Origin of the sequence: Paracholeplasma brassicae, from assembly GCF_000967915.1 — a bacterium.
GTDB lineage: Bacteria > Bacillota_I > Bacilli_A > Acholeplasmatales > UBA5453 > Paracholeplasma > Paracholeplasma brassicae.
In genome coordinates this window covers 1441783-1672468 of record NC_022549.1, presented here as the reverse complement: position 1 = coordinate 1672468, position 230686 = coordinate 1441783, and the positions used below count along the sequence as shown (strand labels likewise).

188 protein-coding genes, 4 tRNA genes, 2 rRNA genes, 1 pseudogene and 2 riboswitches (2 of these 197 running past the window's edge) are annotated in these 230686 nt (G+C 35.9%); of the genes and pseudogenes, 164 read left to right on the top strand and 31 right to left on the bottom strand.

The features are described 5' to 3' along the window. The 7 genes from BN853_RS07725 to BN853_RS07695 all read left to right on the top strand — a co-directional run. Window positions 1-652, top strand: the 3' portion of a protein-coding gene (locus BN853_RS07725) for a sensor domain-containing diguanylate cyclase (protein WP_030005386.1). It extends 974 nt beyond the left edge of the window; 652 of the gene's 1626 nt are visible here — the last part of the coding sequence; its start codon lies beyond the left edge, outside the window; it ends in the stop codon at window positions 650-652. After that, the gene (locus BN853_RS07720; protein WP_030005385.1) at window positions 645-2990 is read left to right on the top strand and encodes an EAL domain-containing protein; all 2346 of its coding nucleotides are present in this window, start codon (window positions 645-647) and stop codon (window positions 2988-2990) included. Before BN853_RS07725 ends, BN853_RS07720 begins: the two co-directional genes overlap by 8 nt. A gap of 184 nt (window positions 2991-3174) precedes the next feature. Further along, window positions 3175-3762 carry a DUF2188 domain-containing protein gene (locus BN853_RS09055; protein ID WP_030005384.1) on the top strand — a complete coding sequence of 196 codons (588 nt, stop codon included), beginning with the start codon at window positions 3175-3177 and terminating at the stop codon, window positions 3760-3762. Next, a complete protein-coding gene (locus tag BN853_RS07710; RefSeq protein ID WP_030005383.1) occupies window positions 3762-3983 on the top strand; it encodes a hypothetical protein in 222 nt (73 codons plus the stop codon). Before BN853_RS09055 ends, BN853_RS07710 begins: the two co-directional genes overlap by 1 nt. After that, the gene (locus BN853_RS07705) at window positions 3935-4297 is read left to right on the top strand and encodes an NUDIX hydrolase (RefSeq protein WP_084232972.1); all 363 of its coding nucleotides are present in this window, start codon (window positions 3935-3937) and stop codon (window positions 4295-4297) included. The genes BN853_RS07710 and BN853_RS07705 overlap by 49 nt, the downstream gene beginning before the upstream one ends. A 49-nt stretch (window positions 4298-4346) precedes the next feature. Beyond that, entirely contained in the window at window positions 4347-5105 is a 759-nt protein-coding gene (locus tag BN853_RS07700; RefSeq protein ID WP_030005381.1) for a nuclease-related domain-containing protein, read from the top strand. Window positions 5106-5201: 96 nt separating this feature from the next. Continuing rightward, a complete protein-coding gene (locus tag BN853_RS07695; RefSeq protein WP_282430950.1) occupies window positions 5202-6212 on the top strand; it encodes an Atu2307/SP_0267 family LLM class monooxygenase in 1011 nt (336 codons plus the stop codon). A gap of 109 nt (window positions 6213-6321) precedes the next feature. Here BN853_RS07695 and BN853_RS07690 read toward each other — a convergent pair whose 3' ends face one another. Further along, entirely contained in the window at window positions 6322-7815 is a 1494-nt protein-coding gene (locus BN853_RS07690; RefSeq protein WP_030005379.1) for a sensor domain-containing diguanylate cyclase, read from the bottom strand. A 262-nt stretch (window positions 7816-8077) separates the two neighbouring features. On the opposite strand from BN853_RS07690, the gene BN853_RS07685 reads away from it, so the two are divergent. The 4 genes from BN853_RS07685 to BN853_RS07670 all read left to right on the top strand — a co-directional run bounded on the left by BN853_RS07685 (window position 8078) and on the right by BN853_RS07670 (window position 12318). Then, on the top strand, window positions 8078-8848 hold the full coding sequence (locus BN853_RS07685) for a hypothetical protein (protein ID WP_030005378.1): 771 nt from the start codon (window positions 8078-8080) through the stop codon (window positions 8846-8848). 215 nt (window positions 8849-9063) lie between these two features. After that, the gene (locus tag BN853_RS07680) at window positions 9064-9978 is read left to right on the top strand and encodes an ABC transporter ATP-binding protein (RefSeq protein ID WP_030005377.1); all 915 of its coding nucleotides are present in this window, start codon (window positions 9064-9066) and stop codon (window positions 9976-9978) included. Then, on the top strand, window positions 9971-10771 hold the full coding sequence (locus tag BN853_RS07675; protein ID WP_030005376.1) for an ABC transporter permease subunit: 801 nt from the start codon (window positions 9971-9973) through the stop codon (window positions 10769-10771). Before BN853_RS07680 ends, BN853_RS07675 begins: the two co-directional genes overlap by 8 nt. A 119-nt stretch (window positions 10772-10890) precedes the next feature. Continuing rightward, window positions 10891-12318 carry a DEAD/DEAH box helicase gene (locus tag BN853_RS07670; RefSeq protein ID WP_084232995.1) on the top strand — a complete coding sequence of 476 codons (1428 nt, stop codon included), beginning with the start codon at window positions 10891-10893 and terminating at the stop codon, window positions 12316-12318. A gap of 65 nt (window positions 12319-12383) precedes the next feature. On the opposite strand, the gene BN853_RS07665 is transcribed toward BN853_RS07670, so the two are convergent. Continuing rightward, the gene (locus BN853_RS07665; RefSeq protein ID WP_030005374.1) at window positions 12384-13991 is read right to left on the bottom strand and encodes an ATP-binding cassette domain-containing protein; all 1608 of its coding nucleotides are present in this window, start codon (window positions 13989-13991) and stop codon (window positions 12384-12386) included. A gap of 97 nt (window positions 13992-14088) precedes the next feature. Here BN853_RS07665 and BN853_RS07660 point away from each other — a divergent pair, with 97 nt between their 5' ends. The 13 genes from BN853_RS07660 (at window position 14089) to BN853_RS07605 (ending at window position 28946) form a co-directional block, all read left to right on the top strand. Next, complete coding sequence (locus tag BN853_RS07660; protein WP_030005373.1) at window positions 14089-15177, top strand: PqqD family peptide modification chaperone; 1089 nt, start codon at window positions 14089-14091, stop codon at window positions 15175-15177. After that, window positions 15174-15584, top strand: coding sequence for a S24/S26 family peptidase (locus tag BN853_RS07655; RefSeq protein ID WP_030005372.1), 411 nt, complete (start codon window positions 15174-15176; stop codon window positions 15582-15584). The genes BN853_RS07660 and BN853_RS07655 overlap by 4 nt, the downstream gene beginning before the upstream one ends. Further along, entirely contained in the window at window positions 15581-16744 is a 1164-nt protein-coding gene (locus tag BN853_RS07650) for a nucleotidyltransferase family protein (protein ID WP_030005371.1), read from the top strand. The genes BN853_RS07655 and BN853_RS07650 overlap by 4 nt, the downstream gene beginning before the upstream one ends. A gap of 120 nt (window positions 16745-16864) precedes the next feature. Then, window positions 16865-16999, top strand: coding sequence for a hypothetical protein (locus BN853_RS09140; RefSeq protein ID WP_030005370.1), 135 nt, complete (start codon window positions 16865-16867; stop codon window positions 16997-16999). Continuing rightward, window positions 16996-19680: an InlB B-repeat-containing protein gene (locus tag BN853_RS07645; RefSeq protein WP_030005369.1), complete on the top strand. Its 2685-nt coding sequence runs from the start codon at window positions 16996-16998 to the stop codon at window positions 19678-19680. Before BN853_RS09140 ends, BN853_RS07645 begins: the two co-directional genes overlap by 4 nt. Before the next feature lie 38 nt (window positions 19681-19718). Beyond that, complete coding sequence (locus BN853_RS07640) at window positions 19719-20672, top strand: endonuclease (RefSeq protein WP_030005368.1); 954 nt, start codon at window positions 19719-19721, stop codon at window positions 20670-20672. A 78-nt stretch (window positions 20673-20750) separates the two neighbouring features. After that, the gene (locus BN853_RS07635; protein ID WP_157869953.1) at window positions 20751-21743 is read left to right on the top strand and encodes a hypothetical protein; all 993 of its coding nucleotides are present in this window, start codon (window positions 20751-20753) and stop codon (window positions 21741-21743) included. A gap of 89 nt (window positions 21744-21832) precedes the next feature. Next, window positions 21833-22285, top strand: a complete 453-nt coding sequence (locus tag BN853_RS07630) for a GNAT family N-acetyltransferase (protein ID WP_030005366.1) — start codon at window positions 21833-21835, stop codon at window positions 22283-22285. 55 nt (window positions 22286-22340) lie between these two features. Then, window positions 22341-23933 carry a sensor domain-containing diguanylate cyclase gene (locus BN853_RS07625; protein WP_052591363.1) on the top strand — a complete coding sequence of 531 codons (1593 nt, stop codon included), beginning with the start codon at window positions 22341-22343 and terminating at the stop codon, window positions 23931-23933. A 99-nt stretch (window positions 23934-24032) separates the two neighbouring features. Next, complete coding sequence (locus BN853_RS07620; RefSeq protein WP_030004029.1) at window positions 24033-24752, top strand: helix-turn-helix domain-containing protein; 720 nt, start codon at window positions 24033-24035, stop codon at window positions 24750-24752. A 35-nt stretch (window positions 24753-24787) separates the two neighbouring features. Next, entirely contained in the window at window positions 24788-25615 is an 828-nt protein-coding gene (locus tag BN853_RS07615) for an IS3 family transposase (RefSeq protein WP_030004561.1), read from the top strand. Between the two features lie 145 nt (window positions 25616-25760). After that, on the top strand, window positions 25761-27611 hold the full coding sequence (gene htpG / locus BN853_RS07610) for a molecular chaperone HtpG (RefSeq protein WP_030005364.1): 1851 nt from the start codon (window positions 25761-25763) through the stop codon (window positions 27609-27611). A 213-nt stretch (window positions 27612-27824) separates the two neighbouring features. Continuing rightward, window positions 27825-28946 (top strand): GGDEF domain-containing protein, encoded by a 1122-nt coding sequence (locus BN853_RS07605; protein ID WP_030005363.1) that lies wholly within the window; start codon window positions 27825-27827, stop codon window positions 28944-28946. Window positions 28947-29043: 97 nt separating this feature from the next. Here BN853_RS07605 and BN853_RS07600 read toward each other — a convergent pair whose 3' ends face one another. Continuing rightward, window positions 29044-30426 (bottom strand): ROK family protein, encoded by a 1383-nt coding sequence (locus tag BN853_RS07600; RefSeq protein WP_030005362.1) that lies wholly within the window; start codon window positions 30424-30426, stop codon window positions 29044-29046. A 293-nt stretch (window positions 30427-30719) separates the two neighbouring features. Here BN853_RS07600 and BN853_RS07595 point away from each other — a divergent pair, with 293 nt between their 5' ends. Then, window positions 30720-31637 carry an aldose epimerase family protein gene (locus BN853_RS07595; RefSeq protein WP_052591361.1) on the top strand — a complete coding sequence of 306 codons (918 nt, stop codon included), beginning with the start codon at window positions 30720-30722 and terminating at the stop codon, window positions 31635-31637. A 397-nt stretch (window positions 31638-32034) separates the two neighbouring features. On the opposite strand, the gene BN853_RS07590 is transcribed toward BN853_RS07595, so the two are convergent. Next, on the bottom strand, window positions 32035-33261 hold the full coding sequence (locus BN853_RS07590; RefSeq protein WP_030005360.1) for an endonuclease: 1227 nt from the start codon (window positions 33259-33261) through the stop codon (window positions 32035-32037). Window positions 33262-33404: 143 nt separating this feature from the next. Between BN853_RS07590 and BN853_RS07585 the strand changes: the two genes are divergently transcribed. From BN853_RS07585 to BN853_RS07530, 13 genes are all read left to right on the top strand, one after another. Next, complete coding sequence (locus BN853_RS07585; protein ID WP_030005359.1) at window positions 33405-34448, top strand: mechanosensitive ion channel family protein; 1044 nt, start codon at window positions 33405-33407, stop codon at window positions 34446-34448. Between the two features lie 377 nt (window positions 34449-34825). After that, window positions 34826-35794, top strand: a complete 969-nt coding sequence (locus tag BN853_RS07580) for an ABC transporter substrate-binding protein (RefSeq protein WP_030005358.1) — start codon at window positions 34826-34828, stop codon at window positions 35792-35794. A 63-nt stretch (window positions 35795-35857) separates the two neighbouring features. Then, on the top strand, window positions 35858-36712 hold the full coding sequence (locus BN853_RS07575) for an ABC transporter permease (RefSeq protein WP_030005357.1): 855 nt from the start codon (window positions 35858-35860) through the stop codon (window positions 36710-36712). Next, a complete protein-coding gene (locus BN853_RS07570) occupies window positions 36712-37878 on the top strand; it encodes a quaternary amine ABC transporter ATP-binding protein (RefSeq protein WP_030005356.1) in 1167 nt (388 codons plus the stop codon). The genes BN853_RS07575 and BN853_RS07570 overlap by 1 nt, the downstream gene beginning before the upstream one ends. 92 nt (window positions 37879-37970) lie before the next feature. Continuing rightward, window positions 37971-38882, top strand: a complete 912-nt coding sequence (locus BN853_RS07565) for a diacylglycerol/lipid kinase family protein (protein WP_030005355.1) — start codon at window positions 37971-37973, stop codon at window positions 38880-38882. 123 nt (window positions 38883-39005) lie between these two features. Next, on the top strand, window positions 39006-40229 hold the full coding sequence (locus tag BN853_RS07560) for an AarF/UbiB family protein (RefSeq protein WP_030005354.1): 1224 nt from the start codon (window positions 39006-39008) through the stop codon (window positions 40227-40229). Then, a complete protein-coding gene (locus BN853_RS07555; RefSeq protein ID WP_030005353.1) occupies window positions 40226-41677 on the top strand; it encodes a phytoene desaturase family protein in 1452 nt (483 codons plus the stop codon). The genes BN853_RS07560 and BN853_RS07555 overlap by 4 nt, the downstream gene beginning before the upstream one ends. 52 nt (window positions 41678-41729) lie before the next feature. Continuing rightward, window positions 41730-42005: a hypothetical protein gene (locus tag BN853_RS07550; RefSeq protein WP_030005352.1), complete on the top strand. Its 276-nt coding sequence runs from the start codon at window positions 41730-41732 to the stop codon at window positions 42003-42005. After that, complete coding sequence (locus BN853_RS09240; protein ID WP_084232994.1) at window positions 42001-42132, top strand: EAL domain-containing protein; 132 nt, start codon at window positions 42001-42003, stop codon at window positions 42130-42132. The genes BN853_RS07550 and BN853_RS09240 overlap by 5 nt, the downstream gene beginning before the upstream one ends. Before the next feature lie 203 nt (window positions 42133-42335). Beyond that, complete coding sequence (tnpA, locus tag BN853_RS07545; RefSeq protein ID WP_030004549.1) at window positions 42336-42743, top strand: IS200/IS605 family transposase; 408 nt, start codon at window positions 42336-42338, stop codon at window positions 42741-42743. Then, complete coding sequence (locus BN853_RS07540; protein ID WP_030005351.1) at window positions 42736-43836, top strand: RNA-guided endonuclease InsQ/TnpB family protein; 1101 nt, start codon at window positions 42736-42738, stop codon at window positions 43834-43836. Before tnpA (BN853_RS07545) ends, BN853_RS07540 begins: the two co-directional genes overlap by 8 nt. A 297-nt stretch (window positions 43837-44133) precedes the next feature. Next, complete coding sequence (locus BN853_RS07535; protein WP_030005350.1) at window positions 44134-47517, top strand: efflux RND transporter permease subunit; 3384 nt, start codon at window positions 44134-44136, stop codon at window positions 47515-47517. Next, window positions 47498-48073: a TetR/AcrR family transcriptional regulator gene (locus BN853_RS07530; protein ID WP_030005349.1), complete on the top strand. Its 576-nt coding sequence runs from the start codon at window positions 47498-47500 to the stop codon at window positions 48071-48073. The genes BN853_RS07535 and BN853_RS07530 overlap by 20 nt, the downstream gene beginning before the upstream one ends. Window positions 48074-48149: 76 nt before the next feature. Here BN853_RS07530 and BN853_RS07525 read toward each other — a convergent pair whose 3' ends face one another. Both BN853_RS07525 and BN853_RS07520 read right to left on the bottom strand, forming a co-directional pair. Next, window positions 48150-49103: a tocopherol cyclase family protein gene (locus BN853_RS07525; protein WP_030005348.1), complete on the bottom strand. Its 954-nt coding sequence runs from the start codon at window positions 49101-49103 to the stop codon at window positions 48150-48152. A gap of 106 nt (window positions 49104-49209) precedes the next feature. Next, window positions 49210-50610: a sodium/glutamate symporter gene (locus BN853_RS07520; RefSeq protein ID WP_030005347.1), complete on the bottom strand. Its 1401-nt coding sequence runs from the start codon at window positions 50608-50610 to the stop codon at window positions 49210-49212. Window positions 50611-50844: 234 nt separating this feature from the next. On the opposite strand from BN853_RS07520, the gene BN853_RS07515 reads away from it, so the two are divergent. From BN853_RS07515 to BN853_RS07500, 4 genes are all read left to right on the top strand, one after another. Beyond that, window positions 50845-52158 carry an MFS transporter gene (locus BN853_RS07515; protein WP_030005346.1) on the top strand — a complete coding sequence of 438 codons (1314 nt, stop codon included), beginning with the start codon at window positions 50845-50847 and terminating at the stop codon, window positions 52156-52158. Between the two features lie 156 nt (window positions 52159-52314). Further along, entirely contained in the window at window positions 52315-54075 is a 1761-nt protein-coding gene (locus tag BN853_RS07510; protein ID WP_030005345.1) for a beta-propeller domain-containing protein, read from the top strand. A gap of 226 nt (window positions 54076-54301) precedes the next feature. Further along, on the top strand, window positions 54302-54793 hold the full coding sequence (locus tag BN853_RS07505) for an RNA polymerase sigma factor (RefSeq protein ID WP_030005344.1): 492 nt from the start codon (window positions 54302-54304) through the stop codon (window positions 54791-54793). Then, window positions 54783-56816, top strand: a complete 2034-nt coding sequence (locus tag BN853_RS07500; protein ID WP_030005343.1) for a leucine-rich repeat protein — start codon at window positions 54783-54785, stop codon at window positions 56814-56816. Before BN853_RS07505 ends, BN853_RS07500 begins: the two co-directional genes overlap by 11 nt. Before the next feature lie 58 nt (window positions 56817-56874). On the opposite strand, the gene BN853_RS07495 is transcribed toward BN853_RS07500, so the two are convergent. From BN853_RS07495 to BN853_RS07485, 3 genes are read right to left on the bottom strand one after another with little or no spacing between them, the layout of a single operon-like run. Next, window positions 56875-57462 (bottom strand): alpha/beta hydrolase, encoded by a 588-nt coding sequence (locus BN853_RS07495; RefSeq protein WP_030005342.1) that lies wholly within the window; start codon window positions 57460-57462, stop codon window positions 56875-56877. Between the two features lie 4 nt (window positions 57463-57466). After that, window positions 57467-58075 (bottom strand): flavin reductase family protein, encoded by a 609-nt coding sequence (locus BN853_RS07490; protein ID WP_030005341.1) that lies wholly within the window; start codon window positions 58073-58075, stop codon window positions 57467-57469. After that, window positions 58072-59016 (bottom strand): VOC family protein, encoded by a 945-nt coding sequence (locus BN853_RS07485; protein ID WP_030005340.1) that lies wholly within the window; start codon window positions 59014-59016, stop codon window positions 58072-58074. Before BN853_RS07485 ends, BN853_RS07490 begins: the two co-directional genes overlap by 4 nt. Before the next feature lie 173 nt (window positions 59017-59189). Here BN853_RS07485 and BN853_RS07480 point away from each other — a divergent pair, with 173 nt between their 5' ends. From BN853_RS07480 to BN853_RS07450, 7 genes are all read left to right on the top strand, one after another. Then, a complete protein-coding gene (locus BN853_RS07480; RefSeq protein ID WP_030005339.1) occupies window positions 59190-60197 on the top strand; it encodes a DUF2804 domain-containing protein in 1008 nt (335 codons plus the stop codon). Continuing rightward, on the top strand, window positions 60191-61951 hold the full coding sequence (locus BN853_RS07475) for a glycoside hydrolase family 2 protein (RefSeq protein ID WP_030005338.1): 1761 nt from the start codon (window positions 60191-60193) through the stop codon (window positions 61949-61951). The genes BN853_RS07480 and BN853_RS07475 overlap by 7 nt, the downstream gene beginning before the upstream one ends. A gap of 85 nt (window positions 61952-62036) precedes the next feature. Continuing rightward, a complete protein-coding gene (locus tag BN853_RS07470) occupies window positions 62037-63128 on the top strand; it encodes a hypothetical protein (protein ID WP_052591358.1) in 1092 nt (363 codons plus the stop codon). A gap of 315 nt (window positions 63129-63443) precedes the next feature. Beyond that, entirely contained in the window at window positions 63444-63857 is a 414-nt protein-coding gene (locus tag BN853_RS07465) for a ribonuclease H family protein (RefSeq protein ID WP_030005336.1), read from the top strand. Between the two features lies 1 nt (window position 63858). Next, complete coding sequence (locus BN853_RS07460; RefSeq protein WP_030005335.1) at window positions 63859-64050, top strand: hypothetical protein; 192 nt, start codon at window positions 63859-63861, stop codon at window positions 64048-64050. A gap of 272 nt (window positions 64051-64322) precedes the next feature. Continuing rightward, window positions 64323-65546 carry an HRDC domain-containing protein gene (locus BN853_RS07455; RefSeq protein WP_030005334.1) on the top strand — a complete coding sequence of 408 codons (1224 nt, stop codon included), beginning with the start codon at window positions 64323-64325 and terminating at the stop codon, window positions 65544-65546. A gap of 192 nt (window positions 65547-65738) precedes the next feature. Beyond that, entirely contained in the window at window positions 65739-66743 is a 1005-nt protein-coding gene (locus BN853_RS07450) for a CorA family divalent cation transporter (RefSeq protein ID WP_030005333.1), read from the top strand. Window positions 66744-66932: 189 nt separating this feature from the next. On the opposite strand, the gene BN853_RS07445 is transcribed toward BN853_RS07450, so the two are convergent. Beyond that, on the bottom strand, window positions 66933-67238 hold the full coding sequence (locus BN853_RS07445; protein WP_030005332.1) for a winged helix-turn-helix transcriptional regulator: 306 nt from the start codon (window positions 67236-67238) through the stop codon (window positions 66933-66935). Between the two features lie 118 nt (window positions 67239-67356). On the opposite strand from BN853_RS07445, the gene BN853_RS07440 reads away from it, so the two are divergent. The 23 genes from BN853_RS07440 to BN853_RS07330 all read left to right on the top strand — a co-directional run bounded on the left by BN853_RS07440 (window position 67357) and on the right by BN853_RS07330 (window position 124288). After that, the gene (locus tag BN853_RS07440; RefSeq protein WP_030005331.1) at window positions 67357-67896 is read left to right on the top strand and encodes an NADPH-dependent FMN reductase; all 540 of its coding nucleotides are present in this window, start codon (window positions 67357-67359) and stop codon (window positions 67894-67896) included. Between the two features lie 195 nt (window positions 67897-68091). Next, window positions 68092-69363 carry an ABC transporter substrate-binding protein gene (locus BN853_RS07435; RefSeq protein ID WP_030005330.1) on the top strand — a complete coding sequence of 424 codons (1272 nt, stop codon included), beginning with the start codon at window positions 68092-68094 and terminating at the stop codon, window positions 69361-69363. 66 nt (window positions 69364-69429) lie between these two features. After that, the gene (locus BN853_RS07430; RefSeq protein WP_030005329.1) at window positions 69430-70305 is read left to right on the top strand and encodes a carbohydrate ABC transporter permease; all 876 of its coding nucleotides are present in this window, start codon (window positions 69430-69432) and stop codon (window positions 70303-70305) included. Between the two features lie 8 nt (window positions 70306-70313). Continuing rightward, the gene (locus BN853_RS07425) at window positions 70314-71147 is read left to right on the top strand and encodes a carbohydrate ABC transporter permease (protein WP_030005328.1); all 834 of its coding nucleotides are present in this window, start codon (window positions 70314-70316) and stop codon (window positions 71145-71147) included. A 5-nt stretch (window positions 71148-71152) separates the two neighbouring features. Then, on the top strand, window positions 71153-73036 hold the full coding sequence (nagZ, locus tag BN853_RS07420) for a beta-N-acetylhexosaminidase (protein ID WP_030005327.1): 1884 nt from the start codon (window positions 71153-71155) through the stop codon (window positions 73034-73036). A gap of 103 nt (window positions 73037-73139) precedes the next feature. Beyond that, a complete protein-coding gene (gene trhO / locus BN853_RS07415) occupies window positions 73140-74081 on the top strand; it encodes an oxygen-dependent tRNA uridine(34) hydroxylase TrhO (RefSeq protein ID WP_030005326.1) in 942 nt (313 codons plus the stop codon). A gap of 1176 nt (window positions 74082-75257) precedes the next feature. After that, window positions 75258-93968 carry an InlB B-repeat-containing protein gene (locus tag BN853_RS07410; protein WP_030005325.1) on the top strand — a complete coding sequence of 6237 codons (18711 nt, stop codon included), beginning with the start codon at window positions 75258-75260 and terminating at the stop codon, window positions 93966-93968. A 13-nt stretch (window positions 93969-93981) separates the two neighbouring features. After that, the gene (locus BN853_RS07405; protein WP_030005324.1) at window positions 93982-106485 is read left to right on the top strand and encodes a cadherin-like beta sandwich domain-containing protein; all 12504 of its coding nucleotides are present in this window, start codon (window positions 93982-93984) and stop codon (window positions 106483-106485) included. Window positions 106486-106551: 66 nt separating this feature from the next. Then, window positions 106552-107919 (top strand): EAL domain-containing protein, encoded by a 1368-nt coding sequence (locus BN853_RS07400; RefSeq protein WP_030005323.1) that lies wholly within the window; start codon window positions 106552-106554, stop codon window positions 107917-107919. Between the two features lie 18 nt (window positions 107920-107937). Then, window positions 107938-109470, top strand: a complete 1533-nt coding sequence (locus tag BN853_RS07395) for a hypothetical protein (protein ID WP_030005322.1) — start codon at window positions 107938-107940, stop codon at window positions 109468-109470. Between the two features lies 1 nt (window position 109471). Next, entirely contained in the window at window positions 109472-111235 is a 1764-nt protein-coding gene (locus tag BN853_RS07390; RefSeq protein WP_030005321.1) for a DUF2357 domain-containing protein, read from the top strand. Window positions 111236-111499: 264 nt separating this feature from the next. Then, the gene (locus tag BN853_RS07385) at window positions 111500-113473 is read left to right on the top strand and encodes an alpha/beta hydrolase family protein (protein ID WP_030005320.1); all 1974 of its coding nucleotides are present in this window, start codon (window positions 111500-111502) and stop codon (window positions 113471-113473) included. Window positions 113474-113586: 113 nt separating this feature from the next. Continuing rightward, the gene (locus tag BN853_RS07380; RefSeq protein WP_030005319.1) at window positions 113587-113820 is read left to right on the top strand and encodes a DUF1858 domain-containing protein; all 234 of its coding nucleotides are present in this window, start codon (window positions 113587-113589) and stop codon (window positions 113818-113820) included. Beyond that, on the top strand, window positions 113813-115030 hold the full coding sequence (locus BN853_RS07375; protein WP_030005318.1) for a DUF438 domain-containing protein: 1218 nt from the start codon (window positions 113813-113815) through the stop codon (window positions 115028-115030). Before BN853_RS07380 ends, BN853_RS07375 begins: the two co-directional genes overlap by 8 nt. Further along, entirely contained in the window at window positions 115030-115386 is a 357-nt protein-coding gene (locus BN853_RS07370; protein ID WP_030005317.1) for a YbaN family protein, read from the top strand. The genes BN853_RS07375 and BN853_RS07370 overlap by 1 nt, the downstream gene beginning before the upstream one ends. A 226-nt stretch (window positions 115387-115612) precedes the next feature. Next, window positions 115613-115804 carry a hypothetical protein gene (locus BN853_RS07365; RefSeq protein WP_157869952.1) on the top strand — a complete coding sequence of 64 codons (192 nt, stop codon included), beginning with the start codon at window positions 115613-115615 and terminating at the stop codon, window positions 115802-115804. A gap of 135 nt (window positions 115805-115939) precedes the next feature. Then, window positions 115940-117268: an APC family permease gene (locus tag BN853_RS07360; RefSeq protein WP_030005315.1), complete on the top strand. Its 1329-nt coding sequence runs from the start codon at window positions 115940-115942 to the stop codon at window positions 117266-117268. Window positions 117269-117414: 146 nt separating this feature from the next. Further along, window positions 117415-118257, top strand: a complete 843-nt coding sequence (locus BN853_RS07355) for a DegV family protein (protein WP_030005314.1) — start codon at window positions 117415-117417, stop codon at window positions 118255-118257. 219 nt (window positions 118258-118476) lie between these two features. Next, complete coding sequence (locus tag BN853_RS07350; protein ID WP_030005313.1) at window positions 118477-118911, top strand: Dps family protein; 435 nt, start codon at window positions 118477-118479, stop codon at window positions 118909-118911. 107 nt (window positions 118912-119018) lie between these two features. After that, complete coding sequence (locus BN853_RS07345; RefSeq protein ID WP_030005312.1) at window positions 119019-120368, top strand: hypothetical protein; 1350 nt, start codon at window positions 119019-119021, stop codon at window positions 120366-120368. Next, entirely contained in the window at window positions 120365-121561 is a 1197-nt protein-coding gene (locus BN853_RS07340) for an AI-2E family transporter (RefSeq protein ID WP_030005311.1), read from the top strand. Before BN853_RS07345 ends, BN853_RS07340 begins: the two co-directional genes overlap by 4 nt. Window positions 121562-121712: 151 nt before the next feature. Further along, window positions 121713-123056, top strand: a complete 1344-nt coding sequence (locus BN853_RS07335) for a dicarboxylate/amino acid:cation symporter (RefSeq protein WP_030005310.1) — start codon at window positions 121713-121715, stop codon at window positions 123054-123056. 62 nt (window positions 123057-123118) lie between these two features. Continuing rightward, window positions 123119-124288 carry an MFS transporter gene (locus tag BN853_RS07330; RefSeq protein ID WP_030005309.1) on the top strand — a complete coding sequence of 390 codons (1170 nt, stop codon included), beginning with the start codon at window positions 123119-123121 and terminating at the stop codon, window positions 124286-124288. On the opposite strand, the gene BN853_RS09235 is transcribed toward BN853_RS07330, so the two are convergent. Beyond that, entirely contained in the window at window positions 124277-124669 is a 393-nt protein-coding gene (locus tag BN853_RS09235; protein WP_427909983.1) for a DUF2085 domain-containing protein, read from the bottom strand. The two genes, BN853_RS07330 and BN853_RS09235, sit on opposite strands and share 12 nt — an antisense overlap. 185 nt (window positions 124670-124854) lie before the next feature. Between BN853_RS09235 and BN853_RS07320 the strand changes: the two are divergent. Both BN853_RS07320 and BN853_RS07315 read left to right on the top strand, forming a co-directional pair. Next, window positions 124855-126072: pseudogene (locus BN853_RS07320) on the top strand (BaiN/RdsA family NAD(P)/FAD-dependent oxidoreductase); the annotation flags it as partial. A gap of 90 nt (window positions 126073-126162) precedes the next feature. Beyond that, window positions 126163-126372 carry a hypothetical protein gene (locus tag BN853_RS07315; protein ID WP_030005306.1) on the top strand — a complete coding sequence of 70 codons (210 nt, stop codon included), beginning with the start codon at window positions 126163-126165 and terminating at the stop codon, window positions 126370-126372. Window positions 126373-126395: 23 nt separating this feature from the next. Here the strand turns inward: BN853_RS07315 and BN853_RS07310 are convergent, their stop codons facing one another. After that, complete coding sequence (locus BN853_RS07310; protein WP_030005305.1) at window positions 126396-127097, bottom strand: SOS response-associated peptidase; 702 nt, start codon at window positions 127095-127097, stop codon at window positions 126396-126398. 14 nt (window positions 127098-127111) lie between these two features. Then, complete coding sequence (locus BN853_RS07305; RefSeq protein ID WP_030005304.1) at window positions 127112-128215, bottom strand: phospholipase D-like domain-containing protein; 1104 nt, start codon at window positions 128213-128215, stop codon at window positions 127112-127114. Window positions 128216-128348: 133 nt separating this feature from the next. Between BN853_RS07305 and BN853_RS07300 the strand changes: the two genes are divergently transcribed. Further along, complete coding sequence (locus BN853_RS07300) at window positions 128349-129650, top strand: alpha-amylase family glycosyl hydrolase (RefSeq protein ID WP_030005303.1); 1302 nt, start codon at window positions 128349-128351, stop codon at window positions 129648-129650. A gap of 714 nt (window positions 129651-130364) precedes the next feature. On the opposite strand, the gene BN853_RS07290 is transcribed toward BN853_RS07300, so the two are convergent. Beyond that, window positions 130365-130438: transfer RNA gene (locus BN853_RS07290), tRNA-Gln, on the bottom strand. A 63-nt stretch (window positions 130439-130501) separates the two neighbouring features. Then, window positions 130502-130577 (bottom strand) — tRNA-His (locus tag BN853_RS07285). Window positions 130578-130714: 137 nt separating this feature from the next. Here BN853_RS07285 and BN853_RS07280 point away from each other — a divergent pair. The 3 genes from BN853_RS07280 (at window position 130715) to BN853_RS07270 (ending at window position 132174) form a co-directional block, all read left to right on the top strand. Next, complete coding sequence (locus tag BN853_RS07280; RefSeq protein ID WP_030005302.1) at window positions 130715-131641, top strand: hypothetical protein; 927 nt, start codon at window positions 130715-130717, stop codon at window positions 131639-131641. A gap of 47 nt (window positions 131642-131688) precedes the next feature. After that, a tRNA-Trp gene (locus tag BN853_RS07275) sits at window positions 131689-131763 on the top strand. Between the two features lie 171 nt (window positions 131764-131934). After that, window positions 131935-132174: a helix-turn-helix domain-containing protein gene (locus tag BN853_RS07270; RefSeq protein WP_030005301.1), complete on the top strand. Its 240-nt coding sequence runs from the start codon at window positions 131935-131937 to the stop codon at window positions 132172-132174. A gap of 14 nt (window positions 132175-132188) precedes the next feature. On the opposite strand, the gene BN853_RS07265 is transcribed toward BN853_RS07270, so the two are convergent. Continuing rightward, window positions 132189-133052 (bottom strand): tyrosine-type recombinase/integrase, encoded by an 864-nt coding sequence (locus BN853_RS07265; protein ID WP_030005300.1) that lies wholly within the window; start codon window positions 133050-133052, stop codon window positions 132189-132191. 1230 nt (window positions 133053-134282) lie between these two features. Between BN853_RS07265 and mgsA the strand changes: the two genes are divergently transcribed. The 7 genes from mgsA to BN853_RS07230 all read left to right on the top strand — a co-directional run bounded on the left by mgsA (window position 134283) and on the right by BN853_RS07230 (window position 142933). Continuing rightward, complete coding sequence (mgsA, locus tag BN853_RS07260) at window positions 134283-134687, top strand: methylglyoxal synthase (protein ID WP_030005299.1); 405 nt, start codon at window positions 134283-134285, stop codon at window positions 134685-134687. A 23-nt stretch (window positions 134688-134710) separates the two neighbouring features. After that, on the top strand, window positions 134711-135253 hold the full coding sequence (locus BN853_RS07255) for a cyclase family protein (RefSeq protein ID WP_030005298.1): 543 nt from the start codon (window positions 134711-134713) through the stop codon (window positions 135251-135253). A 48-nt stretch (window positions 135254-135301) separates the two neighbouring features. After that, the gene (locus tag BN853_RS07250; protein ID WP_030005297.1) at window positions 135302-136834 is read left to right on the top strand and encodes a hypothetical protein; all 1533 of its coding nucleotides are present in this window, start codon (window positions 135302-135304) and stop codon (window positions 136832-136834) included. 74 nt (window positions 136835-136908) lie between these two features. Continuing rightward, entirely contained in the window at window positions 136909-139023 is a 2115-nt protein-coding gene (locus BN853_RS07245; RefSeq protein ID WP_030005296.1) for an LTA synthase family protein, read from the top strand. Between the two features lie 46 nt (window positions 139024-139069). Further along, window positions 139070-139154, top strand: a tRNA-Leu gene (locus BN853_RS07240). 262 nt (window positions 139155-139416) lie between these two features. Continuing rightward, a complete protein-coding gene (locus tag BN853_RS07235) occupies window positions 139417-140088 on the top strand; it encodes a recombinase zinc beta ribbon domain-containing protein (protein WP_084232969.1) in 672 nt (223 codons plus the stop codon). 628 nt (window positions 140089-140716) lie between these two features. Beyond that, entirely contained in the window at window positions 140717-142933 is a 2217-nt protein-coding gene (locus BN853_RS07230; protein WP_030005294.1) for a DUF4116 domain-containing protein, read from the top strand. Window positions 142934-143091: 158 nt separating this feature from the next. On the opposite strand, the gene BN853_RS07225 is transcribed toward BN853_RS07230, so the two are convergent. After that, window positions 143092-144291 carry an IS110 family RNA-guided transposase gene (locus BN853_RS07225; RefSeq protein ID WP_052591349.1) on the bottom strand — a complete coding sequence of 400 codons (1200 nt, stop codon included), beginning with the start codon at window positions 144289-144291 and terminating at the stop codon, window positions 143092-143094. 1027 nt (window positions 144292-145318) lie between these two features. Here BN853_RS07225 and BN853_RS07220 point away from each other — a divergent pair. The 3 genes from BN853_RS07220 (at window position 145319) to BN853_RS08860 (ending at window position 147158) form a co-directional block, all read left to right on the top strand. Then, window positions 145319-145519: a hypothetical protein gene (locus tag BN853_RS07220; RefSeq protein ID WP_030005292.1), complete on the top strand. Its 201-nt coding sequence runs from the start codon at window positions 145319-145321 to the stop codon at window positions 145517-145519. Window positions 145520-146074: 555 nt separating this feature from the next. Next, the gene (locus BN853_RS07210; RefSeq protein WP_052591347.1) at window positions 146075-146632 is read left to right on the top strand and encodes a hypothetical protein; all 558 of its coding nucleotides are present in this window, start codon (window positions 146075-146077) and stop codon (window positions 146630-146632) included. A 340-nt stretch (window positions 146633-146972) separates the two neighbouring features. Then, complete coding sequence (locus BN853_RS08860) at window positions 146973-147158, top strand: TipAS antibiotic-recognition domain-containing protein (RefSeq protein ID WP_197539975.1); 186 nt, start codon at window positions 146973-146975, stop codon at window positions 147156-147158. Between the two features lie 125 nt (window positions 147159-147283). Here the strand turns inward: BN853_RS08860 and BN853_RS07200 are convergent, their stop codons facing one another. Next, a complete protein-coding gene (locus BN853_RS07200) occupies window positions 147284-147589 on the bottom strand; it encodes a putative quinol monooxygenase (protein ID WP_030005287.1) in 306 nt (101 codons plus the stop codon). Between the two features lie 321 nt (window positions 147590-147910). Between BN853_RS07200 and BN853_RS07195 the strand changes: the two genes are divergently transcribed. From BN853_RS07195 to BN853_RS07165, 7 genes are all read left to right on the top strand, one after another. Beyond that, window positions 147911-149743: a heavy metal translocating P-type ATPase gene (locus BN853_RS07195; RefSeq protein ID WP_052591345.1), complete on the top strand. Its 1833-nt coding sequence runs from the start codon at window positions 147911-147913 to the stop codon at window positions 149741-149743. A gap of 129 nt (window positions 149744-149872) precedes the next feature. Next, on the top strand, window positions 149873-150436 hold the full coding sequence (locus BN853_RS07190; protein WP_052591342.1) for a hypothetical protein: 564 nt from the start codon (window positions 149873-149875) through the stop codon (window positions 150434-150436). 5 nt (window positions 150437-150441) lie between these two features. Next, window positions 150442-150906, top strand: coding sequence for a thioredoxin-dependent thiol peroxidase (bcp, locus tag BN853_RS07185; RefSeq protein ID WP_030005284.1), 465 nt, complete (start codon window positions 150442-150444; stop codon window positions 150904-150906). 124 nt (window positions 150907-151030) lie between these two features. Next, entirely contained in the window at window positions 151031-154567 is a 3537-nt protein-coding gene (nifJ, locus tag BN853_RS07180; protein ID WP_030005283.1) for a pyruvate:ferredoxin (flavodoxin) oxidoreductase, read from the top strand. 188 nt (window positions 154568-154755) lie between these two features. Further along, window positions 154756-155172 (top strand): IS200/IS605 family transposase, encoded by a 417-nt coding sequence (gene tnpA / locus BN853_RS07175; RefSeq protein WP_030005282.1) that lies wholly within the window; start codon window positions 154756-154758, stop codon window positions 155170-155172. After that, a complete protein-coding gene (locus tag BN853_RS07170) occupies window positions 155156-156256 on the top strand; it encodes an RNA-guided endonuclease InsQ/TnpB family protein (protein WP_030005281.1) in 1101 nt (366 codons plus the stop codon). Before tnpA (BN853_RS07175) ends, BN853_RS07170 begins: the two co-directional genes overlap by 17 nt. Before the next feature lie 183 nt (window positions 156257-156439). Continuing rightward, a complete protein-coding gene (locus tag BN853_RS07165; protein WP_030005280.1) occupies window positions 156440-158845 on the top strand; it encodes an InlB B-repeat-containing protein in 2406 nt (801 codons plus the stop codon). Between the two features lie 92 nt (window positions 158846-158937). Here the strand turns inward: BN853_RS07165 and BN853_RS07160 are convergent, their stop codons facing one another. After that, entirely contained in the window at window positions 158938-159315 is a 378-nt protein-coding gene (locus BN853_RS07160) for a DUF3899 domain-containing protein (RefSeq protein WP_030005279.1), read from the bottom strand. A gap of 202 nt (window positions 159316-159517) precedes the next feature. Between BN853_RS07160 and BN853_RS07155 the strand changes: the two genes are divergently transcribed. From BN853_RS07155 to BN853_RS08770, 5 genes are all read left to right on the top strand, one after another. Next, complete coding sequence (locus BN853_RS07155; RefSeq protein WP_030005278.1) at window positions 159518-162004, top strand: ABC transporter substrate-binding protein; 2487 nt, start codon at window positions 159518-159520, stop codon at window positions 162002-162004. A gap of 93 nt (window positions 162005-162097) precedes the next feature. Continuing rightward, window positions 162098-163057, top strand: a complete 960-nt coding sequence (locus BN853_RS07150; RefSeq protein ID WP_030005277.1) for an ABC transporter permease — start codon at window positions 162098-162100, stop codon at window positions 163055-163057. Further along, entirely contained in the window at window positions 163054-164337 is a 1284-nt protein-coding gene (locus tag BN853_RS07145; protein ID WP_030005276.1) for an ABC transporter permease, read from the top strand. Before BN853_RS07150 ends, BN853_RS07145 begins: the two co-directional genes overlap by 4 nt. Continuing rightward, window positions 164337-165449, top strand: a complete 1113-nt coding sequence (locus tag BN853_RS07140; RefSeq protein WP_030005275.1) for an ABC transporter ATP-binding protein — start codon at window positions 164337-164339, stop codon at window positions 165447-165449. Before BN853_RS07145 ends, BN853_RS07140 begins: the two co-directional genes overlap by 1 nt. Window positions 165450-165452: 3 nt before the next feature. After that, window positions 165453-166694: an ABC transporter ATP-binding protein gene (locus BN853_RS08770; RefSeq protein ID WP_030005274.1), complete on the top strand. Its 1242-nt coding sequence runs from the start codon at window positions 165453-165455 to the stop codon at window positions 166692-166694. A 50-nt stretch (window positions 166695-166744) separates the two neighbouring features. Here the strand turns inward: BN853_RS08770 and BN853_RS07130 are convergent, their stop codons facing one another. Next, entirely contained in the window at window positions 166745-167470 is a 726-nt protein-coding gene (locus tag BN853_RS07130; RefSeq protein ID WP_030005273.1) for a hypothetical protein, read from the bottom strand. 443 nt (window positions 167471-167913) lie between these two features. Here BN853_RS07130 and sufC point away from each other — a divergent pair, with 443 nt between their 5' ends. From sufC to sufB, 5 genes are read left to right on the top strand one after another with little or no spacing between them, the layout of a single operon-like run. After that, complete coding sequence (gene sufC / locus BN853_RS07125) at window positions 167914-168687, top strand: Fe-S cluster assembly ATPase SufC (RefSeq protein WP_030005272.1); 774 nt, start codon at window positions 167914-167916, stop codon at window positions 168685-168687. 1 nt (window position 168688) lies between these two features. Continuing rightward, window positions 168689-169564 (top strand): SufD family Fe-S cluster assembly protein, encoded by an 876-nt coding sequence (locus BN853_RS07120; RefSeq protein WP_030005271.1) that lies wholly within the window; start codon window positions 168689-168691, stop codon window positions 169562-169564. A gap of 1 nt (window position 169565) precedes the next feature. After that, window positions 169566-170771 (top strand): aminotransferase class V-fold PLP-dependent enzyme, encoded by a 1206-nt coding sequence (locus BN853_RS07115; RefSeq protein WP_030005270.1) that lies wholly within the window; start codon window positions 169566-169568, stop codon window positions 170769-170771. Window positions 170772-170781: 10 nt separating this feature from the next. Then, window positions 170782-171222, top strand: a complete 441-nt coding sequence (sufU, locus tag BN853_RS07110; RefSeq protein ID WP_030005269.1) for a Fe-S cluster assembly sulfur transfer protein SufU — start codon at window positions 170782-170784, stop codon at window positions 171220-171222. A 2-nt stretch (window positions 171223-171224) separates the two neighbouring features. Then, window positions 171225-172634 carry a Fe-S cluster assembly protein SufB gene (sufB, locus tag BN853_RS07105; protein ID WP_030005268.1) on the top strand — a complete coding sequence of 470 codons (1410 nt, stop codon included), beginning with the start codon at window positions 171225-171227 and terminating at the stop codon, window positions 172632-172634. A gap of 35 nt (window positions 172635-172669) precedes the next feature. On the opposite strand, the gene BN853_RS07100 is transcribed toward sufB, so the two are convergent. Beyond that, the gene (locus tag BN853_RS07100; RefSeq protein WP_030005267.1) at window positions 172670-173686 is read right to left on the bottom strand and encodes a S66 family peptidase; all 1017 of its coding nucleotides are present in this window, start codon (window positions 173684-173686) and stop codon (window positions 172670-172672) included. Window positions 173687-173876: 190 nt separating this feature from the next. Here BN853_RS07100 and BN853_RS07095 point away from each other — a divergent pair, with 190 nt between their 5' ends. The 8 genes from BN853_RS07095 (at window position 173877) to tpiA (ending at window position 179485) form a co-directional block, all read left to right on the top strand. Beyond that, a complete protein-coding gene (locus tag BN853_RS07095; protein WP_030005266.1) occupies window positions 173877-174455 on the top strand; it encodes a PucR family transcriptional regulator in 579 nt (192 codons plus the stop codon). 2 nt (window positions 174456-174457) lie between these two features. Then, window positions 174458-174952 (top strand): YcxB family protein, encoded by a 495-nt coding sequence (locus BN853_RS07090; RefSeq protein ID WP_052591340.1) that lies wholly within the window; start codon window positions 174458-174460, stop codon window positions 174950-174952. An 85-nt stretch (window positions 174953-175037) separates the two neighbouring features. Further along, window positions 175038-176156, top strand: a complete 1119-nt coding sequence (locus BN853_RS07085) for an ABC transporter ATP-binding protein (protein WP_030005264.1) — start codon at window positions 175038-175040, stop codon at window positions 176154-176156. Between the two features lie 39 nt (window positions 176157-176195). Next, window positions 176196-176618, top strand: coding sequence for a competence protein ComK (locus BN853_RS07080; RefSeq protein ID WP_030005263.1), 423 nt, complete (start codon window positions 176196-176198; stop codon window positions 176616-176618). A 97-nt stretch (window positions 176619-176715) separates the two neighbouring features. Beyond that, on the top strand, window positions 176716-177909 hold the full coding sequence (locus BN853_RS07075) for a phosphoglycerate kinase (protein WP_030005262.1): 1194 nt from the start codon (window positions 176716-176718) through the stop codon (window positions 177907-177909). Beyond that, entirely contained in the window at window positions 177909-178448 is a 540-nt protein-coding gene (locus BN853_RS07070; RefSeq protein WP_030005261.1) for a helix-turn-helix domain-containing protein, read from the top strand. The genes BN853_RS07075 and BN853_RS07070 overlap by 1 nt, the downstream gene beginning before the upstream one ends. Before the next feature lie 16 nt (window positions 178449-178464). Next, window positions 178465-178710, top strand: coding sequence for an HPr family phosphocarrier protein (locus tag BN853_RS07065; RefSeq protein ID WP_030005260.1), 246 nt, complete (start codon window positions 178465-178467; stop codon window positions 178708-178710). Window positions 178711-178720: 10 nt separating this feature from the next. Continuing rightward, window positions 178721-179485 (top strand): triose-phosphate isomerase, encoded by a 765-nt coding sequence (gene tpiA / locus BN853_RS07060; protein ID WP_030005259.1) that lies wholly within the window; start codon window positions 178721-178723, stop codon window positions 179483-179485. Between the two features lie 44 nt (window positions 179486-179529). On the opposite strand, the gene BN853_RS07055 is transcribed toward tpiA, so the two are convergent. Next, window positions 179530-179943: an Hsp20/alpha crystallin family protein gene (locus BN853_RS07055; protein ID WP_030005258.1), complete on the bottom strand. Its 414-nt coding sequence runs from the start codon at window positions 179941-179943 to the stop codon at window positions 179530-179532. A gap of 189 nt (window positions 179944-180132) precedes the next feature. On the opposite strand from BN853_RS07055, the gene BN853_RS07050 reads away from it, so the two are divergent. Genes BN853_RS07050 through BN853_RS07035 form a run of 4 tightly spaced genes read left to right on the top strand, consistent with a single transcriptional unit; the run spans window position 180133 to window position 184017 of the window. Beyond that, window positions 180133-181620: a phytoene desaturase family protein gene (locus BN853_RS07050; RefSeq protein ID WP_030005257.1), complete on the top strand. Its 1488-nt coding sequence runs from the start codon at window positions 180133-180135 to the stop codon at window positions 181618-181620. Continuing rightward, window positions 181620-182567 (top strand): phytoene/squalene synthase family protein, encoded by a 948-nt coding sequence (locus tag BN853_RS07045; protein WP_030005256.1) that lies wholly within the window; start codon window positions 181620-181622, stop codon window positions 182565-182567. The genes BN853_RS07050 and BN853_RS07045 overlap by 1 nt, the downstream gene beginning before the upstream one ends. Then, window positions 182554-183213, top strand: a complete 660-nt coding sequence (locus BN853_RS07040; protein ID WP_030005255.1) for a diacylglycerol/polyprenol kinase family protein — start codon at window positions 182554-182556, stop codon at window positions 183211-183213. Before BN853_RS07045 ends, BN853_RS07040 begins: the two co-directional genes overlap by 14 nt. A gap of 9 nt (window positions 183214-183222) precedes the next feature. Beyond that, window positions 183223-184017 carry a DUF92 domain-containing protein gene (locus BN853_RS07035; protein WP_030005254.1) on the top strand — a complete coding sequence of 265 codons (795 nt, stop codon included), beginning with the start codon at window positions 183223-183225 and terminating at the stop codon, window positions 184015-184017. Window positions 184018-184132: 115 nt separating this feature from the next. On the opposite strand, the gene BN853_RS07030 is transcribed toward BN853_RS07035, so the two are convergent. Together BN853_RS07030 and tnpA (BN853_RS07025) are read right to left on the bottom strand one after the other, a co-directional pair. Then, window positions 184133-185233, bottom strand: a complete 1101-nt coding sequence (locus BN853_RS07030) for an RNA-guided endonuclease InsQ/TnpB family protein (protein WP_030005253.1) — start codon at window positions 185231-185233, stop codon at window positions 184133-184135. Further along, window positions 185217-185630: an IS200/IS605 family transposase gene (gene tnpA / locus BN853_RS07025; RefSeq protein WP_052591491.1), complete on the bottom strand. Its 414-nt coding sequence runs from the start codon at window positions 185628-185630 to the stop codon at window positions 185217-185219. Before tnpA (BN853_RS07025) ends, BN853_RS07030 begins: the two co-directional genes overlap by 17 nt. 294 nt (window positions 185631-185924) lie before the next feature. On the opposite strand from tnpA (BN853_RS07025), the gene BN853_RS07020 reads away from it, so the two are divergent. Continuing rightward, a complete protein-coding gene (locus BN853_RS07020; RefSeq protein WP_030005251.1) occupies window positions 185925-186206 on the top strand; it encodes a hypothetical protein in 282 nt (93 codons plus the stop codon). After that, a complete protein-coding gene (locus BN853_RS07015) occupies window positions 186148-186834 on the top strand; it encodes a GGDEF domain-containing protein (protein WP_084232962.1) in 687 nt (228 codons plus the stop codon). Before BN853_RS07020 ends, BN853_RS07015 begins: the two co-directional genes overlap by 59 nt. A gap of 37 nt (window positions 186835-186871) precedes the next feature. Here BN853_RS07015 and rpsD read toward each other — a convergent pair whose 3' ends face one another. Both rpsD and BN853_RS07005 read right to left on the bottom strand, forming a co-directional pair. Then, window positions 186872-187471 carry a 30S ribosomal protein S4 gene (gene rpsD / locus BN853_RS07010; protein WP_030005249.1) on the bottom strand — a complete coding sequence of 200 codons (600 nt, stop codon included), beginning with the start codon at window positions 187469-187471 and terminating at the stop codon, window positions 186872-186874. A gap of 194 nt (window positions 187472-187665) precedes the next feature. After that, window positions 187666-188112 carry a GAF domain-containing protein gene (locus BN853_RS07005; protein ID WP_030005248.1) on the bottom strand — a complete coding sequence of 149 codons (447 nt, stop codon included), beginning with the start codon at window positions 188110-188112 and terminating at the stop codon, window positions 187666-187668. Window positions 188113-188200: 88 nt separating this feature from the next. Here BN853_RS07005 and thiI point away from each other — a divergent pair, with 88 nt between their 5' ends. Genes thiI through BN853_RS06985 form a run of 4 tightly spaced genes read left to right on the top strand, consistent with a single transcriptional unit; the run spans window position 188201 to window position 191348 of the window. Continuing rightward, window positions 188201-189448 (top strand): tRNA uracil 4-sulfurtransferase ThiI, encoded by a 1248-nt coding sequence (gene thiI / locus BN853_RS07000; RefSeq protein ID WP_030005247.1) that lies wholly within the window; start codon window positions 188201-188203, stop codon window positions 189446-189448. Then, window positions 189441-190145: a TrmH family RNA methyltransferase gene (locus tag BN853_RS06995; RefSeq protein WP_030005246.1), complete on the top strand. Its 705-nt coding sequence runs from the start codon at window positions 189441-189443 to the stop codon at window positions 190143-190145. Before thiI ends, BN853_RS06995 begins: the two co-directional genes overlap by 8 nt. Before the next feature lie 4 nt (window positions 190146-190149). After that, the gene (locus tag BN853_RS06990; RefSeq protein ID WP_030005245.1) at window positions 190150-191028 is read left to right on the top strand and encodes a hypothetical protein; all 879 of its coding nucleotides are present in this window, start codon (window positions 190150-190152) and stop codon (window positions 191026-191028) included. 23 nt (window positions 191029-191051) lie between these two features. Continuing rightward, complete coding sequence (locus BN853_RS06985) at window positions 191052-191348, top strand: hypothetical protein (protein ID WP_030005244.1); 297 nt, start codon at window positions 191052-191054, stop codon at window positions 191346-191348. A gap of 50 nt (window positions 191349-191398) precedes the next feature. Here BN853_RS06985 and BN853_RS06980 read toward each other — a convergent pair whose 3' ends face one another. Beyond that, entirely contained in the window at window positions 191399-191980 is a 582-nt protein-coding gene (locus BN853_RS06980; protein ID WP_030005243.1) for a peptide deformylase, read from the bottom strand. A gap of 167 nt (window positions 191981-192147) precedes the next feature. Between BN853_RS06980 and BN853_RS06975 the strand changes: the two genes are divergently transcribed. The 11 genes from BN853_RS06975 to BN853_RS06925 all read left to right on the top strand — a co-directional run bounded on the left by BN853_RS06975 (window position 192148) and on the right by BN853_RS06925 (window position 199028). Beyond that, on the top strand, window positions 192148-192543 hold the full coding sequence (locus tag BN853_RS06975; RefSeq protein ID WP_030005242.1) for a YlbF family regulator: 396 nt from the start codon (window positions 192148-192150) through the stop codon (window positions 192541-192543). After that, window positions 192533-192766, top strand: a complete 234-nt coding sequence (locus BN853_RS06970) for a DUF2129 domain-containing protein (RefSeq protein WP_030005241.1) — start codon at window positions 192533-192535, stop codon at window positions 192764-192766. Before BN853_RS06975 ends, BN853_RS06970 begins: the two co-directional genes overlap by 11 nt. Before the next feature lie 68 nt (window positions 192767-192834). Further along, complete coding sequence (gene rpsP, locus BN853_RS06965) at window positions 192835-193080, top strand: 30S ribosomal protein S16 (RefSeq protein WP_030005240.1); 246 nt, start codon at window positions 192835-192837, stop codon at window positions 193078-193080. A gap of 21 nt (window positions 193081-193101) precedes the next feature. After that, on the top strand, window positions 193102-193350 hold the full coding sequence (locus BN853_RS06960; RefSeq protein ID WP_030005239.1) for a KH domain-containing protein: 249 nt from the start codon (window positions 193102-193104) through the stop codon (window positions 193348-193350). 60 nt (window positions 193351-193410) lie between these two features. Beyond that, window positions 193411-193893 carry a ribosome maturation factor RimM gene (gene rimM / locus BN853_RS06955; protein ID WP_030005238.1) on the top strand — a complete coding sequence of 161 codons (483 nt, stop codon included), beginning with the start codon at window positions 193411-193413 and terminating at the stop codon, window positions 193891-193893. Next, the gene (gene trmD, locus BN853_RS06950) at window positions 193890-194621 is read left to right on the top strand and encodes a tRNA (guanosine(37)-N1)-methyltransferase TrmD (protein WP_030005237.1); all 732 of its coding nucleotides are present in this window, start codon (window positions 193890-193892) and stop codon (window positions 194619-194621) included. The genes rimM and trmD overlap by 4 nt, the downstream gene beginning before the upstream one ends. Before the next feature lie 141 nt (window positions 194622-194762). Further along, a complete protein-coding gene (gene rplS / locus BN853_RS06945; RefSeq protein ID WP_030005236.1) occupies window positions 194763-195125 on the top strand; it encodes a 50S ribosomal protein L19 in 363 nt (120 codons plus the stop codon). A 152-nt stretch (window positions 195126-195277) separates the two neighbouring features. Then, window positions 195278-196273 carry a LacI family DNA-binding transcriptional regulator gene (locus tag BN853_RS06940; RefSeq protein WP_030005235.1) on the top strand — a complete coding sequence of 332 codons (996 nt, stop codon included), beginning with the start codon at window positions 195278-195280 and terminating at the stop codon, window positions 196271-196273. Between the two features lie 227 nt (window positions 196274-196500). Then, window positions 196501-197736 (top strand): tyrosine--tRNA ligase, encoded by a 1236-nt coding sequence (tyrS, locus tag BN853_RS06935; RefSeq protein ID WP_030005234.1) that lies wholly within the window; start codon window positions 196501-196503, stop codon window positions 197734-197736. A 13-nt stretch (window positions 197737-197749) separates the two neighbouring features. Then, window positions 197750-198592, top strand: coding sequence for a diacylglycerol/lipid kinase family protein (locus BN853_RS06930; RefSeq protein ID WP_030005233.1), 843 nt, complete (start codon window positions 197750-197752; stop codon window positions 198590-198592). 13 nt (window positions 198593-198605) lie between these two features. Beyond that, window positions 198606-199028 (top strand): SRPBCC family protein, encoded by a 423-nt coding sequence (locus BN853_RS06925; RefSeq protein ID WP_030005232.1) that lies wholly within the window; start codon window positions 198606-198608, stop codon window positions 199026-199028. Between the two features lie 47 nt (window positions 199029-199075). Here BN853_RS06925 and trpS read toward each other — a convergent pair whose 3' ends face one another. Together trpS and pepF are read right to left on the bottom strand one after the other, a co-directional pair. After that, window positions 199076-200071, bottom strand: coding sequence for a tryptophan--tRNA ligase (trpS, locus tag BN853_RS06920; RefSeq protein ID WP_030005231.1), 996 nt, complete (start codon window positions 200069-200071; stop codon window positions 199076-199078). Window positions 200072-200324: 253 nt separating this feature from the next. Continuing rightward, window positions 200325-202088 (bottom strand): oligoendopeptidase F, encoded by a 1764-nt coding sequence (gene pepF / locus BN853_RS06915; protein ID WP_030005230.1) that lies wholly within the window; start codon window positions 202086-202088, stop codon window positions 200325-200327. A 226-nt stretch (window positions 202089-202314) separates the two neighbouring features. Here pepF and spx point away from each other — a divergent pair, with 226 nt between their 5' ends. Further along, window positions 202315-202776, top strand: coding sequence for a transcriptional regulator Spx (gene spx, locus BN853_RS06910; protein WP_030005229.1), 462 nt, complete (start codon window positions 202315-202317; stop codon window positions 202774-202776). 66 nt (window positions 202777-202842) lie between these two features. Here the strand turns inward: spx and BN853_RS06905 are convergent, their stop codons facing one another. Next, on the bottom strand, window positions 202843-203391 hold the full coding sequence (locus tag BN853_RS06905; RefSeq protein WP_030005228.1) for a CYTH domain-containing protein: 549 nt from the start codon (window positions 203389-203391) through the stop codon (window positions 202843-202845). Window positions 203392-203474: 83 nt separating this feature from the next. Between BN853_RS06905 and BN853_RS06900 the strand changes: the two genes are divergently transcribed. The 10 genes from BN853_RS06900 to BN853_RS06855 all read left to right on the top strand — a co-directional run bounded on the left by BN853_RS06900 (window position 203475) and on the right by BN853_RS06855 (window position 213004). Further along, window positions 203475-204236 (top strand): NAD(+)/NADH kinase, encoded by a 762-nt coding sequence (locus BN853_RS06900; protein WP_030005227.1) that lies wholly within the window; start codon window positions 203475-203477, stop codon window positions 204234-204236. Between the two features lie 113 nt (window positions 204237-204349). Then, the gene (gene gap / locus BN853_RS06895) at window positions 204350-205360 is read left to right on the top strand and encodes a type I glyceraldehyde-3-phosphate dehydrogenase (RefSeq protein WP_030005226.1); all 1011 of its coding nucleotides are present in this window, start codon (window positions 204350-204352) and stop codon (window positions 205358-205360) included. A gap of 168 nt (window positions 205361-205528) precedes the next feature. Further along, on the top strand, window positions 205529-205999 hold the full coding sequence (locus tag BN853_RS06890) for a GNAT family N-acetyltransferase (RefSeq protein WP_030005225.1): 471 nt from the start codon (window positions 205529-205531) through the stop codon (window positions 205997-205999). Beyond that, the gene (gene ung / locus BN853_RS06885) at window positions 205992-206648 is read left to right on the top strand and encodes a uracil-DNA glycosylase (protein WP_030005224.1); all 657 of its coding nucleotides are present in this window, start codon (window positions 205992-205994) and stop codon (window positions 206646-206648) included. Before BN853_RS06890 ends, ung begins: the two co-directional genes overlap by 8 nt. A gap of 18 nt (window positions 206649-206666) precedes the next feature. Then, a riboswitch (THF riboswitch) is annotated at window positions 206667-206758 on the top strand. Window positions 206759-206805: 47 nt separating this feature from the next. Continuing rightward, on the top strand, window positions 206806-207327 hold the full coding sequence (locus tag BN853_RS06880; protein WP_030005223.1) for an ECF transporter S component: 522 nt from the start codon (window positions 206806-206808) through the stop codon (window positions 207325-207327). 273 nt (window positions 207328-207600) lie between these two features. Further along, window positions 207601-208749, top strand: a complete 1149-nt coding sequence (locus tag BN853_RS06875) for an ABC transporter ATP-binding protein (protein ID WP_030005222.1) — start codon at window positions 207601-207603, stop codon at window positions 208747-208749. Further along, on the top strand, window positions 208742-209578 hold the full coding sequence (locus BN853_RS06870; RefSeq protein ID WP_030005221.1) for an ABC transporter permease: 837 nt from the start codon (window positions 208742-208744) through the stop codon (window positions 209576-209578). Before BN853_RS06875 ends, BN853_RS06870 begins: the two co-directional genes overlap by 8 nt. Further along, a complete protein-coding gene (locus BN853_RS06865) occupies window positions 209575-210450 on the top strand; it encodes an ABC transporter permease (RefSeq protein ID WP_030005220.1) in 876 nt (291 codons plus the stop codon). Before BN853_RS06870 ends, BN853_RS06865 begins: the two co-directional genes overlap by 4 nt. Further along, window positions 210437-211582: an ABC transporter substrate-binding protein gene (locus BN853_RS06860; protein ID WP_052591338.1), complete on the top strand. Its 1146-nt coding sequence runs from the start codon at window positions 210437-210439 to the stop codon at window positions 211580-211582. The genes BN853_RS06865 and BN853_RS06860 overlap by 14 nt, the downstream gene beginning before the upstream one ends. A gap of 75 nt (window positions 211583-211657) precedes the next feature. Next, window positions 211658-213004, top strand: a complete 1347-nt coding sequence (locus BN853_RS06855; RefSeq protein WP_030005218.1) for a glycoside hydrolase family 30 protein — start codon at window positions 211658-211660, stop codon at window positions 213002-213004. A 40-nt stretch (window positions 213005-213044) separates the two neighbouring features. Here the strand turns inward: BN853_RS06855 and BN853_RS06850 are convergent, their stop codons facing one another. Beyond that, entirely contained in the window at window positions 213045-214013 is a 969-nt protein-coding gene (locus tag BN853_RS06850) for a LacI family DNA-binding transcriptional regulator (RefSeq protein ID WP_030005217.1), read from the bottom strand. Between the two features lie 71 nt (window positions 214014-214084). Between BN853_RS06850 and trmFO the strand changes: the two genes are divergently transcribed. The 19 genes from trmFO to BN853_RS06755 form a co-directional block, all read left to right on the top strand. After that, window positions 214085-215371 (top strand): methylenetetrahydrofolate--tRNA-(uracil(54)-C(5))-methyltransferase (FADH(2)-oxidizing) TrmFO, encoded by a 1287-nt coding sequence (gene trmFO / locus BN853_RS06845; protein ID WP_030005216.1) that lies wholly within the window; start codon window positions 214085-214087, stop codon window positions 215369-215371. After that, on the top strand, window positions 215371-216288 hold the full coding sequence (xerA, locus tag BN853_RS06840; protein ID WP_030005215.1) for a site-specific tyrosine recombinase/integron integrase: 918 nt from the start codon (window positions 215371-215373) through the stop codon (window positions 216286-216288). Before trmFO ends, xerA begins: the two co-directional genes overlap by 1 nt. Further along, window positions 216285-216842, top strand: coding sequence for an NUDIX domain-containing protein (locus BN853_RS06835; protein ID WP_030005214.1), 558 nt, complete (start codon window positions 216285-216287; stop codon window positions 216840-216842). Before xerA ends, BN853_RS06835 begins: the two co-directional genes overlap by 4 nt. Then, window positions 216839-217288 carry a dUTP diphosphatase gene (gene dut / locus BN853_RS06830; protein ID WP_030005213.1) on the top strand — a complete coding sequence of 150 codons (450 nt, stop codon included), beginning with the start codon at window positions 216839-216841 and terminating at the stop codon, window positions 217286-217288. Before BN853_RS06835 ends, dut begins: the two co-directional genes overlap by 4 nt. A 38-nt stretch (window positions 217289-217326) precedes the next feature. Further along, window positions 217327-217497: riboswitch (cobalamin riboswitch) on the top strand. 97 nt (window positions 217498-217594) lie between these two features. Next, a complete protein-coding gene (locus tag BN853_RS06825) occupies window positions 217595-218752 on the top strand; it encodes a hypothetical protein (protein ID WP_030005212.1) in 1158 nt (385 codons plus the stop codon). Window positions 218753-218755: 3 nt separating this feature from the next. Next, complete coding sequence (locus BN853_RS06820; RefSeq protein ID WP_030005211.1) at window positions 218756-219157, top strand: DUF4430 domain-containing protein; 402 nt, start codon at window positions 218756-218758, stop codon at window positions 219155-219157. Window positions 219158-219169: 12 nt separating this feature from the next. Then, entirely contained in the window at window positions 219170-219694 is a 525-nt protein-coding gene (locus BN853_RS06815) for a hypothetical protein (RefSeq protein WP_030005210.1), read from the top strand. 214 nt (window positions 219695-219908) lie between these two features. Further along, window positions 219909-220772 (top strand): 30S ribosomal protein S2, encoded by an 864-nt coding sequence (gene rpsB / locus BN853_RS06810; RefSeq protein ID WP_030005209.1) that lies wholly within the window; start codon window positions 219909-219911, stop codon window positions 220770-220772. Between the two features lie 102 nt (window positions 220773-220874). Beyond that, the gene (tsf, locus tag BN853_RS06805) at window positions 220875-221768 is read left to right on the top strand and encodes a translation elongation factor Ts (RefSeq protein ID WP_030005208.1); all 894 of its coding nucleotides are present in this window, start codon (window positions 220875-220877) and stop codon (window positions 221766-221768) included. A gap of 36 nt (window positions 221769-221804) precedes the next feature. Next, the gene (pyrH, locus tag BN853_RS06800; protein ID WP_030005207.1) at window positions 221805-222512 is read left to right on the top strand and encodes a UMP kinase; all 708 of its coding nucleotides are present in this window, start codon (window positions 221805-221807) and stop codon (window positions 222510-222512) included. Between the two features lie 11 nt (window positions 222513-222523). Continuing rightward, complete coding sequence (frr, locus tag BN853_RS06795) at window positions 222524-223078, top strand: ribosome recycling factor (protein WP_030005206.1); 555 nt, start codon at window positions 222524-222526, stop codon at window positions 223076-223078. Window positions 223079-223122: 44 nt separating this feature from the next. Beyond that, window positions 223123-223353 (top strand): TM2 domain-containing protein, encoded by a 231-nt coding sequence (locus BN853_RS06790; RefSeq protein WP_030005205.1) that lies wholly within the window; start codon window positions 223123-223125, stop codon window positions 223351-223353. A 143-nt stretch (window positions 223354-223496) separates the two neighbouring features. Continuing rightward, window positions 223497-224201 (top strand): polyprenyl diphosphate synthase, encoded by a 705-nt coding sequence (gene uppS / locus BN853_RS06785; protein WP_052591336.1) that lies wholly within the window; start codon window positions 223497-223499, stop codon window positions 224199-224201. Further along, window positions 224198-225133: a CTP--phosphatidate cytidylyltransferase gene (locus BN853_RS06780; protein ID WP_030005203.1), complete on the top strand. Its 936-nt coding sequence runs from the start codon at window positions 224198-224200 to the stop codon at window positions 225131-225133. Before uppS ends, BN853_RS06780 begins: the two co-directional genes overlap by 4 nt. Next, window positions 225130-226269, top strand: coding sequence for a 1-deoxy-D-xylulose-5-phosphate reductoisomerase (gene dxr, locus BN853_RS06775; RefSeq protein ID WP_030005202.1), 1140 nt, complete (start codon window positions 225130-225132; stop codon window positions 226267-226269). Before BN853_RS06780 ends, dxr begins: the two co-directional genes overlap by 4 nt. A gap of 1 nt (window position 226270) precedes the next feature. Continuing rightward, window positions 226271-227854 carry an RIP metalloprotease RseP gene (gene rseP / locus BN853_RS06770; protein ID WP_030005201.1) on the top strand — a complete coding sequence of 528 codons (1584 nt, stop codon included), beginning with the start codon at window positions 226271-226273 and terminating at the stop codon, window positions 227852-227854. Further along, on the top strand, window positions 227851-228375 hold the full coding sequence (locus BN853_RS06765) for a cob(I)yrinic acid a,c-diamide adenosyltransferase (protein WP_030005200.1): 525 nt from the start codon (window positions 227851-227853) through the stop codon (window positions 228373-228375). The genes rseP and BN853_RS06765 overlap by 4 nt, the downstream gene beginning before the upstream one ends. A gap of 432 nt (window positions 228376-228807) precedes the next feature. Beyond that, window positions 228808-230334 (top strand): 16S ribosomal RNA (locus BN853_RS06760). A gap of 168 nt (window positions 230335-230502) precedes the next feature. Further along, window positions 230503-230686, top strand: a 23S ribosomal RNA gene (locus BN853_RS06755) (it continues 2668 nt past the right edge of the window). The 16S and 23S rRNA genes sit together here, the layout of an rRNA operon.

The following is a 230686-nucleotide window of genomic DNA, read 5'->3' as shown; positions in this document are numbered from 1 at the left end:
GAACCGTGAAGTCATATTTGATAACGAACGCATTTCAAATTTCATTAATCGCTACGTTTGTAAGAATGGGTCCTATAAGTATTTAGAGTGGCGTACGTACGCCTATGATGGAAAGATATATGCCTCAGCAAGAGACGTAACCCATCATTATAACCACTTAAAACAGGTGGAGTACTTGAGTTATCACGACCAGCTCACCGGTTTTTATAATCGTCATTATTTTGAAAAAATCACACCGGAGTTAGTCATCGATTCAAGTTACCCACTAGGGGTGCTATCTTGTGATCTAAACTACCTAAAAGAAGTCAATGACGTCTTTGGTCATGTAAGGGGTGACCTTTTGATTAAGGAAGCTTCGAGTCTCATTCGCGAGTTCTTTAGTGATGGTATTTGTTTTAGAACCGGTGGCGATGAGTTTGTGATCATCATGAAAAATACGAGCAAAGACATCATCGAATCAAAGGTTAATCAATTTAAAACCAAACAAATCACCAATCGAAAACAGGGCTCATTATTGGCGCTTGCCATCGGGTATTACATTGAAGAAAAACCAACAACGGATATTTACACAGTAATTAAAGAAAGTGATTTAAGAATGTATGAAGATAAAAAGCGAGTTTATCTAGAAGTCGGAGGGTTTAAACATGAGTAAACTAACGAACCGTCGTTTAATCTTTCTTGGCATTTCGCTTCTTTATTCAAGTAGCTATCTACTGATGTATTTTAATCCTTTTATTCACGACAACACCCCAGCATTTTTACTCACTGGTGTTTTATTGTTGATGATATTTCTATTGTTTAGAGATTTCTTAGATAAAGGGCTAAGGGTTAAAGTAATCACAGGGTTAGTTTCACTAATTGTTTTATTTCAATTAATAAGTGAATTAACCACGCTTCATGAATGGTTTAAATCAAATGATATAATGCACCTCATCATTCATTTTATTTTTGGGGTCAATTACGTTTTATTGGGCTACTTAGTCTACTTTGAGAATGAAAACTATCAGAAAAATCAAAGTCTTAGAAAAGCGGCATTTGACTATAATCAGTCGATTTTAATACGGATTGACTATAAAAAGCGTCTGGTAGAAATGGAATTTTCTGAGTTCTTGAAAGAGGCTTATTGTTTGTTAAAACAAACGATTTCGATTGATTTAGATGAGTTTAGAAATTGGGTAGTTGAAGAAGAGCACTTGAGATTTGATGAAGCAATCAAACAAAAGGCTTTTTTAAATAATGACGTGTTTCATATAAGACTATTTGAGCAAAAAATCGAATTGACGATGCAAATCAAGGGCTCTTATTTGGTTGATTTCACACACGTCATTTTGGCCTTTGATTATACCGATTTTGAAAGTTTAGAAAAAACGATGTACGAAGAAAATCACCTACGGATGGAATTGTTAAAAAACCTTAAAGTTGGTGTGATTGAGATTGAATTCATCTATGAAGGCGACAAAATCGTCGATTATAAGCACATCTATATTAATGAGTATTTTGTTGATGTCGTCTCGGTTTCGAAAAAGGAGTTACTTGAAAAAACGGCAAAGGACTTAATTCCTAATGACTACCTAGACCGCATTGAAATCTATTTAGACGCAAGAAAAACCAATAAACCCGTATCGTTTGAAAGACGAATTACAAGAAACGGTCGTTATTGCATGATTACGGCCTATCCCTCATTTAATGATCACATGGTGGTGATCTATCAAGACGTCACAGAGCTTAAAGCCTTAAACGATCGTTTAGCGTATTTAGCGACACACAATACACTGAATGCGTTTTACAATCAACAAGGACTTGAAGAACACATCTCGAAACTAAAACCAGTGAAAGACGCGGTTTGTTTTTACGCAAGCATTTCAAAAATCAATTCAATTAAAGCCTTTTATGGCATCCAGTTTATTGATAAACTCATTCAAGAAATTGGAAAAGAATTTTTAATCTACAAAAAAGAAGGGTTTATCGTAGCAAACATCAGCTATCATCACTTCATCTTAGTTTTACTCGAACCAAAAGAAGAACTCATTTTTGATGTGATTGATCACGCGAATCGTTCGGTCTACAAAAAATATCACATCATCGACACAGAGATAAACGTCAAACAAAACATTGGTTTTTCTAGAATCAGCCAAGAACCAGTCAATTTGTTTGAACTAATCACACAAGCAGCGGTCGCCAATAATGAGGCATCTCAAAGTGAACATAACGTGATTGTGAAATACGAAGAATCCCACGGGTTTGCGTTAAAGAAAAACATCAACATGGCAAGTAAGCTATATCAAGCAATCGAGAACAAACAAATTGATGTGTATTATCAGAAAATCGTTGATACTAGAACAAATGAGGTGAGATACATTGAAGCGCTCGCAAGATGGATTGATCCAGAGCTTGGGTTTGTCTCACCTGACGAGTTTTTTGAGTTGGCATCCAAATCCAATTTGATTGATTATCTTGAAGACTACTTAGTACAACTTGCCATCAAGAAATTTAGTCGGTATCTAAAAAAAGACTACCCAAAGGCGATTTTAAATTTAAACTTATCACCTGCGGCACTCTTTAAAACCAATTTTGAATTACTGGTCCTTGAAAAAACCATTTCAAGTGGGCTTAAAACCGATGACGTTTGTATCGAAATATCCGAAAATACGTTTATCCGAAATACCGATTTATGCATTGAAACAATCAATAAGTTCAAACGCTATGGCTTTCGTATCGCAATCGATGATTTTGGGTCTAAGTATTCGTCTTTAGGGATCCTAGATCAAGTCCCTTTTGACATCCTTAAACTGGATGGCGTATTTGCTACAAACATACAGTCACCAACGATTCTTGACATTGTTAGAACATTAAAAGACATCGCACACAAAGGACAAAAAGACATTGTGATTGAAAAAGTAGAGACGATTGAAATCTCAGATAAGTTCAAAGCCTTAGGTATTTACATTCAGCAAGGCTATTTTTATCACAAACCTGAAAAGGTAGGGTAATTTCCTTAAATCAATTGGGAAGTGTATTTGCACTTCCTTTTTTATATATAACCGACACTGTTGATAAAAAAAACAGGTGGAGAACATAATCATAATAATCGATACAATGATTAAAAAAAGTTAAAATATTGACTTTTGAGGTCAATGTGTGGGAAAATAAGGGTATTCAAGGAGGTATTGAAAAATGAGAGATTTCATGAACGATTACACCATTTTTATCGCACTTGGTATTTTATTTGTATTACTAGCGGTTTATCTATTGTTTAGAAGAAAGAAACGATTGGATATTGAAACAAAAAATGATTTCAAAGAAGAAAAACCAACCAAGATTGAGTCAGATGATGCCGTTAAGGTTGCTTCAGAAAACGTCGATAATCAGATAATTGAAGATAAACCACTGACGACATCAAAGAATCTTACGAGTAAAAAAGAAACGATTAAGAAGGCAGAAGAAAGCCCAAAAATAACAGTTGTAGAAACAAAGAAAGTGATGAATGAGGATTCGTCTGAAGAAGATGATCCTAAAAAAGATAAAATCGAGAAGGGGCGTCCTTTAAAATACCACATCTCACAAAACAAAGACGAGACAAGCCCACATTACAAAAAGTGGCGCGTAAGAAAAGAAGGTTCTGATAAAACCATCAAGTACTATAATACTCAAAAAAAAGCGATTGAAGTCGCTGAAGACTTAGCTGAAAAAGCAGGCAGTTCAATCGTGATTCACAAGGTCGATGGAAAGATTAGAAAACAAGACTATTGGAAGAAAAAATAATGGAAGATCAATTAATCGCGATTCTAAAAGATAGTGACTTTGGACTTAAAGATGAACCGTTCTTCAATGAAGAAACAAGACGTTCTGCTAGAGGTCTTGTTTTTCTTCCCAATAACCAAGTTGCACTATTTCATAAAAAAAGAAGAACGAATATAAATTACCTGGTGGTGGAATTGAAAATAACGAGTCACCAGAGGCGTGTTTTAGAAGAGAGGTATTAGAGGAAACAGGCGTTGTTATTGACTCTTTGGAATACCTTGGGCACTTTATTGAAGAAAAATCTCAAAGTAATTTTAGGCAAATTAGCTATGTATATAAAGGCTACGGATCAATTCAACTCAACCATCTTGATTTGACGAAAAAAGAGAATGACGAAGGTGGTGAGGTGGTTTTTGTCAGTTTAAAAGATGCGTATCGTTTAATCAGTCAATCAAGCAAAAATTCGGTAGCTAGTATCCATGAAAACGCCTATGTGACAAGGTTTATCAATAAGAGAGATGCACTTATTGTTGAATTTGTTATAAAGAGTATGTAATAGAAAAATAGATTAACGAGACATTAATCGTTTAAGAAAGAGGTAACTAGTGGCAAAACGGAAAAAACAATCGGATATGGAAGCATTGATTATGCTTGTTGCAACACTAATAGCAGCAAGTATTGCTTTAATCATCCGCTTGATCATTTTTATCTATGATGTGGTGTCTTTTAAAAAGACGAAATATAAAGAAAAATCAGGTCAAGCGTTTTTTAAAATGTACTTAAATAAAGGGTATTATGGGGAATTCATTCTTTATCGTAAGTTATGTAAACTATTTGAAAACAAGCAGGTAATGACTAATCTCTATTTGGATGGAAAAAATACGACTGTAACAGAAATTGACGTACTTGTGGTTTCAACGAAAGGGGTTTACGTATTTGAAATGAAGAACTATGGTGGTTATATTTTCGGTTCTGAACAAGACAAACATTGGAAACAAGTCATGAACCGATTTTCTAAGCACGATTTCTATAACCCTCTTAGACAAAACTACGCTCACACGAAGGCGGTTGAAAGCTTTCTGCAAATTGATATAGAACACATCACTCCGATGGTTGTCTTTAGTAATCGTAGTAAACTATCAAAGATTAATGTTAGTAAGAAGCATTTCGTCGCGCACTTAAATCAAGCAATCAAAGCGGTAAAGGAAAAAGAGAAGTATGGTAAAAGCATTTTTACTAAGGAAGACCTAACTCAGATGATTGATAAGCTCACTTTAAGACAAAAGCAATCCGATGAGGTAAAAAGCCTACACGTACTTGAAGTGGAAAACTTAATCAAAGAAGAGATCAAAGTGACCGAGTAATCGGCACTTTTTTTTGATTGAGCATTTCAATTAACATTTCGAATTCGAAATGATAAACTGAATGTGGTGATAAGATGAAAAAATTAAGAATTAGGGATAACCACTTTCTTAGAAGTGATGCAGGATCCAAAAACATTACAAACCATGACCTACGATGAGCGCATTAGAAATGCCATTGAGGAAATTAAACTGGCTGATGAAGTTGGCCTAGATTTTTATGGTATCGGTGAACACCACCGAAAAGATTATGCGGCAAGTGCGCCTCACGTGATTTTGGCGGCTGCCTCAAGTGTTACTAAACGAATTACCTTAGGTAGTGCGGTAACCGTTTTATCAAGTGAGGACCCGGTAAGGGTTTACCAGAACTTTGCCACACTCAATGCCTTATCTAAAGGTAGAGCGGAAGTGATGGTTGGACGGGGGTCTTTTATTGAATCCTTTCCTTTGTTTGGTTATGACTTAAATGATTATGATGAACTGTTTGATGAAAAGTTAAATTTACTGGTTCAAATCAGAGATCATGAAATCTCAAGTTACGATGGAAACTACCGAAGCACTTATCGAAATCTTGGGGTTTATCCAAGAACAAAGGACTTAAGGATCAGTGTTGCGGTTGGTGGAACAATGCAGTCAGCAATTCGTGCAGGTAAACTAGGATTACCGCTTTTTGTGGCGATTATAGGTGGAGCACCACGAATGTTTAAGCCGCTCATTGATCTTTACAAAAAAACGTATCTTGAAGCTGGGCATGACGAAAGTAAAATGCACGTGTCTGTTCATTCGCATGGTTATGTTGCCGATACTTATGAAGAAGCGTTTGAGACGTATTACCCTTCCATGGAACAAGCGATGAATCAAATCGGAAGTGAACGCGGTTGGGGAAAATACAACAAGCGCAGTTATGAGTTTGCTAATGGATTTGATGGCGCACTCTACGTTGGAGATCCCGTTTATGTGGCAAAAAAAATACGTCATTTAAAAGAGACGCTTGGAATTGACCGGTTTACACTACACGTACCAGTTGGTTTCTTAGAACATGAAAAAGTATTAAAATCCATTGAGCTCTTTGGAACGAAAGTAAGAACATTACTTGAAGAGAACGTATAAATAGAAAAAACATTGGGTATATGTCATCCAATGTTTTTTTCTTAGTTCAGATTGATTTTTGGTTTGCCACGGTCTATTTTGCAAGATAAATCTCTGAAATGTTAATTGATTACTCTATGATTGTGTAACGATTTCTTCCTTTATTTTTTGATTCGTATAACGCTTTATCCGAACGAACAATTAACTCATCAATGGATTGGTCGGTTTCTTTAAATAAAGTAATACCAATCGAAATTGTGATTTTTGTTTGTTTACCTTCGGATTTAAAGACGTATTTGTTAATTGTTTTGATGAGTGCTTCAACGTCTGTTTGAAGTGCTTGTTTGGACTCTCTTCTTAACAAGAAGACAAATTCATCTCCACCCCAACGGTAAATGCGGTTATCTAAGGACTTAACTTCTTTAATAATTTTTGTGACGTCTTGTAAGATGACGTCGCCCATTTTATGGCCAAAACGGTCATTGATTTGTTTGAAGTGATCAATATCGAACAAAATAAACGCACAGACGCCATCTTTTTTGGCGTTGTTTTTCAAGTAGAGATCGAAATGACTAATGGCAACCCTTCTTAAATACGCACCAGTCAGCTGGTCGGTATTTGAGATTTTGATGATCGTCTCTTTTTCTTCTTGATTCCTCTTTTGATTGGCTTTTGAAATGTAGATGTAGTTCGTTATGGTAGCAAGGACAAAGATAATGACAAATCCAATAGAGACTTCGAACGAATAGTTAAGCATTGCTTGACGATTCTTGTTGCTGTATTCGGTAATGTCTTCGATGTATATACCCATCGCAACCACGAAGTCGTATGGTTCATAGAGTTTGGCGTATGTGATTTTTTCTGCTAAAACCTCACTGTTTGGCAGTTTGAAATGGTAAGTAAAATAGACGTCGCCGTCTTCTTTTATACCGTCTAGTTCGATTTGATAGGGTTTTTTACCATAGACCTCAGTATTGGTGGATAGAAGTGTGCCTGTGGGTGGGTTTGAATTTGGATGGATGAAGCGAATCGCGTAGTCATCGCCACCGTCGTAATCTAGGATTTGATTGATCCACATGTACGTGTCTTTATCATAAGACTGGCTTAAAATATCTTCTTTAATACGGACAAATACACGTTCATCGACGTAGTCTTTATTGACGCCTAAAAATAATAGATAGTCTTGATGAGTATATATGTTCGTTTGATAAAACCTTGGGTCTGCTTCAATCGCATCAAGGGATGTGATTGGAATGCCGAGTTCGTATTTCGTGATCCCATTTTCGACCAAATGAAGGCTAAATGCGTTTGGGATGATCGATTCTAATTGAGAAAGCTGATAAATCAGGTCATCACCTACGATTGCGCTATCTATTTGACGGTTAATAAAGCGATCCGCAACACTAAAAAAATAAGTCGTAAATGAATTTTTGTATTTCTCAATACGAATGATTTGGTTATCGACGCCTTCTTTGATTAAAACCTTTTTTTGTTCAAGCATAGCCTCATAGGTTTGTTTCGTATGAAATTGATTGATTCGGTTGATTGAAAACGAATAGAGTCCCACAATCAAGACCATCGTAATAAAAATGGTCAAAAGATTAATTTTATTGATGTGTTTCAAAGGGATCACCGACCTTATGCCTAATAGCCTAATTATAGCGTATTGTTGATGATTTGTCATTACGTGAAGCAAGTAAACACCTGGATTGTTTCCAAGTATGAAGTCATTCTAGAAGTTTTGATTCTATTTTGAATGGGTTTAGAAGTATTATCAATCGGTATTGTTAGTTATAAAAGATAAACAAAGGTCATTTCCATTTATAGTTCGAATCAATTTGACAACCATTTTATTGTTTGATAAATTAAACTTGGGTGGTGAGGTCATGAAAAAATTAGTCATGGGTTTATTGATCGTCTTTTTTAGTACACTTTTTTTCGGGTGTAAAAAAGAAGTCGTGTTAAAAGACGTTGATATGAAATTAGTAGTTGAAGAAAAATATAAGCTAGCGATCAAAGACGTGTATTTTACGATACCCATCGACTACGATAACTACGATTTAAGTGACCTGCCTGAACATTCGCTTGATGCCTTTAAGCTAATTCGAAAACACATGATTAGACAACGCTGTGAGGTTCGTCTTTATTTATCGTATGTTTTGACCACCATCGGGGATAAAATCGTTTATCATCTACCTAGGATTGATGATAAAGCCGATCTATTTGATGGTGTCGTTATGATAAATTATCCATACGCATACAAACAAGAAACGATAGTAGAGATTCTTAAGAGTCTAATCGAAAAGGATCACATGATGGATTCTGATTCACTTCGATTGGTTCACGCTTACTCCTATTATGGCGATACGAGTGAACGAACAAACCAAGACGGTTGTTTTCTGGTGAATACAAACCCTTATGGGCATTTAAATAAGACGTTTAAACCAGAGATGTTCTCAAAAGAACAACTGGTGTTTCATTTTAAAGCCAATCTTTATTTGGAAAACGAACAACCGAAGCTTTGGGTTGATGTGGCTTCCTATAAAGACTATCGTGCGTTTATTAAACATGGGCAACTCTACATTACAGAGGCGGCTGGCGGTTTCGATGAAAGATATATTTATCCAAACGTTCAAACCCTAACCGAATCATTCTAAGTTTTCTAACTTCTATCGATTAAGCCAGACTTTATTGAATTAGAAACGCTTAGTTTTTACTACAAAAGATGGCACTTTGATAGAATCGATTGACGTATTAAATAAAAAAAAATTTACATAGATTATTAACAGCTTAACCAAAATCAGAATAAAAGGCAAAAGAATTGACGCTTTGTCTTTTTTTCGTTGTATAATAAAACCAGTGAGGTGATGAGATGACCAAAATCATTGAAGTAGCAAATCTAACGAAATCTTACGGGCAAAATAAAGGTGTTTTCAACTTGTCGTTTGAGATTTTTGAGGGTGAGGTTTATGGTTTTTTAGGCCCGAACGGGGCAGGAAAAACCACAACCATTAGACAATTACTCGGGTTCATATTTCCCCAACAAGGTGAGTTTAAGTTGTTTGGTAAATGCTTGAATGAGGCCGAATTAGAGATTAAAAGAGACCTGGGGTATCTACCTGGTGAAATTGTGTTTTTTGAACACATGAGAGGCATTGATTTTTTAAATTATATACTAGAGCTTCGCGGTTTAACGGATCGAACCTATATGATGGAATTGATTACTTATTTTGAACTTGATGCGTCCGGTTATATCAAAAAAATGTCTAAAGGCATGAAACAAAAACTTGGGCTTGTTTGTTGCTTTATGCATCAACCAAAGCTGTTGATTCTAGATGAACCAACCTCAGGGTTAGACCCACTCATGCAAAAAAAGTTCATTGATTTAATTAAACAAAAGAAAAGAGAAGGGGCTACCATCTTTATGAGTAGTCACAGCTTTGAAGAAATAGAAAAGACGTGTGATCGGGTTTTAATCATCAAAGAAGGCAGAAAGCTTTCAATTGAGTCGATTGACGAATTAAAGAATAAAGTGAGTAAAACGTATTTGGTATCCTTTAAGGATCTAGAAGAGAAAAGGCGTTTTCTTCTGAATGACAAAGACGCCATTACTGCGGATAATCTAGATGTGATGATTAGAATCACAACGGAGTTAAATAAAGTCTTATTAAAACTATCCACCTACGATGTGACAAAAATTGAACTGCAAAAAGAATCACTTGAGCGATTGTTTATTGAACTTTATGAAACGAATGCGTTAGAAAGCGAGGCGGTGACTCATGAATAATGCGTTATTTAAACAAACCATTAAAGACAATTATAAGTTATTTTTAATCGTCTTTGGTGTAATGAGTCTTTATGCCGTAATCATCGTTTCAATGTATGATGCACAAGACATGGCAAGTTGGGACGAGTTATTAAAGATGTTTCCAGAATCATTGATTAACGCGATGGGATTTCGAGTGCTTGATCAAAGTTTTGTAGGCTACATCGCGGGCTATTACTATGGGTTTTTGATGTTGTTGTTTCCAATGATTTATTTGGGGTCTGCCTCAATGAGAATTCTATCGAAATACGTCGATAACACCTCGATGGCTTTATTGCTTGCCACACCAAATAAAAGAAATAAGATTAGTTTTACGAGTGCTATATTCTTATTAAGTTCCATTAGCTTACTCATAATGATGGTTGCGTTTGTTATCTATCTATGTGCGGTCTTAATGGTTGGCGAGGTAGCAAATCTTTCAAGATTTATCCTGCTTAATCTGAACGTCGTTGCTTTATTTTACTTGCTTTCTGGGATTGGCTTTTTCTTTAGTGCAATCTGTAATGAAACCAAAGACGCACTTATGTATGGCACAGGTATCCCTATCTTGTTTTTTGTCATTGATATGCTAAGAAATACGAACGATAAACTCGATTTCTTGAAGTATTTTTCTGTTTATAGTTTATTTGACACAAACTTGATTTTTAGTGAATCAAACCAGGTATATTTGAACATGCTTGTTTTAAATTTACTGGCCATAGGTTGTTATTACTTTGGGATTAGGTTATTTGAAAAACGTGATTTACCAATATAAATAAAATAATTAGGAAATTGAATTGTCTTGTGGTATACTTACAAAGGCATACTTGAAAATGAAGTGTTTGATGGATGACACTTCATTTTTTAATGCAAAAAACGAAGAAAAGAGAACTTATGAACGAATTTAAAAAATTAGGTATTATCGATGAAATATCAAAAGCAGTAACGAAATTTGGTTATTTAACACCAACACCGATCCAACTAGAAGCCATTCCAGTGCTTTTAGATGGTAAAGATATGTTAGCAAGTGCGCAAACCGGTACAGGAAAGACCGCTGCGTTTGCCATTCCAATCTTACAAAGACTCTATGAAGATAAGACAGACAAGCGCTTGATCAAAGCACTTGTGTTATCGCCAACCAGAGAGCTCGCGAATCAAATTTTTGAAAACTTCAACGCTTATAGCATTTACTTAGGTATTCGAAGTGTGGTTATTTATGGTGGTGTCAAACAAAGAGAACAAGAACACCAATTAAGAGGTGGCGCTGATGTGCTTGTGGCAACACCAGGCCGATTATTAGACTTAGTCAATCAAAAAATTGTGGACTTAAAAGACGTATCTTACTTTGTCTTAGATGAAGCCGATCAAATGTTAGACATGGGCTTTATAAACGACGTAAAGAAGATTGTAAAAATGATTAAAACCGAAAGACAAACCATGCTCTTTAGTGCAACAATGCCTAAGACCATTGAAAAATTGGCGGCTGAGGTATTAAAAGACCCAGTTAGAGTGATGGTGACACCGGTGACAAAAACACTAGATCAAATTACCCAATCGGTTTATCACGTCGCAAAGAAAAAGAAAACATCATTGTTAGTCGAACTGATTAAAAGTGAAAAAATGGCATCTGTACTCGTTTTTACAAGAACCAAACAAGGGGCAAACAGAGTCACTAAAGAGTTACTTGAAAAAGGCATCAGGACCGAAGCCATTCATGGCAATAAATCACAAAATGCCAGAGAAAGAGCGTTAGAGAATTTCAAAAAAGGTAAAACAAACGTGTTAGTAGCAACCGATATAGCAGCAAGAGGGATTGACATAGAAGCCCTTTCTTACGTCTTTAACTATGATTTACCAGAAGTACCAGAAACCTACATCCATCGTATCGGTAGAACCGGTCGCGCAGGTCTAGATGGTATTTCGATTTCATTTTGTGATGTGTTAGAAAGAGACCTATTAAAGGCAATTGAAAAACACATTAAAAACCCAATTGATGTCAAAACCTTAGAAGGCTTTGTCTTAACAGAGCCAACGAATGTATTAGACACAAGACCAAAACTAGAACCTTCAAAAACAGGAAAACCAAAACGTGGTCAAACAAACAAACGATTTACAGACAAAAAAAAGTCAGAACCATTTAAAAGAGACGAACGTCAACAAGTTGGTAAAACCTTTGAGTCAAAAAGTGATTCTTCGGTCGGTGGTTTTAAGAAAACTTTTGGGAAAACTGAAGGCGGAAAATCAGACTTTAGACAAGGCCGTACGTCTGCAAGAAAATCATCATCAAGTCAAACGACGTATCATAAAAAGAGTGGTCGTTAGTAACCTAAATAAAAAAGAGATGAAATCCCCTAGATAACTTGGGACTTCATCTCTTTTTTTAATGATTAGTGTTTTAATAAATCAATTTCATTAAACCCATACGCACTTAAATCATGGTGAGACACAATGACAATTGTTTTGTCACTTAATTTAGATAGGTTTGTAAGGAGTATAGTTTCTGTTTCTCTATCAAGAGCAGAAGTTGCTTCATCAAGTAGGACGATTGGGCAGTTTTTAATGAGTGCTCTTGCAATCGACAGTCGTTGGCGTTGACCATTGGATAACCCATAGCCACCTTCACCTAGTAGGGTATTATAGCCCAAAGGTAGGTCATTGATGACTTCTAGCACACAGGCTATTTGACAAGCTTTATTGAGTGTTTCTAGTTGGACGTCCTTACCCAAAGTAAGGTTGTCTTTGATGGTTTGTTGAAGTAAGAATGAATCTTGAGGGACGTAAGCGAAATAGTCTCTGGTGTGTTTTCCTATAATAATGTTGGATTCAGATTCAAGTAGTATTTGTCCTTCAGTGGGTTCTAACAAACTCAGTAATAGTTTTAATAGGGTCGTTTTCCCTAAACCTGAAGGGCCTTTTAACCAGTAAATTTTGTTCTTATCTAACGTCAGACTCAAATCTTTTAGAACTGGTTTATCAGTGTAAGAAAATGACACCTTATCGAATATGATTTTATCAAATTTAGTAGGTGTCTGTTTGATAATCACTTCTTTTTCAATTTGATTTAGCACCTCTAGACGTTCAATCGAGGCATTCATTTGAAAGTACTTAGGAATTAATTGAGATAACCCTGAAAACGGGTTTTGGATATTGGAAACTAATTGAATAATGGCGGTTAAAGAACCGATTGATAGAAGACCTAAACTGATTTGATAAGCACCAAAGACGATAGAGAATGCATAACCAAAACCGAAGAATACATTCATACCTAGAGATGAAAAAACGCTAATTTTTTGTTTTTTCATTCGTCTAATAAACAAATCATCAGAAGTTTTTTTGATTGTATCAGACATTTGTGATTCGATTTGGAAACTCTTAATCACTTCTAAGTGTGTTAAAGACTCACTCATCTCTTGGAATAATAATGATTCTTGTTCAAGGGCCTGTTGATGTGACTGTCTAATTGGTTTTTTGATGAGTAAGGCCGAGGCTAGTAAAAGTAGGCCAAGACCCAAAAATAGTAACGCAAATACATCAGAGACAAGATATAAAACGACAAAGGCAAACAGAAACCTTAATATGAAGAATAGAAACTTTGGATAAACATCAATGATCGCTTCACTTGTAAACATTAAGTCTTGTTTAAATAGATGAAGGTAGGTTTCTTTATGTGTTTTCTTTAGTGTTTGATAGTCACCACGAATAAGAACTTGATAGTAATCCCTAAATAGCATTGAATAGAGTTTATTATAAGCGTATGACTTGTAGTAATATGAAAACGTTTGGAATAAGAGCTGTGTCACAAGAATAAAAATGAGTAGGACACCATATTTATAAAATTGATCATTTTTATCGACGGCATAGTCGATGGTTGTTTTTGAATAGTAAGCAAAAGAAACGGCAGTAATCGACATTACAATCGATGATAACGATAATAATATCACGGGTTTCTTAATGAATGCTGAGTAGGGTTTAAAAAATGTTGGAATAATTCGCACTGACCTCACCTCTTAATAATAGTGTAACACAACTTTATAATGGGAAGACAATATAGTTTTATCTATGCTATAATTAAATTGAAATGGACGTGAAGCAATGAGTAACTATCAAATTGCAGGCATCAATCTTAGGATTAATCAAATTGAACAATCGTTTCTTACAAACAGTTTAAAGCCGTATGAATCGACACATCAACCTGCCTATGTCATTGACGTCAGGCAAGCAGATGAGATATTACCTTTATCAGAGGGGTTAGTTAAGGAAAGCACTTACCGACGTATTTTCCAAAATGATGGCAATACAACGGTCCAGGTCTATCATAAAGAAGGCCATATTCGTTATCAAATCAGTTATGATAAAGACTGTATCAATCAATCTATCTTAATATCTTCGAAAGAAACGAAGATTGACGAAGCAGAATACATTTTGGTTTCGATGAGCTTTCTTGAACTATCTTTACGTCTAGGTTACATTAACCTTCATGCCTCTGTGGTTGTTAAGAATAACGAAGCGTATTTATTTTGTGCGCCATCGGGCACAGGGAAAAGTACGCATTCGAATTATTACTTAGAAGCATTTAGAGACGCATTTATTTTAAATGATGATAAGCCACTGATCAAAGATGGTATGGTCTATGGCACACCTTTCTCAGGTAAAAATCGATACAATAAAAATGAAGTATATCATATAAGAAGTATCTATTTCATTAAACAAGGACCTTTAGAAGTTAGAACTTTAACCATTGATGAGAAACTAAAGCAGTTGATCATGAACAGTTTTAGACCAGACAAAAAAGAACTTCTAGATGCATACTTTAAAAACATTGAGTATTTATTGACGTTACCAATCCATGAAGCAATACTAACAAATTCGATTGAATCCGTCTATCTGACGTATTATCACATCATAAAGGAGAAACTTATGCAACTAAAACCAGGGTATGTTCTAAGAGAAGTAGGTAGCAAATATATCGTGATTCCAGTAGAAGAAGCGTCGCTGGATTTTAATGGTATCATGACATTAAACAAAACGGGTAAGTTATTATTTGAATGTTTAAAAGACGAACAAACCGTTGAAGATTTAGTAAACGCGTTGACTGCCAGTTATGAGGTAACAGAAGAACTTGCGAGAAAAGACGTCATTGGTTTTATTGAGCATTTAAAGAAACACCAACTACTCAAATGATAATTAATAATGAAACCTTAATGCCACTGATCATTGAATCTCTAAATGAAGGTAAACTGACCTCATTCAAAGTTAAAGGGCAGTCTATGTGGCCATTTTATAAGGATGGTAAAACAAGTGTGTACTTAAAAAAATCGACCTATAAGAAGAATGACGTCGTATTATTTAAGTATAAGGGCAGTTATTACTTGCATCGTATAAAAAAGATCAATCAACATTTGGTGGTTTGTCGTGGTGATGGCAGTCTTTATAAAGAATTCCCAAACAAAAGTGATATTTATGGCAAAGTAGTCTTTTACGAACACAACAATAAAAAGAAAGAAGAAGCGAGTATAACACATCAATTCATTGTGTGTTTTTATGGACTAATTCCATTTAAGAAGCTTCTGTTTAGGGTGTTTAAATGAAAACTTTAATTACTGAGTTAGTCGTTAAGGCGTTATCAAAAGAAACGTTTGAAGGCAAAATCACAGACGAAAGACAGATATTTGTTCGTCTAATGGAAAATGGGTTATCTGGTCTTGTGTTACCATACATCAGTGATACCAACAGAAGCCAATCCTTTGTTACTTACAAAACACAGGTACTTTATGATTATGTGACAACCGATCTGAAACAACAAAAAGTCATTGAGTTGCTGAGAAAGACATTTCAAGAGCATCAAATTCGATTTGTCTTTTTAAAAGGGACAAGAGTTAAAGAACTCTATGAGCATACTTATATGAGAGGTATGGGAGATATTGATGTCTTACTTCTAGATCAAGAACTACAAAAGGCGGAAAAATGTCTTAAAGAATTAAACATTAATTTGGTATCTAGAAGTCTTGCGCACGACTTGTATGAAACAAATGAGGGTGTATTAATTGAACTTCATCCAAGACTTGATCATGAGTTTAATGACAAGTACGTACTTTTTAGAAACACACTCGACTACCTTAAACCATTAAAAGGGTATGAATATACATTTGATGAAACCTTTGAACTGCTTTATTTGATGTATCATTTGGCAAAACACTTCGAGAGTAGTGGTGTAGGTTTAAGAAGTATACTGGATATTGGTTTATATGCAAAAAGATACGAAGACAACATAGACAATAATAGAATTGAAACCTATCTTATTGAAATGAAAATGAAACGGTTTTATCAAGTTTTACTCTTTTTAAACAAAAAACTCTTTCAAATTGAAACCGATTTATTGGACGCTGGTTTTATGATTGAAAACGATAAAATAGAAGCGCTAGTAGATTATATTTTTGTCTCCGGTATCCACGGAAAAGGCAGTCAATTCAATCCGATGGCACCTAGATTATCCAATTCAAAGAACAGTAAAAAAAGGCCATTTAGAGTGCTTTTACAAACCGTGTTTCCAAGTCTTAAGCACATGAAAGAAATGTATCCCATTTTGAAGAAAAATGTTTGGTTAATTCCATTGTTTTATTTGGTGCGTTTATTTGATTTAGCTGTGTTTAGGCATAAAGAAAGCGCAAAAAAAGTTAAATTACTCAATCAAGGCGAAAAAGAACGAAAGAAAATAGAAGATATTTTTGACACCTTAGGGCTTTACTAAGCCCTTTTCTTTTTATTTACAATATCTTTACTATAATCTATTTACTTTGCATTGCAAAACGTTGTTTGCTGTGCTATTCTATATATATAGAATTAAATAGACTCTAGGAGGAAAGAAAGTATGCAAGAAAAACAGAAGTACGAAACACCTACCCTAGAAGTAGTAGAGTTTGAATTAAAAGACTCGATTGCTTTAAGTGGGCAAGGCACCTCTGGTACCAGTGGTAATGAAGAGTTTTGGGGTAGTGACTGGTGAGAAAGACAGTTATTACACTATTACTCGGTTTATTTTTATTCGTTGCAAGTATGCCAATCTTGGCAAGCAACAATTTCACAGTGGAGATTGAAACGTATTTAGACAACACGCAAAAAGGCAATCCCTCCCCAGGGATACCAAACAAACGACGTGGTGAAAAAATTACATTTTCGAAATCTGGTCCTAGTGACTATGATTTCGCATTTTACGCTGTCAATGGTGTCATCCGAGATGATTTACCAGAAGACTATCAGTTCACAGTTCGCTCGAATCTAAAGATTACCGCAATCTTTCATAAAGCCAATCGTGGCGGTAGTTCGCTTGAACATGTGGTTGTGTTTGCAGATTCCAATGGCCATATACTTGATGTGACTTATGTCATACCAGGTGCAAGTGTAACAGAACCTGCAAATCTTCCAAGTAAACCAAACATGGTTCACTCAAACCCTAAGTGGAAAACAACCAGTGGGATTACTTCACTTGATGATATTAGCTCAAGCCGTGTTTACTTCTTACAGTATTCAGTTAGCGAAGTTTCTACCTTTACAGTTACAACTAACGCAGAGACTAATAAAACAAACTATGAATATAACGAAGTAGCAACCCTAACTGCGAACCTAGAAAACGAAGGCGTACCTTTTAGTCATTATGAAGATGCTAAAGGGCATGTCTTATCGACTAACCGTATTTACAAGTTCACAGTGTTTAAAGACATTACTGTTAATGCGGTTTATGGTAATGAAAAACCATCAACACCATTAGTCAATATGTCTGATACGTTATCACTAAGAGGTGATAACACAACCTCATACGTTGGTCAATTTGAACTGTCAAGTGGCTATGAACTTATTGAATATGGGTTCGTTATCTCAAGAAGTAGTGATGTCTTAACGCTAGAATCATTAGGCGCTAAGGTCATTGCTTCAAACGTTCACAATGGTGAAACAAGAGAGTTCCTTAGAACCTTTGAAAATGACGCTTACAACAGTATTAGAGCTTACTTGATTGTCTTAAACACTAATGGCGAAGAGGCAGTTGAAGAAGTTATTTATAGTGAGAATTATAAGAGAACACCTGAGTCAATTGGAGAAGCAGGGACTTATTCAGCAGGTTTTGATGGAATCAGTAAGGCAAGTTATGCAAAAGCTGATGTCATAGTGAATGATATTTCTTGGACTTTAGATGAGGCATTAGTTGCTGCGGATGATCCATTAAAAATAGGAACACACTCTGTTCGTTCTAAAGGACAAATTTACACGAACAGCGGTTTTTCAGGAATAACTAACATAACGTTTAAAGCAGCAATTTATGGTAGTGATGATCCAAATAGTGTCTTAGTAAGTGTTTCAAACGACGGGATTAATTGGGTAGATGTAACCGATGCTTTGGTAGGAAACACTCTTTCCTCGGAACTACAAGACTATTCTTTAAACTTAACTAATTCAAGTTTATTTAATGAGTCAACATTGTCCACATCAGAATTACTTAGGGTCAAACTTGAAGTTGCTGTATTAGGTGAAAGAATTAACATCGATGAGATTAATATAATGTTTGATGCTTTCAACGGACCAATCCACGAAATCAAGTACAATGTCGATGGTGTTGTTACAGAAGAAATGATTGCAAATAACGGTAGCATCACATATGAACCTACCAAGGAAGATCATGATTTTGTTGGTTGGTACTATTTGGATGCTGAAAATAACCAAGTAGATTTTAGTGGTCCTATTATTCAGTCAAGAACGTTGTATGCAAAATTTGAAATACAATCAAGGACCATTACATTCCATTATAATGGTGCTGATGGTGGACAAATGCCTGCAACACAGGTCGTTCAAATCGGATCACAGGCCGTTCTGCCAATACCAACAAGAACAGGTTATGTTTTCTTAGGGTGGTTTAATGAAAGTTTAACAACTGAGTACGATGATCCATATAAGATGCCTACAATCAACAGAAATATGTATGCAAAATGGGAACAAACAGATGAAGGAAAAGTTTTAGATGACCTAAACTCAATCAGTCTGCCAAGTGTTATTACTGAAGCCACGACATTAGATTTGATAGATATAGGTACTAATGGATCAACAATTACATGGAGCTCTTCAAATGAAACTCTAATTAACCCAATAAGTGGTGTAGTTACACTTCCTACTGATGAAAATACAGAAGTAATTTTAACTGCTACTGGAGTGTTCAATGGTGTTGAAAGAAGTAAAACATTTGTGATAACGGTAAACAAACAAGGTTCTTCAGCAGTTCAAAAAGAAATAACATATAAATTTAAATCAAAATCATGGGAAGCAACTTCATCGATTGATGGCGGAGATGAGACTGCAGAAAATTGGACTTTGGTTAAGGCTGGTAATGGATTTGCTACTCAAGGAATTCAGGTTTCAACTGGCGCTTCTGGTGCAAAAGGGACTTCTAAGTCAATCGATAACATAGTCGCAATTGAAGTTATATATGCCACAAACGCATCTAAAGGTAAGGGAACAATAGAAGTGTCAATTGGCTCATCCATTGTTCAAACTTATATGGTAACGACAGTTGGCGGAGTAACACCAAGATCTGCGGGAATTGTTTCGATTGATAATCTTTCTGGTGCTGTTAGCATTGAAGTTACAACAACTACAAATTCAATATATATCAATAGTATAATTATTACCTACTTGGACTAGTCACACCTATAGTTGATAACGTAGCACCTACGTTAAGTATGAATGAAGAAGCGATACTAACGTACACTGTAGGGGACCCTTTTAGCGATATTATTGCTTCTACATGGTGTGAGGGTATAGATAATGTTGATGAAACCGTTGATTGCGAATTTTTAAGTCACGGGATTGTTAATACATCCATAGCTGGCACCTATATATTAATTTATCAGGCAACAGATAATGCAGGAAACACCGCAGAATTAAGGCTTACCGTTACTGTGTCTGATGTTGTTGAATCAAACCCTGATGTGCTTGCTTATTATAGTAGTGCTGAGGGATTATCAGGAAACACACTATTTTTAGAATTGAGATCGATCATTCAAGCCGACATGATTAAGGTATCTTATAGTGATGCTCGTTATATTTTAGATGAAGCTGATCAAGACCCAAATAACTCGAACAATGTATTGACAATTTATGATCGTCAATCAGTTTTAGGTGCATGGGACGGAACCACTTATACAAGAGAACATGTATGGCCAAATTCTAGACTTGGAGTATCAAGAGTAAGTAATTCAACAAAGAATATCGGAACCGATTTACATAATTTAAGAGCTACCATTCAATCAACAAACAGCTCACGAAGCAACAAATATTTTGATTTTACAACAACAAATGACGCTTATTACCCTGGCGAGGATGATAAGGGTGACGTGGCTAGAATACTATTTTATATGGTAGTCATGTACCCGAATCTCGATATTGTCAATGTAATTACAAGCGCGATGGATGAAGCGACTTACAAAGAAGACGGCACTTACATGGCTAAGATGTCTGTACTTCTACAATGGCACATCGAAGACCCAGTGGATGATTTCGAACGAAATAGAAATGAAGTAATTTATAACTATCAAAACAATCGAAATCCATTCATTGATAATCCGGATTATGTTGCTTTACTGTGGGGAAATAATCCTTCTACAGTATCAAATTCAAGTCAGTTCATTAATTAAATAATTGGCACAAACTCTAAACTGAGTTTGTGCCAATTTTTATAAATTATGATATGATAAAATACAGAGGTGATTTACTTGAAACGAATGTTGTTATTGATGTTATTGATGTGCTCGCTAACGAGCTGTTCAAAAGAAAAAACGGAATTAATATTAACCCCTCCAAAAGAGGTTGTTTTTAGTGAATCAACGTCTTTACTTTCATGGGGTGAGGTAAGTGGTGCTGATGCTTATGTCGTAAGCATCAACAACAAACTGATTGAAACGAAAGATACGTTCGTGGATTTAAGTGATTATCTAACAGGCAATTATGTTGTGATGGTAAAAACTGTTAAAGGTGATGCGTCGTCTTATTTTTCTGAGTATTATAAGTTTAGCATTATCAAAGACATTGAATTAGAACTGATCTATGATGAATCATTTATTCGTCTTCAAACAGAAGTGACGGATTTAACATTTCATGTGTCAGTTAAACATAAGAACATTGAAGTTAAATCCTATGAGCTTGAAGAACGACAATTGACTTATGAGCCCTTAGATGGTCTTGTTTTATATCATATAAAAGCGACTTTTAATGGTGTTGTTGTCTATGATCATGAGTTTTATATTAACGTGGATGGTTACACAAAACCAAAAGATGAAACGTCATTAAGTCTTCAAACCTCTTTTTTTGGCGTTCTCTATTTTAACGGTAATGAAGTAGATGAAGCTTCTTATGAAATAATTGACAACCGACTCAGTGTCTTTAGTGACTATTTAAATCAGTTTAATGATGGTATCTATCCGCTTGAAATTAGAGGCGAAACGAATTACGTGACATTTATTTATTTGACGGTTGACCCTAATCCAAGAATCACCTCAAGTAGTGATGTCATGTATACCGGTTCAGATCTAATTTTTACCTTTGATTTGTATGGGGGCTCATTTGTTGGGTTATCAAGTAACCCCAACATTAAAAAAGAAGAGTATGTGATTAGTGAGGATCAGGTGTTAATCAAAAAAGAATACATCGAGCGATTGATATATCTTGATCCAAACCAAAAAGAGCGTTATACTAACCTATGTTTTTGATCATAAAAACGGCACTCAAATTGGATTTATCACTATCCGCTTAACCTAGGTTAGGCGGTTTTTATCTAAGTTAGAAAAAGGAGTACCAAATGAAATTAGTTTTATATGAAACAAAGTACGAAGCGGACTTTTTGTCATTAAAGGTTCAAAAGGAATCAGAAAAATTCATTGAGAGTCAGAAAGACACATTAAAGGCGTACCATGAAATGGCCTATGATATCGCATGGAAAATCTATCTGTTTCAATTAGAAGACGAATTTGTTGGCTATTTAATGGTAGGGTTGAATTCAATGGGGGATTTATTTTTAGATCGCTTTTTAATGGATTATCGATATGAGAAAAAAGGCTATGGACGCTTATTTTTTAAATTGTTTAAAGATACAATTAGTAGCGATTATCCAGGTGTGGCAGATTTGTTTTTAAGTGTCAATGTGAAAAACGAAAGAGCCATTCGTTTTTATGAACAACAAGGTTTTGTAAAAACAAACTACCTAGATGGCAATGATCCAATCTATCAACTTAAGATAAAAAAATGTGTATAAATTATAATATTAGTTATTGTGGTATATAATGAAAATAGAAACGAGGAAAATGCGTATGAAAAGACATATAAGATTGATGCCTATTTTAATCATGTTAAGCTATGTATTGTTTTTTTCATTGCTGATTGTTTTCGATCGTTCTTCTAATGAAAAACTCACCATCGAAACGGTGAATCGTTACGATGATACCTTAATCATTAATGGCACACCTTATGAGAAATACCCAGAAAAAATTGAGTCAAAACTTCCAATTGAGATCGACTTAGATATGACGACGTTTAAAGACGAGGATTTTCTTCTACTGAGAACTTCCCTACAAGATTTGTTTGTCTATATTGATGGTGTGTTGGTGTATAGTAAATCGTTTAATAACGAAAATCACCCGTACGCTTCTTTATGGCACGTCATAGAGATTAGTGAAGGAGAAACGCTAACGCTTGTTGTTTATAGCCCTTATGAAAGTATGAACGGACTCATCAACGACATACACTATGGCACCTTATCGGAAATATACGCCTATATCTTTCAAAGTCATGGGCTACAATTCTTAATGGGGATTTTGTTAAACATCATTGGGCTATTTATCATTGTGATTAGCTTTATGTATTACAAAAACGAGCGATCTAACTACGTCTATTTCGGGATTACACTCTTACTGATTTCTTATTGGATTGTTAGTGAATCTAGACTGCTACAATTTATCATAGGTAGTCCTGATGTGCTTGGAAGCTTGTCTTACATCACACTAGGTATCATATCAATACCAATGCTTTATTTCTTTAAACTTTCCTCGTTAAAAAAATATGATCTTGTGCTTAATGTGATGATTAGTGTGAGTTTGTTTGTCACTGTGATGATGCTTGTGTTACAGTTTAGTGGCCTTGCTGGTTATTTTGAATCGGTCATTTTCGCTCATATCACGATGATATTAGAATTTATTGTGGTGGTTGGCTTACTCTTGTATGAGTGGTTAAAAAAACAAAGTAACGAAGCGAAGAAATCGGTTCGTGTGCTTGGGGTGTTTTTAATTTTTGTGTTAGCAGAATTTATTTACTTTTTAATAGGTAGATTCAATTACACCTCGTGGTTTGTTATTGTGGGTTTTTTATTTGTCTCTGTGTTCATGCTTTATGATTATTTGAAGTATATTAATGTGTATACTAAAAAAGTCTATGAAGCCAGTGCGCTTGAAAAACTAGCCTATACCGATTACTTAACGGGTGCGAATAATCGTTTGTCGTTTGAAAAAAGGTTAGAAGAGAACCTTCAGTCGATTGAAAAAAACCTATATTTGTTTTATTTTGATTTAGATCACTTAAAAGAGATTAATGATACCTACGGGCATAACGTCGGTGATGAGGCGATCATCCAGGCGTATGGGGTAATTACACAGGTCTTTCAAAAAAATAACTGCTTTCGGATTGGTGGGGATGAGTTTAGCTGTGTTTTGATGAACTTAGATGAGGCCTCATTAAATGACAAAATCGTGAGTTTAAAAGAAGGCGTCACCGAGTTGAATCTAAAAAGTCATTACCAAATTGACGTTAGCATTGGTTATGCGATGACAACAAATGAAATGAAGAGTCAAGCGCTCATGAAACTCGCAGACGATCAAATGTATGAAAATAAACGAAATAAACGACGATAATGATAAAAAACCGCTTGTTGAGGTCTGATATGATCCCCTTAAAGTAGACACTACAAATAATTAAAGTTTGTAGAAGTGTACAGAGAGGGGATTTTTCTTATGTCAAGAACACCAAGATTCAGTAAAGAAACAAAAATCAAAGCAATCAAAGCATATCAAACAGGAATCAAGTCAATGTTAGAAATCGCATGTGAATTAGGATGTGACGTATCCAGTGTTAAACAATGGGTCAGGAACTATGAATCGATGGGAAGTATGGCATTTGAGGATAAACCAAGAAACCAAAGTTATATGAAATCATTCAAATTAGAGGTGATTAAAGCTTACCACGATGGCAAAGGATCATACGCAGAACTGGCCAAACAATATCAAATAACATCAGACTCAATGATTAAGAGTTGGGTTTCCAAGTATAATAGACATAACGAGATCAAAGCGTATGATCCAAAGGGGTATGTTTATATGGCGAAATCAAGAAAAGTGAGTTATGAAGAAAAGTTAGATATAGTGAAATGGACGATTGAACATAACTTTGAATATAAACTCGCAGCGGAGAAGTTTGAGACAGCCTACTCACAAGTGTATAACTGGGTCAGAAAATACAACGTAGAAGGTGAAGCTGGTTTAAAGGACGAACGAGGCAAGAGAAAGCCTGTAGAGAATCTAAGTGAAATTGAGAAACTAAAACGTGAAGTTGAGCTTCTAAGACGGAAGAATGAACGTCTGGAGATGGAGGCTGAAGTCATAAAAAAATTCCAGGAGATCGAAAGGAGGGATATTTTAGCAAGATCCGCCAAGAAGCCAAATACAAAACGATAAAAGGGCTTCATGAGGCAAAAAACTATCCTATTTTGGTGTTATGTGAAATCCTTTTGATTGTTCGTAGCAGCTATTATAAGTGGTTAAAACATGAAGAAACAAATGAAGAAAAGATTAATCATGAGTTATCTCAATTGATTCTTGAATATCATGATGAGTTTAAAGGTATCTTAGGCTATAGACGGATGACTTTATGGATTAATAAGCGGAATCAAACGAACTATAATGTAAAACGCATCAGACGATTGATGAAGAAATTAGGTGTATCGTCGGTTATCCGTAGAGTGCGTAAGGGGTATATTAAAGTAAGACCAGAGATCACAGCAGAGAATGTCTTAAACAGACAATTTGAGGCTAATAATCCCAATGAGAAATGGTTAACAGACGTTACCGAGTTCAAGGTGATTGGATCGAATACTAAGTTATACTTAAGTGCCATCATCGATCTGTGTGATACCAGTATTATCAGTTACAAAATGGGTATATCGAATAATAACCAACTGGTAAATGAAACCTTCGAGAAAGCATTCCAACTTAATCCGGAAGCCAAACCGATGGTACACAGTGACCGCGGGTATCAATATACGAATAAAGTGTTTCAAAAGAAGCTCACTTCTAGAAGCATGACAGTCAGTATGTCTAGAGTTGGTAGGTGTATTGATAATGGACCGATGGAGAGTTTTTGGGGTACACTTAAATCAGAAATGTACTATTTAACCCAGTTTCACGACATCAATCAACTCAAAGTAGCGATTGATCAATACATCCAGTTTTATAATAAACAAAGGTACCAAGAAAAACTAAAAGGCTTAACTCCGATGGAATTTCGGAATCAAGCCTTAAAAATTGAATCAGTTATTTAATTATTTCCACTGTCTACTTGACAGGGGGCGGTTCAGTCTAGCGACTAGATGCGAGCGGTTTTTTTTATCTTCTTTTTCACACATTAGATTCAACCTCTTGACAAATTGGCACTCTTGGTATAATATTGCTAATGGAGGCGAACATATGAAAAAAACAAATCAATTCAAAACCGAGTCAAAGAAGCTACTTCATTTAATGACTCATTCGATTTACACACAAAAAGAAATCTTTTTAAGGGAACTTATTTCCAATAGTAGTGACGCAATTGACAAAAGACACTATTTGTCTTTAACCGATGAACAAGTAGGCTCTGCGGACTATAAAATCATCATCACGTTAAACAAAGACGAACACACCATATCGATTAAGGATAATGGGATTGGGTTTACCGAAGAAGAGTTAATTGAAAACCTAGGAACCATTGCCCAAAGTGGATCAAAATCATTTATGGAAAAACTAGACAGTAAAGACGTCGATATCATTGGTCAATTTGGGGTTGGGTTTTATTCTTCCTTCATCGTATCCGATGAGGTTGTTGTAAAAACAAAGAGCCCTTATTCAGATATGGGGTACTTATGGCGTTCTAATGGCGTTGACACCTATACGATTGAAGCGATAGATAAAGAAGAAGTAGGTACTGAAATCATCTTATACCTCAGAAAAGATGAAGAAGAAAACGAAGAGAATGAAGAGAAGTTTAGCCAGTTCTTAGAAGACTATGAGATTAAGAGTTTGGTTAAAAAATATTCTGACTACGTTAGATACCCAATCTATTTAGCATCGGACTTAGAAAACACACTCAACCAAATGACACCAATTTGGAAAAAAGATAAGAATGAAATTACCGATGAGGCTTTAAATGCGTTTTATAAACATCAGTTTAATGATTACGAAGAACCGTTAAAGACGATACACACAAAAGTCGAAGGGTTGTTAGAGTATCAAGCATTACTATTTATTCCAAAACGCCCACCGTATGATTTTTACAGTGAATCCTATGAAAAAGGCTTGCAACTTTACTCTAAGGGTGTTTTTATCCAAGACAAGAATAAGGATCTCATCAGCGATCACTTTAAGTTTGTTAAAGGCTTAGTTGATTCGAGTGATTTATCATTAAACATCTCAAGAGAGTTGTTACAACACGACAAGCAATTAAAGAAAATCCAACAAAACTTAGATAAAAAAATCAAGAGTGAATTAGAACGTATGCTTGAAAGCGAAAGAGAATTATACGTGAGTTTTTATGAAGCTTATAAAAACACACTCAAGTATGGGATTTACAACCAGTTTGGTTTAAATAAAGACTTACTTCAAGACTTACTCTTATTTAAGACGAGTCAAAGTGATGACTACATTACCTTAAAAGAATACGTCAGTCGTAAGAAAGAAAATCAAAAAGACATTTATTACGCAACCGGTAAAACCAAACAAGCCATCATGAATCTACCACAAATGGATGTGATGAAAGAAGAAGGGTTTGAAGTGTTATTCTTCACCGATGAAATCGATGAATTCATGATTCAAGTCATGATGAAATACGAAGACATGAACTTTAAGTCGATCCAAACCGCTGATTTGGATGTGGCGAGCGACAAAAAGAAAAAAGAAATCGATAAGAAAGAAAAAGAAGCCAAAGACATCTTAGGTGCCATTAAAGGCGCACTTAATGACAAAGTCAGTGACGTGAAGTTATCAAGACGTCTAAAAGACGCACCGGTGTGCTTAGTCTCTGGTGAAGGCATCTCACTTGAAATGGAAAAAGTACTAAAACAAATGCCAAATCAAAGTGACGTTAAGGCATCGAAAATCTTAGAGATTAATCCAGATCACCCAATTTTTGTTCAGTTAAAACAAGTCTTTGAGAATGACGCAACCAAACTTGATAAATACGCAAGTATCTTATACCATCAAGCACTATTGATTGAAGGTTATCCAATTGAAGATCCTAGCGAGTTTGCTAAAAACTTAACGGATTTAATGTTAGAAAAGATGTAACATATAAAAAGACTTAACTTCGGTTGAGTCTTTTTTGTTCGTAAACTTGAATGAATATTGAAACGCAATCGAAGCGAAAAAGACATAAATAAACATAAAATCATCGTTATATTTCACCCAACGTGGTATTCGTTAATTTTGACCTATACAAATTAAGCACTTTAAAGTATGATATTATAAATAATTATCGATTAACTAAAAAGAGGTGATGGCATGCAACAACTTCTAAATGAAAGTATTGGGTTGTTTTCAATTATATTCTTACTGATTCTTTTAATTTTGATCAATATACGTAAAGAGATTCACAAGTTTTCTTCAAGACTACTTGTTTTTGTTGTGGCGTATTTGACGATACTGATTTCTTTGGATGTTTTTCTTGATTTAGTTAGAGCGGGTTCAATAATATTAGATATAAACGTGTCTTATTTGTTTTTCACATTAGAACTATTTTTACCACCAATCATCGCAGGCATGATTGTTAGTTATTTTGACTACAAACTCTTAGGGAATTTATCACGAATCATTAAAAGGCATTACTACATGCACTTTTTATACGTCATCATTGGGTTGTCATTTCTTAATTATTTTTACCCGCTGTTTTTCATCATCAATAACGAGACCGGCTTATATGAACGCGCACCTTATTATTATCTGATGTTCCTTGGTAATTATTTGATGTACGGTTATATTTTTTTGATTTTAATTAAAAGTCGCAGGTTCATTGAATTTAAACCCATTTTAATGGCGGTCTTGTTTTTTATTCTACCGATTATGGGGTCTATCTTAGAGATGTTAGAGGTCACTGACAGTTTTACTTGGCCACTAATGGGTCTTGCGTGTTTGTTTATCTACGTTTATCTAGAAACAACCACAGGGACCAAAGACTTTCTAACGAATTTGTACACAAGGCAAACCTTAGACGACTACTTGAAGTTCATGATTGAAAAGAAAAAAGATTTCACATTATTGATGATTGATTTGGATAAGTTTAAAAATCTAAACGACGAACAAGGCCATCACATGGGTGACTTGGTGTTAAAAGAGTTTTCAAAAATGCTACAAGAAACCTATGACGAAAAAATGATTGCAAGACTTGGTGGGGATGAGTTCATCGTGATTATTGAAAAAGAAAAAGACATTGTCAAACTCTCAAATGATCTACAACAAAAGCTAAAAGCGCATCCACGTAAATTCATGAAACAAATTCGTTTTTCTTATGGGTATGAGCGCTACATTGAAGCTTTAACGATGGATAAGTTATTCATGAAGGTCGACCAACGTCTCTACCAACAAAAAGAAGAAAAGAAATCCAGATATTATCATCAACGCTATTAGAATAATAGCAAAGAAACGCTATTAGAAAAATTGCAAAAGAACACTATTTGAATAGAAAAAAAGGCATTGTTCAAAGAATGAACAGTGCCTTTTTGTATTATTTGATTTTTGGTAGACTTGCTGCAGCGATGGACTGACCAACGCGTCTGCTCTTTTCATCTGGTAAGTTAATGGATAATGCATCAAATAAAGCTTTGTTTTCTTTTTTAACCACATCAAGTGCGTTTTGTAAGAGGATGTGTCCGCCAATACCTGAGGTCACACGGCCTAAGATTAACACGTGCTTGATGTCATAGAATAAGCTGTAGTATAAGATTGCATAACCTAGATAAGAACCAACCGTTTCAAAGATGTTTTCAGCAACTTCGTTTCCTTTTTGGTGCATGTTTTGGATATGTTTTAGTTTTTCAGCTGGTGCGTTATACATTGATAAGTCGATACCTGCGGATTCAGCTAGTTTGATGACACCGTCTTGAGATAAGTATTTTACCCCACAACCAATGTCATTACTCCACTCGTCAATCATCGCTTTTGGGTTAATATCCATAGGGACAAATGCAAGTTCATTTAACCATCCTGTGATCTTACCTGAGTGATCGATGTAGCCAGCAGCTTCGCTTGTGCCCATCGCAATACCTAGTAGTGAATTAACACCTAAACTCATTGAACCAGCCAGTGCAGTGACGTCGCCATCATTAGCAACCACCATTGGTACATCAGCAAGTTCTTTGGTTAAAATCTTATAGATTGGTGTGATTTTTTCTTGATAAACTGCCTCAGGCACTTTTAAGAATAGGGAAGCCACACGGACTTCGTTATCAACGAAAATACCAGCAGAACTAATCCCGATTGCATCAATTTGTGGCATTTTTTCTTTTGCCATGTTTAAGGCTTTGCGGATCATCTCATAGTGATAATCTGGGTTTTCATTTGTTTTAGGATGCCATACGATTTCTTCTGAGAAAATGGAAGTCCCGTTTTGTACACATGAAATCTTCATGTCTGATCCACCTAGGTCAAAACCGATGCGGTTGCCATCTAAGTTTTTCGATAATTCAACACGGTGTTCAATTTCACTAAATCCCTTATCTGATGTGACATAAGTTAGGCTAAATGGTTTTTGATATACCTTACTCATAAAGTCATAGTCGAATCGACGGTCTTTATTTAAGTAATCATCTTCGAGTTGGTTAAATAAGTATTTTGGTCCGAAATAAGTGATTTTATAACCACCTTTTAGCCATAAAATGGTTTTGATTTGTCTTTCAACGTACAAGTAGTTGTAGGACGCATCTTCGTGATCTTGGCTAAAGATTTCAAGATTTAATAAAGCGGTTTGAGCGTTGTCTCTTTCAATGAGTACTTTGACGATTTCTCTATTTTCATCGGTCGCTACTTTCTTTTGATAAGCGAGTACGAACAAATACATTGGCTGAAATTCACAGTCGTACTTCAGTGGTCGTTTGATATTGTCTAACATAGTTATACACCCTTCATGCATACACATGAGCCTTTCTTTTAAATTATCTATTGTTAAAGTTGTAATCCTTATTGATTGTATCAAATTTGACTAGACAATGCAATCTTATGAAAATGTAATGTTGAAAGATTTAAGTGATATAAATGGCTTTAATAAGGGGTTTATCAAGTTTATCGGTTAAAATATGACGGTAAATGATGAATCCTTTTTTCATCTTTTGGTCATTATTTGATATGGTTTTTCTTATCATTGGGTGCTATGATAGAGTTAATGAGTCTAAAGGAGGTCAAATTATGAATAGAAATCAAACCAATGTGTTAAAAAATAAGGATTTAGAAGTAACCATTTTGACTTATGGGGCATCCATTTTTGATATTAGGTACAACCATGAAGGTAACATGAGACAAGTGTTATCGACGTCAAAAGACATAGAGACATTTTTAATAGACGACCTTAATAAAGGTCGATTGATTGGTAGAACCGCAGGTAAGACGTTTCATGAAGTAGTAAAAGAAGATGCTTGTTATCACGGGGTGACCACAGATTTTTCACATGGTGGGAAAAGCGGGTTTAACAAACAATTCTTTGATGTCTTATCAGTCAAAGAAGATGAGGTTACCTTGGGGTTTTTAGAACTTGAGAAAGATGGGTTTTATCAAGGGGATTTTGAGGTAAAGGTAACTTACAAGCTTGATGGCAGTCGCCTAATCATTATCGTTGAAGGACATTCAACTAAAGATACCTACGCCAACATCACCACACATCCTTATTTTAACCTCTCGGGGGAAAAAGACATTATGAATCACTATTTGATGGTCCCTTCTAAGGCGCACGTGAGACGTTCGAATGATTATAAAACAGGCAAACGATTTGAAGTCAAACGAGGGTTTGATGACTTTAGAGAAGAAACGTGTTTAAAAGACACGTTAAAAAATGAGGTATTAGATCACGTTTATGAAGTCAAAGAAAATTCCATTCAAGCGACTCTACGTGCAGGAGGCATCAAACTTTCAGTAAGTTCAAGCTATCCTGCAATTGTGATATTCTCTCAAAATAGAGATTCAATTTACCCATTATCGAATAACCACACACTAAATAATCTTCATGGTGGGCTTGCGATTGAACCACAGTACGTTCAAGCAGACGTACCGCTACTTAAAAAAGGCGATAAGTATCATCATGAAATGACGTTTCATTTTGAAAGTATCTAACAGACAAACGACCCGATTTTCGGGTCTTTTTGATTATTTGATTAAGAGTATGGGTTTATTAGAAACAAACGCCCTGTTGATACACCGATTAGCGACATAATCGCTCATACGATAGTCATTTGGGGTATTCTATATGGCAAGAGTAACTATTTTAACATGGATTCTTGATGATCGTGATTGATTATATTTCGTGTTAACGAGTTAATCAGTTAATCGCATACCCACAGGCAATCTGACGAGTCATTTGTCATATACGTCTATAAAATAGAGGACACGTGCATTCACGTGTCCTCTATTTAAAAAACTATATTGTAAGATAGAATGAACCGCCGTAGCTCTAAACCGTCTGGTGGGATAAGAGAGGCGAAACATAATAATGATTAACGACTACTCAACTTTATTGTACTCGATAATCAACCGAAGGTAAGATAAAACTTAACGTCGTTGGCAGTTCAAGTGTTGTTTTTTCTTCAATCACTTGATTAGAAACGCTTTGGTTTCCAAAGACCATGCTAACCAGTTCTGGGTGATCAATAAACGGGTTTCTATTTTTTTGGTTTTGATAGATGACTTCGTTGCGATTACGTTCGAAGTCTGAGACTGGATCTTCTAAGTGCCATGCTAAGAACATCGATAAATCACCAATCGATGATGAGGTGATGGCGATGTTCCATCTTAGATGCATGTATAAAACAATACGTGCAACGTCACCGATATGTTCATCCCCAGGGTACCAGCCACCGCTAATGGATTTGTAAGAACCGCTTGAATCTCTAAAAGGCATATTACCTCTTGAGCTATTGACTTGTACATTTGAAGCTCTTAGGTTATGGATATCGGATTCTGCGGTTGAATTTGGTAATTTCGAACGTGGCCAGACGTGTTCTTTATTCCACGTTTCTGCACTATCCCATTTAGCATTAGCACTACCACTGTTATAGATTAACCATAACGTGTTTGCTTGTGGGGTAGTTTTATCAGAATCCTCAATGATGTAGGAAGTAGAAGAATACCCAATCGATTTATAACCTGTTTTGATGATCTCTGCAAGCTTATTTTTGAGTGTCGACCCACTAAGGTCTTCAATGCCACTATAATAAGCTAAGTACTCGTCTGATTGTTCATGCCATTTGCCGTATAAGGTAAGTTCACTTACCACTGGTGTTTGACTGCCATAAGGCGTTGTTAGTGCTTGATCGGTAAACCAACCAGCAAAGTAATAACCTTCTTTTGAAGTGTCAACTGTGTTTGGGATGGTGGTGTTCTCTTCAACAAGTAATGACGCTAATTCTGTTTGATCATCATAAAAAGTGACTAGAAAATACACAGCTTCTGGGTCAAGCTCACGCATTTTTGCGTATAAGGTGAAGCTGTAAGTGACTTCATAAGATTCGTTTGAGAAAGGATCTGTGAATAAAGGGTCAAAAAACCAACCTTTAAACTCGTAGTTTTCAACACTTGGATCATTTGGTAAGGTAAGGACCTCACCTGAGTTGACTTCAAGGGTTTCATAGACCTCGTTGTTTACTTCAAACGTGACCGTTAACGGATCTGTTGTCGTTAAACAAGAGGCTAAACTGAGGCTTGAAAATAAGAGCGTCAGTAGTAATACAATTCGTTTCATAACTATTTCCTCCGATGCACGTTCTATTATACCCCTTTATATGCATTGGTTCAAGATAGAGATGTTTCTTGTGGTTTATGGGCTAACGACTAAAATTATAAATAATCTTATGATATAATGGAAAAAGATAAAGGAGTGAGGTTATGTTTACATTATTAACGTCATCAACAGGGCTTAATGCTTTATACACAGGTTTAGTTGTGTTAGGGGTTATTGTCTTTTGGTTGATTGAAAAACAATTGATGAAGAAGCACGAAGAAAAAATGAGCAAACTACTATTACTGATTGTTTATCTCGTTTTATTTGGTGTGCTTATAGTAGCGTTTGGTGTGATTCTATATATATGGAATTACGATCTAAATGCGTATTTTAATAATATATCAGGTGGGTTTATCGAGTTTATTGAACAATCCATTGGCAGGGTAGTTTCAAGTTTAATTGTTATTTTTATTTTGATGTTTGTCTTAAAAGTAGCGAAAACCTCTTTAAACCGTGTTGGTGTTAAAGAAAGCCAAAACCAACGTCGTAAGCGTACGATTGCTAAATTGACATTAAGCTTATTTAGATATGTGTTAGGGATTATTGCGATATTAATCGTCTTAGCAATTTGGGGCGTGAATGTGGCACCTGCCTTAGCTGGTCTTGGGATTGCAGGGCTAGTGATTGGTTTAGGGGCCCAAAAATTCATTAACGATTTAATTAGTGGATTCTTTATCGTATTTGAGCATCATTATGATGTGGGTGATACGATTGAAGCTGGTGGGTTTAGAGGTGAAGTTACCGAAATTGGGTTAAAGACAACCAAACTGAAAAATTTTAAGGGTGAGGTTAAGATTATCGCCAATGGTGACGTAACAACGCTCATCAACCATTCGAAATTACCATCACTTGCGATTGTTGAATTTGGTATTTCATATGATGCGAATATGCAACAAACCATTGATATCTTAAATCAAGAGTTGCCAAAACTTGCAAATGAATTACCTGTAATTATTGAAGGTCCAACCGTGTTAGGTGTGATTGATCTTGCAAATTCAAGTGTGAACATGCGTGTGACTGCTAAGACATTAAATCTTCAACATTTTGGCGTCGAACGTAAAATAAGACAACGAATCAAAGAAATACTTGATGAAAACAACATTGAAATTCCATTTCCTCAAGTGGTTGTTCATCAAAAAAACGATTAAAGAAAAAAATGACGTTAAAAATGCCTGTGGTAGATCAAATACCATCAGGCATTTTTTTTGATTATCGGTATTAAAATTTCGCTTAAATCACTTTTAAATATCAATCGTTTTAGATGAAATCAAGACATTTTTTAAAACTTTTTTAATTTTGTTTAGTTATTTCATAGAAAAAATACAGGAATTAAGCTAGGTCTAAACAAGACTATTTACCTTTGTAAAGGCGTGTAACAAGGTCAAGTGAAGTGACTTAAAGTTCAATTGAAATGAGCTGATGTAACTGTTTTCAAAAACCCCAAAATGGCTTAGAATATAGGTTATGAGTTTGAAACAATGAATTTTTTATGATAGACTTTTAGGTAGAGAAAAGGAGTGATTAAATGTTTAAACAAACAAACATGAAGAAAATTTTAGGCGTATTTATCGCCTTAGTCGCAGTGGTAATGCTTGCCTCATGCGGTACAAAACAAAAAGAACTGACGATTGGGGAAGGTGACTGGGATTCCAACCAAGTCCATGACCAAATTGCTAAATATATCATAGAAAACGGGTATGACGTGAAAGTTAATATTGTTTTAGCTGATACAGCACTACTCTTATCGGCATTAAAATCGAACAACGTTGATGTGTCGCTTGAACTTTGGACCGATAACATCCCTTCTTATGACAGTGACTTAGAAGCGGGTCATTATGAAGAGGTTTCAACGAATTTCGCAGATAATAAACAAGGGTTATATATTCCTAAATACCTACAAGAACAATACCCAGACTTAGTGAGTGTTGAGGATTTAAAAAGATATAGTCATTTATTTGATGATCCAAATGGGTCTGGTGATCAAGTGATTTATGGTGGGCCTGAAGGCTGGGCTGCTACAGAGTTTATGTATAAAAAAGTTGAATTATACGGATTAGATGAGTTCTACAATTTTAAAACAATCGATTCAAACGCTATTTTATCGGCTACCTTAAAGGCAGCTTATGATAATGAGTTACCTTGGGTTGGCTATAACTGGGAACCTACTTGGATTATGGGGATTTATGACATGGTTTTATTAGAAGATAGCGCATATAGCGAAGAAGACTATGCCGTCGGTAGAGGCGCGTTTCCAAGCGTTGACGTGACGGTGGTCGTAAGAGATGGGTTTAAGAAAGAATTCCCAGAGCTCTATGATTTCTTTAGTAACTACCAAACTTCAACCGAAATAACCAACAAAGCACTTGCCTATATGCAAGAAAACGACGTTGAAGCATACGATGCGGCGATTTGGTTTTTAGAAACGTATGAAGACCTATGGGGTACTTGGGTACCTGAGGATGTCAAAACAAACGTATTAGATAGTCTTAAATAACAAGATAAAATAGTCAAAATGGATGCCTACGGGCGTCCATTTTAAAAAGAAGGAGGACAACTTATGATACATTTTCCAGAACAACTGGTCTATCAAATTTCAAAATACATTGATCAAGGCGTCGAATTCATCCTAGAAAAGTTTAAATTTCTATTTGATTTCATTAACCTGATTATTTCAGAAACATTCGACACAACCATTTTATTACTTAGGTACGTACCGTGGTGGGTTTACCTACTTATCGTTATTGTACTAGCCATAAAACTTTATTCGATTAAAACAGGGATCACTTTAGGCTTAATGCTGTTTGCGATTGGGATGTTTGGTTTGTGGGACATGATGCTCTACACCTTAGCCATTGTCTTAATGAGTGTGTTTGTTTCATTAATTATCGGTATTCCTGCGGGGATACTGATGGCAAAATCAAACCGAACAGAAAAAATACTAAAACCCATATTAGATGGGATGCAAACCATGCCATCGTTTGTCTATTTGATTCCTGCGGTGATGCTCTTTGGGCTAGGACGTGTGCCTGCGGTTTTCGCAACCACCATCTACGCACTACCACCGCTCATTAGACTGACCTATTTAGGGATTACGAACGTGGATGAAGAAGTCGTTGAAGCAGGGAAGTCTTTTGGGTCTACCCCACTTCAAATGTTATTAAAAATCGAATTTCCACAAGCCTTATCGACCATCATGACGGGTGTGAATCAAACCACAATGATGGCCGTAGCGATGGTCGTTATTTCATCGATGATTGGGGCAGAAGGCATTGGACATGAAGTCTTAATCGCCATTCGTCGTGTCGAGGTCGGAAGAGGGATCCAAGCGGGTCTTGCGATTGTATTTTTAGCAATCATCCTAGATAGACTTCTACAAGGGTTTGTTATGAAGTTAAAAAGAGGTGAAGCGTAATGAGTCATATTAAAATTGAAAATTTATCGATGATTTTTGGTAAAAAGAAAAATCAAGTTGAAGCACTAAGATTAATTGATGAAGGCATCGATATTGCAGAAGTAATGAAACAAACAGACACGACAGTAGCTTTAAAAAACGTTAGTTTTGAAATTAAAGACACTGAATTATTCGTTATTGTTGGACTATCAGGTAGTGGTAAATCCACACTAATTCGCTGTCTAAACCGTTTAAATGAGCCAACAAGAGGTGAAATTTATGTTGGCGATGAAAATATTCTCGCCTACGATAAAGAAAAACTATTAAATTTTAGACGTAATCGTATTTCAATGGTATTCCAGCACTTTGGATTATTAAGCCATCGTTCGATTTTAAGAAACGTTGAATATGGTCTTGAGGTTCAAGGTGTTGATAAAGACACCAGAAAAGACAAAGCGATGACTGCGATTAAAGTCGTTGGACTTGAAGGCAATGAAACCAAATTTCCACACGAATTATCGGGTGGGATGAAACAAAGAGTAGGGATCGCAAGAGCGCTGATAACCGAACCAGACATCTTATTAATGGATGAACCCTATAGCGCACTTGATCCACTCATTAGAAGAGAAATGCAAAACGAATTACTAAACTTAGAGGACTACATTAACCGAACCATCGTCTTTATTACACACGACATGAACGAAGCCTTTAAGATGGGTGATCGAATCGCCTTAATGAAAGATGGTGAAGTCGTTCAAATTGGGACACCACAAGAATTTTTCTCAAACCCTAAAAACGACTACGTGAGAGACTTCATTTCCGATGTGGATAAGACGCAAATCATTAAAGTGCGTTCGGTGATGAACAAAACAACGGTGGTTGCTAAAGACACATCACTTAGAAGTGACGTCTTAGAAACCATGGATCTTTACAAGAAGAACCATTTATTCATCGTTGATGAGAATAATTTATATCAAGGCATTGTGCATCGAAACGACGTTGCACGTTCAAGAAGTACCGAGATTAAAGATTTGATCCAGCCACTTGAGGCTGTTTATCGCAATACCTACATTAAGTCGTTATGGGAACGATTTGATGTGGTTGAAACGGATTTGCCAGTCATCAATAAAGATGGCTATTATAAAGGCTCGATTTCAAAGAATGACATGATCAAAGCCTTAGCTTAACATAAAAGAAACACACAATTTTCCATTTGTGTGTTTCTTTTACTTTATATTATTATCTAAATAGGTTATAATACGTAAAAGGAGTGTTTAATATGAACGTTCTATTTATCTATAACCCGGAATCCGGTAAAGGTAGAATCAATAAAAACATCGAGTTGATCAAAAAAGAATTTATTGATCATGGGTATTTACCAACCATCATTAAAACAAACAAACCAGGGGATGCGAAAGACCTCTCGATCGAATACGGCAAAGGGTACGATTTGCTTATTTGTGCGGGCGGCGATGGGACGTTGAGTGAGGTTGTTAATGGATTGATGACCTTAGAAAAACGGCCAACCGTTGGCTATATCCCAACAGGAACAACCAACGATTTAGCCCACATGCTTGGCTTACCTAGAAAAATCAAAAAAGCCTTAAGAATTATACTAAAAGACGGCGTTAAAGAGAAGATGGATATTTCTGAAATCAACAACACCTATTTCACTTACGCGGCTGCCACAGGTAAGTTTGCCAAAGCGTCCTACGATGTTAAGAAAATCGATAAAGTTCGATTTGGCCATTTAGCCTACGTCGCAAGAGGTATCAAAGACGCGTTTGTTGACTATAAAATGCCAATGAAAATCACTTATGACGGTGGCGTTTTAGAAGACACTTTCGGTTTAATTTTAGTCTTAAATGGGCCAAGAGTCGGTGGGGTTAATCTATTTTTAATTAAAAAGTCAAAACTGAATGATGGCGTAATTGAAGCTAAAGTATTTAGAAGAAGAAAAGGTAGAACGTTATTTACGATACTGTCATTCTTTGGGTTTGGCGGATTTTCAAACAAATACGTCAAAACATTGAAATCGCCATATTATGAAATTCAAGCACCAGCATCGGTTGAATGGAATACCGATGGTGAGAAAACACATCAAGGAACAATCAAGGTTAAGGTGCATCAAGAAGCCTTAGAAATGATTGTCTCAAAACGAGCAAGTAAGCAATTATTCATCAAAAAATAAGAGAGGGACATTGACCTTCTTTTTTTTCAAATAGAATTTAACAGAATTTCATATGAGAATTGTCAAGATTTTTACGTTTTTATGAAGTGATTCTTGATATAATAAGGAAAAGGACGTGAACAAATGAGATGGCTAAGGTTTATCAGACTATTTAGAGAGATATTTAATAAAAAACGATTGCCTGATTTGGATTTCATTCAAAATGAAGGGTTATTAGCGGTTAAAATCGCGCAAACCTTCGCCTTAAGAATTGATTTTTTAAGTGAGGCAACGTGCGTTCATTTATCAAAGTTATACACCAAGACAACCCCCATTTTAAAAGAAGATACGAAAGCACTGATTCAAAGTTACACAAACAAAGACTTCCTAGATCAGTTTGAGTACTTTGATGAAGAGCCGATCGGCAGTGCTTCGGTGGGACAAGTCCACCGAGCACGACTAAAAAATGGAGAGGAAGTCGTGATTAAGTTCATCAAAAAAGACTTCAAGAAGAAATTCGAAAAAGACGTCAGGTCTTTAAGACGTTTTATTTCTTTTATTATTTTCTTCTATCCCAAATTAAAAAAAGTGGCTGACCCACAAGGCATTATTGAACACATTGAAGAATATACCCTTGCTGAGCTTGATTTAAGAAATGAAATCAAACACGCCAAGGTACTAAAAGAGATTTATTTAAAGAATAAGGACGATTTTAGTTTAGACCGTTTAAAGTTTCCAACGCTCTATGAAGCGTTGTCAAATGAACATGTGCTGGTATCAGAGTTCATTGAAGGACCGACCGTTGATTTATTACTTGAGGAAAAGAAGTTGCCGTTTAATGATATTTTAGAGATCTTCCATATCCACGGGTTCTATATCTTTTTAGTAGGGACATTTCATGGAGATCTTCACCCAGGTAATTTAATCATTAAAGATCAAAACTACTACTTTATCGATACGGGTGCGATTTCTAAAGTAGGCACTAAAATTCAAACCGGACTATTTAATTTCATGGCACATTTGGCTTATTACGACTTTGAGGGTTGTGCAAAAAGCTTAAATGAGATGGCAGAAGTCGAAATCCACGGCAAACAATATGAGGCATTTAAAGAAAAACTATTAAAACTCTACGTCGGTTTTGAAGGTACTACCGTCAGCGAAGAATCGTTAACCAAAAAAATGATGGAAACCATCAAGCTTGGGGTTAATTCCGGTATGGAGTTTGAAAAAGGAATGTTTCCAATCATTAAGAGTATGATGTATTTGGATGGGATGGTCTTAAAAGGCGCACCAGATACGGTTTTAATGGTTGAGATGAGACGGTTTATTGAAGAATTCAATGAAGCTAGAAAGAAGGTAAGAAAGTGAAAAAAATTGCGATTATCGGGGCAGGCCCTGGTGGGCTATCCGCTGGGATGGTGTTAGTGACTAAAGGCTATGAAGTGCATGTGTTTGAAAAAGACGATCGAGTCGGTGGTAGAAATCAACGAATGGATGTGTCAGGGTATCAATTTGATTTAGGCCCAACCTTCTTAATGTATTTAGAAATTCTAGAAGATGTTTTTAAGGAAGCCGGTGAGAATTTAAGGGATCACTTAGAACTAATTCAATTAGACGAACTTTATAAACTGCGTTTTAATGACGTCACATTTAATATGAATAAAAACAAAGAAAAAAACTATTTAATGTATGAGGAGTACCAAAAAGGCTTAGGCGATGCTTACGTTAAATGGTATCAAGCACAAGAAAAGAAATTAAAACTAGCGGCACCGATACTTAAAAAACCATTTCCGAATTACACCCACTTTTTTAGAAAAGACGTTTTAAGGATGGCACCATACGTGCACCCGCTTCAATCGGTTTATAAAAACTTGTCTAAGTTTTCAAAGAACGAAGCGTTCATTCATTCATTATCCTTTCAAGCGAAGTATTTGGGGATGGCGTCTTACAAGGCACCATCGTTATTTACAATTCTACCCTTTTTAGAACACGATCTTGGTCTATACCACGTTAAAGGTGGGTTAAACCAAATCAGCGAACAAATGGCTAAAATCATTCAAGCCAAAGGTGGGCATTTGCATCTAAACACACCAGTAGAAGAAATATTAGTCAAAGATCAAAAAGCGTATGGGTTAAGAATCAGTAATGAGACGCATTTATTTGATGAAGTGATCATTAATGCGGATTTTGCTTACGCGATGGATAACTTAGTGAGCCAAGACAATTTAAAGAAATACAAGAAAGAAAAACTTGCAAAGAAAAAATACAGCGTTTCAACGTTCATGCTTTATTTAGGACTAGATACGATATTAGACATTAATCATCATGAGATTATTTTTTCTAAGGATTACGAAAGCTATTTAAAAGGGCTGATGAATGATGAGTTAATTGATGACTTTAGTTTGTATGTGCATAATCCTTCGAAAACAGACCCATCCTATGCTAAGGATGGACACTCAAGTCTTTATGTGTTGATGCCTGTACCAAACGTAGCATCTACAATTGATTTTGAAAACCGAAAAGACGAACTCACACAAAAGGCTATTAAGCTATTAAATCAAACCTATGGCATCAAAATTGAAGATCACATCGTGGCTAAAAAAGTCATTACGCCAAACGATTGGCAAAAAAATCACAACGTTTACCTAGGGGCGGTCTTTAATTTAGCGCATAACTTAGGTCAGATGTTAAACAGAAGACCACAAAACAAATTTGAAGAGATTGATCACGTGTATTTGGTTGGTGGTGGCACACACCCAGGCTCTGGGTTGCCAACGATCTATCAGTCGGCATTAATATTAAAAAACTATCTATAAAGCAAAAGATAGCAACTTGGTTTTGTTTAGGGAGATATGGGGGACATAACGTTTGAGTAAGCACAAGCACTTAAAATTTTATATTTACTTTTTTATTGGCTTGTCAGTGATCATTACGCTATTTTTTACAGGGGTTGCGATTAACTCAGTCCAAAATGAAAAGGTAAAACAACCAGAAATTTATCAGGAAAAGGTCTCTGGATTGGTCGAAAGCTCTCAAACTTCGATCGAAAACTCAATGATGGCATTTGAGATCATCTCAGGATTGATTGAAGAAAAACTCTTGATTTCAAGTCACATTCTAACAGAAATACCATTACCCTATTGATTACGTAAAGATTGATAAGTATTTTATCGACCGTATTCTTTCAACAAAAACCGATCGCTTACTTACAACCGACATTGTATCTATTATTCATAAAATGGGGTACAAAGCAGTGGCAGAAGGTGTTTAAACATTAGAACAAAAGTCATACTTGGATTCTGTTGGTTGTGATCTGATTCAAGGCTATTTAACAATCTAATCAAGAAGTCCCCTTCCTCTATAGGTAGCGGGATGAATTGATTTTTTTGTTTTTTTTTGGAATATTATATATAAAACATGGTATAATATAAATATAATGAACATTCGGTATAATTACGGAAAGAAGGCTATATAATGTTAAAATTAGACACGAATTCACATTCAGTCTTTATGTTGTGGTATCACTTGATTTTAGTCACTAAATATAGACGTGAAGTCTTTACAGATGACATCTCTAATCGTGCTAAAGAGATTTTTGAAAATATAGCTACTAATTATCATATTACCTTAATTGAGTGGAACCACGATTCAGATCATGTTCACGTTTTATTTAGGAGTCACCCAAAAACCGAACTATCCAAATTCATTAATGCCTATAAATCAGCTTCATCTCGATTAATCAAACAAGAGTTTGAATCTGTACGTAACAAGTTATGGCAGTCTTACTTTTGGAGTCAAAGTTTTTGTTTGTTAACTTCGGGTGGTGCACCGATCGATGTGATTAAACAGTATATCGAAAGTCAGGGTGAAAAAGATGAATAAAGCCTTTAAGTTTAGAATCTATCCAACGGACACTCAAAAGACTTTGATTCATATGACCTTAGGCCATAATCGCTTTCTATGGAATAAGATGTTAGAAGACAAACAAAAACATTATGAGTTAACTAAGGGCATGTTATATAACCGTCCTGCTCAGTATAAAGATACGTATCCCTTCTTAAAGGATATTGACTCGTTATCCTTAGCCAATACCCAACTCAATTTAGAAAAAGCCTTTAGAATGTTCTTTAGACGAAAACAAGACCTGCCTAAGTTTCACTCTAAGAAACAAGACTATGGTTATACGACTAATTTCGTTAATAACAATATCGTACTAAAGAAGGGTTATATCAAACTACCTAAACTAGGTGATGTTAAAATCAAACAACACAGAACCATACCTAGTGATATGTCTATAAAGAACGTTACGGTATCTAAAACAAGTACAGGTAAGTATTATGTTTCTATTCTATATGAATACCAAATAGAGATTAAGAAACAAGCAGTCAATCATTCAATAGGTCTAGATTTCTCAATGAATCATTTCTATATAGATGACCAAGGATTCAAGATGGATTATCCTAAAGCCATTCAAACAGACTTTACGACATTAAGAATCCTACAAAGAAGTTTATCTAGAAGAGTCAAAGGGTCTAGTAACTATGATAAGAAGGCATTAGAAATCGCCTTGTTATATGAAAGAATCAAACATAAAAGAGATGACTTCCTACATAAACTATCTAACGCGATAGCCAAGCGTTATGATTTGGTGAGTGTAGAAGGTTTGAATCTGATAGATATGTCTCAAACAAGTCCATATTACGCCAAACAGATATCTAGATTTGGTTGGACTAGATTTGTATCCTTCTTAAAGTACAAGTTAGAAACACAGGGTAAAAGCCTGATGATGATGGATCAGTGGTATCCATCATCTAAGAGATGTAGTTGTTGTGGGGACATCAAAACAGATTTGAAGTTATCTGAGAGAGTCTATTATTGTCCAAATTGTGAGTTACATCTTGATAGAGATCATAACGCAGCGATCAATATCAACAGAGAAGGATTAAGACAATATAAGTTAGCATTTCAGTTATAAAAGGATTCAGAACCGTAGGGACTACGGGGATAGCCTATTGAGTCACTGGTGGGTACATCGGTTTGGATAGGAAGCCCCCACTTCGATTAAGTGGTGGGTAGTTCACTCAGTAAGCCACTGATTTAAGGTGAGGCAATCAACCGAGTAAAACCCTAAGTAGGCAAAGAAAAACAATCAGAGGTTCTTTTTATAGAATCTCTTTTTTGTTATTTTTATGGTATATTTGTTGCTTGTTAAATAATTAATTGATATAATACAAACTAGCAGTCCGACCGGTCGGTCGGTATAGGAGGGTTTATGAGTAAATACAGTGTAAAAAAACCAATCACCGTTTTAATGGGTGTTTTAATTCTAGTGGTGTTAGGGGCGTTTTCTTTAACGAGATTGCCTTTGACACTATTTCCTGATTTAGAACTACCATATGTGGTGACAATTACAGATTATCAAGGGGCAAGTCCTGAGGTCGTTGAAAAAGAAGTCGCCAAAAAAATAGAGGCAAGTGTTGCCACAATTGGTAATTTTAGTGAGATTTCTTCGATGTCAAACGAACATTTTGGGATTTCTATGATTACCTTTAGTGAAGGATCAAACATGGATTCAATTGTGGTTGAAATGAGGGAACTCTTAAACAACATTTCGTTTCCAAGTGGCGTGGGTAGTACGAGAATTCTACGCATCAGTCCAGATATGTTACCGGTTGTTACGTTAACCTTATTTAAAGACTACGAGGCGGATTTAACAGATGATGAGATTTTGATTCTAAACACACAGTGGTTAAATGAAACGGTTCTACAAGAACTACAAAGTATTCCTGGGGTTGCTGATGTCAGTATTACTGGTAATGCCGATGTGGTCTTAGAGATTAACTTAGATCAAACTAAGCTTGCAGCGGTGTCGTTAACACACGATCAGGTCTTACAAACCATTGAAAACCAAAACATTTCTGGTTTGGTTGGGGTTGCGCTTGACAATGGGCAACTTCGCATGCTTTATTTGGGTAATGAAATTGCATCTCTTGATGAGATTAAAGCTTTACCGATTACATTCATCAATAATGAAGTTATCTACTTAGAAGACTTGAGCATTGAGGGTGGGATTAAGTATGTAAATGCGAATACTGATACGTATTCAAAGATTAACTTACAACAAGGCATTCAAGTCTCATTTACCAAACAATCGAATGTGGCAATTACCGATGTGTCAAAAGCCATCTTAGCTAGAATGGATGAGTTAGTAAAAGAAGATTCGAGTGCGCATTATGAAGTGATATTAGACCAAGGTGAGTACATTAACTTATCGATTGGATCTGTTTTACAAAATCTAATCATTGGTGGCTTACTAGCCATTGTGATACTATTTATGTTCTTAAAAGATATTAAACCAACCTTGATTGTTGGTCTAGCGATACCGATTTCTGTAATCACCTCATTTATGTTGATGTATTTTGCTGGGGTGAGTTTGAACTTAATTTCAATGGGTGGTCTTGCACTTGCTATCGGCATGCTTGTGGATAATGCGGTCGTTGTGATTGAAAATATTTACCGTATGATTTCCATTGGTAAGTCAAAAACAGAAGCTGCAATTGAAGGTGCTAAACAAGTAGCAGGTGCGATTACAGCATCAACAATCACGACGGTCGCTGTTTTCTTACCGATTGTCTTTATTGAAGGGATGATTGCAGATATCTTTATGTCGATGGCACTAACCATTGCGTTTAGCTTGGGTGCTTCCTTATTTATTGCGTTAACCGTGGTGCCTTCAATGGCTTCACGCTTATTAAATGATCAAAAACCTCAAAAAGAAGGTAAATGGATCAAAGGGTTAAAACTGGCGTATGAAAAAGCGGTTAGTTTTACCTTAAAAAGAAAAGTACTAACGCTTGTTTCGGTGGTGGTATTACTCGTGTTATCGACCTTCTTAGTTGCAAGAAAAGGATTGATCTTAATTCCTGAGTCTGATGAAGGCGTGGTTTCAATTAGTGTGGTTACCTCCTCAAGCACAAGTTTTAGTGATAAAGCGACTTATACCGATGAATTAACAGAATTACTACTTTCAACGTTTGGAAAAGACATTGAATCTGTGAGTGCATCGATTGGGGCTTCTGGTGGTATGAATCTAATGGCGATGGGCTCAAGTTCGGATATTTCTATTAGTGTGTCCTTAGATGAAAACAGAAGTAAGAATACGAAGACATTAGAAAAAGAAATACGAGCGTTAGTCAGTGAGTTTAAATACGATCACTTAAGTTCATTTAATTTAATTGAATCAACCGTGAGTTCACAAAATAGCACAGGGGCTCTCTTAGGCTCTAGTGGGATTAATATTAAGGTTTCTGGTTATGATTTATATACGCTAGAACAAATCACCAATGATTTAGTTTCTATTTTAAATGATTCAGAAGGCATAACAAAAGCCGATAACGGTATTAGTGTGGGTGAGAATAATGTCAAAGTGACGGTAATCAAAGAAGAAGCAATCAAACACAATTTGACAGTTAAAGATTTTAACCAGAGCATTTCTAATCTGTTTGTTGGTCTTGATGCCCTAGGGGCAAGTAATGAAGCCACTGTGACATTAGATGGCATTATATATGATATCAATCTACCAAACGAGTCACTTCAAGCAGGGATATCTTTAGAAGCGTTTGGCAGTTATCAAGATTTCTTATCAGGTGTTTATGTGTTTGATTCAAGCACACAAGCTTTGATTGATCAATATGTAGCTAATAATGGCAGTATTTATACAATTATGCCTAGTGGTTTTGAAGTAATTGAAGGTCAAGTTGTTCCAATACTACCACTGCGTTTGGTTGTTGATTCAAGTTTAAAAGTTGATGGTGGTATGATTGTAAAAGATACAGATCCGCTAAGTACGCTTGTTTCATTAAGTAGTTTAGGTGTTTCTTTATTTGAGACAACTAATCCAATTGCAGATGTATCATACGTTACAGGATTTAGTGTGATCAATACCGACGGTAGTCAACGATATTTTAATGTGACAGCTCAAATCGAAGAAGGTTATAATGTAACACTTGTTTCTAGCGAGGTAAATCAAAAGATTAATTCGTATTTGAACTCTAATGAGTTTAAGGCTTATGGTATGGGTTATCGTGTAGAAATTGCGGGTGAATCAGAAGAAATTGTGTCTGCAATTAGTGATTTAGGTCTAGCGTTAGTCGTAGCGATATTGCTTGTCTACATGGTGATGGCCATTCAGTTCCAATCCCTAGTTTATCCATTCATCATTCTAATGACGATTCCACTTGCGTTTACCGGTGGGATGATTGGGTTATTTGTCACTGGCGGCTATTTAAGTCTTGTTTCTATGATGGGCTTGATTATCTTAGTTGGTGTGGTAGTCAATAATGGGATTGTTCTTATTGACTATATCAATAAATTAAGAGAAGATGGTATGGGGGTAACTGATGCAATTATTGAAGCCGGGAAAACCAGACTGCGTCCAATTTTCATGACCTCACTTACGACCATTCTTGGTCTTGGTGCGATGGCAATAGGTATTGGTGAAGGCTCAGAGTTACTCCAACCGATGGCAATTACTGCGATTGGTGGCTTACTATACTCAACCATTTTAACCCTACTAGTCATTCCAGTGGTTTACGCGTTATTTAATAGGAAGAATATTAAGAAAGAAGCGATTCAAGATGATTCAAACCAAAGATAAAATCATTGAAGTGGTTGTTAATCACATCAAAGATGGTAGTAATTTATCGGAGCTCTCTTTAAATCAAATTGCAAAAGAAGCAAACATCGGTAAAAGCACGGTATATGAGTATTTTAAAAGTAAAGATGAGATGATATCAAATACCTATCTATATTTATTACAGACGTATGAAGGCATCTTGTTAACCGATTTGATTGAAGGCGATTTTAATGAGCAAATGCGGTTTCAACTGTCTTTAATTCTAAAGGTCATGAGAGATGCCAAACAATTGATGGATGCGATTATGAATCAAAGCATCAAAGAAGTGCCTTTTTTATCAAGAGTGCATGAAGAACGCATTAAAGTCATTCAATCAAACATGACGGATAGGTTTAACCGAATTTTTGAAAAGGGTATTTTGGATAATCAAATCTTAGTACCAAGAAAAGAACATAAGTACGTTGTTCAAGCATTGATTTCAGGGCTTATACTTCAACAAGCAAATAATGACATGAAGATGAATGATGAAGAAGCACTCGAGTTTACGCTAGAACAACTGAAGAAGATATTAAATTAGTAACTTCTAAAATCAACAACTTATAGAGAAAAAAAGATACGAATTGACTAAAAAGTCGGTTCGTATCTTTTTATGATTAATCCCACATTAATTCAATCCCAGCGTGTATACCTGTGTCTTCATAAAGAAGTGTTTTTTTATGATATAGCTTTAAAGTGATGGTCCCAGATAGACCTTCTTTTATGGTGTTGATCATTTGTCCATTTGTTGGGGATATCAACACGGCATCTTTCTCTTTTTTGGCTGTCACCACTAAGGTGTAGCTACCTTTTTTAAGTTTGAATGAAGACGTCATCGAATCTAAGGATTCTATCGTGATTTTTGATCGGTTATAGGTTGAGAATCTGTATTCTTTGTTGTCATAGATGAGGTTAACAATCAATCCCTTGAAGAAGAAAAGTTTGAATGGGATCACTGCGTAAGAAAACATGAAAGACGTTTTCTCGTTTTTAAAATGATTTGACTGAAGCCAGATGTACTTACTAGGAAAGGATTTACCCCAATCTTTTTCAATGTAGGAAACCTCGTCTTTGTAAGTGGTGGTCTCTTGATTGATTGTTAAATGTCCACTAAAAACTGAACGCATAGAGACAATCCCATGATAACATTCCATAAAATTCAAATACGCGAATGGCCCCATGATGTTTGGTTGATAGAAGTTTGTCTTAATCGGGGTGTGTGAGTTTAAATCAAAGGTTGCAGAGATAGTGGTTTGTTCGTCTGTTAAGTGAATTCGAACATAATCTTTTTCGAAATGATTGTGATTAATATCGATTTTAAATTCATCTTTGTTGTAGGTGAAATCACTTAAAGGAAACTTAAAGTAATGTGTTTTTAAAGAGTCTTTTGTGCTGATGAATACTTGAATAAAACAGTGTGGGTCTTTTTTGTTGATTGAAACCCCAGGGATAAATGCAATTGAGCTTTCTTCTTTTTTACTAACAAACTTGAAGTACCAACCTTCAAAGTAATTGTTTTTCTTTTTAGACCCTTGAAAGAGCTCGGGGTGTTTGATGTGCTTTAGTGCCATTAATGATTCTCCTTTTTAGAGCGTATGCGTTATTTTATCAAGGATTAGGAATATGTGCAAGAATGAAACAAACGTGTGCACGACAAAAAGTGCACACGTTTTTCGATTATTTGGTTGTTTGTTTTTTCTTACCAAAGTGAAATAAACCAAGTAGTAAGAAAAATAGTGTAATCAGAAGTGTAATGATAAACACAGGGATTAAACCAAATTGATAGATTAGAGGTACTGAAATTGCAGTCATAATCCCCCCACCTACAAATGGCTCAAACAAGAGTTGTTTATAGCCAAAGGCTTCGAGGGCTTTGGATTTATTTTTGGTATCGACGATTCTAATCAGCATTAAACCAATCGCGGTCATTCCCATGGATTGGCCATAATCCCCAATGCCTCTTTCAAACCAGTATTCAGGTAACATACGTTTAGCTAAAAACATAAAGACCAGTGTGTTCCATAAAATACCTGTGATGCTTAGAATTAAAAATACCTCGATGTTTGATCCAATTACCGTTAATGAAAGCGCAGCGATTGCAGCAACCAACAAGAAATCGAGTGCAAGGCCTTGTAGTCTGACAATCATTTGACGGTTAATGATTTCGGGTTTATCAAATTTGTTAATAAAAAACTGCACGATAACTCCGCCAAGCATAGCAAGTGGAAACAGTGGAATGTATTTAAACATGTAAAAACCTGTTTTTCCCCAAGTGATGTCTTCAATCCAAATGAGGCCTTTTTGCATTAATACACCAAAAACAACGGCCATTGCAATCACACCTAAGTGAAGGGCTAAAGGTTCAATGGATTCAGGCGATACAGTCATAAATGACGTCGGCACACGTTCTTCTTTTGGAATGATGCCGGTGACCTCCGTTACGTCCATATCTTTTTTCTCTTTCAAAAAGGCGGTTTTTTCTTTTCTTACGGCCCAGTTGATCATAAAGACGCCAATCAATACGCCAAAGACGATTCCAACCGTCGCAAGCCCCATGGCGAGTTCAGCACCATCCGGATAGCCAAGTTCAATAAACGTGTCTTTTAAACCAGCGGCTGTACCATGTCCACCTTCAAAGGCGATTTCAATTAACGCACCAGCCATTGGGCTTGCGTTAAAGAAGGGCACAAGTATGAGTAAGGTAACAAGCGTACCAACAACGTATTGACCCCAAGCAAGTGTTTGACCAAAGGCGACTTGAGGACCTGCGGTCTTCCAAATATCTTTAACTTTTGGTAGTTTTTTACCGATGAATAGACTTGCAAAAATGATCGTAATTAATAAACCCGGTAAGGATTTAAATACGGTGAGCATTTCGACCGTTAATAACCCATAAGGGCTTTTATCTAAGAACTTGCCTAAAACCTCTGGTCCAATCATCAGTAGTAAAAAACCAGCGATTACAGAAGAGGGTAGAAAGAACTTAGAAAATATCTTAAAATTGATCCGAATGATTTTAGCAATTAATAAAGCAATCGCTAGTACCAAGATACTTAATCCGATTTGATTTGGTGTCATATTAAAACTCCTTTAAATTTGATATTTACTTTTTACATAATGTAATCTAGCAGGCTTATTTTACCACAAATTGCTAGAAACTGGACACTTTTTATCCCGTTGTTGGCGATAATCTATCCCAAGTTTATGTGTTTTGGATCAATAATCAATGAACAATCAGTCGTTTTAATTTCACTGATTGGTTCTGATTATGTGCTATAATAGAGCTAAAAATAAGCTTATGGGAGAAATAAAATGAATGAGTCAAGATTAACGAGTAAGAAGTGGTTAATTATAGTTTTGTTTGGTTTAATCGGACAGGTGGCATGGACGATTGAAAACATGTATTTGAATGTCTATATTTATAAGACAGTCACCTATGACCCAAAAGCGATTGCCTATATGGTTTCCATTTCAGGTGTTATCGCTACTTTTTCAACCTTAACGATGGGGGCGTTATCCGATAAAATCGGAAAACGCAAAGTCTTTATGAGTTATGGGTATTTGTTTTGGGGCTTATCGATTGTTTTGTTCGCCTTGATAACAAAAGATAACGTCAGCCGTTTGTTTCCGAATGTTGATGTGGTCTTTTTAACCGTATTTTTGATTATTGTGTTAGATTGTCTCATGACTTTCATCGGATCAAGTGCAAACGATGCGGCGTTTAATGCGTGGGTGACGGATAATACAACGTCATCAAACCGGGCAAAAGTCGAAGGGGTATTATCGAGTATGCCTCTGTTTGGTATGCTTTTGGTATTTGGGGGTTTTGATGGATTTACTAAAAATGGCCAGTGGTTTTTGTTTTTCTTAAGCGTTGGCGTGCTCGTCTTTCTTGTGGGTTTTATTGGTCTTTTTATGATTAAGGATGCCCCACTTGAAAAAAAAGAGTCGTCATATCTTAAGGATTTGTTTCATGGGTTTAGAATAACTACGATCAAAGAAAACAAACCAATGTATTTGATTTTTGTTGTGGTCTCTATTTTAGGGATTGCGCAACAAATCTTTTTGCCGTATTTCATCATATATTTTGAGTTTTACATGGGCTTTGGAAATTACGTCATATTACTAGGTGCTGTGCTCATTTTAGCATCGATTCTTAGCATATCTTTTGGAAGAAAGGTCGATAAAAGCGGTAAAAAAGGCTATTTGACATTAAGTGTGGCGATCTATGTTCTTTCGATGTTTGCCTTAGGGTTTTTAGGATTTTACTATCAAAAGAACGACGGCATTAGTTTTCTTTTGACATTGATTTTTGGTGTGTTGATGATGGGCTTTTACTTAGGGGCGATGGTGGTATTAAATAGCCTTTATCGTGATTTAGTTCCTAAGGCCTACGTGGGTGTCTTTAGCGGGATTCGAATGATTTTCTTTATTCTAATCCCCATGGTGATTGGACCATTCATTGGGGCATTTGTGATAAGCCAAGGTAAAGGCACGTTTATCGATGAGTTTGGCGTATTACAATCGATTCCTAACCCTGGTATCTTTATTGCTGGGGCGATTGTAGGGCTTCTTAGTTTTTATCCGATCCATTATGTGAATCAAGCGATTAAAAATCATCAATAGAGATAAAATACAATCATATGTGAGGTTTTTTCATCATAAATGATTGTTTTTTATATGATTTCGTCTTTTTTTCAAAAAAAGAGATATTTTGATTGTTCTAAAGGTATTGTTTTTTCTTTGTTGTGATATAGTGAACTTAGAAAGGGTGTGTGGCAAATGAAACGAAGTTTATTAGCACTGATGGTCCTTTTGATTGGCTTTGGCTTAGCCGCATGCCAACAAACGACCAGTGAAATTGGATTACAAAGCGTTGGGTCAAAAGAAACATTAAAAACACTAGTGACATCTTCAAGAGACGTGTTTAATTATGGGCCTGAGGAAACAACGGATGCCGTTGGTGATCAAAAGGTAGAAGATAGAACCTCAGAAACTAACAGTCAAGTAGAAGGCGTTATTGAGGGTGATGTGGTTAAAGTGGATGAAAACTACATTTATCAAATTGATCAAGATAAGTTGAAAATCACTTCAATTAAAGGATCATTAGAGGTAGTATATAACCAAACATTATCAAGTGATAACACATACACGTATTTAAGTGATCTTTATTTAACCCCTGATTATTTGGTGGTGATAGGTTACACTTACACTTATTTTTACGAAGATAATAAAGAAGATTTTTACTACGTTAGAGGTTCTAATCAAACGACCATTTATGTGTTTGAGTTAGAAACGTTTTCACTCGTAAAAACCTATGAACTCTCAGGGTATTTGAATTTATCTAGACAAATCGATCAAACGCTTGTGGTGATGACTTCTACCTACATTGACCTAGAGCTTGAAGACCCAAGACCGGTGGATGTGATTGATGGTGTGATAAATAGACCTAGTTATGAGGAAATCTACTATCATGAGTCATTAGAAAAACAAGTATTTAATACGATTTACCTCATCGAGTTGGATGAGGTAATCAAAGAAGAACGCTTTGTGTTTTTAGGCAGTTACTATTATGGGGTTAGTTATGTATCGAAAAACGGTATCTATCTAACAAGCTATCGTTATGAGTTTATTGATAGTAGTTATTTAGAAGACCACCGTGTGTTTGCGTTTTTGTTTGAGAATAGTGCGATTGTTTTTGGTGGTTATCAAAGCTTTAAAGGCTATGTGCTCAACCAGTTTTCAATCGATGAGTACGATGGGCACTTAAGGTTACTCTCAACCGAGGGTTTTGGTGATTCAATTGTTAACCATCTTTATATTTATAAGAAGATTTTAGTTGATGGCATAAATCAGCTTGAATTGGTTTCGCACTTAGATGAGGGCATTGGTAAACCAAGAGAACGAATATTTTCGGCACGGTTTAATCAAGACGAACTGACGGTCGTCACCTTTGAACAAACAGATCCATTCTACGTCATTGATTTAAGTGATCAAACAAACCCTGTGGTCGTTGGGCAACTTGAAATACCAGGTTTTTCAACTTATCAACACGTCTATCAAGAAAACGTCGTTTTAGGTATAGGTGTAGAAACCGAAGGGCAAATCCAAGTCGGTTTGAAGCTCTCGATGTATGATGTCTCTAATCAAGATAAGCCAGTTGAAATTGGGTTACCATTGGTACTTAGAAACGATGAATTTGGGTATACCTATGGTGAGGCACTCTACAATCATAAAGCGATTTTATTTGATATTGAAAACGATTATTTTGGTTTTAGTGTTGAGCGATACACTTACGATGATTATCGCTACAACTACATCAATGAATATGTCCTTTTCGGGGTGGATTTAGAAAAAGAAACCCCAATTGAGATTATTAAAACCATAAGTCATCAATCAAATGAATCTAATTCGAATTATCATGTGTCTATCAAACGGGCAGTCTATGTGGGCAATTATTTGTACGTGATTAGTCCTAGTTTCATTACAAAACACGACATTGGCAATCAGTTTAACGAAACGGCTAGCGTTGTTTTTGATTAAACGCTAAGTACTTAAAAAGCATGTCTTTGACTAGACGTGCTTTTTTTCTTGCAGGTATTAGGCTTAAGGCAAAAAGAAGTCAAAAAACAAGCTGATTATTTTGAAATAACTAAGAGATTTCGTGTTACTATAAAATAAGATACCACGAGAAAAAAAGAGTCAAAAGAGAATCAATGTCACCAAATGGTTACTTCAATCGTTTTAATAGTGAAAGGATGGCTTCTTTATGAATGAGACAACAGACTTTAATTTGTTTTATCACAGACACAAACAGACAGTGACTCAAATATGCTATAGCTATACAAAAAATATCTTCGACACGGAGGATTTGGTTCAAGACGTCTTTATTAAGTATTTGGAAAAAAGACCAGTCTTTAAAGACCAGGCACATGAGAAGTACTGGTTGATTCGTGTGGCAATCAACCGCTGTCATGATTTCTACAAAAAGAATCGACCTCAAATTCATGTTGATCAAATTAAAATCAGTGAGGCTATCGCAGATGAGCATGAGGATGAAAATAGCAAACACATGTTTGAACTGATTTGTTTGTTAGAACCGATGTACAAATCGTGTATCATCCTCTATTATTACGAAGATTTATCCGTCAAAGAGATTTCTAAGGTGTTAAAAACAAGTGAATCAACGATTAAAAAAAGACTTGAACGAGCAAGGAGTCAATTAAAAAAGACGTGGGAGGCTAAAACCAATGGACGATAAGATTAGACAATCTAGGAATCAAATTCCAACGCTAGATCATTTGTTTGACAAGCGAATTGAAGCACTTGAACTACAGTATCAGATTAAACCACAACAAAGCCTTTTTAATTATAAAAAAGGACTGATTTTAGTACTGTCTATTTCGGTTATATTACTTGTGATTATACTAAACATCAAACCAAGCATACCTTATCAAACCATCATTAAAGATAACAAACGTTTAATGAATTATGTCTATAACGAATCCATTAAAGATAAAGCGTTTAAACCGGTTGAGATTGATCAAATCTCAGATTTTTCAAAGTACTTCTTATACGATGAAGTCGTTTTAGAAGACAGCTATTATTTCATCGCTTTGGTTGACTTAGGAAGGTTTAGTGAACGCTACAGCTTAAATCAAACCGAAGACGCAGTCGAATTCATTGTTTCTAAGATACGTTTGAAAGAAAAAAATAGCACGAATTGGGTTAAAACGAGCGTACTATTTGTAAAAGTAGGTGATCAAGCGATTGGTCTATTGAGCACGAATGAAAAGGATGAAAACAACCTTTATTTTAGTGACCATCATTATTTATATCAAGAAAAGGTGATCAGTTACATTAAAACAGAGGAACAAACAGTAACCAAACTATCAAATGATTTTACACATTTATATGTGACTAATCTTGTAAACGGTGTAGGTAGTGGAAGTTACAGTCCAATCATTGAAGATTCTTATAGTCTCATTCGAAGTGAGGCAACCATTGACTTTAGTGCACCTGGAAAAAAGATTAAAACGAGCATGGCTTTTTCTGTTGTTGATGTGGTTGAGGCAGTAGGTCATCAAAAACTATATCTTCTTCAAGAAACGTTTGAAAAAGAGGTTGTAGTCTATTTAAACTACAATCAAAAAACGATCATATCTGATTTGATAGATAACATAATCACATATGATCAACTTCAAAAAGGCGATGAAGTGATTGTTTCCTTTGAGACTTTTTATAGTGATTATTTACCACTAAACATTTACCCTGATGAAATAAAGCTTAAAAGAACCATACCAAATGAAGCCTTTATCGTGTTTGAGATAAATGAATTTGACGCCTATGACGTCGTTGGGCTAAAAGAAGGAATGATACCTAAGACGTTAGTCATACCATCAAGTTATTTAGGAAAGCCAGTCACAAGCATTAAGAAAGAGGCGTTTAGTTCTAGTAGATTAATAGATGACATAACATTTGATGCATTAATCATAGAAGAAGGGATTAAAGAGATTAAAGAAAGCGCGTTTGCGGGTATTAATTTAACTAACGATTTGGTGATACCCGTTAGTTTGACACTCATTGAAAAACAAGCGTTCTATTCGATTGATGTGAATGTCAGCTTTCATAAAGCACATAGTAATCTTGTCCTAGAAGAGCATGCATTTAGCCTAAGGAAATTAAGTAAAGACGAGGTAAGGACAATAAGTCTACCAAGTAATTATTTAAGCACGTATCAGACACTATACCGACCAATTGCTGGGTTTGAACTATTAGTCGATCAAAGTGAATATGAAGCGTATCGTGGTTTACTTGATTTAAATCACTATTACCCTTATGAAACTGAATTTTTAACGAGTGAGGGTTATGTGTATGTTTTACTTAATGATGGGCTTGAGTTGGTTTATTACACTGGTGATGAGACAAACCTTAGCATAAAAGAACAAATCAACGGTATCAATGTGACTAGCCTATCATCGAATTTATTTTCAAGAGTGGATGATATGCATCAGTTTACAAAGATTGTGATCCCAAAGACCGTGAGTCAAATGACGCATTTGACCTTAGAACTCAATCAAACACAATTACCAACGTTTGTTTTCTTAAGCCTAACCCCACCTAGAAACCACCAGGCATTAATGACGATTTTACCAATCAATTTGAATGCGTATTTCGTCGTGCCTTTAGACTCGAAAGAAGCATACGATGAGACCTATGGGCTTCTTCAAATCCAAGAAAGAGTCTCCTATTTAACAAAAGAAGCATTAAGCCGTTACGAATAATGAAAAAAAAACACGTCTGTGGCTAGCATACATCAGGGCCTTAGGCGTGTTTTTATTTTTATGATTGATAAAAGCGACTCATTTCTCTAACTTCCTCGTTTGTTAGCTGATGGCCGTTTTGATGAGAAAAGGTCGTTAAGACAAGCGCCTCATCCATCAGTTTGATGAGGTATTGTGTCTCAACTAAGGAAGTCATCGGGTCGTTATTCCCGTAGGTAATTAGGGTTTTAGTTTGCTGTTTGAGTGGTTTTTTATCTTTATAGGTGAGCATTGGGTGTGATAAAATCAGTTGTTCGAATGGTACTTCTTTAAGAAATAGCATAGATAAAAGAAGATTAGCACCATTTGAATACCCAATGGCGGTTGTCTGTTTGATATCAAAACCATAGCGGGTACTCGCTTCTATGATAAAGTCAAGGGCTTCATTTGAACGGTAAGTGACGTCTTCTAAATCAAAGACACCAAAGGCCAACCGGCGAAAGAAGCGGTTCATATGACCTTCTTTGACATTGCCTCTAAGGCTTAGTATGTTGGCGTTTTTATCAATTGTTTTGGCTAGGGGAATTAAATCTTGTTCACTACCGCCTGTGCCGTGAAGCAAAATAAGTGTTTTTTGATTGTTTCCTTTTAGATAGATATGGTTCATTGGTTTAGTTCTCTCTTTCTATGGTTATGGTCGTGCCTAAGGTCGTGTAGTCGTTGCCTGCAAGTCTGCCGATGGGCTTTAATAGGTCTTTATTGATTTTGCCGTCTTTTAGGAGGCCTTCTTCGATATGAAACATGACGACTTCACCTAAGAAGAAATCTGTTTCTATTTGGTTGTCTTTTTCGATCGGTAGGTAGGCATAAAGTTTGATTTCCATGCGTATTTTAGCTTCTTTGATACTTTTGGTTGAAATAAGGCTGGAGTCAATCAAGGTGAGTTTACTGTTTGTTATTTCTGATTTACCATAAGGTAGTGGTTTAGAGGTTTTATTTGCATCTTCAAGGTAGGATTCATCCACAACATGTAAGACAAAACTCTTTTCTCTTAAGATGTTTCTTGCGGTGTCTTTTGGTTCATGGTTTTTTCGTTTGACACTTAAACTGATGATCGCTGGGCTTGATGAGACAATGTTGACATAAGAAAATGGCGCAGCGTTTGTCGTCTTATTCTCATTAAGTGTTGTGATTAATGCCACGGGTCTTGGTAGAATACTACCAATTAATAACTTGTAGATTTCCCTATCCGTTAGGCTTTTTGTGTGCAACTGGGTCATTTAGATTTCCTTAAGACGCGTTTATTAAATGGCAGTAAGACCGCTTCAATTTGATGTCTGTAAGGCTCATACTGTTTGGGTAGTTTTAAGGTCTCACCTAAAGTTTCTAAGGGTTCGTCTATCGTAAAACCAGGGTTTTTGGTTGCGAGTTCAAATAATATTTGGTTGTGATCTCTAAAATAAATGGATTTGAAATAGTTTCTGTCTTTGACTTCGGTTGGAGTATAACCAAGACGCTTTAACTGTGATTGAAACACTTTTTCTTCTTCTAATGAGTCTACACTTAAGGCGATGTGGTGGACAATACCAACCCCCATGGTTGCCTTAAGAGAAGGTTTCTTTCTTAAATCAATCGTGTGATGATGATCGGTTGAACTAAGCCTTACAAAGATATCATCTTCGTTTGTTTGATGATAGAAGAAGGTGTTTACTAACAAATCTTTGGTTTTAGTATAATCTTCTAAACTTAAAACCACACCGCCTACACCAATGATTGAGGATGATTCGTTGATGTCATCAAAGACATAGGATTTAGTGATCTCTTTGTCGCTTTCTTTTAAGTAAAGCGGTAGACCAAAGGGGTCTTTAAACTTGATTAGTTTTTCATTAAACCGAATTTCTTCGGTCACTGTGGTATTAAATGAGGTTAATCTATGTTTCCAAAAATCATAAGCGCCTTTAGGAATTAATAGCCCAATTTCTGAGACTTGAGAATCACCAATGACGCCTGGTTTTGAAAATGCCCAAGGAAAAAACGTCAGCACAGAGCCAGGTGAAGCATTATAGTCACCAAAATAGAAGTGGTAGGTGTTTGGGTCATCAAAATTAACGGTTTGTTTGATAAGTCTTAGCCCTAAAATACCATGATAAAAATCCATGGTGATTTGAGGGTGACCTGAGATGGCTGTGATGTGGTGAAATCCGTAAGTTTGACTATTCATATGTATACTCCAATCCAAAAGTAGTTTGTTACCTTTTGTAAGTTTATTCTACCGAACCTTTCTTTTGGATACAAGTAAAATGCTTCGAATTCGAAATAATAAAGAATTAGAAAGGACATTGATTTGAATTTGTGATAAAATAACGTTAACGATTCAATTATTTAGGAGGGCATATGAAACAACACGAAATCAAAAGCCTACATAACGTGCTTGATGATAAGGGGAGAGTCATCGAAGCGGGGTTTAGTAGGAAAGAAGTGCTACATTACGATAAAAAACAAGTTAAGGCATCAAGGTTTCGCTTAAAGGAATGGGATTATTATTTTGTTGGAAACGAGGCATACGGGCTTGCTATAACGATAGCTGACAACAACTACATGGGCTTGGTAGGCTTTGTCTTTCTTGATTTTAAAAATAAAAAAAAATACGATTATACAAAGATGTTAGTTACTTCAAGAAGGCACTTAAATATGCCAAATGAGGTATTTAAAGGATTAATTAAATACGAAAGTAAAAACTTAAGTCTTTCTTATGAGTATCAGGACCAATTGGTCTTGATTAAAGGACAAACCAAAGGATTTAAAAACCAAGAAGACTGTGTGATCGATTTGGTATTAGAAAGACAAAACCAAGACCACTTAGGCATCGTGATTCCTTTTAAGAAGAAAAAGGCGTTTTATTATAACCACAAGATTAATCATCTCAAGTCAAAAGGTAGGTTCATCAAAGGTAATCAAACTTATGCTTTTGATGACTTTTACGGCGTCTTGGATTTTGGTCGTGGGGTTTGGACATATGATAACACCTGGTACTGGGCAAGTGCTTCAGGCTTAGAGGATGACAAACGCATAGGGTTTAATTTAGGCTACGGGTTTGGAATTACAAAGTCCGCTACCGAAAACATGATTTTTTATGATGGACTAGGCTATAAAATAAATGACGTTACTTTTAAAATAAGTGATGACTATATTAGCCCATGGCAGGTAGTTTCAAGTGATGATTCGCTTTATTTTGATTTTTATCCGATTTACGATAACCACACAAAAACAGATTTTGTTATTTTAGGACAACACGCGCACCAAGTCTTTGGTATATTTAAAGGCTACGTCAGAATTGAAGGTAAGATTGTTCGCGTAAACCATCTCTTCGGGTTTGCGGAAAAGGTAAGAAACAAATGGTAAGAACGGATTTGTATACCCCTTATGATGTGAATGATTTTCCACTAAATGAGTATCCAAGACCGCAACTTAGAAGAGATAGTTATCGCTCACTAAATGGCCTTTGGCATTTTGAGATTAGAAAAGAGAAGTTCATACCAAGTGAGAAAAGAGAAATTCTTGTCCCATTTTCACCAGAGACGAACCGGTCATTAATTCATGAAGAGATACCACAGGGCTACTATCTTTATTATAAAAAAGAAGTGAGTCTTGAAGAATTTGCGAATAAAGAGCACATTTTACTGCACTTTTTAGCGGTTGATCAAGTGTGTGACGTCTACATCAATCAAAAACATGCCTACACACACGAAGGCGGCTTTTTTGCCTTTGAGATTGATATTGCCCCTTATATTAAAGACAATGTTGCCCTAATCGAGGTCTATGTTCTTGATTTAACGGATGACTCGTTTGAGTTAACTGGAAAACAGCGCATTAAGCATGGTGGTATTTGGTATAAAGGGCAATCAGGAATTTATCAACCAGTCTTTTTAGAAGCGGTCCATAAAGATTACATTAAAAATTTAACGATTACACCATCAAGTAGGTTAGATGGTTATCATTTAAAACTAGAGACAGACACCAAAGATAGAATCACAATAGAAACGTATTTTAATGGCAAGTGTGTGCATAGGATAGAAACCCTCAATCACGAGGTGTTTATTCCGCTTGAGGCGCCTAAGTTGTGGTCTCCATCAGAGCCTAACTTATACGAGGTTGTGATCAAAACCACGACCGATGAGGTAAAAACCTACGTCGGAATTCGGTTGTTTGAACGAAAAAAAGACGATCAAGGTTTGATGCGGTTTTATTTGAATCATGAACCTTATTTTTTGAATGGGTTACTCGATCAAGGGTACTATAGCGACACCTATTTAACCAACCCAAGCGATCAAGCACTGATTGATGATATTTTACTTGCCAAGCGCATGGGCTTTAATTTTTTAAGAAAACACATAAAGATTGAGGCTTATCGGTGGTATTATCACTGCGATCGTTTAGGCATGCTTGTGATGCAAGACATGCCAAATTCAACCGAGCGACAAGACATTATCTTCTTTGGCATCTTAGCCATTCTTGGGATTCACCCAAAAGACAGCAGATACAAGCTATTTGGTAGAAAACACCTAGAGGGCAGAAAAAATTACTTAAGAGATTTGAACAGAACCCTAAACCAGCTAAAAAACGTCACCTCAATCTTTACTTGGGTTCCTTTTAATGAGGCATGGGGGCAGTTTGATTCAAAAAAGGCCGTTGAAATCATAAAAAGGGTCGATCAAACAAGGTTGATTGATCACGCCTCAGGCTGGAGTGATCAAGGCATTAGTGATTATTATTCAAGACACATCTATTTCACGCCAATTTGGTTTAGAAAATCTAAGGCAAAAAAACGCATCGCTTCGTTAAGTGAGTTTGGTGGGTATAGTTTGAAAATCAACAATCACATCTACCAAGAAGACGTCGTCTTTGGCTATAAAGTATTTAAAGACAAAGACGCCTTAATGAAGGCGCTTGAGAAACTCTATTTAAAGAAAGTCGCAAGCAAGATTAAAAAAGGTCTCTCAGTTCTTGTCTATACGCAGTTATCGGATGTGTTTGATGAAGTCAATGGGTTAATTACATTTGACCGCCGTGTCATTAAGGTCGATGAAGAAAAAATCAACGAAATCAACGCGCATCTTTATGACGTATTTATGGAGGCGACAAGAAAAAAAACATAAAAAACATCTTTTTTCACTTTTTACTGTCAAAAGGGCTTCGCTTGATTGTTATATAAGCGAGCAGAAAGAAGAGGGGGGAATTATTATGTTTAAAAAATTATTGGTTGGGGTTTTAAGTGTGATGTCAATGGTGACACTTGCTTCATGTGCACAAGAAGAAGCCAGTGTCGTTCAAAGTGTTTCCTTATCAAGTAAGGAATCGATGTCATTTTCAACCTACCTAGGGACAAGCTTTCTAGCAGCAGGTACAAATCAAACGGTTTCGACCAAAGAAGTAAGACTAAGAAGTTTCACACAAAGTGACACACTAACCTTAGAAAGTGAACTAGACGAAGTTAACGAGTACTTTGATAAGCTTAAAGTGTTTATGGATCAAGGCGTCGATAACGTGCTTAACGTCAGTGAAGTACCATCAACTAGAGAAGGTTATGATTTTGAAGTGACTTACAACATCGATGGTTTAACTTACACGATCTATTATTCAATGGTGACTGAAGAAGTCTTACCAGAAGAAGCAGTCACAACCGACGAAACGGATCCTGTTGTTGAAGAAAACGATGATGACGCTCTTGTTGAAGAAGACGATGACGATGACATTGATGAAATCGATGACGACGCAGTTGTCGAAGAAGACGATGACGATGACATTGATGAAATCGATGACGAACAATTTTTTGAAATCAATGGATTAATTGTGATTGATGGCGTCGAATTTATTCTTGAAGGCGCAAGAGAAATCGAAGATGACGAAGTTAAAACTTGGTTTAAGACACAAGACTTTAACCGTAGTGGCGATTACGTTCATGTGATTTCAAAGGTCGAAGACGATGAACAAAAATTTGATATTCGCACAAGCGTCAATGGCGTTGAAACCAGAACAAGAATTAAATTTGAACAAGATGACGAAGAAACCGAAGTCGATTTAAGAGTCGAAAATGGTGAAACAGAATCTCGTTACAAATTCAAAAAAGAGACTGAAGACGGTGTGACTTTCTACAAATTCCAATACGAAATTGGTAACGTCAAAGGTCAAGTTAAAGTATTTGAAACAACCGATGAACTCGGTAACGTCACTTATACTTACAAAGTCCAAGAAAACGGCAAACAAAAGGACATCGAACGTGGTGGCAGACATCATGAACACGACGATCATGAAGACAAAGGCAATCGTCCTTAATGATCAATAACACCCTTTTGAGATAATTAAATCATAGAAAACACCAAAGCAACCCGCCGCTTTGGTGTTTTTTCTACGGTACTTTATGATTTTAAGGATTTTGTCACAAGGTCTAATTACGGTTGTATATAGAACGTGTAATAATGAGTATTTCTTATAATCGAAAAAGTTGAATAAACAAAGGAGTAAATTTGAAATCAATAACCTTAAATAGCGAAAATCCAATAACAAGGCTTAAAAATCGTTCTTTATCGTGTTATAATATTAAAGTAAATAAAAACGTTTTACAAAAATCAATTAGAAATTAGGAATTATATGACAAATAAGATTGAAATTTACACCGATGGTGCTTGTAGTAACAACCAAGAGGTTGAAAAATCCATTGGGGGATGGGCGTATTACCTATCCTACAAAGGCCATGTAAAAAAAGGGTCTGGCAGAGTCGTTAAAACAACGAACAATCGAATGGAGATACTAGCGATTATTAACGCCTTAAAACAAATGAAACGATATGACATTAAGACACTTGTTTATACCGATAGTCAGTATGTTATTGGGACCGTAACGCTTGGGTGGAAGAAAAATAAAAACGAGGATTTATGGGAAGAGCTATTTAATGAAATCTCAAAATTCAAAGACATCGAATTTATGAAAGTCAAAGGACACGCAAATGACAAACTAAATAACTTAGTTGATGAAATGGCGGTTAAAGAAACCAAGGAGGTATAACATGAACGATTTAAATCAGTTTTCTGAGATTGGCCTGGATGTTTTAGGCATCACCTTAGTAGTAACAATTCTTGTTTTTCTAATCATTAGAGAACTTGTTATGTGGTACTGGAAAATCAATAAACGAATCAAAAAACAAGAAAGACAAATTGAACTACTTGAAGAAATTCTAAGAGAAATTAAGAAGAAGTAATAGTGCAAGAATAGGTATTCAGAGGAACTATAAATCGCGTATAATACTTTTTTTAAAAATAATTATGATTATGGAAGTATATTAAATATAAAAGATAAGACAAGGAGTAATGTTATGGGGTTGTTTGAAAAGATTTTCGGCTATGATGATATAAAAAAGGTCCTACATTTTTAAAGGAGTTTAATAAAGAGGACAATAACTATTTAAAAGCACTATTGGAGTTGAAGGGTGTTGCTGCATCCGAGGATACAGAAAAAATTGATAAAGAAATTATGTTTATTAAAGCGGGACTACATGGTGAGAGTAACGTCTATTATGAATTAAAAAATGCAAGACTTCCATTTATATGTTTGCATGATATTCGATTAAATTATAATGACTTAGTTGCTCAGTTTGATTTTATAATTATCGCATCTAACTTTATTTTAGTAATTGAAACAAAAAATTTGTATGGAGAAATAGTGATCGACAACGAAGGGAATTTTAGTCGAAAAAGTAACTATGGACAATCCAAATATACTGAGGGTATCTATAGTCCAATCGTTCAAAATCGTAAACACTTGGAGCTTTTAAATGAATTTCTTAGGAATAATAAGCTCATTAGGAGATGTCCGTTGTATTCACTTGTTGTAGTTGCTAATGAAAAAACACTTGTTGATAAAGATAAAGCACCAAAAGATATAAAGGACAATATTATTAAACACGATAGACTTATTGAATATTTGAATAAATTAGATAAGAACAATACAACTATACGAATGAAACATTCATATATGAAAGAGATTGCAGATGTGATAGTAGAAAATCACGAACCACTTAATTGTGATTTTGTTGCTAAGAAGTTCGGTATCGAGATGACTAAAAAAACGAATTTAGTTGAGGAGGAAGAACAAAAGTATAGCATAGAATCTAACATTTTTAACCCTCCGATTACCGAATCAAATGATAATCTAAAAGATACAGATAAAACTTTACATAATGAAGTAAAATTAATTTCTGAAACGATTGCTGATGATTCTGCTGATGTTGATATGGCTGAAGCTAGTAGCGAGTCTGGCAGCAAAATAGAAAGGACACTAAAGTATTACAGATTTAACAAGGCAAGAAGTTTGAAGATTAAACCGTATTTCATATTCAATAATAATGAACTTTTAGATTTAATTAACAAACTTCCAAGAACCAAAGAAGAATTCTTATCTATTTCTGGATTTGGTGAAAAAAAGTATGAACTATATGGTGTAGAAATTATTGAAATTATAAATGGTAAGTTAGTAGAACTTGAAGAAAAGTTAAATAAATATCGATTGGATAAATCTCGAGAATTGAATGTCAAAGCATATGTAATTTTTAATAATCAGCAAAGGACATCGATAATGAAATCATTGTGTAAAAACAAAGAAGAATTAAAAAAGACTGATATTTTGTCAGTATATCAGTTTGATAAATACGGGAATGATATTGCAAATGTAATAATTGATGTAATGTATTCAAGGTAAGGAGACAAATTAATGAAAGGTTTTGTATATGTATTAACAAACCACTCGCTTTCTTGTTAGTTTGATTTTAACATGTCTATTCTAATTCTGTCTAACTTATTGTAGCCTATCCAAGCTGGAAAAGTAATAGGATGCAGATTATGTCCAAAAATTGTATAATGAATATATAAATAATAAGAAATAGGTGATCCAATGAGAATAAAAGACTACTTTACACCAAAGTCGTTAGTTTATACTGGCGCACATGACAACGTAAAAACAACCATCAAACACTATTTTTATGACAACGAGTTGAGGGTAACCGATACATTTAAGAAGAACGGTGAAAAGTCATACATCCAAGTGATTGGGTTGAGTGATGTCAACGTGATTGAAGGTTTAAGAGAAATATATCCGATCGATAGTTTGACATTAGAAGACGTATTTAATGTGCATCAACGTGTCAAAATTGAAGATAAAGGCGATTATATCTTTTCGGTCTTTCACATTGTTTATATTAAGGATAATGAAGCATTTGAAGACTATTTGAGTCTTTTAATGTTCGAAAACACCTTGATCAGCTTTCATGAAAAAGAACCACTTTATTTAGATGCGCTCTACCCGTTATTAGAAAACTATAAAGAAATCAAAGAAAAAGGTGTTGATTATTTATACTACCATATCTTAGATATCATTACAGACCATCACTTAGACGTTGCTGATGAATCAATGCGATTTCTAGATGAGTTTGAGGCGGATATTTTGGACTCTAAGCGTGTGAATCAAGAAGATTTCTATCAAATTAGAAAGTCTTTATTAAGAATTAAAGGTATTACTAGTCCAGTGCATCCACAACTTGAAAAAGCGTTAATGAATCAAAAGTTGTTCAAGAAAGATTCAGAAGCGTACTTTGAGGACCTAAAAGACCACTTTAAACGTTTAGATGATAACATTCAAGAACAAAGAGAGTTAACTAGACATCTACTCGATTTACACATGAATAATCAGTCAAATCAGATGAATCAGATCATGAAAACACTCACATTGTTTTCTGCGATCTTCATTCCATTATCGTTTTTAACCGGATTCTTTGGTATGAATTTTAGGTATTTTGATGTGTTGGAATACAAGCACTCGTTGATGATTTTCATCTTACTCTGTGTGTTATTGACACTTGGTATGCTATACTTCTTTAAAAGATTGAAATATTTTAAATGACAACACAAGAAAAAAAAGACATCTCAATTAACTTGAAATGTCTTTTTCTTTTATTTAAGCGATAAAATCGATACGAGACTATACTGGTTTCATATTTAGAAAGTATAATTTAAGTCATGAATACATTTTATTCAAAGGATGTTAGAGGGATTTTATTATAAAAAAACACACCGGTTGAATTTGGTGTGTTTAGTCAATCCAATGAACGGACCAGTTAGCTACTTCGTCCATGATTGGTTTTAAGGCGTATCCTTTTTTTGTCAGTGCGTATTCAATACGCACAGGCGTTTCAGGATAGACAAAACGAGAGACTATTCCTAAGGATTCTAATTCTTTCAATCGTTCAGATAAAACCTTACCGCTAATCTTTACTTCAGATTCAAGGACGTTGAATCTTTTAGCACCATCGAGTAATTGATTAATAATTAGTCCGGTCCATCTTTTTCCAAGTAATTTAAATGCTTCTTCAAATCGACTGCATATTTCTGTTGCCATAATATCACCATCATTATTATATACGAAAACATTTCAAAAGCAAATCACTTTACTTCATTAGGTTACTAGAATATAATAGGTTACAGAAAGTAAGTTACATATAAAGGAGAACAATGATATGAGTAAAGATTTAAAAATTGGTATTATTTTAGGTAGCACAAGAGAAGGTAGAGTCAGTCCTTTTGTCGGAGAATGGGTAAAAGGATTAACTGAATCGTTTGGACAAGCATCATATGAGGTTGTGGATGTTAAATCATTTAATTTACCACTTCTTGGTGAATCGGCTGACATGAGTGGCATTATGGCTTGGAATGAAAAGTTAGCTTCACTTGATGGGTTTATCTTTGTTGTGAGCGAATATAATCACTCAATTGCGGCGTCTTTAAAGAATGCCTTAGATTTAGCTAGGGACCCTTGGGCAAACAAGGCAGCAGGTATTGTATCGTATGGATCTGTTGGGGGGGCACGCGCGGCTGAACACTTAAGAGGTATCTTAGGTGAATTACAAGTGGCTGACGTGCGTTCACACGTGACGTTGTCATTATTTGATGATTTCACACCAGAAGGTTTCAAACCAAGAGCGGTTCATGAAGCGGCGGTTAAGGACCAAGTGACTCAACTTGAAAACTGGGCAAAAGCGTTAAAAACAATTCGATAAGTAGATAAAGGACGTTTATTCTTTGAATAATTTAGAAACATTCAAGGATTTAACGTCCTTTTTCTTTTTTTTGTATTTCAAATTAAAGATATCGATGTTAATATATTACTATAAATGATAAATAATAACGTTGTTAGAGGGGTTTTTCGTTGATATACTGTAAGTGTAAAACGCTTTCAGGAGGAGGAATTAAAAATGAAGCGAATCTTTGTTTTAATGTTAGTTTTAGTCAGTGGTCTATTGATGGTTGGCTGTGAAGAGTCAAATGGTACCACATTACGCACAGTTAGTATGTTTGGGGGAACCGATCCAAATACGGATGCCTACCAAGCGTTAATTAAAGAGTTTGAGAATGAATCTGGTTGGACGGTCGATGATAGTTCAAATTCATCGAACGAAGACTGGAAAGCATCGGTCATTGCAGACTTTAAGAGTGGCAATGAACCAGACGTACTTCAATTCTTTACAGGCGCAACTGCAGATCCGATTGTTTCAACAGGTAAGGTTGTTAGTATTGCAGACATCAGAAAAGAATACCCTGATTACGCTAAGAACATTTCACCAGCAACGATGGGCACACACAGTGTTCCTACGACTGGGTTTGTTGAAGGCTTATACGTTAACACAACGTTCTTTACAACAACCGAACTACAAGCTTATTTAGCTAAGGATAACTGGACTTGGGATGAGTTCTTAGATATCAATCAAAAATTAATTGCTGCTAACGCTGAGGTGGATGGCTTTAACCCAATTGCGTTTAGTGCAACTGAACCACACTACTGGATTGAACATATCCTACTTGGTTCACTAGGAATTGATTTTGCGAAAAACATGCCTAAAGCTGCTGATATTACAGCAAATCATGCATGGACTAAAGCGTTGTTATTATTAAATCAACTTGACCCATACATGTCTCAAGAAGAAACGGCTGATGCGATGAAATCAAATTTCCACGCAACAGGTAAATCAGCAATGTACTTGGATGGCTCTTGGTATGCTGGTAATATCGCTAAGGAAGATCAAGCTGGTCATTTAGCTGACGTTGATAATGTTAAGGTTTTCCCATTCCCATCCATTCCTGAATCACTTGGTGGTACTGGAGAACACTATTTACAAGCTGGATTTACAACTGGTTTCTATATTAGTAAAAAAGCATGGGATAATGAAGAAAAACGTGAGATGGCAATTAAGTTCATTGAAACGATGACCTCAACTGCAGCGTTAACTGAGTTTGCTAAAGTCGGTGGTGTGCCTGCAGATAACAACGTTGTTATCGCCACTCAAACGAACTTACAAAAACAATTAAATGCACTACCTGCGAAGGTCGATGGAACTGTAATGCCTTTATCAGATTTAAGTAAGGCTGGGACATTTGCTAAGTTAGTTGAATACGCAGATAGCTTTGTTAAAGGTAATAGCGAAGCGGCTGTTACAGGAATTAAAGCTTATTTAAACGAACAAGTTTAAGAATTCTAAAAAGGTTAGGTGCCAATGAACTTGGCACCTAATTTTAAATAAAAGGAGTGGGTATTGATGTATAAGAGTAAGGTGATTCCCTATTTGTTTATCTTACCGATGTTATTGTTTCTAGGATTGTTTCTAATCTATCCTTTTACCGTAAACATCTATAATAGTTTATTTAAGTTTCAGCACAGTCTAGATCCAAATCCAGTGTTTTATGGGTTAAAGAACTACGTGGAATTGTTTAAAGATCCAACGTTTAAAGCGTCGTTTGTTAATACCATTTCACTTGTGTTGTTGGTTATTGTGTTTCAAACAGGGATTGCATTGATACTTAGTCTTTTGGTTCATCGTATCAAGGTATTTCAAACGTTTTATAAAGTGTCGTTTTTTATGCCAATCATCATTTCGGCAACGGCACTTGGTTTGATGTTTAATATGTTTTATCGTAAAGATGGTGGGATGTTTGTTCAACTCTTAGAGTTAGTTAATATTGAGGGGTTTGTGTTTCTTGATTATGAGAAGACCTCTAAGGCATTTATATTCTTGTCTCTACCAGTCATTTGGCAATACATTGGTTTTTATTTTGTGATCTTTTTAACTGGACTTTCGACGATTTCAGATGAGTTATTAGAAGCGGCTGATATTGATGGCGCAAGTTCATTAACGAAGGTCTTTCGTATTCAAATACCACTACTTAGAAATATCACAAGAATTGTCTTAGTGCTTGCGATTACGGGGTCATTAAAAGTGTTTGATTTGCCCTACATTATGAATCCAACCGGAAGACCAAATGGGACACTTCATTTTCTTGGTACCTACATGTATCAAAAGAGCAATGCGGCAAACATTGGTTCAGCTGCGGCGTTTGCGGTAATGCTCGTTGTTATTGGGTTTTTGATGTCTTCAATTAGCAATTTGGTGTTTCGACCAAATCAGGACTTGTAGGTGGGTATATGAAAAAGAATAAGATAAGTACAATTTTGATTTATGTGGTCTTAAGCCTATGGGCACTATCGACGATCTATCCGTTTGTGTGGGTCGTTGTTAATGCGTTTAAACCGTCAAATGCGATTATTTCAGACGCGTTTAGTTTGCCAATCAGTAATTTTACATTTGATAACTTTAAAAATGCAATTTATGGGGAATACAACATCCTAAGGGCGTATGTAAACTCATTGATTATATCGAGTTCTGTGGTGATCTTAGTATCGCTATTTGCAGGGCTTGCGTCGTTTGCACTTGCGAGATACGACTTTAGGTTTAAGAATATGGTTTATGGGTTAGTTATCATCTGCATGATGTTTCCAATCTTTTCAATCATTTTTCCTCTTTATGATTTATTAATTAAGTTTAATTTAGGTGGGAAGCATCTTGGGGTGATTTTACCTCAAACTGCTGGTAACGTTGGGTTTGCTGTCATTATCTTGACGGGCTTTATCAAACAGTTACCACTAGAAGTCGAAGAAAGTGCGTACATCGATGGGGCTAATTTGCCTCAAGTATTGATTTATTTGATACTACCGATGGCAAAAAGCGCATTTGCGACAACGGCAATCTTTGTCTTTTTATGGAGCTATAATGATTTGTTTTTACAAATGTTGGTGCTTAAACGTAAATCGGTTATGCCGATTAGTGCTATTCTAAGAGAAATCAGTTCGAAGTATGGGACGGATTTTGGTTTGATGGCTGCTTCGGTTGCCTTAATCAGTGTGCCAATATTAATCGTCTATTTCATACTTCAAAAGCACATCATTAAAGGCTTAACGGCCGGTGCAATTAAGGGGTGAGTTTGATGAAAGAGTTAACGATAGAACAAAAAGTTGGCCAGTTGATGTTAATTGGCTGGCAAAGTAAAGACGTCGATGAAATGGTGGAACTCATCAGAAAGTACCACTTTGGTAATGTGATCCTTTTTACAAGAAATATCGGAACGAAAGAAGAATTAAAACAAATGTGTGATAAGATTCAAGAAGCATCGCTTTTATATAATGGCGTAAAAGCGTTTATCGCAATTGACCAAGAGGGTGGGTCAATTAGACGAATCTATGATGAATCTTTCACCGATGTGCCTGGACACATGGCGATTGGTGCTGCAAGCTTTCATAATAAAGAGGCAGCTTATGAAATTGGCTCAATCTTAGGTCAAGAATTAAAATCTTGTGGGGTTAATTTTGATTTAGCGCCTGTCGTAGATATAAACACAAATCCGTATAATCCAGTCATCGCAAACCGTGCGTTTTCAGATGACCCGGAAACGGTCAAAGGCTTAGCAAAAGATTTTTCAAGAGGTTTGCAAAAAAGCGGGGTATTGTCTTGTTATAAACATTTTATTGGTCATGGGAACGTGGAGGTCGATTCGCATCTGGACTTACCACACTTAAACACATCCTTAGAGGATTTAAGAAAAACAGAGTTGGTACCTTACATGGATTCATTCATATCAGATTCAATCATGACGGCACATATTTTATATAAACAAATCGATGACCGTTTTCCGGCATCCATTTCTTCTAAAATCATTAAAGGGTTATTAAGAGACGAACTGAACTACAACGGTTTAGTCTTAACAGACTGTTTTGAGATGGACGCGATTTCTAGAGCATTTTCTCTGTCAGAGGCCTCAGTGTTTGCGATAAACGCGGGTGCGGACATGGTAATGATGAGTCATTCATTTGGTAAACAATTGACTGCGAGAAATGGTATACTGAATGCGGTAAAAACAAAAGAAATCAAAATGGAGACGATTGATAAGGCGGTCAATCGTATCTTGAGCTTAAAAGAAAAATATACCAAGGAATCACAAGTAGTTGTCGATCTAGTAAAAAATCAGGAAACGGCTAAAAAAGTGAGTTTAGAAAGTGTGACAATCACACACGGTAAACCGTTTCAAATCAACGATCAATGCGTATGTATTGGCGTGACTAATTACTTACATAGCGTTGCTGAGGATGCGAATGTTGAAAAGCTCGATATTGCAAAATTAATCGGTAATCATTATGGGATCGAATACCTAAGCATTGACAATAAAAACTTTAATGTCAATGACATCATTGCGTTTGTCAAAAATCAAAAAGTGGTTTTATGTTTGGCGGACTCACATTTAACACTTGTACAACGCGTGCTCTATTCGAACTTGATTGCCAATGGCAATGAAGTGATGTTAATCTCACTAAGGACGCCTTATGATTTGTTAGGTCAAAGCTTACCAGTGTGTCATATTTGTTTATACGAGTATACCAAACAATCACTTGACTCACTAAAACAGGTCTTAGACGGTAGAAAAACCGTTGGTAAATTGCCTGTTAAAATCAAAGAAAGACAGGATGACAGACAAATCTACAAACACAAAAGTCATTTGATTAGGCAAGCACTGATGTATGTAGAAGAAAACTATCAACGTGAAATCACTTTGTCGATATTGGCTGAACATTTGTTAATTTCAACTGTGCATTTATCACGGGTATTTAAAAAAGAAACTGGCGTGAACTTTATTTCATACTTAACGAACTTTAGAATCGAAAAGGCAAAGTCATTTTTAATTACCTCACAACTACGTGTGTATGAGATTGCCAATTTGTGTGGATTTTCAGATGTGAACTATTTTTCAAAGGTATTTTATAAGGTCGTTGGGATAAACCCAATTGATTACAGAAACAATTACGACTATTACGATTAGAAAGACAAGTTTTCTTGTTTTTCTTTTTTTTAAGCGTATTAATTGATAGAAAGCCCTTTTTTTCATATCATAAAGATAGATTAAAAAAGGAGTACTTAAATCAATGAATGATTATTATGTAATATTGTATTACCACTACCACAAAATTGATGATTTAGAATTATATCGAGACACACACCGTGCGTTTTTAGAAGGTAAGGGCTTATTGGGCCGTATCTATGTCGCTAAAGAAGGCATCAATGGCACGGTATCAGGAAAAAAAGAAGACGTTTTAGCCTACATGGACTATATCAAAGAAGACGAACGTTTCAAAGACACGGTCTTTAAAGTCGACGAAGCAAACGGTCATGCGTTTAACAAACTCATTGTGCGTATCAAAAAAGAGTTGGTCAATTTAAGTCTTGAAGAAGACGTTAACCCATTAAAACTAACCGGAAGGTACGTTGAACCAAAAGATTTCTTTCAAGAAATGCAAGATGAGAACACCTTGGTGATAGATGCAAGAAATGACTACGAGCACGAGGTTGGTCACTTTAGAAACTCAATTAAACCAGACATCAGAAACTTTAGAGACTTGCCACGTTGGATCAAAGAGAATAAAGAATTACTCGAAGGCAAAAAACTCTTGACTTACTGCACTGGTGGGATTCGCTGTGAAAAACTATCTGGCTGGTTAAAAGCCGAGGGCTACAGTGACGTTGGGCAATTAAAAGGTGGTATCATCACGTATGGTAAGGATGAAGTTGCTAAAGGTCAATTATGGGATGGTAAGTGCTACGTATTTGATAACCGCTTAAATGTGCCAATTAACCGTGTTGAAGAAGTTGTGGTTGGTAGGGACTATTTTGATAACACGCCTTGCGAAAGACAATTAAATTGTGCAAACCCTGAGTGCAATAAACAAATACTCGCAAGTGAAGAAAACGAACATAAATACCTAGGCGGTTGTAGCAGTGATTGCCGCACGCATAAAAGAAATCGCTACGTGATTAAGCATCAGTTGTCAATCGAACAAGTAGAAGAACGACTTAGTCAACTAAAGTAAATCGAATGCTAAGAAGTCATTAATTTTAATGGCTTTTTTTCTTGCTTATTTTTAAGCGTTCTAACCAAGTGTGTCGATCAGGTTAGAATCATAAACCACAACTAATCAAATAAAAACAACTTAAAAAATGAAAATACGAAGTAAAACTAGAAAAAAAGATTAGAATGACCGGTTATATCAAATAATACAAATGAGAAGTTCAATTGAAATTTGTTCAATAATTGATCGAATAATGACTAAAATAACAAGGGTTAAGGAAAAAGCTTAAATGTGAACACTTTGTAATTATTTCATAATTTGAAATTCAAAGATAAATGGGTATTGTGTTTTCTTCTAATATGCGGATAAAATGAAACACTCTTGAAATGTAATTATGAATCTAATTGTACCGATGAAAAACAATCGTTTGATGGACCATATCTTATGAATCGCACAAATGACTAGTCACCTTTAAATGAAATGAAGAAAAGGGTTAACAAGCAATTTCGTCATAGACTGAAGATTTATAAATATCAATCGATTGAAAAAATCACCAAATATCGACCAATTTTTGTGTAGTCGTGAATAGAATATTACCAAGCTAAAACCCTCAGTTAACGAGTTTTACTAATTTTTAGAACACTAGATACAATCATATTTTGTTTCATAATAAGTAAAGAAAAATGAGACAGCTTCAAAGAGTCAATTTTTAATTTCATTAACAATCAATGTGATTAGGCTTAACCGATATTAATAAGTCATCTAAATAATTAGGCGAATCATCTTTTGTCGTGTTGATATTAACATGTCTCTTTTACCGTGCGCTAGAATATAGAGTAAATTACAAGAAATGTTGTAGGTATATGGTATCGAATATGAATTGGTATTGAGTAGAAGATTATTATTAAAGTATGTGTTTTTCTTCATTTTTACATAATTCAACTTACTAAGGTTTATGAAAGTGAAATCACTAAAAATATAAAGTGACATTTCAAAATACGATTATTTTGTTTATAATACATTTTTTATTATATTAACTTATTAATTTTATTGTCATTCTATGACATGACTTAATGAAGCGATTTTACGTTAAATATATATATATTTCGTCTTTTTTTCAAAAAAATGATGACATAAAAGCGTTTTAGTGTTATCATTTAGATAAGTAAGACGTTATTTAAATAGGAGAATTGCCAAATGAGTAAAAACTTCATGAAATTATTAAAGGGTTTTGTTGGGCTTATTATCACGCTATCTTTCGTGGCGTTTTTCGTTGCCCAAACGAGTAAATCATCTGAGGTAATTGAAGTCAAACGACGCAGCCCTCAGTATGCGACCGTTTTTTTAAGTGAGGCGGGGACATTTGATAACCCATACGTGATTGGATCGAAAGCAGATATGGATCAGCTTTCTTTACTTGTTTCTCAGGGTAACACATTTGCTGGCAAGTATTTTACCGTGGATGCGACGTTATCCGAAATTTATTTAGGCGACTTTATTTCAATCGGTTCAAACACCAAACCATTTGATGGTTATTTTGATGGTTATGGTGTTAATTTCATTTTAGACCAAACAAAAGAAGCGCTTGATTATCAAGGGCTTTTTGGCTATTTAAGGACAGGCATTTTAGAGAACTTTTCTGTTTCAGGAACGGTTAAAGGCAGAAATTACGTTGGTGGTGTTCTTGGGTATTTGGCCTCAGGACAGGTAAGAAACGTCTACAACACGGCAAGAATTGATTCAACTGGGTCTCATGCTGGTGGGATTATTGGTCTTTTAGAGCGTGGGACGTTAACCTCTGCTTACAACCGAGGTGAAGTAACTGCGGTTGCTAATGCTGGTGGGGTCGTTGGGTATTCTTATTTAGGGATAAGAACGGACTATTCAACTTACAGAAACAATTCAATCACACACGTTTACTCTAGTGGGCTTGTCTCGGCAAACTCTAATGCCGGTGGGGTCATTGGTTATGATAACCCAACGGTCTACAGTGGTGGCAATAACCCAAGAAATAACATCTACTATGACGTGACTGTCATAGCAAACTATAAACAACCAAAAACACTTAAACCCTCAACCACGCAAAGTGGGCAAGGTGTTAATAGTGGCGTTATGTTTACGGGTATGTCTACAAGATTAAATCAAACCTTTACTTTTAGAGATTCAACGGGTAATTTCAGTTTTTATCCTGAGTTAAAATATTTTAATGAGAGTCCTAATTCGAATGTTCAAGCGAATTCTAATGAGTTTGTTACTGTTGATACAACCAATGGGATAGGTACAGAAAACAAACCGTTTTTAATTAAAACAGTGACGGACATTGAAAACCTAAAAAATCAAATAAATACAGGTGAGACCTACCTTGGCTTTTTCTTTAAAGTCGCCGACGGTAGAAGTAGTTTTAGTCTTGGAAACTTTGTTCCGATTGGTTCAAGTACGAAACCATTCTTTGGATCATTTGATGGAAACCATGCGGAGTTCATTTTAAATATTAATAGTAGTTTAAGTTACCAAGGACTATTTGGTTATTTTGGTCATGGGACAATCAAAAACTTATCTGTATCTGGTTCAGTTACGGGACTGGATTACATCTCTGGTGTTGTGGGTTATAAACTTTCAGGCACCATTTTAAATGTGTATAACGAAGCCGTGATTAACGGTAGAAACTACGTTGGTGGTATCGTCGGTCGTCATGAGGCTGGTGTGGTTGATCAAACCTATAACAATGGTGACATTACCTCTACTGGTTCTTACGTTGGTGGGCTTGTTGGTTTCTTATACCAAGGCACCTTATCAAATGGATACAACCGAGCAGAGATTGTTGGTAATGATTCGGTTGGTGGTATCTTAGGATTCACTTACCGCTATATCCGAATTGCATATTCTACTTATGTTTATAATAATGTGAGTAACCTATATAACGCAGGCTTAGTCTCATCAAACACCAACGTTGGTGGGGTCATTGGACAAGACAGTCTTCAAAATTACAGTGGCTCAGGTAACGTTAGAAGTAATCTTTATTATGATACGTCGGTCTTAGTGACCTACGATCAACCAAAAAATCTTAAACCAGAAGTGACTGGACACGCTTATGGGAAAACCTCGAGTGAATTACTTTATGGAACACCTGATACACTTGGTCTATCTTCCTCTATTTGGTCATACATTGAGAAAGTAGAAGATGTGGCATACTACCCTCAATTAAAGTCATTTGAGGCACACAGTGTGACAAGGATTTCAAACGATTCGTACCTATCAACTGCTTATGATGTGGGTGATGGTCTAGGAACTAAAGAATTTCCATTCCTCATTCGTGATGCCTTTGACATGGAAGAACTCTCAAGAAAAGTTGCCTTAGGAAATACCTACTTCAGTTTTCACTTTAAGGTTGATGATGGCATCAGTGAAATCGATCTGGGTAATTTTAGTCCAATCGGTTCAAATACAAAACCATTTGATGGTAACTTTGATGGTAATGGCGCAAACTTTATTTTAGCCATCGATAACCCAGGCCTGAATTATCAAGGTCTTTTCGGCTATACACGTACAGGTATTATAGAAAACCTTTCGGTATCAGGATCGGTTAAAGGCTTAAACCGAGTGGGTGGTATTGTTGGTGAACAAAACAGTGGTACCCTAAGAAATGTTTATAACACAGCAACCATTGAGGCGGCAGGTTCTTATGCCGGTGGCATCACCGGTTTATTAGAACGTGCCACTTTAAGTGGGGCATACAACCGTGGTGAGGTAATCGCAACCTCTTATGCGGGTGGTGTGGTAGGGTATTCTTATTTAGGGATAAGGACCGACTACTCAACGTATCGAAACAATAACATCAATAACGTCTATAGTTCTGGTACTGTAACAGCAAACAGTTACGCTGGTGGGGTCATTGGTTATGATAACCCAACGGTTTATAGTGGTGGGTATAACCCAAGAACCAATCTTTACTATGACATTACGGTGATCGCGAACTACGATCAAAAGAAGACAACAAAACCATCAACTGATCCTTCAACACAAGGCATCAATAGTGGTGTATTCTTTAAAGAGATGAGTGAAAAACTGAGTAGCTCTTTTACATTTAGAGCTGAATCGGGTGGATTCGCGTATTACCCAGAATTACAAGTGTTTAGTGACAATGAAGAAGCTTCTATTGTCAATCGTTCCAAGTTAAATGCACAAGTGGACGTTGGCGATGGACTTGGGACTGAAAGTTTTCCATTTTTGATTCGTACGAATGAAGATATAGAAGACTTAAAATCGATGATTGACAAAGGCAACACATTTAAAGGCTTTTTCTTCAAGGTTGATGAAGGTATCAGCCAGTTTGATTTAGGTAATTTCGTTCCGATTGGTTCAAGTACGAAACCATTCTTTGGATCGTTTGATGGAAACCATGCGGAGTTCATTTTAAATATTAATAGTAGTTTAAGTTACCAAGGACTATTTGGTTATTTTGGTCATGGTGAGATTAAGAACTTATCTGTCTCTGGTTCAGTTACGGGACTTGATTATGTCTCAGGTGTCGTAGGCTATAAGCTTTCAGGGACGATATCAAATGTATATAATGAAGCGATATTAACAGGACGTAATTTTGTTGGTGGTATTGTTGGTCGTAATGAGGCTGGGGTGGTTGATCAAACCTATAATAACGGTGATATCACCTCGACTGGTTCATATGTTGGTGGGCTTGTTGGTTTCTTATACCAAGGCACCTTATCAAATGGATACAACCGAGCAGAGATTATTGGGATTGATTCGGTTGGTGGTGTCTTAGGATTCACTTACCGCTATATCCGAATTGCATCTTCTACTTATGTTTATAATAATGTGAGTAACTTATATAGTAGTGGTCTTGTTTCATCAAACACCAACGTTGGTGGGGTCATTGGACAAGACAGCCTTCAAAACTATACAGCATCAGGTAACGTCAGAAGTAACTTATATTATGATACGTCGGTCTTAGTGACCTACGATCAACCAAAGACTACAAAACCACCGGTAACTGGACACGCTTATGGGAAAACCACAAGCGATCTGGTTTACGCAAGTAGTGACACTTTAGGGTTTAACGCCAATCTTTGGCACTTTGAACCCAAAGATGGCACAACCGGATATTACCCACAATTGATTACATTCTCAAATCATAGTGAGACAAGAATCTCAAATGATTCATACCAATCAACTGCTTATGATGTGGGTGATGGACTAGGGACAAAAGAGTTTCCATTCCTCATTCGTGATGCCTTTGACATGGAAGAACTCTCAAGAAAAGTTGCCTTAGGAAATACCTACTTCAGTTTTCACTTTAAGGTTGATGATGGCATCAGTGAAATCGATCTGGGTAATTTTAGCCCAATTGGTTCAAATACAAAACCATTTGATGGTAACTTTGATGGTAATGGCGCAAACTTCATTTTAGCAATCGATAACCCAGGCCTGAATTATCAAGGTCTTTTCGGCTATACTCGTACAGGTATTATAGAAAATCTTTCGGTATCAGGATCGGTTAAAGGTTTAAACCGAGTGGGTGGTATTGTTGGTGAACAAAACAGTGGTACCCTAAGAAATGTTTATAACACAGCAACCATTGAGGCGGCAGGTTCTTATGCCGGTGGCATCACCGGTTTATTAGAACGTGCCACTTTAAGTGGGGCATACAACCGTGGTGAGGTCATCGCAACCTCTTACGCTGGCGGTGTGGTAGGCTATTCGTATTTAGGGATAAGAACCGACTACTCAACGTATCGAAACAATAACATCAATAACGTTTATAGTTCAGGCACCGTTTCAGCAAACAGTTACGCTGGTGGGGTGATTGGTTATGATAACCCAACCGTATATAGTGGTGGGTATAACCCAAGAACCAATCTTTACTATGACATTACGGTGATCGCGAATTACGATCAAAAGAAGACGACAAAACCATCAACTGATCCTTCAACACAAGGTATCAATAGTGGTGTGTTCTTTAAAGAGATGAGCACCAAATTGAGTGATGTTTTCTATTTTGAGGCGATGACCGATAATGAGGCTTATTACCCTCAACTAAACGTATTTAGAAATAGCGAAACAAAAGATATCCTTTCTAATTCAATTGAATCAGTCAGAGTCGATGTAAGCTTAGGCTTAGGTACAGAGGATATTCCGTTTTTAATTAAAGACAAGCTAGACATCGATGAATTAAAACGAATGGTCGACAAAGGCAACACATTTAAAGGCTTTTTCTTTAAGGTTGATGATGGCATCAGCCAATTTGATTTAGGCAATTTCGTTCCAATTGGTTCAAGTACGAAACCATTCTTTGGGTCGTTTGATGGAAACCATGCGGAGTTCATTTTAGATATTAATAGTACAGCTAGTTACCAAGGGCTCTTTGGCTATTTTGGTCATGGGACAATTAAAAACTTATCTGTATCTGGTTCAGTTACGGGACTGGATTACGTCTCAGGTGTCGTAGGCTATAAGCTTTCAGGGACGATTTCAAATGTATATAATGAGGCCGTGATTAATGGTAGAAACTACATTGGTGGTATCGTCGGTCGTCATGAGGCTGGTGTGGTTGATCAAACCTATAATAACGGTGATATCACCTCGACTGGTTCATATGTTGGTGGGCTTGTTGGTTTCTTATACCAAGGCACCTTATCAAATGGATACAACCGAGCAGAGATTGTTGGTAATGATTCGGTTGGTGGTATCTTAGGATTCACTTACCGCTATATCCGAATTGCATATTCTACTTATGTTTATAATAATGTGAGTAACCTATATAACGCAGGCTTAGTCTCATCAAACACCAACGTTGGTGGGGTCATTGGACAAGACAGTCTTCAAAACTACAGTGCCTCAGGTAACGTTAGAAGTAATCTTTATTATGATACGTCACTCTACCAAGGGTATCAAAAACCGAAAAATAATATCCCATCACTAACACCATCTGCGAGTGCGCTTTTAAAAACGCAAATGATTGCAGAAGGGTTAATTGATAAGTTAGGTCAAACCTATTTCACGTATTACCCAATTGAAGGTAATTACGCGTACTATCCTCAGTTGAAAACGTTTGAAAGTAGTGCCATTACCTCTGTGAAAGAAGCGTCGATGTTATCGGTTAGAACGAACCCGTTCTTAGGTGATGGGACAAAAGATAGTCCATATTTAATCAATAATGAAGGCGATTTAATCAACCTATCTAATTCGATAACGGCTGATTTTAGTGCGCTTGATACGTACTATTTGGTTGGTTCAAATCTCTCATCTTTCGACTTAGCAAACACAGGGTTTAAACCAATCGGTGCGCTTGATCGACCATTTAGAGGGCATTTTGATGGCGCGTTTGCTAATATAAATCTGAATATTAATCAAACAGACAATTACGTCGGTTTGTTTGGATATGCCTCAAGTGAGGCAACCATCAGAAATGTGTCTGTATCAGGTGTTGTTAAGGGGCGTAATGCTACTGGTGGTCTTGCTGGTTATATGGCTGGTGCGCTATCTGAGGTTTATTCAACCGTTTCTGTGTCTGGGATTAATCACACGGGTGGGTTGGTTGGCCATCTTTTAGGTAGTTTAGAATACGCTTATCACACGGGTGAGGTTATCTCAACAGGCACTTACGTTGGTGGTGTCGTCGGGTACAACAATGGTGTGATTAGTCAAACCTATGGCTCAAGTAAAACCTCAGGGGCTAATTATGTCGGCGGTGTTTTGGGCTTTAATGCCGGCACAATTAGTGCTTCATATTATAACCGTACGCTAATTGAATTCTACACACCAAGTGTTGGCATCAAACCGAGTTTTTCGGTGGGTAACGAACAAAACAGTGGTGACGTGACGGGTGTCGAACGTGAAATTTTATTTGGGTTTGACGGGCTTGATTTAGAAGCGGATCATTTTTCGACTCAAGCGTCTTCAGGGATGTATGACTACACACTCCAATTAACGACATTTAAAACAAACGTGAATGCGACGATCCGTAATAATTCAGCCGTGTCTGTCAGGTTGATTCGATTTGCGAGCGGCTCTGGGGATGCAGCTAATCCATATTTGATTAGACATGAAGAAGACATGATGGTCTTATCTGAGGTGTCAAAAGAAGATTCCTTAACAGGACTTTACTTTAAGGTCATGGATGGGGTAGAGACACTTGATTTAACCAAAGAAGGCATTAACTTTTATGCAATAGGTTCAAATACAAGACGATTCAAAGGACATTTTGATGGTAATCACGCCACATTTATCCTAAGTCTTACTTATACAACGAGTGATTATCAAGGGCTGTTTGGTTTTGTTGAATCAGGCAGCATTAAAAATTTAAGAGTTGAGGGAAACCTGAGCGGTAGAGACTACTTAGGTGGTGTGGTTGGTTACTCACTTAACTCAAGCTTAAGTCAAGTATCAAGTCACGTGATGGTAACAGGTAGAAACTACGTGGGTGGTTTGGTTGGACAGTTAAGTAACTCAAGCTTAAAAGAGAGTTATCAATTTTCTAATGTCCTTTCGACAGGTTCTCGTGTTGGTGGCCTAGTCGGACATGCCGATAAGTCAACCATTGACGATGTTTATAATTACGGTAATGTTCATGGGGTTTCCTACGTTGGTGGTTTGTTTGGTAGTTTGGAGCTTAACTCAAAATTATCCTATGCTTATAACCGAGGAAACATTAGTTCAACAAGCTCATACATCGGTGGTCTTATAGGGTATTTAAATCAAAGTCACATCAATCAAACCTACAGTGCTGGTCTTGTTCGAGGCTTAAATAACGTCGGTGGGTTGGTTGGTTTTCAAGCAGGGACATCGTCAACCTTTGATTCTTATTATGATACGTCGATTATTGAGGCTGACGGAAGAACGACTTTATCAAGTCCAATACGTGCAATATCTAACGTCTTGGATCAAGAAAATGTCGTCGGTGTTGGTAAGTCTTATTTAACAGGGCTCAATCAATTAACGTTAGATAAAACAGTTTTTCTATTACAAGAAAATGATGGGATACATGCGTATTACCCAAGACTACAAGTGTTCGAATCATCTGATTTGATTAAAGAAGAGTCACTGATTTCAGTGGAATCTTACTTGTTTGCTGGACTTGGGACAAACGAATCACCCTATATTTTAGTCAATGCCTATGACATGAAATTATTATCAAATCTTGTCAATGGTGGTGAAGCATTTAATGATACTTACTTTAAGGTGCGAAATAACGCAACCTTATTTGACCTTACCCTAACGGGCTTGGACTACCAATCAATCGGGACAAGTCAAAACAAGTTTAATGGTTATTTTGATGGTAGAGGCATCGAATTTAGGCTCGATTTATCACAAGGCGATGATACGGGGTTATTTGGTTATGTGGGGATTGATGCAAACCTAGAAAATTTCTCTGTTACAGGCAAAGTGGTTGGTAATAACAACACAGGTGCTGTAGCGGGTTATTTAGAAGGTATTTTATCGAACGTCTATTCAACCGCTGACGTTTTAGGTAATGAGGCCGTTGGTGGGCTCGTTGGATTTAACGAAGGGATTATCAAAAACGCTTATGTCATCAACCAAACCGTTGGTGTTTCATTTGTTGGTGGACTAGTGGGCTATCAACTCGGACAATTAAGTGATACATACGCCGTTTCTGAGATTTATGGTATTGATGCGGTCGGCGGGGTCATTGGGTATAATTCGGGACTAGTTTCTGGCTCGTACTATAATGAGGAAATTGCCACGCTAAAATCAAAAGAAGGGTACATCAATGCCACAAGCGCGATTTCAAATGAAGAAAATCAGTCGACTGTTTTAGGTTTAACAAGTGCTCAAATGCACGAAGGGACTTTGGTGAACTTCTCATTTAGTGATTCAAGCAAATGGGTTGCATTAGCACCAAACGGGTTTGAGATTTACTATCCTCAATTAAACGTATTTGCAAAATCAAGTAACCAAGTCATTAAAGACGCCTCAATTGATTCAGTTAAACATATGAGATTTAAAACAGGTACAGGTAGCGAAACAGACCCTTACATTATTTATAACGAAGATGACATGAAGGCTTTATCGGAACTCATTGTCTCAAGAAATACAATGAAGGGCTTATTCTTTAAAGTAAGTCCTAGTGTCGATTTCATTGATTTATCAGTGTTTGGATCAAACTACGTACCGATTGGTAATCAAACCTACCCATTTGAAGGGTCATTTGATGGCAGTTTTGCGAAATTCATGATTGACATCAATCGTAGTGCTTACTACCAAGGTTTATTTGGCTATATCGGTAGAAATGGTGTGGTCAGAAATCTATCAGTTGATGGCTTAGTAAGAAGTGGCTCTCGTTTCAGTGGTGGGATTGCAGGGCGTAACGCTGGTTTAATTGAAAACGTGTATAACCAAGCAGAAGTTATTAGCTATGATTATTACGCGGGTGGTATTAGCGGTTATAATGATGGGGTTATCCTAAATAGTTATAATGAGGGCAACATACAAGTTGAACGCTACGATTACGCAGGTGGTATTACCGGTGCGCTTTCTAAAGATGCAAGGATTGAAGACGTCTATCAAACCGGTCTTATCAAAGGTAGATCCTACATCGGCGGTCTTGTCGGTTTTGCCTCAGGTAGTGTTAAACGAGGCTATAACATTGGTGAAGTGACCGGGGTATCTTATTTAGGTGCACTGATTGGTAATGTCGACCAAAATGCAATCACTGAGGCCATTTATTATGACCAATCCGTATTAAATGCTCAAACAGGGGTAAAACCATCAAGAGCAATATCAACTCAAGCAGATAATGGATCAGTTAAGGGTTTATCAAGTAGTGAATTATCGGGTGGGTATTTAGAGCATGCAACCCTTGGGTCTTCTTTTAAGACAACAACAAATAAAGGTTATGTAATTTACCATCCACAACTTAGAGTTTTTAGTGATAATAGCAACATTAGCATTAAAGAAGCCTCGTTAAGCTCAGTTACTCGAAGTTTATTCCAAGGCTTAGGCACCATTGAATCGCCTTATTTAATCATGAGCAATCAAGATTTAGTGAGTCTTTCTTTATTGGTAAATGATGGGTATGATACACTAAGTACGCATTTTAGTGTGTATGAAGAGAATCTAGTATTTGATTTAACTTCTAACGGGTTTAAACCAATCGGTGGGTTAATCCCATTTGATGGACAGATCGACTTCGCTAATTCAACTATCACACTTCGATTAGAAGAAGAGAAAGATAACGTTGGGCTTTTTGGTTCAATTAGCCAAAGTGCTAAGGTATCAAATGTCTTGACGAGTGGTTATGTTTCAGGTCTCAATTACGTTGGTGGTGTGGTTGGCTACAACGAAGGTATCTTATTTAATACGAGTAATGACGCACAAATATACGCACAGTCTTATGCGGGTGGTCTTGTGGGCTATCACTTGGGTGATTTAAGTGAATCTTATAACCATGGGAATGTCAACGCAAGTCAATCGTATGCGGGTGGGATCACAGGGCATCAAGGTCCAAACACCACGATCAGTCACGTTTATAATAAAGGCAGCGTTTCCTCAAGTCAAAATTCGGCCGGAATCACGCCATATTTAGGATTAAATTCAAGTTTAGTTCAAAGTTTCAACTACGGTTTAGTGACGGCTTCAACAAAAAATGCAGCTGGTCTTGTATTACATAATTTTGGTGAGATTTATCAAAGTTACCACACAGGACATATCACAACAAATAGTCATGCGGCAGGTCTTGTCCTCATCAATGAGGGGACAATCGATGAAACATTTGTCTCTGGGTTAATTGAAACTAGGACAAATGGCGCTGGCCTTGTCTTAGAGAATTTAGGCGTCATAAACAACAGTTATTATGACCTAGACCGTGTTAATACTCAAAAAGGGTCAAACACCTACCTAACGATTTCAAGTGCTATTGGTAATGAACTAGAGACACAAAGTGTTAAGGGGCTAAAACTGCCTCAAATGACTGGTCTAACTGCCATAGGAACAAACGATGAACAAATGAATTTAACATTAAGTGAGTACGAACGCTTAAGTGGAAATGACTTCACGTCTTATTACCCACAGCTTTCTTATTTCAGCAAGCACTCAAATCCAACGATGAAGGCAGATTCACTTGAATCCGTTAAGGATCAAACGTTACAGGGAGATGGGACAAAATTAAGTCCTTACCTAGTTAAAGACGCCTTTGATTTAATGATTATTCATACGTTCTTAGAAAATGAAAACCACTTCTTAGGTAAATATTTTGAAGTAGCACCAGGGGTCACAGTCATCGATACCACCGTTGAAGGGGTTTATTATCAACCACTTGGTAACGATGAGAATGCCTTTAGAGGTCAGTTTGACTTTAACGGCATTAATGTCATTTTAAATCAAAGCAGATCCAATGACGATTACCTTGGTTTATTTCATACGATTGGTAAGGATGGTTTGGTTAAAAACTTAAATACTTCAGGAGAAATCCTTGGTCGAAGTTACTTAGGCGGCATCGCTGGAAGAAATTTCGGGAAAATTGAAAATGTATCAAACTACGTCAAGATTGATAGTCTTGGGACAACGACTGATGGCGCAAACGCGATTGGTGGGGTTGTTGGGGTAAACTACGGGACGATTACAAATGCAAGAAACTTCGGAAGCATTAGCGCACAAGGTTCCTATATTGGTGGGATTGTTGGTGAAAATGAAGGTGTGATTACAAATTCAAGTAACCATAAAGAGATTAAAGGTGATGCTCAGGTCGGTGGAATCACAGGGTTAAACCGATTTGAAGTATCTAAATCATACAATAAGGCACTTGTTACAGGTGTTACCGTCACTGGCGGGATTGCTGGTGAGAATAGAGGTAGTATAAGCGAATCCTATAACGATGGGATCATTAGCGCCTCTGGTGATATTTCAGGTGGCATCGCAGGGCTTCAAAACGACTCAAGCGGTAGAATCACTGGTGTGTATCATAGTGGAAAAGTATCGTCAAAAGAAACCATATCTGGTGGTATTGTTGGTAAACTAGACGCTGGTTACTTAACGGATGCTTACGTCTCAGGGCTTGTTTTCTCAAAAACAGAGCTTGGTTTTGTTGTTGGACAAACCTTGGGTGGACAAATTAATAATGCGTATTACGATCAATTATTATTAGCATCAACCGATGACACCCTAAGCACACCAACAAAAGCAATCGGTAATTATGAACTGGCAGACAGTAATAACCTACGCGGGTTATTTCATGGTCAAATGGTGAGTCAAAGTTCAATCGGTACGCATCCGCATCAACTGAACTTTAGTAACGGTTCACTTTTTAGTACAAAACCGAGTGTCCAAAAAGAAGCGTATTACCCTGAGTTGACTTATTTTAAGAATAGTCAGTTAGAATTTGTCAAAGCCGATTCACATCAATCAGTAACCACAACGACCTTTGTTGTTGGACAAGGCACAAAAGATGACCCATACATCATCAAAGATGAAAGTGACGTTATCTTACTTTTTGAAACAACCAATAGTGGTAATGATTACGAGGGCATCTATTTTAAAGTCAGTGAAGATACCGATGGTTTTGATTTCACAAGAAGTGACCTGGGTTATTACTTTAATGCGATCGGTACTAAGACCAATCCGTTTAATGGTCATTTTGATGGTAATGGATCAAACTTCCATTTAAACTTGGTCAAAACAGAAGATTACCAAGGGCTATTTGGATACTTAGGTACTTATGGTTTTGTCACATCACTGAGTGTTTCTGGCAAAATTACAGGCAAAGACTATACTGGCGGTATTGTTGGTTATAACGATGGTGCTATTGAACAGGTTTATAACCAAGCAGAAGTCACCGGGTCAAACAACACCGGAGGGATTGCTGGATATAATGCCGGTAGTATTCTATACACTTACAATAAAGGCCGCATCGTTGGTAAAAATTACACCGGTGGTGTGGTTGGATTTTTAGCCAACACCTTAAGTGATTCCTATAACATAGGTGTGGTTTATGGGACAAGTGCCGTTGGAGCAATCGCGGGCTATTTAGATGAAATGCACGCTTATAATAGTTATTATGACACAAGAATTCTTGGGGCGTATCGTGATTTTGATGGTCTAATCAAACCAACAAGAGCGGTCTCAAATTCGAGTAACTCTAATAGTGTTTACGGGCTAGATAAAGCCTACATGACGGGCTTATCATCAATCGGTACTGGTAACTTAAAAATGAACCTCAATCAAACGGTGTTTCAAACAAACTTCAATACCTCAGGTGAAAACTACCCACAATTGGTCGTTTTCTCTAAACACCAAAGTGATACCGTTAGAGCGTTATCGTTTGAGTCGACATCAACGACACTCTATAAAGTTCATTATGACTATCAAGACGCCGATGACAATAATGATGTGTTATTCAGTTACGTCTTAGAAAATGAACACTACCAACTTCAAATCCCATTTAAGTTTGGGTTTGAGTTAGAAGGTTGGTATGTATTAGAAGAAAACAGTGAACCAACGAAAATAACGGTGAGAGACGCAAAAAGTATTGAGCCTTTTGATCATAACAAAGACATTTACGTCAGCGCGAATTATCAAATTGCCATGCATTTGGTGCGTTTTATCGATGGCAATAACCAAGTCATTCACGAAGAAACGATTGCACATGGTGATTACATCAGTCAAACGGATTTAATCCCATTAAAGAATCAAAGTCTTACAAAGATCTACGAATTTGAGTCCTGGTTGTTTGATTTTGATCAGATGATCACAAAACCAGTAGACATTAAAGCCAATTTCACTGAAATTGATCGCTATTATCAACTAACATTCTTAGATGGTGATGGCAACTTCTTTACGACTCAAAAAGTTGAATACGGCACACAAGCAGACGTACCATTACAAATACCTTCGAAGCGCTTTGATAGTTTCGCTTACGAATTTATGGGTTGGGATTTCAATTTTAATGAATCCATTAAACAAGCCTATACGATTATGCCAATATTCAAAGAGGTTCCAAGGTATTACACCATCAACTTTAGAAACGACGATGGTAGTTTAATTCAAAGCAGTCAAGTCGAGTATTTAAAAGACGCCATCAAACCAGAAATAGACCCAACCAAAGCATCAAGTGTTGATAAGCACTATACATTTAATGGGTATGATCAAGACGTTACAAGTATCAAGGAAAACTTAGAGGTTTATGCAACTTACCTCGAAGAAGACCGTTATTACGAAGTGACGTTCTTAGATGGCAATTTCAAACGGTTTGAAACCCAACAAGTCAAATACTTTGAACAAGCCGTAGAACCGAGCGGGCTACCTAGAAAAGACCCATTTGGTCCATATGCCTATAAGTTCATTGGCTGGGACAAGACGTTTGACCGAATTGAGGGTGACCTTGTTGTTCAAGCCCTCTTTGAAGAGATTGACCGCTATTACACGGTCAGTTACGTTGATGGTAACGGCTTACCATTTGGAGAAACCTATGAGGTCGAATACCTAAGTGAAGCACCTAGACCAGATGGCATTCCAGAAAAAGAACAAACCGTATCACACACCTACGTCTTTTCACATTGGGATGAAGCGTATTTGATGATTAAAGAAGATACGGTTATCGAACCAATCTTTATTGAAAATCTAAGACCATATACCGTAACGTTCATGGATGGCAATAACCAAGTCTATGAAACCAAAGAAGTGCTTTATGGTAAGGAGGCAACAATGCCAGTGGGTGTACCTCGAAAACAAGCCGTTGGTGAGGTTGCTTACCAGTTTGTCTCATGGAACGAAAGTTTAAAAGACGTTAGAGAAGATAGAATCATAACCTCATCATTTGTTGAGGTTGACCGGTATTACACGGTGACTTTTTATGGTTATGATTTGAATTTAATTTTAAAACAACAACGCGTGGAATACTTAGATAGTGCAACTGCACCAACACCACCCGTTAGAACAGATTCAAGAGAAGCTTACGAGTATGTCTTCATGGGGTGGGATAAAGACTTCAGTTCAATTACCTCGGACTTGGTTGTCAAAGCAACCTATATCAACCGAATTAGAACCTATGAAGTGACGGTAATCAATGGCGATGAAACAACCACACATGTGGTCAATCATGGATCAAACTTTAACCTACCTAGCCCTATTAAAACAGGCAATGAGCAGTATAGCTATGAGTTTTCACACTGGGTGGTTGGTAGTGAGGTTGTTACTAGCTTAACGAACATTAAAGAAAACGTGGTGATTGAAGCCATTTTCGAAGCGTCGTATCATTATTACGTTGTTACCTTCCTTGATGGGGACTTAAACATCTTAGAAGTTCAACATGTCTTAAAAGGCAATGACGCAATCGCACCAAGTTTAACACCTAAAAAAGAGAAAACGGATGAGTTCATTTATTTATTTAAAGGCTATGATCGAGGTTTTAGTGACATTAGCTCGGATCTAACAATCAAAGCGTTATTTGATGAAGTTGATCGCTATTACGTGGTTAATTTCTATGACGCGTTTGATCAACTATTCTACACCGAAATCGTGGAATATGGTAATAAAGCCTCAACTGTTTTAGTTCCTGAAAAACCAAAAGATGAGCAGTACCACTACGTATTTATTGGGTTTAGTGAAGACAGTTCATTTGTAAACAAGAACCTTGATTTATACCCGATGTATCAAGAAGAACTCAATGAATTTATTGTGAACTTCTATAATGGCGATAACGAAATTGTTTTAACTCAACGTGTGTTATACGGCATGGCATCAACACCGCCAAAAGAAGTTAGTAAAACACCAAGTGAGACCATTTATTATCTATTTAACCGATTTGACAAAGAGAACCTTTCAAGTGTGACCTCTGATTTAGATGTCTATCCGATTTTTGATGAGGTTGCAAGGTATTATAAAGTGTCTTTCGTACATGAACGTTTAGGCGTTGAAACACTACTTTTTGAACAAATCGTAGAATATCAAAAAGACGCGTATAATCCGATTGATTTAATCCCTTTTGATGTGATTGATGAAGAGACGATATTCGCAGCAACCGGATTAGAAGGTAGCTTACTAAACATCAAAGAAGATCGGACGATTTATGTCTTATTTGATGAAATTCCTAGGTATTATACCGTTTCCTACTTCGACTACGACATGAGTTTGATTAAAGAAGAACGCGTCTCATACTTAAGTGATGGCATCCTGCCACAAGGACCATTTAGTAAACCATCAACCGAGCTTTATCGCTACGTCTTTGATGGGTTTGACCAAGACGTAACTAAAGTCAAAAAAGACATTATTACGTATGCGGTTTATCAAGAACTGAATAATCAATTTGAAGTTACCTTCTTAGATGGTGATGGAAAAGTATTTGACGAGCAAATTGTTTTATTTGGCAAAGACGCCATTCGACCAAATGGTATCCCGTTAAAAACGCCTTCAAACGAATTTAGCTATACATTTATTGGCTATGAGGATTATTTAACAAATGTTCAAGAAAACCGTATCATCAAGGCACTTTTTAAACAAGAAGTTAGAAGATACACAGTCATATTTGTGGATGAATTTGATCAAGTCTTGAAAGAAGAGTTCGTTCAGTTTGGTCATAAGGCGACAGCACCTGAGGTAATCATACTACCTGAGGATACAGCTGAATATAGATATTCTTATCAATTTGATCGATCGTTTGATTCGATTTATGAAGATACGAAAGTCACGGTATTGATTATTGAAGAAAAGAACGAATATACCTACACATTTTTTGATTCAGAGGGCAATATTTATAAAGAAATTCATGCCCCTTATGGGACAACCATAAACATACCAAATGGACCAACCAAAGAAACCGATGAGCAGTTTATTTATACGTTTATCGGATTTGATCAAAACGTACCATTAATAATCACAGAAAATCTAGAATTCCATCCAGTTTATGATAGTGAGACTCGAACATTCAAAGTCACTTACTTGGATGGTAATCATAACGTCTTTTATGAAGACTATGTAAGCTACGGGCTTGATGGCATACTACCAACAGGTATACCTGAAAAAGCAGAAAATGATCAATACTACTATGTCTTTAGAATGTGGGGATCAAGACCGGTATCGGTGAAAAATGACCTAACGATTGAAGCTGTATTTAGCCGCTTCTTACAAAGCTATACGGTCACATTTGTTGATGAGTTTGGCAACACCATTAAAAAACAAGACGTGCTTTATGGCACAGGGGCAACCGAACCAACGTTTGATTTGATACCGACTAAACCGCCAACCACTGAATACGAATACATATTTGCTGGTTGGGACAAGTCATTTAACTACATCACAAAAGACATTGAAGTTCAAGTGCGTTATGTGCCAGTCTTAAGACTTTACACGTACACGTTTTATGATGAAGATCACACGACGATTTTAAAACAAGAAAAAGGCCGATATGGCAGTGTGATTATCTCGCCATCGGTGCCATTTAAAGAAGGTACCGGTAGCACAGAGTTCCGTTTTGTGGGTTGGGATAAGACCGTGCCAAATCAATTGACCTATTCAATTGAGTTTTATGCGGTGTTTGAAGAAGTGCCTGTAACGTTTAAAGTTTATTTCTACGATGGCAATGGGTTTGTCTTAGACTTACAAATCGTTGAATACTCAAAAGCGGCTAACACACCGGTTCGAGTGCCAACAAGGGTGATGACTGAGCGCTACGAATACCTCTTTGAAGGGTATGACAAGGACTACAACGAAGTTTATAGTGACCTCCATATTTACCCAATATTTAAAGAAGAAATTAGACGTTTTACAGTTACCTTCATCTATGATACTTATGAAATTGACTTAATCAAAAAACACAACGAAGCAGTCGATTTTGATTTAGATCCAATTCCAACCCCACTAAGGGATGGTTTTGGGTTTGTGAAATGGGACCAAGAATTAACCTCAATTAAAAAAGACGTTGAGGTAAGACCAATCTTTAGACCAAATAAATATCAAATTGTCTATTATGCGTTTGATGTGGATGGTGGCGGTCTTGAAAGTGAGGTTATCACCTACGGCAGCGAAGTTTCCTTGAGTGAGGCAAACTTTACCAAACGAGGCTATCAGTTTAGCGGATGGAAAACAAGTCCAGATAGCGAGGTTATTTTATACCCTAATGGGGCAAATTTCGTCTATGAAACTGCAGGTAATCTTGAGTTATATGCAGCATTTGACCCAATAGTTTATGAGGTCACTTACGATACCGATGGTGGTAATGAAATCCCAAGTGATCCATACACCATCGAAAATCCACTTAAAGTCTTACCAGTACCTACGAAAGAAGACCATAAGTTTATCGGGTGGGAACTCGTAGAGATAAAAGAAGACTTAAATGAAAAAGAAGTATTAGGTAGACAAGTAAAAAGAGCACAAACAGGTCAAACAATCATCACTGAGATTGAGGACGGGACCATAGGTTTTATTACCTTAAAAGCAAGGTATGTTTATGATGGATACTTAGTATTAAAAGAAGAGTTTCATGACACCCTAAGTCTTGTTTATGCCGAGATTACAACGATCATTCCAATCGAAAAAAGAGAGGAAAGTACATTGCCGGTTTACTTGATTGGCTTAGTAATCAACGAAACACTAGCGGATTTAAAAAACAAATTTATTAACGATTCGATTGAATTTTTAGATCACGAATCAAACCCAGTCACTGATCTATCCTTAGTGATTTATACGGGGTTACAAATCGTCTTAAGAGACTCAGAAGGTCAAATTAAAGACCGTGTACGAGTGGTATTAAAAGGCGATATTAATGGGGACGGAATTATAAACGTACTAGATTACAATACGTTAAACCTACACGTGGCAAGTAAGGTTGAAATTAAACCTGAAATGTTATTGGCAGCATTAATTAATGAGGACGATTTAATTAACGTTCTTGACTTAAACAAGTTACAACAATACGTCAGTGGAAGGGCAACTCAATTAGGGTAGTAGAGGAGATAAAATGAAACGATTTTTGACATATATGGTTTTAGGGCTATTTGCAGTAATGAGTTTTTCGTTATCAACAAAGCAAATAGAGGCTAACACAAATCAATTTGAATTTTCGTTTAGGTTTGCAGGTACGGAAGTATCATCAATCGAGCCAAGCGAATTAAGTAATTACGTTGACGAATATGGTGATGTCATGATCGATGTGTTTGTAAAAAGCATTGGTCAAGAACGTACACTTGATGCGATGCAAGCAACGTGGCAAATTACAAATGAAAACGTAAAATTTAACGATTACGTAATCAATATTCCGGAAATTACGACTGGACGTGACAAAGAAACCATTTTTACAAGTATCACATCAACCGTAAATTTTGGGTTTGGTTGGAATGCCAAAAAAGTGTTTAACTGGACACTGCCAGCAGATACGGACATGCGTGTGGCAACACTGGCGTTTACGCCTGGTGCGTATGATTTTCTTTCACCGTTTTCAATCGGTGTTGATTTTCTTGGTTATGGTGCAGCACTGGCGGATACGTCACTTAATATTCACTATGATCGAACAAAGGTAAAAGTGAATCCAATTGTGGTTTCTAGTGCAGGAGAAGATGCTTCACTTTCAAGTCTTACCGTTGGAGGCCAACCCATTTCGGTTGGCGCTGACGGCTCTAACTACAACACAAGTATCACCTATGGCGATAGTTTATTGAGTCTTGAAACACTAATTAAGGCGTTACCAACCAAAGCATCTGCTGTGGTGACTTTGGAAAAAAGCACCACTGGGAATGTTAAAGTCAATGATGTGGTCACAATCACCATTACGGATGGGGGTGTATCACAAACCCACACGGTAACGTTTATAGACGTTGGTAGTCCGATACTTGAGCTTAGTCAGCTAAACTTTTTAGCCAATGGGTACGGGATATCACCGGTGTTTAATCCAGCAACCACCAACTATCAAATCGAGATTCCCGGGGCACAACAAGCCACTGGTTTTTCGATTAACCCTGTGGCTGTTGAATCTTATGCGATAACAGAAGTGTTTTTAAATAATGAGCTTCAGCTCAAGGTAAATGGAAAATACCAATTTTCCAATTTGACTGGTGGGGATCACACCGTCTTGGTGATTGTTAAAGCGGGTGATGAATCAAAAAACTATACACTTAATGTAAATCAAAAAGTGCTCGATAGCACAGCAACCATCCAAGATTTTGGTGTGGTTGTTTCAAAATACCCAACCGCAAGTGGTACAGAAAGTATTGATGTTTTTGGGACATCGACACTATTAGAAAATCAAGACAAGTTCAGTTTCAAAGTGAATTTTATTGAGTCTACAATAAAGAAGGTTGATTTCTTAGTTAAAGTCGATGGCACACAAACCTTAGCAGGCACCTTGACAAAAAACACAACCATTGCAGGTCAGTGGAGTTATGTCACGGGTATTTCAGTACCTAAAGGAAAAACAGCTGAGGTTATTTTAAATGCCACAGCCGAAAATGGTGATATCGCATCAAATACCTTTTTTGTCCAAAGGGCTCAATCAAGTTATGCTGAACTCGGACAATCAGATATCTTATTATCCGAAAACGGCGTCGATTATACGGCAGTAAGGTCTAATAATATTTACACGTATAACGTGCGAGAAGATCAAACAACAAGCTTATTGTTTAAGGTGTTATCAACATCAAATGCCTTAAAAGAAAATGCAAGCATTACCTTAAGAGATGCTGACACCAATGCATTAATCCCTGGAGGTAATATTAGTGTATCGGCCCAAGAAGGGTCGAAATCCTATAAGATTGTTGTTGTTTCAGAAGATGGGCTTGTGACTAACGAGTACACACTAAATGTGGTAAGACTCTCAAATGATCTATCGTTTTCAATTAAAGTAACGAAAACAGGTAGTCTAGATGAGCTTCTAAACACCGCCTCATTTACACTTTCTGGTAGCAAATGGATTGCTCAAACAAAGCTGGCTTATGAAGTCAGTGGCGTTGATATTTTCTTAGAAGCTAACCATCCAAACGCAACCATTTCAATCAAAAATAATGGTGGCGGGACGTTTGCAACAACGAATCAAAATTCGTTATCCGGAAGTCTAGGTTATAACTTAGTGACCGAACAAACAAGAACATTTATCGTCACAATCACTGCTGAAAATAAAGTGACCATGGATTATGAAATTAGCATTACAAGAGAAAAAGCAAATACCATCAATACCTTAGCATCTTTTATGATTGGTGGAAATCAACCAGGCGATTTCATTGCTGATCAAGTACCACCAACCACTTACCAAAAATTAGTGTTAGATCCAGACTTGACCGCCCCAACACTTTATGTGAATGCGGAAGTGACCGGTGGAAATACCTTAGGTTATACAACTGTTAAATACGAATACAAACGATCGAGTGACACGACCTACACCACTGGTCAATCCATCACTTATGTTAGAGGCGTTATCTATGACGTAAAAGTGACTGTGACGTCTCAAGCAGGTGTATCTAATACGTATCTGGTTCAAATGGTGGTTGCGGATACCAATAACCAAATCAATGATGTGTTAATCGAAGATGCGTCTAACAATGGGATTCCATTTTCGTTTGATAAAACAAAAATGACCTATACAATCGAAGTCAATGCACCAGTAGCCTCACTAAAATTCAATGTAACAAAAGATAGCGATTCAGCCTCATTAACTAGTGGGGCAGACGCCAATGGTTTTGTGACGTTGTTACAAGCTGGGCAAACGACAGTTGTTAAACTATACTTAACCTCTGAATCCGGTGACAAGGGAACCGAATATACCTTTAATATCGTCAGAAAGGCTTACCGTAGCAATACGGACATCAATAGTATTGAGGTCATCGTTTCTAACGAATACGGGACAAGTTCGTTTACACCGACTTATGACAGCACAAGAAGTGCTTATTACCTACGTATCGATAGTACTTATTACGCGAATGTCGTTGTAAAGGCGACACTACCAACGATATCAACAGGGTCTTATTTTAATGGAAACAAACAAGTCTTTAGTGAAACAAAAACAATCGCAGCTGGCAGCGAAGCGACCTATCAAATACGAGTGGTTGCTGAGGATGGGCAGACCTATCAAGACTACCCAGTGATTGTCAAACGTGCCAATCAGACCACGACATTTGATCATGTGGTTTTAAATGGACAAACGTATACCTTTTCACAGTTTGTTGCTGGCACACTTGATTTAAGAAGCATGGAAATACCATTTTCACTTTCAAGAATGGATTTAACCATTGAAGAAAGTGACACATCACGTGCGACCGTTGAGCTTACAAATCCAGCGTTAATCGATGGACAATGGGTATTTAATTCAACCGGTGTGGTTGAATTCCGTTTTACAATGTTAGCCGAAGATCAAACAACAAAAACCACGTATAAAATTCAATTAACAAGATTACAAGCGAGCACAGATGCGAGTCTTAAAGAGTTTCAATTTAATTCTAGTATCGGTAACCTTCTTGAAGGTGTCGTTCCTGTGGAATCAGGAAACAACGTCACTTATACAATCAGAGTAGATCGAGGCGTCACAATTGATTCGATTGTGGCAACACCAAATCATCCAAACGCAACAAAGAACATCTTATACACCAGTTTGGATTTAGTCGCTGGTGGCGAGAAACAATTCTCCATCACAGTGGAGGCAGAAGATAAGACAATTAAAAGAAATTATCACGTCGTGATTATTCAAAAAAACGATAATCACGTGGTTAATGACATTTCATTTGCTGGCATTGACTATGATTTTACGACTCATGTGAATTCAGTCAATTTGGGTAGTTTCTTGTTTAGTCATAAAACATTTCTAGTTACCGTCAATCGTGAAGACACCTATTCCAAAGTGTTGGTTGATGGTGTTTTAGTGAGCCTTGATCTGAATAATCAGTTTGTTTATAACTTAAAACAAGGCAGTCAAAGCTTGACGATTCAAACCGAAAGTGAGTTTGGAACTAAAGGGGCTATTTATCGTTATACCTACACCCAAGAAGTCGCCTCAAGTGAAGCGGTATTAAAGAGCCTCAGTGCGAAAGTAGACGGGGTTGACTTACTTAGTGGGATGACGTTAAATAACTTAATCGAACTGAGCTTAGACCGCAGTTATAATGGAAAAACAATCACACTCTTAGGTGTCGCAGACAAAAACGGAACGATTACCTCAGGTAATACGAGTAAAGCCTTAAGCGTGGGACTAAATACCTTTGAGGTGATTGTTAGATCAGAAGACGGGACAACAAGCAGTACCTATACCATCAAGATTTACGTACACAGTAGCGTAAGTACACTAAATACACTTTCAATTAGTGAGCTCTCAAGCTTCACCTACGATCAAGGCGTTACGAGCTACGACTTAGGTCTATTTAACTACAGTGCGCATCAAGGCAAACTCACCTTAAACTTAACCTATGGTGATACCTACGCGAAACTCTACATTGATGGCGTCTTAACGACTCAAACATCGGTTTCGTACAATTTAAAAGAAGGCAGTCATGTGATTACGGTTCGTGTGGTCGCAGAAGACACACAAACCGAAGTCAACTACACACTGTCTTATGAACGCTTAAGTGCGAAGACAGACAATAACCTTGAAGGCTTAGAAGTCATGGTTGGTGGGGTTAATCAGTTAGATAACTTTGATCCATTGACCTTAAGTTATGAACTCCGAGTTGACCGAAGTATCACATCACTCGAAATCATCGCCTCAGTTAACCCAAGTGCGTTGTCTAAAGTCAGTGGGGCAGGCACGAAGGTCGTTAACGTGGGTGTGGAAAATACCTATTTAGTCGTCGTAACGGCTGAGGATGGACAAACAAGAACCTATCAAATCAAAGTCGTCTCCAAAAATGACGTCAATGAGATTAACAATATCGTCATTTCAGCTATTAGCTATGACTTTGGTAGCCACGTTAATACAAAAGACTTAGGTAGCTTCCCATACAGTCAAAAGAGTTTGACGATTCGTGTGGAAAAAGCAGACCCATGGATGACGATTTTAGTCGATGGTGTTTTAGTTACCTTAAATCAAAATAAAGAATTTACATATACCCTTAAACAAGGAACGAACACTTTCAAAATTGAAGGGGTATCTGAATACGGAACCAAGGGTGAAAGCTATCTCTATCAATACACCCAAGAAGTCGCATCTAGTGAGGCAATATTAAAGAGCCTTAGTGCGAAAGTAGACGGGGTTGACTTACTGAGTGGGGTCGCATTAAATAACCTTATAGAGCTAAGCTTAGATCGCAGCTATAATGGAAAAACAATCACACTCTTAGGTGTCGCAGACAAAAACGGAACGATTACCTCAGGTAATACGAGTAAAGCCTTAAGTGTGGGACTAAATACCTTTGAGGTCATCGTTCGATCAGAAGACGGGACAACAAGCAGTACTTATACCATCAAGATTTACGTCTACAGTAGTGTAAGTACATTAAATACGTTATCGATTAGTGAACTATCAAGCTTCATCTACGATAATCAAGTGTTTAGTTATGACTTAGGTGTCTTTAACTACAGCGCGCATCAAGGCAAACTCACCTTAAACTTAACCTATGGTGATACCTACGCGAAACTCTACATTGATGGCGTCTTAACGACTCAAACGTCGGTTTCGTACAATTTAAAAGAAGGCAGTCATGTGATTACGGTTCGTGTGGTCGCAGAAGACACACAAACCGAAGTCAACTACACACTGTCTTATGAACGCTTAAGTGCGAAGACAGACAATAACCTAGAAGGCTTAGAAGTCATGGTTGGTGGGGTTAATCAGTTAGAAAACTTTGATCCATCAACGCTAAGTTATGAACTCCGAGTTGACCGAAGTATCACGTCACTCGAAATCATCGCCTCAGTCAACCCAAGTGCATTATCAAAAGTCAGTGGGGCAGGCACGAAGGTCGTTAATGTGGGTGTGGATAATACCTACTTAGTGGTCGTCACAGCTGAGGATGGACAAACAAGAACCTATCAAATCAAAGTCGTCTCCAAAAATGACGTCAATGAGATTAACAATATCGTCATTTCAGGTATTAGCTATGACTTTAGTAGTCACGTTAATACAAAAGACTTAGGTAGCTTCCCATACAGTCAAAAGAGTTTGACGATTCGTGTGGAAAAAGCAGACCCATGGATGACGATTTTAGTCGATGGGCTACTAGTCACCTTAAATCAAAATAAAGAATTTACATATACCCTTAAACAAGGCGATAATACCTTTAGTATCGAAGGGGTATCTGAATACGGAACCAAGGGTGAAAGCTATCTCTATCAATATACCCAAGAAGTTGCCTCAAGTGAAGCGGTATTAAAGAGCCTCAGTGCGAAAGTAGATGGGGTTGACTTACTTAGTGGGATGACGTTAAGCAAGCTCACTGAACTAGAGATTCCAAGAAGTTACGTAGGCAAGACCATCTCGATTTTAGGTGTGGCAGATCATAACGGGACTGTGACTGGTGGCAATGGTTCAAAAGCATTGACCACAGGGCTTAACACATTTGAAGTGATTGTCAAATCAGAAGACGGCTTGTTTGTCGCAACCTATGTGATTAAAATATACGTCGTGAGTGACGTTGCAAGTATCACTAATTTATCAATTAATGAACTTTCAAACGTTGTTTTTGATAAGCAAATTCATCAATATGACCTTGGTATCTTTAACTATAGTGACTATCAAACGTTCCGTTTTAATTTGACGTATCTTGATCAGTACGCAAAACTATACGTTGATGGCTCACTTCAAACATTAAGTGCGTTTGATTACAGCTTAAAAACAGGTACTCACGTCATTGTGATAAAAGTAATTGCGGAAGACTTAAAAACAGAAGTAATTTATGAATTCTACTATGAACGTTTAAGTGCGAAGACAGATAATAACCTAGAAGGCTTAGAAGTGATGGTTGGTGGGGTTAATCAGTTAGACAACTTTGATCCATCGACCTTAAGTTATGAACTCCGAGTTGACCGAAGCGTCAGTGCGCTTGAGATACTGGCCTCAGTCAACCCAAGTGCGTTATCTAAAGTCAGTGGGGCAGGCACGAAGGTCGTTAATGTGGGTGTGGATAATACCTACTTAGTCGTCGTAACGGCTGAGGATGGACAAACAAAAACCTATCAAATCAAAGTCGTCTCCAAAAATGACGTCAATGAGATTAACAATATCGTCATTTCAGGTATTAGCTATGACTTTAGTAGCCACATCAATACCCAAGATTTAGGTAGCTTCCCATACAGTCAAAAGAGTTTGACGATTCGTGTGGAAAAAGCAGACCCATTCATGACGATTTTAGTCGATGGGCTACTAGTCACCTTAAATCAAAATAAAGAATTTACATATACCCTTAAACAAGGCGATAATACCTTTAGTATTGAAGGAGTATCGGAATACGGAACCAAGGGTGAGGCATACCTATATCAATACACCCAAGAAGTCGCCTCAAGTGAAGCGGTATTAAAGAGCCTCAGTGCGAAAGTAGATGGGGTTGACTTATTAGAAGGTATGACACTCAATCATTTGATGGAGGTTCGCATCGACCGAATCAATCAAAACAAGACAATCACCTTATTCGGTGTGGCAGATCATAATGGTAGTGTCATTGAAGGTAATGGTGTTAAAGTTGTCGTTGGCGGTCTAAACACATTTAAATTTGTGGTTCGTTCAGAGGACAATTCGGTATTAAGTGAATACACGTTACTTGTTTATGTGCTAAACGACGATAACGAGGTGTCGGATTTAGTTCTTGATGGTAATTCATTGGATTCATTTGATCAAAACACAAGAAAATACGTAATAACGACACCATACACTTACGATATATTGAGTGTGGATGTGCTTGTTGTGATGACTAATAGCAATTCAAGAGCAGTCATTACTAATCAAGGACAAATCATCTTAAAAGACGGTAAAAACATTATTCTTATTACCGTGAGATCCGAATACATGCAATTTAAGAATGACGCATCAAAAGACAAAGTATTCGAAATTGAAATCACACGAGAAAAAGCCTTCATTGACACGGATTTAAGTAATCTTGTGGTGACAGATGAGCTAGGCAATGTGCTTAATTTCGACACGGTCGTTAGTTATAAATCCGGTATTTACAACTACAACATTACCTTAGATAAAACGTATAAGTTATCAGGCATTACGATAGAAGCAACCTTAAAGAATGCATTAAAACAACAATTAACGGGTGACACAGGGTACTTTACAATTATTAAACAAGCCGATCAAACGATTAAACAAACGTTTAATTTCGTGGTTAGTGCAGAGAATAATCAATCAAAAACCTATAGTATTACCATTTTACAAGGAACAACCTTAAGTAGTGATACCACGATAAAGAGCGCCTCACTTAGAGACTTCTTCGGCGTGGAATACTTAAGTCAAGAAAATGCGTTTGATAAAGAAACCTTAACGTATCAAATCAACGTGCCATACTTAGTAACCAACTTAAATCTAACGGTATTAACCAACGATCAAAAAGCGGTTGTTAGTGGTAGTGGGCAATACGCCATTATGGGCGACTACTTACAAATCAGTTTTGTGGTCACGGCGGAGGATAAGAGTGTTGGTGAAACCTATACGATTGAAATCCACCGACAACAAGCAAGCACAAATGCGAACTTAAATCTACTTGAAGTCAAAGATGAACAAGGCAATCTCTTGGTTGGTTTACTAGATGATCATCCAACGAAGCTTGTCTTTGAACAAAGTAAGTTAGCTTATCGATTTAAACTCGATCGAAGCCACGAACTTGTTGATATCTTTGCCGTAAGTGAAGATTCTAACGCAAGAGTCACAGGTGATTTAGCCACACAGTTTGTCTTAGGCGGGGTCATTAATACCTTAAAGGTGTTAGTTGTTGCCGAGGATGGCAAGACTCAAAAAACATATTTTATCTATATTGAAGTCAAAAATAGTGAGGCATCACTCTTAGACTTGTCAGTTGATGGATTTAGTATCAACTATCAACCGACGATTGACACTTACGATTTAGGTCAAGTATCTAAAGAGGTACAACAAATCAATATTCAAGGTGTTCTAGGTGATGATTACATGAATGTTACCGGTTTAGGCAGACAAGTCTTAACCGATGGACTAAACCGATTCTTAGTTGTGGTAACGTCCGATGATTTAACCACAAAGAAAACCTATGAAATCTTAGTGACAAAAGAAAAGAGTAACGACGGATCAATTAGCGAGGACAACGTGTTGTATGACCTTCTCGTTGAAGGAACAAAATACAGTTATGATTTGGAATTTGATGAATTGACCTACGTTTATGACTTAACACTCGCTTATGAAGACGACAAGTTCTTCTTAAATGGGATTAAAAACCCAAGAGCAAGCCTGACGGGTGGTGGGTTATATGCCTTAAATCCAGGTGATACCAAAACGATTGTGGTTTATGTGACGGCCGAGGACGGCACTAAGGGACAAAACTATCTAGTCAATGTCACAAGAGAAGAACCTTCCAATCTGAATCAACTACTTGAATTCTATGTCATCGAAAATGGGGTTCGTTACGATTTAGATGAAACCAAAACCTATCAAGAAATTACAGTGAATGAACACACGAGTGAAATTACCTTTGGTGGCGTATGGCCATCAAATAGTAAAGTCACAGGCTTAGGTGTGGTTTCAGTGATTGGTTCTGAAAAACTCTACACCATCATTGTTACCTCACAAAGTGGAAATTCCAAAGCTTACAACGTTCAAGTCTTAAAAACATCAACGGATAATCTGTTGTCTGATTTAGTGGTTAAAGACACAAAAACAGGTGACATCCTAGATTATGATCCAGTATTTAATCCAACGACCTTAAACTATATGATAGATTTAACACTTCGTAGTGATGTGATTGAAGTTGAGATTATCGCAACCAAAAATCACGCAGGTGCGATGGTTAAAGGCGATGGGATCCATAGCTTAAGAAGTGGTGTAGGTATGACAACCGATCGTTTCAATGTCACTGTAACGGCACAAGATGGGTTGAGTGAACGCACCTATGTGATTACAATCTCTAGAAACATCGATCCAAATGACGACATCACCATAGATGAGTTATCGCTTTATGGTAATACCACATTATTCCTAGGAAACCATGTCTATCCAATGGCCTTAACGCAATTTACAACCAGTCAATTGGAATATGAAATTACGGTGCCTTATCAAACCTCACGTATGTTACTACAAGTAACTAACCAAAATGGTGCAACCGTCTATGGCGCAGGTGAGCAGATAATTAATGAAAATGAAGTGTTAATTGCCTTCTTCTTGGTCTCTAAGAGTGGAAAAGTCACCTCAGACACGTACGTGATTCGTGTGATTAAAGAAGAACCAAATTCGGATAATACACTGAAATCTCTTCAAATCAATGGGGTATTAATTGAGGGGTTTAATCCGAATCTCACGAACTATGAGTTAACAGTTGATTCAGACAAAGTGAGTCAGCTACATGTACAAGCAACAAAAAACCACGGTTTATCAACCCTAAGTGGTGATTTAGGCAATATGCCAATCACAAGAGGAAAAAACACAATTAACATAACGGTGGTTTCAGAATCAAATGAATCGAAGGTTTATCAAATTGTCATCAATGCGTTTAGTTTCGACAATACCTTGTTAGCGCTTGGGGTCGAAAATTACGATCTAGACCCAATATTTGATGTCAACACGTTAACCTACATCGTTGAAGTGCCATACGATGTAAATATGGTAAATATAACAGGTAAGGCAAAAAACACCTCAATAATCACTGGGCTTGGTGTTAAATCCTTAGCGGTTGGATCGAACGTATTTAGCATCTATGTGACCTCAGAAAGCGGTCTTGAAGGTAAACGTTATCAAATCGAAGTCTATCGAACAGAAGCGAGTGATGATACAACGTTAGAAAACCTTGTGGTCAAAGATAAAAACGGAAATATCCTGTCATTTACAAGTCCTTTTAATAAAGACATTAAAGACTACGTGATTAACCTAGACGCAAGCACAAATCTAAACAGTGTGATTGTTGAAGGCATAGCGTCTAACGAAAACGCCAGTGTCTATGGGGTTGGTAATGTGCTACTTGGTGGTTTTGTTGATGGACTATATCATACAATCATTAAAGTCTCAGTCATGGCTGAAAGTGGACTTGTTGAAGAATACACCATCAGTTTCTATCGTGGCATTGTGTTAGACGACCAAGCAGAGATTGAAACGTTGGATCTATTTGGTAGTAATTCGCTAAACTATCTAGGCACACAATCAAATGCGCAAAGTATCTTTGACGTATCGATTAAAACCTACACCATTTATGTGCCCCACGATGTGAAAAACATGAATTTAATGGTCACCGCAACCGGCATTGTTTACGGGGCAGGGATTAAAGTGTTTGGTCAAACAAATGAACTGACTTATACGGTTAGAGTAACATCAAAGAGTGGAACTACGAGCAGTGAAACTTACACGATTAATGTCATCAAACAAGAAGCACAAACAGACAACTTATTAGATTCAATTCTAATTGATGGATTGGCCTTAAAGGATTTTGATCCGAATAAGACAAATTACCTAATTCAAATACCAATGAATCCAAATAAGACCAGTATTTACCTTGATGTGCAAGGAAAAGAAAACCAACAAATACAAGGGGTCGGAAACAAACAACTACACCCGGGTGAAAATGTCTTTAATCTATTAGTTACTGCACAAAACGGAGAGATTAAAACCTACACGGTGGTGGTCAATTACGTCGATAGTAACGCACTACTTGATTCACTCTACGTTAAAGGTAGTAGTGAACAAACCTATAAAGAAGAAACCAGCATCACCTACTTTGATCAAAATTCGTTTGATAAACTAACGTTCTCCTACGTTGTTAAAGTCGACGTTTCAACCAGATACGTTAGGTTAACCGGAACGACTGAGGACCAACAAAGCGGAGCACGTGTTCAAGGGTTTAGAACCTACGAGTTTAAAACAAGTGAACCAACCAAAACCATTGAGATTGAAGTGGTCTCTGCCGATGGCTTGCAGTCGCAAATCTATACCATTCTTCTAACCAGAGATGGTGTATCGGATACCGACGCAAGATTAACGAGTCTTGTTGTTGAAGGTAAAAAATTAGCATTTAATCCAAGCATGTATCATTACCAAGTGTCGGTTGGTGCTAAACAAGAAACGCTTAAACTATCGGCTCAAAGTTTCTCACCAAATGCAAAAGTATCGGTTTTAGGCTATGAATACTTAGGTGAATCAAATGAACTCTCCATTGAACTAGACCGATTAGACGTTGGTAAAAACGAAGTCTTAATTAAAGTTGAAGCACAAGACGGCAGTATTATGTATTACAGACTTTCAATTACCAAAGACAGTCAACCAGACTACCTATTATCGGTATTATTAATTATTACATTCCTATTGTGGGTAATTACAGTAGCGTTCTTCTTAGTGAAACTATCAAGAAATAAGAAACAAACCACAAGACGTGGGCTCATTATCTAATTACTTAGGTAGTGTTAAAGGACACTACCTAAGCCTCTACTGTATGAAAAAGAAAGGAATTCCATTATGTTTGTTTACGCATCTACGATTGAAAACATCATCTATTCAAGTGTGATTCTCGTCTTTTGTCTGATATTAGTCATCGTTTTAGTCTATTTAATCAAACTCGAACGAAAAAGATACTTAAAAGACAAACTAGAAACAATTAACGACATCACAACGTTTGAAGAATTAATCAAATTAATTGAACACAAGAAAGAACAAAAAGGTAGTCACTTTCAATTGATGTATTTATCGGTTGATCAATTCGATCAAATCGCAACCTACATTGAAGAAGAAGGCGTTTATTCTTATTTGTTAAGTGTGGGTAAAGCCATACAAATGAGTCTGCCGCGAGGCGCGAAGTTCGCTCAAACAAAAGAAAGAGAAACGTTCTTGATTTATTTACCAGAACTCTTAAGTGACGACTTACTCTACAACCTAGCCGTTAAGTTTCAACAGGCAACGTCTAAAAAGATGAAGATCACAGACGATCTTTATGTTAAAAGACAAGTGACCATTGGAATGACTAGAAACCAAGAAGACGTCACATTTGATCGGTTGTTTTTACAACTAAAACAGGCACTTTATCATGGCAAAAGAGAAAACGGGAACCAAATCATCTTATATAACGAACAGTTAAACCAAAATGAAGAAACGCTCAAGTACTATAAAGAAATGAAAGACGCTGTCAAAGAAGGATCAATCAAGCGTAGTTACCTACCAATCTTTGATACCTATGAAGATAAGTGTTATGGCTTTGATGTCAAATACACTTATGAAAAAAACAAGGAAGAAAAAGATTTCTTTGAATTTATGCCTCTACTTGAAGAAACAGGTGACGCATTTTGGCTAAATACCGTATTATTAGAACAAAGTTTAGAAGATATTTTTGATTTGTATCAACAAATTAAAAACAAAACGTTCTACTTTTTTCTACCGACGTCTCTTGAATTATTAAGACATGAGGATGCGGTCTATCTAATTGATGAAAAAGTGAAACGTTATCAGTACGACAGTGGGAAGATCATTTTATACGTACCACTGCTTAAAAACCAATCAACTGACGTGAAGTTAGTCAAAAATGTGATGGCGCTAAAAAACTTGGGCTATCACCTTTCAATGGATCATCAAACAGATGTCCAACAGCTCGTCGATTACACGAGTAAACTTCAAATTGATTTCTTACGAGTCAGACAAGACCTTTTAAAAGAAGCCTATGAACCAATCAAATCGTATTTAGGTAATACGGTTGAGATAGTCTCGACCAATGTAACCGAAAAAGCACACAATCAAAGCATTGTGTATAAAGACATTAGTTATTATCAATCTCAGGTGGTTAGTAAACGCCTCAGAAAAGAAGATCTACAACCTTATGTATCAAAAAATCGCTAAAAGAAAGAAGAATTGACTATGGAACAATTTGCACAATGGTTCATTGAACTATTTAAAACGATCATTTCAAATATCGGAAAAGGATTTTCGATGTTTTTCGATTTACTCCATCAGGTCTTCGTAATCGATATCACCAATTACATTAGGGATTTTATGGTGGCATCAAAAACGTTTACTTCCATTGATTGGGTATTCGCAATTCCTTCTTTACTGATTCTATTCTTTCTTAGTGCACTAATTACGGTGCTAATCATCCAACTGCTAAGAAGATACATACGGTTTGTCAGTAAAGAAAGAGACAAAGAAGAATTACTGCACGAGGTCTCTATTCTAAATTATGAGATTGAGTCATTACTGGATGAAAAAAATGCAATCCTCGCTTTATCACGAACGGATGCGCCTTTGGATCAAACAAGAGGCGATGTCCCAAGACAAATGAGTCAAAAAACAGGGACAAAAGTTCGATTTCCGTTGTTGTTGTCGGTGGATGAAACCTACAAGTTCAACGTATTAAAAACCATAATGAAAGAAAGTGATCATCTCAATCTTGAAGGATTGGTCGACCGCTTCGTTCATTTCTCGGCAAGCAAGTTAGGTCTTTACTATTCGCATAAGACCGCTAGAATTTTCTTTTCCGGGATGGCCTCATCAAAAACAATGGTTCTTGAGGGGATTTCAGGGACAGGGAAAACCTCACTTGCTTACGCAATGGGGAAATTTTTCAGTAACGATACCGACATTATCTCAGTTCAACCTTCTTGGCGTGATCGCGCTGAGATGCTTGGTTATTTTAATGAATTTACTAAGAAGTTCAATGAAACGGAGTTCTTAAAGGCGGTTTATGAAGCGACTTATCGCTCTGATTTAAATTTTATCGTGCTTGATGAAATGAACTTAGCACGTGTGGAGTATTATTTTGCCGATTTCCTAAGCTTACTTGAAATGCCCAATCCAAACGAGTGGAAAGTGTCTTTAATTACCGACCAAAAACCAGAAGACCCAATTCACTTAAAAGATGGCAAACTACAAATACCGCAGAACATTTGGTTTATCGGTACAGCCAACAAAGATGACTCGACCTTTATGATTACCGATAAGGTTTATGACCGCGTGGCCTCAATCGAAATGAACGATAAAGCGACGTTTTTTGAGGCAATCGATACCGAACCAGTTAAAATGAGTTTTGATTATCTTAGTGGGCTATTTAATGAAGCTAAAGACAATCATCATATCTCAGAAAAAACATTAGAAAATCTACAAAAACTCGATGATTTTATTATCGATAAATTTCAAATTGCGTTTGGTAACCGTATTAATAAACAAATTAACCAATTCATTCCGGTTTATGTGGCTTGTGGTGGGGATGAAACAGAAGCGCTTGATTACATGGTTAGTCGTAAAATTTTAAGAAAGTTCGAATCATTAAACGTGCCATTTTTAAAAAATGAATTAGAAGAACTGATTGTCTTGATGGATAAATTATTTGGTAAAACACAATTTATGGATTCGAAGAAGATGTTGAGAAATTACATCAAGCAGTACAACTTCTAAGATGAAAGAAATACTAGATTTACACCAATACTACGAACAAGCAATCACACACATAAAAGAAGACGAATTAAACCATAGTTTTCCAAGCCATTTTTATGAATCCTTTTATCAAGGGCTTTATTTAACCAACCAAAAACAAGAAATCAGTCGTAAAAAATTTGACGATACTTGGATAAAAACCATTGAGGCTTACTACCCAAGCATCGATAAAATCACGAGAAATATGAAATCTCAGCTCAAATACGAGTCTGAGATATTACCGATTGAAAAAATCAAACGTGTTGGACCTGAGGCAATCAAACATTTGAGTTCGCACACGAATTTGATAAGTGAGATTGATGAAGAGGAAAATGTGACACCAGAAAAGCTGTTATCGGATTTATCAGACATCGACTATGGTATTTACGAGAACCGCTTCATCATGACCTTAGCTTACCGACTACGTGATTACGTTTTAGAGCGGATTCGATTGATTGAAAAAGAACTCTACGCGAAACGGACCACACAGTTAAAGGTCGTAAATGAGTTTTGGTACAACGAATCAAAAATCAACTTATCCTTTGATTTATCGAGCGAAGAGACGTATCGTCAAAAAAAAGAAGATGAACATAACTTGATGGTCCTTGAGCGCGCTCAAAGACTCTATAAACTCATCTCGAATTTACTTAATTCGACGTTCATCAAAACCCTAAAGCATCACAAAAAAGTCATTCCACCCATCATTAAAACGCAAATTATTTTAAAAAACACGGATTTCAAAAATGCGTATTTACTTTGGCTTTATTTAGATAAGACCTACACGCTTGATTTTTCATATGAACAAGAGTCTAGACAAAAACGGTTTGATCAACTCTACCAAGATCATTTGAGTAAAGTGTCTCTTTTACTGTTTTCGACACTATTCTATCACAATGAAAAACGACTTGAGGGCAATTATCAAAAGGCAAAGTTTAAAAAAACACAGGCAAAGCGTTTAGAAGACATCGAACCTACTTTTAGTCTTGATCCAACGCCTTACGTTGTTGAAAATCAAGAAATGAATGAGTATTTTCTAAGAGAAGTTGAAAAAACATTTAAAAAACACGTCAGAGAAACCAAGACGTTAGAAGACAAGCAAAAGAAATACATCAAAGACGCATTAAGTGATCTAATTCAAATCACCAACCGCGTCGCGTGGAAGGAACTTGAGGTTAATCAAGACCAAGACGTATTTAACCGGTTAGTGGATTTAAAAGATCCTAAAAAAGCGCTTGATAAAGCGTATGAGAAACAAAAACTTTCGAGAATCTTAAGAGAAGTAAAAGAAAGAGACTACAAAGAAGCGGTTGAGCTTGAAAAAAAATGGTTTAAAGAGATGGTTATTAAGCAAAAAGAACTGATCGATGACATCGAATCTAGAGCCAATCAAAAGTTAAAAGAAACCATTGATAAAGAATCAAAGAAGTACGAACAAAACATTAAAAAACGTATCACCAAAGATCAAAAGAAATACACGGATCAAATCACAAAAGAGCGAAGAGCCCTAGCAGAACTAAAGAAGAAATTAGAATCAAACCTCCAAAAAGAGAAAAAACGAGTTCGAGAAGAAAAGAAGTTAAAACTTGAAAAAGAACGACTAAAACTGAAACAGAAAAAACAAAAAGAATTAGAAAAGAAGAAACTTCAAGAACAAAAGAAAAAAGAAAACGCAATTAAACGTTTGGAAAAAGAAAAGGCGCTCGTCTTAAGTAAGAATGAAGCGGCATTAAAAAAACTAAAATATTGAGGTAAAAACTGACGGAGTTAAAAACGTCAGTTTTTCATCGACTACTTGCTAATCACTGATACATTTGATCAATCATCTATCTAACTAAGCGAGTAGATTCATCTAAGTTAGAAAGATACAACTTAAAAGAAAATAAGGTACTAGACGAGTGAAAACGCCTGATTAAGTCATTTAAACTTAGGTAATTTTGTAAAAATATGTAAAAAGTGCGTGCATTGAGGTATCATTTTGTTTATAATAGAAAGAAAGAAAAGGGGATGTTTTATGAATCAAATTGAATTAAAGGACTTCTTAAAGTTTAAATCGATATCAAATTTAAAAACGAACCAAGAAAAAACTTACCTCGCGTACACCGTATCAAAGATGGACGTTGAAAAAAATCAATACACCTTTGAGCTTTTTGTATACGATGGTAAAAATACGAAAAAAATCGCAAATTTGGGGACAAGAAATCAGTTTGTTTTTGAAAATGAGACACAGTTATTAATCAGTTTTGAGAAGAATAAGAAAGATGAAAAGAAGTTTAAAGATGGAAAAACAGTCTACTATCGTTATGATATCCTTAACCAAAGCTTTGAACTGGCTTATGAGTTTTGTCTAAGAACATCAATCATTAAGGTATATGAAGAAGTACTTATACTAAGTTCACAACTTAGAATTGGGGATCATGGTTGTTACGAAGACAAAGACTTTGACCAGAAGAAATACCAAGAAACACTAAAGAAAGAACAAAACTTTGTATTAACTGAAAAGTTACCATTCTTCTTTAATGGACGCGGGTTCACTGAAGGACTCTACAGTCAAGTTCTTTCTTATGACATCAAGAATAAAACACTAAGGAATTTATTTCAAAAAGACGATCAGATATCAATTCTTGGGTTTAGTGCAGATGATGACTCGTTTTATTTTACGAATGAAAAATCAGACATCACATCACTAACGGAAAAACTCTATCAATACGACTTAAAGACATCAACAACAAAGACCATTTATGATCAAAACGATCTCTCGATTTCTAGAGTCATTGAACTTGAGGGAAAACTTGTTGTTTTTGCAAGTGACATGATGGATCATGGTCTAAATCAAAACCCAAATATTTACGTTTATGAGAATCAAACCCTAGTGAAAAAAAGACACTTTAGACAATCACTCGGTAACTCAATCGGATCCGACGTTCGTTACGGCGGGTCTAAATTAGATGTTGTGATTGGAAATCAGTACTATTTTGTCGTAACCATCGACGACCATTCTGAAATTTATCAGTTAGATTCAAGTATGAATCTCAACGTTATTTATAAAGCCAAGGGCAGTATTGATGGCTTGACCTATTTTATGGACAAGTTTTATATGGTTGGTTTATGCAAACAACGACTTCAAGAGCTCTATGAACTCGACACCATATCAAATAAGTATATTCAAAAAACAAGGTATAATCAAAGCTCGCTTCGCGGCAAGTACATAGCTAAACCACAATTATTATCGTTTAAGAAAAACGGCATAACGATTAAAGGCTACGTCTTACTTCCTCGTGACTATGATAAAAAAGAGAAAGTCAAAGCGATACTAGACATACACGGTGGACCTAAGACTGTTTACGGCTCTGTTTATTATCATGAAATGCAGTACTGGGCAAACTTAGGCTACGTTGTCTTTTTCTGTAACCCTCGTGGTAGTGATGGTAAGGGTGATGAGTTTAGTGATATTTTTGGAAAGTACGGGACGATTGATTATGAAGATATCATGAATTTTACCGATAAAGTCTTAAAGAAATACACCAAGATTGATCCAAACCACGTGTTTGTCACTGGCGGCTCTTATGGTGGGTTTATGACGAACTGGATTGTCTCACATACGGACCGTTTTAAAGCGGCAGCCACACAACGAAGTATTTCTAATTGGATTTCATTTTACGGCACATCCGACATTGGTTTTTACTTTGTTAAAGATCAAACCAAGGGGCATCCGACATTATCAACCGATAAGCTTTGGGAACAATCCCCAATAAAATACGCAGATCAAGTCAAAACACCGTTACTCTTTATTCATAGCGATGAAGATTATCGTTGCCCAATCGAACAAGCCTTACAGTTTTATACCATCCTAAAAGAAAATGGTATCGATACTCGTTTTGCGTGGTTTAAAGGTGAAAATCATGATTTATCACGTAGTGGTAGACCGCAATCAAGAGTCAAACGGTTAGAAGAAATTACCAATTGGTTTGAAAAATACAGTCAATAAGCAAGCTTTCGAGCTTGTTTTTTTCTTATTTAAAACTAATCTGGATAATTTATAACATCGTTTGAATTGCTTCGCCATCTTTGGTAAGATGGGGTTAGAAAGGTTGTGTCCGTATGGAGATTGATCTCAATGAAAAAATCATCGATCTTGTTAAAAAAGACGAGAAAATCAAAGATATTTTATCCGAACTGGGGTTTAGTGAGATTACTAAACCAGGCATGATACAAACCGTCGGACGATTTATGAGTATTAATCAAGGATCGAGTCTAAGAAAAATAGATATTGAAGTGATTAAAGAAAGATTCAAATCATATGGTTATCAAATCAAGGGGGATTTAAATGAGTGAATTTATTAACAACGTTTCAATTAAACGTCAAGAAAAATTAAAAGAAATTATCATGGGCTTACATGAAGGCAAGACATTAGAAGAAGCAAAAGCGATGTTCAAAGAACACTTTGAAGACGTGACAACACAAGAAATATCACAAATGGAACAATCATTAATGAAAGAAGGGACGATTGGTGTATCTGAAATTCAAAAATTATGTGACGTTCACGCGGCCGTTTTTGAAGGGTCAATCTCAGATATCCATAGTTTTAGTGACCACACCAAAATACCAGGGCATCCAGTTCAAGTGTTTCATGAAGAAAACAGACGAATTGAACGCTTAATTCAAGAAGAAATTGAGCCCTATTTAAGTCAAAGCGGCAAAACGGCAGAGTTAATGTTAAGGGTGGCATACGATCGATTAAAAGAGATTCACAATCATTACGCGAGAAAAGAATACTTAATGTTTCCAAAACTAGAAAAAGACGGTATAACCGCACCACCTAAAGTGATGTGGGGTGTTGACGATGAAATTAGGGCTGAAATCAAAGAAATTATTGCCTTATTGGGTAGTATCGACCATGACGAACTCGAGGTTAAAAATAAGATTAAATCAAATGTCGAACGAATTAAGGACATGATTTTTAAGGAAGATAATATTCTAATGCCACTTTTATTAGAACATTTAGGGTTTTTTGATTGGGTTATTGTGGATTCATCAAGTGACGAGATTGGTTGGTTTTTAGAAAAACCTACACACGCGTGGAAACAAGAAAAACCGGTTGGCGAAGAAGAACTAAAAAAAGAAGAACAGGAAGAGGGCACAATCCCATTTGATGCAGGGACACTCTCCTTCTTAGAAGCCAATCAAATCTTTAACACGCTACCACTCGACATGACGTTTGTCGATAAAGATGGTCATGTAAAGTATTTCACTCAAGGTAAAGAACGCATCTTTGATCGTCCTAAAACAATCATTGGAAGACACGTATCCATGTGTCATCCACCACAAAGTGTTCATGTGGTTGATGAAATCATTGAATCCTTTAGAAGCGGTAAGAAAGATCAAGAAGATTTTTGGATTAACATGAAAGGTATGTTTGTTTTAATTCGTTACTATGCGGTAAGAGACAAAGAAGGTAATTTCCTTGGTACCCTAGAAATCACACAAGACGTCAAAGGTATTCGGGAACTAACAGGAGAAAAACGATTGGTGTCGAAAGACTAATGAAGGTTTTGTATTTGGTATTAGGTACATTATGTTTAATCATCGGTTCAATCGGTATTGTATTACCGATATTACCGACGACCCCATTTTTACTGTTGACGGCTTACTCATATGCAAGAGGATCAAAACGCTTTAATGATTGGTTTTTAAAGACAAAGCTCTATCAAAGGTATCTCTTAGCGTTTCTTGAAAATCGCAGCATGAAGAAAAAAGAGAAATGGCAATTGCTCATTTTTGTTGATTTAATTATCTTAATATCAATACTGATTGCACAGTCATTATTTGTTACAATCTTCTTAATCACAATTGATGTGATCAAGTACATCTACTTTCAAACACAAATTAAAACCACTTAAGAGGCGCAATTATGCGCCTCTTATTATTTGAAATAAAATAGAAATAAATATTTCGCAAATCTAACGATATTTAAGAATATTGAAACAAAATTGAAAGTATTTTACTTTTGATTATTGTTTATATTAACTTAATCGATATTTTTTAGATTTGAAGGTGGTGTTTTAAATGGTTAGTAATTACGGGAGAAAAGAACTAGAATAATACACAAGTCGTATGCTTCGTATTATGAAAAAATCTCATTCCTATGAGATTGTCGGTGAAGTTGGTAATATGTCAAGAACCGATCAATTCTATACGGTTAAGGCAGTGGAAACAGGGGCTGATATTAAGGTATACCCACTTGGAACACATCATTTTTTCTTTGACCGAAAAGTCGGTTATGTTCTAATTGGTTATGACGAGGCAGTCATTATCTAACAAAAAAGATTCAAGTCAAAGAAAAAATAACGATTAAAGGCCATTTGGCCTTTCTTTTTTTGTTAAATTATGTGTTTCGTTGCCAATTGAGTTCTTTTGTGTATAATTAGAAGAAGAAATTAAAGGAATGAAATAATGAATAAAGAAAAATATGGGTTATTGACTGCTATTTCAATGATTGTGGGTATTGTCATTGGTAGTGGTATTTTTTTTAAGGCAGATGACATTTTAAGTGCGGTTGAAGGTAACGTTATTTTGGCAATTCTTGCGATTGTAACGGGTGGTTTAATTATGCTTTTTGGGGCGTATTCGGTCAGTTTTATCGCAGGCAAAAACGTAAAAAGTAGTGTGTTAATCGACTACGTTGAACTCGGCTATGGTAAAAGAGTTGCCTATTACGTCGGGCTGTTTGCAAGCGTGGTCTATTTTCCTTCGTTGGTAAGTATTGTTTCCTACGTTAGTGCAAACTATACGATTGCACTATTTCATATGGACTCAAATGATGTTTGGTTACTTAGTTTTATCTATTTGTTGCTAAGTTACGTCTTTAACTATGTTTCACCACTACTTGCGGGTTATTTTCAAGTATCGACCATGATGATTAAGCTAATTCCAGTGGCACTTGTTTTTATATTTGGACTTATTTATGGACAAACCTCAGGTACACTATATGAAAATCTCTCGTCTTCAAGCATGGCGAGTGGGGGTGGTGGGTTTGCATTAGCTTTACTATCAACGGCATTTTTATACGATGGTTGGATTGTATCAACGAGTATTAATTCTGAGATCAAGAATCCAAAGAAGAACATGCCAAAAGCACTAGTCATTGGGTCAACGATTGTAATTTTAGCTTACGTTGGGTATTACGCTGGTCTGTTTGGGGTGCTAAACGTGGATGAATTCTTATTTCATCAAGACCAATCGGTGTTTATTGCAGTTGAACGTCTTTTTGGACAAATATCTTCAAGGTTTTTGATGGTCTTTGTGGTTATTTCTTGTATAGGTACCCTTAACGGATTGTCTTTGGCTTCAATTAGAGGTTTATATCAAGTGTATGCTCGCTTTAATGAAAAAACAAAGATGATAAACGTTAGTCAATCTAATGGGATGCCTAAGACTTCGTTTATGTTTTCGATGGCTGCATCGTTGGTTTATCTGGCTGTCTTTTATGGCAATGAATTAGACCTCTATAATGGCGTTTTTGATTTAGCTGAACTGTCGGTTGGGTTTTTGTATCTTGTCTACGCAATGATTTATATTTATATCATCAGACATGAAAAATCATTATCAAAAATCAAACGATTCATATTTCCGATTGGCGCACTGATTGGTAGTGGGTTTATATTGTTTGCGACGACAATGAAATATGGCTTTTGGATGTTCTTGTCATTTAATTTCGTTATCTTACTCATCGGATACGTGGTTAAAAAGCATTACAGACTAACTTTCAAAGAAGAAATGTAGATATTTAATACGTTTCTTCTTTTTTTCTTCATTATTTGAAATAATCCCTGTTATTTTGAACTTCAAAATTGACTTTCTTATCATTACGTGATAATCTAGTATCGAATACTAGATAAAGTATTTTAGAAAAAAGGATAGGTGTATTTATGAAAATAGCAGTTATAACAGATTCAGGTGCAAATTTAGAAGTAGAATATAAAAATAAAATGAAGAACCTTTTTGTGGTTCCACTAATGATTGTGATTGATGGCAAAACGTTTAGAGATCAAATTGAAATTACTTCAAGTGAAGTGTATGAAAAATTAGACACAAATCATGTGTCAACAAGTCTTCCTGATAAATTGGATATTTTAAATTCAATTGAACAAGTTAAGGCTGGTGCCTACGATCATGTCTTTGTCATTTCGATTTCTTCCGGATTATCTGGTACGTATAATCAATTTAGATTGGCATTACTAGATAGTAAGTTAAGCTACACACACATAGACACGAGAACCCTTGGATATCAAGAAGCGTTCATTGTTAAACGTGCGTTAGAACTCATTGAGGCAGGACATTCGGTAAAAGAAATCGAAGAAGCGTTACATAAGTTACGTAAAGATGATAGTTTAGCAATGTATACCATTAATACATTGAAGTATTTAAAAAAAGGTGGACGCATCGGCAAAGTCGAGGGTACGATTGGTGAACTTCTTAGAATCAAACCTGTCATTACCGTCAATGATGAAGGGGTTTATGTCACTTTATCAAAAGGCATTGGTATTTCAAGAAGTTTAATTACAATGAAAGATATTTTGGTTGATAAGTTTAAAGAAGATTTAATTGATCTAACGATTCATTATGGTAGTGACTTAGAAAAAGCCACACAACTAGGTCAAACACTACAAAAATCATTAAACGTTAGAAACTTACATATCAGTGAACTGACACCGGTTTTAGGTATTCATACCGGGCCAGATATGTTTGCGTACGTGGCAGCTAGAGTTTAAAATAATACTCAAAACAACCTCGAATGGGGTTGTTTTTTTGTAGCAAACGAAACGTGGTTATCAAAATTTAATTTGCGATTATTCGCTAATTTATTCTAAATAAGGGTTTAAATAAAAAGCGCATGGCTTTACTTATACGTCCGATTAGTGTATAATTAAAGTACATTCAATCTGGCATTTGTTGATCGAATTAAATTTTAAAATAAGGAGAGAAAAACAATGAAATTACAAAACGAATTAAACAAACAAGTAGCAAATCTAAGTGTGTTATTTACAAAATTACACCATTATCACTGGTACGTAAAAGGACCTCAATTCTTCCAATTACATGAAACTTTTGAGTCGTTATACGATGAAGTAAATGAGCTATATGACGCATTTGCTGAACGTCTATTAATGATTGGTGGCAAACCAGTCTCAACTCAAAAAGGTAATTTAGAACTTACTTCTCTAAAAGAAGAAGTAGCAACAAACATGGATGCACTAGATATGGTGAAGTCAATTTTAAAAGACTACAAACAATTAGTCGAAGAATTTAAAGTCGGCTTAGAAGCGGCTTCTGAGGCAGGCGATGAAGTATCAGTGGATATGTTTGTCGGCGTCTTAACAAGCTTTGAAAAACACATTTGGATGTTAGAAGCAGTTCTTGCTTAATTATTAAATCAATGAAAACCGTGAGAAAATCACGGTTTTTTCTTTAAATATTGACTTTTCCCTATATTTATCATATTATTTTTATAAATGAATAGGGAGAATTATATATGGAAAATAAGCGAACTGAAGTAGTGAAAAAGGCATATAGCTTGGCTGTCATACTGAGCTTGGCGTATCTTTTTGTTTTGTTTATCGTTCGATTCCTTGTCTTGGGTTTTGATATTAATGCAATTAGAGTCGAGCTGACAATGAGTATTTTTTTGGTCCTATCTTTAGTGGTATTTTATAGTCAAATTGGAGGTAAAAAACCGATTATCTATGGGTTAAGTGTCTTTTTTTCAGGCTACGCGATTGGCTTATTTTATTTTTTTAGAGATCGATACTTAGGGACATTTTATGATCATAGTTTGTTAATGCTTTCTTCGATTTATCTAAGTACACTGATCATCTATTTAAGAAAAAACGACGAATTTATCTTTGATGAGCCGTATTCAAATCAGTTAATGGTTAGGCGTTTGATTTACATGGCTGTGATCGGTGTCTTTGTTCATATCATAAGCTTTTTATGTTACTATGCTCACTATAATCTGTCAGGGGCAAATGTCACACTCATCAATTTTATTAAAAGCACACAAAATGGGCCGTTAATTAAATACACAATCGCATTGTTGGTTTATTTTACCCTTTATGGCATGCTCTATGTGTTATATGAATCGTTTTCTAAAAAAGATCGAAGCGAAAAGGCGTTATGCTATATCGAACGAGGTGTCTTTTATTTTTACGTCGTTGGGTTTGTCATCTCGCTCATTAGTTTGATATTGGGAGGGATCACGAGTTATTTAATTGGCGCAAAACAGGTAAATTACCAAATGATTAGTGAGATCTACTACCTAAGAAATCTAATTCAAATCAATTCGATTCCTCAGTCATTTATCGCCTTATTAATGACCTTAAGCGTGGTTAAAATGATGAAAGACATCAGGGTTAGAGAATCCTATCAAACGCTAGTGATATCATATGCAATCATCGGGGTGATCATTTTTTTAAGTAATCATCTGATTGATGTTTACAAAGAGATTAGATTTACTGAGGGGTTACCGACGGTTGAGCTGTTGATGCGGTTTTCAAATTTCCAACGAATTGTATCTGGTTTGCTTCAAACTGGCAGTCACTTTTTCTTAATTCTGTTATTAGTCATACTCTCAAGACACCATCGTTACATGGAAAAACAGATTATTGTCTATGCCATACTCTTGTTAGGCTCGTTGTTGTTTACTCGAATACTTAATTTTGTGTTTTCAAATCATTTTCAGCTGAGTCAATGGGGGAATGTCGTTTTACATGGGTATTTGATTGTTGTTGCTGGGGTTGCATTAGGAATCTTATATAACTTTATGCATATAAAGGTGTATAATGAGTCTAGTTACATCAAAGAAGAATCAGAGGGGTTAGTATGAAAAAAAATCTATTTTCGAAAGATAAGTTAATTCAATACTTATTGGTTGTGTCTATATTTAGTATTACAATGGTTGGCTTGTACGCATTCAAGTTATTGACTAGAAATGCATTAAGCAACATATTTAATGCGTTTGCTTCGGTGTTTACGCCTTTTGTGATTGCATTTTTTCTAAGTTTTATTTTAGGACCTCTTTCAGAGTGGTTGCATATTAAGTTTAAGATTAAACGTGGGTTATCGATTGTCATTTCAATTGTCTTCGGCTTACTTTTCTTTGTTTTAATTATCGTGTTTATTGTGGTCTTTTTGTTTGGTCAACTGTCGTCGATTGCGTCTAGTTTGATTAATCTGATTGATAATGAAACGGTACGGAGTTTAATTACACAAATTGAGGCGTTGATTGGCGATTACATTGATGAAAACGGGGTTTCGCAGATTATCAGCCAAATTACTTCAAATGGTGAAAACTTAGACAAGATAATCAACATTTCTGTCTCGATTTTCCAGTTTTTCATTAATGTTTTTCAAGGATTTATTAAGCTATTTTTGACAATGTTATTAACGCCTGTGTTCCTTTTTTACCTGATTAGTGAAAAAGAACAAATATTTACGGCGATTAGCAGCGTGTTTCCTACAAAGATTAAACCCCATTTAGTTGAGCTAGGGATACGTAGTAATACCGTGATTCGTAATTACTTTACCGGTCAAGGTATTATGATGTTGCTTGTGTTTTCCTATTTTTTTATAGGGTTATCAATTGTTTCATTCTTCGTTCCTAATTTTGGTATTTCTCACGCGCTTTTATTTGCGATACTACTTGGGTTGACGAATATTGTGCCTTACCTAGGTGCATGGATCGGGTTGTCGATTCCAATTGTGTATTTATTTACTAAGTATCTAGAATACGAACAAGGTGGCAACGAAGGCATGATTTTCCTAATTGGCATTGCTTGTGTTTTTGTTGTACAGTTCACAGAGCAAATCTTAGAAGCGAACATCGTATCACCACAAATCATGGGTAAACACGTTCGCATTCACCCTTTGGTGGTTTTATCGAGTTTAATCTTCTTTGGTGGTGTGTTTGGGTTTGTTGGTGTCTTATTAGCGGTACCTATTGCAGGGACAATCAAGGTCGTTTATCAGTACTTACGAGCGCTGTTTGAAGATGAACCAAAGAAAATTAAGTCAAAATAGTTCATTCATTTAGATGAAAAGATGGGGTTATTCTCATCTTTTTTTTCTATGTACCGATTAAATGTATTTTATCTAAATAATGAAATGGATATCATTTGATTGTTTGATATTAAATTGTATATAATTAATAAATGCATAGGAGGGTATTTATATGTTTGTAAACTTAAAGATTGATAGCGTTGAAAAGGCGCTGTTATATTTAGTAACGATTGTCGTTATTGTTTTATTAAATTTCATGTCAAAAAAGAAAATCAAGTTTTCTTATCGTGTCCTAACGGCTTTAGGACTAGGGTTAATTACTGGGTTAGTCTTTGGTAGTGTTGCCTCAACGATACGCCCAATTGGTCAATTGTACGTTCGTTTAATTTCGATGATCGTCATTCCATTGGTTTCGGTATCAATTATCCGAAGTTTCACTTCGATGGGCGCTTCTGATAAACTAAAGAGTACGTCTGCAAAGGCGTTGTTTTGGATGTTGTCGACAACGGCGGTTGCGACGGCATTAGGGTTACTTTTTGCAAGCGTTGTTTCCATTGGAAAGGGGTTTGATGTCTCAGATATTACGTACACACCAAGAGACATTCAACCAATTGAACAAGTGATTTTAAATTTATTTCCAAACAACATCATCAGTCATATGGCAAATAACCAAATGATTCCGGTGATTTTGTTCTCGATTTTTATTGCGATTGGAATCAATTATGAATCAAGAAAAAGAAGAGATAAGGTAGAACCGTTATTAAATGTGATTGAAGGGTTCTCTAATGTCATGGTATCAGTCACTAAAATGGTCATTAAGTTTACCCCTTATGGTGTGTTTGCGTTAATGGCGCATGCGGCATCAAGAAACGATTTAGAAACCTTAAAGACCTTAGGCTTTTATATTTTATTAATGTATGGCATTATGGTGGTTCATTTTATCGTGGTACAACTTGGTTTAATTGTTGTGGTTGGAAAATTAGATCCAATTCAATTTGTTAAAAACATCTATCCGGCACAATTGGTTGCCTTTACGACTCAAAGTTCTTATGGCACATTACCGGTGACGGTAAAGACGTTAACGGATCGTACGGGTGTATCTGAACGTATTGCAAGCTTTGTGGGCCCACTAGGGGCAAACGTTGGTATGAATGCGTGTGGTGGGATATTTCCAGCGGTTGTGGCGATATTTACCGCTAATGCGTTTGGTATCAATCTGGCCTTTACGGATTATTTAATGATTATATTCACAACGACGATTGCCTCAATCGGCATTGCAGGTGTACCTGGGATTGCGACAATTGCCGCAACGGTGGTCTTAGTATCGGTTGGTTTACCGATTGAAGGGATTGCTTTAGTCGCTGGTGTGGATGCACTTATCGACATGGGAAGAACAGCAATTAATGTCACAGGGACAATGGTTTCGGCCACCCTTACCGCAGTATCTGAAAACGAATTAGATAAAGATGTGTTTTATCAAGATAAGAAGAACATGGCTGTGGTGATGGAAGATTAAAACCGATTTCAATCGGTTTTTTCTTTTTTAGGGTGTTATAATAGATTCGTGAGGGTTATGAGATGAGAAAAAAAGCGATATTATTGATTGTGATTTACTTGGCATTTATTGCCCTTGGGTTACCAGATGCACTTTTAGGGTCTGGTTGGAATATGGTCAGAAATGATTTAAATGTTAATTTGTCTACGCTTGGTTTAATGACGGTATTTGTTTATGTGGCTACCACACTAACCACATTTAATGCACCAAGGCTCATTCGTGTCTTACAAACCAAACGAATGACGTTTATTTCGATTTTATTAACGGGACTATCCTTACTTATCATGAGTCAGGTTAGTTCGTTTTATCAGTTGTTATTCTTTGCCTTGCCACTTGGTATGGGGGCTGGGGCAATTGATGTGTCACTTAATCACTATTTAGCGGTGCATTACGAAGCGAAACACATGAATTACCTCCATTCGTTTTATGGGGTCGGAGTAACCTTAGGGCCTACAATTATGGCTTATGCGCTTAAAGAGAGTTCATGGCGGGTGGCTTATGTGGTTGTCGGTCTTATTTTAGTATTGATTTCTCTTTTTGTATGGGTCAGTTTTCCATTATGGTTTAAAGAAGAAAGCGAATCTAAGACAGTCATTAAGTCATATAAGCTAAAAGAAATTCTACACACAAAAGGTGCGATTGAATCGATCTTTATCTTTTTATTTTACGTGCACATTGAATCCTTAGCGGGCGTTTGGATTGCAAGTTACTTTTTTATTGAAAAAGGGGTAAGCTATTCGCTTGCTGCAATTTTTACAACGGCTTATTATCTTTCGTTTACGGTAGGCAGATTAAGTGGTGGTTTTTTAAGTCATAAGTTATCAAGTAAAGGCTTAATCGCAATTGGTTTAACGTTGATGAGTTTAGGGGCATTGTTGATGCTTGTTGATGTCGATTTGATGGGTTATTATTTCTTTGTTGTGGTCCTTTTTGGACTTGGATGTGCACCGGTGTTTCCAAACATGATGTTTATCAACTCGCTTCATTTTGAAGAGGCTAAGTTATCAAAAATTATCAGTCTTCAGATGGGGGTTGGCTATATTGGTTTTGGCTTATTAACGCCACTTGCAGGATTTCTCTTTGAGAAAATAGGCATTGTGTATTACCCATTGTTTTTGATCTTAGTTATAATTGTGATTATTTATTTGTTTCAACGATTTCTTAGAAAAACAAAAACAAGCTTAGAATACTAAGCTTGCAAGATAGGATAAGAATTGATGGTATAGTGCATAAGAATAAATCAGTCCGATGCCAAATAATAAACCAGTAGAAAGCCGTCTAGTATGTGTCGAGGCTTTCTTTTTTTGATAGACCAGATACCCATCAATAATCAAGGGAATCATCAAGAATATCAAAAGTGGTCCTTGGTAAAGAAGGCTCAAAGGAAGACTCAAATATACCCCTAGATAAATCCCGGTACACCTCGAACAAATCGGTAGGTAGTGACCTTTAATTCTTAACGTTCGACACGTGTTTTGGTGACAAAAGAAGACCCCTGGAAGATAAGGTCTTTTAAGTACGTAGTGGAGAACAGTGATCAGAAATAGTAGAAACGAAGTGGTAAGTGCAGTCATAAAAAAGGGATTAAAAAACACAAAATCAGCTAAAAACAAACTGACTGGAAATAGGATGACGTAGGCAGATATTACACTGTATTCAGTTTTTGATAAGTTTTTGAGTGTGTGCATAGAGATTACCTCTTATTGTTGATTATATCATAAGACGTGATATGTTATAATTAGAATCGTATAGGAGTGATGTTATGTCAAATCGAATTGTTGTCATCGGTGGTGGCGCAAGTGGGATGGTTGCGGCGATTGCCGCGAGTCAACGTGGGAGTCGTGTAACGATCTTTGAGAAAAATCAACGATTGGGTAAAAAAATTCTAGCCACCGGTAACGGGCGTTGTAACTACACGAACGTTACAATGACAAAGAATTGTTATAACCACCCGTTTTTTGTTGAGTCAATCTTTGATCAGTTCTCGCTGGATCAAACCTTAGAGTTTTTTAAAGACTTGGGTATTTATCCTCGTGTTGAAAAAGAAGGTAAAGCCTATCCGACGTCACTACAAGCAAGAAGCATCACTGAGGCATTAGAACGTGAAATACATCGCCTTAAAATTCAAGTTTTATATGGACAAACGGTAGAGGAAATTGAGTTTAAAGGTGATTCATTTGTTGTTAAAACCAATCAAAGACAAACGAACGTTTTTGACAAGGTCATTATAGCAACGGGTGGACTAGCTTTACCTAAGAGTGGTTCTGATGGTTCAGGGTATGGGTTTGCAGAAGCCTTCGGACATGAAGTAACACCGGTGTTTCCTGCCCTAGTTAAGCTGAACCTAGACTGTCCTTATTTAAAAGAAACCGATGGGGTTAAGATGGAGACAACGGTCCGTCTTTATCAGGAAAACAAGCTCGTTTTAGAAAAAACAAACGATGTGCTCTTTACTAAGTACGGCGTTTCAGGACCAACGATTTTGGATTTATCAAGAAAAGCTAATGAGTTGTTGTTAAAACAAAAACGGGTGTTTGTTTCGATTAATTTGGTTCCGGATTACGATAAAGAGTTATTAATTGAACGATTTATGAGGTTAAAGCAATTGAGTGTCTATGAATCGATGAAAGGATTATTACATCAAAAGTTAATCCATCCGGTGTTAAAAGAAGCGAAAATCAACGACCAAACGATCGTAGAAAAACTACCGATTAATGAATTAGAACGGTTGATTAGCGTGTTAAGCGATTACCGATTTGAGGTGCTCTCCTCAAAAGATTTTGATGAAGCACAAGTCACCGCAGGCGGAATCAAGGTCAATCAGGTCGATCAAGTGACCTTAGAATCCAATTTGATTCCAGGGCTCTATTTTTGTGGGGAAGTGCTTGATATTGATGGTTTATGTGGGGGTTATAACCTTCAGTGGGCCTGGAGTAGTGGATTTGTGGCGGGTCGTTTTGCATCAAAAATGAATTGATTTAGAAAGTGACCTTAATCGTCACTTTTTTTTGCATGTTGTTTGACTTCTTTTTTTGGTTTATATGGAATCCTAGCAAGAGGTGAAACTATGTCTACCGAAGTGTACGTCATTTATGGCCTAGCTGTCATATTAACAACCGTTGGATTGATTAAGAGTCCAACAAAAACCAAACTTGGCTTAAAATTAACGTTAATAATGAATTTGACCATTTTGATTGTTTTTGTCATCTCATCGTATTTGATTGATTACGTGATAAGCATCGATGAAGTTGAGAAAATGCTTGATAAAACCTCATAAAAAAAGACACACATTAAGTGTGTTCATTTCTTTGTGATGTCGTTGTCATAACCAATGGGCATGATTCGTTCGATTAAAAGTGGGTTATCATTGAAATAACTATTGACGAGTGAAGAAACTGGGTAATAATCCAGTTTTTTTTCATTTTTAATTAGAAACGTTTGATTGAAAAATGCTTGATTAGACGTTGGGTTCTCTAAATACTGAATTTGTTGAGCCTTCGATAGTATCAAAGGCATTCTTTGGTGAATGTGTTTAAGGTCATCGGTGGCTTCTTTAGTTAAAATAGCCATTTCATGGATGAGTTTACCATCTATGCCTTTATGTGATTGATAAATACCGGCATAGACGAGGGGTTCTTTTTCTTGAGTTAAAAAATAATAAGGTTGTCTATTTGAATCCCACTCGTAGTAACCGTCACTAATGATTAGACAGCGTTTCTTTGTGATAAGAAGAGAAAAGGCATGTTTTTCGTAGATTGTTTCACTGCGTGCGTTTAGAAGCTTCTTTTTGTTCTCTTTGTATAGAAGATTTGTTAATCCAAACGATAAGTTGCCTGCACGGTATTTATGACCATCAAAGATGACGCAAAGTGCATTTTGTGTTGGTGCGATGTTAAACTTAGGTAAGATGTATTCTTGTCTGAGTTCATCGATGTCAAATTGTCTTTTTAAATAGCCTAAGAGTTCTTCTTTAGTTAAGGTTAAGGTAAAACGTCCACACATAATAGTTAGTCTCCTTAAACGATTAATGATTCAATGAATGCTTTAAATTTAGGGTAGATTAAGTCATCTAGGCTTAAAACTTCTTTTGAGTAGGTAAGTTCAAAATGACGATCTTTAATCAGTTGATCTCTAATTTGTTGATCGGTTGTATAAAAGTTGAGTTCATCTAATTTTTGATAAGCGGTCCGGTTCATGTTAGAAGAACCAAGGGTCACCTGATTGTCTGCGATCAAAAGCTTGGTGTGAATCATTTTAGACGATAAGTAAATCGAAAGATTGTCTTTTTTATGTTTAAACAAGTAAGCAAGCATTTTTTTGTTGATGTGGTCTTGCAGGTTTGCTTCATTTGAAGTTAAAATCGAGACACTGACACCTCTTTGATTGGCGGCTTTTAGTTTTTCAATTGTTTTTTTGTGCCCCATGTAGGCCATGGTAATGATGATTTCTTCTTTTGCGTTATCGATCAATTCATAAAAAGATGGTCTAATTTCTTTCTTCTTTTTATGGTTAAGAATAAAATCATAGACAGAAGAAGTTCGTGATTTGTTACCGTAAAAACGTTCTTTAAATAGCGTAATTAAAGAGGGTTCGGTGATCTTGATCATATAGTCATGATAAACCATTTTCGCAAGATCGTGTGTGACTTCTTTGTCTTCGATATTAATACCGCCTAAAAATAAAACGTGATGATCAATTAGATAAAACTTAGAATGGTCGTATTTATTTTTTCTGGTCTTTAACGTTAAATTCTTGTGAGACATAATGGCTTCAAGTTTAAAATTACGTTGTTGTCGATAGCCTTTTGGCTTAGGTTTATTTTGTGAGATACCGACAAAATAGGCCTTTATTAAGCCAAATACCGTATGTTTTTTATGAAACATTGATTGTTTGGTTTCTTCGCCTTTTTCTAAAAATTCACTGGATTTATCTTTGTCTATCGTTACCTTGACACCGCGTAAAAGGGCGTTAATAACGGCATCAAGGACTTCATTTCCAATGAGGTCATCCCGCCAAATAAACATGTTGATGAGAATTTCTTCTTTGGCTTCGTTGATTGATTTAATGATTTCATCAAACGCGTTTTTGCCATCTTTTAAGAGTGTGATTTGAGTATTCATGTGGATGCACCCCGTGTCTTTATCTCAATTTTATCACAAAATGCGTTTGTTTGATTTCTTTTTGTGCTTTAAAAACGTCTTTTAGCCTCGCAAAAACTCAAAAACATTGTATAATAAGAGTAGAGGTGAAATTATGGCACAAGATACTAAAGTAACATTGCGCAGTCTTAATTTTTATCAAATCTTTTTAAGACAGCATACAAAGGAAGGCACGTTTCTTTCATTAATTGAAGACTTACCTAGAATCAAAACCTTAGGAATGGACTTCATCTATTTACTTCCAATTCATCCGATTGGAATTGAACATCGTAAAGGAAGTGTAGGTTCCCCTTATTCCATTAAGGACTACCGTGCAATTAATAAAGACCACGGGACAATTGAAGAATTTAAGACCTTAGTTGAACAAGCACACAAACAAGGCTTGAAAGTCATGATTGATGTGGTGTTTAACCATACATCATTCGATTCGGTTCTATTAGAAGAACACCCAGAGTGGTTTTTTAGAAGAAATGGAAAATTAGCTGGAAAAGTTGGCGATTGGTGGGACATTACGGATCTTGATTTTAATCATCCTGAATTATGGGACTATCTAATTGAAACACTTGTATATTGGGCAAATATGGGTGTTGATGGGTTTAGATGCGACGTTGCGCCACTCATTCCGATGGAATTTTGGATTCACGCAAGAGCTGCAGTTAAAAAAGTAAACAAAGATTTAATTTGGTTGTCTGAATCGGTTCACGGTGGCTTTATTAAGTACATTAGAGATAACGGATTTGATGCGGCCAGTGATTCAGAAACGTATCAAGCATTTGATATCTTATACGACTATGACATTCACGATGAGTATTTAGGTTACCTAAAAGGTGAGATACCACTCAATGATTGGTTAAATCAAATGATTCGTCAAGAATACGTGTATCCTAAAAATTACGTCAAACTTAGAAATCTAGAGAATCATGACCAAGAACGTGTGGCACATTACATAAAGGATGAGCACCGTTTATTAAATATCAACGGGTTACTCTATTTCTTAAAGGGCGCAACGATGATTTATGCGGGTCAAGAGTACGGTGTTAGCAAGCGTCCGGATCTATTTGAAATTGATAAAGTCAATATGAAAGTTCCAAAAAACTTAGACATACGTAATTTGATTCACCGCATGGCACATTTAAAGAAAGACTCATTATTCCAAAGTGGAATATTTAACATTCACATACAAGACCTCGAAGCGGCTGTGGTGAGTTACGAGAATAAAAATTCAATGACGGTTGGTATTTTTAATGTGGGTAATGTTGAAGGCGAAGTGAAAGTCAATTTAGTCGATGGCATTTATCAAAACATTCTATACCCTAATTCGGTTGAAGTAAAAGACGGAAAAGTCGAATTAACTGAAAAACCAATGGTCTTATTCGCATTAAAGAAAAACGTATAGTAGATATTAAGTCAGGTGCTTTAAAGCATCTGGCTTTTTTATTACATTAAAAATATAAAAAACGACTTTATTAAGTCGCTGTGTTTGTTATGCAGGTGATTTAGAACTTAGTAAGCCTGATATAGTATTGATGAAAGGATGGATGAATCGATTGATGAGAAAAATCGAAAAAAAATGTAACGTATTACAGAAACTTAATTCTGTGTGTCGATACGTTACACTAGAATGATACAACAAAAAATGTTGTTTTTCAAGGTTTGATAATCAAAATGTTTGGGATGCATGTAATTTTATGTCGTCTAGATTCATTCTTAGTGGGTATTATGAGATTGACTGTAGAAATTTTAATTTGGGTGTACGATTCAAAATGAAAAAAAACGACTTTTTCAAGTCGTTATCTGTTTGGTGTAACCGTTGATTTAGATCTTAGTAAGCCTGATATAGTATTGATGAATTAACTAATGAGAAAAATCGAAAAAAAATGTAACGTATTATCGAAACTTAATTCGCTTTTTGATACGTTACACTACAATAATACAACAAAAAATGTTGTTTTTCAAGGTTTGATAATCAAAATGTTTGGGATGCATGTAATTTTATGTCGTCTAGATTCATTCTTAGTGGGTATTATGAGATTGACTGTAGAAATTTTAATTTGGGTGTACGATTCAATATAAAAAAAAACGACTTTTTCAAGTCGTTATCTGTTTGGTATGGCAGGCCCAGCAGGATTTGAACCTACGATGACGGAGTCAAAGTCCGTTGCCTTACCGCTTGGCTATGGGCCTAACTGTTAAACAGTTTAACAAATAATAAATCAAAAATCAATCCATAATTTGATTTTTTTCGCATGGGGCGGCTGAAGGGAGTTGAACCCTCCAATGCCGGAGCCACAATCCGGTGTGTTAACCGCTTCACCACAACCGCCATCTATGCGCAAATATTATTATACATTATTTTAAACATTTGTAAAGGGGGAAATATATTTTTTTTCTCATAAGTCTAAAAATGAGTTTGTGTTTGCGTGTTAATTTGGTATGATTATAATGGTAAAGAAGAGGTGTATGTCATTGAAGTTTTTAGGAAGATTATTTTTTGGGCTTGCAGTCCTAATGATTGGTTATACGGTTTATGGTTTTTCTGCCATCGATATGCAATCAAAACACATTGTTAAATATGGTGATTTAGCGGTTGAAAAAGGTGAGTATGAATATTTTCAACAAATCAGTAAATATTATTATCAAGACGCGCTATTAAGTGAGAAAGTTACAACAGCAACCGGAAGTTTTAATTTAAACATGTTTGTTATGAGCTCTGGAGATTATAATTCAGTTGTCATTTTAATTGATCACTTAACCGGTTATAGTGAACAAGATGGACTATTATTAAAAGTGTCACTTGAGAATTTGGTTGAAACCAAAGATGAACTTGAAGTGGTTGAATTATTTATGGATAATACGTTATCAAAAAAATGGTACATTACGACATTAGATCCAAATAAAATCTATGAAGGACAAGAAAACATTCAAGACATTCTTGATGTCGAATTATATTTGATTGGTGAAAAGCCAGAAAAAGGTGAAGAACGTATTGATACGTTACTTTATGATTTTGATCAAACGAGTGGTGTTTTTGCCTCAAAAGAATATTTAGACTTAAATGGCGTCGTTTTTAATGACGATGACAAAGCACTTTCGTCAGCGGAATTACTTGATTTGGGCATTTTAGAAAGTGATGGGCATTCGTTTGCAGAATTCCAAGGCGTCTTGTGGCGTAACATGGGTATTTATGTTGTTTTAGTCATTATCATTGCATATTTGATGTTCTTTAGAGGTAGAGATCGATTTGGTAACAAAAAAATCTCTAAATATGGTCCAAAACCAGCACCTGGTAAAGAAACAAAAGTTGTAACACAAGAACCTGTGAAACAAAACTTCAATTCGAAGTCATTAGGCGAACCTGAAAAACAAGATAAGAACGATAAAAAATAGTTGCTTAAAAATAAAACGTGTGCTATATTATTAGTGCACGCTTTTATAGGGATATGGTGTCAACGGTAGCACAGCGGTCTCCAAAACCGTTAGTACGGGTTCGAATCCTGTTGTCCCTGCCATTTTAAATTAGCAGATTTTTGTTAATTAAATAATATGTACCTGGTGAAATCCCAGGTTTATTTAGATATATTGCGACACGTTTAGTGTGTCAACCTACTTTGATTATATACTGACACGTTAAAAGTGTCAATGAATTTTTTATTTATTTTCATAGATACGGAGGTATACATATGAATAAATTAAAAGAATTTAGAGAAAAGAAGGGCCTTTCACAACGTGATGTAGCAAAGACAATGAATTTATCACAAGCTCAATATTGGCGTTTAGAAAAAGACTTATCACTATTAAATACAAATCAAATTTTCCAATTGTGCAAATTGTTTGATTGTACACCTAATGAGCTTTTAGATTTCAAGACTCATTACAAAGTGATCATGTCTGATGTCTTAGATGAACCAATAAAAAAATAAAGAGGTTGCCCTCTTTATTTATCAACATTGAAGTTTTTAAAAAATGTTTTTTTTACATGGTCTTTTCGACTATGTATATATCTTTGTGTTGTTTCAAGATTTGAATGACCTAAGATTTCTTGTACTGATTTTATATCTGCACCATTTTCCAATAGTATTGAAGCTAATGTGTGCCGAAACATATGAGCATGAAGTTTCTCAATATTTAAAGTCTTTTTAAGATACTTCATAGTCCAATCTATATCAAAATAGTTAATTGTTCTATCATTAGCAATATTATGTATTAAGTATTTATGATTGGTTTTTATGCCAATCATTTTTTTTATCTCTTTGCATGTTGTTTGATTGAAATATACAACTCTATTTTGCTTTGTTTTTGTCCGTGTTAGTAAGACTTCTTGAGTGTCTATGTTCACATTCTTTTTTTCAATGTTGATAAGTTCAGAAGCTCTGCAACCGGTATCAATCAAAAGAAGTACCAAACATTTAATTGTAAGATTATTACTATCATCAGATAAAGAGATCAGATGTTTTCTTATTCTTTTAATATCGTCAATTTCAACCATATCAAATGTAGTCCTAGTCTCTTTGAATTTATTAATTGAGTGTAAAAAATCAAAATTTATACCTGAAGTAATATAAGTCCTTTTTAGTATTCCAATTCTCTTGTTAATTGTAATATTTTGACATGTTTCTTTAAGCTCATTTATATAATCTATCAATCTTAATTCATCGATATCATCAGTATTATGTATTAAGTTATTATCACACCATTTTTTAAAATGCATTAGGTGTGCTTGATAATGCTTATATGGTCTTTTTGATTGGTTCAATCTAATATTGCTCAATTGATTATTAACTAATTCTTGTATTGTCATCTTTAATTCTCCCTTTTTCCTTTTAATGTCCTTATGGTAGCGAAATATCCCCATATAAGAATACATTAGAAAGGTTGAAAAAATGATACTGTTTGACAAATGGATTAAAATGTATTAATATGATGTTGCGATTGTTAGGTTAGCCTAGTGGTAAGCAGTTCGAATTTAGTCATAAGTGATTATGGCTATCAATCAAAAAAGCTCCGAAAGGGGCTTTTTTCTTTTATCTGTTTAAGCCCTTATATCGTTTCTTTCTCTTTTTATTGTATTTATCTAGGTCATCTTTAGTTATTTTTTTTGATTCTCTATTTTTATACACTAGTGGATCTATACCATTTTCAAAACGCTATTGACACATTAGAAACACTGGTCCAGTACATCAACTATTTTACGTGAAATACGATAAGGTGATTTGTTTTTTCTTTCTATTGTATTCGTTTTTATGAAGATAAATGGGTAAATGTAGGGATATCTAAAAATGCTGAAAAATATATCATTGTTTGATAAATGTTTTAAAAAAGAATATTATGATTTTAAGATTGCTAGGTCGCCTAGTGATAAGCAGTTCGAATTTAGCCATAAGTGAATATGGCTATCAATCAAGAGAAGTTCTGAAAGGGGCTTTTCTTTTCTTTGTTTAACCACTGAGACTCTTTCGCGCAATTTTTTTTTATTCTTTTAGATAGTTGTTAACTGCTCATTTTGAAACTTTAATCTGAATTTAGATATACAGGCGAATATAATTATTGACATACGATTATAGTTATAATAAAATTTAAATGCCAGGGTAACCAGCCCCAAGACCCTTTCGAGGGAATTAGTCTCACAAGAGATGTTAAAAAGTCGCTAGAAATTAGTGGCTTTTTTATTTGGTATAATGAGTTATTTTTGAATAGAGTCTAAATGCATCTAAGTGATAGAAATTGGATTTATTCAGGAGTAATTATGAGCATCATCAGTGATCTGAGGATTTCTTTTTTTATTAGGATTGACATTTGTCGTTTTTAACGCTAAAATGACATCACAGGGGTAACCAGTCCCGGACTCTATTTAATAGAGTGCATCTTAGGATGGAAAAAAGTCGATTAGGTCGGCTTTTTTTGTTAGTTAAGATACATCGATAACGATGTCACTCTCTTTTTCTTATGTTTGTAATTATTTAAGTAGACTATATTTTTATCTTGGTTTGTGTCATAATGAAAGTAGATTATTAAGATATGGGGGAATTGTATGAAGATTGCATTAATTGCGCACGATAAGAAGAAAGATTTGATGATTGAGTTAGCTAAAACATTTGTCAACGTTTTAAAGAAACATCAATTGTTTGCGACTGGGACAACAGGACGGTTAATCATTGAGCATACGGGCTTAGACGTTAGACGAATGAAATCAGGGCCACTTGGTGGTGACCAACAAATTGGTTCAATGGTTGCCGATGGACAGCTTGATTTGGTGATCTTTTTAAGAGACCCACTCACCGCACAACCTCACGAACCGGATGTATCGGCATTACTTCGCTTGTGTGATGTTTTTGCAATACCACTAGCCACAAACCTAAGTAGTGCAAGAATCATGCTTAAAGCGCTTGAAGAAGAACAAATTGAAAATCAGTTTCATTTAAGAAAAGACGAATAAACAACAAAGAGGGTGAATGAAGAATGCTAATTGATTTGTCTTTGGTTATCAACAATGAGTTAAAATCGTACCCGGGTGATCCTAGGGTTAAATTACAACAGATTGCCTCGATTGAAAAAGATGGGTTTAATAATTATGAGCTAAGCATCAACATGCACGCAGGCACACACATTGATGGTCCGAAACACATGGATGGATCGAAGAAAAACATTTGTGATTACGCACTCGATCGCTTTCATGGAAAAGCGAGAATCGTTAATCCAAAAGAACCTTATCAACCTAAAGGCGAACAAATTGTTGTGATACCGATGAAAAATCAAACACTCAGTGAGGGGTTTATCAAAGAATTGATTCGATCGAAAATCAACCTAATTGTCATTGATAAAGACTCAATCGATGAAGCGCCTTACCCACTGCATAAGTTGTTATTTAAAAACAATGTGTTTATTGTAGAAAATGCAGTTAATCTCCATTTGCTAGAGAAGTACCCTTCATTTACCATTTTTGCGATCCCTTTAAAGATTGAAGCCGATTCTTCTTTGATTCGTTTATTTGCACAAGTTTAAAGTAATTTTCTAAAGTCACTTCTATTATACGAATAGAGGTGATTTTTTATGAAGAAAGTAACAGTAATCGTTTTAAGTTTGTTTATGTATTTGTTTAGTTGTTCTTTGATGGCCTATGAAGAGGGCAACCTTCATCAACTAGACGAGCAAGTGACGGGATTTAGTAATTTAGTAGTTGAAGAGGATAAGCTTCGTTTTGTTGAAGCAATTCCTGCGGATTCAGAGGGGCTTTACACGATGGTATTTGATGAGGCATTCATGGGTGACGAACACAAGATTAAATCACAATGGACCTACACATTTTGTTATGACTATAATGCGTATTGTTTTAATGACATGGAAATTAAAAAAGATCTTTCATCAACGCTCTATTACGCCAATATGATGTCGCCAGACGAGAAGTTTTACTTAACAAACATCCCGGCAAGTGCACAAAGTGGGTTAAACTTTGTTATCTATAAAGGTGAATTCAGTCATTTTAAAGGGTTTGATTATTATAAAAATACCACAACTGATCAAGGCGTCTTCTTGGTTGATTACGATCAAATGGTCAATCTAGAACAGCTTAAAAATCAATTAAGCGCAAACGATAATGTGGATGGTGATTTAACCGATTCAATTGAAGTCTTATCGGATGCGTTTACCACAAGAACCTCAAAGCTTGGTGAGTTTTTGGTGAAATTTGGTGTCAAAGACAAACGGCATAATCAAAGTTTTTATGACATGTACGTTAAGGTAGTTGATTTAACTTCGCCAGTGATTACTGGCAGTGATCGAATTGAAATTGAATTAAATGTCGATGATTCATCGATTGAGTCTTTGATTAGCCAGTACGTGGTATCAGATAATGTGGATACCTTATTAACCAGTAATTTAGTCCTTTCAAAAGACACCTATTCAGGCAATAAAACCAGTTTAGGCGATTATATGATTGAACTCAGTTTAACGGATCTGTCAAACAACGTAACTAAAAAACAAGTATCAATTCGCATTAAAGACACAACCAAGCCAGAGATTAAAGGGCCAAGCGTGCTTTTTGCTTATTTATCGGAACAAGTAAAAACTATTGAGGAGATTAAAAAACTCTATAAGGCAGTGGATTTAGTAGATGATGAAAGCCATTTGATTGTTCATTATGATTTATCAAACTACACACATCAATTGGGTGATCACGTCATCACAATTACCGCAGAAGACCAATCAAATAACCTTTCTAGTAAAGAGGTTGTGATCAAAGTAATTGATGACGTCAGTCCAACCTTTGATGTCTCTAATCTTGTGTTAAAACGAACGCAAGTCGATCAAATGACCAAAGAAGAAATTATCTCATTTTTGACTAGAGAGTTAAAAACGAGAAATAAAGACATCACTCAAGTAGAGATACTTCTAAATGAGGCCGAGTATGGCAGTAAACATGAAAATCAGTACATTTACTTTAGTTTCTTACTTGATGGCGTGACTTATCAATCGAAAGTAATGGTAGAAAAAGAAATTGACTATATCCCTGCGGTTGTTATTGCGTTAGCTGCGATATCACTAGCCAGTATCAGTATTTATTACATCAAGAAAAAATGGTTCTAAAATTAAGGGTTTTTACCCTTTTTTCTTTTATTTGATGATAAAACAAGTTATAATAGGTATGCTAAGGTGATATTATGAAAAAAACAAGAAATGATCTATTATTGATCGTCATACTCTTTTATGTACTTAATTTAATCAATACGTATTTTGTAACAACAAACGTATTAAACCGATATTTAATCGCATTCAAACGCACGCCTTGGATTGAACTGAATTCAATTCTTGGGAATTTTTCGGCGTTATCGATCCTATTGTTCTTAGGCTTTATCTTGATCAGGTCCTTAAAGGGAAGAATCATCTATTTAGGGACAGTAACATTTTTGCTTAATATAGCGATATTCTCGATTGGTATATTTACTAAGTATTACCAAACCATGTTTTCAATTTATGAGATGACGCTATTTTATAACCCAGCGCAGGCGTTAGCGGGTTCGATTGTCGTTGAGGCATTTAGAGAGTTAATTGTCTATTACCGTGTGATTGTCTTTATTCCAACGTTTGTCTTTATTTATTTAATCATTCGTACATTCATTCGCTATAAAAACGAAAAAGAGGTATTATCCGAGGCAATGAATTTACCTAAAAATAGGATGCTTGGGGTGATGTTATTACTAACATCGGTTATTCTAAGTTTATCGACACTTGGGGTAGTTAAAGTCAACATGGATGACAACTGGCCGATTACGGCGGAAAGACCGTTGTATGGTGTTCAATCGGCGGGGCTTTATAATTATTATTTAGGTCAGTTATTTGGATTTGATTTTGGAAAGATTGAATACGTCAAATCGGATTTGCAAATTTATGAAATGTACAATAAAAATCAAGCCGAATACGTTAATTTATTTAATCAAACCTATGGAAATGTTTTAGAGCTAATCGATGCAAAAACGGTATCGGTGGATCCTGCTTTGATTGGTTTGAACCAATCATTAAACGGCATTTTTGAGGGGAAGAACATTATGGTGATCCACCTTGAAACGTTTAATCACTTCTTATTAAATGAAGAAGGTCCATTCTTGGATCAAACGTATTTTAAGACGTTAAAAGCACTACTACAAGAATCCTATGTACTTAACAACTTTTATACGAACGTTGGCTTAGGTAATTCAAGTGATGCAGAATTTTCTGTGATGACGGGTTTATACCCAAGAGGGGATACGACCGTCTATTGGAATTATGAGAAGACCCCTTATGAGCTGCAGGCATTACCAAAACTATTTACAAATTATTATAAGGCGTCGTTACATAGTGACGTGAAAGTGTTTTATAATCGAGAAAACGTGCATGAAAAAATGTATGAGTTTGATGACTATTTTTATTTTGATGAAAAAGAAGCGTTTGTTGAGAAAACAAAAAATGGGTATTACCGTTTTGCGGATCTCAATTATAAAACCGATCCAAAGAGCCCATGGATAAGTGATCTCGCGTTATTTGATTGGACAAAACAGTTGGCGATAACGAGCCAAGTAAAAAAAGAGAAGTTCTTTTTATACCCGATTACAATGCAACCGCATACGCCATATTTATATGACCCTTACCTAGAGACACCGAGATTTACAACCGAAGAACTTGTTGTCGAATCAGCGACTTATAAATACATTAACTATGAACGTTATTACGATTCGATTTTTGACAAATTCATCGAAATGACCAAATCGTTAAAAGACACCGTTTATGTGTTTTATGGCGATCATGGATCTGGTATACCAAAATCGGATTTAGAGACGATTTTAGGTAGGGAGCTATCAATGCTAGAATATAAAACTGAAATGTTAAAAACCTTGAGTTTTATTTACGCACCAGATGATAATGATACAAGTACGATTAAACGAGGCTTAATTAAAGGTGAACAAAACCTTGTTAGAAGCCAAGTGGATTTATACCGTACAATCATAGAACTATTTAATCTAGATACCGATCATTATTATTACGGGGTAAACGCTATATCGGATGAACGAACCTTCTCGATTGATACGAGAACATTTGATATCATTACAGATGATTACTATTTGTTATCCAAACATCTAGCAAGCGACAAAGAAACCTCACTTGAGAACGTTCTTTTCTACGTCGATGAAAATGATGTATTATTAGACCCTTATGAGGTTTTCAAGTACGTAATAGTTTACAAAAAGCGTATGGATGAAGCAATCACGTTTAACTTACATCAATATTTAAAAAATAATTGAAAATTGTGTTGACGTGGTTCTAAAAGTTTGATATAATTCAAGTTGCGCGGATGTGGCGAAATTGGCAGACGCACTAGACTTAGGATCTAGCGCCTTACGGCGTGCAGGTTCAACTCCTGTCATCCGCACCACTTGAAAGTTAACGGCTTATTTAAGCCGTTTTTTTTTATACGCGCAGCATGAATCATTCGATTTGAATAGAAGTATGAAACTTTGATAATTCAAATATAGTGTGAAAAATTAAAACTATATTTATGTCTAATACAGCAAAAGGAAACGATGGGCATCTTTAGTCTTGCAGAATAAAACAATTAGTTAGACTGTATATTCAAAGGTGATATAAGTAAAATTTAGTGAGTCTAAAACAGTTATAATGATAAATATCTCACACAAATATTAGTTGAACAAAAAACAAGTTTAGGTAAACATAATTCATTTAGTAGCACATTCGCATCTAAACTTATATGTGGAGATTGTGGTGGTTTTTATGGCAGAAAAAGATGGCACTCCACAGATAAGTACTCAAAGCTTGTTTATAGATGTAATAAGAAATTTGATAAAGGTAAGCATAAATGTATGACACTCACTTTATCAGAAGATGAGATCAAGATGAAATTCATTCAAAGCTATAACTTTACCATGAAAGATAAGAAACGAGTTATGGATGATACCAAAGAAATCATTGAGCTTTTATCAAACACTAAAGACTTAGATGTTGAGATTAATAAAACTGGTGATGAAATAACCGTAATTAGTGAACTTGTTAATAAGCTGATCAACGATCATGCTAAATCAAATATGAGCATAGATGAATATGATAGCAGATATAGTGAATTAACAACGAGATACGAAGAATTAGAAAACAAGCAAAAGGAACTCATCAATAAAAGAGACGACAAAAAGGCTCGGGTTTATATCATGAATGAGTTTCTATCTAACTTAAAACATGCCAAAGATAAAATGTCGGAATGGAATGATTCGTTCTTTACAATGATGGTTGAGAGTGGCATGGTACATAGAGATGAAACCATAACATTTAAATTGAAGAATGGCAAAGAAATTTGAAGTTAAAGAATAATTTTATGCTGATAAAAGGTGACATTTAACAAATTAATGCCACTTTTTCTGTTATAATGAGGGTTGCAAATAGTAAAACAACATAATAAAAAAATCAATAGTGCTGCATATATTGTTAATAATAGTTAATAATGCTATAATTTTATAAAAGGAATAAAGTTCATCAAGGTAATTAAACTATTAAGAAGAGGGGATACTTTTATGAGTTTTAAGAAATTAATAATGTTTGTTCTTATGGCTCAATTATCATATCTAGTATAAATGAAAAAGTTTGTATAGGCTACAATAAGTTAGACAGAATTAGAATAGACACATCAAGAGAACTATTTATAAATAATCAACTACTTGAAGTATTCAATATTGCATATCAAATTTCTAGAGGTCAAGAAAATTTAGATGAACTTATAGCTGTAGGTAATCAATTGCTCGTCTTTGAAACTAATAATTTAGTAGGCACTCAAACAAAAATATCATTAGATGAATTTTTGGATAAGTTGTACAAGAAAATATATTCAGGTTGTATAGAATATAACAAAAACAGATATTGCAAGAAGTAAAACGTTTAAGAAATCGATTAATTGTAAAATTGAATAAAACTAATTAATAAGGGGGATTTATGAATAATAATAAAAGTGAAACATTAAAGAATGACAAAGCATTTGTCTTAGAAGCGGTTAAACAAGATGGATCTGCACTAGAATATGCAAGTAAAACATTAAAGAATGACAAAGAAGTAGTCCTGGCAGCTGTTAAGCAGGACGGAGAGTTCTTAAAATATGCCAGTGAATCATTAAAGAATGACAAAGCATTTGTCTTAGAAGCGGTTAAAGCAAATGGAAACGCACTAGCATATGTGAGTGAGAAATTACAAAATGACAAAGAAGTTGTCTTAGAAGCGGTTAAAGCAAATGGATGGGCATTAGCATATGCCAGTGAATCATTAAAGAATGACAAAGCATTTGTCTTAGAAGCGGTTAAAGCAAATGGACGGGCATTAAAATATGCAAGTGAGAAATTAAAGAATGACAAAGCATTTGTCTTAGAAGCGGTTAAAGCAAATGGACGGGCATTAAAATATGCAAGTGAGAAATTACAAAATGACAAAGAAGTAGTCCTGGCAGCTGTTAAACAACGTGGAAGGGCATTAGCATATGCCAGTGAAACATTAAAGAATGACAAAGAAGTAGTCTTAGAAGCTGTTAAACAAGATGGATGGGCACTAGCTTATGCAAGTGATACATTAAAGAATGATAAAGCATTAGTCTTAGAAGCGGTTAAAGTAAATGGATTGGCATTAGAACATGCCAGTGAATCATTAAAGAATGACAAAGCATTTGTCTTAGAAGCGGTTAAAGCAAAAGGAAACGCACTAGCATATGTGAGTGAGAAATTACAAAATGACAAAGAAGTAGTCTTAGAAGCGGTTAAAGAAAATGGAAGTGCATTAAAATATGCAAGTGAGAAATTAAAGAATGACAAAGCATTTGTCTTAGAAGCGGTTAAAGCAAATGGACGGGCATTAAAATATGCAAGTGAGAAATTACAAAATGACAAAGAAGTTGTCTTAGAAGCGGTTAAAGCAAGTGGAAACGCACTAGCATATGTGAGTGAGAAATTACAAAATGACAAAGAAGTTGTCTTAGAAGCGGTTAAAGCAAGTGGAAACGCACTAGCATATGTGAGTGAGAAATTACAAAATGACAAAGAAGTAGTCCTGGCAGCTGTTAAGCAGGAGGGAGTGTCCTTAAAAAATGCAAGTGAAACATTAAAGAATGACAAAGAAGTAGTCCTGGCAGCTGTTAAGCAGGAGGGAGTGTCCTTAAAAAATGCAAGTGAAACATTAAAGAATGATAAAGCATTAGTCTTAGAAGCGGTTAAAGCAAATGGAAACGCTCTAGCATATGCCAGTGAATCATTAAAGAATGACAAAGAAGTAGTCTTAGAAGCGGTTAAAGTAAATGGATTGGCATTAAAATATGCCAGTGAATCATTAAAGAATGACAAAGCATTTGTCTTAGAAGCGGTTAAAGAAGATGGATGGGCATTAGCATATGCCAGTGAAACATTAAAGAATGACAAAGAAGTAGTCTTAGAAGCGGTTAAAGCAAATGGATGGGCATTAGAATATGCAAGTGAAAAATTAAAGAATGACAAAGAAGTAGTCCTCGCAGCTGGTAAGCAAAAGAATGATAAAGCATTTGTCTTAGAAGCGGTTAAAGAAGATGGATGGGCATTAGCATATGCCAGTGAAACATTAAAGAATGACAAAGAAGTAGTCTTAGAAGCGGTTAAAGTAAATGGATTGGCATTACTATATGCCAGTGAATCATTAAAGAATGACAAAGAAGTAGTCTTAGAAGCGGTTAAACAAGATGGAATCGCACTAGCATATGCGAGCAAGGAATTACAAAATGACAAAGAAGTAGTCCTGGCAGCAATTGAGCAAGATGGATGGGCACTAGCAGATGTGAGTGAGAAATTACAAAATGACAAAGAAGTAGTCCTCGCAGCTGTTAAGCAGTATGGAGAGTACTTAAAATATGCCAGCGAAACATTAAAGAATGATAAAGCATTTATCTTAGAAGCGGTTAAACAAGATGGATTCGCACTAGCATATGCGAGCAAGGAATTACAAAATGACAAAGAAGTTGTCTTAGAAGCGGTTAAACAAGATGGAATGGCATTAGAATGTGCAAGTAAAACATTAAAGAATGACAAAGAAGTAGTCCTGGCAGCAATTGAGCAAGATGGATGTGCATTAGAATATGCAAGTGAGAAATTAAAGAATGACAAAGCATTTTTAGAACTTTCCATCAAAACGAGGAGGTTTTAATTAGATTTATAATGCCTGTTTTAACAATGAAAAAAGAAAATAAAAAATTAGATAAAGGAAGTCAACACTAGTTTAAGTTTTATTTATCCCTATTTATGAACACACTTAAAAACCAGATTTGAAATCTAGTATTCTAAGTAGTATAATGAAATTGAAATTTATTTGTGGAAGTTCTTTCCACTCTTATACATGCCAAAGATTATTCTTAGTAATTTATTGGCACAGGCAATTAAGGCAGCTTTATAAACGAGAGGGTTCGTTTGTTGCCTTTTTTTGTTGTAAAAATCTAAAATTATGTTTGTTTTTCCAATTCTCACATTACTCGACATAGCCAAGAATAATAACGTCCTTAGGTGTTTATTACCTTTCTTCGTAATGTGTAGATGTTCACCTGTCATTTGACCAGATTGATACACTCTAGGATCGATACCAGCATAGGCGACTAGTTGTTCACTACGTTCAAATCGGTCTAAATCACCTAACTCACCAATGAGTCTGATTGCGAGATTGTCTCCGATGCCTGGAACACTCATCAATTGATGATAAAGCGGTACTTCACTCACTAATTCTCTCATTTCATCCAAACATAACTCGATTTCAACTTCTTGATCACTGATCTTATTAACCATAGTCTTTAGAATGGTTACTTCAAAGGCACTACTACGACAACCTGAAGACACATTGTCAATAAAACCTTTGAGTTTCTTAGCTTCATCCATTGCTTTTGGTCCTCTATGTTTGGTATCTTTCATGATATACTTCACAATTGTTTCGAATCGCTTATTCTTTAGTTCGTCTGGATGAGCATATCGCTTTAAGATTGACATGGGAATGTCCAAATAAGGATTTGGATAAACTACATCGAACCTTGGATACACGATGTCTAAGGCATTTCTAAAATGGACCTTCATTTCTCTTAACTGCTGAATAAGAAAATTGTAATGTCCATTCATACTTTGGAGTTTCTCATAGAGTTCATCTTTTTGATCGTGTAATCTAAAGTCTTTCATGAAGTATGCCTTAGCGATACCCTTACAGTCCCTAGCGTCTGTCTTAGTCGATCTTAAGTCTGTTTTACGAATTTTTGAAGCCTCTAAAGGATTTAGAATAATACACTTTTCATCATGATTCATAAGAAATGTTTCTAACGCTTTATGATAGATCCCAGTTGATTCAAATACGTAGACGACATCGCTATACGTTTCCTTCAATGTTTGACCTAATTCATACACAAACTTAAACCCCTCTAAGTCGTGCTCGATAGGTGTCGCTTTGTTAGCTGGTTTATCTATTTCAATAAACCCTTGATAATAACTCTTTCCCTTTGATACGTCCACTGCTACACATGGACTCTTCACAGTACTTACCACCTTTCTTTGTTAGATGACACGGTTCGTTTCAGTTGGAATACACTTACTTTTTTTCGTTGTTCATACGTGTTCATTGACACCATTAGATCTAAACTAGTTTCGTGTATAAACTGAAATTTTGGACATTTTTTTTCACGAACCCAAGGTTCAAAAAACGGCACACCGGTCAATAAAAAAGAAATGGACGCGATGCGTAAAAGAATCCGTGAGTTAGAGATGGAGAATGAAATGTTCAATTAAACGTCGCGCTCAAAAATCTAAAACCACTAAAGAGAGTTCTTAATACTTTAATTCATTTCATTTACACAAAATTCTTGTCACTACCAAATAATATCAAAGGGACATGATACAATAAGGTTGACAGTTAGATAAGATACCAGGGGACATGATACAATAATGTGGTTGAATTAAAATTGAATAACAATGAAAAAGATACCTTTTATATTATGAATTTAGACTTTTTTGCGATGAAACTCTAATTTTATGTTCATTAGATAGAAAGCATATTGAAAATATCCAATTAATAGACTTGATTAATTCTAAAAAAGTTAGCAAAATAACTATAAATAAAACTTCGGATCTTATTCTAGTTTTTCATGATGGTTGTGTATTAGAATGTTTAAACATTTCGATAGTTTACACAAATTGGGAATTGAAATATGAATTAACTTGTGATGCATCAGGTGAAATATCTTATTTTTGTAAATCAGTCAAATTGTGATATTAGGATTAAATGATTAACTTTTATATGGAAAGAAAATCCAATTAAATTATTGCTAATATATTTCTTAGAATATTGCTTTTATCAATAATATGTTTAGCTTTTAATCTTTCTAGGGTTTTTCTTATGTTTGCATGATTTTTTATCAGTAGTTTTATAATAAAAACTATCCAAAAAAATAAATGCTACACAATATTTTAATAATGAGGTATACTTATTATGAAGGTTAAACAAATTATTTAGTGTTTATTACCACTAATACTACAAATATAATGGATATCTAGAGGAGATAACATGAGAGGTAGACAAAAAATAGGCACTGGTCAACGAAGAAGTCAGTTATTTGACGAGTACATGATTGATGGTAAAGATATGCACATAGATTTTCAAACCATAACCAATATGGCCATTAATGGGAAGGATACCTCTGTAAGGAGGTTGTTATCATATGTTAATGAAAATAGAGCACATTTTTACATTGGGCTATATTATTAGGATATAAAAATACAACATTAAGAAATTATCTTGATATTATTGGACACGCAAAAGAACAAGGCAATATAGAAGAAGAGGTAATTTATTATTATCATTACTGTAAATTGAGTGAAGAAAGCATGGACCTATCAAGTTTGTCAAGCATAAGTACTGATGCTGTATTATTATATGTGTTTCACCAATATAAAATTTCCAAAAACAACAAGTATGTAATTGATATTCAGTATGTCTATGATTTGCTCAATATGGAAGATTCGAAAATAGACTTAATCATAGATGCCATTAGTACATTAGCAATTGATGAAAAGAAGTTCCTAATACCACTTATCAAAAGTCTAAAAAGATTTCCTAGAAATTATATGTATCATGAAATGTTCGGAATTGGAGAACTCATTTCGGTCGATGGAAATATTGCACAAGTTAAGTTTGACAGTGTAATAAAAAAAATAAAGACGGAGTATTTGTTAATAACAGTTTAGAAAGCAAAAAACCTTCCGGGAAATAAATTTGATAATTGACAATTATACTGATAAATAATAGAAATGGGATGAGAACATGAAAGCAAAAAAGTTTGAATGGTTTACATTTGAAGATTCGATGACAGATGCACTAGCTTTTAATAATAGGATGATGAATTTCCTTTTTAGTGCAAATCTCAACTATCTACATCTAACGCTTGAAATTGAATTATTTTCTTTGGGATATAAAGATGGAGATACTGTGTTTGTAAATGGATTCAACGGGCATGGATACGTATATTTAGATGTAAAAGAGGCTCAGTATCTTGAAGATAAGCTAAACTTATCATATATTGATCTTAATCCTGGAGCTCCAGATCGTATAGATGTTATAACTAGTTGGGGCAGGTTTACGGATATTGAAATAGAAGAATGGAACGAAAAGGTTGAGTTTGATTTTCCTCATAAAAATTCTGTACACTTTGAACCTTCATCTGATGATATTCCACTATCAATATTTAGAGAGCGAAACATCAATCACTTTAGTAGCTTAGATGGTAAAAGATATTTTGATTTAAATAAAGTTCAAATTGATCAGGATGGCAATTATATTCATTATAAGTCAAAAGAATTCGTAAAACCTAATAATGAGTAATAACGCATTTTATAAATCAAAATTTGTGAATATTGATGAGAAAGGAATAACTTTATGCCTGAACTTGAAGGATTTAGTCAAGATTTTTTGCAAATGGTTGTACTCTATATGATAGAGATGAACAGACCTTCTATTAACAGGATTCAGTACCAATTTAAACTGGGGTTTAATGATGCATTAAAATTGTTCGATTTATTGACTTCTTTAGAAATATTGAAGAGGGACTCCAAGGGGATGTATATCATTAACAAAGGCTATGAAGATACGATAAATATTTTATGTGAATACTTTCAGTCGAATAGTGTTTTCAAAAACTAGTCGCTTTTTAATGAAATATTATTTGTTTCTAGTAAATTTGATGGGGTACATTACCAATATTGACATAAAAGCACATTTTAATTTAGTAGACATGTATGTAAATGATCCACGCTTTAAAAAGTATTATGATCAACATGGGGTAGGACTTGCTGAATTACTTAAAGAAGTCGTACAAGAAGAAATAATTCTAAACATCAAACAAAAATAATGATACTGTTACCTAAATTTGAATAGATATTTAAATTTAGGTATCATGCAGATACTATAAGAAGAACCGTCTTTTTGAAAGGCGGTTCTTCTGTTATAACAATCTTGGACTAATTAAAAAGTTGTTCAAATACCTTTTCCACCTATTGTTTCTAATGTGCTAATTCTTCCCATACCTGTAATGATGGGTTTTGCACGTTTTATTAATGTTTGAGTAGACTCAAGTGTTAAAGATTCCTGATGTGCATTTTCATTACTCCATACTTCATATACATAGACTGTATTGGGTTCATCTTTAGAAGTATTTACAAGATATATTTCACATTCTAAAAGATTTTTCATTGATGAAGCTGCCTCTAACAATATTTCAACCATAGTGTCACGTTTGCCTTCTTGTACTATAAACTTACCAAATAAACTGAATTTATTCATCATAATCCCCCTTAAATTTAGAATTGATGTTTTTTTGCATCATACTCTTATTTGTAGTCATGAAGTATTATATATCATTATTTATAGTGGTGTCAATTTTACTTGACGGTTTACATGTGATATAGCAGAAAATACGGTAAATTCATTGAGTAATGGTAAAAGCAACTAAGAAATACATGGTTATTTGAACTTAAGACATAATATTTATAATTAAGACACCTATTTATAATAAAGATGAGCATTATTTATATGATAAGACTATTTATTTGGTATAATAAGAACATGGAGGAAACCTCAAGGCATTTTTTGAGGCTAATTAATATGAAACTAACAAACGTACAAATCGATTTATTCGCAATACTGATCTCTCTGTTCTTAATCATTACAGGGGTAATTATCGAACCTTTTTCAACCAAAGAAATTTTAATGACTGTGTTTGGGCTTGCCTTTGTTATAGGTGGGTATGCCAAAGCTAAAGAAGGTATTCTAGATACCATCTCTAACAAACAATTGAATGTTGAAATATTAATGATACTTGCGGCAGTTGGCGCATTTATCGTCAATGACTTTAAAGAAGGTGCTATTTTAATTTTAATCTTTGGGTTTAGTGGTGTGCTTGAAGAATACGCCACATCAAAGAGTGAAAAGGCGTTTAAGAATTTATTAAAACTCGCACCGACGACGGCGCTTAAGGTGGTTGGTGAAGAACTGTTAGAAGTTGAGGCGAAAGAACTTCAAATTGGCGATGTGGTTGTTGTGAAAAATGGCGATTCTGTGCCATCAGACGGTAAAATATTTAAAGGATCTACTTCTTTAAATGAACAAGCCATTACGGGTGAGTTTTTACCCGTAGAAAAAATAGAAGGTGACCATGTTTATGCGGGAACAATCAATTTATCTTCGACGATTCATGTTGAGGTAACTAAAAACCCAAGTGATACGATTGTTCAAAAAATAATCGATTTCGTAAAAGAAGCTCAAGAACAAAAGACCGAGTCACAAACGTGGATTGATCGGGTAGAAAAATATTATGTTTATCTGGTGATATTATTTTCAATTATGATGATGACACTACCAATCATTTTTAATTGGTTACCAAAAGAAGAAGCGATATACCGAGGGATTGTTATCTTAGTTGTAGGTTCACCTTGTGCACTGGTTGCCTCTGTGTCACCAGCGGTACTCTCAAGCTTATCTAACGCTGCTAGAAAAGGTATTTTGATCAAAGGTGGTAGTCACTTAGAGCGCTTAAGATCCATTGATACGGTTGTATTTGATAAAACAGGTACCTTAACCGAAGGAAAGCCAAAAGTCATTGGGTATCACGTGCTGCAAATAAATGAAGAATTATTTAAGAATGTGGTCTATTCGATGGAGTCACAGTCCAATCACCCGTTGGCGTTATCAATTGTCAATTATTTTAGTCAAGCGACCAAAGTTGAACTTGAAACAAAGGAGTCTGCGGGCTTTGGTGTTGAGGCGGTTTATGAGGGACAGACCTATTTTATTGGAAGAAAGAATGATAATGAAATAACAACGGACAATATGAAAGCATTTTTTAATCAGGGCGCGACCTTGGTGTATGTTTATCAATCAGAGCGTTTGATTGGCTATATTGGGTTAAAAGATACCTTAAGAAAAGATGCCATTGATGTGATCAAGTTCTTAAAAAACAATCAGATAGAGACGATGATGTTGACAGGCGATAATGAGTTTACGGCAAAAGCCATCGCTGAGGAATTGAAACTTGATTCTTATAAGAGTAACTGTTTTCCTGATTCAAAAAGAACCATTATAGAGGAACTAAATAAGGATGACAAGCACGTGATGATGGTTGGTGATGGTATCAATGACGCACCTGCGCTATCGCTTGCTTCAGTCGGTGTAGCGATGGGTGATGGGACTGATGTGAGTCTAGAAACGGCTGATGTGGTCTTTATGAATAATAAGCTAAGTCATATCTTGTCTTCAATCACGTTATCAAAACGAATGAAAAATGTGATACTTCAAAACATGATCTTTTCGATATCGGTGATTGTCTTGTTACTGATTTCTAATCTATTTGGATGGGTGTTATTACCAATTGGGGTTATTTTTCATGAGGGATCGACAATTCTAGTGATACTAAATAGTTTAAGGCTTTTATTTAAATAGAATGAAAGGTGCTGGCGTGAGGCTAGCACTTTTTTGTCTTTGTTATCTATTTTTGATTGAATCGATTATTTGGTATAATGTAAGTGTGGAAATCTTTAGAAAGGTTGGCGTTTATCGCCTAATTAAAATATGCTTAGAATAATCATGCATTTTATTATGTTTTTAATCGCACTCGCATCAAGTATCTTTTTATTCATTAATAACCATGTGACTGAAGGTATCGTTGTTTTATTGTTTTCGTTTTTAATCCTTGGTTTAATTGCAGGTATTTATCTAATTGAAAAGAAAAAACAAGCACTTAAAGATATTTATACGGGTGTTTATAATGAATTAGGATTTCAAAGAGATTATCAAAAGCTTCATAAAGGTCTTGAAGCTGGTAAAATCACGGAACTTTACCTGATGAAACTTACAGTTCAAAGTGAACACACAGATCTAATCAAACCCATTGGAACGTTATTAAATGAGCGTTTTTCATTTGATACAAAAGCGTATTTTAACAATGGTATTTTTGGTGTTTTGTTTGTTAATTTAAGTGGTATCATCGTTAAGGAAATGAAGAATCAAGTTGAAACATGGCTTAATGACATGTTTAAGCAAAAAGAAGTCACGGTTAAGTACGAAATCACGTATTTTGAGGTCAATAAAACGATGACTTATGAATCAGTGTTAGAAAAAATAAAGGAGGATTAATTTTCATGTTAGAAGTAGGAACGAAAGTAAAAAACTTTCAATTAAAAGATGATAAAGGGATTACGCATCAACTAAACGACTATCTAGGGAAAAAAGTAGTGATTTATTTTTATTCTAAGGATGATTCACCAGGGTGTACAACACAAGCGTGTGGTTTTAGAGACCACTACCAAGTGTATGAAGATCTAGGTGTGGTGTTGTTAGGGATTAGTGCGGATTCAAGCCAATCTCATGAATCGTTTATATCAAAATACCAACTGCCATTTGTGTTGTTATCGGATGAAACAACAGAGGTTTCAACCTATTTTGGTGCTTGGGGAGAAAAGAATTTATATGGGAAAATCTCCATTGGAATGAAACGCTCTACCTTTATTCTTAATGAAGAAGGTGTGATTGAAAAGGTTTATAAAAAGGTATCTGCTAAATCCAATCCAACCGATGTTTTAAAATACCTAGGGATACAAGTTTAGAAAGTTTTTAATATGGCTTGTTTTTGAGTTTTTTGGGTGATGGCAGGTTGCAATCACATCTAAAATGAGTTATAATCAAACATGCAAGGTTATTCTAAAAGAATAAGCACAAGGAGGATAAAATATGGCTGATAAGAAAGTTATTAAGTCAATGGACGGTGCTGAAGCGTCTGCGTATGTCGCATATGCTTTTACTGAAGTTGCAGGGATCTATCCAATTACCCCATCAACTCCAATCGGACAAAATGTTGACTTATGGGCTTCCCAAGGTAAGAAAAACTTATTTGGTATGCCAGTAAAAGTCGTTGAAATGCAAAGTGAAGCAGGGGCTGTTGGTACAGTTCACGGATCACTTCAAATGGGGTTATTAACTACTTCATTTACTGCGTCTCAAGGTTTATTACTTAAATTACCTAATATGTACAAAATTGCTGGGCAATTACTACCAGGGGTAATCCATGTTGCTGCAAGAAGTATTGCGGCACAAGCGCTATCAATTTTTGGTGACCACCAAGACGTGATGGCAGTAAGACAAGCTGGCTGGGCAATGCTCGCTAGTGGATCTGTACAAGAAGTAATGGATCTAGGGGGTATTGCACACCTTTCTGCGATTAAATCAAGCGTGCCATTCGTTCATTTCTTTGATGGATTTAGAACGTCTCACGAAGTAAACTCAATTGAAGTATTAGATTATGAAGTCTTTGATCGTCTTCTTGATCGTAAAGCAGTTGAAAAGTTTAGATCAGGTGCATTAAATCCGGCACATCCTAAAACAAGAGGTTCTGCACAAAATGACGACGTTTATTTCCAAACTCGTACATTACAAGCGTCTCACTATGATCAAATTCCAGACATCGTAAATGATTACATGCAAGAAATCTCTAAGGTAACAGGTAGAGATTATGCGCCATTTGTTTATTATGGGGATAAAGATGCAACTGACATCATCGTCGCGATGGGTTCTGTTGTTGATACCGCAAAACAAACAATTGACTATTTAAATCGAAATGGTAAAAAAGTGGGTATTTTAGGTGTTCACTTATATCGTCCATTCTCAGAAAAATATTTCTTTGATGTGTTCCCTAAATCGGTTGAACGCATTGCTGTACTTGACCGTACGATTGAACCAGGTAGTGTGGGTGAACCATTATACCTAGACGTTAAATCATTATTCTACGGCAAAGAAAAACAACCAGTCATCCTAGGTGGTATTTATGGTCTTTCATCTAAAGATACAACACCAAATATGATTAACGCAGTTTATAAAAACCTAGCGGGTGAACAAAAAGATCACTTCAAAGTTGGTATCAACGATGACGTGACTCATAGTTCAATTGATTTCTCAGAAAACATTGACGTAACGGATGAAGCAACAAGAGAATTATTATTCTTTGGTTTAGGTTCAGATGGTACCGTAGGTGCTTCTAAGAATACCGTTAAAATCATTGGTGATAACACAAACCTTTACTCACAAGCTTATGCGGCTTATGACTCGAAGAAGGCTGGTGGGGTTACTCGTATGCATTTACGTTTCAGCCCAACACCAATTAAATCAACTTACTTAGTTAATAATCCACATTTTGTCTCATGTTCAACAGACACTTACTTAGTGAAATATGACATGCTTAAAGGCTTAAGACAAAATGGTCGTTTCTTACTAAATACAACGGTTCCAAAAGAGGAAATTGAAGCGTTCTTACCAAATAAGGTTAAACGTCAATTGGCTCAAAAAAATGCGAAGATGTACATCATCAACGCCGTTGATTTAGCTTATGAAATTGGTCTAGGTAGAAGAATTAACACCATCATGCAAAGTGCTTTCTTTAAGCTTAATGAACAATTAATGCCATTTGAAAGAGCACAAGAATTGATGAAGAAGTACGCAGAAAAAGCGTATGGCAGAAAAGGTGAAGCCGTTGTTAAATTAAACTGGGCAGGGATTGAAGCTGGTGGAAACCACTTAGTTGAAATCGATGTTAAACCAGAATGGGCTTTCCTAGAAGATGAAGAAAAGAAAGTAGATGATCGTCCAGCATTCGTTAAAAACATTGCAGACGTCATTAACGCAATTGAAGGGGATTCACTTCCTGTATCGGCATTCTTAGGTTATGAAGATGCTCACATGACTCAAGGCTCAGCGGCTTATGAAAAACGTGGGATTGCAAACTTCGTTCCTGAATGGAGAGAAGAAAACTGTATCCAATGTAACCAATGCGTATTCGCATGTCCTCATGCTGTTATTCGTGCATTCTTAGCTGATGACGAAGAAGCTGCAAAAGCACCAGCTGGTTCTAAGATGATTCCAGGTAAAGGTAAAGACTTAGATAAATACAAATACACCATCCAAGTATCAACACTTGACTGTACCGAATGTGGTGTTTGTGTTCAAGTCTGTCCTGCACCTACCAAGGCATTAGCAATGACACCAATTGGACCAGAATTAGCTAACGGTTCACAACAAATTGCTGACTATTTCTTTAATGAAGTTACTTATAAAAATATCGGAACAAACAACGTTAAAAACGTAAACTTTAACAAACCATTATTCGAATTCTCAGGGGCTTGTGCTGGTTGTGGTGAAACACCATACATCAAAGCAATCACGCAATTATTCGGTGAACGTATGGTCATTGCAAACGCAACTGGTTGTACATCAATTTATGGTGGATCTTTCCCAGCAACGCCATATACCACTTTACCAAACGGTAGAGGACCAGCTTGGGCTAACTCATTATTTGAAGATAATGCCGAATTTGGTTTTGGTATGAGAATTGCTTATGAAACCATGAGAGACAGAATCCAAAGCATCTTTGCTGATCATTTAAATGACATGCCTGAAGCATTAAAAGGCCTTGTAACTAAATGGTTAGAAAATAGAGCTGATGGTGAAATCACTCAAGAATTAGCACCTCAATTAATTGATCAATTAGAAAAAGTTGACGCGCCTTACGCACGTGAACTATTAGAATTAAAAGAATACTTCGTTAGAGTCACACAGTGGATTCTTGGTGGCGACGGTTGGGCATACGACATCGGTTACGGTGGTATTGACCACGTCTTAGCTAACAACGAAGACGTCAATATTTTAGTGCTTGATACCGAAGTTTATTCAAACACTGGTGGTCAATCAAGTAAATCAGCACCAACCGCAGCAATCGCTAAATTTGCCGCGTCTGGTAAGAAGACTAAGAAAAAAGACCTAGCTGCAATCGCAATGAGTTATGGACACGTGTATGTTGCACAAATTTCACACGGGGCATCACCTGCACAAGTCATTAAAGCAATGAAAGAAGCAGAAAGTTACCCAGGTCCATCATTAATTCTTGCGTATTCACCATGTATCGAACACGGTATCAAAGGTGGATTAACTCAATCAGCGGCACAATCAAAACTTGCTACTGAATGTGGTTACTGGCCAACGTTCCGTTTTGACCCAAGACTTGCAGAAGTAGGTAAGAATCCATTCCAAATCGATTCTAAGCCACCAGTCTGGGACAAATATCAAGATTACTTATTAAGTGAATCAAGATACTCACAACTTTCACAAATTAATCCAGATCATGCGGAAGAGCTTTTACAACAAAACCTTAAAGATGCTAAACATCGTTGGGCAATGTATCAAAGATACAAAGCAATGGATTACTCATTAGAAACTGAATAATTAGATTAGTAAAACACCACTTGGAAACGAGTGGTGTTTTTTTAACAATCTAATCAAGAAGTCCCCCTTTCTCTATAGGTAGCGGGATGAATTGATTTTTTTGTTTTTTTTTGGAATATTATATATAAAACATGGTATAATATAAATATAATAAACATTCGGTATAATTACGGAAAGAAGGCTATATAATGTTAAAATTAGACACGAATTCACATTCAGTCTTTATGTTGTGGTATCACTTGATTTTAGTCACTAAATATAGACGTGAAGTCTTTACAGACGACATCTCTAATCGTGCTAAAGAGATTTTTGAAAATATAGCTACTAATTATCATATTACCTTAATTGAGTGGAACCACGATTCAGATCATGTTCACGTTTTATTTAGGAGTCACCCAAAAACCGAACTATCCAAATTCATTAATGCCTATAAATCAGCTTCATCTCGATTAATCAAACAAGAGTTTGAATCTGTACGTAACAAGTTATGGCAGTCTTACTTTTGGAGTCAAAGTTTTTGTTTGTTAACTTCGGGTGGTGCACCGATTGAAGTAATCAAACAGTATATCGAAAGTCAGGGTGAAAAAGATGAACAAAGCCTTTAAGTTTCGTATCTATCCCAATGAATCTCAAAAGACTTTGATTCATATGACCTTAGGCCATAATCGCTTTTTATGGAATAAGATGTTAGAAGATAAACAGAGACATTATGAGTTAACTAAGGGCATGTTATATAACCGTCCTGCTCAGTATAAAGATACGTATCCCTTCTTAAAGGATATTGACTCGTTATCCTTAGCCAATACCCAACTCAATCAAGAAAAAGCCTTTAAACAGTTCTTCAATCATAAACAAGAACGACCAAAGTTTCGTTCTAAGAAACAAGACTATGGGTATACAACCAATCTAGTGAATAATAATATCGTTCTATTAAAAGGCTATATCAAGTTACCTAAACTGGGTGAAGTGAAGATCAAACAACATAGAACCATACCTAGTGATATGTCTATAAAGAACGTTACGGTATCTAAAACAAGGACAGGTAAGTATTATGTTTCTATTCTATATGAATACCAAATAGAGATTAAGAAACAAGCAGTCAATCATTCAATAGGTCTAGATTTCTCAATGAATCATTTCTATATAGACGACCAAGGATTCAAGATGGATTATCCTAAAGCCATTCAAACAGACTTTACTACATTAAGAATCCTACAAAGAAGTTTATCTAGAAGAATCAAAGGCTCTAGTAATTACCAAAAGAAAGTATTAGAGATTGCCTTATTACATGAACGAATTAGACATAGAAGAGATGACTTCTTACATAAACTATCAAACGCGATAGCCAAGCGTTATGAATTAGTGAGTGTCGAGGGTTTGAATCTCATAGAGATGTCTCAAACAAGTCCATACTACGCCAAACAGATTTCTAGGTTTGGATGGACACGGTTTATCTCATTTTTGAAGTACAAGTTAGCAAAAGAAGGCAAGACACTTATGACGATGGATAAATGGTATCCATCATCGAAGTTATGTAGTCACTGTGGCGAGATTCACACGGAACTGAAACTCTCTAACCGAGTGTTTGAGTGTCCAAGTTGTCGACTACACCTAGATCGAGATCACAACGCAGCGATCAATATCAACAGAGAAGGATTAAGACAATATAAGTTAGCATTTCAGTTATAAAAGGATTCAGAACCGTAGGGACTACGGGGATAGCCTATTGAGTCACTGGTGGGTACATCGGTTTGGATAGGAAGCCCCCACTTCGATTAAGTGGTGGGTAGTTCACTTAAATAATCATCTATAAGAAAGTGTTTGACAAATTAAGCTTCGAGGTTTAAAATAGTTCAGAAGGAGCTTGAGAAAATGGAGAGAAAGAGTCAAGTATTAGTTAGACTAAGTAGTTTAGTTCTAATGAGTTTATTTTTAGTTCTTTTAGGTGCGTGTTTAAATAGCACGAATTTAAAAGTAACGTTTGATCCACAAAATGGAGAAAGTACAACAATTGTTGATGTGATTAAAGGTAATACGATTACAGAGCCTTCAGCACCAAGTAAAGAGGGTTATGTCTTTGGTGGTTGGTATGTAGACCTAGATGATGCAAAAGCATTTAGTTTTAAAACAGCCATTAACCAAAACATGACACTTTATGCCAAATGGTTAAACGAATATACTGTGTCGTTTAATGTGGGTGATGGTAGTAATGTTGGTGACGTTAAGTTTGGTGAAGGTCAAATTCCAAAAGCACCAACGGCCCCAACAAAATCTGGCTTCTCATTTGCTGGTTGGTATCTGGAGAATACTTATCAAACAAAATATGAGTTTAAGACAGGATTGAATAGTTCTGTTACGCTTTATGCGAAATGGGAAGTGGTTTTATCGGACCAAGAAAAAGTATCTGGTGATTTAGTTTCACTTGAGTTTCCAAGTCAAACTCAAACAAACTTAGTATTTCCTATCAGAGGAGAAAACGGTTCAAGATTAACTTGGGAATCGAATAAACCTCACGTGATTACGAATAAAGGGGTTATTTTATTTGGTGGCATCAATCAAGAGGAACAAGTGGTTAGTATCACTGTCACTTCAACCTCTGGACAAGTCACCGATACGAAAACATTTGATGTACTTGTAGGCGGTAGTAGCGAAGTTTCCATTACGACTGTGAAAAATGTCTTATTTGAATCAGTTTCTGATGAATATATTGTTGCCTCTAGCGACATTGACTTATATTTCCAACAAGATGGTTTCCTACCATACGTTGACATTAGCGACTTCTTAATGTTACTTGATGGCGCGATTGAAAGCGTCGCAGGTGATCCGGTTGAGATTACAGCAGATGATGGACAAATCTATGACGTGGTAAAATACATGGAAATTGATGAGACCGCGCCAAACATCATCAAAGTGTCAATGATTACAGAATACTACCAAGAAGGCGTCTTATCTGAAACAGAAGTTTATGAGGCAATGCTTGATTTTGAAGCAAATACGTTTTACTCAGAATCTTTTGACTTCTTGGATTCTTTAGGTGCAGCAACCTCAACCGATTTTGGTCAAGGGTTAAGTTTTGGTGATTCAATTTACACCGAAGGCAGTGCACTTGAAATTCCACTAGGTGATTATCGTTTTGATCTAGTTACATATGAAGACGATGGATTAAAGTACTTAATGCCTCTTCAAGTAGCGAATTTATTATTTGTAGGGCAAGTTTATTATGACGTTTATTATAATGGCGACAAACTTTACGGTGTGGATTCCTATCAATTTTTAGATGGAGAAGCAATTGTAGAATCGACAGTGAAAAATTCATCTTATAATAGCTTATCAGCGACGCGTGAAGAACGTATTGCAACGTATGATTTCATTGTTTTAGCGTTTGATTATTTTTATGGTCTAAAAGACGTTAATGGCGTCGAAACGTATTACGATGTTTTTGGTACTTACGTCGATGACATCACGATGGGTTATGATTTAGCACATTACGAAGCAATCTTTAATTTAACCTATAGTATGGACGATCTTCATACTTACCATATTACAACGGGTTACTACGCAGATAAGGGCACAAGTTTCCAATTGTCATATGCTCAATTAGGCTCAAGAATGAAAGCTTACTATGACGCCTACTGGGCAATTGAGGATGAACTAAACGCGCTTTATGGTCAAGTAAGTCTACCGCCAGTTCGCGTAACTGAGGACGGGTTAACCGCGATTATTGCCATTGAAGGGTTTGATGTCTCAACACCAGATATGTTTAAACGTAACTTAGATTTAATTGCAAAAGAACACCCTAGTGTCGTTAATGTGGTAGTAGATTTAAGCATTAATGGTGGAGGTAATGTCGGTGCAGTATGGCGTACACTTGGTTATATGACCGATGACGTAATTTATTATCACTCTCAAAATCCTACAACCAAAGCGACCGTATCATACACCATCTATGATGAGTACGATAAGTATAACTACAATTGGTTTGTCTTGATTTCACCGATGACGTTTAGTGCTGCAAATATGATGGCATCAACCGTACAAGAACAAGGCATAGCAAAAGTGATTGGAATTAAGAGTAGCGGTGGGGCATCAAGCGTTAGTGGGCTTGTGACACCAACAGGTGATGTATTATTCTATAGTTCGACAAGTGTTATCTCAAGAAAACTAACAGATGGATCATTTGAGAGTGTTGAATATGGCATTGATCCTGATGTGGCATTTAACGAATATGCTGAACTATTTGATTTAACTTATATTCAAGGCGTTGTAAATGCAAACTAGAACACATTATTATTAAAAACTCAATATATACACGTACACGCGTGAGAAAAGTATAAAAAAAAGTTCGCCAGAAATGGTGAACTTTTTCATTATTAAACGACTAATAACATTAATGATATCGATAAAGCCATTAAGGTTGCCCCAGACAACCAAAAACTAAGATAAAAGCTTCTGTCAACTTCGTCTTTATCGTAAAGGTATTCATCAAGGGTTTTCTTTGGACGTTGTTTAATAATCGCCTTTGAAAATGAGACAAACCCGTAAATCATGACATCGAAGATGCCTTCGTAAGTAACAAAGACAAACCATCCGATAGCAAATAAAATGAATCCAGAGACAAATAGTGCGTCCACGTGTGCACGTGCATCGCTCCTTGAAATATATAAAAGCATTAACCCATATAGGACAAAACCAATAATTAGATTGATCAAATACTTCTTCATAATTGGTTTTTTCAATTTTTGATTCATTAAATCACCGTTACTTTCTTACATCAACCATTTAATTATACCATAAAAAGAGCGTTTTCAATGATTTTTATTGTGGGTTATTGCAATGTTTGCGCTTTCAATAATATTTTTATAGCAGAAATCAAAAATTAGTTGACTAGTGACTTTTTTTGTAGTAAACTTATTTCAAACCATATTTATGGTATGTAAAGGAGAGAGAGAAATGAAGAAAGTATTATTACTTTTACTGGTTGCCGTTAGTGCAATAGGCTTAGCAGCTTGTGGCGAAACAACGAATACACCAGGGTCAGGGTATGACAAAAACGCAGTATTCCGTAATTACTATTCGGGCGGCGTATATAACATTAACCCTTACTCAGAAACATTAGCAGACGCATCAACAATGTATGAATATCTAACAGATAGCTTATATATTGGTGATTTCGACTGGGAGAAAGCAATCGCTGAGGGACTAGCTACCGAAGTTGGAGACTTCGAAACTAGTGGCGCAGCTGCACTTCCATACAATAGAGTTCCAAGAATGGCTGCAGGTGAACCTGTGGACGTTAGTGGTGATGGAACTAAATGGCAAATTACGCTAAAAGAAGGACTTAAATTTGAAGACGGTACAGCAATTACTGCTGAAACATTCAACTATTCTTGGAGAATGTTACTTGATCCGCTACTATTAAATGATAGAGCTTCTAACTTATATTCAGCAACTGATTTACCTTTAAAAAATGCTGAGTACTATTTTAAACAACATAAACCGGATGAAGATAAATTAGGTTTTGTTACGTATGAAGTTTCTGGTGTCATTTATTCAAGAGAAAATTCATATTTAACAACAGCCACTGATCAGCCGACATGGAAATTATATGCAGTTGAAACAGCGGTTGACAACGGAATAAAAGGTCCTGCAATCACTGAAACAGAATATCCTGGTGGTCCACAATATAAGACTATGTATACAGAATTTTGGGGTGGTACCGACGGAAAAGATGGTTGGGTATTAGTAGACAAAGATGATAACCCATTCTTATATGATGAGAACAACAACTTGGTTGCACCAGAAGAAGGTTGGACATTTGCCGATGGTACACCAATTCCACATACAGGTGGAGTAGCAAAAAAATACGCTGGTGGGCTACCTGCATTTATGGATAATGAAGGCAATCGTGCTGTAGTAGAACAAAATGGTTTACCTGTGGGTGGAACTCAAACATTTTATAATGCTGTAAAAGACTGGTCTAAAGTTGGGTTCAAAGTTATTGACAACCTAACATTTGAAATTGAATTAGCAGCAGCTAAAACTGCTTGGGACGTTAAAGGCGCATTATTATCAGGTATTACTGGTGTTGTACACCCTGCTAAGTTCGAAGCTGGTTTAAACGAAACTAAAACATCTACAACTTATGGTACAAAAGATAATCCATTATCTTCATATGGACCTTACTTATTAACAACATGGCAAGAAGACGTAGTTTTCATTTTCACTAAGAATGACAACTTCCATGCGGCTGATGAATACAGAATTCAAACTGTACGTTATGACCGTATCGCTGAGCAAAGTGTTGCAATTGATGAATTTAAAGCTGGACGCTTAGACATCGTTGGCGCAAGTGGATCTTATTATAAAGATTTCAAAGACGCTCCAGGTCTAAGATTATCACCAACTTCAACATTCTTCCGTTTCGCATTTAACATTGCAGAACGTCCTGATGGAACTACGAATCCAATTCTTGTTTATCCAGAATTCAGACAAGCATTCTACTTTGCAATTGACAGAGAAGAATTTACAACTGAAGTTCGTCCACCATCATTACCAACTCAAGCATTCCTAGGGCCTCTATACTTATCAACTGAGTATAATTCAACGCCTTACCGTGGATCAGAAGCTGGTGTGGGTGCTGTTGCAGACTTTGCACCAGACACATTTGGTTTTAACCCTGTAAGAGCTAAAGAATTATTTGACGCTGCTTATGCTAAGGCTGTTGCTGATGGTAACATCGTTGATGGCGAAAAAGTAAGTGTTGAATACACATACTATCAAGTAGAAACAAACCAATTAGTTGCTGACTGGGTGAAATCTTCTGTTGAAGAAATCTTCGGTGCAAGTAAATTTGAACTTAAATTAACCGGTGTTTCAAGTGCGGCTCTTGAGCAAGATTGGGATAACTTAGACTTCGATATGACATTTGGTGGATGGCAAGGTCTTACTTTCGATGCACCATCACTGTTAGGTCAAGTTTATAACTCCTCATTAGCTTACATGCTTGAAGGTGGTTTCGATACTGCTAACGCAGAAGTAACTGTTGAATTAGCAGCAACTAAAGCTGCATTAGAATCATGGGTAGCTGCTTATGATGAATCAAAAGCTACGGATGCTCAAAAAGCTAAACACGCTAAGTGGGTTGCTTTATTACCTGAATTTGAAGGTAATTCATTAACAACAACTTACAATAAATTATTTAATTATGCTTACGAAGAGTTCTATAACGTTGCAGACGTTGATTACGAAGGTAAGAGAGACGATTTCGACCGTATCACTGCGGCTCTTGAAGGTGTCTTACTAGATCAAATGATCGCTATTCCACTATTTACAACAACATCTGTTACTGTTTATAGTACAAGAGTAGTATTAGAAGTAAACGAATACCATGCTTGGATGGGCTATGGTGGATTGAAGTACATGTACATTACTAAATAATGTGCTAGTATGATTTATTAAAAAATTCGACTGCAACCCTAGTGGTCTTTACACTAGGGTTGTTTGTTTCGAAGAAATGGAGTGATTTATTTTATGAAAACTTATGTATTGAAACGTATAGGTTTGATATTCGTAACAGCAATTGTTATTATCTTTTTGGTGTTCGTTTTTATTAAACTTTTGCCCACTTATGATGCTAAAGTAATAGGACTAGATCCTGAAATTGCTGAACTAATTAGACAGCGCGAAGGCTACGGAAAACCAATAGTTGAGCAATTTTACATTTGGGTAAGTAACATTTTTAGATATGGAAATTTCGGCCGATCCTTAACGAGAAATAGGGATGTTTTTGCTATTATGGGTGATAGAATTCCGGTCTCCATGAGACTTAATATTATTCCTTATCTTATTGGTATCCCAATTGGAATCGGTTTAGGTATCTGGGCAGCATTAAAGAAAAACAAAGTAACAGACCATGTTATCTCTACTGGGGTTATTTTCTTTATCTCAGTTCCAAGTTTCGTTGTCGCAACGATGCTTCAGTATTACGTGGTTTATGAATGGCAGTTAATTGATACACCGTTTGTACTTGCAACCGTTGACTTTAAGGCTGATTTCTGGCGTGGGATTACTTCCTATATTATGCCAGTTACAGTAATGGTTATTGGTAACGTCGCTGGTTTAACACGTGTGACAAGAGCTGAATTAACTGAGGTATTAACATCTGAATTTATGTTATTATGTCGTACAAAAGGTCTAACTAAAGGACAAGCTACGGTAAGACACGCACTTAGAAATGCAATGGTTCCGATTGCACCATCATTAATTGGTGGATTCATCTATATTATGAGTGGATCTCTAATTATTGAGCAGATATTTAGAGTACCTGGTATTGGTGGCGTCTATCTAGAAGCTTTCAATAACCAAGACTACCCTCTAATTTTAGGTTACCTTGTGTTCTATACAATCTTATCGTTATTTGCAACACTAATAGTTGACTTATCTTATGGGTTCATTGATCCTAGAATTAGAATGGGGGCGGGTAAGAAATGATCAAAGTAAATAAAGAACAATTTGAATTTGTTCAAAGTGATCAAGTCATTTATGATGAAAAATTTCAGACCAAACCAATTGGTTATTATAAGGATGCCTTTATTCGCTTTAGAAAAAATAAAGCGTCAGTTGTTGCAGCTATCATTTTAATATTCATCATTTTAATGAGCATCGTTGGACCTCATTTTAAATCTTATTCATTGCCGCAGGAAAATGCAAAATGGTCAATGAGACTTGCCCAATTACCACCTAGAGTACCAGGATTACAATGGTTAGGTTTTGATGGATCTAGAGAATTAGAAGGTTTCCCAGGTCGTTTCGAAGGACTTCCCGAAGGAATTGTTATCAAAAAAGGAACAAAGACTAACGCTATCGGACAAATTAAAGTGACGGTTGATTATTATAAGTTCCGCAATTATGAGTTATCTTATGAAAGCTACACTAGTTTAAATCAAAGTGAATATGACGCAGTTAAAGAATATGAACAAAAAACAGGTGAGACCTTAATTATTGAGGAAAGAGGTCTTGTTGAGGGCTCATATCGTGTGAAAATTCACTTCTTTGAGTTTTTACAAGCCATCTACGGTGTTGAAAATTATAATTTTTGGTTTGGAACCGACAACTTTGGTAAAGATTTATTCACTGAACTATGGAGTGGTGCACAATTGTCATTACTGATTGCATTTGGTGTATCTTTAATCAATATTTTTGTTGGTGTGATTGTAGGTTCAATTAGTGGATACTATGGTGGAACACTTGACTTAATTATTGAACGCTTTAGTGAAATTTTATCGGGATTACCATTCATGGCAATCTTAACGTTATTACTACTTAGATATGGTATGGAAGTTTGGGTGGTAATTCTCGCCTTTACGTTAACGGGTTGGCTAGGGATTTCTTCGCTTACACGTTCACAATTCTATCGTTATAAGAATAGAGAATATGTACTTGCGGCTAGAACACTAGGTGCAAATGACGTGAGAATTATGTCAAGACATATTTTCCCAAGTGCGATGGGGACTTTAATCACAAGTGTGGTATTGTATGTACCATCGGTTATTTTCTCAGAATCAACTTATTCGTATTTAGGTATCATTAACTATTCTAAGGTTACATCGGTTGGTAAAATCTTATCAGCAGGTCAAGCAGTAATGAAAGAAAGCTTCTACATGGTGTTATTTCCATCGATCTTTATTTCACTATTAATGTTATCATTTAACCTATTTGGTAACGGACTTAGAGATGCATTCAACCCATCATTGAGAGGAGTTGAAGAATAATGAGCAAAGAAAAAATATTAGAAGTTAAAGATTTAGCTATCTCATTTAGAACTCAACAAGGGGTTCTACAAGCAGTAAGAGGTATTAATTTTGAATTATACAAAGGCGAAACATTAGCAATTGTTGGTGAATCTGGTAGCGGTAAATCCGTTACGTCTAGAGCAATTATTGGTATTCTAGCTGGAAATTCAATTCATGCTGGTGGTTCGATTTATTATTACAATAGCGGTTTGAAAAAATTTAAACAAGAACACGTAGAAGACTCACAAGGTCAAGAAGAAGAGGATGTCATTGATTTAATGAAGATTGATGAAGAAGATTTCCATAAACTACGTGGCACTAAGATATCAATGATTTTCCAAGATCCAATGTCGAGCTTAAATCCAATCATGAAGGTTGGTAAGCAAATCAGTGAAGCACTTTATCTTAAACTGGGTTTAACAAAAGAACAAGCAAAAGAAAGAGCAATAGAGTTAATGCGCGAGGTAGGGATTCCTGAACCGGAAAAACGTTACTATTCTTATCCATTCCAATTTTCTGGTGGTATGAGACAACGCATTGTTATTGCAATTGCACTAGCAAATGACGCTGAAATCTTGATTTGTGATGAACCAACAACTGCACTTGACGTAACCATTCAAGCGCAAATTTTGGAATTAATTAACAGAATTAAAAAAGAACGTAATTTATCAATTATCTTTATTACACATGACCTTGGGGTTGTAGCAAATATGTCTGATCGTATTGGCGTTATGTATGCAGGAAAGATTGTTGAATACGGCACAGTAAATGAAGTGTTCTATCAACCAAAACACCCTTATACATGGGCATTACTTTCTGCAATGCCAGACTTAGATTCTAAAGATAAACTATTTGCAATTCCTGGTACACCACCAGACATGCATTTCCCTCCTAAAGGGGATGCGTTTGCAGCTAGAAACAAATACGCAATGAAAATTGATTTTGAAGAACAACCACCGATGTTTAAAGTATCAGATACACATTTTGCTGCGACATGGTTATTACACCCAGATGCACCAAAAATGGATATGCCTGAAGGCTTAAAAGCACGTATTGAACGTAACAAGGCATTAACGAAGGAAGAGGTGTAACCAATGGAAAAAATTCTAGAAGTCAAACACCTAAAGCAATACTTTAAAGCTGGTTTTGGTGGTAAAAAAATCGTTGTTAAGGCGATTGATGATGTTTCCTTTGATATTTATAAAGGAGAAGTGTTTGGTCTTGTTGGTGAATCTGGTTGTGGTAAAACAACCACTGGACGTACCATTATCAAACTATATGAAGCAACCGATGGACAAATTCTATTTAATGGAGAACAAATCGGTGGCGGTTACGACACGTTCTTAAAAAATATCAAACAAGCAAAAATGATTGCAGAAGCAGAAATTGCGAAAATTAAACAAACGTCATCACCAAAAGTTGACCGAATTACGGCTACCGCACTTGCTCAAATCGATGAGTTGTCACGTAACGGAAATAAAGTGATGAGTGAAAGCTTAGAGAACATTGCAGAAATGCAAAAGCAAATTGCCTCAAATAATTTAGATAGTCAAGCGGCTATTTCTGAGATTCGTTCAAATTTAAAGAAATACATTAATGAACAAAAAGAGTTAATCAAACACACAAGAAAAGAAAATAAAGTTACTCATCACAAGTATGAAGTAATGAAGAAAATCCAAATGATCTTCCAAGACCCAATTTCTTCTTTAAACCCTCGTATGACGGTTAAGGAAATTATCGCTGAAGGATTAATCATCGCAGGAATAAAAGACAAAGAAGAACTCACTAAGAAAGTTAATGATATTCTTGAGGTTGTAGGACTAGTTCCTGAACATGCGCACCGTTACCCACATGAATTCTCAGGTGGACAACGTCAACGTATTGGTATTGCGAGAGCTTTAATTGTTGAACCGGAATTATTAATTGCGGATGAACCAATCTCAGCATTAGACGTATCAATTCAAGCACAAGTCATCAACTTATTAAAGGATCTTCAAAAGAAACTCGATTTAACAATCATGTTTATTGCGCATGACCTTTCAGTTGTGAAGTATTTCTCAGATCGTATTGGCGTTATGTACTTTGGTAAAATGGTTGAACTAGCACCTTCAGATAAGTTGTTTAGAAACCCATTACATCCTTACACAAAGTCGTTGTTGTCTGCGATTCCATTACCGGATCCAAACTACGAAAAACAACGTAAGAGATTTACATATGATCCGAAAATTCATAATTATAGCGAAACAAACAAACCTTCATTTATTGAAATTGAAGAAGGGCATTTCGTTTATTGTTCACAAGAAGAAGCAAAAGAACTAAAAGCATCATTAAAATAAATCACACAAAAAAAGTTGACTCCATATTTACATAGAGTCAACTTTTTTTTTTATATTAGGATTTGTTTGATTAAATCTAGGGCATAAGCGTAGTGAAGTGTTGGGCTAAACTTATCGGAGGCTAGATAATAGACCGATAAATCCTTTAATTGTAATACATTAATTTTTGTGATGTGACGTTTTAATTGTTTATCAAAAACAACTTGATCGGTTTCGTGGATTAATTCATTTGTAATAGTCTCGTTTTCTCTAAACTGTAAGATCACATAATCCTTAAAACGTTTCTTTTGTTTTTTTAGATTGTCTTCTAATTGATTGATTGCTTTAACGATTTCATCATCTGCAAATGGTGTAAATTCATTTTTGATTAATATGCAGATTTCAAGTGTGCCTCGGTTATACTTAAACTCTTTACGATCTTTCGTTAAACGATAATAAAGAAGAAATTCACCATAATCCTGGGTTAGTTTAAACGTCATTTTTTCAAGTTTTCTGACAAATGATTGACTTAAAAAAGAGAGCTTTACTTGTCTTTGACTTATTTGTGATTCCTTCATCATTAAATAGGCAATCTGTTGATGATAGAAAAACATCTTTGGTCGTATCGGCCAAATATAGATGATTAGCCCTAGTAAAATGAGTAGCATTATCGACATTTTTGTTGTAACTATCCAATCAGTCAAACCAATGGCAATTACAAATGCTAAACTTATAGCGGTAGAAAAAAGGAATTTTAGTAACAATTTTTGTCTTTCTTTTTTTAATTTGATTAGCATATAATCCTCCATAACTAGCCTATATTATACCATAGAGCAAAGGCTTAGGGACAAGAACCATAAGAATGAAAAAAAAAACATCTTTCGATGTTGTTTTAAAGGGAGTCACCGTTCATAGATGTTTTACTTCCGAGGATGGCATTTCGGTCATAAAACATCAAATACGTGGTGTAACGTTAGTATTTTTTTGGGAGAAAAAATACGAAATGTCAATTGACCTAAAATAAAAAGGATTATGTCTTTTGACACTTTTATTATAACGAATCAATTATCGTTTTAAAACTTGAAAGTGCTTTAATTATTATTGAAAACGATTTCCATTTGAATTATGGGATTTTATACCATTTTTAATGTAGAAGTAAGTTTGAAATTCATAAGGTATATCATTAGAATTAAGATTCTAAATAAGGTATAATACATATGATAAATAAGGAGGGCTAAACATGTCAGAATTAGCAATTAAGAATTTACACGTGTCAATTGAAGACAAAGAAATCCTAAAGGGAGTCGATCTAATAGTAAAGAGTGGTGAGGTGCATGCCATCATGGGTCCAAACGGGACTGGTAAATCCACTTTAGCAAGTGCATTAATGGGTCATCCAAATTATGAAGTTACCGAAGGTGAAGTATCACTAGATGGTAAAGACTTATTAGAAATGGAAGTAGATGAACGTGCAAGAGAGGGTTTATTCCTTGCGATGCAATACCCATCAGAAGTACCTGGTGTAACAAACAGTGATTTCATGAGATCTGCATTGAAGGCTAAAAATGAAGGCCAACAAGTGCCATTATTTGAGTTCATTGGAAAATATGAAAAAGCAGCAAAAGAATTAAAAATGAGAGAAGATTTACCACACAGATACTTAAATGAAGGTTTCTCTGGTGGTGAAAAGAAAAGAAATGAGATTCTCCAATTAAAGATGCTGAATCCTAAATTTGCAGTACTAGATGAAATTGACTCAGGTCTTGATATTGATGCGTTACGTATTGTTGGTGAAAATGTCAATGGTATGGTTAATGACAATTTCGGTTGTATTTTAATTACACACTACCAACGTATTTTGGATTACATTAAACCAACCTACGTTCATATCATGATTGATGGAAAAATCGTTTTAACTGGTGGTCAAGAATTAATTGAGAAGATTGATACAAACGGATATGAATGGGTAAGAGAAGAACTTGGGATTGATTTTGTAGAAACGGAACAAGAATAGTATGCATCAAATCGTAATTAAGAATCATAACATTAACGATAGCTTACCTCTTGGAATCACGTTTGAAGATCAAAAATTAATCATCCCAAACAACACCGTGAGTGTTGACCCAATCAAAATAACCATTAAAGACGACAATAACGAGTCGCTTGAGATTGTTGTCGGACAATCTAGTGATGTGACAATCATATTAGAAATAGCAAGTGAAGAACTTGAGAAAAACACTTATGATTTGAATTTAGTTGCAAAACAAAATTCGAGAGTTAAATACTTATTGGTTTGTGATTTAGCAAGTAAAGACGCACAATTACATCATTATTTTACTGCCGAAAGAGATTCAAATCTTGACTTGATTGGCGGCTTTGTAAGTAACGTCATCAACGCAAAAATGAATGCCAAATTGATTGGTGAAGGCTCAAATGTTAGCATTCGTGCCGTTGCTATATCAAGTACAAATAATAACCAAACAATCGATATTGAACTTGTTCACGCAGCTAAAAACTCAACGGGTATGATGCATAACATTGCCATTGCTAACGATAATGGTAAGGTGGTATTAAACGGTGTTGAAAAAATCTTAAAAGGCATGAAGAATGCCAATGCGTATCAAAGTTTAAAAGGCATCATTGGATCTGATAAAGCGGTAATCGAAGTGAATCCTATTTTATTAATCGACGAATATGACGTAAAGGCTGGACATGGGGCAACGATTGGTAAATTAGACCAAAACAGTGTTTACTACTTAATGAGTAGAGGCCTAGAACGCAAAGAAGCAGAAAAATTAATGATTAATGGTTTCTTAAACCCAATCATTAAAGAAATTGCGGATGAAACACTTAAAGAACGATTTGTTTCGTTAGTTAACCAACGCTTATAATATGTTAGATGTTAAGGTAATACGTCAAAATTTCCCCATTTATGAACATAACAAAGATTTAGTATATTTAGATACAGGTGCTTCTTCCCTAAAACCTAAAGCAGTCATTGATCAAGTTGATCACTATTATTCAAACCTAGGGGTCAATGTGCATCGTGGGGTTTATGGGTTATCCTATGAGGCAACGGATTTATACGAAGAAGCAAGAACAACGGTTGCCAAATTCATTAACGCAAATTTTGATGAGGTCGTTTTCACTAGAGGAACAACGGCTTCACTCAATATGGTGGCACAAAGTTATCTTTCAGTTTTAAAAGAAGGCGATGAAATTATTACGAGTGAACTAGAACATCATTCGTCAATGCTACCTTGGTTAAATGTTTCGAAGAAAACAAACGCTAAACTGAACTACGTTAAATTAAATGATGAGGGCAGAATTACCGTTGAAGCATTTAAAGACGTCCTGACAACTAACACAAAAGTCGTTGCCTTAACGTATGTTTCTAATGTGATGGGCTACATCACACCAATCGAAGAAATCATTAAACTTGCTCACGAAGTCGGTGCGGTAGTAATCGTGGATGCAGCTCAAGCAGCACCACACATGCCAATTAACGTTAAATCGCTTGATTGTGACTATTTGGCGTTTTCAGGACACAAGATACTAGGGCCAACCGGTATCGGTGTCTTATATGGAAAAAAACACTTACTCGATCAAATGGAACCATCGGAATATGGTGGAGACATGGTTGATTTTGTTGTAAAAGATAACGCTAAGTGGAAAGATACACCATACAAGTTTGAGGCAGGCACTCCAATCATTAGTGGCGCGATCGGATTATCTAGTGCGATTAAGTACTTGATGTCGATTGGGTTTGAGGCGATTGAGGCCCATACGAAAGAACTGCATCGTTATACACTAGAAAAACTTAAAGACATCAAAGGCATTGAAGTGTATAATAGTAAGAGCGACACGGGTATTATTACATTTAATATCATTGGTGTTCACCCACACGATGCGGCGAGTATCTTTGATAAAAATAAGGTATGTATAAGAGCTGGTCACCACTGTGCACAATTAATCACAAAGTGGCTAGGTCAAATTGCAACGTTGCGTGCGACCCTCTACATTTATAATAATTACGAGGATTGTGACCGCTTTATTGACAGTGTGAAAGAGACCATAGACTTTTTCAATCAATTTTAAGGAGATTAACATGAGCACAAATTTAGAACATTTATACAGACAAGTCATCATGGATCACTACAAAAGTCCGTTTAATAAGGGCCTAGTAGATGACCCTAATTACTATACCGTTCACCTTCATAACCCAACGTGTGGGGATGATATGACGGTACAATACAAAGTAGACCACGGTGTGGTAACAGACATTAAGCATCAAGGGACTGGCTGTTCGATTTGCTGTTCAAGTGCAAGTGTTATGAGCATTACTTTAAAAAACAAATCAAAACAAAACGCGCTTAATATCATAGAAGCTTATTATAAAATGTTAACAAATGAGCCTTATGACAAAAACATACTAAATGGCGATGCCATTGCTTATCACGGTGTGTCACAGTTTCCTGCAAGGATTAAGTGTGCAACACTCGCTTGGAAAGCAATTGAAAAAGGCCTATTAGAAAATAAGGAGGAATAACCATGGATGACAACAAAAAGAAAATAGACGCCATCGTTGGTGACTATAAATTTGGATTCCGTACAGAAAATAACCCGGTTGCTCAAACTGGCAAAGGGTTAAATGAAGACGTGATTCGTGCCATTAGTGCATATAAAAAAGAACCAGACTGGATGCTAGACTTCCGTTTGAAAAGTTATAAAAAATTTACAGAATTAAAAAATCCAAAATGGGGACCTGATTTATCAGGTATCAATTTTGATGAATTTACTTATTTCATTAGAGCATCTGAACGTTCAGAAAACAGCTGGGATGATGTACCGTCTGAAATTAAGGATACATTTGAAAAATTAGGTATTCCTGAAGCAGAACGTAAGTTCTTAGCTGGTGTTTCAACACAGTTCGAAAGTGAAGTTGTGTATCATTCTACCATGCAAGAATTAGATGATTTAGGTGTTATTTTTACTGACACTGATACCGCATTAAGAGAATACCCTGAACTAGTTAAGGAATTCTTTGGAACGGTTATTCCGTTTGCGGATAATAAATATGCGGCACTAAACAGTGCGGTTTGGAGTGGCGGTTCATTTATCTATGTACCTAAGGGTGTTAAGGTAGAAAAACCACTACAATCATATTTTAGAATTAACTCCGAACAAATGGGTCAATTTGAACGTACATTGATATTAGTCGATGAAGGTGCATCAGTTAATTACGTTGAAGGATGTACCGCACCAGTATATACGAAAGATTCACTTCACGCTGCGATTGTTGAAATCGTTGTTAAAAAAGGTGGATACTGCCGTTATTCAACCGTTCAAAACTGGGCAAACAACGTCATTAACTTAGTTACAAAACGCGCGTTTGTTTACGAAGACGCACACATGGAATGGATTGATGGTAACATTGGTTCAAACCTGAACATGAAATACCCTTCTTGTGTCTTACTTGGGGAACGTGCCAAAGGAACGACAATTTCAATTGCCTTCGCTGGTAAAGGTCAAAACCAAGACACAGGGGCTAAAATGATTCACGTTGCACCAAATACAACCTCGACAATTATCTCTAAGTCAATTAGTAGAGGTGGGGGTACGGTAAACTATCGTGGTAAAGTTGATTTTGGTAAAAAAGCCAAAGGCGCGAAGGCGCACGTTGAATGTGATACCATCATTCTTGATGACTATTCATTCTCTGATACAATTCCAACAAATATTGTAAAAAACAGCGATGTGTCATTAGAACATGAAGCAACCGTTTCAAAAATCAGTGAAGACCAATTATTCTATTTAATGAGTCGTGGGTTAACTGAAGAAGAAGCGACTGAAATGATTGTCATGGGCTTTATTGAACCATTTGCTAAAGAATTACCGATGGAATACGCGGTTGAACTAAACCAACTCATTAAACTTGAGATGGAAGGATCAATCGGATAAATAGAAAAAAAGCTTGATCTTAGGATCAGCTTTTTTTATTTTTGTTCAAAAGTAATTTCGCCCTTACCTTGACTTGAATGGATTTTAGCGTAAGCACCATTTAACAAAGTTAATGTCGGTTGAACGTGTCCGATGTCACTGTCCATGATGATTGGTACATTTAAATCACCAAGAATATCGCTTGTGACGGTGTATTGATCCATATCAACAAAGGGCTCAAGCATCAAAGGTCTACCAAAAATGAAGCCTTTAACGTGTTTAAACCAACCCGCATTTTTTAGTTGCCATAACGCTCGTTTATAAGCAAAGATGTTAAGGTCGCAAGCTTCTAAATACCAAACAATGCCATCATCCTTATAGGTGTCTAAAAACGATGAAACACGATCATATTTCGTGCCTGGATAAAGTAGTAAAACATCTAAACAACCACCGATAAATCTGCCCTCTAAATGGATAGAATCTTCATTTCTAAGGTTTTTCCACTTAGTAGGCTCAGTTAGCTGATAACTAGCAAGGGGGTCGGTGGTTTCCACATTTTTAGGTTCGTGAAACAAGAAACTTGTTTGTGTTGTTTTCTTACCTTCAATAAAAGTAAGTGCATTGACTAAGGAAGGATCAAGCACGCGCATTCCAAACTCGGTGACGTTTTGGCCGTAAATACTAGCAACATCAGAAAGTGTGGTCAGTAAAAATGTTAAGTTCGTGTTATCCGAATAACCCATAAAAAACTTAGGTTTAAGCGACTTGATGACATCAAAATCAATGAAATCAAGTATTTCCATCATAACCTCACCACCACCAACACTCCAAATGAAGTCAACTTGATCGTTTTGGTAAAGATTCATGAAGGCTTCTGCCCTTTTTTCTTTTGAATCAGAAGCACCGTTTTGATAACCGAAAATCGATCCTTCAATTACGATTTGATAACCTAAGGACTTAAACCTTGTAAGGGCTTCATTTAACCTGGTTTGGTAGGGATCAATGTTTGCGCCAAACGATGGGGCAAAAATACCTATTGTACCACCTTTTTTAATAAATGACGGGTATTTCATAATATCACCTCTTAGTAAATTATAGCATCATTTAATGAAAAAAATAAAATTCTACTGTCAAAATGAGGTATTTGAATTGTTATATAGGTGTATAAAGAAATAATTATATGAATTATGGGTATATTTTGTGAATTTAGGCAAAACTATAGGGAATCTATAAGCTTTATAATATAATGGTATTGGTGATTCTATGAGCTATTACTATTTAATTATAAACGGCATCAATCAAGTTAATCAAGAGGACTATCAAGCTATTTTGAGCTTATTCTCTGAAATGATGTATCGTCCTAGCTTCAAACTAGAGACGGAAAATTTAATCATCATCGCTGAAATGAAAGAAGATATCTCTTTTTACGATGTCATAAGTAACACGAATCAAGAATTCTATTTAAATCTATCATTGTATGAATCCATTGAATTTCAAACGATTGAAGAACTTTTGAAAGATTTAAAAAATAAGTCTAGTATTCTTGAGTTCAATAAGGTATACTTAAACGAGAAGATTTTAATATATAATCGATTTAAGCCTATTTTTGATGAAAAAACCCGTCAAGAGATGCTTAAAGAGTTTTATTACGATCAAGAATTCTTGCACATGATAAAGGTTTTTCTTGAAAGAAACCAGAACTCTAGTGAAGCTTCAAAAGCGCTTTATTTACACCGAAATACACTCAATAATCGAATTGAGAAATTTTATAAAATCACGGGTTATGATTTAAGAAAATTTGAAGATGCAGCGCTAATATATATCATAGTAAAGGATTGTTAAAAATGATTTATAACACAACACATTATAGTTCTAATCTATATAAAAGATTGAACCAACATTTATTTTGGAGCACACAATTTAAAATGAGTTTACTTGCTGTCTTACCGATATTAGTTATGGCAATAGCTCTATACTTCATGGGGGAAAACGTGATTTTCTTTGTGAGTTTAGGTCTTATTGGTGTTTTGTTGATATCGACATTCATGTTGCTTTTCTTTGAAAACACATCAATTTCTAATGCATCAAGAAAGTATCCTGAGAAAAAACTTTATTACGAGTTTAATGGAAAAGATTTTAAGGTCATTGTTAGAACCGAAGACACTAAGACCGAAGAAGTGATTACTTATAACGAAATAAAACGCGTTAAAACGAATAAGAAATATATGTTCATATACTTGTCAAAAAAAGACCTTTATGTGGTCGATAAACGAGGTTTTGAAACATTAGATGATTACCGTGGCATTCATGATTTATTCAAAGATCGATTTCTAGTATAGGAATGTGCAATTTGCACATTTCTTTTTTTTTGTCTTTGACTTATAATGTAAGCGTTGACAACTAAAAACAAAAGGAGTGAACTAAATGGCAACTTTAAATTTAAAAAATATTAACAAGATTTATCCAAATGGTGTTCAAGCGGTTTTCGATTTCAATTTATCGATTAAAGATAAAGAGTTTATTGTATTCGTTGGCCCATCTGGTTGTGGTAAATCAACCACATTAAGAATGATTGCAGGTCTAGAAGAAATTTCATCAGGTGAATTATACATTGATGATTTACTAGTTAATGACGTTGCACCAAAAGATAGAAATATCGCGATGGTATTCCAATCTTATGCGTTATACCCACACATGAGTGTGTATGATAACATGGCTTTCGGATTAAAGATCCGTAAAATGCCAAAAAATGAAATCGACGTCAAAGTTAAAGAAGCTGCGGCAGTCTTAGGCTTAACTGCTTACTTAGATCGTAAGCCAAAAGCATTATCTGGTGGTCAAAGACAACGTGTTGCTTTAGGTCGTGCGATTGTACGTAACGCTAAAGTATTCTTAATGGACGAACCACTATCGAACCTTGATGCGAAGTTACGTGTTCAAATGCGTGGGGAGTTAATTAAACTTCATAACCGTATCAACACAACAACAATTTATGTTACCCATGACCAAATTGAAGCGATGACAATGGCTAGCCGTATTGTTGTAATGAAAGATGGTTACATCCAACAAGTAGGTGCGCCAAAAGACATTTATGACCATCCAAACAATATGTTCGTTGCAGGATTCATCGGTACACCACCAATGAACTTTGTTGAAGGTGTTGTTGGAAAAGATGGCTATTTTATTGCTGATCAATCTAAAATCAAAGTTCCAGAAGGAAAATTAGAAATTCTTAAACAAAATAACTTCCTAGGCAAACCAGTTGTCTTAGGTATTCGCCCTGAAGATATTCATGACGATAAAGTTGTTATGGAAACTTACCCAGAATCAAGAGTAAATATCGTGGTAGACGTGGCAGAATTATTAGGTGCTGAAACAAACATTTATACAACAATCAATGGTTCAAGCATTTGCGCAAGCGTAGATGCAAGAGCAGACATTAAGATTGGGGATAAATTAGAATTAGCAATTGACATGAACAAATGTCATTTCTTTAACCCAGAAACTGAATTAAGACTTGTCTACGACATCAATAAGGAGTAAATTAAAAGGCCGATAAGGCCTTTTTCTTTTTATAAAAATATGAAATATCTAATCTATAAAGATAACCAAACCCACGTATATTTAGAAAAACGCACGATTGTATGTAACGTTGTCCCGCAAACATTTATTAAAGAACTTTGTTTATCAAGACTATTCAGTTACGATGGTATGGTTCAGGCCATTAAACAAAAACTGAATATCAAAACAAATGTACCGATCTATTTGTCTTACGAGTTAATCGTATTTCCAATTGCCTGTCCAAGATATAAAGAAACAATTTGGCTGAATTATAAGAAGATATATCGCTATCTAAAAGAGGATTATCAAACAAAAGTCATCTTTTGGGACAAAACGAGTATCCGCTTAAATGTCTCTTATAAGACGATTGAAAAAAAGTTAAGGGAATGTGAAAAAATCATTAATCATATGGCCACAGAAAAGATGAGTGTTTATAATATGTGATTGATAACATTTTCATCAAAGCACATATGGAAAAAAACTCGTTTTAATGATATAATAAACACGATTAATACCATTATAAATTTATTGGAGGAATTATATGGACAAGAAAACGATTAGAGATATTAACGTCTCATCAAAAAAAGTATTAATTCGTGTGGATTTTAACGTACCGATGAAAGACGGCGTCATCACGGATGAAAACAGAATTGTACAAGCGTTACCAACCATCAAACACGTGGTTGATCAAGGTGGTAAAGCCATTTTATTCTCTCACTTAGGAAGAGTTAAAGACGAATCGGACAAAGCAGGTGCTAGCTTAAGACCTGTGGCTCAACGTTTGGCTGAATTACTGGATAAAGAAGTTCTATTTGTTCCTTTTACAAGAGGTGAAGAACTTGAAGGTGCCATCAATTCACTTGAGGATGGTCAAGTTTTAATGTTTGAAAACACACGTTTTGAAGACATTGAAGGCAAAAAAGAATCGAAGAACAATGAAGAACTAGGTAAATATTGGGCTTCACTTGGTGATGTGTTTGTTAACGATGCGTTTGGTACCGCTCATAGAGCACACGCTTCTAACGTTGGAATTGCATCTAACATAGAAACAACCGTCGCAGGCTTCTTACTAGAAAAAGAAATTGAATTTATCGGTGGTGCAGTCTCAAATCCTAAACGTCCTTTTGTTGCCGTATTAGGTGGGGCTAAAGTATCAGATAAAATTGAAGTTATTTCGAATTTATTAAAGGTGGCAGACCACGTCATTATCGGTGGCGGTATGGCATTTACTTTCTTAAAAGCTCAAGGACATAAAATTGGCAAGAGTTTATGTGAAATCGATAAAGTTGATTTAGCTAAAGACTTATTAGAACAAGCTAAGGGTAAAATTGTATTACCTACCGACTTCAGATTCACAACAGAATTTAGCAACAACGAACCATCACAAATTGGTTCTATTGAATTAATCAAAGAAAACGAAATGGGCTTAGATATTGGGCCAAAATCGGTTCAACTATTTGCAGATATTCTAAAAACAGCTAAGACAGTTGTGTGGAATGGACCTATGGGCGTATTTGAAATGTCAAATTACGCAGCAGGTACCATCGGCGTTTGTGAAGCGATTGCTAACCTTAATGGTGCAACAACCATTGTTGGTGGTGGTGACTCTGCAGCAGCGGCTATTCAATTTGGATTTGAAGACAAATTCACACACATCTCAACCGGTGGTGGCGCATCACTTGAATATTTAGAAGGTAAAGTCTTACCAGGCGTTGAATGCGTTAATAATAAGTAATGGACATTGGCAGTAAAATCAGAGAATTGAGGCTTGAAAATGGTTTGACTCAAGAAGAGTTAGCGAACCGTTTAGAGTTGACAAAGGGTTATATTTCACAGCTTGAGAATAACCTATCGTCGCCCTCAATGACTACTTTATTTTCAATACTTGAGGTGTTAGGAACTGATGTGTCAGATTTCTTTAGCAATCAAATTGAAGAACAGATAGTTTTCAAACAATCCGACTTTTTTGAAAAAGAAAATAATGATCTTAAGCATAAGATTAGCTGGATTGTTCCAAATGCATTAAAATATGAAATGGAACCGATCATTATTGAAATCGGTCCTGGTGGCTCTTCTGAAATGGACGACCCACATGCTGGTGAAGAGTTTGGTTATGTTTTAGAAGGCGAAATTACCTTGTTTATCAACAAAAAAAAGCATATAATAAGAACAGGGGAAACTTTTTATTATTTAGCAAATAAGGAACATTATTTGCATAATCACACAACTAAGAAAGTTAAAGTATTGTGGATAAGCACACCACCGATGTTTTAAGAAAGAGGGCAAAAAAATGGAAAAAGAAATTATTGTTAAAAGTACAACGGGATTACATGCAAGTCTTGCGGTAAAAATCGTACAAACGGCTTCAAAATATGCGGTAGAAATCGAACTACATTATCAAGATAAAGTAGTTGATTTGAAATCGATTTTAGGCCTAATGTCACTCGCGATTCCTCAAGGACAAAACGTGAGAATTGTTGCAACTGGTAAAAACGCAGAAGCAGCGATCAACGACATTGCGGCAATCTTAGAATAAGGGGATTATAATGAATAAATTACGTCGACCTGTCATTGCAGGTAACTGGAAAATGTTTAAAACGAGAGATGAAGCGTTACAATTTATTTACGCTATCAATCAGGAAGTACCTGAGGCATCTGCCGTTGAATCAATTATTTGTGCCAATGATGTGTTACTAAGATGCTTAGTAAAACGTCAAGGTGAAAACCTAAAGATTGGTGCTCAAAACATGCACTTTGAAGAAAATGGTGCATTTACAGGTGAAACCTCACCTTTAGTATTAGAAACAACGGGTGTCACATACGTCATCATCGGACATAGCGAAAGAAGAGCGATGTTCAACGAAACAGACGAAACCGTTAACTTAAAGCTAAAATCAGCAATTAAACATGATTTAACACCAATTGTTTGTGTCGGTGAATCATTAGAGGTTAGAGAAAACGGAACAACGGACGATGTGGTTAAACAACAAGTTGTTAAAGCATACGATGGTGTTGGTGCGGATGAAGCATTAAAATCAATCATTGCTTATGAACCAATTTGGGCGATTGGAACTGGTAAAACGGCAACGCCTGAACAAGCGGAAGAAACCATTAAAGCGATTAGAAATGTGTTAGTTTCTTTATATGGAAATGACGTCGCTTCAAAAGTACGTATTTTATATGGTGGTTCTGTAAACCCTAAAAACGTGGATGTTCTTCTACAACAAGAAAACATTGATGGGGCTCTTGTCGGTGGTGCATCACTAGACCCAATGAGTTTCTTAACACTTGTTAAAGCAGCTGTAAAATAAAAAATAACGTAAAAGAGAGGCAAAAATTGCCTCTCTTTATTTGTTTATTCAAGTTCTAAGTATTTTTTTTGCTCGATTCGTTTGATTTCTTTTGGAATCTCAAGTCTTAGTATGCCTTGATCAAATTTACCTTTGACGTCATTGATACTGACGTTTCCAACGTAATAGCTGCGTTTTAAGTTACCATAGTAGCGTTCTTGTCGGATGATTTTTCCATCCTTGGATTTTTCATCCTTTTCTTCTTTCTTGTTAGCCTCAACGGTTAAATAACCATCATCGATTGTGACTTTGACATCTTTTTTATCAAAGCCTGGCAATTCAATGTCTAGCAAGAAATGCGTGTCTGTTTCTTTGATGTCGGTTCTCATGATTGATTCATTGCTGAAGAATGGTGAGAGTCTAAATTCATCGAAGAAACCATCAAAAATGTCTCTTTGTCTTTTCAATAAATTAGTCATACAAATCCACCCCTTATTAAATTTATTGCGTACCATTGGAGGTACATCTATATATTACCACTATTATCTGGCACTGTCAAGTATAGAGTGCTAAAATTGAACGTATAAAAAATGATTTTCGGTTTTTAATATACAATAAGAATATCTGAGTAATGTGTTATAATATAAACAATAAATGAGGTGTTTCAAATGAAAAAAATCATCATAATAGGTGCAGGTGTTGGTGGACTTGCATCGGGCATCCGATTACTAAAAATGGGATTTGATGTTGAGATTTTTGAGAAAAACGAAAAAGTTGGCGGTCGTATGTATCAAATTGAAGAAAAGGGATTTAAGTTTGATGTGGGGCCGACGATTGTGATGATGCCTGAAATATACAATGAAATTTTTGAACTATCAGGAGTTGATCCTAAAGATTACATTGACATGAGTTTATTATCACCGATGTATGATATCCACTTCAAAGATCAGACAAAATTGAGAATCTCTACCGATTTGACACAGCTAGTTAGTCAATTAGAAAAAATAGACCCGAAAGATGCCCAGGGGTATCTAGCTTACCTTTCGGATGTCTACAAGCGGTTTTTAATTGCAAAAGAACACTTCCTAATGAAGTCTTATTCAAAACCAATTCAATTCTATAATCCAAAAAGCTTATATCATTTGCTTAGACTAAGAACGCTTAATAGCGCTTATGATTCAATTTCTTCATTTGTAAAAGATGAAAAATTGAGACAAGCATTATCTTTTCAAACTTTATACATTGGTGTATCACCATTTACAGGACCATCGATTTATACCATTATTCCGATGATTGAACTACTTTATGGTGTTTGGTATATTAAGGGCGGTATGTATGAGATGGCGAATCAAATGAAGCGACGATTTCTTGAAATGGGCGGTAAGCTCAGATTGAATGAGAATGTTAGCGAAATTTTAATTAAAGACAGATTGGCTTATGGCGTGGTAAGTAATGAAGAACACCATCATAGTGATATCGTGCTTACGAACGCTGATTTTCCATACGCAAACAGTGAGCTAATTAAAAATGAAAAAGATAAAGGGAAGTATACAACCAAAAAGATACATAAGATGTCGTATTCAGCATCAAGTCTTGTTATTTATTTGGGTTTAGATAAAAAATATAAAACTAACGTCCACACCCTTCGTTTTGCAAAAGATTTTAAGAAAAACATCAATGATTTATTTGAGTTTAATGTTCCAGAGGATCCCTCTTTTTACATGTACAGTCCCACTCAAGTAGATGAGACGTTATCACCAAAAGGAAAAGAAATCATTTATGTCTTAGTACCAGTGCCATCGCTTCATAAAGGGATGACTTCATGGAGTGAGGCGTTTCAGAAACAATACGTCAACGAAGTCTTAGATATGATTAGTCAAATTGATGAATTTAATGACATAAAAGATCACATCGAGGTCATGCGTGTATTCACACCAGATGATTTTAAGAAACAATTTAATCTACAATTTGGGGCTACGTTTGGACTTCGACCAGTCGTCACACAATCGCTTTACTTTAGACCACAAGCACGGTCGAAAACGGTTAAAAATTTGTATTTCGTCGGTAGTTCAAATCACCCTGGAGCGGGTGTGCCGATTGTTATGTTATCTGCGGATATCGTAACACGAGAAATAAAGAAAGATAGTGAAAAATAATGAACGGACTTGAACCGGTATTAATTATAATTGGCCTACTTATCTTTTTTCTTGTGATGGGCTATATCCTCTATTTGAGTATTGAACTAAGAAAAATTGAATACATCATTAAGGTCAATTCATTAACCTTTTATAAGGCGTTTTCAAGTTTAAAGTCTAGAAGACAGCGACACGCGGTTTACGCCGTTTATGCGTTTTGTCGCTACGCAGACGATCTTGCAGATGAATATAAAGACGAATTAGGTCTGATTAGGCTTAAAGAGCAATTAGATGACTATAAGAAAAGAAAAACAGCTAATACCCTTGTTTTTCGTGCGCTAAAGAGGTACACAAGAAGCTTCTATCCAAGTGATTACGACTATGAGCCGTTTTATCGGATGATTGAAGGTCAAATAAATGATATTCATTTTAAAGACATTGAAACCTTAGAAGAACTTTATACGTACTGTGATTTAGTTGCAGGTACCGTAGGACAAATGTTATTGCCAGTCCTTTCGCCCACTAACTACAAAGAGCTAAATGACTTTGCGATAGGCTTAGGTAGGGGGATGCAAATAACCAACATTTTAAGGGACATCAAAGAAGATAAAATCAAGAATAAACGTGTCTATTTACCTAAAACGATGTTAGATGCCTACGGATATCATAGAAAAGACATCGATCACAGTGTGATCAATGAGCCATTTATTGAACTATTTAAATCGCTTAGTAAAATCGCCTATGACTCCTATCAACAAGCACTTGATCAGCTAAACAGATTTGAGCCAGATATCACTAAACCACTCGGACTAGCAATCGTTTTATATCGAGGGATTTTGGACAAAGCAATTTTAATGAATTATGACGTATATTCGTGTAGAATAGTATTGAATAATCAAGAAAAAAGAGAAAAAATCGAACAGTTTTTACAATCTATAAAGGGAGAAAAGGAAAATGTACGCGAATAATTGGTTAGGTATTATTCTTTCTTATGTGCTTGTTTTTGTCATCATTGGGGTATCAACGGTGCTACAAAAAAAAGGGATTTTAAAAGATGAAGGGGCAAGAAAATTCATTCACATCGGTGTTTCAAATTGGTGGATTTTGGCAATGTTATTTTTTGATAACGTATGGTTTGCGATTGTACCACCAATTACATTTATTATTTTAAATTATGCGAGTTACAAAATGAACTTGATTAAATCGATGGAACGCAGTGGAAATGGTAATTTAGGTACCGTATATTTTCCGATTTCATTATTGATTTTGGTTATTGTGAGTTTTGGCTTACTTAAACAGCCAGAAATTGGAGCGATTGGTATTTTAATCCTTGGTTATGGGGATGGTTTTGCTGCTGTGATTGGTCAAAAATACGGCAAACACAAGCTGAAGTTTAACAAATCACTTGAAGGAAGTCTTGCGATGTTTGTTGCTTCACTTGTCGTGTCGCTGATCATATTATTCATCTATCAAGGTAATTCGGCATTTTATTTAGCGCCGCTCATTGCAATTTTAGCAACTGTGATTGAACTATACACACCTAAAGGGCTAGACAACTTGACGGTGCCCTTATCAAATTCATTGGTTTATTACTTATTACTATTAGGTATTTAAGGGGAATTTATGACAAAAGAACTACTGATTGGATTTTTATTAAGTTTTATTGTGGCATATATGGCCTACAAAAAACAATCACTTAATTTTAGTGGTTTTTTTGCTGCAGTGTTTTTTGGTACCATCATCTATGGATTCGGTAGTTATGTGATGTGGGGGTCTTTAATATCGTTTTTTGTTTCTTCGTCGATACTTACAAAAATTCACGATCAAAAGATGGGTTATAAGAGTGAGAAAGAGGGCAGAAATTATATCCAAGTTATTTCAAATGCTTCAATTGCCTCAGTCTTTGCTATCTTATACTACGTATCTAACAATCCATTATTGCTAATTGCAGGCATCGTTTCAATCGCTTCAAGTAACGCCGACACATGGGCAAGCGAAATCGGAGTTTTTTCAAAAGGAAAGACGGTTTCCATATTGACGTTTAAAGAAATTAAGCGAGGGGAATCGGGTGGCGTTAGTTTACTAGGAACAACGTCGTCATTAATTGGGGCACTTTGGATTGGATTGACTGCATTCGTCCTTCTAATAATTCATCGAAATGACCCACTATCAACGACGCTCTTATACGTATGGATGATCATCATTGGTGGATTTATTGGTTGTTTATTGGATTCGTATTTGGGTATACTTCTTCAAGCGAAGTATAAAGGTGAGCGTAGTGGTATTTTTTCTGAATCAAAGTATTTAAAAGGTGAAAAAGCAGTACTGATTTCTGGGTTTGTTTTCATAACCAATGACATGGTTAATTTTCTAAGTGCACTTTTTGCTTCTTTGGTTACTTTAATGGTCTACGCCTAGTGGTCATCAAGTGAACTACCCACCACTTAATAGAAGTGGGGGCTTCCTATCCAAACCAGCGTACCCGCCAGTGACTCAATAGGCTATCCCCGTAGTCCCTACGGTTCTTATTCATTTATAGCTGAAAAGCTAACTTATACTTTCTAAACCCTTCTTTGTTGATATTGATCGCTGCGTTATGATCTCTATCAAGATGTAACTCACAATTTGGACAATCATAGACTCTCTCAGATAACTTCAAATCTGTTTTGATGTCCCCACAACAACTACATCTCTTAGATGATGGATACCACTGATCCATCATCATCAGGCTTTTACCCTGTGTTTCTAACTTGTACTTTAAGAAGGATACAAATCTAGTCCAACCAAATCTAGATATCTGTTTGGCGTAATATGGATTTGTTTTAGACATCTCTATGAGATTCAAACCCTCGACACTCACTAATTCATAACGCTTGGCTATCGCGTTAGATAGTTTATGTAGGAAGTCATCTCTTTTATGTTTGATTCTTTCATATAACAAGGCGATTTCTAATGCCTTCTTATCATAGTTACTAGCCCCTTTGACTCTTCTAGATAAACTTCTTTGAAGGACTCTAAGTTTGTTAAAGTCTGTTTGTATGTCTTTAGGATAGTCCATCTTGAATCCTTCACTATCGACATAAAAATGAGTCATTGAGAAATCTAGTCCTATGGCATCTTTGACTACTTGTTTCTGAATCTCTTTTTGGTATTCATATAGAATAGAGACATAATACTTACCTGTACTACTCTTTGATACAGTTACGCTTTTGAGAATCATCTCACTCGGTATGGTTCTGTGTTGTTTGATCTTCACTTCACCCAGTTTAGGTAACTTGATATAGCCTTTTAATAGAACGATATTATGATTCACTAGATTGGTTGTATACCCATAGTCTTGTTTCTTAGAACGAAACTTTGGTCGTTCTTGTTTATGATTGAAGAACTGTTTAAAGGCTTTTTCTTGATTGAGTTGTGTATTAGCTAAAGATAACGAATCGACATCTTTTAAAAAGGGATAGTCATTCTTATACTGAGCTGGTGTAAGATGAAGGCTATTTTTAGTGAGTTCATAATGTCTCTGTTTATCTTCTAACATCTTATTCCATAAAAAGCGATTATGGCCTAAGGTCATATGAATCAAAGTCTTTTGAGATTCATTGGGATAGATACGAAACTTAAAGGCTTTGTTCATCTTTTTCACCCTGACTTTCGATATACTGTTTGATTACTTCAATCGGTGCACCACCCGAAGTTAACAAACAAAAACTTTGACTCCAAAAGTAAGACTGCCATAACTTGTTACGTACAGATTCAAACTCTTGTTTGATTAATCGAGATGAAGCGGATTTGTAAGCATTGATGAATTTGGATAATTCTGTTTTAGGATGACTTCTAAATAGAATATGAACATGATCAGAATCGTGATTCCACTCAATAAGTGTAATATGATAGTTAGAAGCGATATTTTCAAAAATATCTTTAGCGCGATTAGAGACTTCATCATTGAAGACTCGACGTCTATATTTGGTGACTAAAATCAAGTGATACCATAACATAAAGACTGAATGTGCGTTGGTGTCTAATTTTATCATAATAAGGCCTTCTTTCATATTACATACCAAGTGTATAATATATTTATATTATATCATATTTTATATATAATAATCAATCTCAAAAATAAAAAGAATCAATTCCTCCCGCTACCTGTAGAGCAAGGGGATTTCTTGATTGTGTTGTTAAATATGCTTTGTATAACAAGGCACCTGGTCCATATGAGCGTGAACTAGCTGCTTTTTTAGCCTCATATCTTATTTCTTGTAAAATGATAAAAAGATGTTATAATTTAAGTATGGAACCGGTTAACTTAATGAGGATGTGATCGAATGAATTACTTTGTAACAAGTGAACAATACATTAAAGATAAATACGACGTTGATGTGGTTAAAGATATCTTACTAGATAGAGAAGATCGAGCGATTTTATTGATGGATGCAACCAACAAAACAGATGTGTTATTTCATTTATTAAGCGGAAGTTTGTCGACATTGGGCTTAAGTGATGATAAAAAAACAATGAAGTTTGATGATTTTTATCTACTGATTGACTATGACAATAAATACGCGCAAATCAGCTCAAAAAAAGAAGTACAAAAGATACATCGATAGTGAGTTGTTTCGTTTTGCAGGAACATCGGATGTGACGTTTCCAATCATCAGTTCATTTGGACGTTTTTGGTTACGTTTTGTTATTTATCCAATTCGAAATAAAACGGATTTGTTTAGTGTCTTTGTTTATAATTTAACTGAATTAATGAATAAAGAAGAACTAAATTATGAGCGAACGCATAAAGATTCACTAACGGGTTTATTTAATCAATACACATTTGACTATCATTATGGGCTTCGTTATCAAAATGAAAATTTCCATGTCATGTATTTGGATTTAGATGACTTTAAAGAAATAAATGACCGATATGGGCATTTGGTTGGAAATGATTTTCTAAAAGCATTTGGTCAAGTACTAAAAAGCCAAGAGTGTGAACTCAATCATTTCTACCGCATTGGTGGTGATGAATTTGTTGGATTGTTGTTTTTGCCGGAACAAGATGTAAAACAAATGGCGCAAACCATCATCAATCGAACGAAAGAAATCAAGTTCAAGGGGATTCAAAGTAAAATTAGTGTTTCAATCGGTATATCTAAGTACGTTGATCAATTAGATCCGGTTAGAAAAGCAGATGAACTACTTTATGAAGTCAAGAGTAAAGGGAAAAACGATTATTTATTTGGATAAAAAAAAGTCCGAGCAGTTGTCTGCTTGGACTTTTAAATTATCTGTTGTAAAATTCAACGATTAATTGTTCTTTGATCTCTGGTAAGATTTCGTTTCTTTCAGGATATCTTACAAATGTACCAACCATTGTTGATTCATCGTAGGATACGAACTCTTTACGGATAACCATTGCTTGAAGTGCGTTTTGTACAACAACTAATGATTTAGATCCGTCACGTAAAGTGACCTTTTGACCAGGAACTAAGCGGTATGATGGAATATCCACTTTTTTACCGTCTACTAAGATATGACCATGGTTAACTAATTGTCTAGCTTGTGCTCTACTATTAGCGAATCCTAAACGGTAAACGATGTTGTCTAATCTTGATTCTAATAATCTCAAGAAGTTTTCACCGTGTACACCCTTAAGTTTCTTTGATTCAACGAAAGTCTTATGGAATTGTTTTTCAGAAACACCGTAAGTAAATCTTACTTTTTGTTTTTCTTGTAACTGAGTACCATAGTCGCTTAATTTGCTGCGACGTTGACCGTGTTGACCAGGTGCATAAGGACGACGTTGTAATTCTTTGCCAGTTTCAGAAATTGAATATCCTAAACGGCGTGAAATTTTCCATGATGGTCCTGTGTATCTACTCATAATTTTTTACCTCCTTATAGTTTTGGTGGTAAAAAATGCATTAATAACTACAAGGAGATCGACATTTCACTTTCACCTTAAAGCAGAAAGGTTACTTGTTGCCCCTGCTGGGATGTGATCTAATTCTTATAATTTAATTATTGCCTGCTTTTACCGACAAGTGATATTATATATCTTTATTTAAGAAATGTCAATCAAATTTGATAATACTTAAGTATTAGTTTTGAAATTTCCGTTAAAAACTGTTCGGTTTCTAAATCGAAACGGTTATGGATGGGACTATCGATATCAAACACACCGATTTTTACGCCATTTTTAATTAGTGGAATCACTAGTTCAGAGTTCGAATTCGAATCGCATGCTATGTGACCATCGAATTGATGAACATCAGCTACGTTTAATGTTTTTTCTTCTTTGAATGAGGTGCCACACACTCCTTTGCCAACTTCAATTTTAACACAGGCTGGTAGGCCTTGGAATGGACCTAAGATTAGATGGTTGTTTTCAAACAGATAGAAACCAGCCCAGTTTAAATCCTCAACGTAAGCTTTAACAAAGGCACTTGCGTTTGATAGCAATGAAATATTATTTTCAGATTCTTCAAATAAACCTGCGGCACTTTCTAGTAGTAATTGATTCATGGTTGTTCCTTCTTTCTTTTGGAATATTCTTATATATTATACCATTAGTGTCGAATAAATATGTTAAAATAGTTATGGTGATAATAAAATGAAATATACTAAGGTTTTAATCCGCTTTGGCGATTTAATGTTAAAGGGGAAAAACAAGCGTGTCTTTATTGAACGCATGATAGCAGCAATCAAATTAAATATAAAAGATTTAAACATCACGATGGATAAAAGACACGATCGCGTGTATTTAAATATCAATGAAGTTCAAGAAAGTGTTGTTAAAGAGCGATTGAATCGAATTGCTGGTATTGGTTCTTACAGCTTCGTCGTAGAGTGTGAATCAACCCTAGAGGCGATAAAAGAAGTCACAGTTGAGCTGTTAAATCAAAAAGCCAAACCAGGATCGACGATTAAGTTTGAAAGTAAGCGCGCAGACAAAAACTTTCCGTTCACGTCACAAGAAATTTCAAGGCACGTTGCTGGAATGGTTTTAAAGGCACTTGATGGCATTTACAAAGTGCAAATGATTAATCCGGAGATAACGGTCTATATTGAACTTAGAGAAGATAAGTCCTATGTTTACCTAGATTCAATCAAAGGTATGGGTGGCTTTCCTGTTGGGGTAGCTGGGAAAGGACTATGCTTATTAAGTGGTGGTATTGATTCCCCTGTAGCTAGTTATTTGGCAATGAAACAAGGCATTGAGAATGAAGGGATTCATTTTGAATCTACGCCAATGACTTCGATTGAATCGGCACAAAAAGTGCTGGATCTAGCCAAAAAAATTGCGATATTCGCACCAAGACATGAATACAAGGTCCATATGGTCCCTTTTTCGATTATACACGAACGTATTTTGACAGATATTTACGAACCTTATATGATTACAGTGATGAGACGTATGATGTTTCGTATTGCTGAAAAATTAGCTCTAAAGAGAAAAGCGTTGGTATTAATTACCGGTGAGTCGGTCGGTCAAGTGGCATCTCAAACACTCGATTCAATGAAAACCATTGAAGAAGTGACGACCATTCCAATTCTAAGACCATTAATTACTTACGATAAACAAGACATTGTAAGTATCTCAAAAATAATTGACACATATGACGTATCAATCCAACCATTTGAGGATTGTTGCACCGTCTATGTGCCAAAAGAACCAGCAACCAAACCGAGTGGGAAAAAAGCTGCCTACTATGAATCGTTTTTTGTTGGTTATGAAGCACTTATTGATCAAGTTATTGAACAAACAAGAACCTTCATTGTAACACCAACTTCAACGTTTGATTTGACGCTGCATGGGTTTACTGTTGAAGAGGCATGGGAGGCAATCAATCATGATTAGTTCAAGAGATAACGCAAGAATAAAATGGTTGTTTAAGCTTCAATCAAAAAAGTATCGAGACCAGTCAAACAGCTTTCTCGTATACGGAGAACACTCACTTGAAGAGGCAAAGAAAAATGGCTTTACGTTGGAAATTTATACATCTAATCCAAATAAAGAGGGATTATTGATTTCAGAAGAATTGATGAGGGAATTGTCCTTAACAGAAACACCTTCAGATGTGCTAGCCATTTGTAAGAAAAAAGAATACCCGACGCTGTCAAACAAGATTTTAATGCTTGATGATGTTCAAGATCCAGGAAATCTAGGAACACTTATAAGAAGTGCGGTCGGCTTTGGTTTTTCAACCATTATTGCGAGCCATCAAACCGTTGATTTCTATCATGAACGAACCATTAGAGCAACCCAAGGTAATATTTTTTACGCAAGTTTAATTAAAGCACCTCTAATTGAACGTATCGAACAGCTTAAAAAACTAGGTTACAAAGTTTACGCAACCTCTAGTTATGGGTCCCTGAAATTAAAAGAAATAATACCTAGTGATAAGTTAGTCCTTGTGCTTGGTAATGAAGGACAAGGAATCAAACAAGAAATACTCGATTTAGCAGACTATAAAGTAATGATTGAAACCAGTCACATCGAATCATTAAATGTTGGGGTAGCTGGTTCAATCATCATGTACGAATGGCAGGTGTGATTGAATGTCATATATCTCTGGATTCTTCGACTTAGAAAAATCAGGTCTTGAAGAACAACTACGCATTGCTAAAGAATTGGATATGAAATACATAGGTCTAAGAAAAATTGACGAAAAAATGATTCACGAATTAAGTGAATCAGACATTAAACGAGCAAATGAACTGTTAAAACAAAACAAACTCACTGTCTCGGTTGTTGAAATTTCATACGATCAATACCACATTTTAGAAGACGAAAGCTTCAGTATCATCGAAAAGGCATTTTCGAACGCAGATAATTTACACGCAAAAGTTGTGTCAATCAAATTACCTCAAATTGATGATTTTGATACGCAATCAACGATGTTACTGGACTGGATAAAAAAGGTCTATCAACTGACTAAAAAATCGAAGTTTGAACTTTCATTTAATTACAGAGAAGGTTACTTATCTGGGCATTTAGCGTATCTAGTATCGAACATAAAACAGATAAATTTCATCTACGATGGTACTATGTTTTATCAAAATCAGATTTCAACTACCACCGTATATCGATTACTAAGAAACGTTCTTTCAAGTGTTAAAATTAATGATATTACGAAGGATTTTGAAGCGTGTTTGATTGGTTTAGGTACTACAAACATCATTGACATAATTAAGAAGCTTAAAAGAGACAAGTTTAAGGGCTTTATTATGCTAGATAACAATCTAACTGACTATCTACAAAATAGAGATAAATCATATGAAAAAAAATCTATATTTGCATTTTTATCAAAGAAAAAAAGCAACAAAGAACGCTATTTAAAAATGGATTCTAAATTAGGGCTTAACCAAGAGAGTCAATTGACTTATGGTATGTTACTAAAAGCGGAAAAAACCATCATAGAAAAAATAATTGAGTAGTAGTTAATCGAAGGGATGATGACATGGGTTTTTGGGAGTTTTTAATTACTGAAATGATTTGGCATTTGGTGTTTATCGGTATGGGTATGCTGATAATTAGTGTTCTTGCAAATTTCTATTTTGAACGCACGTTTCATCGCCCGCTTATTCAAAAAGTTTTGAATGTGACCTCTAATTTTCTCGCGGTTACGGCAACACTTGTTTTTATCACGGCGTTAATCGCATCCGTTATTGAAAATATGCAACTCTATAATTGGATTATTCTTGGATTTATCGTGATAAGCTTAATTGTTTCAGTTAAAGTTTATAAGGGTGATTGATCATCTCTCACCACAAAAAAAAGCAACTAGTCGCCTAGCTGCTTTTTTTCTTAGATTTCGTCTTCTTCAGTTTCGTACAAATCAAATAGCGGTGTAGCACCTGGAACCTCAAGATAAAGTTTCGTTGTGTACATGATACCGTCTAAATGATCGTATTCGTGTTGGAACACAGTCGCAGGATAGCCATCCAAATCCATTTCTCTTAAAACAAAGTCATTGGACTGTAAATCATAAATATAGGCTTTCATGCGAATTGAAACGTATCTAGGTGTGATGCCTTCGGTTTCTCTATCAACCGATAAACAGCCCTCACCACCTGGAATATAAGTCATTTCTCTTGAATGGTGTGTGATGACTGGATTAACAACAATCATAGAATAGAGTTTTCCATCAAGATCGTGTACGTGCATTGCAAACATTCGTTTTGATACATTAATTTGTGGGGCAGCTAACCCTACACCAGCACGTAATCCGTACTTTTTGGCTAGTTCATCATCTTGTGAATTAATGACGTATTGAAGTAGTGAAAAGCCAAGGTTACGATCGGCAATCGAAACTGGAAGTTTGACAGGGGCTGCTTTTTTAGTTAGAGTCGGATGGCCTTCTCTAATGATATCTTTCATTAAAATCATGGATTAAACACCTCATAATAATTATATCATAAGTTGTTTCTAAGAAAACCGGATTGATTTCAAAAAAAACGGATGCAAGTTTAATAATGCGTAATAAAAATGTGTATTTTTTCTCTTTATTTTGACATTAAGCATAAAAAAAAGTATAGTTATAGTAGGGTGAAACTATGGATAGAATGGCAATCATATTTAAAGCATACGAAGTTGCAGACGAGATTAAGTCAAGTGAGACGTATCAAAATTTAATTAAACTCAAAATAGAAATCGATTCGAAGTATAAAGAAGAGATTATGGCATTTAAAAAAGCCAGCGATGCGTATAATACAATAATGGAGACCGGTGGGACTTACCACCCAGACTTCAAAGAAACCGTTAAACGTTTTGCGCTAGATAAGCGCGTTTTATTTGAAAAAGAAGAAGTGAAAAAGTACATTGAATTAGAGAGTTTAATCCAAAAAGAATTAGATGAAATATCTAGAACACTTGGTGAGATGGTTTCATCACACATCAAGACACCAAATGAATTTGGATTCACGAAAGAGGGAAGTTGTCATGCGCATTGATCGGATTTCATATATTGTGTATTATAAAAATAAAGAAGCCATTAAAAAAGTAGAACAATTAGACGTGAATGTGACTTATAACTCGACGCGGCTTAAGTTTCTAACGATTTATTTTGATCGTGCCAATGAAAAAGACATTAAACGTAAATTAGAACAAATGAAGGGAATCATAAGATATGAACCTTCGCTACTAGAGAATCAAAAAATAATTTTCGAAGTGTAAAGGAAAAATACTTGACATATAATTTTAAATCCGTATAATAAGACTAGATGTAAAAGGAGTTGAATAATATGGTAAAAATCAGATTACAACGTTTTGGTTCAAATAAAAAACCATTTTACCGTGTAGTTGCTGCTGACGTGACTTCACCAAGAGACGGAAAGTTTTTAGAAATCATTGGAACATATGATCCACTACAAACACCTGCTTTAGTGAATATCGATAAAGAAAAAGCTGCTAAATGGATTGCTAATGGTGCAAAACCAACTGAAACTGTTAAAAGTTTATTTAAAAAGTATTCTATCTTAGATAAGTAAAACCAAAGGGAGGGGAAAAAAATGGCTATAAATTATGATGTATTAATTAAAAACATGGTAACGCCATTAGTGCTTCACCCTGAGGATGTACTTGTTAAAACACTAGCGGATGATGGCAATGAATTAGCAATTCAAGTCCTAGTCCATGAAGATGACCTTGGTCGTGTGATTGGTAAAGGTGGAAAGATTGCTTCTGCCATTCGTACAATTGTGTATGCTGGTGCTTCTAAAGAAGGCAAGCACGTTCGCATTGATATTGATGCATTTTAAAAGGAGATAATATCTCTTTTTTTATTTTTAAAAAGGGACTATAATGTAGGTGGTGATACGATGAGTTATGAAATTGGAAGAATGATTAATACACACGGCATTCGAGGCGAAGTCAAAGTAAAAACGGATTCGGACTTTGATCGTTTTGTTGTGGGAAAAACAGTGTATTTGTTCGATAAAGAAGAAAAAAGAGAGTTTACGATTAAAGCTGTTAGGAAATTCAATCAAGGATTAATTATTAAATTTCAAGGGATTGATGACATTAATGACATCGAGTATTTGAAAGGTTCTTTAATCTATACTGATGAAAAACCAGTCTTAAAAGAAGATGAGTATCATTATAAAGACTTGATTGGCTTAAACGTCTATAATAAAAACAATGAATTGATCGGTATCGTTAATGACGTCATGGATGTGCCACAAGGGCACTTACTACAAGTTAAAACGAGCGAGAAGATGGTTTTAATTCCATTTGTAAGTGCATTTATTAAAGAAATTAATGACCAGTCAATTAAAATCGAAGAAATCGAAGGCTTGTTATGAGAATTGACATTATTACCATTTTCCCAGAAATGATTAAACCAATGTTCAACGAATCGATCATGAAGCGTGCAGTACTTCAGAATCTGATTGAAATCAATGTGATTGATTTAAGAGATTATAGTGTATTAAAACACAATAAAGTAGATGATACACCTTATGGTGGTGGGGCTGGGATGGTTTTACAATTTCCACCATTTTATTTAGCTTTAAAAAACCTTAGAAACGAACAAACACACGTCATGTTGACCTCGCCTAGGGGTAAAACATTCAACCAACAACGAGCAATCGAACTTCAACAAAAACAACACATTATTATTCTATGCGGTCATTATGAGGGCATTGATGAACGCGTTCACGACATGGTTGATGAAGAAGTATCGATTGGCGATTATGTTCTAACGGGTGGTGAACTTGCTGCAATGGTCATTACCGATGCATTAGCAAGACTTCAAGATGGCGTAATCAAGAAAGATTCTTATGAACAGGATTCGTTTCATATGGGATTACTAGAACACCCACATTACACCAAACCGTTTTCTTACGAAGGTAAGGAAGTTCCAGAGGTTTTGACTTCAGGAAACCATAAAGAGATTGATCGTTGGCGACGATATCAATCACTGAAACAAACATTTTTAAAACGTCCAGATTTATTAAACGGATTTCCACTTGATAAAGAAGATATTAAAATGCTTGAAGAAATCAAAAAAGAGTCGAATATTAAAGAATAAAAATAGAATCAAGAAAAAAGAAACAAAAAGACTTGATGTATTTCTATATCTATGATATAATTTCAAATGCCGTAAATCGGTAAAGCACAGTGGTCCGCTAGAGAATCCTTTATGAACACTGGAAGAGTAGGAGTGAATACAATGGCAAGAGCAAAAGGTCAAGCATTGATTGCTGAACTAACACAAGCATACATCAAGGAAGTTCCAACTTTCTATCCAGGTGATACTGTAAAAGTGTATGTAAAAATTAAAGAAGGTAACCGCGAACGTATCCAATTATTTGAAGGATTGGTAATTAAACGTCAAGGTGGCGGTATCAGTGAAACATTTACAGTACGTAAAGTTTCATACGGTGTTGGTGTTGAACGTACGTTCCCAGTGAACAGCCCATCAATTGACAAGCTAGAAGTTGCACGTAGCGGTAAAGTTCGTAGAGCTAAACTTAACTACATCAGAACACTTTCAGCTAAGGCGTCACGTATCAAAGAAAAACGTCAAAAGTAATTTTATTAAGATTGACAAACCAACCGCATTTGTGGTTGGTTTTTTCTTTCGGAATGTGAAAAAAATAACATGAATGAAAAAATTTTCATAATACGCTTGAAAGCCTTTACACGAAGTGTTATAATTAAATAGAAATTAAAGGAGTTGAGGGTATGAGTTCAAAAGTAACAATTTATGAAGTCGCACTAGCAGCTAGAGTATCATTAGCAACGGTTTCTAGGGTCTTAAATAACCCAGAAAAAGTGAAAGCAGATACGAAGGATCGTGTGCTAAGAGTGATTAAAGAATTAGGGTATCGACCAAATGCGATAGCAAGAGGTTTAGCGAGCAGAAAAACCACAACTGTGGGTGTTTTAGTCTCGGATATTACAAGAGCGAGTGTGGCTGAAATGCTAGCGGGGATTGCAGACATTGCTATGAAATATAGCTATTCTGTGAAGCTTTTTAGTGCGCACGATGATGTGAATGTAATTGACCTATTAAAAGAAATTGTCGCTGAACAAGTTGATGGGGTATTATTACTAAATGATGAACTTGATTTAGCACATATGAAGCAAATTAAAGATACATTAGAGGAAAATGAAATTCCGCTGGTGTTGGCTAACGTGGTTTACAACGATAAAAATGTACCAAGTGTTTCAATTGATTACGACAAAGCTGGGTATGAAATTACCAAGTTAATGATTGAAGCGGGGCGAAAAGATATTTATCTCGTCAGCACGGTTCGTAAATATTCTGTAAACGAACAAAAAGAACTCGGTTATTCAAGAGCCATGCAAGAAAGCAATCTTGAACCTAGAATCTTTAGAACAAGTGGAACAACTTCAGTTAATAGACAACATTTTGCAAGCTATTTTAGTGATAAAAAAGTCGATGGCGCCATTGGTGTGAGAGACTCGATTGCCGTCTCATTTATGAATATCATGAGTGAAGCTGGTAAAAAGATTCCTCAAGACATTTTAGTCAGTGGGTTCCAAAATACAAAATATGGTATTTTATCAAGACCGACCTTGACATCGATTGACGTCCCTGTGTATGACATCGGTGCCGTGGCAATGCGTTTATTAACAAAATTAATGAATAAAGAAGCGGTTGATCAAATTAAAATTATTTTACCGCATTACATTGTAAGAAGAGATTCGATGTAATAATCAGTCGATGACAAAAGAAAAGTAGTACTTAAGTGATGAATTTAGAGACTTCATGGTTGGTGAAAATGAAGCAAGCTTAATGACGAATTACACTTTTTGAGGCTAACAATTTAAACGAGGGCTAGTAGTGATACTAGAACTAAGGTGGTACCGCGAATGATTTCGTCCTTAGAATTAATTTTTTAAGGACGTTTTTTTATTTTTTAAATTAAGGAGAAGAAAAAATGACATTATATGATGAATTAGTTTGGCGTGGTTTTGTTAAAGACGTTTCAAACGAAGAAAAAGCAAAACAATTATTAAATGAAGATAAGGTGAAGTTTTATTGTGGGTTTGACCCAACCGGTCAATCATTAACTGTGGGTCACTTGGTTCAAATTGTTAGAATCATGTTGATTGCTAAATATGGCCATCACCCAGTGGTATTAATCGGCGGGGCAACCGGCCTAATCGGTGACCCGAGACAAACCTCTGAGCGTAAATTATTAACCCTTGAACAATCACTTGAAAATGCGGAAAAAATCAAAAAGCAAATTGGTCGTTTTCAAAAAGAGGCAACGTTTGTCAATAACAATGATTGGATTTCGAAGATTGACATGATTTCGTTTTTAAGAGATTATGGAAAGAACTTTAACATCAACTACATGCTTTCGAAAGAAACCGTTCAAGCAAGACTTGAAACAGGCATTTCCTACACTGAGTTTTCTTACATGATTATCCAAGCCATAGACTGGCTTCACTTGTATCAAACGATCGATTGTAAGATTCAATTTGGTGGCTCAGACCAATGGGGTAATATCACGACTGGTCTTGAATTAATCAGGAAAACCGTCGGAGACAAACATGATGCGGTCGCAATGAGTTCACCATTGTTGCTTAAGTCTGATGGCACAAAATTCGGTAAAAGCGAATCTGGTGCGCTTTGGTTAGATGAAACATTAACCTCTCCATACGAACTCTACCAATACTTCTTAAATACAGCGGATGATGATGTCGCAAATTACTTAAAAATGTTGACGTTATTAGACAAAGAAGAAATAGAATTATTAATCCAATCATCAATTGAAAAACCAGAAGAACGACTGGCTCAAAAACGACTGGCTTCTGAGGTAACAAAATTGGTGCACGGGGAAGAACAATTAAAACAGGCAATCAATGTCTCAAATTCACTTTTTAGCGGTGAATTCGGCAGTTTAACTATTGATGAGTTTAAAATGGCTCAAAAAGGGCTAGATAGTATTGAAAAAGATGAAATCAATATTCTAGACGCATTAATCGAATTAAAACTCGCACAGTCAAAACGTGAAGCAAGAGAATTTGTCAAAAACGGTGCAGTTTTAATTAATGACGAAAAGATTACCGATTTTGATTTTGTATTATCTAAGAATATAGGGTATTATAATACATATGCAGTAGTTAGAAGAGGCAAGAAAAAGTTCGCTTTAGTCGTCTTCAAATAGGAGGCATTTCTATATGGACATCATTTTATACAACCCACTCTCAAGAAATGGCAAAAGTAATGATGTAGTGTTGCGTTTGAAAGAAACGCTAGAAAAAGAACAAAGTAGTTACAGTGTACATTCGATATTTGAAATTCAAGACATTAATCAGTTTTTAAACGAATTAGACGGTGAGGATCGAGTCATTATCGTTGGTGGTGATGGTACCCTTCACCATTTAGCCAACAGCATTTATGATTACAACATCAAACAAGGTATTTATGTCTTAAAAGCGGGTACCGGCAATGATTTTATTCGAAGTTTGAATACAAAAGAGCAGTTAGTAAAAATCAATCCGTATATCTTTGATTTGCCAAGTGCAACCTTTAATCAAAAAAAGCACGTGTTCTTAAACTGTGCTGGCATGGGTGTGGATGCACGGGTATGTCACGTCGTTAATAATTCAAAGAAAAAGAAAAACGCCTTTAATTATTTTCGTAACGCAATCTCAAGTTTTGTTTCACATAAACCAAAACCAATTGAAGTAGAAATCGATGGCAAACAATTAAGCTTTAAAAAATGTTGGTTAGCGGTGGTGCTTAACTCAAAATACGCTGGTGGCGGGATGCGGTTTTCGCCTAAATCCAAACGTGAAGATGATTTGGTGGAACTCATGGTAATTGAACGTATTCCAAGGTTTTTATTATTCATTATTTTTCCAACCATTTATTTAGGGTGGCACGTGATTTTTAAACGTTACGTCAAAATGTATCAAGGAAAAGAAATTAAGTTATCGTTTAAGGAAGATGAATACTTACAGATGGATGGGGAATCCTTTTATCCGGTAAGAGAAATCACCATTAAGCGAAAACATTAGGGAGGAAATACAAATGATCTATGAAAAGGAAATTCAGTTAAACACCACACTCGATAAGGTCAAACGATTCTTGCTTGATTATGAAACCTATCAAGATTGGCAACCAACGTTTCGTGGCTATAGTGTTATCAAAGGTAGACCTGGAAGAACTGGGTTTATCGGTATTCTAAACTATAAAAACAACGAATCGGTGATGCAAATGAAAGTAACCATTGATCAAAACAAGTTACCAGAGTATTTAGTAGAAACGTATGAAATGGATAACGTATATAATCGTTGTGTGAATCATTTTATTGAAAAAGACGGCAAAATCATTTGGCAAATGGCGGTATTCTTTGAACTCGATGAATCATCTAACATTCATCAAGAAAAATTTGAAAACGGCACACTTGCGAGCATGAATGCGTTTAAAACGTTTATTGAAAATGTCATGTAAATAGTAAAAACAGTTAGACTAACCAATGTTAGCTAACTGTTTTTTCTTTATTTACGGCGATTTAAGCCTAAACGTTTGTAGACTTTTTGAATTTTCTTATAAGCGATGTTTCTAGCGTTGTCTCTGCCTTGGTCTAGCACGTCATCAAGTGCTTCTGATTTTAGAAGTGCCTGATACCGTTCTTGAATCGGTCTTAAATAATCAACGACTTTAGTCGCTAAATCTTCTTTAAATACTTGGTAAGTTTTACCCTCGTAAAGGGTTTCGATTTGTATGATTGGTACATCGGTCACTAATGAGTAAATCGTTAATAGATTTGAAATGCCGGGTTTATTTTTTTGGTCGTAGCAGATGGTCGTATCTGAGTCCGTCACTGCCGATTTAATCTTGTTTTTTACAGCGTTTAAATCATCTAGTAAGTAGATGACTGACTTTGGATTTTCATCGCTTTTGCTCATCTTTTTTGTTGGGTCCGTAAGACTCATAATCTTACCGCCTACCTTAGGTATGTAAGGGTTTGGGACGATAAATGTATCGCCGTGTTGAGCGTTAAAGCGTAGGGCTAAATCTCTGGTTAATTCGAGGTGTTGTTTTTGATCATCACCCACAGGTACAATGTCTGCGTCATATAGAAGAATGTCTGCGGCCATTAATGCCGGATAAGTGAGTAATGCGGTACGAATGCCAGCGGTTTGTTTTTGTTTTTTATCTTTGTATTGTGTCATTCGTTCAAGCTCAGGAACGTAAGCCGTTGTTTCCATCACATAACCGAGCTGATTGTGTTCGATGACTTCCGATTGGACAAATAGATTAACCTTCTTAGGATCAAGACCACACGCCAAATAAATAGCAGCCAAACTTCGGATGTTTTGTCTTAATTTTGTTTTGTCTTGAGGCACAGTAATTGAATGAAGATCAGCAATAAAAATGAAGAATTCGGTGTCCTTCAATTCGTCTTGCAAGTTGATAAATTGTTTAATTGCTCCTAGGTAATTACCAAGTGTTAATTGGCCAGAGGGTTGAATGCCTGATACGAGTCTCATGTGTATAATCTCCTTTTAAAAATAAAAAAACGTCCTTAGAAATTAATCTAAGGACGAGTATCTCGCGGTGCCACCTTAGTTCTAGTCTAGTGACTAGCCCTTTATCTTTTTTGTTGTACTCCATAGGCCCATTCGGTTAACTTAGACTATTTGGCTTTCACTACCCCAAATTCGCTTTTTAAGACATTGGTTAACTTACTATTCTACTTCAACGTACAGTTGTATTTTAACGAATTGATATCAATTTGTCAAATTAGGAATTTAAGATTTCTTCTAATTGGTCAATCAAACCATTAAAGCGATCGATGACAGCTAAGAAAGTATCTTTATTAGTTAAATCAGCACCACCAACTTTTGCTTCATCAACCGGGTACATAGAGCCACCAAGTTTTAACATCTTAATGTAGTTTGCCATGGCGTCTTTTTTACCAGCTTTTACATCACTGTAAATCTTTAGTGAAGCGGCATAGCTTGTTGAGTATTGATAAACGTAGAATGGGGTGTGGAATAAGTGTGGGATGTATGCCCAAACGTATTGTTTACCGTCTTCTTTTGTGATATCAATGTCGTAATAATGTTTGTATAAGTCAATCATGATTTTTGATAATTGCTGTTCATTGACCGGAATGCCTTTTTCGACCAACTCGTTTGCTAAAAACTCATAGGTAGCGAACAAGGTTTGACGATAGAAGGTTGCCATGATACCGTCAATTTCTTTTTCAATGATTGCGATTTTTTCTTCTTTTGTGGTTGCTTTACTTAAGATATAATCAGCAAGGACGCGTTCGTTAAATGTCGATGCGATTTCTGCAACAAAGATCGTATAATCAGCGATTGCCATTGGTTGAGCCTCATTTGAGAAGATGGTGTGCGCTGAGTGGCCAGCTTCATGGGCAAGTGTGAAGACACTATCGAGGGTTTCATCATGGTTTAGTAAGATGAATGGGTGATACCCATAAAAACCACTTGAATATGCCCCGGTACGTTTGCCATCTTTCGGATTGACATCGACATAACCTTCATCGAGTGCGGCAATTTCATTTTTAACAAACTCAGGGTCATAAGATTTAATTGCTTCAAAGAACATTTCTTTGGCATCTTCGTATGGGTATTTGATTTCAGCATTTGTCAATTGTAAGAAACGATCATAGGTATGATAAGTCTCTAGTCCTAAGTGTTTCTTTCTTAATTCAATGTAGCGTTTGACGGGTGCTGTGTTTTCATAAGCAACGTCTTTTAGGTTGTGAAAGACCGATAGAGGGATGTTGTTACCTTCTAATCTGGATTCAAGGGCGGATTTATAGCCTCTTGATTTATAGGTTGCTGCCATGTTTTGTAACACGAGGTTATAAACGTTGGCAAACGCATTTTTATTCTCTTTGTAACGTTTAAATGCGGCTTCAAAAACGAGACGTCTGTCATCAGCATTCTTTAGTATTGGTAAAATTGAACGATAGTTTGATGTGTTAATTACAACACTTGAACCATCCGAAAGTTTGACCGTCTCATCGCTACGATCACCAATCGATAGCGCATTATAAAGTGAGGTAGGTACACTCGATAGTGGGCCAAAGTTTGATAATAAACGTTCGTTGTCATCACTTAGGACGTGTGCTTGTTGTTTAAATAGTTTTTGCATAGGAAACGTATAAGGTTTCAAACGTTCGTCTCTAGTACAAAATTCTAAGATGGTTTTCTCACCAACGGAAATCACTTCAGGTGAGAAAAAAGAAGTGGCTTGGTTTAATTTCGATAAACGAAGTAAAACGGCTTGGTATTTTGAACCAGTTTCACCATCTTTTAAGTTTAAGTCTGCCGCTAGGTGTGCGTAAGGGTAAACTTTGTATAAAACTTGGATCATTTCCTCCTCAAGGAGAATATAGTTCTTAAACGATTCAAATTCGTGTAAATGACCTTTAAATTTTGAAAATTCTTCAATTTTGGATTCGAAAAGCTCAAGGTCTTTTTGCCATTCGTCAAAATTGTTATAAAATATTGATAAATCCCATGTATTCATATGTTCATTCCTTTCTAGTATTAGTAATATTATAACTTATGATAACTTTCTGTCAAGTTTTAATGATTCGGATGTCTTAGAAAACACATAATTCGATTGAATACAATTGAAATCGCTTTCTTTTATTGATATTATTTTTAAATAGTAGTATAATTAAAACGCAATCAAAATCGATTGTACACAATGTGCTATAGGATAATACCTATGCCCAAAAGGGGGAAAGACAATGATTACGATTTACACAACGCCAAGTTGTTCATCTTGTCGAAAAGCGAAAAAGTGGTTAGAAGAGCATCATTTGCCATACGAAGAAAAGAATTTATTCAGCAATCGTATCACATTAAATGACATTACATTGATGCTGAAAAACGCCGAAAACGGGTTTGAAGACATTATTTCAACACGATCAAAAATATTCAAAGAACAAGATTTAGATGTTGAATCCATGTCTGTTAGTCAATTAAGAGATTTTATTATTGATAACCCAAGCGTACTAAAAAGACCAATTATTGTTGATGATAATAAAATGCAAGTCGGATACAATGACGAAGAAATTAGAGTGTTTATTCCAAGACGCTTAAGACAACTCGTTATGTGCGCAGACTGTCCACAAGGTGAAACCTGTGACTATCAATCAGCAATTAAACGCTATTTTGATGAGATTAAGAGCGACCAAAAAACAGTATAGTTAATAAAAAACACGAGAAATCGTGTTTTTTTACGTTTGTAAAGAAAAAACCAGTCGAAAGACTGATTATTTGTTCTCTTGATAAATACGTTCTGATTTTCTAATCGGCTGTTTTTGAGTAATTTGATAACTATCTAAAAACTCTTTAAAGCATTCGAGTCCGATATCGAATTGATCAACTTCATACTCAATTTCGTAATCTGTTTTACCATAGTATTCAATCTTATCAAAGAAGAGCTCGCCTTCTTTATAAGGGGTTGATACACGATAATTATCTAATTGACCGATGATCGTAACTTTTTTGTCGTAATCAAAAAAATCACACACATTAAACCCATTTTTTATCATGTCAAGGGCTTGTTCTTCGTCTAATAATACGTGTTGTTCATAGGCACCTTGTTCACTGTGTGATTTCATAGTGACTTTGTAAAAATGATCTCCCTTTTTACGGATTCTAAGGACGATTTTATTTGTTCTAAAAAACAGGTCCTCTGTATCAAAATAATAATTTGTTTGCTTGAAAATATTGTTTTCAAGTTGAAACTGTTCAATAAGCGATAAGTATTGTTCTTCACTAATCGGAGTTTTGAACTCAATTTCAATGTTTGCATTCATTTTTTCATCACCCGTCTATATTATCTATTATTTTGACTCAAATAGCAAGATTTATGTTATATTTAGAAGTAGGGGTGGATGGTATGCGCTATTGGATTATTAGTAAAACAGATGAAATTAGCAATGACGTTTCTAGACGTGTAAAAGAACTTGCTATGGGTGTACTTGATGAAAAGAACCCTGAGGTTGTTTTCTCTATTGGTGGTGATGGCACAGTCCTTGATGTGATCGAGCGTTATCAGTCAATGATTAATCAAATTCTAATTGTATCAATACACACTGGAAACCTAGGTTTTTACACAGAGTTTTTGCCAAATGAACTGGATGAAATGTTTAAGTTGTTAAAGGAAGAGAAGTCGTATGTCAATTATTACTTGCTTGAGTATGAGGTAAATGACATCAAAGGTTATGCGTTAAATGAAATTACAATGAGTGGGATTGGTCGTATGTTAAAAGCAGAAGTATACATCGATCACACGTATTTGATGCATACCAGAGGCAACGGTATTTGTGTTTCAACGCCGACTGGTTCAACGGCTTATAACAAAGCACTTGGTGGGGCAATTCTCGACAATAAGCTAAAGGCGATACAATTAAACCTAATCGCCCCCTTTGAAACGGCAGGCAACAAGGTGATTTATCCGGTCGTGTTATCAGATGCGCATGAGTTTGTGATTAAACCGGATGAAAAGCACATTGATCTTTCGTTTGACAGACGCTTTATTTCACTTGAAAATGTGTCTAGCATCAAGGTGCGATTAAGTCAAGTTTGTGTTAAATTTTTGAAAAATGAAAAACACGACTTTGCCCATCGCATTCATAAGACTTTCATTGCTCGTAATTAAAACGTTTACATTTATATATATCTATATATAGCAGCAATTTAACTTGAATTTTTGTCGATAAATGATAAAATAACTATGGAAACAAAAACCAAAACTAAGGAGGGTTTTTTAATATGGCTATCAAAGTAGCAATTAATGGATTTGGTCGTATCGGCCGTTTAGCATTCCGCTTAATGCACAACAACCCAGCGTTTGACGTTGTGGCATTAAATGACTTATCAAATGCAGATGAACTTGCATACCTTTTAAAGTATGACACTGCACAAGGTAGATTCCCAGGAGAAGTATCAGTTGAAGGTAATTTTTTAGTAGTTGATGGTAAGAAAGTTCAAATCATCGCTGAAAAAGATCCAGCAGCATTACCATGGGGTCAATTAGGTGTTGACGTTGTCTTAGAATGTACAGGTTTATTCTTAACAGAAGACAAAGCAATTAAGCACGTAGAAGCAGGTGCTAAGAAGGTTGTTCTTTCAGCTCCTTCAAGCTCAAAAGGCATCAAAACAATCGTATTTAACGTTAACCACAACACATTAGATGGTTCAGAAGCAATCATCTCGGGTGCTTCATGTACAACAAACTGCCTTGCACCAATGGTTAAAGTATTAGATGACGCATTCGGTGTTGAAAAAGGATTCATGACAACTGTTCATGCTTACACTAATGACCAATCATTAATGGACCAACCACACAAAAAAGGCTACCAATCACGTCGTGGTAGAGCAGCAGCAGCTTCAATCATTCCTTCATCAACTGGTGCAGCAGCAGCAGTAGGTAAAGTATTGCCACACTTAAATGGTCATTTAGATGGAACAGCGTTACGTGTACCTACACTAACTGGTTCAATCGTTGACTTCACTGTGGAATTAAAGAAAAACGTAACCGTTGAAGAAGTTAACCAAGCATTCGCTAAAGCTTCTAACGATACATTATTCTACACAGAAGATCCGATCGTATCAGCTGACATTATCGGCTCACACGCTTCAGTATTTGATGCTGGTACAACTCAAATCTTAACAACTAACGACAAGCAAATGGTTAAAGTAATGTCATGGTATGACAATGAAATGACTTATACTGCACAATTAGTTAGAACACTTGAGTTCTTTGCAGGTTTAATTAAGTAAACAGAATAAGATGATTAGCTCAGGCTAATCATTTTTTTTACTTTCTAGCATGTAAACTCACACAATTTACCAATATTATTTAAGTAGGTCTTTTCTTTGACTGTTTTAAGTGACATCGCGGTTCTCTTCGTTTATAATAAGTGTAAGTATAAAAGGGAGGTTTTTTTAATGTATAAATTAGTCGAAACAAAAGAAGACATCAGACGAATCTCAAAAATGGCGACGAGTATTTGGAAAGAGACTTATCAACCAATCTTAAAAGAAAATCAAATTAGCTACATGCTTGAAAAGTTCTTAAGTGTAAAATCCATTAAAGAACAAATCAATCAGGGGTATCAATACTATTTATTAAAAGAAGAAAAAACCGCTGGTTTTGCTAGTATTCTAAATCGAGAAGAAGATTTGTTTCTATCAAAGCTTTACGTCTATGAAGCACAAAGAAGTAAAGGTGTCGGTAAAAAGTTCATCGATTATTTAAAAACACTTGAAAAACCAATTGTTTTAACGGTGAATAAACAGAATCAAAAAGCCATTGAGTTTTACCAAAAAGAAGGCTTTGTGATCATCGAAGAGGTAGTAACTGACATCGGAAATAACTATGTCATGGATGATTATGTGATGAGGTATACGAATGAATAGTTTTAAAGCGTTATTGATGGAAGAAAAAAAGAAGCCCTACTTTAAAACGTTAGAAAAGAACATTTTTGAGGATAGAAATAGCGGTAATGTATATCCAAAAGAAGAAGACGTCTATAAAGCGATTGAGCTCTGTGAGTTAGATCAAGTCAAAGTCGTCATTATTGGACAAGATCCATATCATGGTAAGAATCAAGCCAACGGTCTGGCTTTTAGTGTGAATCAAGGCGAAAAATTACCACCAAGTTTGAAAAACATCTATAAAGAGATTGAAACGTCATCGATTTATTCAATGGGTACCAATGGGGATTTAACGTCATGGGCAAAACAAGGTGTTCTCTTGTTAAATACAATTTTAACGGTAAAAGAAGGACAACCACTGTCGCATAAAGATTATGGTTGGCAGACGTTTACAAACGAGATCATTCATCTTATCAATGAAAAAAAACATCACGTGGTTTACTTGTTATTTGGTGCTCATGCGAAAACATATGCAAACATGATTGACCAATCAAAAAATTATATATTCTATGCACCACATCCGTCACCACTGTCTGCTTATCGAGGATTTATTGGTTCGCATGTCTTTGAACTAGCAAACCACGTCTTAGAAAATCTTGGACTTGGTACAATTGATTGGCAAATTATATAGGATATGATAGAATAAGCTTACAGAGTAATAAGAAAGCGTTAAGTGACTAATCATGGGATGTCGGATTAGTACGAACACTAAGGTGGCGGTTTTCTTGTGCGTCCGCTGTAAGTTTGTTTTTTATTGGTGGATTTCTTAATCTAAGGAGGTCGTTTTTATGGAAAAGAATGTGTTAAGAATTGTTTTAGGGGCTGTTTTTGCCAGCCTATCGGTAGCAATTAATCTAATGTTTTATTTTCTCATCCCGAGTAATGGAACCTTTGGGCTACCTTATTATGCCATACCACTGATTATCGGTGGGGTTTTGTTGGGGCCAATTTATGGTCTACTAATTAGTGCGGTTGCAGATACGGCTTTTGGGTTGGTGGTCGGTTACATGCCACTTTATACCATATCGTCTTTAATGTGGGGCATACTGCCAGGCTTACTTTATAAGAAAGATTATAAATTCTTTCATTTAGCGCTTGTTATTGTTGTAAGCTACCTGTTAGCCACAAGTGCCAATACATTTGCTAATTTCATCTATTTTGGACGAAAAACAGCACTTGGAACATTACCAATTCGTTTATTGTCGCTTTTGTTTAATTCAGGGCTTATTGTGTTTGTGGTAGACTCAATTCTAAAACGAATTGAATCGTTACTTCCAATTGAGTCAAGTAAGGCTTATATCCCAAGATAAATTTATGCATTGAAACAAGAAATATATTCATGGTAATCATACGATGAAATAGGACTGTTTTCAATGCGTTTTTTTCATCAAAAAACGACGTAAATTTTGAAAAAAAACAAAAATGAGTTATCGGCTTATTGAAGCGATAAAACAGTTTTCTATGAAATGTCATTTTTGATTAAATGAAAATGTGTGAAAATATTTTTAACAAAAGTATTGCATTTCACAAAAAATAGTCTATAATTAAATCTTGTAAAAATAGAAAATTAGGAGGATGAGGTATTGGAGAAAAAAGTAATTATCGAATTAATTGACGTGGTTAAGAAATTCGATGATGATGTGATCGTAGATCGTTTAAATCTACAAATTTATGAGAATGAGTTTATTACTCTATTAGGCCCTTCGGGTTGTGGAAAAACAACAACGTTACGTATGATCGGTGGATTTGAACAACCAAATTCAGGCGATATCATTATTGACGGTAAGGTATTTAATGAATTGCCACCTTACGCTAGACCAATTAATACCGTATTTCAAAGTTATGCCTTGTTTCCTCATTTAAATGTATTTGACAATGTCGCATTTGGATTAAATAACCGTCCATTTGACTATTTGTTAAACTTCTTTAATGAAGAGAAACTAAGACACGAAATTGAAATCGAAAATAACAATAAAGAGATTACAAAAAAAGATTTAAAGAAAAAAATCAAAGAAAAAATAAGCATCGCCGTTAAAGAAGCACTTGCATTAGTGAGTTTAAAAGGATTTGAAAATCGTAAGATTACACAAATGAGTGGTGGGCAACAACAACGCGTTGCATTAGCTAGAGCACTTGTTAATAAACCTAAAATATTATTACTTGATGAACCGCTTGCTGCGCTTGACTTAAAGTTAAGACAAAGCATGCAATACGAATTAAAAGAAATGCAACGTCAACTAGGTATCACCTTCATCTTTGTCACACATGACCAAGAAGAAGCCATGACGATGAGCGACCGTATTGTGGTTATGAAGGACGGTTTAATTCAACAAATGGGCACACCAAAACACATTTATAATGAGCCTGTCAATCGCTATGTAGCAACGTTTATTGGTGAATCTAATATCATTAGAGGTACGTATCTTAAAAAAGATTTAGTTAATTTCATGGGTGTTGATTTTGATTGTCAAGGTTACACGTTTAATGAAAATGAAACCGTTGATGTGGTGATACGTCCTGAGGACTTTGATGTCGTCGACTTAGATAAAGCCAAATTAAAAGGGATCGTTACACAATCCATCTTTAAAGGGGTTCATAACGAATTGACGGTCGTCGTTGACGCGGTTGAATTGAACGTGAATACTTACGAAAACTATGTCGTAGGTGAACCAATCGGATTAAAGGTTGACCCATACGAAATCCATATAATGAAGGTCAATAAAGATGAATAATAAGGCATTTAGACTTTTAGCCAAACCATATTTTGTTTGGTTATACGTACTCGCATTAGTACCGGTCTTTGTCATGTTATTTCTAAGCTTTGTGAAAAGTGAGGGCATTAGTTTCGATGAAATGACCGTTTCACTTGAGAGTTTCTTATTAGTTAAAGAACGATCGACCTTAATTGCGTTTCGTAATTCCTTATTATTTGCACTTAGTACTACGGTGATTTCGATGGTCATTGGCTATTTTGTGGCATACCGAGTATTTAAATCAAAATTCAATAATAAGTTTTTAGTTTTAACCATATTAATATTACCAATGTGGTCTAACTTGTTATTACGTACAGAAGCGTTAGGTAACATTATGGAATATAATAACATCTACACCGATCTATTATCAAAAGCAGGCATCAATGCCGGTATTAGTATTAGAGGTACCTCACTGGCTGTTTTAATCGGGCTAGTGTTTACCTACTTACCGTTTATGATTCTACCAATCTACACAGCACTAGAGAAAATTAGTGTTCGTTTAGAAGAAGCGTCATTAGATTTGGGGCTAACTGAATTTCAAACGTTTTGGAAAGTGACGTTTCCATTGTCTTTAAAAGGGCTAATTAGCGGCTCAATTATGGTTTTCTTGCCAACGCTTTCTGGGTTTGCTATTCCTCAAATCTTAGGTAAGGGAAACATCATCTTAATCGGTAACGTGATTGAAGAGTCATTCAAGAACATGAACTATAACTTTGGTTCATTGTTAGCGGTTATTATTTTATTCTTTATTATTGGGGCATTATTGATCATTAATAAAGTGGATAAGGATGGTGAAACGTTATTATGATGAAAGAAACAAAAAACTATCCAAAAGCGAATTTACAAGATTATGGTTATAAAGACAGAACGCGAGTAAACAAATACTTTAAGCGTTTCTCAATTGGCCTTAGTGTCGTTGTTGTTTTAATGATGTATTTATCGGTGGTTACCATTGCATTTCAATCAGTCAATTCAAGCACAGATATTAGTTCTTTTGAAGGGTTTACACTTAAATGGTACTTCAATATGTTTTCCAATCGTTCACTGAAAAATGCGATTGTTAACACAATTACCGTCAGTGTGATCGCAACGTTACTTGCAACTGTTCTTGGGACACTGGTTGCGGTTGGGATTAACGCAATCGAAAAAAAGAAAAGACAACACATCATGATTTTAAATAACATTCCTGTGTTAAATGCCGATATCGTAACCGGTATTTCCTTGATGTTAATTTTTAGTATGTTGTTACCATTATTTCCTTACTTATTTGGACCGGCGACTTTAATTCTAGCGCATTTGTTCTTTACAATGCCTTATGTGGTTTTAAGCGTTCTACCTAAGTTGAGAGAAACCGATAAGTTTTTAATGGATGCGGCACTAGACTTGGGTATTAGACCTTATCGTGCATTGTACAAAGTGATTGTTCCAGCCATTAAAGCAGGGATATTCTCAGGTATGTTACTTGCCTTTACGATGAGTATTGATGATTTCGTCATTAGCTACTATAACACAGGTAATGGGTTCGATAACCTATCTATTTGGATTTATGGTTCGATTGGTAGACGATCATTGACACCGAGTGTTTATGCGTTTTCAACCATGGTAACCCTATTTACGGTGTTATCGTTAATTGGTTATCAGTATTTAAAGACTAGGAGGGTAAAAAATGAAAAACATTAAGCGATATGGTTTATTGTTAATTGTATTTTTAGGTTTCTCATTATTATCCGGATGTAACCGAGGAAACCAATTGCTCATCCTTAACTGGGGTGAATACATCAATGACGAGATGGTTCAAGCGTTTGAAAAAGAAACTGGTTATGAAGTCATTATATCAATTGCAGATTCAAATGAGCTTTTCTACTCAAAAGTAAAATCAGGTACCACCGCTTATGACTTAGTTGTTCCTTCGGACTACATGGTAGAAAAGATGGTTAAGAAAAACTTGCTTCAAGAAATTGATTATCGTAAGTTGACGAATTATGATCCCATCAACAACCCTTACATGCCTGGCGTTTCAGGCATTCAAAGTGAAATGTTTGATGGCAATGAAAATTACGCTGTACCTTATTTTTGGGGTACGTTTGGGATTATGTATAACAAACAAAAAGCAGGCTTAGAAGAAGCGCTAAATACCAACGGTTGGGACGCTTATTTTGATCCAGAAAAACGGCCTTCAGGGACACGTGTCGGGATGTACAATACACCAAGATTCGCTTACGCTGCTGCACTTTTTGGCGCTGGGCTATCACCAAATATCTTTGATGAAGCTTCTTTAAAAGTTGCAGAGGACAAATTATCAAATTTTAAATTTACTGAATGGGGCTTTGATACCTTGAAAAAAGGGATTGCTGCAAATAACTTAGATATGGCTTATCTTTACACAGGGGATTTTCTTGATATGTTGTACACGAGACTTGATGCGGGTGATAAACTAGAAGACATCACGTTTGATATCTACATTCCAGATGAAACAATTGCGTTTATGGATTTCTTTGTGATTCCGAAGAATGCTAGACACGTGGATAAAGCACACGAGTTCATCGATTTCTTTCTAAGACCAGAAGTAGCTTATGAAAACGCCTCGGTTGTTGGTTATGCCACACCAATCAGAAACGCCTACGATTTAATTATTTCTCACATCGATGATGAGGATCCATGGTTAAGTGCTTGGGCTTACGCCAATAAGACGTATTATCCACTACCAAAAGAAGGGGATTTAAAACCTTATAAAGGCACACCGCTTTCTGACTTCACTCAAGCTCAAAACGATCGAATCAACTTATTAATCAACAACATAAAATCGAAATAAATAAAATAAAGAGATGAGAATAGAAGTTTTTCTCATCTTTTTTTTGATATAATTGTAGATAAAGCAGGTGAATTCATGAAAAAACTATGGATGGTGATGATTTTGAGTATGATTTTTGTATCGGGATGTGAAACAAAAAAAGTGTTTGTCGGGGAAGTCTATTTAACCTCAGAACGTTTGGAGTCTTATCTTGAATTTAAAGAGAGTTTAATGAGTACAAAAGAAGAAAGTACACATTCAATTATTCGAATCGAATCAAACAAAACGTATCAAGTCATTGATGGTTTTGGTGCGGCAATGACTGAGTCGAGTGCTTACAATTTAAAAAATGCCATTAAGAAGGAAGAAATGCTTAAAGCGTTATTCTCTAAAGAGGGTATTAATTTAAATATGGTTCGTTTAACGATGGGATCGTCGGATTTTTCATTGTCGAATCAAACGTATCAACCAACGGCTACAAGTCCGTTTTCAATCGAAAGTGATCGACTCATATTAGATATATTAAACGAGATAGAACAAGACATCAAATACGTCTCTTCCCCATGGACCGCGCCTGCTTGGATGAAAGATAGTCAAGCCTTAAATGGTGGTAACTTTTTAAATAGCTATACAAAAACCTATGTTAACTACTTTTTAAACTACATAGAGGCATATCAAAAAGAAGGCATTGAAATCTATGCGGTAACGCCACAAAATGAACCGCTTCATCAAACGCCAAATTACCCTTCGATGTTAATGAGTGCACTAGTTCAAGCCGGTTTTATACATGAACTTAAAACCCAATTAATCAAAGAAAATTTGGATGTAAAAATATTCGGCTTTGATCATAATTTTAAAGACATCGGTTACCCTAAAACCCTATTAAATAGTAAACTCTCAAGGGAGTCTATGGATGGCTTAGCGTTTCATTGTTACGACGGGGATGTGAGTAGTTTAAATGATGAAGCGTTTGAGGGTATTGATTTATACATTACCGAATGCAGTGGCGGAAGATGGGCAACCCATTTCACCTCTAATTTACTTTGGAACATGGAGAATTTACTCATTGGCGGATTAAATCAAAACGTTAAAGGTGTGATGCTTTGGAATTTAGTACTTGATGAAAACGATGGACCGAAAAATGGTGGGTGCATGAATTGTCGCGGGGTTTTGACAAAAACGGATCAAGGTTATCAAAAGAATGTGGAGTATTATGCCTTAGGACACTTCTCTAAATTTCATCAAAACGGTGCAAAACGGATCGAGACAACAAGTTCTAATGTAAACATTTTAGCAACTTCATTTAAAAACCATGATGGGTCTATCGTGCTCGTGGCCGCAAATAAAACGACGATTGATTTAAAAACTAGCATCTATGTTGATGGTGCGTATTACCAATACACAATACCAAAAGAATCGGTCATAACGATTGAATTTAAGTAAAAAAAAGAAGCTTTTTCGTAAGCTTCTTTTTTAGTTGTCGTTATTTTGTGGATTGTCTTTCAACTAATTTCACATCAAGAACTCGGTGAAATTCACCTAAATTTTCGTTATTAAGTAATTTGACAAGTGACTCGACGGCTAGTTCACCCATACGTCTGATTGGTTGTTCAATCGTCGTGATATTTGGTGAGACGAGTTTGGTAAATACGATGTTATCAAATCCGATGATTTGAATGTCTTCTGGCACTCGTTTACCTAGTTTTTGAAGGATGTATAGGGTGTGAATCGCTAAGAAATCCGATTGTGCAAAAATAGCGTCAATTTGTGGGTTGTCTTTAATGATTCGTTCGATTTCAGATACGTCGGGGTTAATCATGTCACCATCGTGTGACAAATAGGGGATGTTGTTTTGGACCAACACTTGTCTAAAGCCTAAGGATCGTTCAGAAACGGTTAGTAAAAAAGAAGGACCTCGTAGCTCAAGAATGTATCTTGCCCCACCACTAATGAGCTTTTGTGCAGCAATGACGCCACCAAGCACGTTATTCGAAGTAATCGAAGGGACGTTTTCAGCTAAAATGTGGTCAACCGTTAAAATAGGCATCGTTGAATTCATAAGCTTTGTAATGTTGTGTGCGTTAGAAGCTAAAATGATGCCATCGATGTTATATTGACTGAAAATTTGAATGTAGTCAGCTTCACGTTGTTTATTGTCTTGTGTGTTTGACAACATGATCTTATAACCTAGACGCATGGCTTGGTTTTCAATGCCTTCAATTAGCTCGGCATAAAACTGCGTATCAAAATGTGGGACTAAGACACCAATTAAACGCGAATGTTTGTTATATAATGAACGTGCGAGTTCATTAGGAATGTAGTTTAATTCTTTAATGGCAGTCTCAACTAATGCTCTAGTCTCATCGTTAACATACCCTTTATTATTAATTACCCTAGAGACAGTCGCCACACTGACGTTGGCCTTTTTTGCAACATCTTTGATCGTTGCCATAGATAATCACCTCATAAATATTATATAATAAGTATAGACTTAATAAAAGTAAAAACGAAAGGTTAGATATAATGGTAAAAATAATTGGTGCAGGACTCGCAGGTAGCGAAGCGGCTTGGTATCTTGCAAATAAAGGAATCAAAGTAAAACTCTATGAAATGAGACCCTTTGTAAAAACAGACATTCATCAAACAAGTGATTTTGCAGAACTTGTTTGTTCGAACTCTTTAAGAAGTAACGACCCGCTAAATGCGGTTGGGATGTTGAAAAACGAAATGATTCAGATTGGGTCGTTAATTTTAGAAGCGGCCTACGCCACACAGGTGAAGGCAGGTTCTAGTTTGGCGGTAGACCGTTATGGTTTTTCTGAGTACATCACAAACAAAATAAGAAATCATGAGAACATCGAAGTCATCAATGAAGAAGTTAAAGAAATTGATAAAGATGCTTATACGATCGTTGCAGCTGGGCCACTGGCATCAAGTGATTTGACCAATGAGATTCAATCGTTATTTGGTGTTAAGAAACTTCATTTCTTTGACGCCGTTGCCCCAATCATTGATGGATCAACCATTAACTATGACATTGCGTATCTAAAATCAAGATACGATAAAGGCGAAGCCGCTTATTTAAACTGTCCAATGACCAAAGAGCAGTATGAGACGTTTTACGAAGCACTAACCACGGCTGAACGTGCTGGGTTTAAAGATTTTGAAGTGAATGTCTTTGAAGGTTGTATGCCGGTAGAAATTATGGCAGGAAGAGGCATTGAGACGCTTCTTTATGGCCCATTAAAACCGGTGGGTCTTGAAAAAGAACCAGGGCAACGCCCACACGCCGTTATCCAATTAAGACAAGACGATGCGGCAAGTAGTTTATATAACATTGTTGGGTTTCAAACCAATTTAAAATGGAGTGAACAAAAAAGAGTCATTCAACTCATCCCTGGACTTGAGAATGCATCAATTGTCCGTTATGGTGTGATGCATAAAAATACTTACTTAGAATCACCAGGTGTCTTAAACCGAATGTATCAGTCGATTGCGCACGACAAAGTGTTTGTGGCTGGTCAAATTAGTGGGGTTGAGGGTTACGTCGAAAGTGCAGCCTCAGGGCTTTCTGCGGCATTCCACATGGAACGTTTAATCAATCAAAAAGTTCTAAAACCATTCCCAGAAGACACGATGATTGGCGCAATGGCAAGATACATTGCCACACCAAACAAAAGTTTTAATCCAATCAACGCCAATTTAGGTATATTGCCTGAACTAGCCAAACACAAAAAGAAAGAACGTAAAATGCTTTATAAAGAACGTGCAGAAGCATCATTAGCTAGCTACTTAAGTGAGATGATTTAATGAAAGACGACCAAGTTTTAAATAGGTATCAAGCGTATTTAGAAAACGAAAAGAATTTTGCTGAATTAACGGTGATCAATTATTTGAAGGATATCGAATCCTTCAAATCTTTTGTCGTTAATGAAGGCTTTTCAGATGGGTTACTTTCTGTTGCTCGAGAACGAATTTTTGGACATTATTTAAATCACTTGGCGTCAAAAAAATACAGCAATAAAACGATCGCAAGACATGTGTCATCGATTAAGCGATTTTATCGGTATTGTTACACGAATGAGTTAATTGAAAAAGACGTTTCACAAACGTTAAAAGCACCTAAAATCGAAAAAAAGTTGCCCAAAATCATTAATCAGAAAGAAATTGATTTGGTATTTCAATCGATCGACCAATCGACGCCATTAGGCTTTCGTAACTACTTGATCTTTGAAATGCTTTATAGTTTAGGTTTACGTGCAAGCGAACTTTGTCAGATTGAAGTTAGTGACATCGATTTATCAAGAATGCAAATCAAAGTTAAAGGTAAAGGTTCAAAAGATCGCTACGTCGTGGTCCATGATGGCCTCGCAAAAGCACTTAGAACTTACTTAACCTACACAAGAGTACTTCTTCAAACCAAAGGCGATTCACTTGAGAGTAATCGGTTATTAATTAATTATAAGGGTGGTAATTTAACGCCTCGTGGATTGAGGGTAATTTTAAATAAACTATTTGATGAGGCAGGCGAAACCATTCACGTATCGCCACACATGTTGAGGCATTCATTTGCCAGTGCACTTCTAGATGGGGGCGCTGACTTAAGAGTGGTTCAAGAGTTACTTGGACATGAACACTTAAAAACAACTCAAATCTATACGCATTTGTCCAATGAAAAGATTAAGAAGATTTACAAAGACGCACACCCAAGGGCGGTAAAAAAATGATCAAAGAAATCATAATTAATAGTAGTGACCTAAAGGATAAACCAGTTGTGATAAGACACACCGCTAGAGCCATTATTTTTGTGGGTAATGAACTGGTTATGGCCTATTCGAATAAATTTAACGATTATATGTTTCCTGGCGGTGGTGTCATCGAGGGTGAAATCATTGAAGATGCTTTAAAAAGAGAACTTAAAGAAGAACTTGGTGTTGAAGAAATTTCTAAGATAAAAGAACTAGTACAGGTCGTTGAATTAAGGAATTATAGCTTTGAATACAATCTCAAACAGATGAGTAGGTATTTTTTGGTTGAGGCCATCAAATTTGGCGAACAAGCACTAGAAACTTACGAAATGAACTTTGGTTTACAACCCAAATATGTATCAATTGATCAAGCAATTAAATCCAATGAACTAGAAATCCTTAGAAGAGAAAAAGAAAATGTCAAAGGGGTTCATCCATACGCAACCTTAATAAGAGAAAACCAAGTACTCGAATTTCTAAAGAAAAACAAAGATCAAATTAATGAATTTTATCGAAGGGAGGTCATAAAATGAGAAAATTTCACGTAATTGAAGCATTTCGAAATGATCAACCAGTGCTTCCAATGAGACAAACACTTGGCAGTGGGGGTTATGATTTAGCCTCACTTTATGAAGTGACAATCAAACCAAATGAAATTGTGATGATTCAAACGGGATTAAAAGTAGAAATGCCCAAAAATGAAGTCATGCTCGTGTTCCCAAGGAGCTCATTAGGACTAAAGAAGCGATTGATGATGGCGAATAACGTTGGGGTAATTGACAGTGATTATTTTAACACACCGTCAAATGAAGGCCATATAATGATACCTCTTTATAATTTCGGACAAGAAACCGTTACGATTAATAAAGGTGAACGAGTGGCACAAGGCATTTTTACGAGCTACGAAACCACAACCGACGATCAACCACTAAATCTAAATCGATTTGGCGGGTTCGGTAGTACAGATTCTAATTTATAATTTCCTTGTATAAGAAGGACAAAAACGTTATAATGAAGTTAACTTAATGGGTATTAGGTGTCTTAGGACATAACAGGGAAGAAAGTAAAAGCTTTCGCTGCCCCAGCAACCGTAAAACGGACAAATCACATAAGCCACTGCGACTAAGCGGGAAGGCGTGAGGCGGATGATGTCTTAGCCGGTAGACCTACCTTTTATCTACTTTTGTACGGCCTGGGTGATGCTTGTATAACAACGATTTTTTTTGTTATATTCAACACCTAGACGTGTTGATTTTTTTTAAGAATATACTCCGGAGGCGTTAAAATGAAAAAAATCGTTACATTGTTTTTAATTGTATTTAGCTTAATGGTGATTGCGGGGTGTCAAACAAATAGCCCTTTAGAATTAACCGTTCAAGTCGTCGATCAGTCAAATGACGTTCGATTTGAAAAGACCATTCAATATAGCGAGGGTGCGTTTGACGGTGTCCTTGAAGCCATCGAGTCTGAGGTTTTAATGGACTATGAAATGTCAGAATATGGGGCATTTATCAAAGGGGTTGGGGGTATTTATCCAACCGATTCAAGTTACTGGTATTCTATCTATGTTGATGACATTTATAGCGAAGTTGGAATTGTCGAACTGACACTTGAGGATCAAATGGTCATTGAGTTTAGAGAAACCTCAATGAAAGACGCATTGGCTCTTGAAGTTGATCAATCGATTTATTCGTTTGTCGATCAATTAGTTGAAGATTACATAAGTGATGAAAAAATCGATTATTATGTATTCGCTGCGTATCAAAAATTGCAGACATTTAATACGAGATTAGCAACGATTGAGTCGTTACTTACAAAAGAAAAAATCAAAACTGATTATTCGGTTATTAGCGACTTACCGAGTGCGTTTCGCAGTGCCATTTATTTTAAAGCACTTGGATTAAATCTAGACCTAACGACGACTTATTTAAGCGGTTCGTCGGTTAATGAAGGCCCTTACGCCGTGTATTCTTATTATCCGCTTGTTCTCTCAAAATACATCATTAATCAAACAGTTGATGAGGTTCATTTAGGACAGTTATCTAGTGAAACGACGATTTCAGATGCGGATTACGCAGGGATGGCTTTACAATTACTTAGCTTAGATTCTGATTCATACGACGTACGCATCAATGAAATACTTACTTACTTAAAAGAAACGGTAACGAAAGACGGTTTTCTTGATTATAGTGGCAAAGCAAGCGCGTCTAGTACAGCGCAAGTTGTGCTGGGTCTTGTAAGCTTAGGCATTAACCCAAGATCTTTTGAAAACATTGATCTAATTGAAGCCTTAATGTCCTATCAAGAAGAAGGTGGTTTTAAAAACCATCAAACGGGTGCGGTTGATTTGATGTTTTCAACCCCACAAGTGTTTTCTTCGTTGGTTGTTTATAAACTATTTAACGATACATACCAAAATCCGAAGACTTCTCTTTATTTTTAGTCTATGAAAAAGATCCTTTTCAAATTACTGATTAGTCTGATTGTTGTTTTCTTTGGTCTGTTCATCTACACTCAGTTTAATCAAAAGACGACTGAAAAAGACACCATCATTGAAGTGAATCTTATTATCTATGATAAAAACGATCGAGTCTTTGAAGCAAATCTAGACTCAAAAGAAGATCAGTCGGTTGAAGCCTTCTTAAAAACATACTTTACATTAAAAGGCTCTAACTTTGGGTTTGGATATTTTTTAACTGGAATCCAATCAAGTGAAGTGAACTTAGAAGTCGATCAAACCACTTACTTTGCTTTTTATGTGGATGACGTTTACCAAGAAAAAGGGATCTCTCAAACCTATTTAAAAGACGGACAAACCGTCAAGTTAAAACTAGAAACATTAAGATAAGGGATAAAACACATGTCAAAAGTCAAAGAACTTCTTATCCTAAGTATGATGACAGTCATTTTATTTGTTAGCGAACAAGCACTGACGTTTTTACCAAACGTCCAAGTAACGGTTTTGTTAATTATTTTATACACCCGCATATTTGGTGTAAAAAAAACGCTACTCATTGTGATTGTTCATACGTTAGCAGACAATTTAATCCATGGAAGTTTAATGCCGATGACTTTTTTTCCAATGCTTTTGGGCTGGACACTAATACCGGTTTTACTAGGCACGGTCTTTAAGTTTCTTCAAAAAGCCATACATTTAGCGATATTTAGCTTTGTTTACAGTTACGTTTATGGGTTTTTATTCATCCCGTTTACAATCTATTTTACTGGGGCGAACTTTATGACAACATTAATACTAGATATTCCTTTTTCAACCATACTAGGGATTTCGAGTTTTCTAAGTATCTTGTGGTTGTATGAACCACTCTATGGGTTTATCAATGGGTTATTAGTTGAGCAAAAAGAACAAGAAGGTTTTGGTTCTTAAAAGAAATCATCAAGTCTAACCTATTTTGAATACTTATTATATAATAAATGGATTGTTTTTTCATTTATCGGTTGCAATTACGTAAAAGTTATGATATAGTTAAAAAGGCATTAAAATACACATGCTTAAATAGTTGCTTACCGAGTGCTAGAAATAGTGGTTGAAGCAATGTAAGTTAGGCAGAGGAAAAATACAACAAATGGAGGAATTTAAAATGTCAGTAGTTTCAATGAAACAATTATTAGAATCTGGCGTACACTTCGGTCATGCGACTAGAAGATGGAACCCAAAAATGCAACGTTACATCTACACTTCACGTAACGGCATTTACATCATTGACTTGAAGAAAACAGCAGATGAAATCGAAAATTCATACAAAGCAATGTTTGAAATCGTGTCAAATGGTGGTAAAGTACTATTCGTAGGTACAAAAAAACAAGCTCAAGAAGCAGTAAAAGAAGAAGCGCTAAGAACAGGTCATTTCTATGTTGATCAACGTTGGTTAGGTGGTACGTTAACAAACTTCAAAACCATCCGTCGTCGTATCAAACGTCTTAAAGACTTATATGAAATGGAAGAACAAGGCACATTTGCTGTCTTGCCTAAAAAAGAAGTAATCAATCTTAAAAAAGAAAGAGAACGTCTTGAAAAATTCCTTGGTGGTATTAAAGATATGCAAAAAGTGCCTGAGGCAATCTTTATCATCGACCCAAGAAAAGAAAGAAATGCAATCTTAGAAGCAAGAATCTTAGGTATCCCAGTGTTTGGTATCGTTGATACTAACTGTGACCCAGATGATGTTGACCACATCATTCCTGCAAACGACGATGCAATTAGAGCAGTTAAGCTAATCACTTGGGTAATGGGTAATGCAATTATCGAAGCTCAAGGTGGCGTTGTTGAAAAATTTGAGGACAGTGAAGAAGTGAATATGTCAGAAGCATCAAGAAATGCTGAAAACAAAGAACGTCCAAGAAGAAATAAAGATTATAAACCAAGAGGCGAAAAGTCTGATCGTAAACCTTACGTTAAAAGAGATACGACTGTAAAACCAGACTCAAACGCAACTTCAAAATAATTAATTCATTTTAGGGATGTTAACGCATCCCTATTTTTTTAAAAAATTGATTAAGAACAACTAAAAGAGTATAATATTAATGACAATAAGGAGGATTTAATTATGGCTATTACAGCACAATTAGTAAAACAATTAAGAGACATTACAGGCGCAGGTATGTTAGACTGCAAAAAAGCATTAGAACAAACAGACGGTGATGTGGAACAAGCAGTAACTTATTTAAGAGAAAAAGGGATCGCGAAAGCAGCTAAAAAAGCCGATCGTATCGCAGCTGAAGGGCTATGTAATGTGATCGTTGATGGCAATGTAGCAGTGGTCTATGAAGTCAACTCAGAAACGGATTTCGTAGCTAAAAACACACAATTCCTAGCTTTAATCGACAAAGTTGGACAAGCGTTATTGACTTCTGGTGTTACAACAACTGAAGAAGCATTAGCGGTTATCGTTGAAGGCAAAACAATTGAAATCATTTTAAGTGAAGCAACCGCAACAATCGGTGAAAAAATCACTTTAAGACGTGTTAACCGTGTTGAAAAGAAAGACGACCAAGTCTTTGGTGCTTACAAACATATGGGTGGCCGTATCGCGTCATTATCATTACTAAACGGTAATAACGAAGAAGTTGCTAAAGACATTGCGATGCACGTTGCAGCTCAAAACCCTAAATTCTTAGACCAAACACAAATCAGCGCTGATATGATTGCGTCTGAAAAAGAAATTTTATTACACCAAGCATTAGAAGAAAATAAATCTGAGGCAAAACCAAAACCGCAAAACATCATTGAAAAAATGGTTGAAGGTCGCTTAAACAAACAATTAAAAGAAATTTGCTTAGTGAACCAACCGTTTGTTAAAAACCCTGATGAAACAGTTGAACAATACGTTTCAAGAAATAAAACGGCAGTGGTCTCATTCCTACGTTTAGAAGTTGGCGAAGGCATTGAAAAGAAAGAAACTGATTTTGCAAAAGAAGTTGCAGAACAAATGAAGGCTTAATTTACCAAATACAAAATCTAATAACGAGGTGACGTCATGCAATATCAACGCGTATTATTGAAAATGAGTGGTGAAGCATTAAAAGGTCATACAGAATTCGGTATCGATCCACAAACCGTGCTTAAATTTGCTGAGGAAATCAAGCAAGTGAAAGCCATGGGAACTGAAATTGGTATCGTTGTCGGTGGTGGCAATATTTGGCGTGGTAAAACCGCTGAAGGATTAGGTATGGACCGTGCGCAGGCTGACTATATGGGGATGCTTGCAACCATCATGAATGGCCTTGCCATTCAAGATGCCCTTGAAAAAATAGGCGTTCCAACCAGAGTGATGAGTGCGATTAGCGTCGCTGAAGTTTCAGAGCCATACATTAGACGCAGAGCAACAAGACACCTCGAAAAAGGAAGAGTCGTTGTTTTTGTTGGTGGGACAGGTTCACCCTATTTTTCAACGGACACAGCGGCTGCATTACGTGCGGCTGAAATTAACGCTGATGTCATATTGATGGGCAAAAATGGTGTGGAGGGTGTTTATGATAAAGACCCTAGAAAACACAATGATGCCGTCATGTATCATGAACTATCACACAAATTAGTTCTTGAAAAAGGACTCGAAATTATGGATTCAACCGCCGCATCGTTATGCAAAGATAACGGAATTGACCTTGTCGTATTCAACATGAACATTCCAGGGAACATTAAACGTGCCGTGATGGGCGACAAAATCGGAACAACCGTAAAATAAGGAGAAAACTTATGAACGAACAAGCAGATATGCTTTTAATGGAAATTGAAGAAAAAATGGAAAAAGCAATTAGTGCAACCAAACACGAATTTTCAACAATTCGTACAGGCCGCGCTAATCCTGCCTTACTTGATTCTATCATGATTGAATATTATGGTGTTTTAAGTCCAATCAAACAAATCTCATCAATCACAGTTCCTGAAGCGAATCAATTATACATCAAACCGTTTGACCGTTCTTCTTTAAGAAATATCGAACACGCCATTGGTGCGTCAAACCTTGGTTTAACGCCTCAATCGGATGGTGTTGGTATTCGATTAGTCCTACCTCAATTAACTGGGGAAAGACGTAAGGAATTAAGTAAAACGGCTGAAAAATTATCAGAACATGGAAAAGTTGCGATTCGTAATGTGCGCCGTGACGGTAATGATCAAATCAAGAAATTAGGTTTAACTGAAGATGCTGAACATGGCTATTTAGAAGATGTTCAAACCTTAACAAATACGTATATTGAAAAAATTGAAGAAGTCACTGCGATTAAAATTGAAGAGATCATGGCTATCTAATTTGTATAAATTGTGCTATATTTATATTAAAGGAGGCTACACAAATGAAAAAACAGAACTTAAGTGTATTAGAAATGGTCTTAGTCATCATTCCTTTTACAAATGCTTTTGGAATCGACCGATTCATCATGGGAGATAACAAATGGGGTCTTATTAGATTACTCATTGGTATATTTACTGTTGGTACGGTTGGTTTTGTACTTTGGATTATTGATTTGGTATTCCTTGTGATGGGCAACTATCAAACCGATATGATGAAATACATTAATAAGTAATAACGATTAGAAAATGCCTAGTGATAGGCATTTTTTCTTTTAGAGCCACACGGGTGCTTAGTCTGATATTGTGGGAAATAGTGAAATGTGTTTAAATGATTCAACAAATAAGGTATAATAAGAACTTAGAATGGGGCATTTATATGAATATAAATAGGTTAAAACAAAAACAAATACCACAACATTTAGCAATTATCCTTGATGGTAATGGACGATGGGCCAAAAAAAGAGGATTACCTCGAACCGCTGGTCATTATCAAGGCGCGATGAATGTTGCAAAAATTGCAAATGCCTGTGATCAACTCGGCATCAAATATTTAACAGTATACGCATTTTCAACAGAAAATTGGAAAAGACCAAGTGATGAGGTTGATTACTTGATGACGATGCCAGTAAAAGAATACCCAAAGTATAAAGATAAGGTTTTGGGTTCAAATATCAAAATCAAACACGTCGGAAGAAAAACAGTCCTTGCTAGCGATGTGCTAGAATTAATCAACATGTTAGAAAAAGAGACGAACGATCATACTGGACTGACCTTGCAAATCGCATTTGACTATGGGTCTTTTGAAGAAATCACGCAAGCGTTTGAAAAAGCAAGTCAAATGGGGGTAAAGATTCAAAATGGGAATGATTTATATCCATTTCTTTACGTCACTACCCCGGTGGATCTATTGATTCGTACGAGTGGTGAGCTAAGGCTATCGAATTACCTACTTTGGCAGGCAAGTTATGCGGAGTTTTATTTTACAAAGGTTCACTGGCCATCGTTTAACGAAAGACAATTGAGTAAGGCGATTAAGACGTATCAAAAAAGAGATAGAAGGTATGGAGGTCTCAATAAATGAAACAACGAATTATTACAGGTATCATCTTGTTATTAACACTAATTCCAATCGTAATCTTTGAACCTCTATTTTTTGTATTTCAATTAACCATGATTTTGATGGTTGTCGTTGGGGCAACGGAATTAATTAATATGTACAATAAAGAAAAGAAAATGAGCTTTATTCCAATGGTAATCACTGTGATTGCATCGGTATTTGTTTATCTATCGGCAGTCATTGCCTGGAACAATGACACATCCTTGTCGTATTTGATGCCAATTGACATCAAAGTGAATTTTGTGGCGATTTCCATGGCGGTGACTTTGATTATGTTTGCGTTACTCGTTTTTTATAAAGACTTTGATGGCGCAGATATCGGCAAATCGATGACAATTATTTTCTATATCGGTATGAGTGTGGCTGCGGTTTCAATTTTAAGGATTTTAGGTGTTCGATTTATTGCTTATTTATTCATTATTACGATATCGACAGACATGTTTGCCTACTTCTTTGGAATCAAGTTTGGTAAGCATAAGATGATTCCTCGAATCAGTCCGAAAAAATCATGGGAAGGCGCGATCGCAGGCACTGTGTTCGCAACCATCTTTGGCGTCTTATTTGCCTTGTTCTATGGGTATTTATTCCCGGCAGGTAGCTTTTTAAATGAAAGTGGGCAAATGACTTTATTAGAGAACTTCTCATCGATTGGTGCAAAAGCACTTTGGATTCAAGCGCTTGTCATCGTGCCAATTAGCTTTATTGCATCTATTGTAAGTCAAATTGGTGACTTGGTTGCCTCAAAACTAAAAAGGACTTATGGAATTAAGGACTTTGGAAAAGTATTTCCGGGTCATGGTGGTATTTTAGATCGTTTTGACTCAGCGATGTTTGTTGCGTTGTTTCTTGTTTCCGTCTTTATGATGATGAATCAACTATTTCCGATTGCAATATGAAGTCGATCTATTTATTAGGAGCCACAGGCTCAATTGGGACTCAAACACTCGATATTCTTGAAAAATACAAAGATTTGTATCGTTTAGTCGGGGTTAGTTTGGGTATCCGTAACCCAAAGTTAAATGAACGTATCATTGAGGATTTCAAACCTGAGGTGGTCTGTCTTAGAAATGAATCTGATTTGGCGTATTATGAATCAAAGTATAAGAACATCAAGTTCGTTTATGGAAATGATGGACTAATTAAGATTGCAACTCACTCAAAAAAAGGTTTATTGATAAATGCGTTAATGGGTTCTGTTGGACTAGAACCGACGATTGCCGCAATCAAGAGTAAAAAAAGTGTTGCAATTGCAAATAAGGAAACCTTAGTAATGGCCGGGGATTTGATTATGAAACTTGCTAAGGATTATAAAGTCAGTATTTTACCGGTCGATAGTGAGCATAATGCGATTTTTTCATGTCTTCAAGGTGAAAAAATTGAAGATGTATTAAAGATTACAATTACAGCCTCTGGTGGTTCATTTAGAGATAAAGACAGAGACCAGTTAATGAATGTAACCAAAGAAGAAGCGTTAAACCATCCAAACTGGAAAATGGGCAGTAAAATAACGATTGATTCAGCCACCATGATGAACAAAGGGCTTGAAGTCATTGAGGCGCATCATTTATTTCAGTTACCTTACAACCAAATAAAAACGGTGTTACACAAAGAAAGCATCGTTCATGGGATGGTAACGTTTAAAGATCAATCACTAAAGGCTGTCTTAGGATCGAGTGATATGCGGATGCCGATTTTATACGCATTGAGTTATCCTAATCATTTAGATTTGGATATCAAACCACTCGATTTTGATGCCATTGGTCAATTAACATTCAAACCGATGGACTTTCAAAGATACCCACTGCTTGAGCTTGCTTATCAAGTTGGTAAAAAAGGCGGATTGTATCCAACCGTTATGAATGCAGCAAACGAGAAAGCCGTTGAACTCTTTTTAGAGGGAAAGATTGGTTTTCTAGACATAGAAAGACGTGTTATTGAAGCAGTAGAGACGTTTTCTGAAAACAAAGAAAACCCGACGATTGAAGAAATACTAGAAACAAATAAGAAGATTTATGAAAGAGTAGGCAGTTAATATGGATATGATTATCAACATTTTGGCGTTTGTATTTTCCTTAGGAATAATCATCGCATTACATGAATTAGGGCATTTTATTTTTGCAAAACGTGCAAATATTTTATGTCATGAATACGCAATAGGTATGGGACCGGTTGTTTATCAAAAGAAAAAAGGTGAAACACAGTATTCACTTCGTGCAATACCAATCGGTGGCTTCGTCTCGATGGCAGGTGAACAAATCGAGCAAGCACTAATCAAAAAAGAACAACACGTTGGCCTCAATTTTATTGACGGCAAAGTGAGTGAAATCATTTTAAATCCAACGCACGTTAAACATGAACAATCGCTATTTATTACCGCATACGATTTGTATGATCAAGCAGATGATGGGCTATTTATTAGCGGTGTATCCAATCAAATCGAACATCGTTTTGAAGTTCTAAGCGATGCATCGTATGTATTCACAGAAAAGAAAAAGATGCAAATTGCACCTTATAATCGATCATTTGAATCAAAAACGTTGTGGCAACGCTTCTTAACGATTTTTGCTGGACCAGCAATGAACTTTATTTTAGCATTTTTCCTATTCTTCGTGGTTGCCGCATTTCAAGGTAAACCATTAGAAAGACCGATGATTAATGAAATCGTTGAGAACAACCCGGCTCAAATTTACGGCATACAGGAAAACGATGTAATTAAATCCATCGGATCGTTTGAAATTGCAAGTTGGAGTCAAATTGGTGGGGCTTTAATGCACTATGCAGGAAGTAAAGACGTACCAGTTAAAGTATTAAGAGATGGCAATGAGCTTGTTATAAACGTCACACCTAGAGTCGATATCAACAGCATGGGCTTATCAAATTTTGATGGTAATGAAATTGAATACGCGCCTGTTGGTGCACGTGTGGCATCGGTTTATGGTAAAGCAGTCGGAACAGATGACAAACCATTAATGATGTTAGGTGACGTCATTATTTCTGCTAAAGTAGTAAAAACGGGTGTGTCACATGTTATTCTAAGCTTTAGTGACTTGATTGACTTCGCTAATCAGTTTGAAGGTGGCAAGGTCACATTCACCGTCTTTAGGGACGAAACGTCTCTCGAAGTGACTTATGAAATATGGGAACCAGGTGTTCTAGACTCACAAGATATTCCGGTGTATCAATCCGTTTTAGGCATTTCACCAGACACAGGTTTTAATTTAGGCTACACCTTTACTGAAGGCTTTAGACAAATTGGACGTTCTGCGATGCAAGTGGTTAAAGTTTTAGGGTTATTATTTGGTGGTTCTGATCAAATTGGATTAAATGACATGTCTGGCCCAGTTGGTATATTTAACATTGTTGGATCCTATGCGAGAGAAGGTTTAATTGTGCTTCTTTGGTTTATTGGGTTCTTAAGTGTCAATATCGGTATTATGAACTTACTACCAATTCCGGCGCTTGATGGTGGCCGATTAGTCTTTTTAGGTATTGAGGCAGTGATTCGAAGACCAATTAATAAAAAAGTCGAAAATACAGTCAATAACGTAATGTTTATTTTGTTATTGGTGTTATTTGTCTATATTACATTCTTTGACATAGGGAGGATATTTGCTTGAAAATATACACCAAACGTGGTGATTTAGGCGAGACCGATTTAATCGGCAAAAGAACTTTAAAATCCGATGTGATTATTGAACTTGTTGGACAAATCGATGAGGCGTGTGTACGTATTGCTTATTGTAAGCATGAGATAAATCATCAAGAGGTTCTTGATGAACTTTCTTCAATCAATAATCACTTGTTTACGATTTCCTCGGCATTAGTTGATGTCAATCACCGATTGAATTTATCGATAAGTGATCAGAGCGTTGCTTCACTTGAGATGAAGATAGATCAAATAGAAGCGTCATTGGTACCACTGAAAAATTTTATTACATACGACGGCACACTAGCTGCAATACACATATCAAGCCTACGAAGCCAAATTAGAAGTATTGAGCGACTACTTGTTAAAGTAGAAGCAAACAAAGAAATGATTCAGTATGTGAACCGACTGAGCGATTATTTGTTTGTGTTGATGAGACAAATAAATAAGGAAGCGGGAAACAAAGAGAAGAAGTTAGAAACAATCAAATAGCGTAAAAAACACCAGAAAAGCGATAACAACTGGTGTTTTTTTTGATTATAACAGGCGTACGCGCGCGTATTATATATAAAGGGGAGAGTAGGATAAAAAAATAGCATGATGAAACGCCGGTTGAGGTTGTCGATAAGCCAAAAAAAGGGTAAAAAAAGATGATAAAAAGTGTTGACAAAGAAAATGGATTGATATAGAATAGAACACGGCGACAACGAGAAGCTCACGAAAGAAAAACAAAAAACAAAACTTGAAAACAAAAAGGTTGACAAGCGAAGTTGGAAATGTTAGAATAAATGAGCGCCTTAAAGAGGTCGCAAGATAGGTCTTTGAAAACTGAATGATGATGAGGAAATTACGAATTAAAAAAAACAATTCTAATGGATAAAAAAAGAAATTAGAGCTAAAGAGAAAAACAAAACATAAACATATTTTATGGAGAGTTTGATCCTGGCTCAGGATGAACGCTGGCGGCGTGCCTAATACATGCAAGTCGAACGCAATGCCTTCGGGTGTTGAGTGGCGAACGGGTGAGTAACACGTAGGTAACTTACCTCTAAGACGAGGATAACGGCTGGAAACGGTCGCTAAAACTGGATAGGACAATTGGAGGCATCTCTGATTGTTTAAAGGGGCTTTCGGGCCACACTTAGAGAAAGACCTGCGGCGCATTAGCTAGTTGGTGAGGTAGAGGCTCACCAAGGCGATGATGCGTAGCCGGACTGAGAGGTCGAACGGCCACATTGGGACTGAGACACGGCCCAAACTCCTACGGGAGGCAGCAGTAGGGAATTTTCGGCAATGGGGGAAACCCTGACCGAGCAACGCCGCGTGAATGAAGACGTATTTCGGTATGTAAAGTTCTTTTATTAAGGAAGAATGTCGTTGGTAGGAAATGACTAACGAGTGACGGTACTTAATGAATAAGCCCCGGCTAACTATGTGCCAGCAGCCGCGGTAATACATAGGGGGCAAGCGTTATCCGGAATTATTGGGCGTAAAGGGTGCGTAGGCGGTCTATTAAGTCTGAGGTGTAAGTGCAGGGCTCAACCCTGTGATGCTTTAGAAACTGGTAGACTTGAGTGAGATAGAGGCAAGTGGAATTCCATGTGTAGCGGTAAAATGCGTAAATATATGGAGGAACACCAGTGGCGAAGGCGGCTTGCTGGGTCTATACTGACGCTGAGGCACGAAAGCGTGGGGAGCAAACAGGATTAGATACCCTGGTAGTCCACGCTGTAAACGATGAGTACTAAGTGTTGCGATAACGCAGTGCTGAAGTTAACATATTAAGTACTCCGCCTGAGTAGTACGTACGCAAGTATGAAACTCAAAGGAATTGACGGGACCCCGCACAAGCGGTGGATCATGTTGTTTAATTCGAAGATACCCGAAAAACCTTACCAGGTCTTGACATACTCTGCAAAGCTATAGAGATATAGTGGAGGTTAACAGAGATACAGGTGGTGCATGGTTGTCGTCAGCTCGTGTCGTGAGATGTTGGGTTAAGTCCCGCAACGAGCGCAACCCTTATTGCTAGTTACCATCATTAAGTTGGGGACTCTAGCGAGACTGCCAGTGATAAACTGGAGGAAGGTGGGGATGACGTCAAATCATCATGCCCCTTATGACCTGGGCTACAAACGTGATACAATGGCTAAAACAAAGAGAAGCGAAGCAGTGATGTGGAGCCAAACTCAGAAAAATAGTCTCAGTTCGGATTGGAGTCTGCAACTCGACTCCATGAAGTCGGAATCGCTAGTAATCGCAAATCAGCATGTTGCGGTGAATACGTTCTCGGGGTTTGTACACACCGCCCGTCAAACCACGAAAGTTGGTAATGCCCAACGCCGGTGGCCTAACTCGCAAGAGAGGGAGCCGTCTAAGGCAGGATCGATGATTGGGGTTAAGTCGTAACAAGGTATCCCTACGGGAACGTGGGGATGGATCACCTCCTTTCTAAGGAAAACAAGGCTTAAGAAGCCGAGATCGCATCTCGTAAAGAGATGATACAAACCAATTCGTAATGAAATCATCATATTCAGTTTTGAAAGACTTAAGAGTTTTTCAGTAAAAAAAAAGAAGTTTTAGATTAGATCTTTGAAAAGTAGATAAATTCTGTCGTAAGGTTAAGGAAGTAAGGGCACACAGTGGATGCCTTGGCACTAAGCGCCGATGAAGGACGCAACTAACAGCGAAATGCTACGGGGAGCGGTAAGTACGCGACGATCCGTAGGAATCCGAATGGGGGAACCCGGCATGTAGAAGACATGTCACTCTAGCAATAGAGGGGGATACGCAGGGAACTGAA

What these genes read in the sequence shown, in the direction of transcription:
- BN853_RS07490 (WP_030005341.1), bottom strand. Translation starts at nt 58,075, where the DNA reads ATGACCCAGTTGCACACAAAAAGCCTAACGGATAGGGAAATCTACAAG.
- BN853_RS07070 (WP_030005261.1), top strand. Translation starts at nt 177,909, where the DNA reads ATGGACATTGGCAGTAAAATCAGAGAATTGAGGCTTGAAAATGGTTTG.
- BN853_RS06990 (WP_030005245.1), top strand. Translation starts at nt 190,150, where the DNA reads ATGTCATATATCTCTGGATTCTTCGACTTAGAAAAATCAGGTCTTGAA.
- BN853_RS07595 (WP_052591361.1), top strand. Translation starts at nt 30,720, where the DNA reads ATGAATAGAAATCAAACCAATGTGTTAAAAAATAAGGATTTAGAAGTA.
- BN853_RS07300 (WP_030005303.1), top strand. Translation starts at nt 128,349, where the DNA reads ATGGCACAAGATACTAAAGTAACATTGCGCAGTCTTAATTTTTATCAA.
- BN853_RS07530 (WP_030005349.1), top strand. Translation starts at nt 47,498, where the DNA reads ATGATTCAAACCAAAGATAAAATCATTGAAGTGGTTGTTAATCACATC.
- BN853_RS06995 (WP_030005246.1), top strand. Translation starts at nt 189,441, where the DNA reads ATGATTAGTTCAAGAGATAACGCAAGAATAAAATGGTTGTTTAAGCTT.
- pepF (WP_030005230.1), bottom strand. Translation starts at nt 202,088, where the DNA reads ATGAATACATGGGATTTATCAATATTTTATAACAATTTTGACGAATGG.
- BN853_RS07475 (WP_030005338.1), top strand. Translation starts at nt 60,191, where the DNA reads ATGGTAAGAACGGATTTGTATACCCCTTATGATGTGAATGATTTTCCA.
- tpiA (WP_030005259.1), top strand. Translation starts at nt 178,721, where the DNA reads ATGAATAAATTACGTCGACCTGTCATTGCAGGTAACTGGAAAATGTTT.
- BN853_RS07575 (WP_030005357.1), top strand. Translation starts at nt 35,858, where the DNA reads ATGATACATTTTCCAGAACAACTGGTCTATCAAATTTCAAAATACATT.
- BN853_RS07605 (WP_030005363.1), top strand. Translation starts at nt 27,825, where the DNA reads ATGCAACAACTTCTAAATGAAAGTATTGGGTTGTTTTCAATTATATTC.
- pyrH (WP_030005207.1), top strand. Translation starts at nt 221,805, where the DNA reads ATGCAATATCAACGCGTATTATTGAAAATGAGTGGTGAAGCATTAAAA.
- BN853_RS07130 (WP_030005273.1), bottom strand. Translation starts at nt 167,470, where the DNA reads ATGCTAATCAAATTAAAAAAAGAAAGACAAAAATTGTTACTAAAATTC.
- BN853_RS07075 (WP_030005262.1), top strand. Translation starts at nt 176,716, where the DNA reads ATGGACAAGAAAACGATTAGAGATATTAACGTCTCATCAAAAAAAGTA.
- BN853_RS07525 (WP_030005348.1), bottom strand. Translation starts at nt 49,103, where the DNA reads ATGGCACTAAAGCACATCAAACACCCCGAGCTCTTTCAAGGGTCTAAA.
- BN853_RS07505 (WP_030005344.1), top strand. Translation starts at nt 54,302, where the DNA reads ATGAATGAGACAACAGACTTTAATTTGTTTTATCACAGACACAAACAG.
- rpsD (WP_030005249.1), bottom strand. Translation starts at nt 187,471, where the DNA reads ATGAGTAGATACACAGGACCATCATGGAAAATTTCACGCCGTTTAGGA.
- BN853_RS06870 (WP_030005221.1), top strand. Translation starts at nt 208,742, where the DNA reads ATGAATAATAAGGCATTTAGACTTTTAGCCAAACCATATTTTGTTTGG.
- BN853_RS07375 (WP_030005318.1), top strand. Translation starts at nt 113,813, where the DNA reads ATGAGTGAATTTATTAACAACGTTTCAATTAAACGTCAAGAAAAATTA.
- BN853_RS07660 (WP_030005373.1), top strand. Translation starts at nt 14,089, where the DNA reads ATGAGTAACTATCAAATTGCAGGCATCAATCTTAGGATTAATCAAATT.
- ung (WP_030005224.1), top strand. Translation starts at nt 205,992, where the DNA reads ATGAATAGTTTTAAAGCGTTATTGATGGAAGAAAAAAAGAAGCCCTAC.
- BN853_RS07165 (WP_030005280.1), top strand. Translation starts at nt 156,440, where the DNA reads ATGGAGAGAAAGAGTCAAGTATTAGTTAGACTAAGTAGTTTAGTTCTA.
- BN853_RS06855 (WP_030005218.1), top strand. Translation starts at nt 211,658, where the DNA reads ATGAAAAAACTATGGATGGTGATGATTTTGAGTATGATTTTTGTATCG.
- BN853_RS06905 (WP_030005228.1), bottom strand. Translation starts at nt 203,391, where the DNA reads ATGAATGCAAACATTGAAATTGAGTTCAAAACTCCGATTAGTGAAGAA.
- BN853_RS06850 (WP_030005217.1), bottom strand. Translation starts at nt 214,013, where the DNA reads ATGGCAACGATCAAAGATGTTGCAAAAAAGGCCAACGTCAGTGTGGCG.
- BN853_RS07585 (WP_030005359.1), top strand. Translation starts at nt 33,405, where the DNA reads ATGTTTACATTATTAACGTCATCAACAGGGCTTAATGCTTTATACACA.
- BN853_RS07120 (WP_030005271.1), top strand. Translation starts at nt 168,689, where the DNA reads ATGCATCAAATCGTAATTAAGAATCATAACATTAACGATAGCTTACCT.
- BN853_RS07410 (WP_030005325.1), top strand. Translation starts at nt 75,258, where the DNA reads ATGAGTAAAAACTTCATGAAATTATTAAAGGGTTTTGTTGGGCTTATT.
- BN853_RS06825 (WP_030005212.1), top strand. Translation starts at nt 217,595, where the DNA reads ATGAAAAAAATCGTTACATTGTTTTTAATTGTATTTAGCTTAATGGTG.
- BN853_RS07340 (WP_030005311.1), top strand. Translation starts at nt 120,365, where the DNA reads ATGAAAAAAAATCTATTTTCGAAAGATAAGTTAATTCAATACTTATTG.
- BN853_RS07155 (WP_030005278.1), top strand. Translation starts at nt 159,518, where the DNA reads ATGAAGAAAGTATTATTACTTTTACTGGTTGCCGTTAGTGCAATAGGC.
- BN853_RS07450 (WP_030005333.1), top strand. Translation starts at nt 65,739, where the DNA reads ATGAGAATAAAAGACTACTTTACACCAAAGTCGTTAGTTTATACTGGC.
- BN853_RS07350 (WP_030005313.1), top strand. Translation starts at nt 118,477, where the DNA reads ATGAAATTACAAAACGAATTAAACAAACAAGTAGCAAATCTAAGTGTG.
- BN853_RS06940 (WP_030005235.1), top strand. Translation starts at nt 195,278, where the DNA reads ATGAGTTCAAAAGTAACAATTTATGAAGTCGCACTAGCAGCTAGAGTA.
- BN853_RS07030 (WP_030005253.1), bottom strand. Translation starts at nt 185,233, where the DNA reads ATGAACAAAGCCTTTAAGTTTCGTATCTATCCCAATGAATCTCAAAAG.
- BN853_RS07370 (WP_030005317.1), top strand. Translation starts at nt 115,030, where the DNA reads ATGAAGGTTTTGTATTTGGTATTAGGTACATTATGTTTAATCATCGGT.
- BN853_RS07520 (WP_030005347.1), bottom strand. Translation starts at nt 50,610, where the DNA reads ATGACACCAAATCAAATCGGATTAAGTATCTTGGTACTAGCGATTGCT.
- BN853_RS07360 (WP_030005315.1), top strand. Translation starts at nt 115,940, where the DNA reads ATGAATAAAGAAAAATATGGGTTATTGACTGCTATTTCAATGATTGTG.
- BN853_RS07085 (WP_030005264.1), top strand. Translation starts at nt 175,038, where the DNA reads ATGGCAACTTTAAATTTAAAAAATATTAACAAGATTTATCCAAATGGT.
- BN853_RS07445 (WP_030005332.1), bottom strand. Translation starts at nt 67,238, where the DNA reads ATGGCAACAGAAATATGCAGTCGATTTGAAGAAGCATTTAAATTACTT.
- BN853_RS07540 (WP_030005351.1), top strand. Translation starts at nt 42,736, where the DNA reads ATGAATAAAGCCTTTAAGTTTAGAATCTATCCAACGGACACTCAAAAG.
- nagZ (WP_030005327.1), top strand. Translation starts at nt 71,153, where the DNA reads ATGAAAGAGTTAACGATAGAACAAAAAGTTGGCCAGTTGATGTTAATT.
- BN853_RS07020 (WP_030005251.1), top strand. Translation starts at nt 185,925, where the DNA reads ATGAATTACTTTGTAACAAGTGAACAATACATTAAAGATAAATACGAC.
- sufC (WP_030005272.1), top strand. Translation starts at nt 167,914, where the DNA reads ATGTCAGAATTAGCAATTAAGAATTTACACGTGTCAATTGAAGACAAA.
- BN853_RS07355 (WP_030005314.1), top strand. Translation starts at nt 117,415, where the DNA reads ATGAAAATAGCAGTTATAACAGATTCAGGTGCAAATTTAGAAGTAGAA.
- BN853_RS07495 (WP_030005342.1), bottom strand. Translation starts at nt 57,462, where the DNA reads ATGAACCATATCTATCTAAAAGGAAACAATCAAAAAACACTTATTTTG.
- BN853_RS06860 (WP_052591338.1), top strand. Translation starts at nt 210,437, where the DNA reads ATGAAAAACATTAAGCGATATGGTTTATTGTTAATTGTATTTTTAGGT.
- dxr (WP_030005202.1), top strand. Translation starts at nt 225,130, where the DNA reads ATGAAGTCGATCTATTTATTAGGAGCCACAGGCTCAATTGGGACTCAA.
- BN853_RS07680 (WP_030005377.1), top strand. Translation starts at nt 9,064, where the DNA reads ATGACCAAAATCATTGAAGTAGCAAATCTAACGAAATCTTACGGGCAA.
- BN853_RS07435 (WP_030005330.1), top strand. Translation starts at nt 68,092, where the DNA reads ATGAAGCGAATCTTTGTTTTAATGTTAGTTTTAGTCAGTGGTCTATTG.
- BN853_RS07385 (WP_030005320.1), top strand. Translation starts at nt 111,500, where the DNA reads ATGAATCAAATTGAATTAAAGGACTTCTTAAAGTTTAAATCGATATCA.
- BN853_RS06780 (WP_030005203.1), top strand. Translation starts at nt 224,198, where the DNA reads ATGAAACAACGAATTATTACAGGTATCATCTTGTTATTAACACTAATT.
- BN853_RS07395 (WP_030005322.1), top strand. Translation starts at nt 107,938, where the DNA reads ATGGAACAATTTGCACAATGGTTCATTGAACTATTTAAAACGATCATT.
- BN853_RS07265 (WP_030005300.1), bottom strand. Translation starts at nt 133,052, where the DNA reads ATGACAATACAAGAATTAGTTAATAATCAATTGAGCAATATTAGATTG.
- BN853_RS07005 (WP_030005248.1), bottom strand. Translation starts at nt 188,112, where the DNA reads ATGAATCAATTACTACTAGAAAGTGCCGCAGGTTTATTTGAAGAATCT.
- BN853_RS07455 (WP_030005334.1), top strand. Translation starts at nt 64,323, where the DNA reads ATGTTTATTAAAGCGGGACTACATGGTGAGAGTAACGTCTATTATGAA.
- trmFO (WP_030005216.1), top strand. Translation starts at nt 214,085, where the DNA reads ATGGTAAAAATAATTGGTGCAGGACTCGCAGGTAGCGAAGCGGCTTGG.
- BN853_RS07560 (WP_030005354.1), top strand. Translation starts at nt 39,006, where the DNA reads ATGAGATGGCTAAGGTTTATCAGACTATTTAGAGAGATATTTAATAAA.
- BN853_RS07485 (WP_030005340.1), bottom strand. Translation starts at nt 59,016, where the DNA reads ATGAATAGTCAAACTTACGGATTTCACCACATCACAGCCATCTCAGGT.
- sufB (WP_030005268.1), top strand. Translation starts at nt 171,225, where the DNA reads ATGGATGACAACAAAAAGAAAATAGACGCCATCGTTGGTGACTATAAA.
- gap (WP_030005226.1), top strand. Translation starts at nt 204,350, where the DNA reads ATGGCTATCAAAGTAGCAATTAATGGATTTGGTCGTATCGGCCGTTTA.
- BN853_RS07465 (WP_030005336.1), top strand. Translation starts at nt 63,444, where the DNA reads ATGACAAATAAGATTGAAATTTACACCGATGGTGCTTGTAGTAACAAC.
- BN853_RS07200 (WP_030005287.1), bottom strand. Translation starts at nt 147,589, where the DNA reads ATGAATAAATTCAGTTTATTTGGTAAGTTTATAGTACAAGAAGGCAAA.
- thiI (WP_030005247.1), top strand. Translation starts at nt 188,201, where the DNA reads ATGAAATATACTAAGGTTTTAATCCGCTTTGGCGATTTAATGTTAAAG.
- BN853_RS07390 (WP_030005321.1), top strand. Translation starts at nt 109,472, where the DNA reads ATGAAAGAAATACTAGATTTACACCAATACTACGAACAAGCAATCACA.
- BN853_RS06815 (WP_030005210.1), top strand. Translation starts at nt 219,170, where the DNA reads ATGTCAAAAGTCAAAGAACTTCTTATCCTAAGTATGATGACAGTCATT.
- BN853_RS07210 (WP_052591347.1), top strand. Translation starts at nt 146,075, where the DNA reads ATGAAAGCAAAAAAGTTTGAATGGTTTACATTTGAAGATTCGATGACA.
- BN853_RS07570 (WP_030005356.1), top strand. Translation starts at nt 36,712, where the DNA reads ATGAGTCATATTAAAATTGAAAATTTATCGATGATTTTTGGTAAAAAG.
- BN853_RS07625 (WP_052591363.1), top strand. Translation starts at nt 22,341, where the DNA reads ATGAAAAGACATATAAGATTGATGCCTATTTTAATCATGTTAAGCTAT.
- BN853_RS07305 (WP_030005304.1), bottom strand. Translation starts at nt 128,215, where the DNA reads ATGAATACTCAAATCACACTCTTAAAAGATGGCAAAAACGCGTTTGAT.
- BN853_RS07335 (WP_030005310.1), top strand. Translation starts at nt 121,713, where the DNA reads ATGTTTGTAAACTTAAAGATTGATAGCGTTGAAAAGGCGCTGTTATAT.
- BN853_RS07440 (WP_030005331.1), top strand. Translation starts at nt 67,357, where the DNA reads ATGAGTAAAGATTTAAAAATTGGTATTATTTTAGGTAGCACAAGAGAA.
- BN853_RS07080 (WP_030005263.1), top strand. Translation starts at nt 176,196, where the DNA reads ATGAAATATCTAATCTATAAAGATAACCAAACCCACGTATATTTAGAA.
- trmD (WP_030005237.1), top strand. Translation starts at nt 193,890, where the DNA reads ATGAGAATTGACATTATTACCATTTTCCCAGAAATGATTAAACCAATG.
- BN853_RS06900 (WP_030005227.1), top strand. Translation starts at nt 203,475, where the DNA reads ATGCGCTATTGGATTATTAGTAAAACAGATGAAATTAGCAATGACGTT.
- BN853_RS07650 (WP_030005371.1), top strand. Translation starts at nt 15,581, where the DNA reads ATGAAAACTTTAATTACTGAGTTAGTCGTTAAGGCGTTATCAAAAGAA.
- BN853_RS06960 (WP_030005239.1), top strand. Translation starts at nt 193,102, where the DNA reads ATGGCTATAAATTATGATGTATTAATTAAAAACATGGTAACGCCATTA.
- BN853_RS06880 (WP_030005223.1), top strand. Translation starts at nt 206,806, where the DNA reads ATGGAAAAGAATGTGTTAAGAATTGTTTTAGGGGCTGTTTTTGCCAGC.
- BN853_RS06820 (WP_030005211.1), top strand. Translation starts at nt 218,756, where the DNA reads ATGAAAAAGATCCTTTTCAAATTACTGATTAGTCTGATTGTTGTTTTC.
- BN853_RS07480 (WP_030005339.1), top strand. Translation starts at nt 59,190, where the DNA reads ATGAAACAACACGAAATCAAAAGCCTACATAACGTGCTTGATGATAAG.
- BN853_RS09055 (WP_030005384.1), top strand. Translation starts at nt 3,175, where the DNA reads ATGAGAGATTTCATGAACGATTACACCATTTTTATCGCACTTGGTATT.
- BN853_RS06975 (WP_030005242.1), top strand. Translation starts at nt 192,148, where the DNA reads ATGGATAGAATGGCAATCATATTTAAAGCATACGAAGTTGCAGACGAG.
- BN853_RS07115 (WP_030005270.1), top strand. Translation starts at nt 169,566, where the DNA reads ATGTTAGATGTTAAGGTAATACGTCAAAATTTCCCCATTTATGAACAT.
- BN853_RS07330 (WP_030005309.1), top strand. Translation starts at nt 123,119, where the DNA reads ATGAGAAAAAAAGCGATATTATTGATTGTGATTTACTTGGCATTTATT.
- BN853_RS07310 (WP_030005305.1), bottom strand. Translation starts at nt 127,097, where the DNA reads ATGTGTGGACGTTTTACCTTAACCTTAACTAAAGAAGAACTCTTAGGC.
- tyrS (WP_030005234.1), top strand. Translation starts at nt 196,501, where the DNA reads ATGACATTATATGATGAATTAGTTTGGCGTGGTTTTGTTAAAGACGTT.
- BN853_RS07535 (WP_030005350.1), top strand. Translation starts at nt 44,134, where the DNA reads ATGAGTAAATACAGTGTAAAAAAACCAATCACCGTTTTAATGGGTGTT.
- BN853_RS07400 (WP_030005323.1), top strand. Translation starts at nt 106,552, where the DNA reads ATGTTTGTTTACGCATCTACGATTGAAAACATCATCTATTCAAGTGTG.
- BN853_RS08770 (WP_030005274.1), top strand. Translation starts at nt 165,453, where the DNA reads ATGGAAAAAATTCTAGAAGTCAAACACCTAAAGCAATACTTTAAAGCT.
- BN853_RS07220 (WP_030005292.1), top strand. Translation starts at nt 145,319, where the DNA reads ATGAGAGGTAGACAAAAAATAGGCACTGGTCAACGAAGAAGTCAGTTA.
- BN853_RS07670 (WP_084232995.1), top strand. Translation starts at nt 10,891, where the DNA reads ATGAACGAATTTAAAAAATTAGGTATTATCGATGAAATATCAAAAGCA.
- xerA (WP_030005215.1), top strand. Translation starts at nt 215,371, where the DNA reads ATGAAAGACGACCAAGTTTTAAATAGGTATCAAGCGTATTTAGAAAAC.
- BN853_RS07510 (WP_030005345.1), top strand. Translation starts at nt 52,315, where the DNA reads ATGAAACGAAGTTTATTAGCACTGATGGTCCTTTTGATTGGCTTTGGC.
- BN853_RS07380 (WP_030005319.1), top strand. Translation starts at nt 113,587, where the DNA reads ATGGAGATTGATCTCAATGAAAAAATCATCGATCTTGTTAAAAAAGAC.
- BN853_RS07195 (WP_052591345.1), top strand. Translation starts at nt 147,911, where the DNA reads ATGAAACTAACAAACGTACAAATCGATTTATTCGCAATACTGATCTCT.
- trhO (WP_030005326.1), top strand. Translation starts at nt 73,140, where the DNA reads ATGAATGATTATTATGTAATATTGTATTACCACTACCACAAAATTGAT.
- BN853_RS07565 (WP_030005355.1), top strand. Translation starts at nt 37,971, where the DNA reads ATGAACGTTCTATTTATCTATAACCCGGAATCCGGTAAAGGTAGAATC.
- rimM (WP_030005238.1), top strand. Translation starts at nt 193,411, where the DNA reads ATGAGTTATGAAATTGGAAGAATGATTAATACACACGGCATTCGAGGC.
- BN853_RS07055 (WP_030005258.1), bottom strand. Translation starts at nt 179,943, where the DNA reads ATGACTAATTTATTGAAAAGACAAAGAGACATTTTTGATGGTTTCTTC.
- BN853_RS07245 (WP_030005296.1), top strand. Translation starts at nt 136,909, where the DNA reads ATGAAAAAAACAAGAAATGATCTATTATTGATCGTCATACTCTTTTAT.
- BN853_RS07040 (WP_030005255.1), top strand. Translation starts at nt 182,554, where the DNA reads ATGTACGCGAATAATTGGTTAGGTATTATTCTTTCTTATGTGCTTGTT.
- rplS (WP_030005236.1), top strand. Translation starts at nt 194,763, where the DNA reads ATGGCAAGAGCAAAAGGTCAAGCATTGATTGCTGAACTAACACAAGCA.
- BN853_RS07430 (WP_030005329.1), top strand. Translation starts at nt 69,430, where the DNA reads ATGTATAAGAGTAAGGTGATTCCCTATTTGTTTATCTTACCGATGTTA.
- BN853_RS07425 (WP_030005328.1), top strand. Translation starts at nt 70,314, where the DNA reads ATGAAAAAGAATAAGATAAGTACAATTTTGATTTATGTGGTCTTAAGC.
- BN853_RS07640 (WP_030005368.1), top strand. Translation starts at nt 19,719, where the DNA reads ATGAATGAAGAAGCGATACTAACGTACACTGTAGGGGACCCTTTTAGC.
- trpS (WP_030005231.1), bottom strand. Translation starts at nt 200,071, where the DNA reads ATGAGACTCGTATCAGGCATTCAACCCTCTGGCCAATTAACACTTGGT.
- BN853_RS07190 (WP_052591342.1), top strand. Translation starts at nt 149,873, where the DNA reads ATGCTTAGAATAATCATGCATTTTATTATGTTTTTAATCGCACTCGCA.
- BN853_RS07140 (WP_030005275.1), top strand. Translation starts at nt 164,337, where the DNA reads ATGAGCAAAGAAAAAATATTAGAAGTTAAAGATTTAGCTATCTCATTT.
- BN853_RS07255 (WP_030005298.1), top strand. Translation starts at nt 134,711, where the DNA reads ATGCTAATTGATTTGTCTTTGGTTATCAACAATGAGTTAAAATCGTAC.
- BN853_RS07150 (WP_030005277.1), top strand. Translation starts at nt 162,098, where the DNA reads ATGAAAACTTATGTATTGAAACGTATAGGTTTGATATTCGTAACAGCA.
- BN853_RS06985 (WP_030005244.1), top strand. Translation starts at nt 191,052, where the DNA reads ATGGGTTTTTGGGAGTTTTTAATTACTGAAATGATTTGGCATTTGGTG.
- BN853_RS07460 (WP_030005335.1), top strand. Translation starts at nt 63,859, where the DNA reads ATGAACGATTTAAATCAGTTTTCTGAGATTGGCCTGGATGTTTTAGGC.
- BN853_RS07045 (WP_030005256.1), top strand. Translation starts at nt 181,620, where the DNA reads ATGAACGGACTTGAACCGGTATTAATTATAATTGGCCTACTTATCTTT.
- BN853_RS07145 (WP_030005276.1), top strand. Translation starts at nt 163,054, where the DNA reads ATGATCAAAGTAAATAAAGAACAATTTGAATTTGTTCAAAGTGATCAA.
- rseP (WP_030005201.1), top strand. Translation starts at nt 226,271, where the DNA reads ATGGATATGATTATCAACATTTTGGCGTTTGTATTTTCCTTAGGAATA.
- BN853_RS07685 (WP_030005378.1), top strand. Translation starts at nt 8,078, where the DNA reads ATGAAAAAATTAGTCATGGGTTTATTGATCGTCTTTTTTAGTACACTT.
- BN853_RS07500 (WP_030005343.1), top strand. Translation starts at nt 54,783, where the DNA reads ATGGACGATAAGATTAGACAATCTAGGAATCAAATTCCAACGCTAGAT.
- BN853_RS07590 (WP_030005360.1), bottom strand. Translation starts at nt 33,261, where the DNA reads ATGAAACGAATTGTATTACTACTGACGCTCTTATTTTCAAGCCTCAGT.
- BN853_RS07710 (WP_030005383.1), top strand. Translation starts at nt 3,762, where the DNA reads ATGGAAGATCAATTAATCGCGATTCTAAAAGATAGTGACTTTGGACTT.
- tsf (WP_030005208.1), top strand. Translation starts at nt 220,875, where the DNA reads ATGGCTATTACAGCACAATTAGTAAAACAATTAAGAGACATTACAGGC.
- bcp (WP_030005284.1), top strand. Translation starts at nt 150,442, where the DNA reads ATGTTAGAAGTAGGAACGAAAGTAAAAAACTTTCAATTAAAAGATGAT.
- BN853_RS06970 (WP_030005241.1), top strand. Translation starts at nt 192,533, where the DNA reads ATGCGCATTGATCGGATTTCATATATTGTGTATTATAAAAATAAAGAA.
- dut (WP_030005213.1), top strand. Translation starts at nt 216,839, where the DNA reads ATGAGAAAATTTCACGTAATTGAAGCATTTCGAAATGATCAACCAGTG.
- nifJ (WP_030005283.1), top strand. Translation starts at nt 151,031, where the DNA reads ATGGCTGATAAGAAAGTTATTAAGTCAATGGACGGTGCTGAAGCGTCT.
- BN853_RS07580 (WP_030005358.1), top strand. Translation starts at nt 34,826, where the DNA reads ATGTTTAAACAAACAAACATGAAGAAAATTTTAGGCGTATTTATCGCC.
- sufU (WP_030005269.1), top strand. Translation starts at nt 170,782, where the DNA reads ATGAGCACAAATTTAGAACATTTATACAGACAAGTCATCATGGATCAC.
- BN853_RS07015 (WP_084232962.1), top strand. Translation starts at nt 186,148, where the DNA reads ATGACAATAAATACGCGCAAATCAGCTCAAAAAAAGAAGTACAAAAGA.
- BN853_RS07345 (WP_030005312.1), top strand. Translation starts at nt 119,019, where the DNA reads ATGGAAAATAAGCGAACTGAAGTAGTGAAAAAGGCATATAGCTTGGCT.
- BN853_RS07035 (WP_030005254.1), top strand. Translation starts at nt 183,223, where the DNA reads ATGACAAAAGAACTACTGATTGGATTTTTATTAAGTTTTATTGTGGCA.
- BN853_RS07230 (WP_030005294.1), top strand. Translation starts at nt 140,717, where the DNA reads ATGAATAATAATAAAAGTGAAACATTAAAGAATGACAAAGCATTTGTC.
- BN853_RS07405 (WP_030005324.1), top strand. Translation starts at nt 93,982, where the DNA reads ATGAAACGATTTTTGACATATATGGTTTTAGGGCTATTTGCAGTAATG.
- uppS (WP_052591336.1), top strand. Translation starts at nt 223,497, where the DNA reads ATGAATATAAATAGGTTAAAACAAAAACAAATACCACAACATTTAGCA.
- BN853_RS07630 (WP_030005366.1), top strand. Translation starts at nt 21,833, where the DNA reads ATGAAATTAGTTTTATATGAAACAAAGTACGAAGCGGACTTTTTGTCA.
- BN853_RS07050 (WP_030005257.1), top strand. Translation starts at nt 180,133, where the DNA reads ATGAAAAAAATCATCATAATAGGTGCAGGTGTTGGTGGACTTGCATCG.
- htpG (WP_030005364.1), top strand. Translation starts at nt 25,761, where the DNA reads ATGAAAAAAACAAATCAATTCAAAACCGAGTCAAAGAAGCTACTTCAT.
- BN853_RS07720 (WP_030005385.1), top strand. Translation starts at nt 645, where the DNA reads ATGAGTAAACTAACGAACCGTCGTTTAATCTTTCTTGGCATTTCGCTT.
- BN853_RS07095 (WP_030005266.1), top strand. Translation starts at nt 173,877, where the DNA reads ATGAGCTATTACTATTTAATTATAAACGGCATCAATCAAGTTAATCAA.
- BN853_RS06865 (WP_030005220.1), top strand. Translation starts at nt 209,575, where the DNA reads ATGATGAAAGAAACAAAAAACTATCCAAAAGCGAATTTACAAGATTAT.
- BN853_RS06890 (WP_030005225.1), top strand. Translation starts at nt 205,529, where the DNA reads ATGTATAAATTAGTCGAAACAAAAGAAGACATCAGACGAATCTCAAAA.
- BN853_RS06980 (WP_030005243.1), bottom strand. Translation starts at nt 191,980, where the DNA reads ATGATTTTAATGAAAGATATCATTAGAGAAGGCCATCCGACTCTAACT.
- tnpA (WP_030004549.1), top strand. Translation starts at nt 42,336, where the DNA reads ATGTTAAAATTAGACACGAATTCACATTCAGTCTTTATGTTGTGGTAT.
- BN853_RS07655 (WP_030005372.1), top strand. Translation starts at nt 15,174, where the DNA reads ATGATAATTAATAATGAAACCTTAATGCCACTGATCATTGAATCTCTA.
- BN853_RS07280 (WP_030005302.1), top strand. Translation starts at nt 130,715, where the DNA reads ATGTCATTGAAGTTTTTAGGAAGATTATTTTTTGGGCTTGCAGTCCTA.
- BN853_RS07600 (WP_030005362.1), bottom strand. Translation starts at nt 30,426, where the DNA reads ATGTTAGACAATATCAAACGACCACTGAAGTACGACTGTGAATTTCAG.
- BN853_RS07100 (WP_030005267.1), bottom strand. Translation starts at nt 173,686, where the DNA reads ATGAAATACCCGTCATTTATTAAAAAAGGTGGTACAATAGGTATTTTT.
- BN853_RS09140 (WP_030005370.1), top strand. Translation starts at nt 16,865, where the DNA reads ATGCAAGAAAAACAGAAGTACGAAACACCTACCCTAGAAGTAGTAGAG.
- BN853_RS07090 (WP_052591340.1), top strand. Translation starts at nt 174,458, where the DNA reads ATGATTTATAACACAACACATTATAGTTCTAATCTATATAAAAGATTG.
- spx (WP_030005229.1), top strand. Translation starts at nt 202,315, where the DNA reads ATGATTACGATTTACACAACGCCAAGTTGTTCATCTTGTCGAAAAGCG.
- BN853_RS07315 (WP_030005306.1), top strand. Translation starts at nt 126,163, where the DNA reads ATGTCTACCGAAGTGTACGTCATTTATGGCCTAGCTGTCATATTAACA.
- rpsB (WP_030005209.1), top strand. Translation starts at nt 219,909, where the DNA reads ATGTCAGTAGTTTCAATGAAACAATTATTAGAATCTGGCGTACACTTC.
- BN853_RS07675 (WP_030005376.1), top strand. Translation starts at nt 9,971, where the DNA reads ATGAATAATGCGTTATTTAAACAAACCATTAAAGACAATTATAAGTTA.
- BN853_RS07065 (WP_030005260.1), top strand. Translation starts at nt 178,465, where the DNA reads ATGGAAAAAGAAATTATTGTTAAAAGTACAACGGGATTACATGCAAGT.
- BN853_RS07270 (WP_030005301.1), top strand. Translation starts at nt 131,935, where the DNA reads ATGAATAAATTAAAAGAATTTAGAGAAAAGAAGGGCCTTTCACAACGT.
- rpsP (WP_030005240.1), top strand. Translation starts at nt 192,835, where the DNA reads ATGGTAAAAATCAGATTACAACGTTTTGGTTCAAATAAAAAACCATTT.
- BN853_RS07515 (WP_030005346.1), top strand. Translation starts at nt 50,845, where the DNA reads ATGAATGAGTCAAGATTAACGAGTAAGAAGTGGTTAATTATAGTTTTG.
- BN853_RS06925 (WP_030005232.1), top strand. Translation starts at nt 198,606, where the DNA reads ATGATCTATGAAAAGGAAATTCAGTTAAACACCACACTCGATAAGGTC.
- BN853_RS07365 (WP_157869952.1), top strand. Translation starts at nt 115,613, where the DNA reads ATGAAAAAATCTCATTCCTATGAGATTGTCGGTGAAGTTGGTAATATG.
- BN853_RS07170 (WP_030005281.1), top strand. Translation starts at nt 155,156, where the DNA reads ATGAACAAAGCCTTTAAGTTTCGTATCTATCCCAATGAATCTCAAAAG.
- tnpA (WP_030005282.1), top strand. Translation starts at nt 154,756, where the DNA reads ATGTTAAAATTAGACACGAATTCACATTCAGTCTTTATGTTGTGGTAT.
- BN853_RS06790 (WP_030005205.1), top strand. Translation starts at nt 223,123, where the DNA reads ATGAAAAAACAGAACTTAAGTGTATTAGAAATGGTCTTAGTCATCATT.
- BN853_RS09235 (WP_427909983.1), bottom strand. Translation starts at nt 124,669, where the DNA reads ATGACTGCACTTACCACTTCGTTTCTACTATTTCTGATCACTGTTCTC.
- frr (WP_030005206.1), top strand. Translation starts at nt 222,524, where the DNA reads ATGAACGAACAAGCAGATATGCTTTTAATGGAAATTGAAGAAAAAATG.
- mgsA (WP_030005299.1), top strand. Translation starts at nt 134,283, where the DNA reads ATGAAGATTGCATTAATTGCGCACGATAAGAAGAAAGATTTGATGATT.
- BN853_RS06930 (WP_030005233.1), top strand. Translation starts at nt 197,750, where the DNA reads ATGGACATCATTTTATACAACCCACTCTCAAGAAATGGCAAAAGTAAT.
- BN853_RS06835 (WP_030005214.1), top strand. Translation starts at nt 216,285, where the DNA reads ATGATCAAAGAAATCATAATTAATAGTAGTGACCTAAAGGATAAACCA.
- BN853_RS07160 (WP_030005279.1), bottom strand. Translation starts at nt 159,315, where the DNA reads ATGAATCAAAAATTGAAAAAACCAATTATGAAGAAGTATTTGATCAAT.
- BN853_RS07250 (WP_030005297.1), top strand. Translation starts at nt 135,302, where the DNA reads ATGAAGAAAGTAACAGTAATCGTTTTAAGTTTGTTTATGTATTTGTTT.
- BN853_RS07470 (WP_052591358.1), top strand. Translation starts at nt 62,037, where the DNA reads ATGTTTAAAAAATTATTGGTTGGGGTTTTAAGTGTGATGTCAATGGTG.
- BN853_RS07620 (WP_030004029.1), top strand. Translation starts at nt 24,033, where the DNA reads ATGTCAAGAACACCAAGATTCAGTAAAGAAACAAAAATCAAAGCAATC.